The organism is Bordetella holmesii, assembly GCF_020735985.1.
In the GTDB taxonomy this organism is placed as follows: Bacteria; Pseudomonadota; Gammaproteobacteria; order Burkholderiales; family Burkholderiaceae_B; genus Bordetella; species Bordetella holmesii.
Map to the genome: position 1 here is coordinate 2,390,234 of NZ_CP085973.1, position 230,686 is coordinate 2,620,919.

The window sequence follows — 230,686 nt, forward strand, 5'->3', positions numbered from 1 at the left end:
GGAAAAATGCCGCTATCATGCAAAAGGATGGCGGCGATACGCCACCCATGGAAAGAACAAAAAACACATCGGAGATTGTCCATGCATAAGTCCTGGCTCGTGGCCGGCCTGGTTTCGGCCTGCGCCTTTGCCGTCACCCTGCCCGCCGCTGCGGAAAACACCCTGAAGATGGCCTACGCCCTGTCGACGAATTCGCACTACGGTGCAGGCGCCGACGCCATGGCAAAGTCTCTGGAGGGCTCCACGCAAGGCAAGTACAAGGTACAGCAATTCGCCAATAGCGCGCTGGGCGGCGAACGCGAAGTCATCGAGGGGTTGCAGATCGGCACCGTGGATCTGGCCATCGTCTCGACCGGCGCTACGTTGAACTTCGTCCCCGAGACTGGCGTATTCGACATCCCCTTCCTGCTGCGCGACCTGCCTCATGCCCGTGCCGTGCTCGACAGCAAGGTGGGCCAGGACATGCTGGCCAAGTTCCCCAATCGGGGCATCGTTGCACTGGCGTGGGGCGAACAGGGTTTTCGACACCTGACCAATAATATCCGCCCGGTGAAAACGCCGGCCGATGCCAAGGGTCTGAAGATCCGTACCACGGAAAACCCCATCCATATCACCGCCTTCCGCCAGATCGGCATTTTGCCCACGCCCATGGCCTGGCCCGAAGTGGCTACTGCCTTGCAGCAAGGCACCATCGACGGCCAGGAAAATCCCCTATCGGTGATTACCTCGGCCAAACTGTCGCAGACTCAGAAGTATTTATCCCTCACCGGCCACGTCTACGGCCCGGCGTTGATACTGATGTCGGCCAATGCTTATAACAGCCTGTCGCCAGAGGATAAGGCCAAGTTCGACGAAGCAGGCAAACAGGCCGGCCTGGCCATGCGCGCCTACGTGGACAACATCGAAAAAACCGGTGCCGAGCAGCTCAAGAAAGAGGGCATGCAGGTCAACGATGTCGACCGTGCTGCGTTTGCCGCAGCCGTCGAACCCGCCTACCCCGAGTACTACAAGAAGTTCGACAAGAAGCTGATCGAAGCGATCCGCGACACCAAGTAAGCCTGTCAGCCCGGCCGCCGCCCGCGGGGCGGACCGGGCAACTTTTGCCCGGACTTTCATCATGCATCTGCTCTGCACGGCCGAGCGCGGCCTGTTCAAGCTGGTCTCTACCATTGCCCAGCTCTTGCTGCTGGCCTCGGCTGCCTGCGCGTTCTATCAAGTCATTGCGCGCTTCGTGCTGCACTCCCCCTCCGACTGGAGTGAGGTTGCCACCCGCGCGTTGCTTATCTGGACGGTATTGCTGGGCGTGGCACTGGCCTTTCGCCACGGCGTGATGATCAGTGTCGAGTTGCTGCGAAACACGCTCAAGGGCCGCGCCCGCCGCATGTTGGAACACGCCATTGCTCTGATTTGCATGGCATTCATGATCGTGCTGGCCTGGGTAGGTGGTCAGATGACCTGGCGTGTGCGCTTTCAGACCGTGCCAAGCCTGGATATTTCCATCTCCTGGATCTATCTGGCCATCCCGGTCGGCGCCACGCTGGCGACCCTGGCCATCCTCGCGCGCTGGGCACGCAACGAGGAAGACGACGTGCCCGTGCGCAACGACGCACAAGGCTGATCGCGCCTCTCATTTCTTCGAATCGTTCAGGCAGAGCACCATGTCGCAGTTGATGATAGTTTCGATGCTGATTTTCTTCGGCCTGTCGATTCCGGTGGCGATCGCCATCGGCCTGGCCGCGTTGACGGGCATCTCCGTGGGCGGCCTGCCCTGGCTGGTTTTCGCGCAGCAGATATTTGCCGCGCTGGACAAATATCCTCTGGTCGCCATTCCGTTTTTCATCCTGGCCGGCAACCTGATGGAAACGGGCGGCATTTCCGAGAGGATGGTCGAGTTCGCCAAGAGTATCGTGGGCGGCGTGCAAGGCGGGTTGGCCTGCACCTGCGTGCTGACCTGCATGATCTTCGCGGCCGTCGCGGGTTCAAGCGTGGCCACCACCTTCGCCGTGGGCGCCATCCTGATTCCCGCCATGGTGCGCCACGGTTATCCCAAGCCGTTTGCCGCCTCGCTTCAGGCCAGCGCGGCCGAACTGGGGGTCATCATTCCCCCTTCCATCCCGATGATTCTGTTTGCCGTGGCGACCGATACGTCGACCGGAGAACTCTTCATCGCGGGTGTGATGCCCGGTGTGCTGATCGGCCTGGCCCTGATGTTTTACGTGTGGTTCTACGCCAAGCGCAACGGCCTGGGCAAGCGTGACGGCGAGGGCCGACTGCCGCTTTGGCCGGCTTTCAAGCGCGCCTGGCTGGCCCTGCTTATGCCCGTCATCATTCTGGGCGGCATCTACGGCGGCGTCTTTACTCCGACAGAAGCTTCGGTCGTCGCCGTGGTCTATGCCATCGTCGTGGGTAAATTCATCTACCGCCGCCTGACAGTCTCCGATATATCGGTCACGCTGCACAAATCCGTCGTCTCCACGGCGGTGATCATGTTCCTGATCGCCAACGCGGGCGTATTCAGCTTCCTGCTCAATCGCGCCGGCATCCCCGATATTCTCGGGGCCTGGCTGTCGCAGCTCTTTGACACGAAGTTCGGTTTCCTGATGGGCGTGAACGTCGCACTATTCATTATCGGCATGTTCGTGGAGACCTCGGCCTCCATCGTCGTGCTGGCCCCGTTGTTGCTGCCGGTGGCGGTAAAGTTCGGCGTGGAGCCCGTGCACTTCGGCGTCATCATGGTGGTCAACCTGGCGTTGGGCATGGTCACCCCGCCCTTTGGCGTGAACCTGTTTGCCGCCTGTGCGGTGGCCAAGCTGTCGGTCGAGCAGCTTATCAAGCCGCTGGTCCCCTTCGTGGTGGTGGTGCTGATCTGCCTGATGATCATCACCTATTGGCCGGGTCTGTCGCTGGGCCTGAGAGATCTGGTCTACGCAAAATGACGTTCATCGCGCGGCGCGAAGGCGCCGTGCTGGCTCAAGTCAGGGGATCGAGCAGCACCACGACGGTGTTGAGCACGTGCTGGCGCATGGCGGCCTCGCATTGCGTGGGGTCGCCCGTCTTGAGCGCATCGATTAACTCCTGGTGCGAAGCACGCGCACGCAACGCCCTGCCAGGCTGTGCCGACCACAAACGCATGTAGGGCTCGACCACGGAGTGCAGCTCCGCGATCTGGCTCAGCAAACGGGGTTGTTTACAGAAGCCGCACAGGTATTCGTGAAACTCGCGGTGCGTGGTGGTCCAGTCCAGGTAGCCCTGCTCCATCAGATCCAGCATGCCAGTCAAGCGCCGGATATGCTCTGGCGCCATATTGGACACTGCGTTGCGCATGGCCAGGCCTTCGAGAACCGAGCGCATTTCAAACACCTCCAGCATCTCCTGGCGGTTCAGTCCGCGCACCACCGCGCCACGGTTGGCTCGGATCTCTACCAACCCTTCGGAGGCCAGGCGGCGCAACGCACCGCGCACCGGCATGCGACTGGTGCCGATCTGGCCAGCGATGTTCTCCGGCACCAGGCGCGCCCCGGGAGCAAACTGCCCCAGGCGGATCTGCTGCTGGATAAATTGGTAGGCCTCTTCTTCGGCCGTCAGGGCGGTCTTGTGCAAGGCGTCGTGTCAATGAATGGAAAGGCGCAATGATATAGCGGCTGGCCCGGATGCACTCAAGCCAAAGACTAACATAAATTGGATCCAATGATCCATAGATACAATACCTAGTATCCCGCTCCCCCTGTGGCCGGTCTAATGCATCCCGGCCGCCATGCCGACGGCCCAACGCATCAATGCAGATGAATACCAAGGGGATCCCCATGAAACCGCATTTTCTACGCGCTCTGCTCGCCGCCTGCGCACTGGCCTTTTCGAGCCAGGCACCGGCTCAGGACAAGGACTGGCCACAGCATCCCGTCAAGATCGTCGTGCCATTCCAGGCAGGGTCGGCCACCGACCTCATTTCGCGCCAACTGGGCGCGGCGCTGTCCGCGGAGCTGGGCCAACCTTTCGTGATCGAAGCCCGCCCCGGCGCGGCCGCAGCCATTGGCAGCGCCGCCGTGGCCCGCTCCGAGCCCGACGGCTACACCCTGCTGATGGGCGGCCCCGCCGTTCTGGTGACCAACCGATTCCTGCAGAAACGCCTGGCCTACGATCCCGACAAGTTTGCCCTGGTGTCCATGGTGGCCGTCACGCCAAACATCCTGCTGACCAACCCCTCGCAACCGTTCAAGACCCTGCCCGAGATGGTTGCCTACGCCAAGGCGAATCCGGGCAAGCTGACGTACGCCTCATTCGGCACCGGCACGACCTCGCACATGGCCGGCGAAATGCTCAAGTCCGTGGCCGGCATCGATATCCTGCACATTCCGTACAAGGGCGCCGGCGAGGCGATTCCCGCCTTGCTAAGCGGTCAGGTCTCCATGTACTTCGACACCATCATGACCGGCCTGCCCCAGGCCAAAAGCGGCAATCTGATCGCGCTGGGCATGTCCAATGCGCGCCGTTCGGCCCTTGCCCCCCAGATTCCGACCATTGCCGAACAGGGCTTCGAGGGCTATGACATCGCCCTCTGGTATGGTCTGGCCGCACCGGAAGGCACTCCGCCGGCCGTGCTCGATACGCTTAATCGGGCCGTCAACAAAGTACTGGCCGACCCTGGCCTGCGCGACAAGCTGGCTGAAGCCGGTGCCGAACCTCAGGGCGGCTCGCGCGAATCCTTTGCCGCTTTTGTGAAGTCCGAGATTCCGCGCACGCAGAAGCTCATCGAACAAGCCGGCGTTACCGCTCAATAACTTTTCAGCCACGCATCATGTCTATGCCCTTTGATTGGACTTTCCCCTACGCCAGCCGAAAAATGCCGGTGCTCGCGGCCAATACGGTCGCGACCAGCCAACCGCTGGCCGCACAAGCGGGTCTGCGCATGATGCTGGCGGGCGGCAATGCCGTCGACAGCGCCATCGCCACGGCCATCGCGCTGACGGTCGTCGAACCGGTGATGAACGGTATCGGCGGCGATATGTTCACCCTGGTCTGGCATGAAGGCCGTCTGTATGGCTTGAACTCCAGCGGCCGTTCGCCGGCAGCCTGGACGCCGGAATACTTTGCCGGCCGCGACACCATGCCACCCTCCGGCTGGGGCACGGTGACCGTGCCCGGTCAGGTCGCCGGCTGGAAAGCCTTGCATGAGCGCTTTGGGAAACTGCCTTTCGCACAGTTGTTCGAACCGGCCATCGAGTATGCCGAGCGCGGCTTCGCTGTCTCGCCGACCATCGCTCGGCAATGGGCCACGCAGGCGCCCAAACTGGCCCATGAGCCCGGCTTCGCGCAGGCCTTTCTTCCCGAAGGCAAGACGCCGCAAGCCGGTCAATGGTGGCGCTTCCCCGAGCAGGGTAGAACGCTGCGCGACATCGCCGAGACCGGCGGCGAAAGCTTCTATCGTGGCGCGCTGGCCGCAAAAATCGCAGCCTTTGCCCGCGAAACGGGCGGCGCGCTGACTGCCGATGACCTGGCCGCGCATCAACCGCAATGGGTCGAACCCATCTCGCAAGGCTTTCGGGACTACCGTCTGCACGAGATCCCTCCCAATGGACAAGGAATCTCGGCGCTGATTGCGCTGGGCCTGCTTGAGCACTTCGACCTTGAAGGCATGGGCTGTGACAGCGCGGATTACTACCATGTCAGCATCGAAGCCATGAAGCTGGCCTTCGCCGACCTGCATCATCACGTGGCTGACCCGGAACACATGCGGATGGACGCCGCTGCCCTGCTGGATCCGGCCTACCTGTCCGAGCGCGCCCGACTCATCCGCATGGATAAGGCTGTCACGCCGCTGGCCGGGGCACCCAAGACCGGTGGCACCGTCTATCTCACCGCGGCGGATGCCCAGGGCACCATGGTGTCCTTCATCCAGTCCAACTATCACGGCTTCGGCTCGGGGGTGGTGTGCCGGGCACAGGCATCAGCCTGCATAACCGCGGCCTGAACTTTGTCCTGACGCCGGGCCATGCCAACCAGGTCGGCCCGCGCAAGCAGCCCATGCACACCATCATTCCGGCATTCGTCACCCGCGGGGGGCAACCGGTGATGTCCTTCGGCGTCATGGGAGGCTCCATGCAGGCCCAGGGGCACCTGCAGATGATGACCCGGCTGGCCGCATTCGGGCAAAATCCGCAGGCCATGAGCGATGCGCCACGCTTTCGGGTGGAAAACGGCCCGGTGGTCAACGTGGAAGCCCACCTGCCTGCCGATGTGGTGCAGACCCTGCGTGCGCGCGGCCATCACGTGCAGGTCGCGCCGGCCGACAGCCTGGAGTTCGGATCCGCGCAACTGATTCATTGTCTGCCAGGCGGCGGCTACGTGGCAGCGTCAGACTCGCGCCGTGATGGACAGGCCGTGGGCTTTTAGTTTTTCGCAACACGAGAACCTCGCCGGGTTCCCTGTGTAAACGCCGCGCAGATTCCTGCGCGGCGTTTTTGTTCTGGGGCGACGGACCACGCCTTCAGATGAAGGAATGCGAGAAAAGCCAGAACTGCGCCCTCTCGCCCACCGCGATGCGTGCCTTGCTTACCCGCGCGGCCGCTTGTCGATGACGCGCCGGGCCTTGCCCGTGAGCGTGCGTTCGACAAAACCTGCCTCGGCCACCTGAATACGGGCACTGACGCCAATATAGGATTTGACGGCATGCTGCAATTGCTTACCCACAGCAGCACGCTCGGCATCCGACAGTCCGCCAAACTCCGGACGCAGCTCGGTGAGAATTTCGAGCTCGTCCAGATTGCCACTGCGCGTGAGCACCAACTGATAATGCGGCGCCAGTTGCGTGATCTTTAGTACCAGCTCCTCGACCTGGGTGGGGAACAGGTTGACACCACGCACGATGAGCATATCGTCACTGCGGCCGGTGATCTTGCCGATGCGGCGCATGCTGCGCGAGGTCGGTGGCAGCAACCGGGTCAGGTCGCGTGTGCGATAGCGAATGATGGGCATGGCCTCCTTCGTCAGCGAGGTGAACACCAGCTCGCCAGACTCGCCATCCGCCACCGGTTCGCCCGTCTCGGGGTTGATGATTTCGGCGTAAAAGTGGTCTTCCCAGACGACCGGGCCGTCCTTGGTTTCCACGCACTCGCTTGCCACGCCTGGCCCCATGACTTCCGACAAACCGTAGATGTCCACGGCATCGATGCCCGCCTGGCCCTCGATATCCTGGCGCATTTGCCCGGTCCAGGGCTCGGCGCCGAAGATGCCGATGCGCAACGAGCTTTCGCGCGGATCCTGTCCTTAGCGACGCTGCTCTTCCAGAATATTGCAGAAGTAGGAGGGTGTGACCATGATGATGTCCGGACGGAAATCATTGATCAGCTGCACCTGTTTTTCAGTCTGCCCGCCCGACATCGGAATCACGGTGCAACCGAGGCGCTCGGCCCCGTAGTGCGCGCCCAACCCGCCGGTAAACAGGCCGTACCCATAGGCGACGTGAATGATATCGCCCGCCTTGCCACCTGCGGCCCGGATGGAGCGCGCAACCAGATTGGCCCAATTGTCCAGATCGCGAGCGGTATAACCCACTACGGTAGGCTTGCCCGTGGTGCCGCTGGAAGCATGCACCCGCGAAACACGCTCGCGCGGCACGGCAAACATCCCGAAGGGATAGTTGTCGCGCAGATCTTTCTTGGTGGTGAACGGAAACTTGGCGATATCGGAGAGCTGCTTGAGATCATCCGGATGCACGCCCGCGTCGTCGAACGCTTTTTTGTAATGCGCCACGTTCTGATAAGCGTGGTTGACGGTCCATTTCAGCCTCTCGAGCTGCAACGCCTGCAATTCATCGCGGCTGGCGTGTTCGATAGGATCCAGCCCCGGCTTGCTGAGGGTAGTGGGCATGGTGTCTCTCTCCTGAAAAATCTGTGCGGCACAAGGCCGCTTCGCAATAAGAAAGGTTCATCGCGGAATAGCGTGGAGCCGTGCTTGATTGCCATTACGCTTGATCCTTGATTTTTCAAGGATCAAGGCCGGGATCATGCTGGACCGCAAGACGATCGAGAGGTTGGGTGGGTGGGAAGGTTATCGGGTGGAGCGGGTCGTGTGGCCTGAAGGTGAGAGCCGGACGGTCACGATTTACCTGAAGCCTTCAGCGCGAACGATGCACTGCGAGCACTGCGGCAACCGATGTCGGCAGGTGCATGAGACGACCACGCGCCGGGTGCGGGATCTGCCGCTAATGGCGCTGCGAGTGACGCTGGTAGTGCCGCGTCGGCGGGTCTGGTGCGAGCAGTGCGGTGGACCGCATCTGGAGAGGCTGAGCTGGCTGGGCCGTTACCAGCGAGTGACCGACCGGCTGGCCGAGGCGGTCAGCCAGTTGCTTGAGTCCAGCAACATTCTGGCCGTGGCGCGCTTCTTCCAACTGGGTTGGCACACGGTCAAGGCGCTGGACAAGGCCCTGCTGCGACGGGCGATCCAAGAGCCGGACTGGAGTCAGATCCACTACCTAGCGATGGACGAGTTCGCTCTACACAAGGGCCATCGTTATGCCACGGTCGTTGTCGATCCGATCCGCCGTCAGGTGCTATGGATCGGTGATGGCCGCTCGCGCGAGACGGCCAGAGCCTTCTTCGAACAACTGCCAACTGGGGTTGCCCAGCAGATCCGGGCCGTAGCGATCGACATGACGACGGCCTATGAGCTGGAGATCCAGGCCAACTGCCCCAACGCCGAGATCGTCTACGACCTGTTCCACGTCGTGGCCAAGTACGGCCGTGAAGTGATAGACCGGGTGCGTGTAGACCAAGCGAACCAGTTGCGGCACGACAAGCCGGCCCGCCGGGTGATCAAGTCCAGTCGCTGGCTACTGCTGCGCAATCGCAAAAACCTCGATCCGTGCCAATCGGTAAAGTTGGACGAGTTGCTCCAGGCCAACCAGCCCTTGCTCACCGCTTATCTGATGCGCGATGAGCTCAAACAGCTGTGGTTCTACCAACACCCCGGCTACGCCCGCCAGGCATGGGATCACTGGCTGCAACAGGCTCAGGGCAGCGGCATCGCCGCCTTGGCTCACTTCGCGCTCAAGCTAAAAGCCTATCTGCACGGGATTCTGTCTCGCTGTCGCCACCGGCTCAACACCAGCATCGTCGAGGGCATCAACAACACCATCAAAGTCATCAAGCGCCGCGCCTACGGCTACCGCGATCAGGAGTACTTCTTCCTCAAGATCCGGTCTGCATTCCCCGGTATTCCTCGATGAACCATAAGAAAACCCCGGACTCAAGCCTCGGCTTCGCCGACGATCTGTCCTTTTATTCGATACGAACGGCCCCGAAAGACCGCCACATTGCGTCCGTCCTGGTTGCTCACCGTGATGTCGTAGACGCCGGTACGCCCGGCCAAGGAGCGCTCCTGCGCGACTGCCGTGAGCACATCGCCTTCATAGCCAGGCGCGAGATAATCAATCACACAGCCCGACGCCACGGTGCTGACATTGCGTGAGTTGCACGCAAAGGCGAAGCTGCTGTCGGCCAACGCGAAGATGAAGCCGCCATGGCAGGTCTTGTGGCCGTTGAGCATGTCGCCGCGTACCGTCATCGTCAGGCGGGCATACCCGGGGGCGATCTCCACCACTGTCATGCCCAAGGCCTGAGTCGCCGCATCGGCGGCGTACATGGTTTGTCCGACTGCCTCGGCCAACGCTTGCGGATCGGTGGGGACTGTCGTCTGTATTTGAGGAGCGTCCATTATTGCCCCTTGAAGTCGGGTTCGCGTTTGTCGAGAAACGCGGCGACCCCTTCGGCATAATCGGCGCTGCGGCCGAGTTCGCGCATCATGTCGCGCTCGAGGTCGAGCTGCGTGGCCAGGTCGTTGCCCAGGCTGGCCTGCAAGGCGCGCTTGCTGAACGCCAGGCCCTTGGTCGGAGCGCGGGCAAAATGACGGGCCATCTTCTCCAGGGTCTCTTCGAACGCCTCGTCGGCGACACACTGCCATATCAAGCCCAAGTCCTGGGCCTGGCGCGCCGCGATCTTGTCGCCCAACATGGCCAGACCGAACGCCCGCGCACGACCGACCAGACGCGGCAGCACGAACGTGCCGCCCGTGTCCGGAATCAGCCCCAGACGGCAGAAGGACTGAATGAAACTGGCCGACTCTTTGGCAATGACGATGTCACCGGCAAACGCCAGATTGGCGCCAGCGCCTGCTGCGACGCCATTGACGCCGACGACGACCGGCAGTGGCAACGCCGCCAAGCGGCGCACCAGCGGCGCGTAGAATTTCTCCACCGTCTCGCCCAGATCTGGAGGCGACCCATCGGCGGTGGGACGGCGCTCCGACAGATCCTGGCCGGCACAAAAACCACGGCCGGCACCGGTCAACACCACCACGCGCGCGCCCTGCGTTTCGACCTGCGTCAACGCATCGGCCACTTCACCGTGCATGCGTGCCGTGAAGCTGTTGAGTTTGTCGGGACGGTTCAAGGTCAGACGGGCAATGCCGTCGGCCAAGGAAAACTCGATATCCTGATAGCTCATGAGCGGCTCCTCAAACGTGCCGGCGGGTTTGCACGACGCGGAAGCGGTTTGCCACGAACGCGCTGTCCGACAACGCCGCGTTGGCCGCCGGGTTGGCGCCGGTGCCATGGAAATCGCTGAAGGCTGCCGTCTGGTTGACGAACACGGCACCGGTCAGATTCAGCGACAGGGCCACTCCGGCGACCTCGGCCGCTTCCTGGATGCGGTCGGCCACGCCGTCATCGGTCGTGTAGGCCGACAGGCTGAGCGCTCCGTGCTCTCGCACCGTATCGCGGGCCAGGGCAATGCTGTGATCGGTGGAGTCCGTCGCCACGAAAAAGGAAATCGGACCAAACCATTCCTGAAAGATCCGGCTGTCATCGGCTTCGGCGCTCAAGACCAGAGGCGTGCGAACACGCGCGTGCTCGAACTGCGGATGGGTCAGGCTGCGAGAGTCGGCCAGCACGGGCAGCCCCAAGGCTCGTGCGCGGTCAATGCGCTCGGCCGTGGCGTCGCTTTGAATGGCGCCGGTCAACTCGACGGCGCGCGCGGCATCACCCGATAGCTTTTCGACGGCCGAGGCAATGGCTGCGGCCACGTCGTCGAAGCTCAGATGGCCCTCGGCCGTCTCGATGCCATCACGAAGCACGTAAATGTTCTGCGGGGCGGTACACATCTGGCCCGAGTACAACGCCAGCGAAAAGGCCAGGTTGCGCGCCGCCCCCTTGATATCCTGGACAGAATCGATAATGACCTGATTGACCCCGGCCTTCTCGGTGTAGACCAGTGCCTGACGGGCGTTTTGCTCCAGCCAGTCACCATTGGCGGTGCTGCCAGTGAAATCAATGATCTTGACAGCCCCAGCCAAGGCCAGTTGCTGCGCGGTGTCGTCGCCTGCCGGGTGGGCGGCCAACTGCACCACATCAGGACTGAAACCCGCCTCAACCAGCACCTCGCGCGCGATCTGCACGGTCAGCGCCAGTGGCAGAATCGCCGCAGGATGCGGCTTGACGATGACAGTGTTGCCGGTTGCGAGGCTGGCAAACAGACCCGGATACCCGTTCCAGGTGGGGAAGGTGGAGCAGCCAATGACCAGAGCCACGCCGCGCGGCACCACGGTAAAGCGCTTCTCCATCTTGATGGGCTCATTCTTTCCCTGGGGTTTCTCCCACATCGCGACTTCGGGAATGCGCGACATTGCCTGCCAGGCATAGGTCACGGCTTCGAGACTTCGATCCTGCGCGTGCGGGCCGCCCGCCTGGAAGGCCATCATGAACCCCTGCCCCGTCGTGTGCTGCACGGCGTGCGCCATCTCGAAACTGCGGCGGTTAAGGCGTGCCAGAATCTCCAGCGATACTCCCACCCAGGCGCGAGGACCGGCGCGACGCCAGTCCTGGCCGGCCTGCTCGGCATTGGCCAGCAGACGCTCCGGCGAGACACGGGGATAGGTGATATTGAGCGCAAAGCCGAAGGGCGAGACTTCGCCGCCCACGGTGCCTTCGGCGCCTGAGACCGTTAGCGCAAACTCCTTGCCCAGCAACGCATCAAAAGCGGCCTGACCATCCTGAGCGGCCGTCTCGCCGTAATTGCGCGGGCTGGGCGATTCGGAGAACGGGCTCCAGTAACCGCGTTCACGGGCAGCCGCCAGGGCCTTTTCCAGCACGGGCTGATGACGTTCAAAGAAATCTTGGGACACTGCCTACTCTCCGATTATTTTTTGTGAATTCGCAATCAGGGCTGCTAAGCGCTCAGGTTTCCTGATCAAAGTCCAGAACCAGGCGGTCACTGACCGGATAGCTCTGGCAACTCAGGACAAAGCCACGCGCCACTTCGTAATCTTCCAGGGCGAAGTTGGCATCCATATCCACTTCGCCTTCGACAACCTTGCAACGGCAGGTCGAACAGACCCCACCCTTGCAGGAATAGGGCAACTCAACACCCTGGGCCAGGGCCGAGTCCAGTACGCTGTCCTGGTTCTTGGCAATGGAAAAACTGCGGCTGTGGCCATCCTGGATGACGGTCACCTCGCATTGGCCTTTTCCAGGCGCTACTGGCGCCTCGCTGCCAGTGCGCAGGCTGCGCGGGCCTTTGAGCGCGCCAAAGAGCTCGAACTTCACCCGCGACTTGTCCATGCCCCGGTCCGCCAGGCGCTGAACCACGCTTTCGATCATCGTCTGCGGGCCACACACAAAGGCGTAATCGACGTCGTCGCCCGCCATCCATGTGTTCATCAACTGCTCGACTTTGTCACCGTCCAGGCGGCCATTGAATAGCTCGATGTCCTGCGACTCGCGGCTCATGATGTAGACCAGCGAGAAGCGCTCCATATAGCGATTCTTGAGGTCTTCGATGTCTTCGCGAAACAGCACCGAGGAGGACGCTCGGTTGCCGAAAAACAGGGTGAACCGGCTTTTCGGCTCGGTCGACAACGCGATTTTCACGAGGGAGAACACCGGCGTGATGCCGCTACCGACCGCAAAAGCCACATAGTGGCGTTCCTGCTCGGGGGAAAACTCGACCGTGAAATTTCCGGCCAGCGCCATGACCTGCAGGTCCTGGCCAGGCTGCAGCTCATGGTTGGCCCAACTGGAGAAAACGCCCTCGTCGACGTGCTTGATCGCCACGCGCAGAATGCCATCTTCCGGCGCCGAGCAGATCGAGTACGAGCGGCGCACTTCCTCGCCGTTGAGTTCGGTGCGCAACGTGAGATATTGACCCGGCCGGAAGGCAAAGGCGTCGCGCAGGGGTTCAGGCAGATCGAAGGTGACGACCACGGCGTCGCGCGTGTTGCGTGCCACCGCGGCCACTTTGAGGGTATGGAATTGTGGCTGGCTCATGGTTAATCGCTCAATGCGTCTTGAAGTAATCAAAGGGCTCGCGGCAGTCCGCGCAACGATACAGGGCCTAGCATGAGGTCGAGCCGAAATTGCTGATCATGCGCGTATTGCTGGAACCACAGTGCGGACAGGGAATGGTCGGCATGGCCTGTCGACGGCTGATGCTGGAGATATCGACGGCGCGCTCAGCGGGTGCCGCAATGCCGTAGCCTTTGAGCGCGGCACGGCCGCGCTCGGTCATCCAGTCCGTGGTCCAGGCCGGCGCCAGCCGGGTGTCGACACCTACCTGATCCAGCCCATGAGTCGCGAGGACGCGAACGATGTCCTCCGTGATTTCGCGCATGGCCGGGCAGCCCGAATAGGTGGGCGTGATCGTGACCACACAGGTCTGCCCCTCCCAGTCCACCGCGCGCACGACCCCCAGGTCAACCACCGATAGCACCGGTATCTCCGGATCGGAGACCTCCCCGAGCCAGTCCATCACCTGTGCGCGGTCCACGCTGCTCACCAACGGGCTCCCGGGTAGGTGCGTTGCAGATGCTGCATCTCGGCCAATACATAACCCAGGGCCTCGGTATGACGGCCTTGCAGGCCTCCGCGACGCAGCAAGTGAAATGCCTCGCGTTCCTGAGGCACGGTAAGGCTGGCCTCCTCCAGCACCTCGCTGACATGCGCCAGCCAGGGTTGGAACAAGCTTGCCCGCTCTACCGCAATCCCCCGCGACACCAGATCTTGATCAACATCGTCGTCGGCAAAGAGTTCACCGGCAAACGTCCAGGCCGACTGGATCGCCTCCTGCATACGTCGATGACTCTCGTCGCTGCCATCGCCCAAGCGCACGACCAGATCAGAAGACCGGCGGACGTGATAGGTGACTTCCTTGATGGCCTTGGCGGCGATGCCGGCGATCCTTTCGTCTTTGGACTGCATCAGTCGCTGCAGCAGAAAGTAATGCCAGACGTCGAACAGAAACTGGCGCGCCATGGTATCGCCATAGTGGCCGTTGGGCTGCTCGACCAGAAGACAGTTGCGGAACTGGTGCGTATCGCGCAAATAGGCAAGCTGGTCCTCGTCACGCCCCTGGCCTTCGACCTCGCCAGCCAGCGTCAGCCACATCCGAGCCTGGCCCAGCAAATCGAGGGCGGTGTTGGTCAGCGCCAGGTCTTCCTCGAGCACAGGCCCGTGCCCACACCATTCGCTCAGGCGTTGTGACAGGATGAGCGAGGTATCACCGAGGCGAAGCAGATATTCAAACAGTTGCTTATCCATGCCGCCTCACATGTGCTTGATTTCTTCCGGCATCGGGAAGAAGGTCGGATGACGGTAGACCTTGCTGTTGGCCGGCTCGAACAGCGGTTCTTTGTCGCCAGGGCTGCTGGCGGCTATGTCACTGGCGCGCACTACCCAGATGCTCAGACCTTCATTGCGGCGAGTGTAGACATCACGCGCATTGTTGATGGCCATTTCAGCATCGGGCGCGTGCAGACTGCCCACGTGTTTATGGGCCAAACCGTGCTGGCTGCGGATAAAGACTTCCCATAGGGGCCATTGTTTGCTCATGGTGCGTATCCCCGGCGCGGCGCGCGCGCCTTGTTCGTGCAGAAGTGTGAAAAAGCCGTGCGGGCGCGATCAGGCGGCTTTGCGACGCGCCTGTTTCTCGGCGTAGGCGGCCAGGCCATCGCGGACCCAGGCGCCGTCCTCGTGAGCCTTGACCCGGGCGGCCAGGCGCTCGCGGTTGCAGGGGCCGTTGCCCTTGATGACGGCATAGAACTCGTCCCAGTCGATTTCGCCGAAATCATAGTGACCACGCTCGGCGTTCCACTTGAGGTCGGGATCGGGCACCGTCAGGCCCAGGTACTCGGCCTGTGGCACGGTCTGGTCGACCATCTTCTGGCGCAACTCATCGTTGGTGAAGAGCTTGATCTTCCATTGCATGGATTGCGCGCTATTGGGAGAGTCGGCGTCCGAAGGGCCGAACATCATCAGCGCGGGCCACCACCAACGGTTAAGGGAGTCCTGGCACATCGCTTTCTGCTCGGGCGTACCGTGCAGGCACATCTGGATGAGCAGGTCATAGCCCTGACGCTGATGGAAAGACTCTTCCTTACAGACCCGCACCATGGCACGGGCGTAAGGTCCGTACGAACATCGGCACAGCGGAATCTGGTTGATGATGGCGGAGCCGTCGACCAGCCAACCGATCATGCCGATGTCGGCCCAGCTCAATGTGGGGTAATTGAAGATGCTCGAATACTTGGCCTTGCCGGAATGCAAGTCGTCGATGAGCTCGTCGCGCGAAACGCCCAGGGTTTCGGCGGCGCTATACAGATAAAGGCCATGACCGGCCTCGTCCTGCACCTTGGCCAGCAAAATGGCCTTGCGCTTGAGCGACGGCGCACGGCTGATCCAGTTGCCCTCCGGCAGCATCCCCACGATCTCGGAATGCGCATGCTGGGAAATCTGCCGCACCAGCGTCTTGCGGTAGGCATCGGGTATCCAGTCCTTGGCCTCGATGCGCACGCCCTCGTCGACCCGGCGCTGAAAGTCGCGCTCCGGCCCCGACAACTCGTCGGTCCGGCGCAGTTGTTTGACACCCGTCTCAACCAGTTGCGCGTACATGCTTGTCTCCTTCGGTGAAGCAGGCTTGCGCCCTGCCCCAATCTGTTTCTTGATGATTGGATTATTTAATACAAAAATTCCATTGTCAAACTTATTTCTGTATCACGTCAACTTTATGTATCATGTCGGCAGACCGTCAACAGGAGGCCTCTTTTGGCCCGTCCCTAATTTATGGCAAGTTCTGCAATGCCACCGCTGGATCGCTTTCTGGCTCGTTTGCTGGAGCAGGATCCGCCACGCGCCAAATCCCTTTGCGTCAGTCTGCTCGGCGATGCCCTTGGGCCGCATGGCGGGGCCATCTGGCTCGGCGACTTGATCGAACTGCTCGCTCCGGTGGGTATCAACGAACGTTTGCTGCGCACCAGCGTCTTTCGTCTCGTCGCACAAGGATGGTTGCAATCCGAGCGCCATGGCCGCCGCAGTCTGTACCTGATGGCCGATACCGGACGCCGACTGACGGCGTTGGCCTCGCAACGAATTTATGAAGGTCCTCCGCACCAATGGCACGGGGAGTGGACGCTCGTTGCCCTGCCCCGCAACGGCAGCAATGGCCTGGCCGAACGTGCGGAACTGCGGCGTGCACTCGAATGGGAAGGTTTCGCCCTCGTGGCTCCAGGCGTGTTCGCTCACCCGGCCACCGAGGCCCGGGCAGCCCATGACATCCTCGAGCAACTGGGCATTCCGGACAAGGCATTGGTACTGGCCGCGCGCGATCTGGCCGGCGCCGGCGGCCTGCCCATTGCCAGCCTCGTGCCACAATGTTGGAATCTGGATGCAGTGGCTGAGCAATACCGCCTGTTTACGCGCAGTTTCTCACCGCTGGCGCCGCTCGTAGCAGACACGGCCCCCTCGCCGCCGCAGGCCTTTGCACTCCGCGTACTGCTGCTGCACCATTGGCGCCGCATCGTGCTGCATGACCCGCAACTGCCCATGCCTATGCTGCCTGCGGATTGGCCCGGTGGTCCGGCCCGGGCGCTCTGCGGCCAGTTGTACTGGCAACTGTTCGACGCCTCGGAACATCATCTGGACGCCGTCGCGGGTCGTGAAAACAACCGCTATCATCCTCTGGACGTGGATGTCAGCCACCGCTTCAGCGGCCGCCCTCAATCGGTCAGCAGCGCCGATAGCCATTGAGGCGGCAGGCCGAGGTCTTCCTCGTAGTGCTGGCCCATGGCCGCCGCGCCTTGTGCCAACGCGGAGGGTGTACCGATGAACGATAGCGTCCACCTCGCCTGAACCGGCCGGCCCAGCGCCTGGCCGGTTTGCGCCGACAAGCCACTGGGCACATCCAGCGCAAGAACAGGGATCCGCCAGCGATTCACCGCGTCCACCAGATCCTGCCAGGGCTGGCCCAGCCTGCGCGTCAGACCTATGCCAAACAGCCCGTCGATCGCCAAGGCCGGCGCCGCGCGAGGCAACGCCTGATCCTCCCGACCGCCTGCGGCACGCCAGGCGGCATGAGCGCGGGCGGCATCTCTAGGCAGACGGGCGGGATCGCCCGGCATGACCACCTGCACCGCGTACCCCGCGCCAAGCAGAGCCGTGGCGGCCACCAGGGCATCGCCACCGTTATTGCCCGGACCTACCACCGCAAGCACCGGTCCAGGCGCTGACAGACGCACGCGCACGAAATCCGCCGCGGCCCGTCCGGCGCGGCCCATCAGATCCATCCCCAGGTCCCGGGCCCCCGCCTCGATCCGACGCAACTGCTCCAGTGTGTAGACACGCATCGCCACGCCTCCGACAAGGGAAATCAGTAGGGCACGCTCGATCATGCGGGTGCCTGCCGGAAGAGCCGGCGCATGGCCTGACAAGCCGCGGCGGCCCACTCGCCTGGGAGCGCCTGTCGCCTGCCGGCGATCGACGGCCAAGGGATGAACGGGGTGGCGAAGCGACGAACGGCACTGCGCTTGGCGCAACGGTATCGAAAGTCTGGGCGCACCGGTTGTCAACGCCAACCCCAATTACCGTGACCTTCAATACGGCCTACGGCGCCGCGCGCGCAGGTCCTACCCGCCCCGCCTGAGCGCCCTCACACTTTCAGGAAGTGCTCACGATAGTATTTGAGCTCATCGATGGACTCGTAAATGTCGGCCAGCGCTTCGTGGCGGCTTTTCTTTTCGAAGCCCTTGTAGACCGCCGGAGCCCAGCGCCGCGCCAACTCCTTCAGCGTGCTGACATCCAGATTGCGATAGTGGAAGAAACGCTCCAGCGCTGGCATATAGGCGAACATGAACCGGCGGTCCTGGCTGATGGTGTTGCCGCACAGCGGCGACTTACCGGCCGGCACGTGCTGAGCCAGAAATTCGATCAGTTGCTGCTCGGCCTGGGCCTCGGTGAGCGTGGAGGCGCGCACCTTGTCGATCAGGCCGCTCTTGCCGTGGGTGGACTTGTTCCAATTGTCCATGGCATCGAGCACGCTGTCGTCCTGATGTACGACGAGTACCGGCCCCTCGGCCACGACCGTAAGATCCGGTTCGGTCACCACGACGGCGACTTCAATGATGCGTTCTTTCTCAGGATCAAGCCCGGTCATTTCCATGTCGAGCCAGACCAGGCGATTTTCGTTGGCAGCCATATAATTTGCCTTTAAAACACGCGATTTTCGCACACCCCTGCCCGAGGCGCCCACCAGCCTATGTTTACCCTGCTGTTCGTTGCTTTGCTGATTGCCGATACCGGCGTGCGCCTGTGGCTGGCCAGCCGCCAGATCCGACACGTCGCCCAACACCGCGACCAGGTGCCGGGTGAATTTTCCGCCCGCATTGGGCTGACCAGCCACCAGCGCGCCGCCGACTATACCGTCGCCCGCGTGCGCCTGGGTATGTTCGAACGAGTCTATGATGCGATGATCCTGGTGGCGCTGACGCTGTGCGGCGGACTTCAGTGGTTGGACTCCACACTGGGTCTGTTCATCCAGGCCGACTTCCTCAGGCAGATCATGCTGCTCGTCATGGTCGCAGCGCTGTTGGGGCTAGCGGGGCTGCCCTTTACGCTGTGGCGCCAGTTCCATCTGGAAAGCCGCTTCGGTTTCAACCGCATGACACCGGCTCTGTTTTTTTCCGACCTGCTCAAGGGGGTGACGCTGGCCTTGTGCCTGGGCCTGCCCCTGGCAGCAGCCATCCTCTGGCTCATGAGCAGCGCCGGGGCCTTGTGGTGGCTGTGGGCTTGGGTACTGTGGACGGCCTTCAACCTGCTGCTCATATTCATTGCGCCGACCTATATTGCCCCGCTTTTCAACACGTTCACCCCGTTGGACGACCCGGATCTCACGGCCCGCATTCGCGGCCTGGCGCAGCGTTGCGGCTCCACGCTCAATGGCCTGTTCGTGATGGATGGCTCCAAACGTTCGGCGCATGGCAATGCGTATTTCACCGGCTTTGGAAAAAGCCGGCGCATCGTGTTCTTCGACACCCTGCTGGCGCGCCTGAATGCCGACGAAATCGAGGCGGTCCTCGCTCACGAGCTGGGGCATTTCAAGCGCCACCACATTATCAAACGCATCGGGCTGAATCTGGCGATGGCGCTGGTGTTCTTCGCTGCCTTGGGGTGGTTGGCCCAACAGCCCTGGTTTTACGAGGGGTTGGGCGTGCTGCCGCAACTGGGCGGGCGAAACGACGCCATGGCGCTCATTCTCTTCTTTCTGGTCATTCCCGTTTTCACCTTTATGTTCACCCCGCTGGCCAGTTGGTACTCGCGCCGTGACGAGTTCGAGGCCGACCGCTACGCGGCCGCACAAAGCTCCTCGAGCAACCTCATCTGCGCGCTGGTCAAACTTTACGACGACAACGCCGCCACCTTGACCCCCGATCCCGTGCATTCCGCCTTTTACGACAGCCATCCACCCGCTGCCGTACGCATCCGTCATCTCCTGGCGGGTGTGACCGTATGAGCGCGCACACCGAAGGCCGCATCATTGCCGCCCACGGCCGGCATTACAGCGTGGAGCTTGCCGACGGCAGCCTGCGCAAGTGTTTTCCGCGTGGCAAGAAGACCGGACCGGCCGTAGGCGACTGGGTGCGCATCACGCCGCAAGGCGCTGACGAAGGTGCCATCGATGCGGTCTTGCCCCGACGCAATCTGTTGTTCCGCTCCGACGAGATGCGGTCCAAGCAGTTTGCCGCCAACGTCGATCAGTTGCTCATCGTGATCGCCGTCGAGCCGACCTTCTCGGAAGACCTGCTCGGCCGCGCATTGACCGGTGCCTGGAGCGCAGGCATCGAGCCGCTGATCATTCTCAACAAGATCGATATCACCGCCGGCCTGGATCATGCCCGCTTTCGTCTGGCGCCCATCCGCGCGCTGGGCGTACCGGTCATCGAACTAAGCGTCCAGGATGCGCAGACCGTGCATCGCGATCTCGCGCCGCGCCTGGTCGGTCGCGTCAATCTGCTGCTGGGTCAAAGCGGCATGGGCAAATCCACGCTGCTCAATACCTTGGTGCCTGATGCCCAGGCGGCCACACGCGAGCATTCCACCGCGTTGGATATGGGACGCCACACGACCACCAGCACCCGCCTCTACCACTTGCCGCCGCCTGGCGGCGACCTGATCGACTCTCCGGGATTCCAGGCCTTCGGCCTGCAGCATCTGAGCGGCGAAGACATTCTGCGCGGTTTTCCGGAATTCAAACGCTACATCGAAGATTGCCGGTTCTATAACTGCACCCATCGTCACGAGCCGGGCTGTGGCGTGGTCGGCGCGCTCAAGGACGGCCACATCGACCCGGGTCGCTACGCACTCTATGAGCGCATCCTGGCCGAGACCGAAGCCGCTCGCCGATACTGAAACCGGAAACATCCCGCTCGGTCTGGCCCGCAATGCCGCGCTGTCCACCGGCCCCCAGGCCTGGCGGTCCGTGACCGCACTCGCCCAGCTCGCCGCGCTTGCCCGCGGCGGCCTTTCTGGCCTGCATTACAGCCAGCCTCAGCCACGATACACTGCGGGTTTTCCTGGTCATGGGACGCAGACATGCCGCGTTTTGCCGCGAATCTTTCAACGCTCTATCAAGACATTGAAATGCTGGACCGCTGCAGTGCCGCCGCCCGAGATGGTTTTCGGGGGGTGGAAATGCAATCTCCCTACGGCTATCCGACCGCGCTATGGCGTGACCGGCTGCAAAGCCACGATCTCGAACTGATCCTCATCAACGCCCCGGCTGGCGACGCCGCCCGAGGCGAGCGCGGCCTGGCTTGCCTGCCCGGCCGCCAGGAAGACTTCCGCGCCGCGGTTGAACAAGCCCTTGAGTATGCGGTGTCGCTGATGTGCCCCCGGGTCCACGTCATGGCCGGCTGCCCGGCAACCGGCAGCGACCCCGCTGCGTTACGCGCGACGTATATCGATAACCTGGCCTATGCGGCCCGCCTGGCCGCTGCGGTCGATGTCGACATCCTGATAGAACCCATCAATCCGCGCGACATACCGGGCTACTACCTCAATCATCAGGCCGAAGCTCATGCCGTCGCCCTGGCCACCGGTGCCGCCAATGTGAAAGTCCAGATGGATCTCTATCACTGCCAGATCCTCGAAGGCGACGTCAGCATGCGTCTGCGCCACTACATCCCGCAGGGTCGCGTCGGACACGTTCAGATCGCCGGCGTGCCGTTGCGCCAGGAGCCCGATCAAGGCGAACTCAACTATCCCTATCTGTTCCAGCTGCTCGACGAGCTCGCCTATCCGGGCTGGGTGGGTTGCGAATACCGGCCCGCGGGTGACACTCGCGCCGGGCTCGGATGGCTGCACGCTGCGCGGCGCGCATCAACCCACTGACACGCTCGGGCGCGACGCCAGGCTGGTATAGAGATTGCGCAGCATGCCGGCCGTCGCGCCCCAGATAAAGCGCTCGCCCCACGGAATGGCGTAGTAACGCCGTACCCTGCCGTCTGGCAGCCGGGCCTCATAGAGGCGGTGGTTGGACGGATCCATTAAAAAATCCAGGGGCACTTCGAAAATATCTGCCACTTCAAACGCATCGGCGGCTGGCGCAAAATCCGGGCGCACGAGCGAAACGACAGGCGTAATGGAAAACCCAGTCGATGTCAGAAACTCCGGCATGCTGTTGAGCACCTCCACCCTGTCCTGAGGCAGCCCGGTCTCTTCGTGCGCCTCGCGCAAGGCCGTCGCCACTGGGGTGAGGTCGGCGAGCTCCACCCTGCCTCCCGGAAAACTGATCTGTCCGGCATGGTCGTGCAGATGCGCCGCGCGCTGGGTCAGCATCACGCTGACCCCCTGCGGTCGCATCACCATGGGTATCAGTACGGCGGCAAGCACGGGCGGGCCCTCTCGCCCGGGATAACGCTCTTTTTCCATACCCAACGGGTCCAGCGTCCATTGCCTGGCCGGTCGCAACGAACCACGCAGCGCGTCAGGCGTGAGCAACTCCGGGCTGACGCGCAGCAGCCCGCTGTTAGCGACCTGCCAGGGTTGCTCTTTTGGGTCGAAGTTGGGCCGCACGATAGGCCGGCGTACGCGTGGAAGCGATAAGTCAGTCATGAAGCAAAGGTTGCCACAAACAAAGACAAGGCTGGCGAGAAACACACCCGGCTGCACGACGGCGCACCTGCCACCGGCAGTGTGAGCCCGTCATACGCGGGCATTGCAAGGCGAAAAAAAAGGTTCATCGAGGAATACCGGGGAATGCAGACCGGATCTTGAGGAAGAAGTACTCCTGATCGCGGTAGCCGTAGGCGCGGCGCTTGATGACTTTGATGGTGTTGTTGATGCCCTCGACGATGCTGGTGTTGAGCCGGTGGCGACAGCGAGACAGAATCCCGTGCAGATAGGCTTTTAGCTTGAGCGCGAAGTGAGCCAAGGCGGCGATGCCGCTGCCCTGAGCCTGTTGCAGCCAGTGATCCCATGCCTGGCGGGCGTAGCCGGGGTGTTGGTAGAACCACAGCTGTTTGAGCTCATCGCGCATCAGATAAGCGGTGAGCAAGGGCTGGTTGGCCTGGAGCAACTCGTCCAACTTTACCGATTGGCACGGATCGAGGTTTTTGCGATTGCGCAGCAGTAGCCAGCGACTGGACTTGATCACCCGGCGGGCCGGCTTGTCGTGCCGCAACTGGTTCGCTTGGTCTACACGCACCCGGTCTATCACTTCACGGCCGTACTTGGCCACGACGTGGAACAGGTCGTAGACGATCTCGGCGTTGGGGCAGTTGGCCTGGATCTCCAGCTCATAGGCCGTCGTCATGTCGATCGCTACGGCCCGGATCTGCTGGGCAACCCCAGTTGGCAGTTGTTCGAAGAAGGCTCTGGCCGTCTCGCGCGAGCGGCCATCACCGATCCATAGCACCTGACGGCGGATCGGATCGACAACGACCGTGGCATAACGATGGCCCTTGTGTAGAGCGAACTCGTCCATCGCTAGGTAGTGGATCTGACTCCAGTCCGGCTCTTGGATCGCCCGTCGCAGCAGGGCCTTGTCCAGCGCCTTGACCGTGTGCCAACCCAGTTGGAAGAAGCGCGCCACGGCCAGAATGTTGCTGGACTCAAGCAACTGGCTGACCGCCTCGGCCAGCCGGTCGGTCACTCGCTGGTAACGGCCCAGCCAGCTCAGCCTCTCCAGATGCGGTCCACCGCACTGCTCGCACCAGACCCGCCGACGCGGCACTACCAGCGTCACTCGCAGCGCCATTAGCGGCAGATCCCGCACCCGGCGCGTGGTCGTCTCATGCACCTGCCGACATCGGTTGCCGCAGTGCTCGCAGTGCATCGTTCGCGCTGAAGGCTTCAGGTAAATCGTGACCGTCCGGCTCTCACCTTCAGGCCACACGACCCGCTCCACCCGATAACCTTCCCACCCACCCAACCTCTCGATCGTCTTGCGGTCCAGCATGATCCCGGCCTTGATCCTTGAAAATCAAGGATCAAGCGTAACGGCAATCAAGCACGGCTCCACGCTATTCCGCGATGAACCAAAAAAAGCACCTTTTCAGGTGCCTTTTCAGCTCGGAATACCGCCCGGCACGCACTGGCGCGAGGCCAATGCAGTGCTGAGCGGACACCGGGCAACTTGCAAGCCAGGAATTAACCTTGAGCGACTTGCTTGCTGACCAGCTTTTCCTTGATACGAGCCGACTTGCCCGAGCGATTGCGCAGGTAGTAGAGCTTGGCACGGCGCACGTCACCACGGCGCTTGACTTCAATGCCGGCGATTTGCGGCGAGTAGAGCTGGAACGTACGTTCCACGGCTTCACCCGACGAGATCTTGCGGACGATGAAGGAAGAATTCAGGCCACGGTTGCGCTTGGCAATGACCACGCCTTCAAAGGCCTGGACACGCTTACGGGTACCTTCGACCACGTTCACGCTCACGATCACGGTGTCGCCAGGGGCGAACTCGGTCACGGGCTTGTCGCCGGTCAGGCGCTTGATTTCTTCCTGCTCAAGGAGAGCGATAAGGTTCATGAGAACTCCGGATTCATCTTGTCATTGCAGCGTTTTTTGCCGGGAAAGGATATCGATGCAAAAAGCGTGAGCCTTTTTGGGCAAACACACCGCTTCTCAAAGAGGTGCCCCGCACCAAGGCCCAGGCATTGCGCATTTTTCGTATGCTGCAAGCAGAGGATGATTTGGCAAACCCAAGATTCTACCTTATTGCTCTTTTTTTGACCACCCCACCAACCGCAACCTGCCCCCGATTCGGGTACCCTTTTGCCTTTGCCGGCAACGGACCCTCCATGACTTATGCGTCCCTTGTTCTGGTTGTGCTGGCCGCCATGGCCCACGCGACCTGGAATCTGCTCGCCAAACGGGCAGCCATGGTCGGCCCGGTCTTTGTCTTTGCCTATGGCCTGGCCGCCAGCCTGCTCTACGCCCCCTGGGTTATCTGGGTGCTGGCACACGAAGGCATGCAATGGAGTTGGCCTGTTCTTGTCTGTATTCTGGCGTCGTCCCTGTTGCATCTGGGCTACAGCCTCTGTTTGCAGCGCGGCTATCAGGTGGCGGATCTGTCGGTGGTCTATCCCATAGCAAGGGGTACGGGGCCTCTGCTGTCGACCATCGGGGCTTTTACGCTTCTGGCAGAACCGGCCACCGCTACGGGGATTGCCGGGATGCTCTGCGTAGTAGGTGGGGTGCTGTTGATCGCCACACAAGGACGCCTGAGCATGTTTCATACGCCGCAGGCCTGGATCGGAGTGCGCTGGGGCGTATTGATTGGCCTGTTCATCGCAGCCTACACCGTGGTGGATGCCTACGGGGTCAAAAACCTGCTCATCATGCCTGTGCTGTTTGACTGGTTTACCTGCGTGACACGGACCGCGATGATGACACCGCATGTGTTCAAGCGGCGAACACAGTACTTTCCTGCCATGCGCGGCTATTGGCATCTGGCCTTGGCCGTAGGGCTGCTATCGCCGCTGGGCTACATCCTGGTGCTCTACGCCCTGAGAATGGGAGCCCCGTTGAGCCTGGTCGCACCTGCACGCGAAATGTCCATGATGCTGGGCACATTGGCCGGAATGTTTTTGCTGCGCGAAAAAGTCGGCCCGGGACGGCTGGCGGGATGCGGCGCCATTTTGCTCGGGGTCGTCCTGTTGGGGTCAAGCTGAGATCTGCACTACGGCCGGCGTGCGGTCGCCTGAGCGACGCTCAGAAACCGAACGCCGCACCCAGCCACATCAGCCCGGGAATCGCTGCCCCCCAGGACAACACCATGACCACATCCCAGGCCATACGGCGACGCAGCGCTTTGGTCTGAAGGTCGTGTTCGGCGTCGGCCTGGGACGCCACATCATCCGGTGCGGCAGCGGGCTGGGCCGGCGCCTGAAATGGCCATGCCGGAGCACGCGCCGGAGAGGTTCCGGAAACGGGTCGGGATAGGGGCCGTGGGCGAGGTGCTGCCGGGCGATGAGCAAGCAATGCATCTGCGGGAAGGGTAACCGTCGTCATGATGACTCTCCTAGTGCGCCTGCCAGGCCCTGCCCGGCGTGGGGTGTCCGACCATGGACATGTTTAAGAAACTGCCTTGGATCAATCTTCGAATAACGCCATCTGACCCGCCTCACGCGCGGCGTCGCTGGCGCTGCCCCGTCCACGACGCACTGTCGCAGCGATAACGGGTGGCACAAAGTGGTCGAGCGCCAGTTCGGGTCGCAGCCTGCCCAGACCCAGATTGCGCACCGCCAGCTCAAAGCGCTGCCGCAGCAAATCCGCCCAGATTCCCGTGCCGCGCATGCGCGTATCAAAACTGCTGTCATTGCGCTTGCCCTCTCGCATGTCTTCGATACGGTGCAAAACACGCTGAGCACGATCGGGAAAGTGCGTGTGCAGCCAGGTTTCGAAAACGTCCTTCACCTCCCAGGGCAGACGCACCACGGTATAGCTGGCCGAGCAGGCGCCGGCTGCCGATGCCGCCTCCAGAATCTGCTCCATGGACTCGTCATTGATGAAGGGAATCACCGGCGCAACCAGCACGCCCACCGGGATACCGGCCTCGGCCAGCTTGCGCACGGTCTCGATGCGGCGCCAGGGAGCAGACGCACGTGGTTCCAGGGTGCGGGCCATGTCGGCGTCCAACGTGGTGATGCTGATGAAAACCGTCACCAGTCGATCGCGCGCCAACGTGGTCAGCAGATCGAGGTCGCGTTCGACCAGAGAGTTTTTGGTGACCAGCGTCAGGGGGTGACGGGTCTCGACCATGAGTTCAAGCAGGCCACGGGTCAAGCGCCAGGTGCGTTCGATGGGTTGATAGACATCCGTTGCCGAGCCGATATTGATCGGCGACACCTTGTAACTGGGGCGCGCCAGCTCGGCACGCAATGCCTGGACGGCGTTGGCTTTGGCGACCAGCCGGGTTTCGAAGTCCAGGCCGGGCGAATAGCCCAGGTAGGCATGTGTAGGCCTGGCATAGCAGTAGACGCAGCCGTGCTCACAGCCGCGGTAAGGATTGACCGCCACATCAAACGGAATGTCCGGAGAATCGTTGCGTGACAGGAGCTTGCGCGCCTGCTCCGGCCGCACCGTGGTGCGCGGCACGGCCACTACCGGGATGAAATGTTGCGTCGCAGACTGCGGCAGGCCCACCGCTGCGGATGGCCTGCCCGGTTCCGGAGCCATCTCCGTGACACCGAGTGCCTCGGCCTCTGCGGGTTCGGAGCGGGGTGGGCGCTTGGGTTCATCCTGGATCTCGTCCAGGGACGCATCGAAGGCTGCGGGCGAATCATCGCCGCCAAACCAGCCGTCATCGAAGGCCTCGCGCTCGACCTGCTCGAAGCGGTGGCGAACATTAGTAACCGCACCCCGACCGCGCGAGGCGGCGGGGGCGGCAGCCGGGGACCCATAACCGGCGGAAAGCGAATGTTCGGTGCTCATCATGGATGTACTGTACAAAAACACAGTACTTTTGACAAGCCCTACGTCCTCGCAAGAACCACGAGACGACTGTACCCCAACTGCCGCCAGGCGTGCACGGAATTCATTTCACGTACTGGAAAACGCCTGGAAAGCCGCTGCAGGAAAGGGTTTGGACAAAAAACAACAGGCCGCCCGGGCGCTTCACCCGCGGCGCAGAATCATCCCGGCTGCAGCCGTCTGATGCGTGGCGGCGTCGATCAGGATGAAGGCCCCGGTACCCGGCACATCCCGGTAGTCATCGACGGCCAGCGACTCGCGCGTAACAAACGACACACGGCCGATATCGTTCATGTCCAGTTTGCCCTGTGCGTCATCGACCTCCTGCAGTTCATGGATATCGCGCCGCGTGAGCACGCCGCGTATCTTGGCCGACGTCAGGCGCGTGCCTTGCTTGAGCAGATACTTGCGCGCCGAATTCAAGGGATGGTTGTCGAGCCAGCAGACTTCGGCGTCGAACTCCCGCGTCACGCTCGCCGGTGCGGCAGCATGGGTGATGATGTCGCCGCGCGACACGTCCACATCCCGATCGAGTATGACGGTCACTGAGTCGCCGCTGACGGCTTCGGCCACGTTGCGGTCGAACACCCGCAACGCGGCCACGCGCGCCGCCACACCCGAAGGTTGCACCAGGATCTCATCGCCAACGGCCAGCGTGCCGCTGGCCACGCGGCCAGCATAGCCGCGAAAATCGTCGGCTCGATCGCCGTCATGCCGCATGACCCACTGCACCGGAAAGCGCAGCGGCAAGACCGAACCGTCGGCACCCTGCTCCAGGCTCTCCAGCAAGATCAACAGCGGCGGCCCTTCGTACCAGGGTGTGCGGCTCGACGGGTGCACCACGTTGTCGCCATTGAGCGCCGACAGCGGCAGGATATGAAAGTGCGGCAAATCCAGCTTGCCCGCCAACTCAGCGTAGGCCGCTGAGATGCGCTCGAACACAGCTGGATCCCAGTCCACGAGATCCATCTTATTGACAGCCACCACGATGTGGCGAATACCCAGCAGGCGTGCAATGGTGCTGCGCCGCTTGGTCTGAGGCAGCAGTTTGCCGTCGGCCGCGCGGGTGGCATCGATCAGAATGATGGCCGCGTCGGCGGTGGAGGCGCCCGTCACCATATTGCGCGTGTACTGCTCATGTCCGGGCGCATCGGCCACGATGAACTTCCGTGACGGCGTGGCGAAGTAGCGATAAGCCACGTCGATGGTGATGCCCTGCTCGCGCTCGGCCTCCAGGCCATCGGTCAGCAAGGACAGATCGATACCGTCGCCGGCCACGCGTTTATGCTTGGCACGCGAAATCGCGTCGATCTGGTCGGCGAACACACCCTTGCTGTCAAAAAGCAGGCGGCCGATCAGGGTGGATTTGCCGTCGTCCACCGATCCAGCAGTGATCAGGCGCAGCACGCCGCGATCGGCGCCCGACAGAAAAGAATCGTTGATTGCATTCATGATGTCTTCCGGTTCAGAAATAGCCTTCGCGCTTGCGTCGTTCCATCGACGCTTCGGAAGTCTGATCGTCCATGCGGGTTGCGCCGCGCTCTGTGATGTCGGTCACGGCCGTCTCGGCGATGATGGCCAGCGGATCTGCCGCCTCGGAAGCCACCGGGCAGGTGCAGGAAATGTCACCGACGGTGCGAAAGCGCACGTCCAGCGTTTCGATGCTTTCGCCTTCGGCCGGCTGCGTCAGCCGCGTGACCGGCACCAACAGTCCGCGGCGCCGCACCACCTCGCGTCGATGGCTGTAATAAATCGATGGCAATGCCAGGTTCTCGCGATGGATGTACTGCCAGACGTCGAGTTCGGTCCAGTTCGAGATGGGAAAGACCCGCATGTTCTCGCCCGGATGCACCCGCGTGTTGAAGAGGTTCCAGAGCTCGGGACGCTGGGCCTTGGGATCCCACTGACCGAACTCGTCCCTGAACGAGAAGATGCGCTCCTTGGCGCGCGCTTTCTCCTCATCACGCCGCGCCCCGCCGATGCAGGCATCAAACCCCAACTCCTCGATGGCCTCAAGCAGCGTGACGGCCTGAGCCGCATTGCGCGAGTCTGTTTCGCGGCGCAGCACCACACTGCCGCGCGCGATGGAGTCCTCGACACGACGCACGATCAACTGCTCGCCCAACTGCCCGGCGCGCTCATCGCGAAAGGCGATGACTTCCTCGAAATTGTGCCCGGTGTCGATATGCATCAGGGGAAACGGAAAGCGCCCCGGCCGGAAGGCTTTCTCCGCCAGGCGCAGCAGCACCACGGAGTCCTTGCCACCGGAAAACAGCAGTACGGGCTTGGCGCATTCGGCAGCCACTTCACGCAAAATAAAAATAGCCTCAGATTCCAGCCAATCGAGATGGCTGCGTTGGGCAACTAAAGACATGATGTTTCCTTTCTCAATTCACAGCTATCGGAATGTGGCGGCGGTTGCCCTCATGCAAACCGCACTCTTTGGAATCCGAACTCTCCCACCACCAGCGGCCGGCGCGCAGATCCTCTCCGGGGCGAATCGCACGCGTACAGGGATCGCAACCGATAGAGGGGTAGCCCTGGTCATGCAGCGGGTTGTAGGGGATATCCAGCGCGCGGATGACCGCCCAGACCTCGTCCTCGCTCCAGTCGGCCAGGGGGTTGAACTTATACAGTCCGAACACGGGATCCGGCTCCTCGGCGGGCAACTCCCCGCGCGTGATGGCCTGAGACCGGCGCTGTCCGGTGATCCAGGCGCTACGCCCGGCCAACGCCCGAGACAGTGGTTCCACCTTGCGGATCTGGCAACAGGCTTTACGCAACTCCACGCTTTCATAAAAGGCGAAGGCGCCATGCTCGGACACGTGTTCACTGACCGCTTGCTCCTGGGGATGCATGACGGTGATATCACGCCCATAGCGCTGGCGCACCGTCTCCAGCATGCCCAGCGTCTGCGGATGCAGCCGGCCGGTATCCAGCGTGAATATCTCCAGCGGCAGCAGGTTCTGCTCGATGGCATGGATCAAGATCATGTCCTCGGCGGCCAGCGAGCAAGCCAAGGCGGCGTCGGGATGCCGGCGCGCAATGTCGGCCAGCGTGGCCTTGAGAGTCTCCCAGCACGCTGCCGTCTCGGAGTTAAGAGCAGAATGGCTCATGGTTGTGTGGCAAATACCCTGGCGCGGCGTGGACGAGCCAGCAGGGCATCGCCCTCCTTCAAGTTGAGTTCGCGAAATACGTGTTCCGGCACTTCGGCTTCGATCGCGGTGGCGGCATCCTCGCGCGTCAGCTCCAGATAGGCACTGGGGCCAGCGAGATAGGCATGCGCCAAGCGCACAGGGATGCCCGGCGCCTGCGGCGCATAGCGCACCACGTCGATCTCGTGCGGCCGCACATAGGCCGTCGCTGCCAGCAAACCGGGCTGATCCAACCCGGGCGCCGGCAACGCCAGATCGGCATGACGCCAGATGCCCTCGCTGGCCTGGCCCGCCAGTTGGTTCACGTCGCCCAGAAAGCCATACACAAAAGGCGTGGCCGGCGCCTCCCAGACCTCGCGCGGGCTACCGATCTGTTCGATTCGACCGGCATTCATCAGCACCACACGATCAGAAACCTCCAGCGCCTCTTCCTGATCATGCGTGACAAAGACGCTGGCCACGTGCAGCTCATCGTGCAGGCGGCGCAACCATCGGCGCAACTCTTTGCGCACTTTGGCGTCCAGTGCTCCGAAGGGCTCATCGAGCAGCAGCACGCGTGGCTCGACGGCCAGCGCGCGAGCCAACGCGATACGCTGACGCTGGCCGCCGGACAACTGAGCGGGATAGCGGTCCGCCAGCCAATCCAGTTGCACCAGTTGCAACAGTTCACGGACCTTGACACGGATCTGCGCCTCGGAGGGGCGCTGCGAGCGATGCTTGACCCGCAGGCCAAAGGCAACGTTCTCAAAGACCGTCATATGCTTGAACAAGGCGTAATGCTGAAACACGAAACCTACTTGCCGCTGTCGAACATCGACCGCCGTGGCGTCCTCACCCGAGAACAGAACGCTGCCGCTGTCGGCGCTCTCCAATCCAGCGATGATGCGCAGCAACGTGGTCTTGCCGCAGCCCGAGGGCCCCAACAACGCAACCAGTTCTCCAGTCTCGATATGCAGTGACACGTTATCCAGCGCCCGAAAATCATTGAAGCGCTTGGACAAGTTCTTGACTTCGATACTCATGTTTTCCCCCGATCAGACGGCTTGCGGCTGCTGCACCGCCAGCGGCGAGGCTTCCAGCGGCTGCTCGCCTTGAGCCAACAGGCGTTGGTTTCGCCACTCGATGAAATTCTTGGCCACCAGCGTCACCAGGGCCAGCAATGCCAGCAACGAGGCCACCGCAAAGGCAGCCGAGAACTGGTACTCGTTGTAGAGGATCTCCACATGCAGAGTCATGGTGTTGGTCAGGCCCCGAACCTGTCCGGAGACGACCGACACCGCACCAAACTCACCCATGGCGCGCGCATTGGCCAGGATGGCCCCATACAGCAGGCCCCACTTGATGTTGGGCAGCGTGATGCGCCAGAAAATCTGCCACCCCGTCGCGCCCAGAGTCAGCGCCGCCTGCTCTTCTTCGCTGCCTTGCGCCTGCATCAGCGGAATCAGCTCACGCGCCACGAACGGAAAGGTGACGAACAACGTTGCCAGAATGACCCCCGGCACGGCGTAGACAATCTTCAGATCGTGGTCCTGCAACCACGGCCCGAACCAGCCCTGCGACCCGAACAGCAGAACAAAGATCAGCCCGGCCACCACGGGTGAAACCGAAAACGGAAGATCGATGAGCGTGATCAGGAACTGCTTGCCGCGGAACTGGAACTTCGTGATTGCCCACGCTGCCGCCACACCGAACACCAGGTTCAACGGCAGCGAAATCGCAGCCACCCACAATGTCAGACTGATGGCCGACAAGGCATCCGGCTCGGTGATGGCCGCCAGATACGTCTGCCAGCCCTTGCGGAAGGCCTCCGTGAACACGGCTGCCAGCGGCACGAACAGAAACAACGTCAGAAACGCCAAGCCGAGAAACAGCAAAATGCCTCGCACCCATCGCGGCTCGGTCAAGTGATCAGGTCTCATGCCAGCCTGCCTCCGCTGCGCGCCTGCCAGCCTTGCAGCAGGTTGATGATGAGCAAGAGCAAGAAGGACACCCCCAACAAGACGCTGGCGATGGCCGCTGCGCCCGCATAATCAAACTGCTCCAGCTTGACGATGATCAGCAAGGGCGTGATTTCCGACACCATGGGCATATTGCCTGCGATAAAAATCACCGAGCCGTACTCGCCGACGGCCCGCGCGAAGGCCAGCGCAAAACCGGTCAAAAGCGCAGGGGTCAACGCCGGCACCAGCACTCTCCGGATGGTCTGCCAGCGCCCGGCGCCAAGGCTGGCAGCGGCCTCCTCGATCTCGCGTTCGATATCTTCGAGGACAGGCTGCACGGTGCGCACCACGAACGGCACGCCGATGAAGATGAGCGCCACCACGATCCCCAAAGGCGTAAAGGCCACTTTCAAGCCCAACCAACGCTCCAGCGGCGCGCCCAGCCAACCGTTGGAGGAATAGATCACCGTCAGGGCGATGCCCGCGACCGCAGTCGGCAAGGCGAAAGGCAGATCCACCAGCGCATCGACGATGCGCTTGCCGGGAAAGCGATAACGCACCAGTATCCAGGCCACGATGGTGCCAAAAACCAGATTGACCAGCGCCGCGACGAAGGCCGCGCCAAAAGTCAGCCGGTATGAGGCCAGCACCCTAGGCGCGGTGACCGTATCCCAAAATCCCGCCCAACCCAGATGCGCACTCTTGATGGGCAAGGTAGCCAGCGGGATGAGCACCAGCACACTCAGGTAGAACACTGCATAACCCATGGAAATGCCAAAACCCGGCAGCACGCCGGGGCTTTTGCGGACAGGGCGGGCGCCCACGCCCGCCGCCGGATGAACAATGGCACTCATCGCGAACCCGTTTCCTTACTTGGGTTGATAAACCTGATCAAAGCTGCCGCCATCACTGAAGTGGTCTTTCTGCGCCTTGCGCCAGCCACCGAAGATGGGGTCATCTATCGTGACCAGGTTGAGTTTGGGAAAACGGTTTTCGTACTTGGCGGCCACCGTCTTGTCGATCGGCCGGTAATAGTTCTTGGCGATGATTTCCTGCGCCTGGGGCGTGTACAGGAATTCCAGGTAGGCCTGGGCTGCCTGACGAGTGCCCTTTTTGTCGACGACCTTATCCACGACGGCCACGGGCGGCTCGGCCAGGATGGACAACGAAGGCACGACGATGTCGAACTTGTCCGGACCCAATTCTTCCTGTGCCAGGAAGGCTTCGTTTTCCCAAGCCAGCAGCACATCGCCCACGCCGCGCTCGACGAAAGTCGTGGTGGCGCCACGAGCGCCCGTATCCAGCACCGGCACATGCTTGAGCAGGTCGCCCACGAACTGGCGCGCACTGGCTTCGCTGCCGCCGGGTTTCTTCAGGGCATAGGCCCAGGCAGCCAGGTAGTTCCAACGTGCGCCGCCGGAGGTCTTCGGATTGGGCGTGATCACCTGGACACCTGGTTTGAGCAGATCATCCCAGTCGGCGATCTGCTTAGGGTTGCCCTTGCGCACCAGGAAGACGATGGTCGAGGTATAGGGCGAGCTGTTTTGCGGCAGACGCTTCTGCCAGTCTTGCGGCAAGAGACCGCGATCGGCAACGGCGTCAATGTCATAGGCCAGGGCCAGGGTGACGACGTCGGCATCCAGTCCGTCGATCACCGAACGCGCCTGGCGCCCCGAACCACCATGCGACTGGCGAATGGTCAAATCCACGCCTGCTTTGGCCTTGTAATCCTTTATGAAGGCGTCATCGACGGCACGATACAGCTCGCGCGTCGGGTCATAGGAAACGTTGAGCAGCGTCTGCTTGCTCTGCGCCATGGCCTGAGGTAGGCCTAGCGTAAACGTGGCTGCCAACGTAATGGCGGCGGTCCAGAATCCTGCGGTACGGGAGGGCATGTTCGTTTCCTTTCTTGTTCGAGGGGCAATGCCTGCAGTGTGTAAGCCCAACCAACTGAAAGGAACGAATCATTTTTTGATTACTCATCGTTAGAAGCGATATAGCCCTATCGGGGCCTGATGCACGAGGCCGCACCAAGCAAACGGGCCGCCCGAAGGCGGCCCGCAGAGGTCACTGCAATGCTTTTACTTATTAGGCTGGGGGGTAATGCGCAGATAGGGACGCACGGCCTTATAGCCTTTGGGGAATTTTTCCTTGATGACGGCCTCGTCCTTCAGGGAAGGCACGATGATCACGTCGTCACCATCCTGCCAATTGACCGGTGTGGCCACGCTGTGGCTGTCAGTCAATTGCAGGGAATCGATCACGCGCAGGATTTCATTGAAATTGCGCCCCGTGCTGGCCGGATAGGTAATGATGAGGCGGATCTTCTTGGCCGGATCGATGATGAACACCGAGCGCACGGTCAGCGTGGCGTTGGCGTTCGGATGAATCATGTCGTAGAGCTCGGAGACCTTGCGATCCTCATCGGCCAGGATGGGGAAATTGACCCGGGTCGATTGCGTATCGTTGATGTCATCGATCCACTTGCTGTGGGACTCTTCACCATCGACGGACAGGGCCAGCACCTTCACGCCACGCTTGGCGAATTCATCAGCCAACTTGGCGGTGTAACCCAGTTCGGTGGTGCAAACCGGCGTGAAATCGGCGGGATGCGAAAACAACACGCCCCAATTGTCACCGAGGTAGTCATACAGGCGCAGTGTGCCTATGGACGATTTCTGTTCGAAGTCGGGCGCGGTATCGCCCAGACGAAGGTGTGCCATGGAAAATCTCCTGCTTGAGGTTGCCGGCAATATGATTTTGTCATCAAACCCACGGAGGGGGAAATAAGCAAACCATATAACCTTATGTTGTATTGCAACGGGAAGCGTCAGGCCACTGCGGCCCAATCAGCGGCCGTATCTGCCACCTGCCCGGCTCGCACCGCCGCCGACAATGAAAGCGCACGCGGCAGGATATGAGCCCCGTAAAACAGCGCTGAACCCAGTTTCTGCCGATAAAAGCCATCATCGCTGCCTTCGGCCAGCCGACGGTTGCACACCAGCGCCGCACGCGCCATCTGCCAGCCACCGTGGACCACACCTGCCAGCATCAAATACGGCACACTGCCCGAAAACACGGCACGCACATGGTCGACGGCGTGTAGCAGAACATACTCGACCGCCGCCTCATAAGCCTGGATGGCCTGATCAAAATGATCCCGCAACAGGCAAAGTCCTTCACGACTTTCGGCATCGGCACGGGTGGTTTCAGCCTGGAGCGCTTTGAGCGTATCTCGCATCGCAGCCATCGAGGCGTGGGCTGCCGCGCCGCCATCGCGTAGCGTCTTGCGTCCGACCAGATCATTGGCCTGGATCGCCGTGGTGCCCTCGTAAATAGGCAGAATTCGGGCATCGCGGTAATACTGGGCTGCACCCGTTTCCTCGATGAACCCCATACCGCCATGCACCTGGACACCCAGCGAAGCCACCTCGACCGCAGACTCGGTCGAGAAGCCTTTAACGATGGGCACCAGATATTCGTAGAACGCTCGGTTGCGCGCACGCACCTCCGCGTCCGGATGGTGGTTGGCCTTGTCATGAGCCGCTGCTGCCACGTAAGAAACGGCGCGGGCCGCCTCGGTCAGCGAGCGCATGGTCAACAACATGCGCTGGACATCCGGATGGTGGGAAATCGTCACTGGCCCGGCCGAACCCTCGATGGCCCGACCCTGCACGCGTTCGCGGGCGTACTCCTGAGCATGCTGATAGGCACGTTCAGCCAGGGCGATCCCCTGTTGCCCGACGGAATAGCGAGAGGCGTTCATCATGATGAACATATACTCCAGCCCGCGATTGGCTTCGCCCACCAGATAGCCGACCGCGCCCTCTCCGACCTCACCCTTGCCAGCCCCATAAAGCAACACCGCCGTCGGGCTGCCATGGATGCCCAACTTGTGCTCCAACGATGCGCACCAGACATCATTGCGCTTGCCCAACGAACCATCTTCGTTGACCAGGAACTTGGGGACGATGAATAGCGAAATGCCTTTGACGCCTGCCGGCGCGTCCGGCAGACGGGCCAGCACCAGATGGATGATGTTCTCGGCTAAGTCATGCTCGCCGAAGGTGATGAAAATCTTCTGGCCCGAGACACGGTAGCTGCCATCGTCCTGCGGTACCGCGCGTGTCGACACGAGAGCCAGGTCTGAACCGGCTTGCGGTTCGGTCAGGTTCATCGTGCCCGTCCAGCGACCGCCGATCAGGTTGGGAATATAGGCACGCCGCTGCTCTTCCGACCCCACGGTGAGCAAGGCCTCGATCACGCCGTCGGTCAGCATGGGACACAGGGCAAACGCCAAACTGGCTGCCTGGATGTTTTCGCCGGCAGGCGCGGCCACCAACTGCGGCAGACCCTGGCCGCCCCATTGCACCGGGTGCTGCAGGCCTTGCCACCCTCCGGTCGAATACTCGGCAAATGCCTTGGCAAACCCCGGCGTGGCGGTCACCGCACCGTCTTTCCAGACCGGCGGCTGACGGTCGCCAATGACATTCAAGGGCGCCACGACCTCCTGCACAAAGCGCGCATTCTCGTCGAGAATGGCATCGACCAGATCGGGCTCGGCCTCCTCGAAACCCGGCAATTTGAGAATCTCGTCAAGCCCCGCCAGCTCCTTCATGGCAAAGCGGATGTCGCGCAGTGGCGTGGTGTAGCTCATATTGTCTCCGTTCTATAAACAAGCGGGCGGCTCGCGCCGCCCGTCTTTCAGCCTGAGGCCGTCAACCCAGACGATAGGCCAGCGCCACGATGAGTGGCCCCAGCACGGGAAGCAGCACGTTGGCAATGGCATAGGTCACGGTGTAACCCAGAATGGGCACCGAGCTGCCCGCCTGGACCATCACGGCGCTCAGCGTGGGCGTACTGACGTGCTGACCAGCAATCGCCCCTAACAGAAGCGGCCCCTCGATTTTGAGGAATTTATGGCCGATCCACAGCGATGCGCAGGCCGGTCCGAGCGAGACGGCCAACCCGATCACGGGCAGAACCAGGCCATGCTGTTTCAAAAGGGTAATCGCCTCCGGCCCTGCCGACAAGCCAACGCAAGCAATAAAAATCCCCAGACCCAATTCCTTGAGCAGACTCAATGCGGCAGGCGGGATATGGCCCAACGCAGGCCGTTTGGCAGAAATCCAACCGCAGATCAGGCCGCTGACCAGCGCACCGCCCCCACTACCGAGCGACAGTGGCAGACCTGCCACGGTAACCATCAGACTGCCGATACCCAACCCGAGCAGAATCCCCCCGCACATGAAGACAATATCGGTTGTTCCATCACGCCGAAGCTCATTGCCCAGATGCTTGACGGCATCGCTAAGATTGGGATCGGTGCCCACCAGCCTGACCACGTCGCCATACATCACCACCGTCGACGGGGTCATCGGAATACTGTGGCCACTGCGTTCTATGCCTTGCAGAAACACCCCTCGCGCCGCGCGCGCCTTTGGCGTCTTGGCGAGATGAGAGAGCGTGCGGCCGTTGACATGCTTGCTGCTGATGACGACCTGGCGCTCCTGCAGATTGAGCGCATCGGCATGCGCGGCCGGCACCTGGATTTCGGGGCCGATCACGTCATCGCCGCGCAAGGCATAAAAGCGCAGCCCGACAATCACCACGATATCGCCGGCCTGCAAGACCTCTTCCGGAGTCGGCGTCAGCGATTCGCCGTCACGCAGCAGGCTGGTGACCACCGTACGGCCAGCCAAGGCCTGCTCTATCTCCAGCACGGTTTTCCCGGCGGCCTCGCGCACGATGTGCGCCCGGCCCACAAGGCGCGGCAAGGCCGGCATACTGCTGTCTTCTTCATCCGGCACACCGCCCAGCTTGGCTTCCAGATCCTTGCACGCCTGCCACAGATTGATGCGCAGCAACAGCGGAGCCACCTGACTGGTGAACAACACGATGCTGATCGTGCCTACCAGATAGGTCAGCGTGTAAGCCGTCGCGATGTTGGCTTCCTGAACCTGCACTTGCTCAGCCGTCAAGCCCAGATGACGCAGCGCTTCGGACGCGGTGCCCACAACGGCCGACTCGGTCGCCGAACCCGCGGCCAGACCCGCCGTGGTGCCCGCATCGAAACCGAAAAAGCTCGCTGCCAGCAGAGAAATCAACAGTACCAGCACCACCTCGATGAAAGGCAGCACCATGAAACGCAGGCTGGAGCGGTTGAGATTGGCGAAAAAGCCCGGGCCACCCGAATAGCCCATGGCAAAGATGAAGAGCACGAAGGCAATCTCACGCACGGGGCCTTCGACCTTGCAGCCTGTCTGGCCCAAGATCATCGCGACGATCAAGGTGCCGCATACGCCGCCCAGCGCGACCGGCCCTAGCCGGAGCTTGCCGATGAAATGACCCAGACCCACCGCAATGAAGATAATGGCGATGGGCACGGACTGGAAAAAGCCGACGGAGCATGTCATCTGCACGCCCCCGCTCGCTCATTTGCCCATTGACGTGCCAACTCACTTGCCGAGCTCGTACTTCCCATCACGAATCTCCATCGCGGTGTTTCCGACCTGCCGTGCGCCAAGGACATTATCAGAATTGACGCGAAAACCAAAGCGCCACTCTATGCGCCGGGCGCCGCGCAAAAAAAGTCGCGGCACATGGGCCGCGACTTTTTGACATGCCTGGAACGAGTATTACAGCGCGCCAGCCAGTTCCGGGACGATCTGGAACAGATCGCCGACCAGACCATAGTCGGCCACGCCGAAAATGGGAGCCTCAGGATCTTTGTTGATCGCTACGATGACCTTGGAGTCCTTCATGCCGGCCAGATGCTGAATAGCACCGGAAATACCCACCGCCACGTAAAGCTGCGGTGCCACGATCTTGCCAGTCTGACCGACCTGCCAATCGTTGGGGGCATACCCGGCATCGACCGCCGCACGCGATGCACCCAGGGCCGCGCCCAGCTTATCGGCCAGAGGGTCGAGAATCTTGAAATTCTCGGCGCTGCCCAGACCGCGGCCACCCGAGACCACCACGCGCGCACCGGCCAGTTCAGGCCGATCGCTCTTGGCGACTTCACGGCCGACAAAGCTCGACAGACCCGAATCGGCCACGGCAGCGGCGTCTTCGATAGCTGCCGAACCACCGCTGGCGGCTACGGCGTCAAAGCCCGTGGTACGCACGGTGATCACTTTGACGGCATCGCCGGACTGCACGGTAGCAATGGCGTTACCGGCGTAGATGGGGCGCTGGAAGGTATCGGCAGATTCGACACCGATGATGTCGGAGATCTGTGCCACGTCCAGCTTGGCAGCCACGCGAGGCGCGACGTTCTTGCCCGAGGCTGTCGCGGGGAACAGAATGTGGCTATAGGCGGACGCCACGGCCAGCACCTGAGCAACCAGGTTTTCGGCCAGGCCGTCGGCCAGTTGCGGCGCATCAGCCAGCAGCACTTTGCTCACGCCAGCGGCCGCAGCAGCCTGCTCGGCCACCGCGCGGGCGTTGCTGCCCGCCACCAGCACGTGCACATCACCACCCAGTTTGGCGGCTGCAGCGATCGTGTTCAACGTTGCGCCCTTGAGTTGGGCATTGTCGTGTTCGGCAATAACAAGCGTCGTCATTGTTAGATCACCTTCGCTTCATTCTTGAGTTTGTCCACCAGCGCGGCCACATCGGCCACCTTGATACCCGCCTTGCGGGCGGCCGGTTCGGTGACCTTCAGGGTCTTCAGACGCGGGGCCGGGTCCACGCCCAGATCCTGCGGCGTGACCGTATCCAGAGGCTTTTTCTTGGCCTTCATGATGTTTGGCAGGGTGACGTAGCGCGGCTCGTTCAAGCGCAGATCGGTCGTCACGATGGCCGGCAGCTTCAGCGTCAGCGTCTCCAACCCGCCGTCGACTTCACGCGTGACCGTGACCTTGCCCTCGCCCAGTTCCACCTTGCTGGCGAACGTGGCCTGGGGCCAATCCAGCAGTGCAGCCAGCATCTGGCCGGTCTGGTTGGCGTCATCGTCAATGGCCTGCTTGCCCAGGATCACCAGTTGCGGAGCTTCCTTGTCAACGAGGGCCTTGAGCATCTTGGCCACGGCCAACGGCTGGAGTTCGGCATCGGTCTGCACCAGCACGCCGCGATCCGCGCCAATGGCCATGGCGGTACGCAATGTTTCCTGGCACTGAGCCGCACCGCAAGACACGGCGATGACCTCAGCCACGCTGCCCTTCTCCTTAAGGCGCGTTGCTTCTTCGACGGCGATCTCGTCAAAGGGATTCATCGACATCTTCACGTTGGCGATGTCCACCCCGGTTTGATCGGACTTGACGCGTACTTTGACGTTGTAGTCAACGACGCGCTTGACGGGTACCAATACCTTCATCCAGCAGCCTCTAGACAATAATTACCCGGCGGATTGCCGGGGATTGCATTGCACAATTTTTTCTAGATTCTACAACTTCGACAGCGACCTGATGTGAGCAACCACACTGCGGCCCAAGGCGGACAGGTTGTAACCCCCCTCGAGCGTACTGACAATCCGCCCCTGAGCGTGCTGATCGGCCACTGCCACCAATTGGTCCGTAATCCAGGCGTAATCGGCCTCGACCAGACCCATCTGCGCCATATCGTCCTCCCGATGCGCATCGAATCCCGCCGAAATCAATAATAGTTGTGGTGCATGTGCCTGCAGGCGCGGCAACCACTGCTGGCGCACGATATCGCGCACAGCCATGCCGGTCGAATACGCCTGAACGGGGACATTCAACATATTGTCCGCAGGGTGGTCGAATCCTCTGTTGGGGAAAAAAGGATGCTGGAAAAAACTACACATCAACACCCGCTCGTCGCCGGCAAAGGCCTCCTCGGTGCCATTGCCATGGTGCACGTCGAAATCGACGATGGCGATGCGCGTCAGGCCATGCCGATGCATGGCATGTTGCGCCGCAATAGCCACATTGTTGAAAAAACAAAAACCGAGGGCGCGGCTGTGCTCGGCGTGATGCCCGGGAGGGCGCACCGCGCAGAAGGCCGTGGTGGCTTCTCCCGCCATCACGGCATCGACTGCCGCAATTCCTGCCCCGGCCGCGTGGTAGGCGGCTTCCAGGGTGTGGGGGTTCATCAGAGTGTCTGGGTCGATCTCCACATAGCCGTGCTCGGGCGACAAGCCGCGCAGACGGTCCAGGTGGTAGGCGCTATGCACGCGCAAGATGTCCTCGCGCGTGGCTGCAGGCGCCTGTTTTTCGCCCAGATACGGCATCAGGCCGCTGGCCAGCAGTTGATCGGATATGGCATCCAGCCTCTGCGGACTCTCGGGGTGCCAACTGCCCATTTCATGCAGCTTGCACGACGGGTGGGTAAGATACATGGTCTCCATAGGGAAGATTATGTTCATCACCCGGCGTTTCCTGCAAATCGGCTTTGCGGCTGTCCTGCTCGGAGGCTGTGCCTCCCCCTCCTCCCAACCCGGCGCATCCGCCCCTTCCTCGGCCGCAACCGAGGGTAAACCCCAGGCCATCCGTATCGGCGCGACTACGCCCGCGGCAGAGCCTTCCGCCACGCTCACCCCCGGCGGCAAAATGCGTCCAGAAGTGCGTCGCTTCGCCGAATCGCTCGCTGACGAACGATCGCTGCCGCTGGATTCGATCCTGGCCATGCTCGCCGATACTCGCTACAGCAGCACCGTCACGCGCCTGATCGCTCCTTCCGTGCCCGGCCGCAAAGTCTGGCGCAGCTGGAACACCTATCGCTCGCGCTTTGTCGAGCCCAAACGCATTGCCTGGGGTGTTGAATTCTGGAACGAGCATCGCGCCGTCATCGAACGCGCCGCTCAGCAGTACGGCGTACCGGCGTCGATCATTGTGTCCATCATCGGAGTCGAAACCCTGTACGGGCGCAACATGGGCAACTTCCGTGTCATCGACGCGCTGGCCACCCTGGCTTTCGACTATCCGGAGCCCGTCAAGCCCGAACGCGTAGAGATGTTCCGCAAGCAGTTGGCCGATTTCATCACCCTTACCCTGCAAGGCAAGCTCGCACCCGATACCCAGGGCTCATTCGCGGGCGCCATCGGCATGCCCCAGTTCATGCCCACCAGCATTGCCCATTATGCCGTCGACGGTGATGGCGACGGGCATATCGATCTGGCTAGCAGCGTGCCTGATGCGGTGATGTCGGTCGGCAGTTTTCTGCAACAACATGGCTGGCAACGCGGCCTGCCCGTCTTCGCGCCAGTGGTCCTGCCCGCCAACCCATCGTCCCTGGTCGACGGCGGGCTGACACCCAAGCTGGACTGGGCCGGTCTGCAACAGGCCGGCGCCAGGGTCGCACCGGGGGCGGCCGCCAGCAATTGGCAGTCCAGCCCGCTGGGTGTGGTGGATCTGGCCGAAGAGGCGCGCGGCACGGCGCAGTACCGTACCGCCACAGCCAATTTCTTTGTCATTACCCAATACAACCGCAGTTACTTCTATGCCACGGCGGTGGCCGACCTGGCCGCCGAGCTGCAGTTGCGCATGGGGCACCGCTAAACCCGAAAAAAACGGTGAACCTGAAGGGTTCACCGTTTTCGCTATCGCTGACGTTTAAGACGCGCTCAGTTGAATACGCCCGTGGACAAGTAACGATCCCCCCGGTCACAGACGATGAAGACGATGGTGGCGTTTTCGACCCGCGCTGCCACACGCAAGGCGGCGACCAGCGCTCCTGCTGACGAAATGCCTCCGAAGATGCCTTCCTCGGCAGCCAGGCGCCGCGCCATGGTTTCGGCCTCGGTCTGGCCGATCGACTCGTAAGCGTCGACCAGGGAACGATCGAAAATCTGTGGCAGATAGGCCTCAGGCCACTTGCGGATACCCGGGATCTGCGACCCCTCTGCCGGCTGCGCGCCCACCACTTGCACGGCCGGGTTGCGCGACTTCAGATAGGTGGACACCCCCATGATCGTGCCGGTGGTGCCCATGGCGCTGACGAAATGCGTCACCTGGCCCTGGGTCTGGGTCCAGATTTCCGGACCGGTCCCTTCGATATGAGCGCGCGGATTATCCGGATTGGCGAACTGGTCCAGCACCTTGCCTTTGCCTTCGGCCTGCATCGCGGTGGCCAGATCGCGGGCGTACTCCATACCGCCTTTGGCGGCGGGTGTCAGGATGAGTTCAGCGCCATAGGCCGTCATGGCCGCGCGGCGCTCCACCGACAGATTGTCCGGCATGATGAGAATCATGCGATAGCCGCGCATCGCAGCGGTCATGGCCAAGGCGATGCCGGTATTGCCGCTGGTGGCTTCGATCAGCGTGTCGCCGGGGGCAATCTCGCCCCGCTCTTCAGCGCGCAGAATCATCGACAAAGCGGGCCGGTCTTTCACCGAGCCGGCAGGATTATTGCCCTCTAGCTTGGCGAGAATGACGTTGCCGCGGGCCTGACCGAGCTCGGCAGGAATGCGTTGCAAGCGCACCAACGGCGTGTTGCCGACAGTTTGCTCGACGGTGGGGTAAGTGATGGCGTTCATGCGTCGATCATAACCGCCCGGCGAGCCGCTTGGCGGCCAAACCCGCGATCCTGGCAGGGAATCAGGGACGACGGGCTGGGGCTGGCGCTTTAGCGGACGTGGCGGGCTTGGCCCCCGCGGGTTGGCCCGCCGACGGTTTTCCCACCGTCAGGCCGGCCTCGGCCAGGCTGGCGGCTTTGCGCGCGCCGATACCGCGCACCCGGTCGCTTAAATCTTCGAGCGATCGGTACGGGCCTGCTCGGTCCCGCTCATGGACGATGAGTTCGGCACTGCGTGGCCCAAGGCCTTTGAGTTCACGCAGTTGCGCCGCCGTGGCGCTATTCAGATCCAGCGCCGAGGCAGGCGCCGCAGGACCCAGAAGCAACGCGGCGGCCACGAGTCGGCCCGGCAGGCAAAGGGAACGGAAACGCATGAAAGACTCCTGAAAAAAGACGGCCATCGCCGCCAGGGCTTCCAGAATGCGCTGACGGGCCCTCGCGCAGCCCGTCAGTTTGCCGTTTTTGGCCTAGCGTAGAACTCCGCGCGGCTTATTTGCGCGCACGCCAATAGCGCACGTACTCGCTCACGCCAGTCTGCACATCGCGCATGGGCGCCGTAAACCCAGCCGCACGCAGGTTATCCACGTTGGCCTGAGTGAAGCTCTGATAGCGTCCCTTAAGGTCATCCGGAAACGGGATATAGCGGATCAGTCCCTCGCTCACCAGCTCCTCCAGCGGCAGCGCCTGCTCGCCGTTCTCGGCACGCAGGCTGTTCACCACGGCGGCAGCCACGTCGTTAAAGGGCTGAGCGCGTCCAGTGCCGCAATTGAAAATGCCCGAAATCTGCGGATGCTCCAGAAAGTGCAGATTGACATCCACCACGTCCTGCACCGAGATGAAGTCGCGGCTCTGCCCGCCATCGGGATAGCCATTCCAGCCGGCGAACAGGCGCACATGCCCTTCGGAGAGGAACTGATTCATGTTGTGGAAAACCACCGAGGCCATACGGCCCTTGTGCTGTTCGTGCGGACCATAGACGTTGAAATAACGCAGACCAACGACCTGCGCCGTCAGTTTGTCCATCCGCGTGCGCAAGACCTGATCGAACAACAGCTTGGAGTAGCCGTAGACATTCAACGGCCCCTCGTTGGCCGGGTCTTCCACGTACACTGTCGAAGCGCCATACACGGCCGCCGATGAGGCATACAACAGGGGCACGCGCTGCGCCTGGCAGTACTCAAACCACTCCAGCGTGACGCGGTAATTGTTGTCCATCATGTAGCGGCCGTTGCGCTCGGTGGTATCCGAGCAAGCCCCCTGATGCAATACCGCGCGCAGACGCGGCAGCTTGCCGGCACGCAGCAGCTCGCGCACGTCCTCGTGATGCATATAGTCGGCAATCTTGCAGTCGACCAGATTGAGGAATTTATCGCCTTGCGTCAGATCATCGACGGCGATGATGTCCTGGATGCCGCGGCGGTTCAGACCCCGCACCAGGTTGCTGCCGATGAAACCGGCTGCGCCAGTGACAATGATCATATTGCTTCTCCTGCGAGTTCAGTGCCGGTCACGATCGATGTGCCCAGCTTGCCGACGACGATGCCGCCGGCGCGGTTGGCCCAGCGCATTGCATCCACCCACGACAGGCCTGCGGCGCGCATGACCGCCAGCGTCGCCAGCACGGTATCGCCGGCACCGGAGACATCGAATACTTCGTGCGCCTGAGCGTCGACGTGCTCGCGTCCGTTCTGGGTAAACAGCGTCATTCCCTGCTCCGAACGCGTCACCAGCAACGCTTCCAGATCCAGTTCCGTGCGCAACGCCTGCGCACGCTCGGTCAGTTGCGACTCGCTTGCCCAGCGACCCACGGCCTGCTGCATTTCGGAGCGATTCGGTGTGACCAGAGTGGCGCCACGATAAAGTGTGTAGTCATCCCCCTTGGGGTCGACCAGCACCGGAATGTTGCGGGCGCGTGCAGCCACGATCATGGCTTGCACCCGCGCCAGCGCGCCTTTGGCGTAATCCGACAGCACCAGGACATCGCACGCCGACAGCTCACGCGCCAGAGCCTGGTCTAGCCCGTCAAGCGTAGCCCCAACGGGTGACTCTTCGAAATCGACGCGCAGCAACTGTTGCTGGCGACCCAGCACGCGCATCTTGAGCGTAGTGTGCCCCTGCGGGTCAGCTATCAGATCGGTTCGCACGCCAGCCTCAGAGGCCAGCGCCGCGATGCGCCCGCCTGCCTCATCGGCCCCCACCACACCGATCAGCGTGGCATGCGCACCCAGCGCCGCGATATTGCGCGCCACGTTGGCCGCGCCGCCGAGCCGATCCTCGCGCCGCGCCACCCGCACCACAGGTACCGGAGCTTCGGGGGAAATGCGTTCGACCTCACCGAACCAATAACGGTCCAGCATGACATCGCCAACAACGAGCACGCGGGCTCGGGCAAGAGCCTGGGCGGGAAAAGACATCATTCAAGTTCTTCCAAACGACGCGGGGTGTAGGTTTCCCAGGCGTTACAACCCGGACACTGCCAGTAGAAGCGGCGCGCCTGAAATCCGCAATTGCGGCAGGCGTAGCGATCGAGGCGCTGCGTATGTTTGTGGATCAGGGTACGCAACAAGCTCAGGTCCGCACCGGGCACGGGGCTGCTTTGCGCTTCGCCGGCAGGCTGCGCACTCAGCTCGGCTTCCAGCAGGCGGTCCAGGCCCAACAGCGAAGGATGATGGCGCAACGCGGCGCGCGCAAAGGCCCAAGCCATATCACTGCCTTGCTGTGCCCGTAACTCGCGGAAGACCACGTTGAACAGATCCAGCGACGCGTGGCGCTCGTACTGCGCGCGCAAATGCTCCAAGCCCTGCACCGCCTCACCGGCCTGCCGGTAATTGGCCAGCAACTGCTCGGCCACAAGGCCGGCATACTCCGGCGCATCGGCGAGTATGCTTTCCAGATACAGGCGTTCACGCTTGCTGTCGTTTTCCAGCCCGGCCAGCCGCGCGCGCAACAAGGACGTGCGCACCTTGGAGCCGTGGCTCAGGCTCTCACCGCGACCCGCGACTTCGACGGCGTGATCGGCTGCGTCCAGAGCCGTCAGTGCAGCTTCGATGTCGGCGGGTTTGGCCGACAGCGCTCCCTGGGCCTGCTCGCAGTAGTAATGGACGAGTTGCGGCACGGGCTCGTCGACCAGGCCGTGCAAGGTTTTGACCGCCTCGATGGCTCGTGGCCAATCGTGTTCGGATTCATAGATGCGGATCAGCGAGCGCAAAGCCGGCAAGGCATAGCGCGTGTCAGTGGCCTTGAGCTGTTCAAAGGCGGCCTCGGCGCGATCCAGCATTCCCGCCTTGAGAAAATCCTGCGCCAGCTCGTGCTGCGCATGCTCACGCTCGGCCTGCGGCAGATCGGAGCGGCTCAACAGGCTCTGGTGTACCCGGATGGCCCGCTCCATCTCGCCACGCCGGCGAAACAGGCTCCCCAGGGCAAAATGCAGCTCCGTCGTCTCAGGGTCCAGCTTGGCGACCTCGACGAAGGCATCAATGGCTCGATCGGGTTGCTCGTTGAGCAAAAAATTCAGGCCGCGAAAATATGAATCCGGCAAGGTGCGCGTCTCGCGCAACATCTGCCTGAAATCAAAACGCGCTGCCAACCAGCCCAGTGCAAACAGCACGGGCACGAAAATCAGCCACCAGGGTTCAAAGTCCACGTTTCAGACTCTAGCAATGCAATCACAGCCGCATTAGAGCGGCGACATCGGCGCGACCGCTTCGGGCGCGACGGCAGGTTGCTGGCCAAGCGTGGCAGCCTGCAGGCGCTCGAGCTCACGGCGCAGGCGCTGCGCTTCGCGACGACGGCGCATCGATGCCGGCACCGTCAGCAACAGACCAAACACCGCGCCAAGCACGAACGTCACCAGCATCACCACGATCAGCGGGACATCCTGCACCACGTAATCCGCATAGAACTTGACGGCCACCGGATCGGTATTCTTCAGCGCGAACATCAAAACGGCGATGAACACGAGCAATCGCAGGGCCCAGACAAGGTAGCGCATGGCGCATGCTCCAGATATTTAAGACAATCAATTGTAAGCGCAAGCCAGACCGAATCAGTAGCCAACGGCAGGCTTTTGTCGGGATCACCCCATGGCAGGCAGCCAAAAACAAAGCCCCTTGAAATACATCAAGGGGCTTTGCGTCGCGACGACCGCGTAGTGACGTCAATGCATTGCATGCATATCCATCACGGACTGCAGAGGGTCGGACGATTCATGCGAGGAATCGCCACCCGGTTCGTTACCAGTCAGATCCACACGCTCTCGCAACTCCTTGCCGGCCTTGAAGTGAGGCACCTGTTTACCAGGCACCAGCACCTGCTCACCCGACTTGGGATTGCGCCCCACGCGCGGAGACCGCTGCGACAGCGAAAAACTGCCGAAACCGCGAATCTCGATGCGCTGCCCCGAGGCCAGGGCCTGGGTCATCGCATCAAGCACGGTCTTGACCGCGTAATCGGTGTCGCGGGCGGCCAGCTGGGGATAGCGGGCCGCCAGAGCGGCGATCAGCTCCGACTTGGTCACACGTCAACCGTCGTTGCGCTGTTGGTCCAGCTTGGCCTTGAGCAGCGCGCCCAGGTTGGTCGTACCCGAAGATGCGCTGGCGTCGGACATGCGCTGGATAGTTTCAGCGGTCTCTGCGCTATCGCGAGCCTTGACCGACAACTGGACCGAACGCGCCTTGCGATCGATGTTGATGATCATGGCTTCGATGTTGGCGCCGGCGGTCAGAACCGTCGTGGCATCTTCAACGCGGCCCGAGGAGATCTCGGAAGCACGCAGGTAGCCTTCGACGTCGACCGACAGGGTCACGACAGCACCCTTGGGCTCGACCGACTTGATCGTGCCGGGGACCACAGCACCCTTGTCGTACGTGGCAACGAAGTTGTTGAAAGGATCGCCTTCCAGCTGCTTGATGCCCAGCGAGATGCGTTCCTTCTCGGTGTCGATACCCAGAACCACGGCTTCGAGCTCGTCGCCCTTCTTGAAGTTGCGAACCGCTTCTTCACCGGTTTCCGTCCACGACAGGTCGGACAGGTGAACCAGGCCATCGATACCGCCAGGCAGACCCACGAACACGCCGAAGTCGGTGATCGACTTGATGGCGCCGCGAACCTTGTCGCCGCGCTTGAAGTTCGTGGCGAACTCTTCCCACGGGTTCTGACGGCACTGCTTCATGCCCAGCGAGATACGGCGACGGTCTTCGTCGATCTCCAGGACCATGACTTCGACTTCTTCGCCCAGGGTGACAACCTTGCGCGGATCGACGTTCTTGTTGGTCCAGTCCATTTCGGAGACGTGCACCAGACCTTCGATGCCGGCTTCGACTTCAACGAAGGCGCCGTAGTCGGTCAGGTTGGTCACCTTACCGAACAGACGGGTGCCTTGCGGGTAGCGGCGAGCCAGGCCCACCCACGGATCTTCGCCCAGTTGCTTGACGCCCAGCGACACGCGGCTCTTTTCCTGGTCGAACTTGAGGACCTTGGCTTCGACTTCCTGACCCACTTGCAGGACTTCGGAGGGGTGACGCACACGGCGCCATGCCATGTCGGTGATATGCAGCAGGCCGTCGATACCGCCCAGGTCCACGAACGCGCCGTAATCGGTGATGTTCTTAACCACGCCCTTGACCACGGCACCTTCGTGCAGCGTCTCGAGCAGCTTCTGGCGCTCTTCGCCCATGCTGGCTTCCAGCACCTGGCGGCGCGACAGCACAACGTTGTTGCGCTTGCGATCGAGCTTGATGACCTTGAACTCGAGGGTCTTGCCCTCGTAGGGGGTGGTGTCCTTGACCGGACGCAGATCAACCAGCGAACCCGGCAGGAAGGCGCGGATGCCGTTGGTCATGACGGTCAGGCCGCCCTTGACCTTGCCCGTGATGGTGCCGGTGACCAGCTCGCCATTTTCCAGGGCCTTTTCGAGTTGCAGCCAGGCCGACAGGCGCTTGGCGCGGTCACGCGACAGAATGGTGTCGCCGTAGCCGTTTTCCAGCGAATCGATCGCCACGGAGACGAAATCGCCGGGTTGTACTTCGAGCTCGCCCAGGTCGTTCAAGAACTCTTCCAGGGGGATCAGCGCCTCGGACTTCAGGCCGGCGTTCACGACCACGAAATTGTGATCGACGCGAACGACTTCAGCGCTGATGACCTCGCCGGACTTCATGTCCTGGCTCTTGAGGCTCTCGGCAAACAGGTCGGCAAAGCTTTCGCCGCCGAAGGCGGGAGTGGAAACGGAAGACATTAGGTTAATAGTCCATTAAGCCAAAATTGGCCGTTGATACACACCGCAACGGCTTGCCCGCCGCAGTGGAGTCAAAAGACCTGCCGGTTGCGCCGCTCTTGCGGGGTGCCCCGTGGGAACGTACACATGGCCGTCAGGGCCAAGAAGCGGCGTCCCGAAAAACGCCGCGTACTACAAAAACAAGCTCAAGGCCGCTACAACTAAGCCTGGCTGCCGCGCCAGTACTCAAGCACGGCCTGTACCGTCTGTTCGATGGTGAGCGCCGACGAATCCAACACCCGGGCATCGTCTGCCGGCGCCAATGGCGCTACAGTCCGTTGCGTATCGCGCAGATCCCGCTCGCGCATATCTCGCAGAAGGTCAACTAGATTAGCAGAAATTCCCTTATCGATCAACTGCTTATAGCGTCTCTGCGCCCGAGCCTCGACATCGGCGATCAGGAATATCTTGAGAGACGCATCAGGAAACACGATGGTGCCCATATCGCGACCATCGGCCACCAGCCCTGGCAGGCGGCGAAATGCTCGCTGCCGCTCGAGCAGCGCCTGGCGTACAGCCGGATAGGCCGCTACGCGCGAGGCGTAATTACCGACGGACTCCTGGCGGATTTCATGACCGACATCCGCGCCCTCAAGGCAGACATGGGGGCCGTCAAAACGCACGTCTAAGGCCTTGGCCACGTCCGCCACGGCCGATTCGTCCTGCGGCGCCACGTCGGCGCGCAGCGCCGCCAGAGCCGTCAGACGGTAGAGCGCCCCGCTGTCGAGCACGGCAAAACCGAGCGTCTTGGCAACCCGATGGGCAATAGTGCCCTTGCCCGATGCCGTCGGGCCGTCAATGGTGATAACCGGCACCCGGCCGGCAGAGTCGGAAAGCATGCGATGTCCCGTTGGCCTCAAGCGCTGATCAGGCTTGCATAAACGTCGAAATAATTGGGGAAGGTCTTGCTCACACAGCCCGGGTCCAGGATGCGCACGACCGCCGGCCCAAAGGCCGCCAGCGAGAAACACATGGCCATGCGGTGATCATCCCAGGTGCCGATCTGGGCGTCGCGCCACTGGCCATCGGCTGGCGGAGCAATCGTCAGCCAATCGGGGCCATATTCGACCGTCGCGCCCAGTTTGGCTAGCTCCGTCTGCATGGCGTGAATGCGGTCGGTTTCTTTGACTCTCCAGCTGCCGATGTTGCGCAGGCGGCAGGGGCCATCGGCAAACAGGGCCATGGCCGCAGCGGTCATAGCCGCATCGGGTATCAGGTTGAAATCGGCGTCAAAAGCCTTGATCCGCCCTCCGTCGGCCACCGCCCGGCCGCTGGCTTCGATCCAGTCCGCCCCCCAGGTGATGGTCCCACCCATGGCCGCCAACGTGTCGGCAAACGCCACGTCGCCCTGAATGCTGTTTTCACCGACGCCCGTCACGCGCACCGGCCCTCCCCCCAACACGCCCAGCGCCAAAAAGTACGAGGCGGTGGAGGCATCGCCCTCGACCGCGATGCGGCCCGGGCTGCGGTAACGCGCGCCGCCTTCGATCGTGAAGGCACGCCAGCCATCGCGCCGCACCGTCACGCCATAACGGGCCATGAGGTTGAGTGTGATCTCGATATAGGGCTTGGAGATCAGTTCTCCGATCACCTCGATGGTGATGGTGCGCCCGCTGGAGCCAGCCTCGATAGGCGCGGCCATCAACAACGCGGTCAGGAACTGGCTCGACACCGACCCCTGCACACGCACCGTATCGGCCTGCGCGTGGCCGCGGCCCAGGTGCAGCGGTGGATAGCCTTCCTGACCGAGATAATCAATGCGGGCACCCCAGCCGCGCAACGCGTCGACGAGGTCACCGATGGGCCGCTCATGCATGCGCGGCACGCCCGAGAGGCGGTAATCGCCCCCCATGAGGGCCAGTGCCGCGGTCAAAGGACGAAAGGCCGTTCCGGCATTGCCAAGAAAAATCTCGGCCTGCTCGACGGGAAACCGGCTGAGGCCTTCGACAGCCACGTGCCCCGGGCCAAGATCGACCACCGCCACACCCAGTTGCCGCAGAGCAGCCAGCATCACGCGGGTATCGTCGGAGTCCAGCAGGCCGGAAATCTCGGTGCGTCCTTCGGCCAAGGCGGCGATCAGCAGCACGCGGTTGGAAATACTTTTGGACCCTGGCAAGGCCACCACGCCCCGGGCGTGGCGCGCAGCAGGCAGATCCAGATAGGCCAGAGCACTCATTAGGCAGACTCCTTGCGCCAGGCGCGCCGGGCGGTGGCGGCGTCCTGCAGCCACTGCTGCAAGCTCGCACCATCGCCGGCCGCCAAGGCGGCTTCGGTTCGGTCCAGTACCGCGCGCAGCGCCCCGAGCTCCGTCAACATGGCTGAACGGTTGGACAGGAATATATCGCGCCACATTTCGGGCGAGCCAGCGGCGATGCGGGTGAAATCCCGAAATCCAGAACCGGCCAGATCCAGGCGTGTGGCAGCATCGCTTGCCTCACAGACCTGCGCCATATAGGCTGCGGCCAGAAAATGCGGCATGTGGCTGACCGAGGCCAGCACGCTATCGTGCTCGTGCGGCGTCATTTCCAACACATGCGCCCCGCAAGCCTGCCAGGCGGTGCGCACGCGGGCCACGGCAGCGGCCGCATTCTCGGCCAACGGCGTCAGGATGACGTTGCGTCCTTCGTACAAACGGGCATCGGCTGCCTCCGGACCGGTGCGCTCGGCGCCCGCAATGGGATGGCCTGGCACAAACGCCGAGATACGCTCGCCCAAGGCTGCTCGCGCAGCCGCGACGACTTCGACCTTGGTGCTGCCACCATCGGTAATCAGGCACTGCGGCCCGAGATGCTCGCGCATACGCGCCAGCATGGAACCCGCGCTGCCCACGGGTGTCGCCAGCAGAATGAGATCGGCCCGCGCGGCGGCCTCCTCGGGACTGACGGCTTCATCGATGAGTCCCAGCGCCAAGGCTTGCGCCAGCGACTCTGGATTGCGGCCCACGCCCAGGACGCGGCCAAGCTGGCCAGCCTGGCGCAACGCTGCGGCAAACGAGCCGCCGATCAAGCCCACACCCACCACGGCCAGCACCGCGATGGCGGGGCTCGCCTGCGGGGCTTGCTCTGCGCTCATACCGCCAGGATCTCGGTAAGCGCAGCGATAAAGCGTTCGTTCTCGGCAGGCAGGCCGATGGACACGCGCAACCACTCAGGCAGGCCATCGCCGCCGACCGGGCGCACGATAACCCCACGCTTGAGCAACTCGAGGTTGATGCGCGCAGCGTCGCCCACGTGGACCAGCACAAAGTTGCCATAGCTGGGTACATGCCGCAGCTTGAGGACGTCGAACGCCTTGACCAGCTGGGCCTTGCCCGCCCGGTTGGCTTCGTAGGCGCGCTCGAGGTAGGCCGTGTCGGCCAGCGCGGCCACCGCGGCAGCCTGCGCCAGCGTGTTGACATTAAACGGCTGGCGCACGCGATTGAGCAGATCTGTCAGCGCAGGCTGCGCCACGGCAAAACCCACGCGCAACCCCGCCAGTCCATAGGCCTTGGAGAATGTCCGCGAGACAACGAGATTGGGGAAGCGGCGCACCAGGGCAACGCTATCGAAGCGGTGCTCGGGATCTAGATACTCGTTGTAGGCCTCGTCGAGCACCACCGTCACACGCTCGCCGTGAGCCTGAGCCACCTGCCCCAGAAAACGCTCGATGGCCGCCCCCGGAGCAAACGTGCCGGTTGGATTGTTGGGGTTGGCAATGAAAACCACACGCGTATCGCCATCGATCGCCGCGAACATGGCATCCAGGTCATGACCGTAATCCTTGGCCGGCACCACGAGGTGACGCGCGCCGCGGGCCTGCGTGGCCAGGCGATAGACCGCAAACGAATGCTGGGCATAGACAGCCGACACGCCGGGTTCGAGCAAGGCCAGCGCGACGATCTCCAGGATGTCGTTGGAGCCATTGCCCAGCGTGATCCAGTTGGCCGGCACGCCATACCGCGCCGCCAGAGCGGCCTTCAGATCGAAACCATTGGGATCTGGATAGCGGGCCAGCGCGGTGGCCGCAGCGAGCATGGCCTGACGAGCCGACTCCGGCATGCCCAGCGGATTCTCATTGGAGGCCAGTTTGACGATGCCTGCCGGATCCAGGCCGAACTCGCGGGCGAGTTCTTCGATGGGCTTGCCAGCCTGATACGGCGCGATGGCGCCCACGTGAGCGGGGGCGAGAAGCGTTCTATTGACAGAAGTCATGATGACAGCGGGACCGGTTTTTACTGCGCCGGATAGGAGCCAAGAATTTTGAAAAACGCAGCCTGCTGCGCCAGTGCGGCGAAAGCCTGGACCACATTGGTGTCTTTTTGATGGCCGAGGCAATCGAGATAGAAGTAGTACTCCCACTGCCCCGTACGGGCCGGCCGCGACTCAAAGCGCGTCATCGACACACCATTGACAGCCAAGGGGGCCAGCATGTCGTAGACAGCGCCGGCGCGATTGGGCACGGCAAGAATGAGGCTGGTCTTATCTCGCCCGCTAGGCAATGGTTCGATGCGGCCAATGGCAACGAAGCGCGTGCGATTCTGCGCGTCGTCCTGAATGCCCGCGGCCACGACGGCAAGGTTCCAGGCTGGAGCGGCGACTTCACCGGCGATGGCGGCAACCGTCGGGTCGGTCGCGGCCACGCGCGCGGCTTCCGAGTTGCTGGCCGCGGCGACGCGCTTGAGATCCGGATAATGCCGGTTGAGCCAGCCCTGGCATTGGGCCAGGGCCTGAGGATGCGCGGAAATCGTGGTCACGCCATCCATGGCGCCCGATTGCGTCATCAAGCAATGGCGGATGAGCAGCGAGCGCTCGCCCATGATTTTCAGGGGCGTGTGCAACAGCAGGTCGAGATTGCGGTTGACGGCACCCTCTGTCGAGTTCTCGACCGGCACGATCCCCACGTCCGCCTCTGCAGACTCGACGGCACGAAAAACTTCGTCAAAGGACGCACAAGGCATCTGGGTCACGGAGTGCCCAAACTGCTCGAGCGCGGCCTGCTCCGAAAACGACCCCTGCGGCCCGAGATAGGCGACCGTCATGCCGCGCTCGAGACCGCGACAGGCGGACATGATCTCCGTCCACACAGAGGCCACTGCAGCGCTCGGAAAGGGGCCGGCATTGCGCTGTTGCAAGCCTCGAATGACTTCAGCCTCACGCTCAGGACGCAGGACGGGGCCATCGGCATGGGCCGCATGCTTGACCTCGCCCACTTCCTGGGCCGTACGGGCACGCTGGCACAACAGGTCGAGAATCTGGCTGTCGATGGCGTCGATGCGATCGCGCAGCGGCCGCAACTTGGCCTGCAATGCGTCATCCATAGCGGCGCTCGAATTCCGTCAGGTAGTCGACCAAGGCCTGCACACCCGACAGCGGCATGGCGTTGTAGATGGAGGCACGCATGCCGCCAACGCTCTTGTGTCCCTTGAGCGCAAGCAGGCCGGCGGCCTCGGCACCTTGCAAGAAAGCGTCGTTGAGCGAGTCGTCACGCAGCACGAAAGGCACATTCATGCGCGAACGCACCGAGGGTTCGACAGGGTTGTGATAGAAATCACTAGCGTCCAGATAGCCGTAGAGCAAGTCAGCCTTGGCTTTGTTGGCCGTCTCCAGGCCCTCGACGCCGCCTTGCGCTTTCACCCACTTGTACACCAGCCCCGCGACGTAGATCGCGAAGGTGGGCGGTGTGTTGTAGCGCGAATGCTCGGCCGCCACGTTGGCATAGTCAAAGGCCGACGGGCAGATAGGCAGTGCCTTGCCCAACAGATCGCGGCGGGCAATGACCACGGTCACACCGGCCGGGCCGGCATTTTTCTGGGCGCCGGCGAACATCAGGCCGGTACGCGTGACGTCAAGCGGACGCGACAAAAAATGCGAGGAAGCATCGACCACCAGCGGCACGTCCGGCGCGCCGAGTTCGGCCAGATCCGGCCAATCGATGAATTCGACCCCGCCAATGGTTTCGTTGCTGCACAGATGCAGATAGGCGGCCTCGGGACGAACCTGCCAGTTCTGAACCGGAGGCACCCAGGTGAACGGGCGCTGCGCGCGGCCATCGATGTCGGCAGCTTGCGCACTACTGGCGGCGATACGGGCATCGCCGTAGCGGCCGGCTTCCTTGTGGGAGCGCGTGGACCAATGGCCCGTCACCACGAAGTCGGCTGCCGGCACGCCGCGCCGGCCGATGAGGTTCATGGGAACGATGGCGTTTTCGCCCAACCCGCCACCCTGCATGAACATGACCGCATAGTCAGCCGGCAGATTCATGAGTTCGCGCAGATCGGTTTCGGCCTCGTCGCAGATCTGCACGAACTGGCGGCCGCGGTGACTCATCTCCATCACCGACATGCCGCTGCCATGCCAATCCAGCATTTCGGCTGCAGCCTGCTGCAACACGACCTCGGGCAGGACCGACGGTCCGGCCGAGAAATTCCAGGGGCGCGCCATCTCTTGCTTACTCCGTAGGTTCTTCAGTCGAATCGATCTGGCCTTCGCCGTCGTCCTCTGCGGACTCGTCATCGTCGGCATCGCTTTCCACCACGCGACGCACGCCCGACAGCGAGCTGCCGTCATCGACGCTGATCAGCGTCACGCCCTGCGTGGCTCGGCCCATTTCACGGATTTCGCTCACGCGGGTGCGCACCAGCACACCGCCCGTGGTGATCAGCATGATTTCGTCGCTCGGATTGACCAGCACGGCGCCAACGACCTTGCCATTGCGCGAACTGGTCTGGATGGCGATCATGCCCTTGGTGCCGCGCCCATGCCGGGTGTACTCGGCGATCGACGTACGCTTGCCATAGCCGTTTTCCGTGGCGGTCAGCACGCTCTGGCTTTCGTCGCCGGCCACCAGCAACGCAATCACGGTCTGGCTGTCTTCGAGCATCATGCCGCGCACGCCACGCGCGGCGCGACCCATGGGCCGGACATCGTTTTCATCGAAGCGCACGGCCTTGCCGGCATCCGAGAACAGCATGACATCATGCTTGCCATCGGTCACGTCTGCACCGATCAGGTAGTCGCCGTCATCCAGATCAACGGCAATGATGCCGGCCTTGCGCGGATTGGAGAAATCCGACAATGCCGTCTTCTTGACCGTGCCACGAGAGGTCGCCATGAAGACATAGTGATCTTCGCTGAATTCCTTGACCGGCAGCACCACGGTGATCTTCTCGCCGTCGGCCAGCGGGAACATATTGACGATGGGTTTGCCGCGCGAATTGCGCGTGCCTTGCGGCACTTCCCAGACCTTGAGCCAATACACGCGGCCACGGTTAGAGAAGCACAGCAGATAGTCGTGCGTGTTGGCGATGAAGAGCTGATCGACCCAGTCGTTTTCCTTCATCTGCGTTGCCTGCTTGCCTCGGCCGCCGCGTTTTTGCGACCGGTACTCAGACAGCGGCTGGCTCTTGATATAGCCACCGTGCGACATGGTCACCACCATGTCCATCGGGGTGATCAGGTCTTCAGTATCCAGCTCGGTGGCGTTGAACTCGATCTCGGAGCGGCGGCTGTCCTTCGCCGCCGTGGAGAACTCCGCCTTGATCGCCTGCAACTCGTCGCCGATGATGGTGGTGATACGTTCGGGACGGGCCAGGATGTCGAGCAGATCGGCGATGGTGTCCATCACCTCTTTGTACTCGCCGATGATCTTGTCCTGCTCAAGCCCGGTCAGGCGCTGCAGACGCATGTTCAGGATTTCCTGCGCTTGCGTCTCCGACAGGCGATATTGCCCATCACCCTGCAGGCCGAAGCCCTCGGGCAGATCGTCCGGGCGGAAGGCATGCCGTCCGCCGGCAACCTCGCCGCCGTCGGCTCGGGCGAGCATTTCGCGCACCAGCGAAGAATCCCAGGCCCGCGCCATCAGTTCCTGGCGCGCCACCGGCGGGGTGGGCGCGGCCTTGATGATGGCAATGAAGTCATCGATATTGGCCAGCGCCACCGCCAGGCCTTCCAGTACGTGCCCGCGCTCGCGGGCCTTGCGCAACTGGAACACCGTACGACGCGTGACGACTTCACGGCGGTGCTGCAGGAAGTAGTCGATCAGCTGCTTGAGATTGAGCAGGCGCGGCTGGCCATCGACCAGCGCCACCAGGTTCATCCCGAAGGTATCCTGCAGCTGCGTGTTCTTGTACAGATTATTGAGCACAACCTCGGGCACTTCACCGCGCTTGAGCTCGATGACCAAACGCATGCCATCTTTGTCCGACTCGTCGCGGATATCCGAGATACCCTCGATTTTTTTGTCGTTGACCAGCTCGGCAATGCGCTCTTGCAGCGTCTTCTTGTTGACCTGGTAGGGAATCGCGTCGACCACGATGGCCTGACGGTTGCCCTTTTCCATGTCCTCGAAGTGCGTCTTGGCACGCATGATGACGCGGCCGCGGCCGGTGCGATAGCCTTCGCGCACACCAGACATCCCGTAGATGATGCCGCCCGTGGGGAAATCCGGAGCCGGGATGATCTCGAGCAACTCGTCGATGGTGCACTCGGGGTTGCGCAGGCAGTACAGGCAGCCCTCGACCACTTCGCCCAGATTATGCGGCGGGATGTTGGTTGCCATGCCCACGGCAATGCCGGAGCTGCCATTGACCAGCAGATTGGGCAGGCGCGACGGCAACAGCAAGGGTTCCTGCTCGCTGCCGTCATAGTTGGGCCCGAAATCGACGGTTTCCTGGTCGATATCGGCAAGCAGCTCGTGCGCGATCTTGGCCAGGCGGATTTCGGTATAGCGCATCGCCGCGGCGTTATCGCCGTCGATCGAGCCGAAGTTGCCCTGCCCGTCGACCAGCATATAGCGCATGGAAAAATCCTGCGCCATGCGAACGATGGTGTCGTAGACGGACTGATCGCCGTGGGGGTGATACTTACCGATGACATCGCCCACGATACGGGCGGACTTCTTGTAGGCGCGATTCCAGTCGTTGTTCAACTCGTGCATCGCGTACAGCACGCGCCGGTGCACGGGCTTCAAGCCGTCTCGCACATCCGGAAGCGCCCGCCCGACGATTACGCTCATCGCGTAATCGAGGTAACTGCGGCGCATCTCTTCTTCCAGCGATACCGGAAGCGTCTCCTTGGCAAAGGAATCCATATATATAGCGACAGAATCGTGTGTAAGGAGGAACCCGGGCCGGGTAAACGAGGAACCCGGGCCGGGTAAACAGAAAATTCTATCATTCGATTGCAACTGACCCGCGCTTGGACAGGCCAAGCGCGCCTGCCGACCAGTTTGCCCGCGGCACACGTCCGGACCCAGATCCTGTTGTCAAAAACCAACACGAATTCTGCATCGGGTGCCCAAATGCTCCTATCCAGAGCCTGTGGGTCGGCTTAAAGGGAGCCAAAGGCCCCCAAATGCCTTAAGATTGTTTCCAGCACGCAGGAGACCCAGTGGTGGCCCTTTGAACCTGTTCGGAGCGTTGCTATACTGGCCCCGTTTTCCTGATATGCGGCGGGGGTTCGCTGCGAGTCACTTATCCAGCTTCAAGCTCAACGAGGAGAAACATGAACAAACCCTCCAAATTCGCTCTGGCGCTTGCCTTCGCCGCTGTCACGGCCTCTGGTGTAGCCTCGGCTCAGACGGTTGACAACTGGCGCAATCCGTTCGGCAACGTTTGGAAAAACGGCACGAACGAACTGTGCTGGCGCGATGCGTTCTGGACCCCGGCTACCGGCATCCCCGGTTGCGACGGTGTCCCGGTCGCTCAGAAGGAAAAGCCCGCCCCGATGGCCGCTAAGGTCGTGTTCAATGCTGACACGTTCTTCGACTTCGACAAGTCCGTGCTCAAGCCGGAAGGCCGCCAACTGTTGGACCAAGTCGCCCAGCAAGCCAAGGCGATCGACCTGGAAACCATCATCGCCGTCGGCCACACCGACTCGATCGGTACCGAAGCCTACAACCTGAAGCTCTCCGACCGCCGCGCTGCTTCGGTCAAGGCTTACCTGGTCAGCAAGGGCATCGATCCGAACCGTATCTACACGGAAGGCAAGGGCGAAGCTCAGCCCATCGCGACCAACAAGACCGCCGAAGGCCGCGCTCGCAATCGCCGCGTGGAAATCGAGATCGTCGGCAGCCGTCGCAAGTAATCATTGCAGCGCTAGCCGCTACAATGAGGGCCTCGCATTGCGAGGCCCTTTTTTTCGCCCCTTATCCGCGCCCATGACCACAGCTGCCCACTCTTCCCGACCCAACATCAACGTCGACCAGGCTGAACTGGACAAATTCAGTGCCCTGGCCGCCCGCTGGTGGGATCCGGAAAGCGAGTTCAAGCCACTGCACGCCATCAACCCGCTGCGGCTGGAGTGGATACAGGCTACGGCCGGCAGCCTGAGCGGCCGCCGGGTGCTGGATGTCGGCTGCGGCGGCGGCATCCTCTCCGAAGCCATGGCTCAGGCTGGGGCCGACGTCACCGGCATCGATCTGGCGGAAAAATCCCTCAAGATCGCACGCCTGCATGGACTCGAGTCGGGTGTAAAGGTGCAATACCGCGCGGTGCCTGTCGAAGAGCTCGCCACCGAGCAGCCCGCCCAGTACGACGTGGTCACCTGCATGGAAATGCTCGAGCACGTGCCCGATCCCGCCTCGGTCGTGCGCGCCTGCGCGGCGCTGGTCAAACCCGGCGGCTGGGTGTTTTTCTCCACACTCAATCGCAATCCCAAATCCTTTTTGTTTGCCATCGTCGGCGCCGAGTACCTGCTACGGCTGTTGCCACGTGGCACCCACAGCTACGAGCACTTCATCAAGCCCAGCGAGTTGGCTACCTCCGCGCGCCAAGCGGGCCTGACCCCTTCGGGCATGCGCGGCATGGAATACAACCCAATCACCCAGATCTACTCCCTGTCGGCCGACACGTCGGTCAACTATCTGATGGCAACCCGCAAATGAGCGCGCTGATACTGTTTGATTTCGATGGCACCCTGGCTGACACCGCCCCGGATCTTGCTGCTGCGGCCAACCGTCAGCGCACCCGCCGCGGCCTGCAGCCCCTGCCCTACGACGTACTGCGGCCCGTCGCCTCGCAAGGCGCACGCGGTCTGCTGCGTGTAGCGCTCGACCTCAAGCCCGGCGACGATGACTATGAAGCCACGCGCCTGCAATTCATCGCTGACTACACCGAAGGGTCCACTGAGCAGAGCCGCCTCTTTCCGGGTATTGCCGATCTGTTGGGCCACATCCGGGCACAGGGACTGGCCTGGGGCATCGTCACCAACAAGGTCACCCACCTCACCTTGCCCATCGTCGAGCATCTGGGCTTGATGCGTGACAGCGCAGTGCTGGTCTGCGGCGATACCACCGCCCACGCCAAACCTCATCCGCTGCCCCTGCTGCATGCCGCCGAGCAGGCGGGCTTCCCCACCCATCGCTGCGTTTACGTTGGCGACGACCTGCGTGATATCCAGTCGGCTCACGCGGCCGGCATGCCCGCTATCGCCGCTGCCTATGGCTACGTCGATGCGGCCGAAGACATCGCCCTGTGGCAGGCTGAGGCACGCGTGGACTCGCCGTTTGCCCTCTGGGATGCCATACGTCCGCTGCTGCCGCGTGACCCGGCCTGACCTCCATTCAGCGAATCTGTGCCTGAGGCGCAGACCCGCCAACGCATAACCGCCTGCTCGCGCGCGGCGATTGTTCGGGCTGGCCAATCAGTCCTGGCGGCGCAACCCTCTTTATCGCGTTGAAGCGGCGTCGGACAATGGCTGTCCTCCGCGGCCCCCTTGGGCCCGCGGGCGGGTTGACCCACCCGATCTGTTCACATGGCCTCGCGCAGCTCTGACCGCGCGGCGGCCCGCCACGAGACCCCCATGCTTTTACCCATCGTGCTGCTGTCTGCGGCAGGATTCACCATCCTGACCACGGAATTTCTTATTATTGGCCTGTTGCCGCCCATGGCGCGAGAATTGCAGGTCACCGTCTCGCAGGCCGGCCTGCTGGTCTCGCTTTTTGCGTTTACAGTGGCGAGCACGGGCCCCTTGCTCACGGCGCTCGCCGCGCGCCTGGAGCGCAAGCGCCTGTTCATCGGGATACTGGTGTTGTTCGGCCTGTCCAATGTACTGGCCGCCTATGCGCCCAATATCTGGATCATGGCAGTAGCGCGCTTCGTCCCGGCATTGGCGCTACCCGTCTTTTGGTCACTGGCCAGCGCCACGGCCGTTGAAGTGGTCGGCCCCGCCCATGCGGGGCGGGCGATCTCCATGGTGGCATTCGGCATCGTGGCGGCCACCGTCTTCGGCATTCCCCTGGGCGTGCTGATCTCGGATGCCTTGGGCTGGCGCGCCGCCTTCGGCCTGTTGGCCGCGCTGTCATTCGCCAAGGCGCTATTGCTGGCCTGGCGCTTTCCCCGCCTGCGCAGCCCACGCGACGGCCTGCGGCTGGCTGCCCAGTTGCGTATCGCGCGCGACCCCATCGTGCTTGCTCATGTGGTGCTGTCGCTGCTGGTCTTCACCGGGATGTTCACGGCATACACCTATCTGGCCGATATGCTGGAACGTCTGGCCGGCTTGGACGCACGCCTGGTCGGCTGGAGCATGATGGGGTTCGGCGCAATTGGTATTCTGGGCAACACACTGGGTGGACGGCTGGTGGACAAAACCCCGCTGGGTGCCACCGCGCTCTTTACCGCGCTGACGGCCATCAGTCTGGCGATTCTCTCTCTGACGATGCGCGCACCGCTGCCGCTGGCGCTGACCCTGGGTGCCTGGGGTATCGCACAGGCCGCACTCTTTATCGTGTGTCACGTCAGAGTGATGAAATCCGCCCCGCAGGCACCCGCCTTTGCCGCGTCGCTGAATATCTCCGGAGCCAACATCGGTATCGGCCTGGGCGCTGCCGTGGGCGGCAACGTCATCGACCAATGGGGATTGCACGCGCTGGGTTGGTTTTCGTCGCTCATCTTGTTGGCTGCCCTGACGCTCGCCATCGCGCTCATGGCATGCACGAGACGCCGGCAGACTACCACCGCATCGTGTGACGCGGCGGTCAGTCAGGCCTGATAACTCAGCAACGTAAAGGCCTGGTGCACACAGTCTCTCAGTTTGAGCGCCAGGCCGTTGACCGGAAATTGCTCCGACGTCACGGCGAAACTATGGAAAGCCACCTCTTCGGAGAACGGCAGTTCACGCAAGTCCGCGATGCGCATGGCGCGCGAAACCACGGGATTGACGATGGACACCCCCAGCCCCCGGCTCACCATGCTGCAGATGGTGGTGGCATACGGCGTCTCGATGGACAGCAAGCGTGCGTCATCCGGAAAGTGCCTGTCGATGGCCGCGCGGTTATAGCTGCCTGCAGGCAGTGAGATGAAATCTTCGTTGGCGAAATCGGCCGGCACCAGGCGCCGCTTGCGTGCCAGCCGATGCGAGCGTGCGACGATGCCCACCCCATACGCGGTATTGATACGCTCGAAACGCAGCGTCGGGATGTCGGTCAGGAAAGAACAAAAACCGATATCGCAGAACCCCGTTGCCATCCATTTGGCAACCACATCCGAGCCGCCGGTACTCATGACCACCGGGATGTCCGATACCGTTTGCCGAAACAACCGCAGCGCATCGGGCAGCACACATTGGGTGATGGAGCCGACGGCCCCCACCCGTAGCAGCCCTGTGCCTCGGCGGCGTATCGAGCTGGCGCTTTCATTGAGCGACTCCAGACCAATGAAGGCGCGCTCGACTTCACCATAAAACGCCTCGGCTTCAGGCGTGGGAATCAGCCGTGTCCCCACCCGTTGAAACAGGCCAAAGCCCAGCGCCTGTTCAAGCAACGCAATCCAGCGGCTGACGTTGGGCTGCGAGGTATGCAACAGCCCTGCGGCGGCCGTCATCGAGCGCGTCATCATCACCGCGCGAAACGCCTCGACTTGCTTGAAATTCATGCCTGCCTCCCGTGCCTGTGCACACGGGCCAAAGCATATCAAATATGTATTGATAGCTGTAAATATCTGATTTAACGCATGAATCACTCAAAACGGAGACTAGGGTTTTGCTTCTGAAGACAGAGAAATGGAATCCAAAGTCAGCAGCCGCCTCAAGCAAGCCCTTGCTCCAGAGGTCATTCAATACGTGTTCCTGCCGCGTCTGACGCGGGAGTTTCATGCCAATTTCGAGCTTCTGAACCAGATCAACCAGGCCCACCTGCTGATGCTGCATGCGCAAGGCATCCTCGAGCCCGGCAAAGCCCAACCTCTGGCGCGCGCCTTGCTGCAGATGCAAGCGCAGGGCCCGGATGTCATCGAACTGGACGCTGCTCGCGAGGAGGCCTATTTCAACTACGAAGCTCACCTGATCAAGCTGGTCGGCCCCGACTTGGGAGGCCGGCTTCATACGGCGCGCAGCCGCAACGACATGGGTGCGACGATCGATCGCATCAAAGCCCGCGACTACATCCTGCACCTGGGCCAGGCGCTGTCCAAACTGATCGCCGCAGCCCTGGCTCAGGCAACGGCGCACACTGGCAGCGTCATGCCGGGCTACACGCATATGCAGGCCGCCCAACCCATCACCTTCGGCTATTACCTATCGGCGCTCGCCGACGCCTGGATGCGGGATCTCGACCGTCTGCTGCATGCGATGGACAGCGCTGATGGCTCCCCTTTAGGCAGTTGCGCCCTGGCAGGCACCTCTTTTGCCATCGACCGTAGCCAAACCAGCGCGTGGCTGGGCTTCAGCCAACCGCTGGCCAATGCGCTCGACGGCGTGGCTTCGCGCGACTTTGCGCTTGAACTGAGCGCCGCGCTATCCATCATGATGGTGACCTGCAGCCGACTGGTTCAGGACTTCTACATCTGGTCCACGCCGGAGTTCGGCCTGCTCACCTTCCCCGACCGGGTCGCCAGTACATCGAGCATCATGCCGCAGAAGAAAAACCCGGCCGTACTCGAGTATCTGCGGGGTAAAACCGGTCACCTCATCGGCCTGACCGGCGCGGCGCTGTCCACGGTCAAGTCCACGCACTTCACGCACTCCGGCGATAGCAGCCGGGAGAGCACGCGGACCTGCTGGGAAGCCTGCGAAGAAGCCTTACGCTGCCTCGCGCTGATGGAGCTGGTCGTGCGCGAAGCGCAGCCCAAGACCGCACACATGGCCGCGCATGCCGCCGAAGACTTCTCTACCGTCACCGATCTGGCCGACCTGCTGGTGCGAGACGCCGATATCTCTTTCCGGGACGCCCATCACATCATCGGCGCCGTCGTGCGCCAGGCCCTGGAACAGGGCCTGGCCGCCCATCAGATCAGTTCCGCCATGATCCATGACGCCGCCCTTGAGCAACTGGGCCGCTCCATCATGCTGCCCGAAGCACAACTGCGCGGCTGCCTGGACCCGGTGCGCAACGTCAACGCGCGGCGCTCCGGCGGTGGCCCGGCTTCCGAACTCGTTGCGGCCAGACTCGCAGAACAAGATCAGGCCCTGCAGACGCGGCGCCTGAGCCTGGAGCACACCGTGCAACGCGTCGCCCGCGCACAGAAGCAACTGCGCCAAGGCATGGACGAACTACTCGCCCAGACGCACTGATCCTCCCATACCATTCATACACAAGGGGAAAACCATGTTCAAAATCGCCACGGCAGCCTGCATTGCTCTTGGCCTCGGCTTCGGGCCAGCCCCCCAGGCACGCGCCCAGTCTTATCCCAATAAGCCCATCACCCTGGTCGTGCCTTTTGCGCCAGGCGGAACCGTCAACCTCATGGGCCGGCTGCTCGCCACCCGGATGAGCGAAGTCCTGGGGCAGACCGTCATCGTCGAGAACAAGCCTGGTGGTGGCGGCAGCATCGGGGCGGGCTTTGTCGCCAAATCGCCGGCAGATGGCTACACCCTGCTACTGGCCACGATGGGCCAGCAGTCCATCCAGCCACTGCTGGCCCGGGAGCTGCACTACGACGCTCAAAACGATTTTTCTCCCATCGCCTTATTTGCCACTGTACCCAACGTACTGGCGGTCTCCGCCGATACGCCGGCCAAAAGCGTGGCAGAGCTTCTCCAATACGCGCGCGCCAACCCCGGAAAGCTCAACATGGCCTCCGCTGGCATCGGATCCGTCAACCACATGACCGGTGAACTCTTCATGGCGCGTACCGGCACCCAGTTCGCCCACGTTCCCTATCGTGGCGCCGGCCCCGCCACCGCGGACCTGCTTTCCGGCCAAGTGCAGATCCTGTTTGCCAACCTGCCCAACGTCCTGGCCTATATCAAACCAGGCAAAATTCGTGTTCTCGCAGTGGCCAGTGCGCAACGCAGCTCCACCATCCCGGATGTACCTACCCTGACCGAAAGCGGCGTGGCCGACGCCGTCGTAGAGTCCTGGTATGGCGTCATGGCCCCGGCCGGCACCAGCGCGCCGATCATCCAGAAACTTCAGGAAACCATCCTCGCCATCGCCCGCGAGCCGGCCACCGTCTCCCTTCTTGCCGATCAAGGCGCCTTGCCCTATCCCGGTACCGCCGACGATCTGGCCAAGCTCTCGGCAGGTGAAACCCGGCGCTGGACCCAAATCATTGACAGCGCCCATATCCAGACCAACTGAACGTGCGCTTGCCATCCAGCGCCCGACACCCATTTAACGTACAATAGGAAGTTCCCTAGGGGCCGATCCGGATTCGACGTGGGTCATGAAGCAGCTCAGGGCATGCCGAGCACCAGTAAGCTCGTAAATCCACTGGAAACAAAACAAACGCCAACGACGAGCGTTTCGCTCTCGCCGCTTAAGCGGTGAGCCGTTGCACTGATCTGTCCTTGGGTCAGGTGGAGGAAGGCAACTTCCTAGGGGGGCAACCCTCGAACCACAGCAACGTTATTCACAAGGAATCGGTCTGCGCTGGGGTCACACGGCTCAGATTTAAATTACGTGAATCGCCTCGGTCCGGCCCGTTGATCGGCTAAGTCCGGGGTTAAATCCAAATAGATCGACTAAGCATGTAGAACTGACTGTGGAGGGCTTGCGGACGGGGGTTCAATTCCCCCCGGCTCCACCAAATTCAGAAATCCCAACCTTTGCCGGTTGGGATTTTTTTGGTTCATCGCGGAATAGCGTGGAGCCGTGCTTGATTGCCGTTACGCTTGATCCTTGATTTTCAAGGATCAAGGCCGGGATCATGCTGGACCGCAAGACGATCGAGAGGTTGGGTGGGTGGGAAGGTTATCGGGTGGAGCGGGTCGTGTGGCCTGAAGGTGAGAGCCGGACGGTCACGATTTACCTGAAGCCTTCAGCGCGAACGATGCACTGCGAGCACTGCGGCAACCGATGTCGGCAGGTGCATGAGACGACCACGCGCCGGGTGCGGGATCTGCCGCTAATGGCGCTGCGAGTGACGCTGGTAGTGCCGCGTCGGCGGGTCTGGTGCGAGCAGTGCGGTGGACCGCATCTGGAGAGGCTGAGCTGGCTGGGCCGTTACCAGCGAGTGACCGACCGGCTGGCCGAGGCGGTCAGCCAGTTGCTTGAGTCCAGCAACATTCTGGCCGTGGCGCGCTTCTTCCAACTGGGTTGGCACACGGTCAAGGCGCTGGACAAGGCCCTGCTGCGACGGGCGATCCAAGAGCCGGACTGGAGCCAGATCCACTACCTAGCGATGGACGAGTTCGCTCTACACAAGGGCCATCGTTATGCCACGGTCGTTGTCGATCCGATCCGCCGTCAGGTGCTATGGATCGGTGATGGCCGCTCGCGCGAGACGGCCAGAGCCTTCTTCGAACAACTGCCAACTGGGGTTGCCCAGCAGATCCGGGCCGTAGCGATCGACATGACGACGGCCTATGAGCTGGAGATCCAGGCCAACTGCCCCAACGCCGAGATCGTCTACGACCTGTTCCACGTCGTGGCCAAGTACGGCCGTGAAGTGATAGACCGGGTGCGTGTAGACCAAGCGAACCAGTTGCGGCACGACAAGCCGGCCCGCCGGGTGATCAAGTCCAGTCGCTGGCTACTGCTGCGCAATCGCAAAAACCTCGATCCGTGCCAATCGGTAAAGTTGGACGAGTTGCTCCAGGCCAACCAGCCCTTGCTCACCGCTTATCTGATGCGCGATGAGCTCAAACAGCTGTGGTTCTACCAACACCCCGGCTACGCCCGCCAGGCATGGGATCACTGGCTGCAACAGGCTCAGGGCAGCGGCATCGCCGCCTTGGCTCACTTCGCGCTCAAGCTAAAAGCCTATCTGCACGGGATTCTGTCTCGCTGTCGCCACCGGCTCAACACCAGCATCGTCGAGGGCATCAACAACACCATCAAAGTCATCAAGCGCCGCGCCTACGGCTACCGCGATCAGGAGTACTTCTTCCTCAAGATCCGGTCTGCATTCCCCGGTATTCCTCGATGAACCATTTTTTTTGCCTGCAGTCTGCTGTCAGATCGGGGCCGTGAATGCATTGGGACTGACCTGCCCCCAGATTTAGTACGGCACCGACATAGAGCCCAGGGGTAAAAGACCTTCTTTCTGATGAGCCTGCACGAATTGCGCCGGCGTTAAATATCCGAGCGCGCTGTGAGGCCGATCGGTGTTGTACTCGACTCGCCAGTTTTCGATCAAGCTTTTAGCCTGTCGCAGGGACAAGAACCAGTGCTCGTTAAGGCATTCGTCGCGGAACTTGCCGTTGAAACTTTCGATATAAGCGTTCTCCACCGGCTTACCCGGCCGAATAAACGACAGCTTTACGCCTGCTTGGTAGGCCCAGGCGTCCAAGGCTCTTCCGGCGAACTCTGGCCCGTTGTCCACGGTAATAGATCGCGGCAGGCCACGCATCTCCGCCAGCCGTTGCAGCACCATGGCAACACGCAGTCCCGGCAACGACGTATCGACCTCGATGGCCAGGCATTCGTGAGTGTAGTCATCGACGATAGTCAAACAGCGGAATCGGCGGCCATAGGCTAGGCCGTCGGCCACAAAGTCCATTGACCAACTCTGATTCGGCGCGATTGCCGCTGGGCGAACCACGCGCTCGGTCGCCGCGATTCGCTTACGCTTTCGTTTTCGCACGCTTAACCCTGCCAGACTGTACAGCCGCCAGATTCGCTTGTGATTTGCTTGCCAGCCTTCGCGACGTAAGAGCACATGGATCCTCCGATAGCCGTAGCGTCGTTTCGCCACTGCCATCTCTTTCATGCGCTCGGTCAGCGCAGCATCGCCTGAGCGTGTGCTCTCGTAGGCAAACAGCGACCGCGAAATTCCTACCAGCCCACAGGCCCGGGTAACACCCATGCTGCGCTCGGTCATTAATGTCCTGACCGCCTCGCGTTTGGCCTGCGGGCTGACTACTTTCGGCTTAGCAGATCCTGAAGCGCCGCCTTGTCCAGCATCGACTCGGCCAACAGCTTCTTGAGCTTGTTGTTCTCCTGCTCCAGCTCCTTGAGCCTCTGAGCGTCCGACACCGTCATGCCACCGAACTTCGCCTTCCAGTTGTAGTACGTTGCCTCGGAGATTCCGTGCTTGCGGCACAACTCTGCGGGCTTGGCACCTGCATCGGCTTCCTTGAGCACGCCGATGATTTGCTCTTCCGTAAATCGTTTCTTCATTGCCATTCCTTTGGGAACGGACTCTACATCGATTTCGTACTAATCACGGGGAGCAGGTCACTGAGCTGGCTGGGCCGTTACCAGCGAGTGACCGACCGGCTGGCCGAGGCGGTCAGCCAGTTGCTTGAGTCCAGCAACATTCTGGCCGTGGCGCGCTTCTTCCAACTGGGTTGGCACACGGTCAAGGCGCTGGACAAGGCCCTGCTGCGACGGGCGATCCAAGAGCCGGACTGGAGCCAGATCCACTACCTAGCGATGGACGAGTTCGCTCTACACAAGGGCCATCGTTATGCCACGGTCGTTGTCGATCCGATCCGCCGTCAGGTGCTATGGATCGGTGATGGCCGCTCGCGCGAGACGGCCAGAGCCTTCTTCGAACAACTGCCAACTGGAGTTGCCCAGCAGATCCGGGCCGTAGCGATCGACATGACGACGGCCTATGAGCTGGAGATCCAGGCCAACTGCCCCAACGCCGAGATCGTCTACGACCTGTTCCACGTCGTGGCCAAGTACGGCCGTGAAGTGATAGACCGGGTGCGTGTAGACCAAGCGAACCAGTTGCGGCACGACAAGCCGGCCCGCCGGGTGATCAAGTCCAGTCGCTGGCTACTGCTGCGCAATCGCAAAAACCTCGATCCGTGCCAATCGGTAAAGTTGGACGAGTTGCTCCAGGCCAACCAGCCCTTGCTCACCGCTTATCTGATGCGCGATGAGCTCAAACAGCTGTGGTTCTACCAACACCCCGGCTACGCCCGCCAGGCATGGGATCACTGGCTGCAACAGGCTCAGGGCAGCGGCATCGCCGCCTTGGCTCACTTCGCGCTCAAGCTAAAAGCCTATCTGCACGGGATTCTGTCTCGCTGTCGCCACCGGCTCAACACCAGCATCGTCGAGGGCATCAACAACACCATCAAAGTCATCAAGCGCCGCGCCTACGGCTACCGCGATCAGGAGTACTTCTTCCTCAAGATCCGGTCTGCATTCCCCGGTATTCCTCGATGAACTTTTTTTTGCCCGGTCCCCCAGTGTTGACGCGGTTCCCGGTTGCAGCGGCTCAACCCCGTAAACGGGGGATGTTCATTGTCGAGGCGCCAGCGCCGCAGGGTATTCATGCCGACCTTCTATCGGGTGACAACCTGCCTATCGGTCATCACGGGATAGTGCATCTTCTGCGCCACGACAGATAACCCCATGACAACGCTGCTCGCCGAAGACGCCAAGCCTTATGACGTGACTCCAGCGGCGAACTGCTGCAAGCGCTGCGCCTCGGCCCGGGCCTCGGTCAGCAACTGGTTCCAGTCGTCCGAAGGACGGCCGCTTTCCAGCATCTTGCGGAACACCCGGTAGGCATCGTCGCTGCTCTCGTAAGCGCGCTTGGTGCCCTCGTCGTTGACCCACGCGAACACGATCACCATGCTGGGCGCGTGATAGCGAAAGAACAGCCGGTACTGCTGGAAGAACTTCGCGCGGAACCAGTGCTTGTGATCATGGCCAAGGGTGCCGCCTTGGCGATACTCCGGTCGGGCCGGATCTTGCGGGACGACATCGAAGGCCAACTTCGTGATGGCCGCCAATCGCTTGCTGGCGTTCTTTTTCACGTACCCGACCGGATCCTGTTGCTTCAAGGCCTCGACCAGCTGTGCCAGCGCTTCAATCTGTGCAAGGAACAGCGAGTGGGCGAAGACCGTCCAGCCATGAATGACCAAGGGTTCGGGCTTGCCCGTGCTCATTCATCGCCAGCCGACAGGACGGCATCGAGATCGACTTCGACGCCGCCGACCAGGGACTGCAGACGCTGGACGAGGGCGGCATCCACAGACTGCAGGCGCTCAGGATGGCTAGCAATGTCCCGGGCCAGGAAGCTCAGGAACTGTCCGAGCACCGGGTCGTCGCCCTCGGACATCTCGGCGCGCGTCAGCACCACCTCGCCGCTGGGGCGGATGGAGTAGTGGATCTTGTCGCGCTTGCCCAGCCGAAGGGCGCGACGCACGGTTTCCGGCACCGTGGTCTGGTAGCGGTCGGTCAACGTGGATTGGGCTTCGAGGGTGGCGGACATGGCGCTATCCGGTCAAAGACGTGAATGCCTCACATGGTAATGCATTAGCCTTGCCAAATCAATGCAAATGCATTGTTCGCCGAGTGCCGCAAGCCATGCCGCCACCCCCGGTCCGGCCAATGTCCGCGAAAACAGCCAAATGACTCAAAGTGGGGATTGCGGTTTTGCGGACGGACTTTTATTCAGAAATCGAACGCGGGTTCGGTTCCGTGTTGCGCCACCACACTCAGAAACCCCAACTTTGCCGGTTGTTCTTTGTCATGACCCAGCAGAAGCTGGCTCAGGTTAAGCGGCTATGCACATGCGTTGACCGGGGGTTTCATGCCGAGCGCCTGATGCGGGCGGCGGCGGTGGTGGTAAAAGCGTATCCCGCCCCCGATAACACGGCTGGCATGCTGGATGGTCTCGAAGCGATGCCGATGTGCGCGTTGTTCCTTCAACGTGCGGATCACACGTTCGACCATTCCGTTTTGCGGCGGGCAGTGCGGCGTGATGAATTCCTGGCGCAGCCCGTAGCCTCGCACCAAGGCGGCGTAGCTACGAGACGTGAAGAGTCGGGCCGGCTTGTGCTGACACTGGCTCTGACCAAGGCTTTCTGCGATCCGGCAGGAGAGAACTGGCGGCGCGTCTGGCCTTGAGCCGTTATCATTGGCCAGGTAACGTCCAGGAACTGCAGCACGTTGCGCGCTGACGCTATGCGAGGAACAGCAGATCGCCTTGCATTGCCTGCCAGGCCCTTTGAGCTCGCTGGCCCAGGAGGCGATGCCTGCGCACGGCGATGCTGCTGACGCACACGCCATTTTTGACGCGCTTGCATGCCGCAACCTGCACCTCAACGCCACGGCGCTGGCGTTGTGCATTTCGCGTTCGACCTTGCACTGAAGGATGCGCACCTGGAAAATAGCCCGACCGGCATGATGTGCGCCTGCGGCCGCCATCGTCCTAATCCCCAACCACGGAATACTCATGAGCGACTACCCAGATACTTTGCTACTGATCGACAACGAATGGCGTCAGGCCCAGGGCGGCGCATTCATCGATGTCGTCAATCCGGCCAACGGTCAGAAGATCGGCCGGGTCGCCAGCGCCAGCCGGCAGGATCTGGATCTCGCCCTGGCTGCCGCGCAGCGCGGCTTCGAAACCTGGCGTGACATGTCCGCCCATGAGCGCTGCGGCATCATGCGTAAGGCGGCAGCGCTGCTGCGTGAGCGCGCCGACGCCGTCGCCCGCCTGCTGACGCGCGAACAAGGCAAACCGCTGGTCGAAGCGCGCGGCGAAGTCCTGGCCGCCGCAGACATCATCGATTGGTTCGGCAATGAGGCGCTGCGTGTGTATGGCCGTATCGTGCCCTCGCGCAATGTAGCGGCACAACAACTGGTCATCAAAGAGCCCGTCGGCCCCGTCGCGGCCTTTACGCCCTGGAATTTCCCGGTCAACCAGGTGGTGCGCAAGCTCGGCGCCGCTCTGGCCTCGGGATGCTCTTTCCTGGTCAAGGCGCCCGAAGAAACCCCGGCCTCGCCAGCCGCGTTGTTGAACTGTTTTGTTGATGCGGGTATCCCCAAAGGTGTCCTGGGCCTGGTATTTGGTTCGCCGGCGGAGATCTCCAGCTACCTCATCCCCCACCCCGTGATCCGCAAAGTGACGTTCACCGGCTCGACACCGGTGGGCAAGGAATTCGCTGCGCTGGCCGGCCGCCACATGAAACGCGTGACCATGGAACTCGGCGGCCACGCTCCGGTGATCGTGGCAGAAGACGCCGATGTCGAACTCGCCGTCAAGGCCTCCGGCGGGGCCAAGTTCCGCAATGCGGGCCAGGTCTGCATCTCGCCTACGCGCTTTCTGGTGCACAAGAGCATCAAGGCGGAGTTTGAACGCGCCTTTGTCGCTCACGCCGAAAAGCTCAAGCTCGGCGATGGTCTGGCCGAAGGCACCACGCTGGGCCCGCTGGCCAATGACCGGCGCCTGGCCGCCATGGACAAAATCGTCAAGAACGCTAACGAAAAAGGCGCCCGCGTGGCGACCGGCGGCGCGCGCGTGGGCGGCGCAGGCAACTTCTTTGCACCGACCATTCTGACGGACGTGCCGCTGGATGCAGACATTTTCAATGAAGAGCCGTTCGGCCCGATCGCCGCGATCCGCAGCTTCGATACGCTGGATGAAGCCATCGCCGAGGCCAACCGTCTGCCTTTCGGGCTGGCGGCGTATGGATTCACGCGTTCGATCAAGACCGTGCATGAACTCTCGCGCCGTCTCGAAGTGGGTATGCTCTGGGTCAATCAGCCAGCGACGCCGTCGGCCGAGCTGCCATTTGGCGGGGTCAAGGACTCTGGCTATGGATCCGAAGGCGGCCCCGAGGCGTTGGAAGCCTACTTGGTGACCAAGGCCGTATCGGTCGTTGGGGTCTGAAGCTTCATTTAAAGCGCCGGGCTGCGGCAATAGCGGCCTGGCGCCCGGCCGCTATTGCAGCCAACTGCTGCCCAACCAGCCCGGCAACAGCAGCGCGGCCGCCCATAGGGGTGCAGAAACCCAATTGGCCGCCTGAAACCAGGCCGCCCGCATGCCGAACACGCCAGCGGCCATGGGAACAGTGGCACGCAGCGGGCCAAAAAATCGGCACAGCAAGATACTGAGCACTCCCCAGCGCTGCACGAACGCTGCCGCGCGCAACACAAGCTGCGGGCGACGCTTGACCCAGCGCCAATGCGTCACGCGCGGGCCCGCCCAGCCGCCCACGGCGAAAGACACCCAGTCCCCCAACGCCGCTCCCAACGAGATAGCCAGCCAGACCTCAACAAAGCCCGCTTCGCTCAAACGTATCGCCGCGCCGATAGACAGCAAAAGCGCCGTGCCTGGAATAAAAAGCGCGACCAGCGGCAGCGATTTGACGAAAGCGAGCGCGCAGGCCAGTGGCCCCTGCCATGGCCCTAACGCCGGTAATTTTGCCGCCAGAGAGGAGTAAAGCGCGTGCAGCGAGTCAAACATGATGATAAACGCGTCTCCGTAGACCAGAAGAAAGCCTCACGGTAACGCCTGACCCGGATCAGGCCAGGCCGCCATTGGCCCGCAATACCTGACCATGCACCCAGCGGCCATCGGGACCGGCCAGGAAAGCCACCACGTTGGCGATGTCAGCGGGCTCGCCCAGACGTTCGAGCGGCGCGGTCTTCGCGAAACCTGCAATCTGTTCCGCGGACTTGCCGGACAGGAAAAGCTCGGTCGCCACGGGGCCCGGTGCCACGGCATTGACGGTGATATCACGCCCGCGCAACTCCTTGGCCAGCACCCGCGTGAAACCTTCGACGGCCGCCTTGCTAGCGACATATACGCCGTAGCCAGGCAGGTTGGTCGCCACCAGTGTGCTCGAAACGTTGACGATGGCACCTCCGGCGCGCACCCGCTGCGCGGCAAGCCTGAGCATGTTGAATACCCCGCGCACATTGATGTTCATCATGTGATCGAACGCGGCATCGCTTGTCTCCGCTAGCGGCACGGTCTGCAGCACTCCGGCATTGTTCACGAGTACATCCAGGCCACCCCATTCCGCCTGGACACGGTCAAAGAGCGCCGCCGCGCTGGCCGCATCGGCGACATCGCCCTGTAGCGCCAGCACCCGTGCGCCGTTGGCATGCAATCGGCCAGCCAAAGCCTCGGCATCATCACCGCGCGACGCGTAATTAATGGCAACGGCATAATTGTCCTGTGCCAGCCGGCTGGCGATAGCCTCGCCGATGCCTCGCGACGAACCCGTAATCAATGCGGTACGAAAAGTCATAATATCTACCTCGTGATGGTGCGCAGTCACGCACCGCCGGAATCCCTCCGCCGGGGCCGGCTTGTGCATTGACCGCAGACGAACCGTTCCTGGCCATCTTGGCTACACTGAACCGCTCAAGGAGTACAGCAACGTATGAACTGGCATGTATATCGAATCCCCCCGCTCGACGGTGGTTGGGACTTCCTGCTGACCGTGGCCGAAGCTCTGGCCCTGTCCGAGGATAGCCTGGATGAGGGGCTGTCGCGCGACGATTGGCGCGCGGCGTTCAACGAGGCCCAAAGTGCGGCCGAAGGCGCAGGCTGGGAAGGCGACTTCCGCGGCGAACCGCATGTGCTGATGCTGCCCATGGCTGGCCGCCTGGCCCCGGGGTTTGTCTGGAAGCAAGACAATGCCGGCTTGTGCTTCGTGGTAAGCCCCTGCCCCCTGCCCTGGCTGCACGCCGATCAGCCCTGAACCTGCAAACATCGGCACGCAGCGCGCACGGCGCCATTACATACTGGCCGCATCGCACACCCTGTTGCGGCCGCCACGTTTGGCCTCGTACAGAGCGTCGTCGGCGCGCGCGAGCACCTCGGTCAGGGAGGCGCCTTCGTGCGGGTAGACCGCCACCCCGACCGAGACCGTGCACGCGCCACCCGGCACGGCCTGGAACGTCTCGACAGCGGCACGAATGCGCTCGGCGGCCTGAAGCGCCTGTGGCCGGTCAGTATTCGGCAGAATCACCACGAACTCTTCTCCCCCCAAGCGCCCCAGCATGTCACTGGCACGAGCACGGCTGCGTAGCAACGCCGCAATACCACGGATGACTGCATCGCCGGCCGCATGGCCCAGCCCATCGTTGATGGATTTGAAATGGTCGATGTCCACCGCGAGCACGGCCATCGCTCTGCCATAGCGCGGCTCGCTTTGCAGGATTTCATCCAGACCCCGCCGGTTGAGCAGTCCAGTCAAGGCATCCGTCAGGCTATCCTGGCGCAACTGATTGAATTTCGTGCCGATCTTGCGGCTGACTGCGCCCAGCGCCGTCTTCAACTGCTCGGCTTCCCGATACCAGGCGCCCACCCCCGCGAGCCTGTCGGCCACGCGGGGCTTGTCCAGATCGGCGGCGGCCCCCGCCAATTGCGCCAGCGGACGCGCAATCCGATTGGCCAGCCACCATACGCACAACAACGACAGGCACAGCCAGGGCAGTGACGTCTGGATGGTACGCAACAGCAAAACCTGGGTGCGCGAGAGCACGCCGTCGGTGGGGCGTTGCGCGACCACGCCCCAGCCGGTTTCCCGCAACAGGGCATAACCGCTCAGCATATCCACGCCCTCGGTATTCACGATCCGCTGGGCACCCTCCTGGCCGAGCATCAATTCGTGTACGGCGGCGTTCTGGTCAACGATCTGCCCCACGCTGCGCAAATTGGGATGAAACAGCAAGATACCGCGCTGATCCACGACATACTGATACGCCCCGTTGCGGTGCGTCTGCTCGCCCAGTATTTCTCCCAAGGCATTGCGCTCATGCAGGTACAACAATCCCATGATGAAGCCGCCGAAACGGCCATCGGGCAGGAACACCGGCTGGGATATGGCGACGATCCAACGCCCCCCAGGAGACAGAAAGGGTTCGCTGATGCGCGGCAAGCGGCTGGCCAGCGCCTGCTCCATGGCGTTGGTACTCACCTGCCTGCCGGCGACGCCGGGCTCGGCCGGTGTGATGCCGGCAATGACCCCATCGGCGTTGACGAATGCCGTGGCATTGAAATTGCCACTCTGATTTTTCAGGCGTTCGACCTCGCGCTGCACGCTTTGCTCCGTGCCACCTTCCCTGCCTATCAGCCGGGCGGAGTAAGCCAGTTCGGTCAGGCTTTCGCGTAAAAAGATATCGGCGCTGCGCGCCAGTTTCTGCGCAAAGGCGCGGTTATCCTCCAGCGAACTTCCCACGAGGATTTCCCGCTGAACCACACTGCTCGCATATAGGGCGCCGGCCATGGCCAGCAGCAAGGACAGAATGCTCAGCCCCAGAATCAGACGGCGTAAATCGAGTCGGCGCATCAGAACAGTGATCGAAGACGCAAGTCCGCAAGGCTTAGGATCATAGCCTCCCGGATAGCGCGCACGGCAAATTCTCCGCCCGCCATCGGCGCCGCAGAGTCGCTGCAGGATGCCATCAATTGAATATTTCTGATTATGTCCACGAACAGGCTAAATGGTCTCCGCCACGCTACCGGCAGCAGTGTCGTCGAATCCCTGCTGCCCGGCTATTGGCCGCAAGTACCGGTCAGCAGCGAGAATTGGTGCCCCGCGCCGCACTACGCCACAGGGACACGCGATCGCCAAAGTCAGGCATGGGCACCTTGCCTGACGCGCAGCGGCGGCCCGGTGTGCTAACCCGCCTGGCCGCGGCCGCCCAACAGGCTGGCCAACGAACCAAGAAGCTCGCTGGCATCCAGCCCCTGCTGGCCCTGCGCAACGGCGCCGTCAGGCGAGGCTTGATCGACCAGTTTGGGAAGAACGAAACTCAAGCCTTCCAGCACGGCATGGTGGTCCTGCTCAGTGCGCTCGGCCAGGTCGCTGACGATGCCGGGATCCAGCGCCGCACCCAACTCTTGCGGCGAAACCGGCTCATTGGGGCCTGAACTCAGCCATGAGGCCACCACGGGACCCAGACCCCCCATTTGCAGTTGATTCAGCAAGCTACTCAGGCCGCCGGGATATTTACCCACCAGTTCTATCAATGCCGGCACGAGCGACGCCGCGGACCCGCGATTGCTGTCTCCGCCGGCCATCGAAGACAAAGTATCCAGAAGACTCATCACGCACTCCTTCAGACTGTCGGGGAAGGCCAGTATAGACTCGGGCGGCATCGACGGCCCGGCCGTTATGCAAGCAAATGCTCAGCGCTGCGCGCGCAAGGCTTTGAGGGTTTTCTGGCCGGCGCGCCCATCATCGGGCAAGCCCAGCTCGCGCTGCACCGTCTGCAGCGCTTGCCGGGTCCGCGTGCCGATCACGCCATCGGGGGTGCCGATGTCATAGCCGCGAGCGACGAGCAACTCCTGGATTTCCTTGCGCTCGGCGCGCGACAGCCCCGGATCATCGGTCGGCCAGGCGTGCGCAAACGGCAGTCCACCGCGCAAGCGGTCCGACAAGTGCGCAATCGCCAGCGCGTAGCTTTCGGCAGCGTTATACGAATAGAGCGCATCGAAGTTGCGCGCCACGAGAAAAGCAGGGCCTTCAGGTCCGGCGGGCAACAGCAGGCCGACGGGCGTATCCCCGCTCGGCAGCGGCTTGCCATCGGCGCGCTTGATACCGCGTGCGCCCCAGGCCGACATGGGCTGCTTGTTGCGCCGCCCAGCGGCCGACGTATCCAGCCCTTCGGGCAGAGTGACCTCGAATCCCCAGGGCAAGGCGCTGTTCCAGCCGGCGCGTTTGAGGAAATTGGCGGTCGATCCAAGCGCGTCGGGCACGCTGTCGATCAAGTCCCGGCGGCCGTCACCGTCGAAATCCACGGCCAGGCGCAGATAGATCGACGGCATGAACTGTGTCTGCCCAAAGGCCCCGGCCCAGGAGCCCTTCAAGCGATCCAGGTTGACGTGCTCGTCCTGCACGATGCGCAGTGTGGCCAGGAACTCGCCGCGGAAATAACTTTGCCGCCGCCCAAAGCAGCTCAAGGTGGACAACGATGTCAGCAGAGGACGTCCGCCCAGATTCTTGCCGAAATTGCTTTCCACCCCCCAAACCGCCACGACCGTGGCGGGATCGACACCGAATTCGTTCTGCGCACGCGACAGCACCTGTCTCCATTGCTCCAGACCCTGGCGCCCGTCCTCGACGCGCTGTGCATCGACCAGGCCCGCCATATAGTCCCAGATGGGCGTTTTGAATTCAGGCTGAGCGTCAAGCAGGCCGATGACATCCATATCGGGCGTCAAGTCCTTGGTGTAGCGATCATAGGTCGCGGCACTGACTCCGGCTTGCGGCGCCTTGGCGCGCAATTCGGTCAGGCACTGGCGGTATGCGGCCAGATCCTCGGCAGAGGTCTCGGCATGGGAAGGGCCGGCAGCCATCATCGTGGCCGCGGCAAGCAGGATCGGAAAGGTCTTCATGCGGGCATTCTAAACGTGGCCGGTACCGTCCGGCTACGCCTGTGCCTGGCGCTCGAGCGCTTCGATCTCTGCATCAACGAAGCCGGCAGCGCGGCGTGCGGGCACATTGAAGGGGCCGCGCAGCCTGGGCGCGCCGTACTGCGCGCTCAGCTCGGCATACGTGGTGAGCGGGTCACGGCCCTGCAGCACACAACAATGTCGATACCAGAAGTTGCCAATCGCCACATGCCCGATCTCATCGCGCAGAATGATCTCCAGAATGGCAGCTCCCCGCATATCACCGGCCTGCGCGAGTTTGTCGCGAATAAGGGGGGAAGCGTCCAAGCCGCGCGCCTCCAGCGTACGCGGCACCAACGCCAGCCTGGCCAGGAGATCACCGCGGGTCTTCTCGGCCATTTCCCAGAGGCCGCCATGTGCAGGCAAATCACCGTAGTCATATCCATGACTGGTGAGATGGACTCGCAACATGTCAAAGTGATACGCCTCTTCGCGCGCCACCTGGAGCCAATCCTGGTAAAACTGGTCCGGCAACCCCGGAAAACGCCAGATCACGTCCAGGGCCAGATTGATGGCATTGAATTCGATGTGCGCCAGGGCGTGCAAGAGCGCGGCCCGGCCCTGTTCGTTGCGCACCGAGCGCTGTTTGACCTGTGCAGGCGGAACAAGCTCGGGCCGGTCTGGGCGGCCGGGCAACCCAGGCGGCGGCGTCAACGCGCCATCGGCGCCAATGCCCTGCCCGTCGTCCAGTGCCGCCACCGCGGCCAGCTTGTCTTGCCAGGATCGAGCGGCCAATGCCGCCATCGCCTGCGCCCTGAGGCTATCGCCCTGTTGCTGCATGATGTTCCCGTTATCGGTGTGCGCACCCCCGGCGGGACTTTATCATTGCGGTATGGATGACGCTTATCGCCTGCAAGTCGACACGCCCCTGGAAAGCCTGGATCCCGAGCAATGGGATGAACTGGTCGGCGCGCACCCCACACTGTCGCATGCATATTTCTCGGCTCTGCACGACACCGGCTGCGCCGGCCCGCGCACAGGCTGGACGCCTTTTTTTCTGACGCTGCAACACGCCGGCAAGCTGGCAGGCGCCGTGCCCCTCTATCTCAAGACGCACTCGCGCGGCGAGTATGTCTTTGACCATGCCTGGGCAGACGCCTACGAGCGACATGGCATGCGCTATTACCCCAAACTGCTCGCGGCGGTGCCCTTTACGCCCGTGCCCGGACCGCGGCTGCTTGCCACGGACGACACGGCGCGGGCCATGCTCGCACGTGGCTTGGTCGAGCTGGCCTCAGGTTTGAAGCTATCGTCGTTGCATGTCCTGTTCGCCCCTGAGAAAGACATAGCGGCGCTGCGCCAGGCTGGATGTCTGGTCCGCGAAGGCGTGCAGTTTCATTGGCGCAACGCAGGCTACGCCGACTTCGAGTCATTTCTGGCCGGGTTCAATCACGACAAACGCAAGAAACTTCGTCAGGACAGAAAAAAAGCCCAGGCCCATGGCGTGCATTTCCAGCATATTCGCGGCCGTGACATTGGCGCGGCCGAACTGGATTTTTTCTATGCCTGCTATGAGCGCACCTACTTCGAGCATGGAAACTCCCCCTATCTGACGCGGGGGTTTTTTGAGCGGCTGCATGCCCGGCACGCCGACAGCCTGGTCCTCGTGCTGGCGCTCTGCCAGGAACAACCCCTGGCCTGCGCCCTGAATCTGTGCGGTGCCGATGCTCTGTACGGGCGCTATTGGGGCACGATGCAGTTTATGCCGGGCTTGCATTTCGAGACCTGCTATATGCAAGCCATCGAATACTGCATCGCCGAGGGTCTGGACCGCTTCGAAGGCGGCGCGCAAGGTGAACACAAAATGGCGCGGGGCCTGCTGCCCACCCCAACGCAATCGGCTCACTGGATCGCCGACCCGCGCTTTGCCGCAGCCATCGACGACTTCCTCGGACGCGAAACCGAGGCCGTGAACGAGTACCGCGACACGTTGGCTCGCCACACTCCCCTGCGGCGGGACGACTAGAGAAAGCGATCCAGGATTTTGCGGCTGTGCCGATCCAGCCCCAGGGCGTCGCGGATCAAATAATGAATGCCGTGGCTGTCCGAGATCAACAAGGTCTGCCCCGCCAGACGCCGGATATCCTCCTCGCCGCGCAAAACGAACTGCGTGTCGCCGCGGTCGGTCTCGACCTGCCAGGTCGACGGCGTGGCGTAGGTGGACACCGAGACAATGCGCCGGATCTCGGGCATGAATTCGCGTCCTGCCAGATCTTCTTCGATCAAGGCGCGCGCGCCAACCGGCGCGCAGTCGATGCTGTCGAGCCACAATACCTCGCGCCCGTCAGGGGTGACCAGCGACAAACCACCGGCCGGTGCACTGATGGGAAAAGCCCGAACGGGCATCACACCGTCATGAGTCTGCCCATTGAACGTGAGGACAAGCCGGCCCATCTCATTGCGCTTCAATTGGAAATCCATGCCCAAGGCGCGCCCCGTCATGCGACCTCGGCGATGTCACCATCGCCGCCCTCGTTCTCGTTGTTACACGCCTGCGCCTGATAGAGCTTGTAATACGCACCTTCGGCAGCCATCAGAACCTCGTGCGTGCCCTCTTCGACAATGCGCCCGCGATCCAGCACCACCAGGCGGTTGGCGCGCCGCAGCGTACTGAGCCTGTGAGCGATCGCCAGCGTCGTTCGACCTCGTACGAGGTTGTCCAACGCCTTCTGGATTTCTTTCTCGGTGGTGGTATCCACCGACGAGGTCGCTTCATCGAGAATGAGGATGCGCGGATCGATCAGCAAGGCGCGGGCGATGGAGATACGTTGACGCTCCCCGCCAGACAGCGCCTGCCCTCGCTCGCCCACCAGCGAATCGTAACCATGCGGAAGTCGCAGAATGAACTCATGCGCGTGCGCGGCACGTGCCGCCGCGATGATCTCTTCGCGGGTGGCATCGGGCTTGCCGTAAGCAATGTTCTCGGCAATCGTGCCGAAGAACAGAAAGGGCTCTTGCAACACCAGACCAATGTTTCCCCGGTAGTCGGCCACCCGCAGCGAGCGGATATCCAGGCCGTCAACCAGGATTGCTCCCTCGGAAACATCGTAAAACCGGCAGATCAGGTTGATCAGCGTGCTCTTGCCCGAGCCGCTATGCCCGACCAGACCGATCATTTCGCCCGGTGCGATGGCCAGGTTCATGCCGCGAATGACAGAACGGTTGCCATAGCGAAAACCCACGTCGCGCAGCTCGATGCGCCCTTGCACTTGCGGCAGGGTGACCGGTCTCTGCGGCTCCGGAACGCTCGATACGTGATCCAGGATGTCAAAAATACGCTTGGCACCGGCTGCTGCCTTTTGCGTTACCGAAACGATACGGCTCATGGAGTCCAGTCGGGTATAAAAACGCCCGATATACGCCAGAAAAGCCGCCAGCACACCGACCGTGATCTGTTTCTGCGATACCTGCCAGATCCCGAAAATCCATACGATCAGCAAGCCGATCTCGGTCAGCAGCGTGACCGTGGGCGAGAACAGCGACCACACCGTGTTGACGCGGTCGTTGACCTCGAGATTGCGATTATTCGCCTCACGAAAGCGCTCGACCTCCCGCTTTTCCTGCGCGAAGGCCTTGACCACCCGGATACCGGGAATGGTGTCGGCCAACACGTTGGTGATTTCTCCCCAGATGCGGTCGACCTTTTCGAACCCATGGCGCAACCGGTCGCGCACCACGTGGATCATCCACATGATGAAGGGCAAAGGCAGCAGGGTCACCAGCGCCAGCCAGGGATTGATCGAGAACAGGATCACCGCCGTCATGGCGATCATCAGTACATCGGTGGCGAAGTCCAGCAGGTGCAGCGACATGAATACGCATATGCGATCGCTTTCACTGCCGATACGCGCCATCAAGTCCCCGGTACGCTTGCCGCCAAAGTACTCCAACGACAGCGTCTGAAGATGCGCATATGTCGAGGTGCGCAGGTCGGCCCCGATGCGTTCGCTCACCCAGGCCAATATATAGGTGCGCGCCCAGCCCAGTGCCCAAGCGACCAGCGCCGAAGCAAGCAGCCCGCCCAGATAGAACCGCACCTTGTTGTAATCGATGACTTCGCCATTCTGGAAAGGGATCAACACCTCGTCCATCAACGGCATGGTGAGATACGGCGGCACGAGGGTGGCGGCCGTGGCCAGCAGCGTCAGGATGAAGCCGGAGATCAGCGGCAGGCGATAGGGATGGGCAAACCGCCACAGGCGCAGCAACGCCCACGTCGACGACGGTTGCACCTCCTCATCGCAAGTCGGACAGTCGTCCTGGCCTTGCGGAATGGGATTCTGGCAGGTCGGGCAAATGGCCTCCTGTTGGGCCGGCGCCACAATCTGCGACAGTCGCAGGGCCTGCTGGCCCTCGAAAGCCGTCAGCAGCTTCAAGGCCGCCGGGTTATGGCCCAGTGTGAACCGCCACTGCGCCAGCCGCTCGTGGTTGTTGGCCAACTCCAGGCAAACGGCCCCTGCGTGATCCTGCAGGCTCAGTTGTTGCCCGGGCGCGAACGGATACGAACGCCACTGGTTGTCCTCAGGCGTTCGGGCCAGCAGACGGCTGTCTGTAACCAGCACCAAGCCTGGACGAAAGCACAGACGTGCGTCAAGATCAGTCTCAAGCCAGCCCAGCAGCGTCTCGCCAGCGTTCAACTCGGCGTTGACGTCGGCATGCCACTTCGTAGGTAACTCGCGCCCCAGAGCGCCGGAATTAGGATCGTGTTTTTTCATCAGAACGCGTTTCGAGCAAAGCTTCGACCCGCCTTGGCGGCATCCTGCCCCACCAAGGGCGGAAAACCTGTCCGTTCCTTACAACAGCCCGAGTTTATATGGCCGAAAAGGCGGCGTATAGTAGCAGCCGGTTTTCATATTTTCCACCGTAGGAAATATCCCCGCACAATCCCGCTTGGCACTTCATTTTCTCCGTGCGCCCCCCGGACCTACTCGCGACCCGGATTCCCTGCGCGAGCCAAGCGCCATAACCAAAGAACGAATCATGAAAAAGAAGGACATTGAATTTCTCGATGTCGTGGCTTTGCGCGGCCCGAACATTTGGACCTATCGTCCGGTGCTAGAGGCGTGGGTTGACATCGGTGCGCTGGAAGAGTGCCCCTCCAATGTCATCCCGGGCTTTTATGAACGTCTGACCGCCTGGTTACCCTCGCTGATCGAACACCGCTGCAGCCCGGGCGTGCGCGGAGGCTTTCTCCAACGTTTGCGCGAAGGTACCTGGCCGGCCTGCCAGGCGGGTTTGGCAAAGCGCGCGAGACATCCACGGTGGGCGTGTACAAAGTCGTGGTCCGTGCCTGGCATGAGGAAGTGACCCGGGCGGCCTTGCACACGGCGCGCGACCTGGTCATGGCTGCCATCGAGGACCGTCCCTTTGACGTCGAGCAGGCCGTCTCGGATCTGCGCCGCCTGGTGGACCGCCATTGCCTGGGTCCCAGCACGGCCTGCATCGTGGATGCTGCCGACGATCGCGACATCGCCTACACCCGCTTGTTCGAAGGCAATCTGGTGCAGTTCGGCTACGGGGCGCGCCAGCGCCGCATCTGGACAGCCGAGACCGATCGCACCAGCGCCATCGCCGAGGGGATTTCCCGCGACAAAGATTTGACCAAGAGCATTCTGCAGACTTGCGGCGTGCCCGTGCCCGAAGGCCAGTTGGTCGATAGCATCGAACAGGCCTGGGAGGCCGCCGAAAGCATCGGCCTGCCGGTGGTCGTCAAACCCTATGACGGCAATCATGGCCGGGGCGTGTTCACCAACCTATCGAGCCGCGAGGAGGTCGAATCGGCCTATGCCGTCGCGGTCGACGAAGGCAGTGGCGTGATCGTCGAGCGCTTCGTGCCCGGCAATGAACACCGTTTGCTGGTGGTTGGCGACCGCCTGGTCGCCGCGGCGGCCGGCGAACCGGCCTGGATCACCGGGGACGGCACCTCCACTGTCCAGGACCTCATCGATAGCCAGATCAACACCGACCCGCGTCGCGGCCGCACCGAAGACCACCCGCTGAATCCCGTACGACTGGACTCCGCCGCGCGGCTGGAGATCGCCCGTCAGGGTCTGACCGCCGACGGCGTGCCGGCCGCCGGGCGCCGGGTGCTTATCCAACGCAGCGGCAACGTGGCTTTCGATGTCACCGATCGCGTGCACCCGGATACCGCCGAACTCGTGGCTCTGGCCGCCCGCGCAGTGGGCCTGGACGTCGCCGGCGTCGACCTGGTGGCCGAAGACATTTCGCGCCCGCTTGAAGAACAGCGCGGCGCCATCGTCGAGGTCAATGCCGGCCCTGGCCTGCTGATGCACCTGAAACCCGCTGACGGCAAGCCGCGTCCGGTCGGACGTGCCATCGTGGACCATCTCTTTCCCGAAGGAGAGGATGGCCGCATTCCCATCGTCGGCGTAACCGGCACCAACGGCAAAACCGTGGTCGCGCGTCTCATCAGCCGGCTGCTGCACCTGTCCGGCAAGCAGACCGGGCTGGCTTGCAGTGAAGGCCTGTACTTGAACAAACGGCTGGTGCAAAAAGGGGATTGCGCCAACTGGGCGGCCGGCCGCCGCGTGCTGATGAACCGCAACGTCGAGGCTGCGGTCATCGAGAACGATAGTGCCGTCATCCTCGGCCAGGGCCTGGCCTATGACCGCTGCCAGGTCGGCGTGGTAACCAACATCGACGACGGCGACCACCTGGGCGACTTCGACATCAATGAAACCGAGCGCCTGTTCACGGTGTTTCGCACCCAGGTCGACGTCGTCCTGCCTTCCGGCGCGGCCGTACTCAACGCGCGCGACCCGCGTGTGGTCGAAATGGCCGAACTCTGCGACGGCGAAGTACTGTTCTTTGGCATTGACCCTGAATTGCCCGCTCTGGTGCAGCAGCGCGCACAAGGCAGACGCGCCGTATACGTCCGCGACGGCCAGATCGTGCTGGCTCGTGGCGAGCACGAGGAAACGCTGGCCGCGATTGCTGCCGTGCCGTTGACCCATGGCGCGCGCGTCGACTTTCAGACCGAGAACGTCCTGGCGGCCGTGGCCGCGGCCTGGGCGCTGGACATCTCGATCGAGCTCATCCGCGCCGGCATTGAAACCTTCGATATCGATCAGGCCGACGCACCGTGGCAATTCACGGTGTTCGAACGCGATTCCGTCACCGTCGTTGTCGACGATGTGCACAATGCCTCCGGGCTGCGCGCGCTGACCACGGCGGTGCGCCGCTTTCCAGCCAAGCGCCGTGTGGCCGTCTACTCGGGTGGCGCCGACCGCCGTGATGCCGACCTGATCGAACAGGGCCGCCTGCTGGGGCAACTGTTCGACCTGGTGGTGCTGTATGACGACACCACCGTCAAAAGCCGCCGTCCGGCCGGCCAGGCGCGAGCGTTACTGCGCCAGGGCCTGCAAGACAGCGGTCGCACCGTGCAGATCGTGGACGAGCCCGATCATGCGCGCGCCATCGGGCATGTGCTCGATGGCCGGGCCAGCGAAGACTTCATCCTGCTGCAATCGGATGAAGCGTTCTCCGGACCGACCATCGATCTGGTGCGCCGCTGGATTCAACAATAACAACGACCGACAAACACTCTACAGGCGCTGCCTACCGGCAGCGCGCTTCGACGACAGGAAAGCCTGCCATGGAAGTCTCCCGAATCCGCGTTTTGCGAGGCCCCAACCTCTGGAGCCGTAATACCGCCATAGAAGCCATTGCGGCCTGCGCCGACAATGAATGCTCTATCGACAACATGCCTGACTTCGAGGCGAGGTTGCGCGCGCGTTTTCCCCAGATCGGCCTGCTTTTGCCCGAAGGGCACAGCGGGTCCGTTTCATTGGCCCATGTGCTGCAAGCCTGCGCCCTGGCCCTGCAAGCCCATGCCGGCTGCCCTGTAACGTTTGGCCGCACCTCGACGACCATCGAACCGGGTGTGTTTCAGGTCGTCGTCGAATACAGCGAAGAAGAGGTTGGCCGCCTGGCCATGGAGCTGGCTCAGGCACTGCTTGAGTCCGCCCGACTGGACCTGCCTTTTGATCTGCCCCAGGCCCTGGCCCGCTTACGCGAACTCGACGAAGATGTGCGCCTGGGCCCGTCGACCGGTTCCATCGTCACGGCGGCGACCTCGCGCGGCATTCCGTTTCACCGGCTGACTCAGGGCAGCATGGTGCAATTCGGCTAGGGCAGCCGGCAGCGCCGTATCCAGGCCGCCGAAACCGACCGCACCAGCGCCATCGCCGAATCCATCGCGCAGGACAAAGACCTCACCAAGATGCTACTGGATGCGGCCGGGGTACCGGTGCCGCTTGGCCGCTCCGTGGAGGATGCCGAAGCCGCCTGGGAGGCGGCCCAGGATCTTAACGGACCGGTCGTGGTCAAGCCGCGCGATGGCAGCCAGGGGCGCGGCGTTGCGGTCAACATCGAGACGCGTGAACGTGTGCTGGCCGCCTTTGAAGCCGCCTCACAGATCAGCTCCGAAGTCATTGTCGAGCGCTACATCCCTGGTCACGACTTCCGCCTGTTGGTGGTGGGCAACTCACTGGTGGCAGCCTCGCGCCGCGACCCGCCCCAAGTCACCGGCGACGGCGTGCACACCATTCGCGAACTGGTCGCGCAGGTCAACACCGACCCCCTGCGCGGCGACGGGCATGCCACGGCTCTGACCAAGATCCGTCTGGATGACATCGCTCAGGGCGTGCTGAACAAGCAGGGCTATACGCCCGAGTCCACGCCGCCGGCCGGCGCCCTGGTGGTGTTACGCAACAATGCCAACCTGAGCACCGGAGGCTCGGCGACCGACGTCACCGACGAGGTCCACCCCGAATTGGCCGCACGTGCCGTCACGGCCGCCCGCATGATCGGCCTGGATATCTGCGGTGTTGATGTCGTGGCCGAGACCGTCCATCTGCCCTTGGAAGAACAACACGGCGGCGTGGTCGAGGTCAATGCAGCACCGGGCCTGCGCATGCACCTGAACCCGTCTTTCGGCAAGGGGCGCGCAGTAGGCGAGGCCATCATCGGTCAGATGTTCGACGAGGGCGACGATGCCCGCATCCCGGTTATCGCCGTGGCTGGCACCAACGGAAAAACCACTACCGTGCGTCTGTCGGCGCATATCCTGACCTGCGCCGGCAACCGCGTGGGCATGACCAATTCCGATGGGGTTTATGTGGGCAAGCGCCGCATCGACACCGGTGACTGCAGTGGTCCGCGCAGCGCCCGGCGCATTCTGCTGCATCCCGATGTGGACGCAGCCGTATTCGAAACCGCACGCGGAGGCATCTTGCGCGAAGGGCTGGCGTTTGACCGGTGCGACGTGGCCATCGTCACCAATATCGGCATGGGCGACCACCTGGGTCTGGGCTATATCAGCACCGTCGAAGACCTGGCCGTGGTCAAACGGGTCATCGTGCAGTACGTGCGCAGCAAAGGGATGGCCGTGCTCAACGCCGCCGACGCGCACGTCGCCGAGATGGCCAGCGCCTGCCCCGGCGACGTCACCTATTTTGCCCAAGACCGCAATCACTCCCTCATGAGCACCCATCGCGCCCAGGGCAAACGCGTGGTGTATCGCGAGGGCGACAGCATCGTCGCCGCCGAGGGCAGCCACGAAGTCCTCATCCCTCTGGCCGATATCCCCCTTACGCGCAACGGCACCATCACCTTCCAGGTGGAAAATGCCATGGCTTGCGTCGGTGCCGCCTGGGCGCTGGGGCTGGACTGGGGCACGATCCGGCAGGCGCTGGCAACATTCGTCAATGACGCGCAAACCGCCCCGGGGCGCTTCAACGTGTTCGACTACGGCGGTGCCACGCTGATCGCCGACTATGGCCATAACCCGGACGCGATCCAGGCTCTGGTCACCGCAGTCGACGCCATGCCGGCCAAGCGCCGCAGTGTCGTCATCAGTGGCGCAGGTGACCGCCGCGACGAGGATCTGCGCCAGCAGACCGAAATCCTGGGCGAGCATTTCGACGACGTGCTGCTCTACGAAGACCAGTGCCAACGTGGGCGCGAAGATGGCGAAGTGATCGCTTTGCTGCGGCAGGGACTGACCCAGGCCAGCCGCGCGTCTCACATCGAGGAAATCCGCGGCGAATTCGTTGCCATCGACCGCGCACTGCAACGTCTGGCGCCAGGCGATCTGTGTCTGATCCTGGTCGATCAGGTCGAAGAAGCGCTGGCTCACATTGCTCAGCGCGTTGCCGAAAAAGGCTGAGCGCGGCAGGCGAAGGCAGGCGCCTTCGCCCGCAGCCCCGGCAGACGGCAATTCTGCGCGAAAAAACCGAACAATTGGCTCAAGATCAAGCCAATAGACAGCTAACTTCCCCTACGATATGCGCTCCTTCAGCCCGGAGCCATAGCCGATGTCCGAGTCAACCGTCGCCCCACCACGCTACACACGGGGCGCCGTCGTCCTGCACTGGATGACTGCCCTGCTGGTCGCTCTGGCCTACCTCGCCATCGAGATCCGCGGCCCCAAGGGCGACCCCTCCAGACCTTTCTGGACCGGCATGCACGAGTGGGCCGGCTGCCTCGTGCTGGTCGCCGCGATGATACGTATCGGATGGCGCGCCCGCCACGAGCCTCCGGTCGACCTCAATGAGTCCCTGTTGCTGTCCATTCTGGCTCGGCTGGCCCATCTGGCCTTGTATATCTTCTTGCTGGCACAACCCCTGCTGGGCATGCTTACGCTGAACCTGGCCGACCGGCCCGTGACCCTCATCGGCCTGGACTGGAGCTTTCGCATTGCCGCGCCCAATCCCGAATGGCGCCCACTGGTCAAAGAATCGCATGAGCTCATGGGCAACCTGTTCTACTTCGTGATCGGGCTGCACGCCCTGGCGGCACTGTGGCATCACTACATCAAGCGCGACGACACGTTGCGGCGCATGCTTTGATGAATAATTAAGTTACATAACCGCATCAGTTTAGGACAAAATCTGTCCGCAACGTAACAGCGAAATAAATTTTGCCCTGGGAAAAAAGCCTGCCAACTCAGGCTATTTCCACGGCATTTTCCCTCTGAAACTCCCCCCGGGCCCCGCTTACCCATTGCGCAGGCCGCCTCCGTTACATTCTTCCACAGCCAAGTTTGACAGCCTGATGCCTCGGCTTTTAGGGTAGACCCATGCCGATCGGTAACCCACGGAAGCGTCGCCCGGCCAGGCGAACTCCCCAACAGAAGCAACGCAAGGAGGCGAGATGAACAACGACATCATTGCTGGCAAGTGGAAGCAACTGACCGGAAAGACCAAGGCGGCCTGGGGTGAACTCACCGATGACGAGCTCACCCGCACCGAAGGCAATGCAGAGCGCCTCGCGGGCCTGATTCAAGAGCGTTACGGCAAGACCAAGCAGGAAGCCCAAAAAGAAGTCTCGGACTTCTTCGATAAGAATCGCTGACCTGCCCCGCGCTGACCGCCCTGCGCGGTTGGCGCCAACCTCACGAGGAGAATCGTCATGCTGTACTACGCGGTTGTTTTCTTCGTCATTGCAATCATCGCTGCCGTGCTCGGCTTTGGCGGCATTGCCGCCGGCGCTGCCGGTATCGCCAAGATTCTATTCTTTGTTTTCCTGGTGCTCGCGCTGCTGTCCATCCTCAGCGGCACACTTAGAAAGAAATAGCACCCGGATATGCGGCCACCCGCCGCGGCGCTAAAAATTGGTTCATCGCGGAATAGCGTGGAGCCGTGCTTGATTGCCGTTACGCTTGATCCTTGATTTTTCAAGGATCAAGGCCGGGATCATGCTGGACCGCAAGACGATCGAGAGGTTGGGTGGGTGGGAAGGTTATCGGGTGGAGCGGGTCGTGTGGCCTGAAGGTGAGAGCCGGACGGTCACGATTTACCTGAAGCCTTCAGCGCGAACGATGCACTGCGAGCACTGCGGCAACCGATGTCGGCAGGTGCATGAGACGACCACGCGCCGGGTGCGGGATCTGCCGCTAATGGCGCTGCGAGTGACGCTGGTAGTGCCGCGTCGGCGGGTCTGGTGCGAGCAGTGCGGTGGACCGCATCTGGAGAGGCTGAGCTGGCTGGGCCGTTACCAGCGAGTGACCGACCGGCTGGCCGAGGCGGTCAGCCAGTTGCTTGAGTCCAGCAACATTCTGGCCGTGGCGCGCTTCTTCCAACTGGGTTGGCACACGGTCAAGGCGCTGGACAAGGCCCTGCTGCGACGGGCGATCCAAGAGCCGGACTGGAGCCAGATCCACTACCTAGCGATGGACGAGTTCGCTCTACACAAGGGCCATCGTTATGCCACGGTCGTTGTCGATCCGATCCGCCGTCAGGTGCTATGGATCGGTGATGGCCGCTCGCGCGAGACGGCCAGAGCCTTCTTCGAACAACTGCCAACTGGGGTTGCCCAGCAGATCCGGGCCGTAGCGATCGACATGACGACGGCCTATGAGCTGGAGATCCAGGCCAACTGCCCCAACGCCGAGATCGTCTACGACCTGTTCCACGTCGTGGCCAAGTACGGCCGTGAAGTGATAGACCGGGTGCGTGTAGACCAAGCGAACCAGTTGCGGCACGACAAGCCGGCCCGCCGGGTGATCAAGTCCAGTCGCTGGCTACTGCTGCGCAATCGCAAAAACCTCGATCCGTGCCAATCGGTAAAGTTGGACGAGTTGCTCCAGGCCAACCAGCCCTTGCTCACCGCTTATCTGATGCGCGATGAGCTCAAACAGCTGTGGTTCTACCAACACCCCGGCTACGCCCGCCAGGCATGGGATCACTGGCTGCAACAGGCTCAGGGCAGCGGCATCGCCGCCTTGGCTCACTTCGCGCTCAAGCTAAAAGCCTATCTGCACGGGATTCTGTCTCGCTGTCGCCACCGGCTCAACACCAGCATCGTCGAGGGCATCAACAACACCATCAAAGTCATCAAGCGCCGCGCCTACGGCTACCGCGATCAGGAGTACTTCTTCCTCAAGATCCGGTCTGCATTCCCCGGTATTCCTCGATGAACCTAAAAATTGAGCGTCCCCAAGCACCATAACTAGTGGGAGATCGACTATGAAAACTCAACAACTGTTTGCAGCTATCGCCCTTGGCACTACTGCGGCCTTCGCCACCGTGGCTCACGCCGCCGACGATCACAAGCCCAAGCAATCGGTGGGCGAGTACGCCAGCGACACCGCTATCACCGGCAAGGTGAAGGCGGCATTGGTAGGCGACAAGGATCTGAGCGCGCTGGATGTCGCCGTTGAAACCAATAGCGGGGTAGTCACCCTGAGCGGCACCGTGGGCACGGCAGCCCAGGCGGACAAAGCTGCCGTCGTGACCCGAGGGGTCGAAGACGTCAAGCAAGTCCAAAACAACGTGAAGGTTGATCCCGCCAAGGCCAAGTAAGCGCCGCGCATCAGTCGCACGATTGATCGCCGGATTTTCCGGGCTCTGTCAGAGCCCGGTTTTTTTTGCTCACGACGTCAGTCCCGGCGCAAGCGTTCCGCAAAAGGCCCCCCGTGCAGGCCGCCCGCTGAGCGGGGCCGTTGCCTCTGGCGTCAGCACGCCGCGTTCAGGGCAGATGAATGGTGCCGCCGCCTAACGTGCGGACCTGCCCACCCACGCGAATCTGCCCGCCCTGGGGATCAACATCCAGAAACAGCCGGCAGGGGCGTCGCACGAGGTCGCCCTGCTCGACTAGCACCCCGCCCGCCACCTCACGGCCCTGGCTCTGCAACCACCCGCCTAGATTGGCGCAAGCCGAGCCGGTGCCCGGATCTTCTACCACCCCGGCTCCACGAGCGCTGAAATAGCGCGCGCAAACGACCTCACGACCCGCGCGCTGCTGGCCGGCAAATGCAAAGGCATAGAGAACCCGTCGCCCATCACGGCTGTCCTCCCACTGCAGGCAGTCGCGCGGCGCAGCCCGTTTGACGGCTTCCGGCGACACCAAGGGCACAACGCATTGCTCAATGCCCGTGTCCACCCAAACCGGGTCGCCGGCAAGGTCCTCGACGGACAAACCCAGAAAAGCGGCAACGTCGGCGCGGCTGACGCCTGCTCGCCGCAAGCCAGGCGCACCGGTCGATGGCGCAACCAGCGTCCATACATCCCCCTGAGCCACGACGGGCACTTTACCCGCCGGCAGGGACAACACCACCGTATCGTCGCTCGCCTGGCCCAGTTCACGTAAAACGTGCGCCGTGCCCAGCGAGGGATGGCCGGCAAAAGCCATCTCGTGGGTCGGCGTCATGATGCAGACTTCAGCCACGCCCGGCTGCGTCCGATCCAGGACAAAGGTGGTCTCGGAAAGGTTGAACTGCAGCGCAAGGTCACGCATGACCTCCCGCGACATGCCGCGGGCATCCTCAAAGACGCAAAGCGGGTTGCCGCCGAACACCGAATCGGCGAACACATTGACAAGGCGATATCGATAATCAGGCATGATGGCGGCGCGGCCGAAGGCTGGGGAGAGGACCCACAATATAGCCCTGCACCTGCAAAGCGCGACAGGTACAGACGCGCGTGTTTTTTACCAGGCCACGAAGAACAGCCACCAGGCCAAGCAAAAGGGTACCAGGCCGGCTCCCACCAGTAACCAGGACAGGACATGGCGCAGGGCACCGCCGGGGCGCTGCCCCAAGACCCTGGCGGCCAGGCGCAAAGACCAGAGTACCGCCAGCGTCAGCAAGGTAAACCGCAACGGCGCCACCCAACCCGTTCGCACGCCCTCATGCTGCAACAGGGTCACCGTGGTGGCTGACAGCCCCAGAAACACGCCGATGCCCGCAGAAGGAATCAGGGACTGCGCCAGCTTATGCACGCCTGCGAGCCCTGGGCCACGCGGCGCCAGCGGGCTGATACGATCAGCCAGCCACAGGCCCAGAAATGCCGCTCCGCCCACACACAGCACCGCTGCGCCCACAAACACCAGAATACCCAGCCCGTCGAGCCAGGAAAAGCTGTCATTGACCTCAGGGTAATGCGTCAGAATGAACCAGGGCGCATTGTCGACCAACGGCCAAGTGATGTCATGCTCGACCAGCAAGGTCGCCGCCCATTGCTTGAACGTCACGAACCAGGGGCTGGCGCTCCAGAGGAAGGCGCCAATGGCTACACCCATCAGGCCAAAACAGATCAGAATGGTCTGCCAGCCATCGCCATGAGCCACATCGACGATTTCTTCCTCGGGCGAGCGCGGGGTCAGCGCGATCGCGCCGCGGTAATCGCTACATCGGCCGCACATATGGCAATCACCGGCGCCTTTCATGTGCCGCAGGGGCACGAGCGGGGCACAGTTGATCGGCTCGATGCGAATAACCGGGTGGCGCCATGCCTCTTCGCTGACCTTGTAGTGCCAGGGTGCCAACTTGGCCAGCAAGTTGAATACCCCGTTGACCGGACAGAGATACTTGCACCAGACCCGTTTGCTATGCCCGTAGCGGTAGCCGACGATCATGGCCGCCACCGTCGAACCGCCCAGAACCGCCAGCACGGCCAGTGGGTACTGATAGACGCTGACCAATTGGCCATAGACCGTGGTCAGCGCAAAGGCCACGAAAGGCCAGCCGCCCCAGCGCATCCACTTGGGGATGGCATGCCCCTGGCCACGCTCGCTGGCCCATTCGGTGAGCATGCCCTCGGGGCAAAACCAGCCACACCAGGCGCGTCCCAGCAATGGCATGGACACCAGCACGAACGGCCACCAGATGCCCCAGAAAGCGAACTGCGCCAGCACCGTGAGGTTATTGAAGACCGATGCCGTGTTGTCCGGCAAAGGCAAAAACACCGGGACGATCAAAAGAAAGGCATATATCGCGACAATGCCCCACTGCAGCTTGCGTAGCAGCGGGGCATGATCGCGAAGAAAACCAGTAAAGCGGGCGGTGCTCCGCCCGAGTGCAGAAGCCATTACTAAACCTCGTCGGCCACCTTATGAGCGAGCCGTCACTTGTGCTGCTTGAGCCTGACCGTCGGCACGGCGCAAAAATAGCCAAACCACCAACCAATAAGCCAACCACAGCAGCACTGAAATCAAAGCCGGGAAGGCGCGATACCCTGCAAAGTCGGCCAGAATCTTGCCCACACCGCTGCTGTCATCGAGCAGCCATGAGCTGTCCCACACCGGATCGACGATAGTGGGCAGCACATCCAACGAAATCAAATGATCCAGGCCACCGACCAAGAGCGAACCGGCCAACAACAGCAGCAATACTTCCGTAATGCGGAAAAACCGCCGCCAGGTAATCAGCTTGCCACCCAATTGCAAAAGCCAGAACGTCAGCAACGCGACAAGAAAGCCACCCACTCCGGCCAAGGCCAGCATGAACGGGCTGCCCCCATCCTGAGCGGCCGACACGGTGCCATATAGGAACACCACGGTCTCGCTGCCTTCGCGAGCCACCGCAATCATAACCAGTATGAGCAAGCCCCACCAATTGTCATTGGCGACGGACTGTCTGGCACCGCCCTCGAGCTCGCGCTTGAGGGTGCGCCCGTGGCGCTTCATCCAGATGACCATCTGCACGACCAGTACGCAGGCCACCAGCGACATACCTGCCTGGAACCACTCTTGCCCGCTATCGGTCAGCCATTCGGATACGCCCAGCAGAACCAGCGCCAGCAACAGGGCCAGCCCTAAGCCGGCTGCCACACCGCCCCACAGATAAGGCATGCCACGGCGCCCCTCCGGGGTCGCGCGCAACCACGAATAAAGAATGCCCACGACAAGCAGGGCTTCGACGCTCTCGCGCCAGACAATAAATGCAACCTGTTCCATAAGGGCCCGGTTACTCCTTGGGCTTGACCACCAGCGTGCCTTTCACGTTCTGGTGGAAATCATCGAAAAAGGGATACTCGCCAGGGCGTGAAATGGTAATGACCACGAAGGACTTCACCCCAGGGCCCAGCACCTTTTCCTTGCGCAGCGGGATGGACTCGAACTCCACCGGCTCATTGCTTTCATTGATCAGTTCGATCTTGAAGCGACCGGCCGGCACTTCAAGCCTGGCCGGCTCGAACGTGCCGTCGGGCTTGAAGGTGAGCGTAAAAGTCGGCAACTCGTCCGCATGCGCGGGCATCCAGAGCATCAACGCCAGCAGTAACGCCCACAACGCTCGCACGATTAGTACCCGCCCTTCTTACCGGTGCCGGCATAGACGAACTCATATTCGAGCTCGAACGGCTCAAACCACGGACCCACGCCGGTTTCCTTGTCGACGTGGCGACCGAAATGCGACATTTTGTCGGCCGTCGGCGGCTGAATGGTGTACTTGAGCTTGTACTTGCCCGGACCTTCGAGTTTGACGTTGTCGCCATAATGAGGGCCATCGTTGGCGACCATCGGCATCAGGTGCCCTTTTTGGACATTCTGGCTGCCGACTTTCTGAATCTCGAAATTAACCACCAGGTAAGGCATCCACTCGCCTTCGGGGAAACCGGTGGCATTGTTGGCCAGCGCATGGATGTCGGCTTCGAGGTGAATGTCGGAATCCTTGGCCGCGCGCATCACACCCGGAGGATCCATTTCGACCGGCTGCAGATAAACTGCGCCAATTTCCATCCCGCCCTTCTCGACCGGCTTGCCAATCGGATACTCGGCGGCTGTCGCAGCCCCGGAGACAGTCATCGCGGCCGCAGCGAGCCAGAACGCTTTTTTCAACATTGAGCTTATCCTCGGGTAAGTATCAACTTGCAAAAACACAAACAAGAACCGTTTTCATTAATGTAGCGGCAGAGAGCTGACACAAACCTTAAAGCACCCCCCCCCCATCGGGCCGCTCGAAAGCAAGAAAGCGCCATAAAGGCGCTTTCTTACAAAAAAACTATCAACCCAATCTATTTACGTCCGGGGCCCTGCCCCGGTTGAAAAGGAAAATTCGCGAACATGGCCCGCGTTTGATCCTGCATCTGATCCTGCATTTGCACGAACAGATTTTTGCTTTGGTCAATATAGTTATTCATCATCTTCTGCAGCATGGGCGTCTGCACGTTCATGAACTGTGTCCAGGCTTCCGGACCAAACTGGCTGCCATACAACCCCTTGGACTGCTCGGCCATGCGCTGCTGGATTTCCATGAAGGCCTGGATGTTCTTCTCCAGATAGTTGCCCATGATGCCCTGCATGGCATGCCCGTAGAAGCGGATGATTTGCGACAGCATGGTCGACGAAAACATCGGCATCCCGCCACTTTCTTCTTCGAGAATGATCTGCAGCAGGATGCTGCGCGTGAGTTCCTCGCCACTTTTTGCGTCGACCACCTGGAAGGCTTCATCGGCAAGCACCAGTTGCTTGACATCGGCAAGCGTGATGTAGCTGCTGGTCTGCGTGTCGTACAAGCGGCGATTGGGATATTTTTTGATCAGACGTTGCGGCGCGTCGGATTGAGCTTGCGTCATGGCTGTCCCCGAGATCGGGAGATCTCTTTAATTCTTGACGATTTTACGTGCTTTGCCAGGCAGGCAGGGCCTGCCTGGCGCCTGGGGGATATCACCCCATATGCAAACCACCGTTGAGCGAGAAATCCGCGCCCGTGGCAAAACCTGATTCATCCGAAGCCAGCCAGGAGCACATCGAGGCGATTTCTTCTGGAGTACCCAGCCGGCGCACTGGAATCGTGGCCACGATTTTCTCCAGCATATCTGGCCGGATCGCGCGCACCATGTCGGTTCCGATATAGCCCGGCGAGATCGTGTTGACGGTGATCCCCTTGCTGGCGACTTCCTGCGCCAGGGCCATGGTGAAACCATGGATACCCGCCTTGGCCGTGGAGTAATTGGTCTGACCGAATTGGCCCTTCTGCCCGTTGACAGAGCTGATGTTGATGATGCGCCCCCACTGCCGGTCCACCATGGCGTCCATCACCTGCTTGGTGACGTTGAAGAGGCTATTCAGATTGGTGTCGATCACCGCGCGCCAGTCGTCGACAGTCATTTTGCGGAAAAGACCGTCGCGAGTGATACCCGCGTTGTTGACCAGGATGTCTACCTCGCCGAGCTCCGATTTGATCCGGTTGAATGCCTCGACCGTGGAGTCCCAATCCGAAACATTGCCCACCGATGCATAAAACGTGAAACCCTGGGCGGCCTGCTCATCCAGCCACTGCTGGTAGTTGCGGCTGGGCCCGCAGCCGGCCACCACACGGAAGCCATCCTTGGCCAGGCGCTGGCAAATGGCGGTTCCAATGCCGCCCATCCCACCGGTCACGTATGCCAGTTTTCCGCTCATATTGACTTCCTCCTGTATCGACGCAAGCTTAGAATGAAATAGGCTGTTTTCAGACAGCCCTGACTTTGACGTATCTGCCAGGCGCCGGCTCTATGGGTGCGTATTTTTTACTCCCCAGGGTGCGCGGTGCAGCAATCGGCTTGCCTGCGTGTTCGGCCAGCCATTGCGTCCAATCGGGCCACCAGCTGCCAGGCTGCTCGCTCGCATCGGCCAGCCAAGCGTTGGGATCGCCCGGCAAGGCAGCGTCGGATTCGCCCGCCCAAAAGCTGCGGCGTTTCTTGGCCGGCGGGTTGATGACTCCGGCAATATGCCCCGAGGCGCCCAGCACAAACCGCATGGGGCCGCGCAGCAACTGAGTGGTGGCGTAGGCGGACTGCCAGGGCACGATGTGATCCTCGCGCGACCCGTACACATACGCCGGCATGGCCAGCCGCGTCAGATCAAGCGGCGTGTCGGCAGCCTGCGCCAGGCCAGGCACCTTCAGATTGTTCTCGAGATAGGTATTGCGGAAATACCAAGAGAAAAAAGGGCCGGGCAGATTGGTGCTATCCGCATTCCAGAACAGCAGATCGAAGGCCGGTGGCGCCTGACCCTTGAGGTAGTTTCCCACCACGTAATTCCAGACCAGCTCATTGGGCCGCAGAAAGGAAAACGTAGTGGCCAGATCACGTGCCGGCATGAGACCGCCCTGCCCTAATTGCTGATCGCGCAGCAACGCATGCCCTTCGTCGACGAAAACCTTCAGCACTCCCGTGTCATGAAAATCGAGCAGGGAGGTCAGCAAGGTCAACGAGGCGACGGGTTGCTGACCGCGCGCATCCGCCAACGCCAAGGCCGCGGCCAGCATCGTGCCGCCGACGCAAAAACCCAAGGCGTTGACCTGTTTCTGGCCCGTGATCTCGCCGGCCACCGACAAGGCTTTGAGAACCGCCTCGTCAAGATAGTCACTCCAGGTGGCGGTATCCACGCCGTCGCTGTCGGAGGCCAGAGGGTTGCGCCATGACACGATGAATACCGTATGGCCGGCCTCGACAGCATGGCGCACGAACGAGTTCTCGGGCTGCAGGTCCAGGATGTAAAACTTGTTGATATTGGGCGGCACCACTACCAGCGGGCGCGCGAATACCTTGGCGGTTTGCGGCGAGTACTGGATCAATTGCATCAGGCGGTTCTCGTACACCACCACCCCGGGAGTGACGGCCACATTGCGGCCGATTTCAAACTGGCTCTCGTCGGTCTGGGTGATGCGGCCTTTCTTGAGATCCGCCAGCAAATTGGCCAGCCCGGCGTTCAAAGTGCGGCCCGCGGACTCGACCATGCATTGCTGCGCGTCTGGATTGAAGGCCAGGAAATTGGCCGGCGATAGGGCGTCGACCCACTGCATGATGGAAAACCGCAGGCGCGTGCGCAACTGCTCGCTGACTTGGGCCGATTCGACCATGCGGTGCAATACGCGCGAAGACAGCAGATAGGCGTGGGCCATCAGCAGGTGGCGTTTATCGGCCTGCCATGCGGGGCTGGAAAAGCGTCTGTCGGCCGGCACGGGCAATACGCCGCGCTGGGCCTCATCGCAGATGCGCAGCCATTCTCGGGAAAATTCGGCCTGTATGTCTGCCAGAGTATCCGGCGCCACGCTCACCGGAACAGGCCATGCGGCGGAAAGATGGGCGGTCACTTCGACACCTTGTTATCGGAACTGCGCAAATTGATGGTGCATGCCGGCAAAATGCCTGTCAATGCGGGTAATCCAATGTTAAACCCACGCCGAGCAACCCGGCACTGCAACGCGGCTTGGCCTCCTTAATTTGCCGGGGCAAGCCAGGCCAGCAACGCCATGCGGCCGGTTTCCTGATCCCGGCGATAGGAAAAAAACCGCGCGTCATCCTCATATGTGCACAACCCGCTCAATTCAACCTGCGCCACGCCGGCGCGCAGCAGACGCAATCGCGCCAGAGCCGGCAGATCGGCCAGCCATTTACCCGGCGCATGCGGCCTGAAACAGTGGCCAGCCTCCGCATCGCCCGGCACCCCGAAGGCCTGCAGGACATCGGGCCCAACTTCGAAGAACTGCGGACCAATGCCTGGTCCGACCCAAGCGCGCCAGTTTCTGGCTTCGGTTTTTTTGCCACGCATCATCTCCAGGGTGTTTTCCAACACGCCACTCGACAACCCCCTCCAGCCGGCATGTGCCGCACCCAGGACCTGCCCCTCGTCGTCGGCCAGCAACACCGGCAGGCAGTCGGCCACCATCACGGCAAGCACTTGTCCGGCACGCGTGGTGACACTGGCATCGGCGGCAATTTCACCATCAGGCCTGGGCTGGTCGGCATCATGCACAGCGTTGGCATGAACTTGTCTCAGCCAGCGCGGCTCTGCGGGCAGCGCCACTGCCAGCCGCCGACGGTTTTCAGCCACGACATCGGGGTCGTCGCCTGCGCGGATGCCCAGATTGAGGGTGTCATGCGGCGCTTTGCCGACCCCGCCCTGACGGGTGGTGCAGAAATAGGTCACGCCCGGCCACGTCTGGCCACTCACCACGGGCAAACCGGCGATCACGTGTCCCATTCGAGGGCTCCCTGTACGTCTTGCATGTCAGGCGGCACATCGGCCTCGAAGGCCATCTCGCCGCGCCCGGCCGGATCATCGAAGTGCAGCGCGCGCGCGTGCAGCATCTGGCGCGCCGCTCCCGCCAGGGGCCGGCCACCGTACAGGGTGTCGGCCAGCAAGGGATGGCCAAGACTCGCCAGATGCACTCGGATCTGGTGCGTCCGTCCGGTTTCAAGGCGGCAGACGATCTGCGTTACACGCTCCTGGCCGGATGTCCCCTGGCGCAGCGGCCTGAAGTGCGTAACGGCGGGCTTGGGAGCAATGGGGCGCTCGACGCTCATGCGCACGGGAATCCGCGCGTCACGGCCGATGGGCCGATCGACGGTTCCGCCGGCGCGCAGCCATCCGTGCGCCAGGCAGATATACTCGCGTCCCATGGTACGTGCCTGCAATTGACGCACGAGATGGGTTTGCGCCAGTTCGGTGCGAGCCACGACCATGAGGCCGGATGTATCCTTGTCCAAGCGGTGCACAATACCAGCGCGCGCCACCCGGGACAGCTCCGGGTAGCGATAGAGCAAGCCATTGAGCAACGTGCCGTTCCAGTTGTCCGCGCCCGGGTGGGTCACCAACCCGGCCGGCTTATTGACCACGATCCACTCGGGACTGACATCCACCACCTCGAAATCCACCGGTTCGGGCGAAAATGCCAGACTTTCAGGAGCGGGCTGCTCCCAGACGGTAAGCTGATCTCCCGGCCCCACAGGCTGACGCACTTTGGCCACCGTGCCATTCACCAGGACATGGCCGGCTTCGATCCAGCCCTGCAAACGGCTGCGGGAATGGCCGGGCATCAGACCTGCCAGCACCTTGTCCAGGCGGTCAGCGGGCGTGTCCGGAGGGATGAAAATCGCCAAAGGCTCATCGTCGGAGAGCGGATCGGCACTGGCGGCTGTATCGGACATGGCACAAATCATATAATCAGCCCAGCATGCTAACACCAAGGAAACGACTCTCGTGATTCTCCGCAACGCTGCTCCCATGAAACCCGCCTCCCGCCGCGGGAAGGCCCTGAGCGCTGCTATGGCGCTCGCCGCTGTGCTGCTGGTCTCCGGTTGCGGCTCCTCTGACAGCAAGTACGACAAGACCGCTGGCTGGAGCGCCGAGCAGCTCTATGCCGACGCCAAGCAGGAAGTCGCTGCCGGCAACTGGAAAGAAGCCCGCGACCGCCTGACCGCCATCGAGAGCCGCTATCCTTTCGGCACTTATGCGCAGCAAGCCCTCATCGAACTGGCCTACGTCAACTGGAAAGATGGCGAGAATGAGCAGGCGCTGGCGGCCATCGACCGCTTCCAGCAGCTCTATCCCAATCATCCGGGCAGCGATTACGTGCTGTATCTGAAGGGCTTGATCAACTTCACGCCGGCCAGCGCCTTCATGACCAACCTCACGGGTCAGGATCCGGCCGAGCGCGACCCCAAAGGGCTGCGCGCCTCTTATGACGCGTTCAATGAGCTGATCAAGCGCTACCCGGACAGCAAATACACCCCTGACGCCGAAAAGCGCATGACCTGGCTGGTCAACGCCATCGCCATGAACGAAGTGCACGTGGCGCGCTACTACTACACGCGCGGCGCTTATGTGGCAGCCATCAATCGCGCCCAGACCGTGATCACCGACTTCGAAGGCGCACCCGCCACCGAAGAGGCGCTCTACATCATGATGCTCTCTTACGACAAGCTGGAGATGAAGCAACTCAAGGAAGACACCGAGCGCGTGCTCGACAAGAACTTCCCCAACAGTCACTACAAGACCGAGGGCTTCAAGGACGACAAGAGCTGGTGGAACCCCTTCCAATTCCGTTGATCCGCAGCGCCTGAGCAAATAGGCTTGCCCATGGGCAAGCCTATTTTTTTCCGCCATTGCCTGGCTTAGTCCTCACCCACATGGCGGCCATAGAAGGCCAGCGCCTCACCGATTTCCCGCGTGCGGGCAAACGGCGGCAAACCCCGCCACAGACGCTTGCCATAGGGCTTTTCCACTAACCGCGGGTCGCCCACCATGAGCGCGCCCCAGTCGGTCTCGGTGCGAATCAACCGGCCGGCGCCCTGCTTCAGGGATATCGCGGCCTCCGGCAACTGATATTCGGCAAACGGGTTTCCGCCTTGCGCTCGACAGGCGCGCAAACGCGCCTCGATGACAGGATCATCGGGTGGCGCGAACGGCAGCTTGTCGATGGCAACGAGCGTGAGCATATCCCCGGGCAGATCGATTCCTTCCCAGAAACTGGCGCTGCCCACCAGCACCGGGTGCTTCAGCCGAGCGAACTTTTCCAGCAAATCGCGCCGCGTGGACTGCCCCTGTTTGAGCAAGGGCCAGTCGTGGCCGGCATCCTCGAACGCCTCCGCCAGCAACTCCGCCATACGATCCACCGCCCTGAGCGTCGTGCACAGGATCAACGCGCCGCCAGGGTTGACTTCCAGCAGGGGCAGCAGGCTGTCGACAAACCGTTGCGCGAACTGTGGCGCCTGCGGCTCGGGCATATCACGTGGCACGAACAACAGACCCTGGGACGGATAGTCGAACGGCGAATCCCAACGGCCAGTGCGCGCATCGGACAAGCCAAGCTGGCGGGTAAAGTGACCAAAATCCCCCTGCACTGACAAGGTGGCCGACGTCAGCACCCAGGCCTGATTGCTTTTGCGATAACGTGAAAACGCCTGCGCCACCGACAATGGCGCGGCGTGCAACCGTACATGATGCTGACCCTGCTCGACCCAGCGCACGGCCGGCCCGCTCCAGGACGGTGCATTCTGGGCCAACTGAGCCATGTCATCGGACACCGGGGCACTGGCGTCCTCGCCCCAGCCGGCCTCGTCGCCGCCTGAGCGCGGCGGTGTCGCCCAGCGTGTCAGCTTGACGCAAAGATCGGCGCCCTGCCTCGCGGCAGACGCCAAATCGGGATGTTTCTCAGAAACCTGTACCAAGGCGCGCGTGGCAGCATCCAGCACGCCACGCAATTGCGCCAGCGCCGCGTCGAAGACCTCGGGCTCGGGCATCGCGTCGAATGTCGCCTTGCGACCAGGCATGCGCTCCAGGCCCGCGCAAACCAGACGCAACTCACGCGCGGCGGTCTCCACCAGCCGACTGACGTCGCTCCATTTGGCGGCTTCTCGTGCATAGGCCAGACCAGCCGCTTCAAGCGCACGAGAGAAATCCAACAATTGGTGCGTCGATACACTGCTGCCCAGGAAACGCGTTGCCGTGTCGGGCAATTGGTGGGCCTCGTCGAAAATGACGGTATCGACCTCCGGCAGCAAATCGGTCACCCCCTCTTCGCGCAGCACCAGATCGGCCATGAACAGCGCGTGGTTGACGACCACGATATCGGCCTCCTGCGCCTGGCGCCGGGCCTTGACCACGAAGCAGTCGCGAATCCGCGGGCAATCCTGGCCCAGGCAGTTTTCGCGGGTGGACGTCACGCGCTGCCAGATATCGGCGTCTTCGGGAATCTGCGCGAGATCGGCCCGGTCGCCTGTCTTGGTAATGCCGGAAAACACCTGGATCTGACGCAACTGTGCGATCTCAGTGCGCGACTTCAGCGCCCGCTCATCGCCTTGCAGACGATCCAGATGGTAGTGGCACAAATAATTGCCACGCCCCTTGAGCAAGGCCACGGTCACCGGCGCGGCCAAGGCCGCACGCACTTTGGGCAGATCGCGCGCAAAAAGCTGATCCTGCAAGGTGCGAGTGCCCGTAGACACCAACACCTTGCCGCCTTGTACGATGGCCGGTACGAGATAAGCCCAAGTCTTGCCCGTTCCGGTCCCGGCCTCGGCCACCAGCGTGGCGCGATCGACCATCGCGCTTTCGATGGCCTGAGCCAACTCGACCTGCGCGTGACGGGGCCGATAGCCGGGCATGGCTTTGGCCAGCGGGCCATCGGCCGCGAAAAATTCTGAAATATCCAGGTCCAGCATCGGGAATGACATGCGCTAAATTGAATGCCATATTAACGCGGCGGATGCCCTGAGTCCCCGGCCGGGCCCGGATCGCATTGCGTCTGTCGTCCTGCGTACCTCAGATAGCTTGTGGCACAATCCGGCCCTTGCTTCCCCCTCTTTTCCCCTTGTCGACGTATCGAGATGTCTGAAACTTCCGCCCTCACGAACGCCGCGCCGGGCGTCGATCACGCCCGCATCATCGAGCAAATCGCCACCGAGCTGTCGGTGCGTGCAAGCCAGGTGGCCGCGGCCGTCGATCTGCTGGACGATGGCGCCACCGTGCCCTTCATCGCACGCTATCGCAAGGAGGCCACTGGTGGCCTGGATGATGGCGCGCTGCGTACGCTTGAAGTCCGCCTGTCCTATCTGCGCGAGCTCGAAGAACGCCGCCTCGCCATCCTGGACTCCATCCAGCAACAGGGCAAGCTGACCCCGGAATTGCAACAGGAAATCGCCACCGCTGACACCAAGCAGCGACTGGAGGACCTGTATGCGCCCTACAAGCCCAAACGCCGCACGCGCGCCCAGATCGCTCGCGAAGCGGGCCTGGAGCCGCTGGCCGACGCCATTCTGGCGGAGGTGGGCTGCGATCCGGCCGCTCTAGCCGCGCAGTACCTCAATCCAGAGGCGAACATCAACGACGCCAAGGCAGCGCTCGACGGGGCGCGCGACATTCTCGCCGAGCGCTTTGCCGAAAATGCCGACCTGCTGGCCACTATGCGCGATCACATCTGGAGCACCGGCTTGCTCTACTCAAAGATGGTCGAAGGCAAGGAAGCCGAAGGCGCCAATTTCCGCGACTGGTTCGATTTCAACGAAGCCCTGCGCACCCTGCCCTCGCATCGCGTGCTGGCGCTCATGCGTGGGCGCCAGCAAGGCGTGCTCGAACTGCGCGTGGGCCTTCAGCAAGACCTCGAGGCCCAGGCCCCTCATCCCTGCGTGGCACGCATTGCGGGCTTCTTGAAATTAGGCAGCGATCTGTTTGCGCTTGACGCCCGGCCGCGCGAACGCTGGCTCGGCGAGGTCTGCCGCTGGACCTGGCGCGTAAAACTGCTCACGGCTTTCGAGACCGAATTCTTCGGCCGCCTGCGCGAGCAAGCCGAAGCCGAAGCCATCCGGGTCTTTGCCGCCAACCTGAAGGATCTGCTGCTGGCCGCGCCGGCCGGGCCCAAGACGGTGCTGGGTCTGGATCCGGGAATCCGCACAGGCTGCAAGATTGCGGTCATCGATCGCACCGGTAAGGTCGTCGATACCTCCACGGTCTATCCCTTCGAGCCTCGCATGGATCGCAAGGGCACCATCCATACGCTGGCCGCGCTGTGCGCCAAGCACAAGGTCGAACTGATCGCCATCGGCAACGGCACGGCCTCGCGCGAGAGCGAAAAGCTCGTTGCCGACATGATGGATCAGTTCTCCGAACTGTCGCTCACCCGCGTCGTCGTATCCGAGGCAGGCGCCTCGGTGTACTCGGCCTCAGAAGTGGCCGCGCTCGAATTTCCCGATCTGGACGTCACGCTGCGCGGCGCCGTGTCCATTGCCCGCCGCCTGCAGGACCCTCTGGCAGAACTGGTCAAGATCGACCCCAAAGCCATCGGCGTGGGGCAGTACCAGCATGATGTCAACCAGCGCGAGCTGGCTCGCTCGCTCGATGCCGTGGTCGAAGACTGCGTCAACGCCGTGGGCGTGGACGTCAACACCGCCTCGGCCGCCCTGCTGGCGCGCGTCTCGGGCCTGAACAATTCGCTGGCCAAGAACATCGTGAGCTGGCGTGACGAGAACGGCGCTTTCCCCACCCGGGATATGCTGCGCAAGGTTCCGCGCTTTGGCGACAAGGCATTTGAACAGGCCGCCGGTTTTCTGCGCATCCAGGACGGCGAGAACCCGCTGGATGCATCGGCGGTCCACCCCGAGGCCTACCCCGTGGTCGAGCGCATCGTCGCCCGTATCAAGGCAGATGTGCGCCAGATCATCGGCCAGCGCGAGGCACTCAAAGGCGTATCGCCCACCGACTTCACCGACGAGCGCTTCGGCCTGCCCACGGTACGCGATATCTTCTCCGAACTGGAAAAGCCCGGCCGCGATCCGCGTCCGGAATTCAAGACGGCCCAGTTCAAGGAAGGTGTCGAAACCCTCAACGACCTGCATCCGGGCATGACGCTCGAAGGCGTAGTCACCAACGTGGCCAATTTCGGTGCCTTCGTCGACATCGGCGTGCACCAGGACGGGCTGGTTCACATCTCCGCGCTGGCTGAGAAGTTCGTCAAAGATCCGCGCGATGTCGTGCGCGTCGGCCAGACGGTGACCGTCAAGGTCCTGGAGGTCGACGTACCGCGCAAACGTGTGGCACTGACCATGCGACTCAATGACCCCGCAGAACCGCGCCGCGCTGCAGCGCCTCGTACGGATCGCCAGCCGACGGCCAACCCGGGGCAGCGAGGCGTGCCTCGCCGCAACGACGGTGGCGGCCCACGCAGCTCGTCGCTGGCCAACAGCGCCATGGCAGATGCCTTCGCCAAGCTGAAGCGTTAAACCCATGAGAAGACCGCCACTCGGGCGGTCTTCTCATGCCGTCAACACACGGTTTACTCTTGCCGCAGGCTATCGAGCGCTTGCCGGATTGTGTCGGCCCCGGCCTGGCCCCGCGCCACCACAGCGCCCTGCAGCATGACACCGACACTGCCATCATGCTCGGTCAACTCGACATCCTCGTCCTGCAACCGGCGCATCAGCACACCGGCGTCCTTGGGGTTGGCATGGCCTTCGGACAGCAGCAGTTCCTGGCCATCGGTGCCCAACAGACGAAAACGGAAAGTACCGTCGTCGTCGCGAAAGCTGACAAAGCGGGCGCCCTTGGCCACCGCCTTCTTGGCTGCGCCCTTGCCAGCCGTTGGTGCGGCGACCAGCGTGCGCAGGCCGACGGCGTCACGCAGACGCTCCATCAGCGGGCTGGCAAGCTTGCGCGCCTTGCTCGCGCCTGCCTGCAGTATCTCTTCGATGCGGCCAGGGTTGGCCATCAGTGCGTTGTACTTCTCGCGCATCGGGGCGATATCGAGCTCGAGCCGCTCGCCCAACATCTGCTTGGCGTCGCCCCAACCCATGCCGGTTTCGAGCTCGCGCCGGAATGCCGCCACCTCATCGGGCCGCGCGAAGGCGCGGTACAGCGTAAACAGATGCGACGCGTCGGCGTCCTTGGGCTGTCCAGGTTGCAACGAGTCGGTCACGATGCGTGAAATGGCGCCGCGCAGGGCCTTGGAGCCGCCCTCGAACAGGGGAATGGTGTTGTTGTAGCTCTTGGACATCTTGCGGCCGTCCAGACCAGGCAAGGTCGCAACATCCTCTTCGACCTGGACTTCGGGCAGCACGAAGAAATCGCCCTTGTACAGATGATTGAAGCGCTGGGCGATGTCACGGGCCATCTCCAGATGCTGCACCTGGTCGCGTCCCACCGGCACTTTGTGCGCATTGAACAACAGGATATCGGCGGCCATGAGCACCGGGTAAGAAAACAGGCCCATGGTCACGCCATCGTCTGGCTCCACGCCTTTGGCCTCGTTCTGATCCACGGAAGCCTTGTAGGCATGCGCGCGGTTCATCAGGCCCTTGGCCGTCACGCAGGTCAGAAACCAACACAACTCGGTGGTCTCCGGGATGTCGGATTGACGGTAGAACGTAACGCGCTCAGGGTCCAGTCCGGCAGCCAGCCAGGTTGCTGCGATCTCCAGGCGAGACCGCGCCACTCGCGCAGGATCATCGCACTTGATCAGAGCGTGGTAGTCAGCCAGAAAGAAAAAAGCGTCCACGCCAGGCTGTTCGCTGGCACGCACCGCAGGACGGATGGCGCCAGCATAATTGCCCAGGTGAGGAGTGCCGGTGGTGGTAATACCCGTAAGAACGCGAATGGTCATGACACGAGGCTGTGAGCAGCCGGAGACGGAACAAGCGACCAGTTTACCGTGCCAGCCCTGCCAGCGCGGCAAACAGCGGCGCAATCGCCAGGCATGCTATACCCGCTGTCCAGGCCGCGCGCGGGCGATAGGTCATGACCCAGATCAGCAGCAGGCCCGAAATCGACAGCATGCCGATCCAGAGCACACTGCCGTACGACCAGCCGTGCAAGCGCGCGCACAACCACAGCGACAAGGCCAGTGCCAACGACCCGCCTGCCCGCAGGGCACGGCGTAAACCGGCGGGCAGCGTGCGGTCGAACGCATCTTCGAAATGCCGGTCCATGGCCATGGAAAGCGCGGTAAATCTGGCATAGGCCAGACAAAAAGCGGCGGCATTCATCACCGACCCTCCAAGGCACGTTCTTCGACAGCGACGCGCTGCTTACGCGGCGCCACTGCTTTCCTGCGCGCGCACCGGCGCGCGATCCAGGCCAGCAAACATGCGGTGGCCAGGCAGGTGAGGTCGAAACCCGCCATAACCCAGTCGGCATCGGGCAGCGAGACACCAAGATGGCGTGAGGTGGTCAATGCATTGACCACCGGCACCAGCAGAAAGGCCAATGCAGCCAGCGCCAAGAGATCACGCCATTTGCTGCGATACCGCAGGAACGCGTAGATCAGACTGGCTGCCCAGGCGATGAAAAACGCGCGGCTCTCCCAAAGCTCGTGCTTCGGTAGGTCCGTCGGCAGCAGGCGATTGGCCAGAAAGAAAGCCGCCACGCCGATGAAAACGCCAGCCACGGTACCGGCGTTGAGGGCATCGACGAGGCGCAGCGACAGCGTGTCAGCCTTGCCTGCCGGCAGCTTTTGACGGCGTTTGGCGACCCACACACAGCACCAGGCTGGTACCGACCATGGCCGTACCGGCCAAACTCACCAAGAAATAGAACCAGCGCAGTAACGGTTGAGCGAACAATCCAAGGTGCAGCCCCACGATCGTGCCTGCGGTGGTCGCCACAGCCCCTTCTGCGTCACGGTTGTTCAGCACCTGGCCGGTAACCGCGTCAAATGTCACAGAAGGCGCGAGGCGGCCATAAGAGACACGGTCGGCCGTCGAACGCGTCACCGTTACGGTGGCTCCAGCATCGCCCGGATGATTGACGACCACCCTGCCGGCACGCCCGCCCTCCCACAGGCTTTCGGCCTGCTGCACCAGGGGCGCCAGCGGCGTGAGCGGGGCTGCAACGTTTTTGGCTGGAGTCTGTGCGAAAGCCGGGAACAGCTCGTTGAAGTAGTCCCGCTCATTGTCGTAGGCCGCGACAATACCCGCGGGCATGAGCATGGCCATGAACAACACCAGGCCGCTGAAGGTGATCATCAGGTGAAACGGCAATCCCAGGACCGACAATGCGTTATGCCCATCCATCCACGCACGCTGTCCGCCTTTGCGCGGCCGGAAAGTGAAGAAATCCGCAAATATTTTCTTGTGGGTGATGACGCCACTGATAATGGCCACCAGCATGAACATACCCGCGATGCTCGCCAGCCAGCGCCCCCACGGGAATCCCATTTCGAGTTCAAAATGGAAACGGTAGAAGAAATCGCCGCCGCGCGTCGCGCGCACGCTGATTTCCTGGCCTGTCGCGGGGTCGATCTGCACGCGTTTGAAGTTGCGTTCACCGGGGGCCGGCCTCGGTATCAGATACGTCGCTGTAATATAGGGCTCGCGCTCGCTCGGTATGCTGAAGAACCAACGCGTCGCTTTGGCGGCATGCTCGTCCAGATAGCGTTGGGCGGTCTCGACGGACTGCAACGGCGGCGCCGTCCTCGAGGTGATCTCCGGCTGCATCCACTGGGTAATCTCTGGCCGGAAGAAGGCCAGCGTGCCCGTCAGGAACATGGCAAACAGGGCCCAGCCAAAAATCAAGCCGGACCAGGTGTGCAACCAGGACATGGCCTGGCGTAGGCCCTCGGCCTGCGGATGCCGCTTTGCGGCAGGCTTGGCAGCACTCATCGCGCCCCCACCCAGTACAGCCCGGCCAGCACGAGCGCCGGAATAAGTACGCCGCCCCAGGCGCGCCAGGCGCTATAGGTGGCGAAGACCCAGATGACCGCGCAGGCATAGACCACGAACGACAGCATCTGCGCCGTTACCACGGCATCGACGCGCGACATAGGCAGCCAGACAGGCGGCTGCGGCCGAAGCCAGCAGATAGCCGCCACCGATCGCCGCCACGGCACGCGAGGCAACAGCAAAACGATAGCGCAGCAGGGCCGCGCCGAAATTGGGAGCTTTCACTTTGATGCCAAAGAAAAGTGCCGCGAGGAAATCACGGCAAGCAAGATCCGCAAATTATAATCATTCTTATTCGATGCATGCGGGGCGGGCACTCCGCCCCGCATGTCTTTACCAGCGGTAGCGCAGGCTGGCCTTGATCGAGCGCTGATAACCAAACCAGCACCATGCATCCCCACTACACGTGGCGATGTATTCTTTATTGAACAGGTTGCTGACATTCAATGCCACCTGCATGCCCTTGAGCGAAGCGGTCATGCGGCCCAGATCGTAGTCCAGCATCAAATCAACCAACGTGGTCGAAGGCACTTTGTAGGTATTGTTGTCGTTGCCCCACGAGCTGCCCAGATAGCGCACGCCAGCTCCCAGGCCAAGGCCGGCCAGCGGGCCGTCCTGCAACTGGTAACGCGTCCACACCGAAGCCTGATGCGCGGGCACGCCGGCCGGCCGGTGACCCTTGAGGTTCAGGCCCGCCGTATCCGCATTGGCTTTCTCGTATTTGTTGTCCAGATAGGTATAGGCCGCCGTCACGGACAAGCCGCGCAACACTTCCGCCTTGGCTTCGAGCTCAAAACCCTTGGTTCGCACCTGCCCCGCCTGGATCTGGCAGCGGCCGCTACCGCACATGTGAGCGGGATCCGGGTCGGTGGTCAACATGTTGTCGCGCCGGATATCAAACGCCGCCACCGTGACCAGCGCGTTGCTGCCAACCGGCTGATACTTCAGGCCAACTTCATACTGTTTGCCCTCGATGGGCTTGAAGGCCTGATTGTTCCAGCCCGTGCCCGATTGCGGTTCGAAGGACTCGCTATAGCTGGCATAAGGCGCCAAACCATTGTCAAAGTTGTAAATCAGACCTGCGCGACCCGTGAATGCCTCGGCTGCCAGCGAGGAGCTGGAGTGGCGGCTTGTGGCGAGGTTGTCGGTGCCGGTGTGCGTACGCGCCCAATCGTAGCGGCCGCCCAACAGCAGAGACAACCGGTCCCACTTGATCTGGTCCTGCGCATAAAGGCCGGTCTGCAACTGCCGCTGGGTCTGATCCGAAGAAAACGCCGGCACGGCGATGTTCATGTGATAGTTCGGATTGAACACGTTCTGCGGCGGAGCAGACCCGTAGCCTGCCAGCGTGTCGGTATGGATATGCTGATAGTCGAAGCCCAGCAAAATGGTATGGCTAAGCGGGCCCGTATGCAGGTTTGCCTGAAGATTGTTGTCTATCGTGAATGCATCGACATCGACATCGGTCGCGATAGAGGCGCGCTGCTGATAGAGATAATCGGGGCCGGTGTAGCCGAAGTAGCGTGAGCTCGCTCCATACACGCTGCGGTAGACGCCTTCCGAATGCTGGAATCGCAGGCTCTGACTGGCCTTGAAGGTGTCGTTGAACCGATGCTCGAAGATATAGCCCAGCGAATAGCTCTTGCGATCACTCTTTTCGAAGTCGGCGTCACCGTCGTAGTACCGTGCGGACAGCTTGCGCCCATCGGGTGCCGACATGACGGTACGCATGGGCGGCGCTGCCCCATAGGAACCCATATCCGGATCATGCTGAAAGTGCGTCAGGACAGTCAGGCTCGTGTCTGCGTTGGGTCGCCAGGTAAACGCCGGAGCAATGAAGTAGCGCTGTTCTTTGGTATGTGAAATCTGTCCGTTCGTATCATAAGCCGAGCCGTTCAACCGATACAGCAATGTGGCGTCATCATCGATCGGACCGCTGAAATCCATGTTCAGGCGGCGCAGATGATAGTTGCCGGCCTGCACCTCCACCTCGTTGTAGCGCTCGTCCATCGGCCGCTTGCTGACCTGGTTGACCACGCCACCAGGGCCGCCCTGACCGTACATGACGGAAGACGGGCCTTTGAGCACGTCAACCCGCTCCAGGCGATACGCATCGACCTGCGGCAAGGCGTCGCGCCCGCCGAAGACGCGCATTCCGTCCAGATAGGTCGAGGCCGAGAAACCCCGCACGGTGAATTGATCCAGACGCGTGGCGGTGGCACCGCGGGTCTCTGTCGCCACACCCGCCGTATAACGGAGCACCTGATTGAGGGACTGTGCACCTTGCTCGGTCATCTGATCGCGTGTGATGACCGAGATCGATTGCGGTGTCTCGATCAGCGGCGTGTCGGTCTTGGTCGCGCTCTGGCTTGCCTTGGCAACATAGCCGAAGGTCTGGGTCGTCGAACCACCGAGCCCCGTCACCGCAATGGGAGCGAGCGTCTGCGCACCGGCTGCAGGTTGAATGCTCCAGACGCCATCGCTGCCCTGCCGAGCCTGCAACCCGCTACCGGCCAGCAAACGAGCAAACCCTTCGGCCACCCCATACTCCCCCTTCAATCCGGCGGTCGACAGCCCACGCAGATGCGCCGGATCAAACGACAGCACGGCTGCGGCAGCACGAGCGTAACGGGTCAGCGCTTCGGCCAAGGGGCCAGCCGGCACATCATAGTGGGCGGCAGCAGCCTGCCCCCAGGCGGCGTGAACGCTCAGGCCAGAGGCAAGCGCCAGACTGACCGCCAACACATGACGCGCCAAACGCTGGCGGCGGGAAGAGGAAGAAAGGGAAGACAAGGAACACTCCTGTAGCAAAATCGATCTGTCACAGGGCATTCCGTACCAGGCGGCCAAACCTGCAGCCGCAGAGCATAAAAAATTGTAACTTTGTCAGGCTTGGCCGACGCTCAGCCAAAACGGGCCACGCCGCTGCACCGCGATAGGCACACTGTGTGCGACGGCCTTCAGGGCCCGCTCGGCGTCAAAAAGCGGAAACACGCCCGACACTCGCGTATCGGCAAGCTCGGGGTCCAGATGAATCACGCCCCTGCGGTGATCTGCCAGGCGCGCCACCAGCATGCGCAAGGGCCAGTCGTGCGCGACGATCAGCCCGTCAACCCAAGCCCCGGCGTCCGGATTGGGCGGGCGCTGGTGCCAGACACCCGAGTCGGGCAGCCACATCCCCTGCGGAGCACTGAGCCGTGTACGATTCATCTCCCGCTCAAGAACCAAGCCTCCATCGAGCAACTGCAGCTCGCAGCCGTGCGCGCCCCGCCGCACACAAAAACGCGCGCGATCGGTGCGCGCCAGGCCAACACCGGTATCGAGTTGCACGGCCGCCGCACTCGCCTGCACCTGTACCTGGCCGCGCAACAAGCGCAGCAGATGCCGGTCAGCGTTACGGGAGATCTGGATGGCGGTATCGCTGGAGAGCGTGACATACAGGCCTGGGGCGATCGCTATCTTGCGCACTTCGCCCAGACCCGTACTCCGATCGGCGATGAGGCGCTGCCAGGGCGTGTGATGATAGACGCCCCACCCCGTCGCGCCGGCCACCGCAGCGGCGACGACGCCGCGCAACATCGTGCGCCGGCCCGACGATTGCGGTTTGAACGCGGCGTGGGCCAGTGGCGCCGGAACCTGCCTGACACCCTGCTGCACATCACAGACTCGCGCCCAGGCCTTGCGATGCCGCTCATCGGCGTGCAACCAGGCTTGCAAGCCGGCGTGGTCATGCGCGCTGGCCGTACCCCGATTGCAGCAGTACCCACCACGTGATGGCCTGACGCGCCGCCCCTTCAAGCATGAAATACATCAAAGCACGCGCTCATGGCTTTGACCATATACTGCTGCACTGAACTGACGGACACGCCCAGACGCACTGCAATCTCCGGATAGCTCAACCCATCCAGTTGTGACAGCAGAAAAGCCTGTCGCGCTCGCTCAGGCAGGCCGTCCATCATGCGATCCAACGTGCCAAGCGCCTGCATGATTTCCAGACGTTGCTCAGCGCTGGGCGCATGAGCCTCAGGCAGCCCGGCCAGATACTCCGCATATGCGCTCTCCAGCGCACGGTGGCGCCAGTGGTCGATCACCAGTCCCCTGGCGACCGTAACCAGAAACGCCCTCGCCTGGCCGGCATGAACCTGCTTTCGGCCTTGAAGAATGCGCGTAAAAACATCCTGGGTCATGTCCTCCGCATGATGCGCGCACCCGAGCTTGCGCCGAAACCACCCCATCAGCCAGGGACGATGTTCTCGGTACAGGCATTCGACGGTCACCCCGCCCAGCGGATTGGCATCACTCGAGGTAAAGGACACGATGCTTAAGAATGAAACGCAAACCCAGCATGGTATTGATAATAACTTTCATTATCAACTTTTCCAGAGCGCCAGGACGCCATCTCAAGCCAAAAAACAACACCCCGCTCAAAGGCGGGGTGTCAGATGCAACATCGACTACAGCGTACCTATCTGCCGCCGCTCCGACTCGATGTATTCACGCGATTGCATCTCCAGAATGCGCGAGACCGTGCGGTGAAACTCATTGGACAGGGCCCCTTCGGTGTACAGCTCTTCGGGTGGGCATTCAGCCGACATGATGAGCTTGACCTTGTGGTCATAGAACACGTCGATTAACCACGTAAAGCGCCTGGCCTCGGATGCCTGACGCGGCCCCATGCGCGGGACCTCCGAGAGAATGACTGCATGAAAGCGATTCGCCAGCTCCAGATAATCATTCTGGGAGCGCGGGCCACCACAAAGCGTGGCGAAATCGAACCACACCACCGAACCGGCCAGCGCCTGGGCACGGATTTCGCGATGCTCGATACGTAACACCGGATCCTGCGCTGCCGTATCGGCCAGCTTGGAAAACGCCTCCTCCAGCGCCTGACGCGCCGCCGAGTCCAGTGGATGGTGATACAACTGCACCTGTTCGAGCGACCGGCGGCGGTAATCGATTCCCGAATCGACGTTCAGGATATCCATGCGACTCTGTATCAGCTCGATGGCCGGCAAGATGCGATCGCGATGCAAACCGTCCGGGTAGAGCGTCGATGGCTCGTAATTCGACGTCATCACGAACGACGTACCGTACTCAAACAACTTCAGGAGCAGGCGATAAAGAATCATCGCGTCCGCAACGTCGGATACGTGAAACTCGTCAAAACAGATCAGCCGGTAGCGCTTGGCCACCCGCCGGGCGACCTCGTCAAGCGGATCCTGCATGCCCTTGACGTTCTCGAGCTCACGATGCACCCCCCGCATGAACTCATGGAAATGCAGCCGCGTCTTGCGCACGACTGGCACGGTGGCATAGAAAGCGTCCATCAGGAAACTCTTGCCTCGCCCTACCCCGCCCCACAGATATACGCCGCGCGGGACGTCCGGGCGGCTCAGGAGCCTCTTCAGGGCGTTGGAGCGCATCGCCTTGAAGCGCACCCAATCGTCGTAGTACTTCTGCAAGCGGTCGACAGCGCGCAACTGCGCCTCATCCGGCTTATAACCCCGTTCAGCCAGGGCATTTTCGTAGTATTCGCGAGCGTTCATGGCGGAAATCTAAGAGCGCAAACGCCGCCAATCCTTACGGATTGACGGCGTCGCGAAGGATCAGGACGCGAACGGGATCAGAAGTTCAGCGTGCGCTTGTCCACCGCCAGAGCGGCTTCCTTGACAGCTTCAGACAGGGTCGGATGCGCATGGCAGATGCGCGCGATGTCTTCGGCTGCGCCGCGGAACTCCATGATGGTCACGGCTTCGGCGATCAACTCGGAGGCCATGGGGCCGATGATGTGTACGCCCAGGACCTCATCGGTCTTGGCATCGGCGATAACCTTGGCAAACCCGGTGGTGTCGCCCATCGCCCGTGCACGGCCATTGGCCATGAAGGGGAAAGACCCAGCCTTGTACTCGCGGCCTTCGGCCTTGAGCTGCTGCTCGGTCTGGCCCACCCAGGCAATCTCCGGCGAGGTGTAAATGACCCACGGCACGGTAGCGAAATTGACGTGCCCATGCTGGCCAGCGATACGCTCGGCCACGGCAACGCCCTCTTCTTCGGCCTTGTGGGCAAGCATCGGCCCGCGCACGACGTCACCCACAGCCCACACGTTGGGCAGGTTGGTCTTGCAATCGCCGTCGACGGCGATGAAACCGCGCTCGTCCAACTTCAGACCCACCGTCTCGGCATTCAACCCGCCGGTATAGGGCACGCGGCCAATCGAAACGATGAGCTTGTCGACCACCAGCTTCTGCTCGCCGCCTTTGGCGTCGACGTAAGGAATCGTGATGGACTTGGCCGTCGCTTTGATTTCGCCGATCTTCACGCCCGTCTGGATGTCCAGACCTTGCTTGGAGAAGGCCTTGAGGGCTTCCTTGGCGACCTGCTGGTCGGCAGCCGCCAGAAACTCCGGCATGGCTTCCAGAACAGTGACTTCGGCACCCAGGCGGCGCCAGACGCTGCCCATTTCCAGACCGATGACGCCTGCGCCGATCACGCCCAGTTTCTTGGGTACGGCCGACAGGTTGAGCGCGCCATCATTCGACAGCACGTTCTTTTCGTCAAAGGGCAGGCCCGGCAGTTCACGGGCCGACGACCCGGTGGCCACGACAACGTGCTTGGCGACCAGATCTTCTTCCGACGTACCGCTGACCTTGATGGCCCAACCGCCTTCGACCTGACCGGCAAAGGCGCCCTTGCCGTGGAAGAAGGTGACCTTGTTCTTTTTGAAGAGGAACAAGATACCGTCGTTGTTCTGCTTGACGACCTTATTCTTGCGGCCGATCAGCGTATCCAGGTTGAGCTTGACATCCTTGACCTCGATGCCGTGCTCGGCGAAGTGGTGATTGACCTCTTCGTAGTTTTCCGAGGACTGCAGCAGCGCCTTGGACGGGATGCAGCCCACGTTGGTGCACGTACCGCCGGGAGCGGCACCGCCGTCGCCGTTTTGCCAGGCATCGATGCAGGCGACCGACATGCCGAGTTGAGCGGCGCGGATGGCGGCGATGTAGCCGCCGGGGCCGGCACCGATGACGACGACGTCGAATTGTTTGGACATAGTGTTCTCGCGATGAAAAAAGGAAGAAAGACGAGCCGGGCGCACGCGCCCGGCTTCGCCCCGATCTGGATTACAGGTCCAGCAACAGACGTTGCGGATCGTCCAGCGCTTCCTTCATGGCGACCAGGCCCAGGACAGCTTCGCGGCCGTCGATGATGCGGTGGTCGTAGGACATGGCAAGGTAGTTCATCGGGCGGATGACGATCTGACCATTTTCGACAACCGCGCGCTCCTTGGTGGCGTGCACGCCCAGGATGGCCGATTGCGGCGGGTTGATGATCGGCGTCGAGAGCATCGAGCCGAACACGCCTCCGTTGGAGATGGAGAACGTACCACCGGTCATTTCTTCGATACCCAGCTTGCCGTCAGCGGCGCGCTTGCCGAAGTCGGCAATGGTTTTCTCGATTTCAGCGATAGTCAGCTGATCGGCATTGCGCAAGATGGGAACCACCAAGCCACGCGGGCTGCCGACCGCGATGCCGATGTCGAAATAGCCGTGATAGATGATGTCCTTGCCGTCGACCGAGGCGTTGATCACCGGGTACTTCTTCAGGGCAGCGACGGCGGCCTTGACGAAGAAGGGCATGAAACCGAGCTTGACGCCGTGCTCCTTCTCGAACTTGTCCTTGTACTTGTTGCGCAGGTCGATGACGGCCTGCATGTTGACCTCGTTGAAGGTCGTCAAAATGGCGTTTTCCTGTTGCGACTGCAGCAGGCGCTCGGCCACGCGGGCGCGCAGACGGCTCATGGGAACGCGTTGCTCAGGACGGCCATCGAGCGACAACGTGGGCGGCGCCACAGGAGCGGCCGCCTTCTTGGCAGGGGCGGCGCTGGCGGTCAGGGCATCGCCCTTGGTCACACGGCCATCGCGACCGCTGCCGGACACGTTGGCGGCATCCACGCCCTTTTCGGCGAGGATCTTGGCGGCGGCCGGCGAAGCCACGCCTGCAGCCGAGGTGCTGGCTGCCGGCGCCGGGGCCGGGGCCGCCGCAGCGGCTGCCGGTGCGGCGGCGGCCTTGGCGGCCGTATCGATGCGGGCAATCAGTTCGCCCGAGGTCACGGTGCTGCCGTCGCCCTTGACGATCTCGGCCAACACACCCGACGACGGGGCGGGCACTTCCAGCACGACCTTGTCGGTCTCGATTTCGATGAGAATCTCGTCAGCTTCGACCGCAGCGCCGGGCTGTTTTTTCCAGGTCAACAGGGTAGCTTCCGACACCGATTCGGACAACTGGGGAACAACAACGTCAGTAATAGCCATGGTGATGAATTCCGTTAGATGAGTGTTCTGTGATCCGCGACCGTGCTTACTTGGTCAGCATGAAGCCCTTGAACTTGGGCGCGAAGGCCTGTTCGATCAGCGCCTTCTGCTGCTCCTGGTGCTTGGCCAGATACCCCACAGCAGGCGAGGCGGAGGCGGCGCGGCCGGCATAACCCAGCTTCTGACCTTCGGTCATGTTCTCGTACAGATGATGTTGGACATAGAACCACGAACCTTGGTTCTGCGGCTCGTCCTGCACCCAGACCACTTCCGTCGCCTTCGGATACTTGCGCAGTTCAGTTTCGAACGCCTTGTGTGCGAAGGGATAGAGCTGCTCGACGCGCACGATGGCGACATTGTCGGCCTCGCGCTCGCGGCGGGCGTTGACCAGGTCGTAGTAGACCTTGCCCGAGCAAGCCAGCACGCGCTTGACCGAATTGGCCTTGATGCTGTCGTCAATCTCGCCGATGACAGGGCGGAAGCTGCCGCCAGCCAATTCGGTCAGCGGCGAACCCGCATCCTTGTTGCGCAGCAGCGACTTGGGCGTGAAGATCACCAACGGCTTGCGGAACGGACGGATCATCTGGCGGCGCAGCAGATGGAAGATCTGCGAAGCCGTGGTCGGCTGAACGACCTGGATGTTGTTGTCCGCGCACAGCTGCAGGAAACGCTCGATGCGGCCCGACGAGTGTTCCGGGCCCTGGCCTTCGTAGCCGTGCGGCAGCATCATGGTCAGGCCGGATTGGCGGCCCCACTTGGCTTCGCCGGCGGTAATGAACTGGTCGATCACGACCTGAGCACCGTTGACGAAGTCACCAAACTGAGCTTCCCAGATGGTCAGCGTGTTCGGTTCGGCCGACGAGTAACCGTATTCGAAGGCCAGCACGGCCTCTTCGGACAGCACGGAGTCGATCACGACGAACGGAGCCTGACCTTCCGAGACGTTCTGCAGCGGAATGTAGGTGCCGTCATTCCAGCGCTCACGGTTCTGATCGTGCAGCACGGCGTGGCGGTGCGTGAACGTGCCGCGGCCCGAGTCCTGACCGGTGATGCGCACGGCATAACCCGAGGCGACCAGCGTGGCGAAGGCCAGATGCTCGCCCATGCCCCAGTCGAGGTTCTGCTCGCCCTTGGCCATGTTGCGGCGATCGTTCAACAGCTTGGCCACCAGCGGATGCACGGTGAAACCTTCCGGCACGGTGGTGATGCGCTCGCCGATGCGCTTGAGCTCGGCCAGCGGCACGGCGGTGTCGGCCTGGTCGGTCCATTTGGCGCTCAGGAACGGCGACCAGTCGATGGCGTACGTGCTCTTGTAATCGGTCAGCACCGGTTCGATGGTGCGTTGGCCGTCTTCCATGAGTTGGCGATAGTCCTTGACCATCTGATCGGCATCGCCCTCGGCCAGCACGCCCTGCGTGGTCAGCTTCTCGGCATACAGCTTGCGGGTGCCCGGGTGATGGCCAATGCGCTTGTACATCAGCGGCTGTGTCAGCGACGGGGTGTCCTGTTCGTTGTGACCCAGTTTGCGGAAACACACGATATCCAGCACGACGTCGTGACGGAACTGCATGCGGTAGTCCAGCGCCAGGCGGGTCGCGAACACCACGGCCTCGGGATCATCTCCGTTGACGTGAAAAACCGGCGCCTCAATCATCTTGACCACGTCGGTGCAATACAGCGTCGAACGCGAGTCGCGCGGATCCGACGTGGTAAAGCCGATCTGGTTGTTGATGACGATGTGCAGCGTGCCGCCCGTACCGTAGCCGCGCGTCTGGGCCAGGTTGAGGGTTTCCATCACGACGCCCTGGCCAGCAAAGGCCGCGTCACCGTGCACCAGCACCGGCAGAACCTGCTTGCCTTCGTGGTCGGCGCGGCGCTCCTGGCGGGCGCGGACGCTGCCTTCGACCACGGGATTGACGATTTCCAGGTGCGAGGGGTTGAAGGCCAGCGACAGATGGACCGGACCGCCACGGGTGGAGACATCGCTCGAGAAACCGTTGTGGTACTTCACGTCACCGTCGGTCAGGCCTTCGGCATGCTTGCCCTCGAATTCGGCAAACAGATCACCCGGCATCTTGCCCATGGTGTTGACCAGCAGGTTCAGGCGGCCGCGGTGGGCCATGCCGACCACGATTTCCTGCACGCCCGACTCACCTGCGTGGTTGACCACTTCGTCCATCGAGGCGATGAAGCTTTCGCCGCCTTCGAGCGAGAAGCGCTTCTGGCCGACATACTTGGTATGCAGGAAGCGTTCCAGGCCTTCGGATTCGGTCAGCTGCTGAAGAATGTGGCGCTTTTCTTCAGTCGAGAAAGACGGCGCGGCCAGCGTCGACTCCAGACGCTGCTGAATCCAGCGTTTGGCGGCGGGATCGGAAACATACATGAACTCCGCGCCGATCGAGCGGCAATACGTGTCGCGCAATGCCTTCAGGATGTCGCGCAGCGTCATGGTGCTGGCGGTCGTGAAGTAAGTATTGGTCGCGGAGTAGGTTTGATCCAGATCGGCTTCGGTCAGGCCATAGAAAGCCGGATCGAGCTCGGGGATCGGGGGACGTTCCTGGCGCTTGAGCGGGTCCAGATCGGCCCAACGTGAGCCCAGCGAACGATAGGCAGCGATCAGCGACTGCACCGACACCTGCTTCGACGCTACCGACAGGTCGGGCTCGGTGCTGCGCTGCACGAACGCATTGGCGCGTGCACGTTGAGCAAAGGACTCGACGATGGGAGCGTGCGCCTGATCGCGCGTGGTTTCTTGCCCGTCGGTGGCCGGCGTATGTTGCAGCTGGTCGAAATACTCGCGCCACTCGTCGGGCACCGAGCCGGGATTGTCGAGATAAGCTTCGTAAAGCTCCTCGACGTATGGGGCATTACCCCCAAAAAGATAGGAGGTAGAGAGGGATTCTGATTCCGTAGACATAATGTCGCTTCACCTTGACGAGTGCTTCACTCGCATACGATGCAGGAAAACCTTCCGCGACACGGGCTTCCCGGTTGGCGGATAGCAGGGGCAGAAGGCACGTACAAGCCTCGAAAGCCGTGTGGTCAGTATACTCCTTCGAGTTTGCCCTCGTCTTGCTGCATTCGCATGACAAGGCAGGAAAGTCGAGCATGCCGACATTCCCGAACAGAATGGCTGCGCCAAGGCGCAGGTTATGACCCTCTATTGGTGTTTACGCACCGCTTCATGACGGCATCTTGCGGCGCAGATTTCTGCGCCCTTGCACGATCGAAGTGACCAGAATACGACGGCTGCTTCAACTCGCCAAGTCCCCGCGCCCCACTACCCGGCGGCCAAAGCCGATTACCACCAGTATAAAGACGACCAAACCCAGCCATTCCGCGGTTTCCGAAAAGCCGGGCCCGACCAATGCCAGTGGCGCATCTTTCTGAGTGGCACCGATCACGGCGGCCATAAAAACCCCGATCAGGCTTTCGCCCACGATGAGCCCGGAGGCCAGCAAGACACCGCGCCGCCTGGCCGCCGCGGCATCTTCCGCCAGCTGTACACCCCGCGCCTGCGCCCGCCGGCGCAATATCTTCTCCAGCCACCAGGCCAGTATGGCGCCGACCACGATGGGAGCACTGACGGTTGGCGGCAGATAAATGCCAATGCCCACGGCCAGCACCGGCATGCGGGCGACCTCGCAACACCGCTTCAACAGTTCGTCGACAACGATGAGCGTCACCCCTATTCCCATCCCGATGACGATCATGAGCCAGTTCAGATCGCGCAGGAAAATCCCGCGGGCAATGGCCAGCATGAGTGAGGCCTGCGGCGCCGAAAGCGCCCGGTCAGGGTCCATATCAGGACGGGGCATGGCGCCGGCGAACCCATAGGCGTTATAGAGCAGGTCCAGTACCGGCGAGATGACTGCGGCCCCGACCAGGCAACCTATCAGCAGGGCGACTTGCTGACGCCAGGGGGTGGCTCCGACCAGCCAACCGGTCTTGAGATCCTGCAGATTGTCATTCGCGATGGATGCCACGGCGATGACCGCGGCCGTCGTGAAGATCGCCAACGCCGTGGCCAGGCGCAGGCCCTCCGCAGACGCCAGCAGACCGTCCTCCTTGTGCAGCGCAACCATGAGCAACGACACCAGCACGATGGCCACGATACCTACACCCGAGATAGGGCTGGTCGAAGACCCGACCAAGCCCGCCATATAGCCGCAGGCCGCCGCCACCAGAAAACCAAACACGAATGCAAACAGCACGGCATACGTCACCAATGACCAAACCCGCCCCTGGGCCACCGGCGTTGCAGCTATAAAGTAGGCGAACACCACGACCAGCACCGCCACCAGCACCAGCGTCAGCAGTGCAATCCAGCCACCCGGAAGGTCGCGTTCGGTGCGAGGCACCTCGCCTCGCGGCCGCCCACCCGCGGACATCGAGCCGAACAGGGTTGCCATGCCACGCATCATCGGCAAAAACAGCAGCGCCAGCGTCCAGACGGCCCCGACGCCTATGACGCCAGCCCCGATAAAACGCACCTGCGAACTCCAGATCTGCGTACCGAAGTCGGCCAGACTCTGACCGGCCGCCGGCAGCGAATGCCAGGTCAGCACGGGCACCGCCACCCCCCAGGCGATGACCAGGCCCGTCAACATGGCCAGACCTGCCACAATGCCGATCAGGTAACCCGCCCCTAGCAAGGCCAGGGAGAATCCCATGGGCAGCCGCAGCACCGCGCCGCCCAGTGACCACCAGCCGTTGACCGCATCGCCCAGCAGCCGCAGGCCGCTGGCGGCAAAGCTGGCCACGGCGGCCACACCGCCGCCCAAGAGGATATCGCCCATCCCCGTCGGCGCCGTCCGCCCGGAGGCCTCCTGCGAACGGGCGCTGCTGCCTACGCGCAGGATCTCCGCCGCAGCCACTCCCTCCGGATAGGGCAAGGAACTCTTGACCACCATGAGGTGACGCAGCGGAATCGAGAACATCACGCCCAGCATGCCTCCGGCCGCGCAAATGGCCAGCGTCTGCCAGAAAGGGAAATGCTGCCAATGGCCCAGCATCACCAGGGAGGGCAGGATGAAAATGATGGACGACAATGTTCCAGCCGCCGAAGCCTGGGTCTGCACCATATTGTTTTCGAGGATATTCGCCCCGGAAAACATTCGCAGCACCGACATCGAAATCACGGCGGCCGGGATGGCCGACGAAAAGGTCAATCCGACCTTCAGACCCAGAAAGACATTGGACGCGGTGAAGATCACCGTAATGACCATGCCCAGCAACACCCCGCGCACGGTCAGTTCCGGCAGCGACATCGAATCCGGAACCCGCAAACCTTCGGCCATCGAATCTCTCCCTGTCCATCCGGCAAGACGACGCCGGTCGCACGTCATGGTAGCGCGCCCGCAGCCAACTGCGGCTTCCAGAGGCCACGAAAACCCTTATATCAGCATATTCAACTGCCGAATCTGCACCCAGCGGCAGTCCATGCCAGCCAACCCTGATACCGCACACCGAATTCGGTCACCCATGCTTGCCACTGCGCCATAGGATTACAAAAAAACCCCACCGGAGACAACCATGTCCGCACGCCCCGCCGCCGTCGACAGTGATGCGGCCGAAACCGCCGAATGGCGCGACGCTCTCAGCTCCTTGTTCGAGGCCGAAGGAGGCGAACGGGCCTCCTATGTGCTCGACTGTCTGCTGGAGCATGCCGGCAAGCTGGGGGTGAAGCTGCCGCGCAATGCCAGCACGCCGTACCTGAACACCATCGGGCGCGCCGAGGAGCCCGCATTCCCGGGAGACCTGGATCTGGAGGCACGCCTGGCCGGCATCAACCGCTGGAATGCGCTGGCCATGGTGGTGCGCGCCAATCAGGCTCATGGTGAGCTGGGCGGACACATCGCCAGCTATGCCTCGGAGGCAGACCTGTTCGAAGTGGGTTTTAACCATTTCTTCCGCGCCGGATTGGCAGGACGGGGGAGTGATCTGGTCTACATGCAGCCGCACTCGGCGCCCGGCATCTACGCGCGCGCCTTCCTTGAGGGATTTTTGGAGGAAGAGGACCTGGCGCTGTTTCGCCAGGAAATCGCCGCGCGCGCACAAGGCCGGCGGGGCCTGTCTTCCTATCCGCATCCCTGGCTGATGCCGGATTTCTGGCAGTTCCCGACAGGATCCATGGGGATCGGTCCCATCAACGCCATCTATCAGGCGCGCTATATGCGTTACCTGGAGCATCGCGGGCTTGCCACGGAGTCCGATCGACGGGTGTGGGGAATTTTCGGCGATGGAGAGATGGACGAGCCCGAATCGATTGCCGCGCTCACCCTGGCCGCGCGCGAGAAGCTCGACAACCTCGTGTTTGTCATCAACTGCAATCTGCAACGCCTCGACGGGCCGGTGCGCGGCAACGGACGCATCATCGACGAGCTGGAAACACTCTACGCCGGGGCGGAATGGAATGTCATCAAGCTGCTGTGGGGCGGAGACTGGGATGCCCTGTTTGCTGCCGATGACCAGGAGGCGCTGGCTCGCGCGTTCTCGCACACGGTGGACGGCCAATTCCAGACCTTTGCCGCCAAGGATGGCGCCTACAACCGGGAGCACTTCTTCGGCCAGAATCCCGCGCTGGCCGCCCTGGTTGCCGACCTGGACGACGGTGCGATCGACCGGCTGCGCCGTGGCGGCCATGACATGGTGAAAATCCACGCCGCCTATCACAGGGCGGTCCGCCATCGCGGCCAGCCCACCGTCATCCTGGCGCAGACAAAAAAGGGATTTGGCATGGGTGCGGCCGGACAGGGCCGCATGACGACCCATCAACAGAAAAAACTCGACGATCAAGCCCTGCTGGCCTTCCGGGACCGCTTCGCCCTGCCCCTGTCCGATGATGACTGCCTGAATCTGCGCTTTTACCGCCCGGCTGCCGACAGCAGGGAACTACGCCATCTGCATGCGCGCCGCCGCGCCCTGGGCGGCTACATCCCCCGCCGCTCGCGCGGCGACCGATCCCTGGCGACACCACCGGCCACGGAGTTCGCCCCTTTTGCCCTGCACGCCCAGGGCAAAGAGATGTCATCCACCATGGCGGTGGTGCGCATGTTGACCCAACTTCTCAAACACCCCGAACTAGGGCCGCGCATGGTGCCCATCGTGGCCGACGAGGCACGTACTTTCGGCATGGCCAATCTTTTTCGCCAGATCGGAATTTACTCGGCCCAAGGGCAACTCTATGAACCCGAAGACATCGGCTCGGTGCTTTCGTACCGCGAGGCGCGCGATGGCCAGATCCTCGAAGAGGGGATCACGGAAGCCGGAGCGATCTCTTCCTGGACGGCAGCGGCAAGCAGCTACTCCACCCACGACCTGCCCACCCTGCCCTTCTACATTTATTACTCGATGTTCGGTTTTCAGCGTATCGGCGACCTGATCTGGGCGGCGGCCGACCAGCGCTGCCGGGGATTTCTCATCGGCGCGACCTCCGGCCGCAGCACGTTGGGCGGGGAAGGTCTGCAACATCAGGACGGGGCGAGCCATCTGATCGCTTCGACGGTGCCTAACTGTCGGGCCTATGACCCCGCGTATGCCTACGAGGTGGCGGTCATCGTCGAGGCAGGCATGCGCCGCATGCTCGGCGAGCAGCACGACGAGTTCTATTATTTGACAGTGACCAACGAAAACCTGCCCCAGCCCGATATGCCTGCGCACGCAGCCCAGGGCATTCTGCGCGGCATGTACTGCGTGCACCGGCCGCAGAAAGCCCTGCTGCGGCTCTTGGGAGCAGGCCCCATGCTGCCTGAGGCCGAGGCCGCGGCCGAACTGCTGCGGCAACGCTACGACGTGCAGGCCGAGGTCTGGAGCGTAACCAGCTTCAGTGAACTGGCCCGAGACGGCAGGCGCGCCGAACGCAAGGCCGCGCTGGGTCTGGAAGGCGAACCGGCCTGGCTGCATCAGTGTCTGAACACCGACCTGCCCACCGTAGCGGTGTCGGATTATGTGCGGGCGGTTCCCGATCAAATCCGCGCCTGGGTTCCGGGACACTATCGAACTCTGGGCACCGACGGTTTCGGGCGCAGCGACACGCGAGCGCGCCTGCGCGATTTCTTCGAAATCGGCGCCGAATGGATCGTGTTGCATGCGTTGGACTTGCTCTGCAACCAGGACAGCACCTGGCAGGCCGCCCGCGACGATCAACGAAGCCGCTTGACCATCCGCCAGACCGCTGCCTGGCTCAACTAAGGCCAGGCGTGCCGCGGACTGGCGCTGCACGCTGCAATGCAGCAATAACGGCCCAAGCACGAACGCGCGCTTTCTGTTGAAATACGTGGTTATCCCGAATACTCGGGACGGGTTCTTGCGCCCGTTCAACGGTTTTTCATAGTTAGCGCACGCATAAAGGCAGCACCTCACTCATGGACGAAACCTTCACCAAGTTGGCCCTGGATTACCACGCCTATCCCACCCCGGGCAAAATCTCCGTCACGCCAACCAAGACGCTGGCCAATCAGGATGACCTGTCGCTGGCCTATTCGCCTGGCGTGGCAGCCGCCTGCATGGCCATCTACGATCAGAGCAACGACGCCGCGTCGCTGTACACCTCACGCGCCAACCTGGTCGGCGTGATCACCAATGGCACGGCGGTGCTGGGCCTGGGCAATATCGGCCCACTGGCTGCCAAGCCTGTGATGGAAGGCAAGGGCTGCCTGTTCAAGAAGTTTGCCGGCATCGATGTGTTTGACATCGAACTGGCCGAAAACGACCCTGACAAACTGGTCGACATCATCGCGGCGCTCGAGCCGACCCTGGGCGGCGTCAACCTAGAGGACATCAAAGCGCCCGAATGCTTCTACATCGAGAAGAAGCTGCGGGAACGCATGAAGATTCCCGTCTTCCACGACGACCAGCACGGCACCGCCATCATCTCCTCGGCCGCTATCCTCAATGGTTTGAAAGTGGTCAGCAAGGACATGGACAAGGTCAAACTTGCCTGCTCTGGCGCCGGAGCGGCGGCCATCGCCTGCCTGGACCTTCTGGTGCATCTGGGAATCAAACGCGAGAACATTTACGTCGTGGATTCGCGCGGAGTGATCTGGGAGGGCCGCGACGAAAACATGGAAGCCAACAAGCGTCGCTACGCCCAGAAAACCGATGCGCGCACACTGGCCGACGTGGTCAAGGACGCCGACGTCTTCCTGGGTTGCTCGACGGCTGGCGTGTTGACGGGCGACATGGTCAAGACCATGGCCAGCAAACCCTTGATTCTTGCTCTGGCCAATCCCGAACCAGAAATCCGCCCCGAGATCGCTCGCGCGGCGCGTCCGGACTGCATCGTCGCCACCGGCCGTTCGGACTACCCCAACCAGGTCAACAACGTCCTGTGCTTTCCCTTCATCTTCCGCGGCGCGCTCGATGCCGGCGCCACGCGCATCACCGAAGAAATGAAGCTGGCCTGCGTGAAGGCGATTGCAGAACTGGCCCAGGCCGAGCAAAACGATGAGGTGGCCCGCGCCTATGCCGGCCAGGAGCTGTCCTTCGGCCCCGAATACATCATCCCGAAGCCATTCGATCCGCGCCTGATCGTGCAGATCGCTCCGGCCGTAGCCCAGGCGGCGGCCGACTCCGGCGTGGCCAGCCGCCCGATCGAAGACATCGAAGCCTACCGCCAAAAGCTCATGGGCTTTGTCTACCATTCGGGTCAGCTGATGCGCCCGCTGTTCAAGCAAGCCAAGACCGCACCCAAGCGTGTGGTCTACGCCGATGGCGAAGACGAGCGCGTCCTGCGCGCCGTACAGGTGGTGGTTGACGAAAAACTTGCCCACCCCATCCTGATCGGTCGCCCCGCGGTTATCGAGATGCGCATCCAGAAGTCCGGGCTGCGTCTGATCGCCGGCCAGAACATCGAGATCGTCGATCCTGAAGACGATAGCCGCTTCAATGACACCTGGCAGGCCTACTATGAATTGCAGGGCCGCAATGGCGTCACGCCGACCGTAGCCAAGGCCATGATCCGCAAGCACAACACGCTGATTGCGGCGATGTTGCTACGCCGCGGCGATGCCGACGCCTTGTTGTGCGGCGTGGCCAGCAAGTACGACAATCAGCTCAAGTACATCGACGAAGTCATCGGCACCAAGCCCGGCCAGACTTTCGCCGCGCTCAACGTCCTCATGCTGCCTGACCAGACCCTGTTCGTGGCCGACACGCATGTCAACGAAAACCCGTCGGCCGAAGAAATCGCCAATATCACCATCCAGGCTGGTGAAGAGATGATGCGCTTTGGCGTCATGCCGAAGATCGCGCTGCTGTCGCACTCGAATTTCGGTAGCCGCCCGACGGAGTCTTCACGCAAGATGGCTCATGCCCGCCGGCTGGTTGCCGAACGCGCCCCGCACCTGGAAGTCGATGGCGAGATGCATGCCGATGCTGCGCTGTCGGAGAAAATCCGTCTGCAGGCCTATCCCGACAGCTCGCTCAAGGGTCCGGCCAATCTGTTGGTAATGCCCAATCTCGATACCGGCAACATCACCTACAACATGCTCAAGATGACGGGCAGCAACGGTGTGGCCATGGGCCCCATCCTGCTGGGCGCGGCCCGTCCCGTGCATATCCTGACTACCAGCGCTACCGTGCGCCGCATCGTCAACATGACGGCGCTGGCGGTGGTCGACGCGCAGCAGGAAGCAGAGGCCCGCTGATACGGCGCATTACTGCAAACCGGGGCTTACTTGCCCCGGTTTTTTTTTGGTTCATCGCGGAATAGCGTGGAGCCGTGCTTGATTGCCGTTACGCTTGATCCTTGATTTTTCAAGGATCAAGGCCGGGATCATGCTGGACCGCAAGACGATCGAGAGGTTGGGTGGGTGGGAAGGTTATCGGGTGGAGCGGGTCGTGTGGCCTGAAGGTGAGAGCCGGACGGTCACGATTTACCTGAAGCCTTCAGCGCGAACGATGCACTGCGAGCACTGCGGCAACCGATGTCGGCAGGTGCATGAGACGACCACGCGCCGGGTGCGGGATCTGCCGCTAATGGCGCTGCGAGTGACGCTGGTAGTGCCGCGTCGGCGGGTCTGGTGCGAGCAGTGCGGTGGACCGCATCTGGAGAGGCTGAGCTGGCTGGGCCGTTACCAGCGAGTGACCGACCGGCTGGCCGAGGCGGTCAGCCAGTTGCTTGAGTCCAGCAACATTCTGGCCGTGGCGCGCTTCTTCCAACTGGGTTGGCACACGGTCAAGGCGCTGGACAAGGCCCTGCTGCGACGGGCGATCCAAGAGCCGGACTGGAGCCAGATCCACTACCTAGCGATGGACGAGTTCGCTCTACACAAGGGCCATCGTTATGCCACGGTCGTTGTCGATCCGATCCGCCGTCAGGTGCTATGGATCGGTGATGGCCGCTCGCGCGAGACGGCCAGAGCCTTCTTCGAACAACTGCCAACTGGGGTTGCCCAGCAGATCCGGGCCGTAGCGATCGACATGACGACGGCCTATGAGCTGGAGATCCAGGCCAACTGCCCCAACGCCGAGATCGTCTACGACCTGTTCCACGTCGTGGCCAAGTACGGCCGTGAAGTGATAGACCGGGTGCGTGTAGACCAAGCGAACCAGTTGCGGCACGACAAGCCGGCCCGCCGGGTGATCAAGTCCAGTCGCTGGCTACTGCTGCGCAATCGCAAAAACCTCGATCCGTGCCAATCGGTAAAGTTGGACGAGTTGCTCCAGGCCAACCAGCCCTTGCTCACCGCTTATCTGATGCGCGATGAGCTCAAACAGCTGTGGTTCTACCAACACCCCGGCTACGCCCGCCAGGCATGGGATCACTGGCTGCAACAGGCTCGGGGCAGCGGCATCGCCGCCTTGGCTCACTTCGCGCTCAAGCTAAAAGCCTATCTGCACGGGATTCTGTCTCGCTGTCGCCACCGGCTCAACACCAGCATCGTCGAGGGCATCAACAACACCATCAAAGTCATCAAGCGCCGCTCCTACGGCTACCGCGATCAGGAGTACTTCTTCCTCAAGATCCGGTCTGCATTCCCCGGTATTCCTCGATGAACCTTTTTTTGTTCTGCACGGCTCGCCCACCTCAAAGAAATATCGCGCAGAAAAAAACGATTCGACTGATACACCCGCGATCCAGCCCGAACCATCATCGCGGCTCCGATCACTAAATGCAAATCAGTATCAGTCGCACATGTCTATTCCTGCTATCCGTGCCCGTGCACTGCCTCCATCGTCGCGCCTGGGCAGCGCCTTCATTGCAATCGGCCTGTCAGCTGCCACGACGCATGCAGCCGCCATGCCTGCTGACCCCGTGCAACTCGCGCCGGTGGAAGTCACCGCTTCTCCAGGGCCCAAAGTGGACAACTCGGCTTCGCCCAAGTACACCCAGCCCGTGCTCGACATCCCTCAAACGATAAACATCATCCCGGACAGCGTCCGCGAGGAGCAGAACGCCCACGGTCTGCGGCAGGTCCTCAACAACGTCAGCGGCGTGACCTTCAACGCGGGCGAAGGCGGCGGCGGTCTGGGAGACAACGTCAACGTGCGCGGGTTCAACGCCAGCACCAACTTTCAGATCGACGGCCTGCGCGACAGCGGCCAGTCCAACCGCAGCGATCTTTTCAATTACGAGTCCGTTGAAGTCATCAAAGGGCCTAACTCCGTCTTCGGTGGTGCCGGCACCACCGGCGGCAGTATCAATCTGATCACCAAACGCCCCCGCCAGGAAAACTTCGTGCATGCCGAGACGGGCCTGGGCACCGACCGCTACCGGCGCGTGGCGCTTGACGCCAATCGGACCCTGCCCGAGGCCGCTGCCGCGTGGCGCCTGAATCTCATGGCGCACGGCAACGATGTGCCTGGACGCGATCCGGTTGATCGCAAGCGCTGGGGCATCGCGCCGTCGCTCAAACTCGGTGTGGGGGGCCCCACGCAGTGGACGCTGAGCTATTTCTACCAGACAGACCGCAACCTGCCCGATTACGGCCTGCCCGCGCGCAATGGGCGGCCGCTGGTGGGCCGCCATGCCTATTTTGGCTGGCGCAACCTGGATCACGAACATGCGCATTCGCATATCGCCACCTCCGAAGTCATCCACCGCTTCGGCTCGGGCGCCACGTTGCAAAATCTCACGCGCTACTCCCAACTGGACCGCGACACGGTGATCTCCGCTTCGCAGATCAGCCTAATGGGATTGCAGCCGGGCTACTACAAGCCGGCCGGCCCCCAGGGCTACGGCCGGAACATGAGCACCAAACTGCTGGCCAACCAGACCCACCTCAATGTCGACAGCGAGCTCCTGGGGCTCAAGCACAAGATAGGCGCTGGGGTGGAGCTATCGGAAGAAACCTTCCGCCTGCAGACCTCCAGCTACAACCTGAACAAGCACTATCCGGCTTCCGGGTATCCGATCGCCAACCCGCCTGGCTACTGGAGTGGCCCGCGCGTGCGCAGCAACACCAATCTTCTGCGCAACAGCCTGGTAACACGCGCGCTCTACCTCACCGACAGCGTGGCACTGTCACCAGACTGGGATCTCGGTCTGGGCCTGCGGCATGACTGGATCGACGTGCGGGGCCGCAGCCAGCCCGAAGGCGGCTCAGCCACGCGCAACCTCTCCAAGACCCGTGCATTCAGTGGCCGGGCTGCCGTGACGTACAAGCCTGCCGACAATGGCCGGATCTACCTGTCATACGGCAGCTCGTTCAACCCCTCGTCCGAACCCGCGGTCACCACCGGCCGAGGTTTGGCTGCGGCCACCAATGATCTCGCACCCGAGCGCAACAACAGCCTGGAACTGGGTACGAAATGGGACGTGCTGGATCGCCAGCTCGCTCTGACCGCAGCGCTGTTTCAGACCACCAAACAGAATGCGCGCGAGCGCCAGTCCGATGGCAGCAACACACTCACCGGCAAACAGCAGGTCCGCGGCCTGGAGTTGGGCGCCACCGGTAGGCTCACGCCCCAATGGGATATCTACGCCGGCTACACCTACCTGCACAGCCGTACGCTCAAATCTGCGGTCAAACCCGAACAGGAGGGCTTGCCTCTGGGCAATACGCCCAATCACAGCCTGAGCGTATGGACGACCTATTCTTGGCCGTCCGGGTGGAAAGCCGGCTATGGCATCCGCACGATCGGCAAGCGTCCCGTCAGCTCTGCCGGCGGGGGCGATATCCCGGGGTATGCGGTGCACAGTCTCATGGTGGCCTATACCGTCAACGCCAACCTCAGCCTGCAACTGAACGTCGACAATCTCACCAATAAAGCCTATATCGAAAAGGTTCGCCAGAACCCGGGGGCGCAGGCCCGCTCCTCGCAGGTGGAGCTTGGCGACGGCCGCTCGGCCATATTGACAGCGCTTTGGCGTTACTGAGACCGTCCAATGCTATTGCACATCCCTGGCGTGCTGGAGCCGGCCGTGGCGCACCAATATCTGCTCGATCTGTTGGCCACAGAGTGGGAAGACGGTGCGCGCACGGCCGGTTTTCAATCGACGTTGGTCAAACACAACCGTCAGCTGCCACCCGGCAACACGGTCGGCCAGCGCATCGCCACCCATATCGAGCAACAGTTGCTGCGCCACCCGCTGTTCATCTCAGCCGCCCTGCCCACGCGTATTTTTCCGATGCTGTTCAATCGCTATGGCGTCGGCGAAGCCTTTGGCATGCACGTCGACAACGCCATTCGCTACCCCGCCGGAGAAACGCGCGGGCTGCGCACCGATCTGTCTGCCACGTTATTCCTGCGGCCGCCCGAGGACTACGAAGGCGGCGAACTCGTCATCCAGGACACCTATGGCGAACACCGCGTCAAACTTCCTGCAGGTGACATGGTGCTCTATCCCTCCACCAGCCTGCATCGCGTGACGCCAGTCACGCAGGGCGAACGGATCGCCGCCTTTTTCTGGATACAGAGCCTGATACGCGACGATGGCCAACGCACCTTGCTGTACGAACTCGACGGAGCCATTCAGGACACCGCGAATGCGCTGGGCACGGGCAGCCCGCAAGCCGTAGCGCTTACGGGCGTCTACCATAACCTTCTACGCCGCTGGGCAGAGCCCTGACTACTGGGAGGCCACGTCCGCCGGTTTTGAGGGAAAATCTGCGCATGGCCGGCGCCCGCCGGCACCTCGAGGACAAGGACGCTCCCATGTTGCAAGACGCTCTGCTGGCCTGGCTCCACTATCTGGCCATCTTTCTCGTCGTCGTACTGATCACCGCCGAATCCGTGCTCCTTCGCCCCAGCCTGACACGGGAGGCGCTCGGCCGCCTGCTCACGTACGACCGCTTTTATTTGCTGGCGGCCCTGTTGGCCCTGATCACCGGCGTGCTGCGCTTCGCCTTTGGCGCCAAGGGCGGCCTGTTCTACATGATCAACCCCTGGTTTCATGCCAAGCTGACCGTATTCATCATTATCGGGCTCTGTTCGCTCAAGCCGACGCTGACCTATCTGCGTTGGCGCAATTCGGCTGCCAAGGATGCCGATTTTCTGCCCGACGCCCAAGCCATAGGTACGACCCGGCGCTGGGTGATGATCGAAGCGCACCTGCTCATCCTGATGGCGCTGTTTGCCACATTAATGGCACGCGGCATCGGTATTTGATGTAGAAGACAGGCCATGATTCTGGCGCGCCCCGGCCCTGCTCACCCCAGAGCAGCCGCCACGGCCCGCTCGCCTATGGCCAGGCCCACCGTCATGCCCACACCCGAATGCATGACGGACACCGTGGTCTGGGTATCGGCCTGCAAGACCGAATACGGTGCGGGGCCATGAGCGCCATAGACACCTTGCCAGCGCTCCAGCACCAGCAGGCGCGCACCAAGCGCCTGTTGCGCCAGGCTCAGGAGCGTCTCATCGACGGCCTCATCGTTGAACGGCAACGCATCGACGCCATAACGATGCGAATCGCCCACGATCAACTCCCCATACGGCGTTGGGCTGATCAACAAATGTATACCTTCGCGCATCAGGAACGGGCTGTGCTGCTCGAAGGTCTGCCGCAGACGTTGCGCGCTGGGCAGGTCCGAGAACGCACCGTAATGCACGCAGGACAGCCCCGTGAGCAGCGGCATATCAACCTCGAACGCCTGTTCGACAAATGCCACCCGCAGCATTTGCAGGCGAGAGAGTTCCAGGTTCAGCGGCGCGAAAATTTCCGGCCACAGCATCAGATAGTCATGTCCCGGACAGGCGAATACATGGCCTGCCTTGAACCGGCCCGCCGTGGTGTCGACTTCGCCCCCTTCGACTTTGCGCGCCAGCGTGCCGTGAATCATCGCCACGCCGAGGTCGTCGCCCAGATGACGGGTAATGGCAGGCAGCGCTTCGCGTGAGTAAATCTGCAGGTCGTCCTCTCCGCGCAAGGCCGCGCAATGGTGCTCCAGACGCCCCCCATAGAAGGCGGCGAGCTCGCGATTGCTGAGCAGTCGCGCGGCGTAACCCTCGGCCGCCAGGCGATGGCTGGCGAACTCTTCCAGCACATCGCTTTCCTGAGCCGTACGCGCCAGCACCAACGAGCCGTTCGCCCTGACATGAAAACCGGCCTGGCCGGCCAGTTGCAGCCACAAGGCACGCGTCTGCCTGGCGAGATTGGCCATGTCGCCAGGAGCCTGCCCCGTCACCAGTACCTGGCCAAAATTCCGGATGGTGGCACCATGCGCCTGACGGGCGCGCTCGACCACCGCAACGGAAAGCCCGCGGCGGGCGCTGGCCCACGCATGCGCCATCCCGAGGATGCCGCCACCGATGACCACCACATCAAATGATTTCATTGCACTATCTCTCAAGGCAGCAGACGGGCGCGCACCCTGCGCGCCCCTGACGTTTTACTTCTTCTTCGGTTCGGACTTGCTGTCGTAGCGCTTGGTCCATTCAGCCAAGATGGGTTCGCGTTGCGTGGCCGCCCACACGAAATCGTTCTTGATCATGCGCGAGGCCAGATCGGCAGGCAGATTGGGATTGGATGTCGCCACCGCGGGGATGGCCAGGACCGCAAAATTGGTCTTGTAAAGCTCATTGGCCGCGCGACTGGCGGAGAAGTCAGCCACTTTGCGCGGCCTCCATGTTCTTGGTGCCGCGCACGATAGCGGTCGCCTCGACTTCCCAGCCCAGCCCTTCGCTTGGGAAAACCGGCTGTATCGGAGCGCCCTCGGCCTTGAGCTTGGCCGCACGATAGTCGAAGGACACTCCGATCGGAAACTCACCCGAGGCGGCAAGGTTGCACGGTTTGGAGCCGGAATCCGTATAGCTGCCGATATTCTTGTGCAAGGCGTCCATGAAGGCCCAACCCTTTTCTTCTCCAAACATTTGCAGCCAAGCGCTGACGTCCAGAAAACCCGTGCCGGAAGAAGCCGGATTGGGCATGACGATCTTGCCCGCATACTCGGGGCGCGTGAGGTCCTGCCACGACTTTGGCTCGGGCAGATTCTGCTTCTTGGCTTCGATGGTGTTGAAGCAGATAGCTGCTGCAAAGGCATCCATGCCAACCCAGGCTGGCACCTCCTTGGCGTCGCGCATGGTGGGGGAAATCTGGTCCAGGCCTTTGGGGGCGTAGGGTTGCAGCATTCCTTCCTTGTCCATCAGACCCAGCGAGGTTCCGGCCAGCCCCCAGATCACATCCGCCTTGGGATTGTTCTTTTCGGCCAGCAACTTGGCGGTGATGATGCCGGTGGAGTCGCGTACCCATTGGATCTTGATATCAGGATACTCGCGCTCGAAGGCAGCCTGATAAGCCTTGATCTGGTCGGCTTCAAGAGCGGTGTAAACCGTCAACGTGGTCTGTTTCGCCATCGCGGGCGCCGCGCAGCCAGGGCCAGCAGACTCAAAGCGCGGCGAGCAAACAGGTGGAACTCAGGCATGAATAAACTCCGTAAGGGGGCAGGGGGTGACTCAGGGCCGTTCGCCGCGCGCCAGACGTGCCGCGATAGCGCTGAGCACGCCGGGCAGCTCGGCCACGGTATCGATGAAATAGTGAGGTTGGGCTGGGGCAAACACCTGACGGGCGCGCTCACGCGCCTGGTTTCTTGCGTCGTCTTGCAGCGCCTGCCACTCCGACAGACTCAGCCCTGCAGCATTGCCGGATAGCAGCACACCCACCGACCACATGCCTGCCCGCCGGCCTTCCTCCACGCCGACGCTGGTGTCATCGACTTTGACGCAACCGGCTACGTCATCAATGCCCAGGGCAATGGCATTTTTCAGCGCCATGGCGGGCGCGGCCGAGCACGCGCTGCATGACGGCTGCGGGATACCCCGAGCACGAACCGACCTTCAAGCCGCGTTCGGCGAGATCCGCCAGCACCTCAACCGCGCCGGGAATCACGTCCGAGTACTCGGCGACCTTCTCCAGTTGCATGGGCAGAAAACGCTCGTAGATGGACGTAACCGCCGCGTCATCCGGCAACACGCCAAAACGCTCCTGATACTGTCGCGCGATATCTGGCTCATTGCACAACGTGCGGATGTGGTCCCATTTGCCCATACCCATCGGGCCGCGCGCCTGCGGCAAGGACAGCGTCACGCCAAACTGCGCAAACGCGTCGACGAAAACCCGGGTCGGCGCAAACGATCCGAAGTCGACCAAGGTACCGGCCCAGTCGAATATCACGGCCTCAAGCCGGGTGGGAAGAACATTCATCGCATTTCCAGTAAACAAAGAGATACGGCCATCAATCGCGCGGCACGCCGCGCCAGTTCTGCGTATGGCTCAATAACGCACGGCCCAGGCCGTGCAATAGCAACGACACCGCGGCGGAACTGGCCATGATGACGGTGCACATGGCCGCCGCGGGTCCGATAAAACCGGCATCATCCATATTGAGCACGGCGACCGCGGCCAGTACGGTCGAAGGGCTGTAGAGAAACACCACCGCCGAAACCGTCGTCATCGCGGATACGAAGAGATACCGCGCCGTAGCCAGTACGGCGGGCAGGCACATGGGTAGCGTCACGCGCCAGAAGGTAAGCACGGCGGGTACCTTCAACGCCGCCGAAGCCGCCTCGAATTCCGGGTCTAACGCGCTCAGTGCCGTAACAGCAGTCAGATGTGCGCTGGTGTAGAAATGCACGACCGTGCATATCACCAACAGGGCCATGGTGCCGTACAGACCATTGAGAGGATTGGATGGGCTATTGAAAAAGAAGATGTAACCCAGGCCGAGAACCAGGCCCGGTACAGCCATGGGCACGAGCGCCAACAGATTGACCAGACTGCGCAACGGCCGGGTCGCCGCGCGAGCTGGCAACTTCTCTATCATCCAGGCCCCGCCGAATACCAAAGCCGTCCCGATCAGGGCCGTCAACGCAGCAAGCGTCAAACTATTGCGCCAGGCCAGCCATCCGCCTCCGTCCATGTTGTCGAAATCATAGGAACGCAGCGATACCGACAGGTTGTAGGGCCACATTTTGATGAATGAGGCCCACACGGCCACGCCCACCAGGGTCGTCAGCGCCAACGCCACCAGGATACTGACGAGCAGGAAACCGCTGTCACGCAGCGCATGCGGACGTGGCTCGTAACGTTGCGACCGACCGCTCAACGCCGCGCCCTTGCGCGTGCGCATGCGACGATCCAGCGCGAATGTCAGCACAGCGGGGATCAATAACATCAGCGCGATGGCCGCGCCCTTGGAGAAGTTCTGCTGCCCCACCACCGCCTTGTAGGCCTGTACCGCCAGCACGTTGTAGTCGCCTCCGATCACCTTGGGGACGCCGAAGTCCGTGACGGCAAGGGTGAATACCAGGCAGCAGGCCGAAAACACCGCGTAGCGCGTGCCAGGCAGGGTGACGGTCAAGAAGGTACGCAACGATCCGGCTCCCATGGCACGGGCAGCATCGTAAAGGCGGCCATCCGCCAACGTCAGTCCGGTGACGAGAATCATCAAGGCATGCGGAAAGGTATAGAACACCTCTCCGGCCACGATCCCCCAGAAGCCATAGATGGTCGCTCCACCAGTCCAGGCCTTGATCAAGCCCTGATTGCCCAGCAAGTAAATCAGTGCGATGCCAGGCAGCAGCGACGGCGCCAGAAGCGGCAACAACGCCAGCATCCGCAGCAGACTCTTGCCTGGCATCAACGTGCGCGTCAGTCCATAGGCATAGCAGTACGCGAAGGGCACCACAATCGTGGCGGTCGTCAGGCCCACCAACAGGCTGCGCCCGATCATGGCCATGAAATCGGCTTGCAGCACGATGTCACGCAACAAGCTCATGCCGCCCTGCTCTCCGGAGAGAGCGCGCGCAAGTATGGCCGCCAGCGGCAAGGCCAGACAGATCACCAATGCCAACGCATAGCCGCTCTGCCCTGCTATGCAGGTCCAGCGCCCGGCCCAACCCGGCAGACGGCGGCGCAAGGGTATGTCATGGCACACCCCCTCCAGGCGGCTGGGCGGCGGCACAGCCATGGACTCAAGCGTAGGCACGTAACGCATCACGCGGCAGCTCCACCCAGCACCGGCCCGCGGCGTGTTGATCCAACAAGGCATCGCCGGCTTCGGTGGACACCACGGTCTGCAGCGACAGGCCGGGCATGCCGTCCAGACGCAGCGTCAAGCGATAACTACTGCCCAAAAACACACCATCCTCGACTTCCGCCAGAAAGGCGTTGCCCATAGGCAGCCCTTGCGGCTCGGCCAACCGGACAGCTTCCGGGCGCAAGAACAAGCGGCCGCGCTCTTGCGCCGGCACGCCGCTGACTTCGATTAGCTGACGTCCGACACGCACGTGGCTAGCGTCGACACGCTCATAACCCAACCAATTGGCCTTGCCAACAAAGTCGGCGATGAAGGCCGTCGCGGGCTGACGGTAAAGGTCGCGCGCCGTGCCGAACTGTTCGATACGTCCGCCGTTCATGACGGCGATACGATCGGCCATTTCCATGGCTTCTTCCTGGTCATGGGTCACCATCAGCGTGGTGATCGCCAGCCGGCGTTGCAAGGCACGCAGTTCAGCGCGCAGGTGCGTGCGAACACGCGCATCCAGTGCCGACATGGGTTCATCGAGCAGCAACAAAGACGGCGCAGGCGCCAACGCCCGCGTCAGAGCAACGCGCTGCTGCTGCCCTCCGGAAAGCTGCCCGGGATACTTGCGTGCTGCCGCGCCCAGACCCACCAGATCCAGCATTTCGACTACACGGGCGGCCACGCGCTGACGATGGGCACGCCGCCCGCTCAGGCCATACGCGACGTTCTGCTCGACGGTCATATTCGGAAAGAGCGCGTACGACTGAAACAGAATTCCATAATCCCGCTCGGCCGGGGTAGCCTGGGAGATATCGCGGCCACAAAGCACGATAGAGCCGCTATCCTGCATGTCCAGGCCTGCTATGGCGCGCAACAACGTCGTCTTGCCGCAGCCCGATGGGCCTAGCAAGCAGACGAACTCTCCAGCGCGAATATCCAGTGACACATCCGCCAGCGCGGCATGTTCGCCATAACGCTTACCCAGATTGCGCACCGACAGAAATGTGTTGTCGGCCAGGCTCATCGCCCCTCCCTGCTGATACGGTTTCTTGCCTGACCGCTAGTATCGGGAGCTTGCATGGACTGTCTATGACAGTTCTCGCAAATGCCGTAATGAAATCATCAAAATATTTTGGTTTACTGACGGTCTTGCCGCTTTCAACGGACACGCCGCTGGCGTGCCACTCCCATTGCTCGTCGCCGAACTCAAATCTTTCTATGCCGTCGCCCGTTGCGGATCCGTCACCAAAGCCGCACTGCAACTGGGCGTCAGCCAACCCACGGTGACAGGCCAGTTAAGGCAGCTTGAATCACGTTACGCCATTGAGTTGTTCTACCGCCAGGGCCGCTCGCTGCGCCTGTCGGACGCTGGCCACCGGCTCATGCCGCTGGTCGAGCAACTCATGCTGCAGGAAAACGAGATCGAATTTCGCCTGCGTGATGCGTGCGAATTGCGCGAGGGCAATCTGCGCATTGGCGCAACCGGTCCTTTCTACATCATGGATACCGTCAGGCGCTACAACGAACGCTATCCAGGCATCGACCTGCACCTGAGCATCGGCAATTCGCAGAGCATGCTGCAGGCGCTGCGCGAATATCGCATCGAGATCGCAACCTCCTCGTATGCGATGGAAGACAGGCAGTTGTATCGGCGCATGATCGCTGCCGATCCTCTGCATGTGGTCGTGCATCGTGAGCATCCTCTGGCTCGCCACAAAGCCATCGGCCTGAGCGACCTGCAACCTCACACCCTGCTTTTGCGCGAGCCTGGATCCATGACGCGCCAACTAAGCGAGCAGGCATTGGCTAGCGCAGGCGTCACTCCAGCCAGGATACTGGAGATTGGCAGCCGCGAATCCATACGCCAGGCCGTTCTGTGCAATCTAGGAATCAGCCTGATTCCAGCCCGCGAAGCGCCTGCGCATCCCGAACTTGCCGCCCTGCCCATCACGGGCAATCCGATCATGATGCATGAATACCTTTACTGCCTGCGCGAGCGTCAGCCGGTCCAGTTGATTGCCCGGTTTCTCGAGCTCGCACCCCAGGCCTCGACTCACTGACGTGGACTCTCCTGGATAAAAAAAGGTTCATCGAGGAATACCGGGGAATGCAGACCGGATCTTGAGGAAGAAGTACTCCTGATCGCGGTAGCCGTAGGCGCGGCGCTTGATGACTTTGATGGTGTTGTTGATGCCCTCGACGATGCTGGTGTTGAGCCGGTGGCGACAGCGAGACAGAATCCCGTGCAGATAGGCTTTTAGCTTGAGCGCGAAGTGAGCCAAGGCGGCGATGCCGCTGCCCTGAGCCTGTTGCAGCCAGTGATCCCATGCCTGGCGGGCGTAGCCGGGGTGTTGGTAGAACCACAGCTGTTTGAGCTCATCGCGCATCAGATAAGCGGTGAGCAAGGGCTGGTTGGCCTGGATCTCCAGCTCATAGGCCGTCGTCATGTCGATCGCTACGGCCCGGATCTGCTGGGCAACCCCAGTTGGCAGTTGTTCGAAGAAGGCTCTGGCCGTCTCGCGCGAGCGGCCATCACCGATCCATAGCACCTGACGGCGGATCGGATCGACAACGACCGTGGCATAACGATGGCCCTTGTGTAGAGCGAACTCGTCCATCGCTAGGTAGTGGATCTGGCTCCAGTCCGGCTCTTGGATCGCCCGTCGCAGCAGGGCCTTGTCCAGCGCCTTGACCGTGTGCCAACCCAGTTGGAAGAAGCGCGCCACGGCCAGAATGTTGCTGGACTCAAGCAACTGGCTGACCGCCTCGGCCAGCCGGTCGGTCACTCGCTGGTAACGGCCCAGCCAGCTCAGCCTCTCCAGATGCGGTCCACCGCACTGCTCGCACCAGACCCGCCGACGCGGCACTACCAGCGTCACTCGCAGCGCCATTAGCGGCAGATCCCGCACCCGGCGCGTGGTCGTCTCATGCACCTGCCGACATCGGTTGCCGCAGTGCTCGCAGTGCATCGTTCGCGCTGAAGGCTTCAGGTAAATCGTGACCGTCCGGCTCTCACCTTCAGGCCACACGACTCGCTCCACCCGATAACCTTCCCACCCACCCAACCTCTCGATCGTCTTGCGGTCCAGCATGATCCCGGCCTTGATCCTTGAAAAATCAAGGATCAAGCGTAACGGCAATCAAGCACGGCTCCACGCTATTCCGCGATGAACCTAAAAAAAACCCGGCCAAGAGGCCGGGTTCGGTTGGCCGCTCGGGGTGAGCGGCCGCGCATGGCAATCAGCGCTTGGGGACGTCGCGTACGACCGAACCGGTGTACAGCTGGCGCGGACGGCCAATCTTGTAGTCGGGATCGGACAGCATTTCGTTCCACTGCGCAATCCAGCCTACGGTGCGCGCCAACGCAAAGATGGCCGTGAACAGCGAGGTGGGGATGCCGATGGCGCGCTGCACGATACCCGAGTAGAAGTCCACATTCGGGTACAGCTTGCGCTGCACGAAGTAGTCGTCCTCGAGGGCAATGCGCTCCAGCTCCATGGCCAGCTTGAACAGCGGGTCGTTTTCCAGGCCCAGAGCACCCAGCACTTCCTTGCAGGTTTCCTGCATCAGCTTGGCGCGCGGGTCGTAGTTCTTGTAGACGCGGTGACCAAAGCCCATCAGGCGCACGCCCGAGTTCTTGTCCTTGACCTTCTCCATGAACTCGCCGACCTTGGCCACGCCGCCGTTGGCTTGCAGGTCCTCAAGCATCTGCAGGCAAGCTTCGTTGGCGCCACCGTGAGCCGGCCCCCACAGGCAAGCCACGCCGGCGGCAATGGCAGCAAAGGGATTGGTGCCCGACGAACCGCACAGACGCACCGTCGAGGTCGACGCGTTCTGCTCGTGATCGGCGTGCAGGATGAAGATGCGGTCCAGTGCGCGCTCGACCACGTCGTTGACCTTGTACTCTTCGCAAGGCGTGGCGAACATCATGCGCAGGAAGTTGCCGGTGTACGACAGGTCATTCTGCGGATAGATGAGGGGCTGGCCCTGCGAATACTTGTACGCCATGGCGACCAGCGTCGGCATCTTGGCGATCAAGCGGATGGCCGAGACGTGACGATGCTGGGCGTTGGTGATGTCGGTCGAGTCATGATAGAAAGCCGACAGCGCTCCCACCAGCCCCGTCAGCACGGCCATCGGGTGAGCATCGCGGCGGAAGCCGCGCAGGAAGAAATGCAGCTGTTCGTTGACCAACGTGTGATGCGTGACCTGCGAATCGAAGTCGGTCTTCTGAGCGCCGTCGGGCAGTTCGCCATTCAGGATCAGATAGCAGATATCGAGGAAGTCGCAGTTGACCGCCAATTGCTCGATCGGGTAGCCGCGATACAGCAGCTCGCCTTTGTCGCCGTCGATATAGGTGATGCCCGAGGAAGTCGCAGCGGTCGACATGAAACCGGGGTCATAGGTGAACATGCCGGTCTGGCCATACAGCTTGCGGATGTCGATGACATCCGGGCCGAGGGTGCCCTTGTACACCGGGAGTTCGATAGGTGCGCTGCCATCCGATAGGGATAGAGTGGCTTTTTTGTCAGACAAGTTCATCGCTGTTTCCTCGTAATGAATCAGAGCTCTTGCATCTGCGCAATGATGGCGCGCAGCCTCGGGGTGTTCAATTCACCCTCCAGCTCCTTGCGGGCCAGCAGCAGATCGAGCAGATCGTTGTCTCCAAGCTCGAAGAGCTGCGTTAGCGCCGATACATCTTCGTCGGTAAGCTGGAGTTCGTAGGCATCCAGATACCGGGTGATGATGAGGTCGTTCTCGAGCAAACCACGGCGCGCGCGCCAGCGTAGCCGAGCCCTTTGCAATTCCGTGAGCTTGCTCATTGAAGGCCTTTGATACTAATAAGCACTAGACCGTCCGCCGGACCATCAGTTCTTTGATCTTGCCAATCGCCTTGGTCGGGTTCAGACCCTTGGGACAGACGTCAACACAGTTCATGATGGTGTGGCAGCGGAACAGACGATACGGGTCTTCCAGGTTATCCAGACGGCTACCGGTGGCTTCGTCGCGGCTGTCGGCAATGAAGCGATAGGCTTGCAGCAGGCCGGCAGGGCCGACGAACTTGTCCGGATTCCACCAGAACGACGGGCAGGAGGTCAAGCAGCACGCGCAAAGAATGCATTCGTACAGGCCGTCGAGCTCTTCGCGCGCTTCCGGTGATTGCAGACGCTCGCGCTCGGGCGGCGGCGTGTCATTGATCAGGAAGGGACTGACCGAGTGGTACTGGTTGAAGAAGTGCGTCATGTCCACGATCAGGTCGCGGATCACAGGCAAACCAGGCAGCGGCTTCAGAACGATGGGTTCCTTGAGCTCGCGCAGGTTCGTCGTGCAGGCCAGGCCGTTTTTGCCATTGATGTTCATGGCATCAGAGCCGCAGACGCCTTCGCGGCAGGACCGGCGCAAGGCCAGGCTGTCGTCGACGTCATTCTTGATGCGAACCAGCGCATCGAGCAGCATCTTGTCGGTCGGCTGAAGCTCGACTTCCAGCTTCTGCATGTAGGGGCGCTCGTCCTTGTCCGGATCGTAGCGGTAGATTTCGAATTTAACGATTCGTTTGGTGCTCATACCGGCATCCTGCTTAGAAAGTACGGGCCTTGGGCGGGAAGGAGTCGACCGTCAGAGGCTTCATCTGAACCGGCTTGTAATCCAGGCGGCTGCCTTCGGAATACCAAAGCGTATGCTTGAGCCAGTTTTCGTCGTCGCGGGTCGGGTGGTCATCCAGGGCGTGCGCACCGCGGCTTTCGGTGCGATTGGCGGCCGACTTGATGGTGGCGCGAGCCACTTCGGTCATATTGGCCAGTTCCAGCGCTTCAACCCGCGCCGTGTTGAACACCTTGGACTTGTCCTTGAAGTAGATGCTGCCGGCCACCTTGGCCAGGTCTTCGATCTGCTCGACGCCTTCGTTGAGCAAGTCCAGCGTCCGGAACACGCCGCAATGGCGCTGCATCGACATACGGATGGCGTTGGCCACATCCTGGGTTTTCTCGCCCGATGTGCGCGCTTCCAGCGTGTTGACGCGGTTGAGCGAGAAGTCAACGGCTTCCTGGGGCACGGGCTTGTGTGCGTGCTGGCGCTCGGGATGCGAATTGACGATGTGATTGCCCGTGGCGCGTCCGAAGACGATCAGATCCAGCAGCGAGTTCGTGCCCAGACGATTGGCGCCGTGCACCGACACCGCAGCGCATTCGCCGATGGCATACAAACCGTTGACGATCTTGTTCTCGCCGTTGACGCGCTCGAGTACCTGACCATGATAGTTGGCCGGAATACCGCCCATCTGATAGTGAATGGTCGGCACAACCGGGATAGGTTCCTTGATCGGGTCGACGTTGCCGAACTTGATGGCGATCTCGCGGATCGAGGGCAGACGCTTGTTGATCACGTCGGCGCCCAGGTGGTCCAACTTGAGCACCACGTAGCTGCCGTCCGGACCGTAGCCGCGGCCTTCCTTGATTTCCTGGTCCATCGAACGCGACACGAAGTCACGCGGCGCCAAGTCCTTGAGCGTGGGCGCATAGCGCTCCATGAAACGCTCGCCGTCCTTGTTCAACAAGATGCCGCCTTCACCACGCACGCCTTCGGTAATCAGCACGCCCGCGCCGGCCACGCCGGTCGGGTGGAACTGCCAAAACTCCATGTCCTGCAGCGGGATGCCAGCGCGCGCGGCCATACCCAGGCCGTCACCCGTATTGATGAACGCATTGGTCGAAGCTGCCCAGATCCGGCCCGCGCCGCCGGTGGCCAGCACCGTCGTCTTGGCTTCCAGAATGTAGATGTCGCCGGTTTCCATTTCCAGGGCGGTCACGCCCACGACATCACCCTCTTCGTTGCGCAACAGATCCAGCGCCATCCATTCGACGAAGAACTTCGTGCGAGCGGCGACGTTGCGCTGATAGAGCGTATGCAGCAGCGCATGGCCCGTACGGTCGGCGACAGCACAGGCACGCTGCACGGGCTTTTCGCCGAAGTTGGCCGTATGGCCACCAAAGGGGCGCTGATAGATCGTGCCGTCCGGGTTACGGTCAAACGGCATCCCGAAGTGCTCGAGCTCGTACACCGCGTTGGGTGCTTCACGGCACATGAACTCGATGGCGTCCTGATCGCCCAGCCAATCCGACCCCTTGACGGTGTCGTACATGTGCCAGTACCAGTTGTCTTCGCTCATGTTGCCCAGCGAGGCGCTCACACCACCTTGCGCGGCAACGGTGTGCGAACGCGTGGGGAAAACCTTGGACAGGACCGCAACCGACAGCCCGGCTTGGGACAGTTGCAACGAACAGCGCATACCGGCTCCGCCGGCGCCCACGACCACCACGTCAAACTGGCGGCGCGGCAATGAATTCTTGACAGCGACCACGGCTTAGATTCTCCAGATAATTTGCGCGAAGTACACGACCGTACCAACCAGCCAGAGGATGGTCAGCACTTGCAGCAGCAGGCGCACGCCCACCGGCCGTACATAGTCCATCCAGATGTCGCGCACGCCGATCCAGGCATGCCAGGCCAGCGCAAAGAAAGCCAGTGAGGCCAGGATCTGGCCCACGGGAAGAGCGAACACATGAAAGGTGAACAGCGCCTTCCAGTTTTCATAGTTGTAGGCCGGCATGACCAGCAGGCCGATGATCAGCACCAGGGTATAGATGGCCATGATGACGGCCGTCAGACGCTGGGCGATGAAATCCATGGTGCCGTAATGCGCACCGACGACAAGGCGCTTGGGGCCGTAGTTCTTGGTGTCTTGCATCACAGGACTCCGAACAATTTGAGAGCAAACACCAGGGTCAGAACCAGGCTGACCGCGAACACGATGGCAGCGCTCTTGCGGCCCGATTCCTTGTCGATGCCGATATGCAGATCGAGGATCAGGTAGCGGATGCCGGCACAGAAATGGTGCAGATAGCCCCAGATCAGTACGAGCAGTACAAGCTTGACGAGGGGGTTGCCCGCGTACTGGGCAACCTGCGCAAAGCTTTCGGCCGAGGTCACGCTAGCCGCAAAGAGCGGCACGATGACCAAGGGCAGACAGAGAAAGAGCAGTGCGCCGCTGACGCGGTGCAGGATGGACAGTTTGCCGGCCAGAGGCAAGCGATAACTGAGAATTTGCGGAATGCTGATATTGCGAAACTGCGGACGCGGCTTGGCAGCTGAGTCGGACATGACGGCCTCGGTGTTTCGGAACTAGGGGATCGTGACGGCTAAAACGCCGTTACCCAAATGGGCAAACAAGCTATTTTCGCTCAGAGAACGGGTTCGTATCAAATCGTAGGGAAAAAGTTCATCAATTCAAACTATTGCGGTAGTGGTAGTGGTCGGTCAGGTACAGCCCGCGGCGCACTTCCATAGGCCTGTCGCCATACGTGTAGGAAATGCGGTCCACCTGCAAAAGAGGAGTACCCGGTGTGACGTGCAGCAACGTGGCAACCTCTTCGGATGCCGCCACGGCGCGGATTTTTTCGTCGGCGCGGACCATGCTTACGCCGAACTCGGACTCATACAAGCCGTAGAGCGGTACGCGCTTGGCCTTGAGCAGCTCCAGGGTCAAGCCACGAAAAGACGCCCCCGGCACCCAGATGTCATCAATGATGACCGGCGCATGGTTCATGGCCAGTTGTCGCCGGATGGACACCACGGTTTCGCCGGCGCGCAGCTCCAGCGCTCGGGCGATTTCGGCCGGTGCCCTCAAGCGGCGGCAATCGAGAATGTGATTTTCGGCCCGGCCTGCCTCGTTGACCTCGTCAGGGGCAAGACGCAGGAAACGATAACGCACCCGGGGTTCGTGGTGCGTGGCCACGAAGGTGCCCTTGCCCTGGCGGCGCAACAGCATATGTTCTGCGGCCAGTTCATCCACGGCCTTGCGTACCGTGCCCTGGCTGACCTGAAAACGCGCAGCCAGATCGATTTCGGAAGGGATGAGCTCGCCGGGCATCCACTCGCCCCGCTCCAGGCTCTGAACCAGCAAATCCTTGATCTGCCGGTACAAGGGACTAAAAGCGGCACCCTCGCCCGCCTGTCGGGCGGTGCGGGTACGTAGCGAAAAGTCGGGCCTGGGATCTGCCATGGAATGTCTTGAAATCTTCACATTTGCTCGGTGTGCCGGGGACGGACCCGAAGCGTTACGCTATCACCTGCCTGATTGGAGGCCGTAGCGCAAAAAGCGGGCTGGTCCGGTGGCGAGCAAACGCCCTATTGTGGCACAAGCGGGCCCGACATGTCCAACGTCTTATGTCTTATGTCTTATGTCTTATATAAGATATAAGAGAAATTGACGGACGCGTAAATTCGATCTAGGATTTCGCGCTATCGGATCGCCGCAGTCGCCCTCTGAGCGAACGGCCCCAAGGATTACACTGTTTGGCGCGTTTCATCTCGCCAGTCCATATGGAGAACACTCATGTCTAAGCCCGCCATGCGAGTCGCCGTCACCGGCGCCGCCGGCCAAATCGGTTACGCCCTGCTGTTCCGCATCGCCTCCGGCGAAATGCTCGGCAAGGATCAGCCGGTCATTCTGCAATTGCTCGAAATCCCCGACGAGAAGGCCCAGAAAGCCCTCAAGGGTGTGATCATGGAGCTGGAAGACTGCGCCTTCCCGCTGCTGCAGGAAGTCACCGCTCACAGCGACCCCAAGACCGCCTTCAAGGATGCCGACGTGGCCCTGCTGGTCGGCGCCCGCCCCCGCGGCCCCGGCATGGAGCGCAAGGACCTGCTGACGGTCAATGCCCAGATCTTCACCGCTCAGGGCCGCGCCCTGAACGAAGTCGCCAGCCGCAATGTCAAGGTGCTCGTGGTCGGCAACCCTGCCAACACCAACGCCTACATTGCCATGAAGTTGGCGCCGGATCTGCCGGCCAAGAACTTCACCGCCATGCTGCGCCTGGACCACAATCGTGCTCTGTCGCAACTGGCCACCAAGTCGGGCAAGGCCGTCGCCGGCATTGAAAAGCTGGTCGTGTGGGGTAACCACTCGCCGACGATGTACCCTGACTACCGCTTCGCCACCGTCGATGGCCAGCCGCTGGCCAAGGTCATCAATGACGACGCCTGGAACCGCGACACCTTCATCCCGACCGTGGGCAAGCGCGGCGCGGCCATCATCGAAGCCCGCGGCCTTTCCTCGGCCGCTTCGGCTGCCAACGCCGCCATCGACCACGTGCGCGACTGGGTCCTGGGCAGCAACGGCAAGTGGGTGACGATGGGCATTCCGTCGGATGGCTCCTATGGCATCCCCGAAGGCATCATCTACGGCTTCCCGGTCACCACGGTCAATGGCGAATACACCATGATCAAGGACCTGGAAATCGACGCATTCTCCCGCGAGCGTATGGACTTCACGCTCAAGGAACTGCTCGAAGAGCGTGACGGCATCAAAGACCTGCTGAAGTAATTCAGTCAGCTCCCGTTGGGCCCGCTTCGGCGGGCCCAATTTCCAGGAGCTCATGCCGGACCATGCGTGTGCCTCTTGTCACCGAGGGGGCAGACTCATATTTCGGTTGCAGCCAGACAGCGGGCCGCGCACCGCTCAAACACGGTTGGCCGCGTCAGACAAACCAACAAAACCCTCGGAGACCCCACCCATGTCCAGACCTGCATCGCCCGGCGCCCTCTTTCGCCGCGCCTTGACCGAAGAACAACCGCTGCAGATCATCGGCGCCATCAACGCCAACCACGCTCTGCTGGCCAAGCGGGCGGGCTACCGCGCCATCTATCTCTCAGGCGGTGGTGTAGCGGCGGGTTCGCTCGGGCTGCCCGATCTGGGCATCAATACCCTCGATGACGTGCTCACCGACGTGCGACGCATTACGGATGTCTGTGATCTCCCCCTGCTGGTCGACATCGATACCGGCTTTGGCCCCTCTGCCTTCAATATCGGGCGCACCGTCAAAAGCCTGATCAAATTTGGCGCGGCTGCCTGCCACATCGAAGACCAGGTCGGAGCCAAGCGTTGCGGCCATCGGCCCTGCAAAGAAATCGTCAGCACGGCAGAAATGGCCGATCGTGTCAAAGCCGCAGCTGATGCCCGCACCGACGATGATTTCTTCCTGATCGCCCGCACCGACGCGATCGCCTCCCATGGCGTGGATGCAGCCATCGAACGCGCGCTGGCTTGCGTCGAAGCTGGCGCCGACGGCATTTTTGCCGAAGCGGCATATGACCTGGCCACCTATCGCCGCTTCGTCGATGCGGTAAAAGTGCCGGTGCTCGCCAACATTACCGAATTCGGCAAGACGCCGCTGTTCACTGTCGACGAGCTCAAGAGCGCCGACGTAGGCATGGTTCTCTACCCCTTGTCTGCCTTCCGCGCCATGAACAAAGCGGCCGAATCCGTCTACGAGGCCATTCGCCGAGACGGACACCAGAAGAACGTGCTGGACTTGATGCAGACCCGCGACGAGCTCTACGACCGTATCGGCTACCACGCCTACGAGTCGCAGTTGGACTCGCTGTTTGCCAAGGACAAAACGAAGTAAAGCGTACCGGTCCGGCCAATCGGACCGGATCGGTTTCGTCTATGTCTGTTCCATCGAAAGGAGAACGAGAGACATGAGCACCTCGCAGAAAAAGGCAGCGCCCGCGGCGGCGCAAACCGAAGAGAAAGCTGGCTTCAAACCCAAGAAATCCGTGGCCCTTTCAGGGGTCGTCGCGGGCAACACGGCGCTGTGCACGGTCGGCCGCACCGGCAATGATCTGCACTATCGTGGCTACGACATTCTCGATTTCGCCGATACGGCTGAATTCGAAGAAATCGCCCACCTGTTGGTGCACGGCAAACTGCCCACCAAGGCCGAGTTGAAGGCCTATAAGGAAAAGCTGCGTTCGTTGCGCGGCCTGCCCGCCCACCTGCAGACTGCCCTGGAGTCACTGCCCGCCGCCAGCCACCCCATGGACGTGATGCGCACGGCCGTGTCCGTGCTGGGTTGTGTACTGCCCGAAAAAGACGATCACAACACCCCGGGGGCCCGCGATATCGCCGACCGCCTGATGGCCAATCTCGGTTCTGCCCTGCTGTACTGGTACCACTACAGCCACAATGGCCGCATCATCGACGTCCAAACCGATGACGACAGCATTGGCGGCCACTTCCTGCACCTGCTTCACGGCCAGAAACCCAGCGACGAATGGGTCCGCGCCATGCACACCTCGCTCATCCTTTACGCAGAGCATGAATTCAATGCGTCGACCTTCACCAGCCGCGTGATTGCTGGCACGGGATCCGACATGTATTCGGCCATCACCGGTGCCATCGGTGCTCTGCGCGGCCCTAAGCATGGCGGCGCCAACGAAGTCGCGTTCGACGTCCAGAAGCGCTATGACTCGCCCGAGGAGGCAGAGGCCGATATCCGCAAGCGGGTCGACAACAAGGAAGTCATCATCGGCTTCGGCCATCCGGTCTACACCATTTCCGATCCGCGCAACAAGGTCATCAAGGAAGTCGCCCGCAAGCTTTCCAAAAAAGCGGGCAGCACCAAGATGTTCGACATTGCCGAGCGCCTGGAGACGGTCATGTGGGACATCAAAAAAATGTTCCCCAACCTGGACTGGTTCTCGGCGGTCAGCTATCACATGATGGGTGTGCCCACCGCCATGTTCACGCCGCTGTTCGTCATCGCGCGCACGGCCGGCTGGTCGGCTCATATCATCGAGCAGCGCATCGACAACAAGATCATCCGGCCCACTGCCAATTACACCGGACCGGAAAATCTGAAGTTCGTGCAGATCGAAAAACGCAAGTAACTCTCTGACCCGGCGGGGCCGACCGGCCCCGCCCACACATAGGGGTTTTGCTTCTATGTCTGCCACGTCACCTCAACCGCCTGCGAGCGGAATCCAGACAGACCAGGTTCTGACGGAGATCGCCGATTATGTGATCGGCTACGACATCCAGAGTCCTCTGGCCTTGGACACGGCACGCAACTGCCTGATCGATACCCTGGGCTGCGGCCTGGAGGCACTGGAATACCCGGCGTGCAAGAAGCTGCTCGGGCCCATCGTGCCTGGCACCCTTGTTCCCCATGGCGCCAGAGTGCCAGGCACTTCCCTGCAACTGGACCCTGTGCAAGCCGCCTTCAGTATCGGTGCCATGATCCGCTGGCTGGATTTCAACGACACCTGGCTGGCAGCCGAGTGGGGGCACCCCTCGGACAACCTGGGCGCAATACTGGCCACGGCCGACTGGCTCTCGCGCACTGGCGTCGCGGCAGGAAAGCCTGCCCTGGTGATGCGCGACGTCCTCCTCGCCATGATCAAGGCACACGAGATCCAAGGTTGCCTGGCGCTGGAAAATGCCTTCAACAAGGTCGGATTGGACCATGTCGTTCTCGTCAAGGTAGCCTCCACCGCCGTGGTCTCCCGGATGCTGGGCCTGTCGCGCGACGAAATCATCAATGCGATCTCCCTGGCCTGGGTGGACGGTCAAAGCCTGCGTACCTACCGCCACGCCCCCAACACCGGCAGCCGCAAAAGTTGGGCAGCAGGCGATGCCACCAGCCGCGCCGTCCGCCTGGCCCTGATCGCCAGAACGGGGGAAATGGGATATTCCACCGTCCTGACGGCCAAGATCTGGGGATTCTATGACGTGCTACTCAAGGGGCAGCCCCTGCGCCTTCAGCGGCCTTACGGCAGCTATGTCATGGAAAACATCCTGTTCAAAATCTCTTACCCGGCCGAGTTTCACGCGCAGACTGCCGTCGAATACGCCATGCAGATACACCGGCAGCTTGAATCCATGGGGCGCTCGGCCCAGGATATCAAACAGATCACCATCCGCACCCATGAGGCCTGCCTGCGCATCATTGACAAGACCGGGCCCCTGCATAATCCCGCCGACCGCGACCACTGTATCCAGTACATGGTGGCCGTGCCGCTTTTGTTCGGACGCCTGACGGCGGCCGACTACGAGGACTCGGCCGCTGCAGACCCGCGCATCGACGCGCTGCGCGCACGCATTACCTGCGTTGAAGACGCCACCTTCACACGCGATTATCACGATCCGGACAAGCGCTCCATCGCCAATGCCTTGAGCGTGGAGCTCGATGACGGCAGCAAACTGCCCGAAGTCATCTGCGAATACCCGCTGGGCCACCGCCGCCGCCGGGCCGAAGGCATCCCATTGCTGGAGGAGAAGTTCCGCCGCAACCTGGCCCGAATGCTGCCGGCCCGCCAGCAACAGCGCATCCTGGAGGTGTCGCTTGATGCACAGCAACTGCACCCCATGCCGGTACACGAGTATGTCGACCTCTACGTGATCTGAGCGGGGCCACTGTCGCCTACAATGGCGTGTTTTCGAATTAGGATGCGCGCACCATGGACATGCTCTGGGTCAAGACTTTCCACATTGTGTTTGTGGTTTCCTGGTTTGCGGGGCTGTTCTATCTGCCGCGCATCTTCGTCAACCTCGCGCAGCATTCAGATCCGGCAACGCAGAGCTGTTTGCTCGGTATGGCCCGGCGTCTGTACCGCTTCATGACGATAATCGCCGTGCCGGCGATCCTGCTGGGTTTGTGGCTGTACGTTGGCTACCGTATTGGCGTGGGGCCGGGCAACGGCTGGATGCACGCGAAGCTGTTTCTGGTGCTGCTGCTCATCGGCTACCATCACGCCTGCGGAGTGATGCTGCGCAAATTCGAACAGGGGCGCAACAAGCGCTCGCACAAGTTTTATCGCTGGTTCAACGAGGTTCCCGTCTTGCTGCTCGTGGCGGTGGTGGCGCTCGTCGTCCTCAAACCATTTTGATAGCCTAGCCCAAGGCCTGCCCGTATGTCCCAAGATGAAAATGACCGTCCGCGCAAGACGCTGACGATCAAAGCCAAACCCGCCGCCCCTGAAAGCGAGTCCAGTGAACCCAACAGGCGCAAGCGTAGCGGTGCGCGGGCCCGGCAGGCCGCCCAGATCGAACGGGCATCGCATGTGCAATCGCGCGGCAACGAACAGCCCGTGCAACGGCCCGACGCCGATGCAGGCTATGCCGAGCGCCCGCTCCAGCGCCGCCGGTCCCAGGGCTATGCCTCGGCTGAGCGCGGCACGCATTCGCGTGGCGATGACACCGCCGGCGAAAACCGCCGCCGCAGCGGCATGGGAGTGGTGCGCGACGAGACACCGCGCCAGGGCGCACCGGCCCCCGACTGGGACGATGTATTTGCGGGCCAGCAAGACGAGCCGGAACACGACGGGCAGGACGGGCACGCCATCGATACGCCCCAGGCGTACCGCCAGCGTCGTCACCAGGGCCGTCAGGCAGAAACGTTCCGTTGTTATGCGCCCTGCCCTCAAGGCCTGGAAGACGCATTGACCGCGGAAATGCAGGCCCTGGGCTTTGATGATGCCCACGCCGGCCGTGCCGGCTGTGCCTTTACCAGCGACTGGTCAGGGGTGCAGCGGGCGAATCTCTATTCGCGCCTGGCCACCCGCATTCTGGTGCAGGTCGGTCAGGGCGACCTCAATCATGAGGACGAACTTCTCGACCTTGCCTACAGCGTTCCTTGGGAGCGATGGTTTGGCCCCGAAGACACCCTGCGCGTGGACACCTCCGCCATCAAAAGCCCTGTCCACAGCCTGCAGTACTGCAACCTGCGCGTAAAGGACGGCATTTGCGACCGCCTGCGTGACCGCGAAGGTGCACGGCCAAGCATCGATACCGTGCGTCCCGACGCCCGCGTGCAGCTTTTCATGGAAGGCACTCACGCCACGCTCTATCTGGACACCTCCGGCGAATCATTGTTCAAGCGCGGCTGGCGTCTGGACAAGGGCGAAGCGCCTCTGCGGGAAAATCTGGCCGCAGGGATGCTGGCTCTGGCCGGATGGGATCCGGCCGCTGCGCTGGTAGACCCGTTCTGCGGCAGCGGCACGATTCTGATCGAGGCGGCCTGGATAGCCTTGGGAGTGCCTCCTGGCATTTCCCGCCCCTTCGGTTTTGAGCGCATGCGTCAGCATGACGCGCGCCGCTGGCGTGACCTCAAGGACGATGCCCGCTCCCGCATCCGCACCCAGCTCGAAACGCCCATCATCGGCTACGACATCGATGAACGCGCTATCGAATTCGCTCGTGCCAACGCCGAGCGCGCCTGGCTTACTGACGAAACCATCCGCTTCGAAGTCGCCGACGCGCGACATGTCCAGGCGCCTGTCGAGCAGGGTTGGATCGTCACCAACCCGCCCTATGGCGAGCGCATGGAAATCGCCGACGAATTCTGGCGCGAATGGTCCGCCTGCCTCAAACACCAGTTTGCAGGCTGGCAGGCCCACGTCATCTCCAGCGACATGAAGCTGCCTCAGCGCATGCGCCTCAAGCCGGTGCGTCGCATCCCGCTGCACAACGGCTCGCTGGACTGCCGGTTGTTCGCCTTCGAGTTGGTGCACGCCAGCTATCGCGACGGCGCAAATCCGCCGCTTTAGACGTGAACGCGTGGCAAACCGGAGCGGGATAGCCGCGCAAGTTGTAAAACTGCTGTAACGACACAACAATAATGTGCCCAGGCGGGCACAGCGGCGTCGAAATGGGGCATCATCAGCACCAGCAAGGCGCATGTTGCACAGAATCACGGCAAGGCTTGCATTAGCCTAGGGTTAACCCTATAATTCGGGTTAACCCTAGACAGAAGCATAAGTCAGCCTAACGGAGGCTACCGTGATCAACCTGAACAACACCTATCGCCTGACCGACGAACTGGAACGCCAACTGATGCTGCAGGCGATGGAAGAGCAATTCCGTCCGCACCCCCTGCGTGCTCTGGCTCACGGGCTGCGCAAACTGGGTCACGGCATCAAGGCAATGTTTGGCAAGACCGACTCGGCCGCGCACACCGCAGCCTAAGCATCAAGCCCGCCGTCGTTGTCGAGCAGTAACGAATTCGCAATTGTTATCCGTTTTCCCCTTGGGGGCTGCAAAGCCCCTTTTAAGACCCGCCCTAACCGGCGGGTTTTTTTTGGTTCATCGCGGAATAGCGTGGAGCCGTGCTTGATTGCCGTTACGCTTGATCCTTGATTTTTCAAGGATCAAGGCCGGGATCATGCTGGACCGCAAGACGATCGAGAGGTTGGGTGGGTGGGAAGGTTATCGGGTGGAGCGGGTCGTGTGGCCTGAAGGTGAGAGCCGGACGGTCACGATTTACCTGAAGCCTTCAGCGCGAACGATGCACTGCGAGCACTGCGGCAACCGATGTCGGCAGGTGCATGAGACGACCACGCGCCGGGTGCGGGATCTGCCGCTAATGGCGCTGCGAGTGACGCTGGTAGTGCCGCGTCGGCGGGTCTGGTGCGAGCAGTGCGGTGGACCGCATCTGGAGAGGCTGAGCTGGCTGGGCCGTTACCAGCGAGTGACCGACCGGCTGGCCGAGGCGGTCAGCCAGTTGCTTGAGTCCAGCAACATTCTGGCCGTGGCGCGCTTCTTCCAACTGGGTTGGCACACGGTCAAGGCGCTGGACAAGGCCCTGCTGCGACGGGCGATCCAAGAGCCGGACTGGAGCCAGATCCACTACCTAGCGATGGACGAGTTCGCTCTACACAAGGGCCATCGTTATGCCACGGTCGTTGTCGATCCGATCCGCCGTCAGGTGCTATGGATCGGTGATGGCCGCTCGCGCGAGACGGCCAGAGCCTTCTTCGAACAACTGCCAACTGGGGTTGCCCAGCAGATCCGGGCCGTAGCGATCGACATGACGACGGCCTATGAGCTGGAGATCCAGGCCAACTGCCCCAACGCCGAGATCGTCTACGACCTGTTCCACGTCGTGGCCAAGTACGGCCGTGAAGTGATAGACCGGGTGCGTGTAGACCAAGCGAACCAGTTGCGGCACGACAAGCCGGCCCGCCGAGTGCTCAAGTCCAGTCGCTGGCTACTGCTGCGCAATCGCAAAAACCTCGATCCGTGCCAATCGGTAAAGTTGGACGAGTTGCTCCAGGCCAACCAGCCTTTGCTCACCGCTTATCTGATGCGCGATGAGCTCAAACAGCTGTGGTTCTACCAACACCCCGGCTACGCCCGCCAGGCATGGGATCACTTGACCTGCTCCCCGTGATTAGTACGAAATCGATGTAGAGTCCGTTCCCAAAGGAATGGCAATGAAGAAACGATTTACGGAAGAGCAAATCATCGGCGTGCTCAAGGAAGCCGATGCAGGTGCCAAGCCCGCAGAGTTGTGCCGCAAGCACGGAATCTCCGAGGCAACGTACTACAACTGGAAGGCGAAGTTCGGTGGCATGACGGTGTCGGACGCTCAGAGGCTCAAGGAGCTGGAGCAGGAGAACAACAAGCTCAAGAAGCTGTTGGCCGAGTCGATGCTGGACAAGGCGGCGCTTCAGGATCTGCTAAGCCGAAAGTAGTCAGCCCGCAGGCCAAACGCGAGGCGGTCAGGACATTAATGACCGAGCGCGTGGTTCGCCCAGCGGCAATCGCGCCGAATCAGAGTTGGTCAATGGACTTTGTGGCCGACGGCCTAGCCTATGGCCGCCGATTCCGCTGTTTGACTATCGTCGATGACTACACTCGCGAATGCCTGGCCATCGAGGTCGATACGTCGTTGCCGGGACTGCGTGTTGCCATGGTGCTGCAACGGCTGGCGGAGATGCGTGGCCTGCCGCGATCTATTACCGTGGACAACGGGCCAGAGTTCGCCGGAAGAGCCTTGGACGCCTGGGCCTACCAAGCAGGCGTAAAGCTGTCGTTTATTCGGCCGGGTAAGCCGGTGGAGAACGCTTATATCGAAAGTTTCAACGGCAAGTTCCGCGACGAATGCCTTAACGAGCACTGGTTCTTGTCCCTGCGACAGGCTAAAAGCTTGATCGAAAACTGGCGAGTCGAGTACAACACCGATCGGCCTCACAGCGCGCTCGGATATTTAACGCCGGCGCAATTCGTGCAGGCTCATCAGAAAGAAGGTCTTTTACCCCTGGGCTCTATGTCGGTGCCGTACTAAATCTGGGGGCAGGTCACACTGGCTGCAACAGGCTCAGGGCAGCGGCATCGCCGCCTTGGCTCACTTCGCGCTCAAGCTAAAAGCCTATCTGCACGGGATTCTGTCTCGCTGTCGCCACCGGCTCAACACCAGCATCGTCGAGGGCATCAACAACACCATCAAAGTCATCAAGCGCCGCGCCTACGGCTACCGCGATCAGGAGTACTTCTTCCTCAAGATCCGGTCTGCATTCCCCGGTATTCCTCGATGAACCTTTTTTTATCCGGCGGCGGCGCTGCAAAAAAACCATTGAGGCCGCGCAAGGCTTGCATAATAGACAGCCATGAACGCTATCACCGCCGCCCCGGCAACCCTGCCGAGTACGCCCAGCCGCCTGCGCCGCTTCGCCTGCATGATGTATGAAGGCGTTCTTCTGTTCGGTGTCGTGTTTCTGGCCGGTTATCTTTTCGATACGCTCACGCAGAGCCGCCATGCACTGGCCTTGCGGCATACACGTCAGGCCTGGCTTTTCCTGGTCATGGGCCTGTATTTCGTTCTGTGCTGGCGCCACAACGGGCAAACCCTGCCCATGAAAACCTGGCATATCCGATTGGTCGACCGCCATGGCCGCGTTCCCGGCCTGCCGACCCTGATCTGGCGGTATCTGCTGCTATGGCCGTTGCCGTTGGTTGCCGCCGGCCTGGTCGCCCTGGCCTCGAGCATGAGCCGCTGGCCGTCGATGGATCTGTTTATCGTAGTCGCGCCGTTTGCCATTTTTGTCCCCAGTTGGCTGGATCCTGACGGTCAGTTCCTGCATGACCGATTGCTGGGAACGCGCTTGGAGAGTGCCGCGCAGGCCAAGGCGTAACCACCTCGTCACTGTTTTTTCATCCAGGCGTCATCTGAGGCTGTTTTCATAGCCTGGCCGTCAGGTCAGGAGGAAAATGCCGTGAACGAAATCCGCCCTACGCATTGGCGCACTTTGTGGATATCCGACGTCCACCTTGGCAGCGCAGGTTGTAAAGCCGACTTCCTGCTCGATTTTCTTGAGCATAACGATTGCGACACGCTTTACCTGGTCGGCGACATCGTCGACGGCTGGCAGTTGCGCAAGCATTGGCATTGGCCACGTGCCCATAACGACGTCGTGCAGCGCATCCTGCGCAAGGCGCGCAACGGCACCCGCGTCATCTTCGTGCCCGGCAATCATGATGAATTCGCCCGCGAATTCGTCGGCTTTGCCTTCGGCGACATCGAAATCCTGGACGAAGACGTTCACACCACGGCCAATGGCCGCCGCCTGCTGGTACTCCATGGAGACCAGTTCTACGGCGTGATCCAGCACAGCAAGTGGCTGGCTCACCTGGGCGACAACCTTTACCAAACGGCGCTCTGGCTCAATAGTCACTTCAATCGCCTGCGGCACCGCATGGGCCTGCACTATTGGTCGCTATCGCAGTATCTCAAGCACAAAGTCAAGAACGCCGTGGCCTTCATCGATGATTTCGAGCAGACGCTGGCGTCAGAGGCCAGACGACGAGGCCTGGATGGCGTAATTTGCGGACATATCCATAAGCCCGCCATGCGAGACGTCGACGGGATACTCTATTGCAACGATGGAGACTGGGTGGAGAGCCTGTCGGCGCTGGCCGAGGACCACGACGGCGAACTGCGCCTGTTGGACTGGGCCAGCCAATTGGCCGAACGTCCTGCAGCCGCAGCGCCCCGGCGATCGCTGTCTCTGCCTGCCCTGCCCTCGACCCTTCGCCGGCAAGGTCCGCCCCCGTAAATACCCTTATACGTCCCCCTTACAGATACGGGAATGTTGCAGTTCCCGTCCCTCTCGTTCATGCTTGCAGTTGAAGAAATCGGTCACAGGGATACCGCTTTCCCCCAGCCAAGCCGGCCCGAGGCAAAATTGCCAGCGCTGCGGCTCAGGGAGCATTCCTGCCACTCGTTGCCACCGAGCTCACAACAAAGGGCCATGAACGACCAATATCAGGCGCTCTACCAATCTTTCCGCTGGCTGGTTCCCACTCAGTTCAACATCGCGGAAGTGTGCTGCCATCGCTGGGCGTCCAGCAGTGCGGACGCACGCCGTATCGCCATCTTCTACGAAGACGAAGCCGGCAACCGCGAAGTCTGGACCTATGCCAGGCTCGCCGAGGCGGCCAATCAGCTTGCACAGGGCCTCACGAAGATGGGCGTCGAACGCGGCGATCGCATCGGTGTGGTTTTAGGGCAACGCCCCGAAACCGTCGTGGCCCATATGGCGATCTACAGCGTGGGCGCCGTCGTGTTGCCGCTGTCCTCGCTCTTCGGCCCGGAGGCCTTGGGAGCTCGGCTGCGCGACTCCGAAACGCGGGTCGCCATCGTGGATGCTGCCTCCAGCGCCAATCTCATGGCCGTCAGCGACCACTGCCCTGACCTGCAACAAATCATCGGCATCGACTTTGCCGACGAACGCGTGTTGCCGTGGCGTACCCTGCTGGCCCGCCAGCCGGGCGAATTCAAGCCCGTACCCACCCGAGCCAGTGATCCCGCCATTTTGCTCTACACATCGGGCACCACCGGTGCCCCGAAGGGAGCACTGCTGCCGCACAGTGTGCTGATCGGCAACCTGCCGGGATTTGTCGCGTCTCAGGACTGGTTCCCACGGCCCGCCGATGTGTTCTGGTCGCCAGCCGATTGGGCCTGGACGGGCGGCATGATGGACGCCTTACTGCCCACGCTGTATTTTGGCCATCCCATCGTGGGCACGCGCGGGCGTTTCTCGCCAGAGCGCGCCTTCGAACTGATGGAGCGCTATCAGATCACCAATACCTTCCTCTTTCCGACCGCACTGAAGATGATGATGAAGTCGGTGCCGGACCCCCGTAGCCGTTACCGCTTGGCCTTACGGGCCATCATGAGCGCGGGCGAGAGTGTGGGTGAGACCGTATTTTCCTGGTGCGAGAACGCCTTGGGCATCAAGCCCAATGAAATGTTCAGCCAGACCGAAATGAATTACATCGTGGGCAACAGCCACAAACGCTGGCCGGCTCGCCCGGGCAGCATGGGCAAGCCCTATCCCGGGCACAATGTCGCCGTGATTGACGATGCGGGCCAACCCGTCGCACCAGGCGAAGTCGGTGAGGTGGCGCTCAATCGCCTGGATATCCACGGCTACCCGGATCCGGTGATGTTCATCGGGTATTGGCGCAACGACGCTGCCACCGCCGCTAAATACACCGGCGACTGGTGCCGTACCGGTGATCTGGCGTCCATCGACGCGGACGGCTACCTATGGTATGCGGGCCGTGCCGACGATGTCTTCAAATCGGCCGGCTACCGCATCGGGCCGGGCGAAATCGAAAACTGCCTGCTGTCCCATGCGGCCGTGGCCAACGCGGCCGTAGTACCCAAGCCCGACCCGGAACGGGGCGCGCTGGTCAAAGCCTACGTCGTGCTCACGGACGACTACCTGGGCCGCGACACCGAGGCCATTACCCAGGCGCTGCAGGAACACGTGCGTGCCCGCCTGGCCCCCTACGAGTATCCCAAAGAAATCGAATACGTCACGCACCTTCCCATGACCACCACGGGCAAGATTCAGCGTGTCGTTCTCCGACGCCTCGAGCAGGAGCGCGCCGCTAACCGCAGCGACGCCTGACACCGCCCGCCCCGACCCTCTCATGCCCATTTATCAACTCGACGACTACCGACCCCAAATCGATCCCAGTGCCTATGTGGCCGACAGCGCCGACCTGATCGGGCAGGTCGTGCTCCACGCTGGGGTCAGTATCTGGTCGCATGTAGCCATTCGCGCCGACAACGAACCCATCGTCATTGGCGAGGGCAGCAACGTCCAGGAAGGCAGCGTACTGCACGTCGACCGCGGCAGTCCGATGCTCATCGGGCCTGGCGTTACGATCGGCCACCAGGCCATGCTGCACGGATGCACCATCGAAACCGGCTCGCTGATCGGAATGCAGGCCATCGTGCTCAACAACGCCGTGGTGGGCAAAAACTGTCTGATTGGGGCGGGAGCCATCGTGCCCGAAGGGCGCCGCATCCCCGACAACTCGCTGGTGATCGGCGTGGGCAAGATTGTGCGCGAGCTGTCCCCCGAAGAAATTGCCGGCATGCATGCGGGCACGCAACACTATGTCGAGCGCGGCCAGCATTACAAGACGGCCTTGAAACGAATAGGGTGAAACTGCCGGCGCGGCCGCCGATCAGCTAACATTCCTGCATGACCGATTTACTCAAGAAATACCTCTTCGAGGCGCGCACCGTGCGCGTGCAATCCGTGCGCCTGCAAGATACCTGGAAACAGGCGCAATCCCATCAGCAGTATCCAGAGGCCATCACCCGCTTGCTGGGTGAGATGGTGGCGGCCTCCGCCCTGCTTGCCGCCAATATCAAATTCGAAGGTTCCCTCGTCCTGCAGATCCAGGGCGATGGTCCTATTGCCCTGCTGGTGGTCGAGTGCCGCTCGGATCTGAGCCTGCGTGCCACCGTCAAAGTGCGGGAGGGCCACGACGTCCCGGCCGATGGAACCCTGCAATCTTTACTCAATGCCGAAGGAGGCGGACGCTTCATCGTGGTGCTTGACCCCGAACGCAAAGTCCCCGGTCAGCAACCCTATCAGGGCATCGTTCCGTTAGAAGGTGAAACGGTTGCCGAGGCGCTGGAACACTACATGAAGGCATCCGAACAGTTGGACACCCGGTTGTGGCTGGCTGCCAACGGCGAGGTCGCCGCCGGAATACTGATCCAACGCCTCCCCGACCAAGGTGGCAATGAGGTCGAGCAGCAAGCGCCGGGCGAAACCTGGAATCGCGCGCTGCATCTCGCAGGCACACTAACGGCACAAGAGCTTCTGGCGACGGACATGGATACCCTTATCCATCGCCTGTTCTGGGAAGAAACCCTGATTGCCTTCGAGCCCGCCACCGTGCGCTGGTTCTGTCCTTGCACTCGCGAGCGCGTGGCAGGCATGTTGCGCACCCTGGGTCAGGCCGAGGTCGAGGATATCCTGGCCGAACAGGGCAAGGTCGAGGTGCACTGCGATTTTTGCGGCAAACCCTATCGGTTTGATCCCGTCGATTGCGCAGGCCTGTTTGCTGCGGCATCGCCTCACCCCGAGCAGGACCCGCCGACCGTTCACTGAACCGTAGCATCCACAATCGACGGCCTGGCTAGGGGTGCCGCATACTGCGGCCATGTCACCAGGCCGTTTTTCTTGCTGCATGCGCTGGGGTGGCCAGGCCGCAGTCGAGTTCACCGTTGCGCTCCTGGCATTGCTGCTGGCAGCCTGCGCACTCTACGAAACCATGCAATGGCAACGCCAGAGACAATTGCTCCATTTGGCTCTTATCGAAGCGGCGCGCGCTGGCAGCGTGTCGCACGTGCATCCCCAACACATGCGCGCCGCATTTGAGGCCGCACTCGCACCGCTGCAGCATCAGTCCCGACATGCCGCGGCACGCGCCGAGGGTCTCATACCCTGGCGGCTGGAAGTTCTGCAACCCAGCGAAGCACACTATCGGCGTCACGGGCAGCATCTGCCTGGTTTGCCAGAGCTGGCCATTAACAACGACTATCAAGCCGAGCAGGATGCATTGCGGCCGGGCCTGCCATCTATCCAGCAAACCAACACCTTACGCCTGCGGCTGACCTACGCCAGCGCGCCGGCCACTACCCTACTGGCTGCGCTGCTGCCGTATCTTGCGCCGCTGGCGGGCGACGCCTGCCGCCGTGCGATCTTGGCTGCGGGCTGGTTGGCCATCAGGCTGGAACTCGCGATGGAAATGCACAGCCATCCGACGCGCTGGCCGGAGCTTGCGCAGGTGCACACGCGGAGCCGACCTTGCGGCTAACGCTGGCAATCGGCCAGATCAGCGCCGTTGCTGGGTGCTACTGGCACCCGCCGCAGGCCTGGCCGGTGGCTTGGGGGCCGTTGCCTGAGGCACCGAATTCGCCGACGGCAGTGGCGAGCCTGGCGGCAGCACGTGCACAAAGACTTCGCCTTCGCGCATCATTCCCAGATCGCCACGGGCGCGCTCTTCAAGCGCACCCGTGCCACTATCCAGATCCCGCACTTCAGCCTCGAGCGCCGCATTACGCGCGCTCAGGCCTTCGTTGACCTCGCGCTGGGCGGTCACATCACGTTGGTAGTCCCAAACCTTGAACCACCCGCCTTTGCCTAGCCAAAGCGGATACTGGATCAAACCAACCAGCACGAGAAGCACCAGGAACAACAGGCGCATAAAGCGGGCACCCAGGTTTAGAGTAGACAGATCCTAGATAACAGAGGCCGGGGCATCACACCCCGGCCCGACATCAACGAAGGTTGTAGAACGCTTCGATGCCAGGGTAAGAGGCGACTTCGGCCAGCTCTTCCTCGATCCGCAACAACTGGTTGTACTTGGCCATGCGGTCCGAGCGCGACAGCGAGCCCGTCTTGATTTGCATGGCGTTAGTCGCCACGGCGATGTCGGCGATGGTCGAGTCTTCGGTTTCGCCCGAACGATGCGATACGACGGCGGTATAACCGGCGCGCTTGGCCATCTCGATGGCGGCGAAGGTCTCGGTCAGGGTACCGATCTGGTTGATCTTGATGAGGATGGAGTTGGCCACCCCCTTCTGGATGCCTTCACGCAGGATGCGCGTGTTGGTAACGAACAGATCGTCGCCCACCAGCTGGACCTTCTTGCCCAGTTGGTCGGTCAGCAGCTTCCAGCCGTCCCAATCGTTCTCGGCCATGCCGTCTTCGATCGAAATGATGGGGTACTTATCGCACCAGGTGGCCAACAGATTGGCGAACTCCTGCGAAGACAGCGACACACCGCCCTCACCGGCCAGGGTGTACTTGCCGTCGCGGAAGAATTCCGAGCTGGCGCAATCCAGGCCCAGGGCGATTTGCGTGCCCGGCTCGTAACCCGCTTCGGTGATGGCTTTCAGAATCAGCTGAATGGCCGCCTCGTGATTGGCGACGTTGGGGGCAAAACCGCCCTCGTCACCCACGGCGGTGGACATGCCCTGGCCGTGGATCAGCTTCTTGAGCATGTGGAAGACTTCGGCCCCCCAGCGCATGGCTTCACGGAAGCTGGCCGCGCCCACCGGCAGAATCATGAATTCCTGCAGGTCGAGGGTGTTGTTGGCATGCGCTCCGCCGTTGATGACGTTCATCATGGGCACGGGCATGCTCATGGGGCCGCTGCCCCCGAAATAGCGATACAGCGACAGGCCGGACTCATCCGCTGCGGCGCGTGCCACGGCCATACTGGCGGCCAAGATGGCATTGGCGCCCAGGCGCTCTTTGCTATCGGTGCCGTCCAGTTCGATCAGCGTGCGATCCACGAACGTCTGTTCCTGGGCATCCAGGCCCATCAACGCTTCGGAGATTTCGGTATTCAGATTCTCGACGGCGCGCAGCACGCCTTTGCCGAGATAACGGCTCTTGTCGCCGTCGCGCAGCTCAATGGCTTCGCGCGCGCCGGTCGATGCGCCCGAAGGAACCGCCGCGCGGCCCATGACGCCGGATTCCAGCAGCACGTCACACTCGACAGTGGGATTGCCGCGCGAATCCAGAATTTCGCGGCCGATGATATCGACGATTGCACTCATTATTTACATTCCCTGAACGATGAACATATTCATGACGGCCGCGCCTTCGCGAGCGTTGCGAGCGCGGCGGTACTGCCAGGAGTCATAGAAGGCTTGCGCGGCAGCCATGGTCGGAAACTCCAGCACCACAGTACGGCCAGGCTCGCCCCTCAAGGTGCTTAGCTTCGCCGCCCCGCACGAGCACTTTGGCGTCGTACGCGCGCATCGCGAGCGTGGACAGACGTTTGTAGTCTTCATACTGCGCAGGCTTGGTGACCGTAACCTCGGCGATCAGATAAGCACTCATGCACTTCCTTTAAAACAAATTTGGAACAAAGCGGACGCAACGCAAGCGGACCACTTCGCATGATAGCCAGGGAAAGCACAACGGGGCGGACCTGCTTGTATCCGAAAATGCTTCCCTGGTGTCAAACGCTTGCGGCGTCAAGGGCCAAGGGAGTCCGCAGGCTCCCTTGTATTACGCCTTTTCGCCTCGGCGAGTCTTGCCATCGAGCGCGGCACGGATATAGCTCGAAAAGAGCGGATGGCCGTCGCGCGGGGTGGAAGTGAACTCGGGATGGAACTGCACGCCGACAAACCACGGATGGTTAGGCAACTCCATCATTTCAGGCAGGTTTTCTGTCGGCGTGCGGGCACTGATGACCATGCCCGCCTCTTCGAGGCGAGGCACGTAGACATTGTTGACCTCGTAACGATGGCGGTGCCGTTCATTGACCTCATCGCCATAAATGGCCTGAGCCAGCGTGCCAGCCTTGATGGGGCAGCGCTGCGCGCCCTTGCGCATGGTGCCGCCCAGGTCGGAGGCGTTGTCACGCTTCTCGACCTTGCCTTCGCGATTCATCCACTCCGTGATCAGGGCCACTACCGGGTGCGGTGCCGACGGATCGAACTCGGTGCTGTTGGCACCGCCGAGACCGGCGACATGACGGGCGAATTCGATGACGGCCAGTTGCATACCGAGACAGATTCCCAGATAGGGAACACCGTTTTCGCGCGCATAGCGGATGGCGGCGATCTTGCCCTCGGTACCACGCTTGCCGAAGCCTCCTGGCACCAGGATGGCGTCCAGGTGCTGCAACTGCTCAGTACCACGGGTTTCGATGTCTTCGGAGTCGATGTATTCGATCTTGACCTTGGAGCGCGTATGAATGCCGGCGTGGACCAGCGCTTCGCTCAAGGATTTATACGATTCGGTCAGGTCGACATATTTGCCGACCATGCCAATGGTGACTTCGTGCTGAGGGTGCTCCAGCGCATCGACCAGGTTGTCCCACATGGACAGATCGGCCGGCGGCGGCGTCAGGCCGAGCGCCTCGCAGACGATGTTGTCCACGCCTTGCTGATGCAGCATGGCCGGGATCTTGTAGATCGAGTCCACATCCCAGACCGAAATGACCGCATCCAACGGCACGTTGGAGAACATCGAAATCTTGGCGCGCTCGTCGTCGGGGATGCGGCGGTCGGCACGGCACAGCAGTGCGTTCGGGTAGATGCCGATTTCGCGCAGCTTCTGCACCGAATGCTGGGTGGGCTTGGTCTTGAGCTCACCCGCTGAGGCGATGTAGGGCACCAGCGTCAGGTGCACGAAGGCGGCGTTGTTGCGGCCCAGGCGCAGACTCATCTGGCGAGCGGCCTCAAGGAAGGGCAGCGACTCAATGTCGCCGACCGTGCCGCCGATCTCGACGATCGCGACATCGGTGTGACCCTGCCAGGCAGAATCCGCGCCGCGCGCCACGAAATCCTGGATTTCGTTGGTGATGTGCGGAATCACCTGAACGGTTTTTCCCAGGTAATCACCACGCCGCTCCTTGCGCAGCACCGATTCATAGATTTGGCCGGTGGTGAAATTGTTCACCTTGCGCATCTTCGTGGAGATGAAGCGCTCGTAGTGGCCCAGGTCCAGGTCGGTCTCGGCGCCATCTTCGGTCACGAACACCTCTCCGTGCTGGAAAGGGCTCATGGTGCCGGGATCGACGTTGATGTAAGGGTCGAGCTTTAGCAGGGTGACTTGCAGACCGCGCGATTCGAGGATCGCGGCGAGAGACGCGGCGGCGATACCCTTGCCCAGGGATGACACCACACCGCCGGTGACAAATACGTATTTGGTCATCGTGAGAGACGCCCGGGATAAGCGGGCGCTAGCGGGAAATTTGGATTATACCTGTGTGGCGCAAGATACTTGGGTTTTCCCTTACACCCCCCAGGCGGCAGAGTCCGGCCCGGACGGCTAAAGCGGCCTGCGGCTTAGCCCGACTTTACCGCGTAACGCCGGACGTTTGCGCTGGAGCTTGCTCGCTCGGCCCACCCGCCGGACCTGGCCGGGTGTGGCTTGCGGCCAACACCCTGGTGCGGCTCAGGCGACCAGGGGTTCGGTGCGCGTCAGCAGCCAATCCAGGGCGGCCCCCTGCACCAATGGCGCCAGACGCTCGCGCACCTGGCGGTGGTAGTCATTGAGCCAGGCGATTTCGTCGGGGCGCATCAGTGCCGCGTCGATGCAACGTGTGTCGATCGGGCATAGCGTCAGCGTCTCGAAGCACAGGAACTCGCCCAGTTCGCCCTCGAACCAGCTACGGTTGGCGACCAGGTTCTCGATACGCACCCCCCAGCGCCCCGGGCGGTAGATCCCTGGCTCGTTGGAGGTGATCATGCCCGGCTCCATTGCGGTATGCGCGCCCGGCGCGGCGCGATACGAAATGACCTGCGGCCCTTCGTGCACATTGAGGAAATACCCCACGCCGTGACCCGTGCCATGCCCGTACTCGGCCGCGCCGGCCCAAATGGGAGCGCGTGCCAAGGCATCGAGCATGGGCGATGCGATGCCGCGCGGAAAGCAGGCGCGCGACAAGGCAATCATGCCCTTGAGCACCAGAGTAAAGTCCACCTTCTGGTCGGCGGTGGGCGTTCCTACGGCGACAACGCGGGTGATATCCGTCGTGCCGTTCAGGTATTGACCACCCGAGTCAATGAGCAGCAGCCCATTGCCCTCGATAACGGCATGGCTATCTTCGGTCGCGCGGTAATGCGGCATGGCGCCGTTGGCGTTATAGCCTGCAATCGTGGCAAAGCTGGGGCATACGTAGCCCGGCCGACGTGCGCGCGCCAGGGTAATCTGTTCATCAATGGTCAGTTCGGTGACCGTTTCACGCCCTTGCGCTGCCTCGAACCAGGCAAAAAACTCGCACAGCGCTGCGCCATCCTGAGCCATGGCTTCACGCACATTGGCCAGCTCGGCCTCGCTTTTGCGCGACTTCATCAGCGTGGAGGGATTGATATCTTCGACGCGCGCGATCTGCGGGTCCATTGCGTGGAACACGCCACACGTGACGCGGGCAGGATCGATGAGCAGGGTCTGGTCGTGCTCGAGCGTGCCCAAGGCTTCGGCCACGAGGGCGTAAGGCGCCACGTCGACGCCATCGGCAGCCAACGCTGCGGCCAGCGCGTCATCGATCTTGCCCTCGGCCACGAACAAGGTCGCGTAATCACTGCCAATCAGTGCATGCGCCAGGAAAACCGGGTTATAGCTGACGTCCGCACCGCGCAGATTGAAAATCCAGGCGATGTCGTCGAGCGTGCTGACAAGATGCGTGTCCGCCCCTTTGGCGGCCATGGCCTGGCGCACCCGGCCCAGGCGTTCGGCGCGCGGCTGGCAGGCATGAGGCGCCAGATGCTCATAAACCGGCGCATCGGGCAGGCCCGGCCTGTCGACCCAGATCTCATCGATCAGGTCTTCGCTGATGGACAACTCGACCTGCGCCGGCGCCAGCGCGCGCGACAAGGCCCGAAACGCGGCCAGCCCCAGCACGTTGCCATCCACCCCTACCCGCCCACCCGACGGCACGTGAGCGGCCAGCCAATCCACATGCCCAGGCGTGCTCGCCAAGGCGATCTTCATGAGCGTGATGCCCGTACCAGCCAACTGAGCCTCGGCCTGCACCCAATAGCGGCTATCGACCCAAAGACCCGCAAAATCTGCGGTAACGACCAGCGTACCCACCGAGCCGGTAAAGCCGCTAAGCCAGCGCCGCGCCTGCCAACGCTTGGGAAGATATTCCGACAAATGCGGATCGGCAGATGGCACGACATAGGCATCCAGCTTGTTGCGGCGCATGGCCTGGCGCAAGGCGGCAATGCGTTGATCGGTGCTTGACATGGTTTCCTCGGGACTTAGCGCAGCATGAATGACATCGCAGCCAGGCTGTTGAGCGTACGGATGGCGGCCTGCATGGTGGGAACGGTGAAGCTCAGGGTGACGCCGTCGACGCGCTCGAGCGTCGGCCACATGCAGAACAGGTCCGCCAGCGCTGAGGACTGTGTCTGCAGACGGCATTCTATCGGGCCAGCGATGTGAAAAGGAACCGCCCGAGCCAGATTACGCGTGGCCGCCTCGGCGCCCGTGGAGATCGCCCTGCGCGCGGCAGCGGGCGTCAGCGTCACGCCGCTGCCCTGCCCATGTGCGACCTTGGTCTGAACCCACTGTGCACCAGGGAACAGGGGGCGGGTTTCCTCGATGAAAGCATCGTCGCCGCAGCCAAGGATCACCGGCACTCCCAACTCCCCGGCCAATGCTCCATACAGACCCGCCTCGCCCAGTTCCATGCCATTGATGCTCACGCGGGCGAAGGCAGCGCTATTGATGGTGTGGGCCAGCACGCCGCGACCTTGCGAACGCGTGTGATAACCGACCATCATGACCGCGTCACACCCCTCTTCCAACCCGCCCATCATGCCCAGATAGCGCGGCTTTCCCAGCACCAAGCGAGCCCGCTCGTCGATCTGATCCGGCAGCAGATTGCGAAATCCGCCATGGGAATCATTGACCAGCACTTCGGTGGCCCCGCCGGCGAAGGCACCGGCCACCGCGGCATTGGCCTCGCCTGTCATCCAGGCACGCGCGCGCTCGTACTCGCCGTTGCCGGGGCGAACCTGTTCGGCGTGAAATACGCCGGCCACGCCCTCGATATCGGTTGAAATCAGGATCTTCATGGTGTGTTCCTCAGAAATCGCGATCGGCCAGCCACTGCCGCCAATCCGGAATGACTTCAGGCAATGCGCGGCGGAAATGGCCATCGCGGCCATGCACGGTTTGCGCGCGCCACAGCGCACTGACAATGGCCTGCTCGCAGGCTTCGGCAGCCGCCTCGAAAAGAGGATCCAGGTACGCTTCGTGCAGCATGGCCTGCGTCGGCATCGCCCGCTCGGCCTCATGGGGCACGGTATAGGCTGTCGAAAACGCCAGCGCGATATCGCCGCTGCCGTGGCCAAAGACCGAGCCGGTGCGAGCCAGTCCAGCGCCTGCGCGCAACGACAACCGCCCCAATTGACGCGAGTCCAGAGCAGCGTCTGTAGCCAGAATGAGGATAATGGAACCCTTTTCCGGGCCATGGTCATCACGCCGTGCCAGACGTTGGCCGAAAGGCCGCCCGGCAATCGTCATCAGCGGCAACCGGCCAAAGTTCGACAGCACCAGCGCCCCGACCATGTGGCTGGCACCCGACTTAAGCCGGGCTAAGCGCGAGGCCGATCCAATGCCGCCCTTGAACGAAAAACTGGACATGCCGCGGCCTGCGCCGACCGATCCCTGCGCAAAATCGGCAGCGGCGGCGGCATAAGCCTGGTGATAGTCGTCCTCGGTAATCGCCAAGGTCTGGATATTGTTCAGATAACCATCGTTGCACTCGAACACCAGCGGATTGACGGTGGCCCACTCGCGTCCGATGGACGGATTGGCCGCAATCGCCTGCCGGATCTGGGCATTGGCTACGGTCCCCACACCGAAGGTATTGGTCAGCGCGATGGGTGTCTCCAGCACGCCCAGCTCCTGTACCTGGACCAGTCCAACACTTTTGCCGAAGCCGTTGATGATGCTGGCTGCCGCCGGCACCTTGTCCCGGTAGGGGTCGCCGCCGTGAGGCCACAGCACGGTCACGCCGGTCTGGCAGTCGCCATCGGCCCGGGTGGCATGTCCCACGCGGATCCCGGCCACATCGGTGATGGCGTCGCGCGCGCCGGCTTGCAGAGTGCCGATGCGCGGCAGTTCGGGCAGCTTATCGCTCGTTGTCATGATGTTGCCGCCAGTGCGGTCTCCCTCGGAATCTCAGGAAAAAAGGGCACGGCTTGCGCCGCGCCCTTGCCGTTTTTCTCGCGGCGCGCTCAGCGCCGGTCGATCTTGGGATAGAGGGCGTCGCGCAGGCCATCGCCCAACAGGTTGAACGCCAACACGGTCAGAAAAATCGCCAGCGCCGGAAAAATAGCCACATGCGGGGCCAGCACCATATCGGCGCGGGCTTCGTTGAGCATGGCGCCCCACTCCGGCGTCGGCGGCTGCGCGCCCATGCCCAGAAAGGACAGGCTGGCTGCAGTGATGATGGAGGTTCCCACACGCATGGTGCCGTAGACCACGATGAGAGAAATCGTGCCGGGCAGAATGTGCCGCATGATGATGGTCCAGTCCGAAGCACCCACACTGCGCACGGCCTCGACATAGGTCATCTGCTTGATGGCCAGCGTGTTGCCACGCACCAATCGTGCAAATGCCGGAACGCTGAACACCGCCACGGCCACGATGACATTGATCATGTTGGAGCCCAGAATGGCGACCACGCCGATGGCCAGAAGCATGCCCGGAAACGCCAGCAGCACATCGGAGATGCGCATGGTGATGCGCTCCCACCAGCCTTCGTAGTAGCCCGCCATCAGGCCCATGAACGTACCCACGATGGCGCCCATGGCTACCGACAGAAAGCCAGCAGCCAGAGAAATGCGCGCACCCATGAGGATGCGACTGAAGATGTCGCGCCCCAGCGAATCCACACCCAGCCAGTGCTGCCAGGACGGCCCGGCATTCAACGCGTCATAGTCGAAAAAATTCTCCGGATCGTACGGCACGATCCAGGGGGCGAAAATTGCCACGGCAATCAGAATCAGCACGAAGATGCCCGCACCAACGGCCAGCCTCTGCTTCTTGAACTTGCGCCAGAACTCGGTGAGCGGCGTGCGCACGTCATTCTGCTTGGGGGTAACAGCGGCAGTAGTCGTATTGCTCATGGCCGCCTCACTTATAACGGATACTGGGATTGATGACGCCGTAGAGCACGTCGACAATCAGGTTGATCAGAATGAATTCCAGCGAGAACAGCAGCACCAGACCTTGGATGACCGGGTAATCGCGCTGAGTCACGGCGTCGACCAGCAGGCGACCAAGCCCGGGCCAGTTGAACACCGTCTCGACCACAATGGAGCCGCCCAGCAGAAAGCCAAACTGCAACCCCATCATGGTGACCACCGGAATCAAGGCATTGCGCAGAGCATGCTTGATCACCACGCGACGCTCGGTCAGGCCTTTGGCGCGCGCCGTGCGTACAAAGTCCTCCTGGATGACTTCTACGAAGGAGGCGCGCGTGAAACGGGCCATCACTGCCGCCACTGCGGCACCCAAGGTGATCGACGGCAGGATGTAGTGCTTCCAACTCGATGCGCCTACGGCGGGCAACCATCCGAGATTGACCGAGAACACCTGCATCAGCATCATCCCCAGCGCGAAAGCCGGAAACGAGATTCCCGATACCGCCAATGTCATGAACAAGCGATCCGGCCATCGATTGCGCCAGACGGCCGACACGATGCCAAAAATCATCCCGAAGGTGACCGACCAGATCATGCTGGTGATCGTCAACCAGAGCGTGGGCATGAAGCGCTCGGCGATTTCTGTGGCCACCGGCCGTTTGGTACGCAAGGAAACGCCGAGGTCTCCATGGAGCATATGGCTGAAGTAGCGCACGAACTGCTGCGGCAAAGGCAGATCCAGCCCGAGCTCTTTGCGCACCAGCTCCACGGTGGCCTGGTCCGCCTCCTGGCCCGCGGCCAGACGCGCCGGGTCACCGGGCAGCATGTGCACAAAGAGGAACACGACCACCGCGACGAGCAATAGCGTCGGGATCATGCCCAAGAGTCGTTTGACGATATAGGTCAGCATTGAAATTCCTGAGACGCCGGCGGGCGCACCATGCCCCGCCGGGCCACGTTTACTGCTTGGTTTACTGCTTGGCTTACTGCTTCAGGTCGATGTCGCCAAACCAGAACGAGGTGTCGGGTTCGACATACACGCCGGAGAGGTTCTTGGACTTGACGTACACATTGTTCTGCGTGACCAGGAATGCCCAGGGCGCGTCGTTCCAGATGGTGTCCTGAACCTTGCTGTAGATCTCGGTCTTCTTGGCGCGGTCCGTCGTGGCCAGCGCTTCCTGCACGCCGTCATCCACCGACTTGTTCGAGTAATAAGACACGTTGTTGAGCACCGGCGGGAATGCCCCCGTCGTCAGCAGTGGACGCAGACCCCAATCCGCCTCACCCGTGGAGGACGACCAGCCGGCGTAGTAGAGGCGGACCTTGGCGTCTTCGGGTTTTTGCACCTGCTGCACGCGCTGCACGCGTTGTCCCGACTCCAGAACCTCGACCGAAGTCTTGATGCCGACCTGGGCCAACTGTTGTTGCAGGAACTGCACCACCTTGACCGACGTGCCGTCGTTGTAGGCCGACCAAAGCGTCGTCTCGAAACCGTTCTCGTAGCCGGCTTCCTTGAGCAACTGACGGGCCTTGGCGGGATCGTAAGGCCAGGCACCATTTTTATGTGCGTAGTCCACGCCCGCGGGCACGACGCCATCGACCTTGGTGGCGTAGCCATTGAAGGCGACCTTGGCCAACGCATCCTTGTTGATGGCGTAGTTGATGGCCTGGCGCACGCGTACGTCGTTAAACGGCTTGACCTGGGTGTTCATGGACATATAGCGCGCCATGATCGAGTTCTTGTGATCGACCACGTCCAGCTTGTCGTTCTTGGCCAGAATCGCGGCCTGCTCAAACGGCACGGGGAAGGCGAACTGCGCTTCACCGGTCTGCACGACGGCGGCGCGCGTGTTGTTGTCGGTCACCGTACGGAAAGTGATGCTGTCGACCTTGGGCTTGCCCTTGTTCCAATAGCCATCAAATTTCTTGACCTTCAGGTACTCGGCGGGCTTCCACTCCACAAACTCGAAGGAACCGGTGCCCACGGGATGGAAACCGATTTCCTTGCCGTACTTGGCCAGCGCGGCCGGCGAGATCATCATCGCGGCCGGATGGGCCAGCGCATTGGGGAAGGCCGAGAAAGGCTTCTTCAGGGTGATCTTGACGGTCAACGGATCGACCGCCTCGACCTTGTCGACCACGCTGAACTGGATGTAGCGCGACAGACGATTATCCGGGTTGGCGGGACGTTCGAAATTGATCTTGACGGCTTCGGCGTTGAAATCGGTGCCATCATGGAATTTCACGCCAGGGCGCAGCTTGAACGTGTAGACCAGGCCGTCATCGCTGACGCTGTAGTCGGTGGCGAGTACTTTCTGGATCTTCAGATCCTTGTCGAACTCGAGCAGGCCTTCGTAATACGCCTTGCCCACAGCCTGGTTCAACGTGCTGTTGGTGTTGTAGGGGTCCAGCGTCTCGAGCGCAATCGAAACGGCAAAGGTCACGTCCTTGCTGGCGTGCGCAAGCGGCGAGGCGAGCACACCGAAAGCCAGCGCGGCGGCGGCCATGAGTTTGGTGGGGTGCAGTACTTTGTTCATTGCAACTCCTGGATCAGAAAGGAGAGACGGCTTGTTGGACAAAACAGGACGGCGACCAAGCGCCGACCACAACATCAATACGCGCCACCTACCGCATGGCGCGCGACGAAATGCCCCGGGGAGACTTGCACCAGGGGTTGAATGACGGGCTCATCGCCCACCTTGCGGATCGGGCTGGGGATGTCTTCAGACAGCAAGGCGCGTTCGATATGGCGACGCGCCGGATCGGCGATAGGAACCGCCGACATGAGTTTCTTGGTGTACGGATGCTGGGGATTCTCGAAGATCTCGCGTCGCGGCCCGATCTCTACGATCTGCCCCAGATACATCACGGCGACACGGTGGCTGATGCGCTCGACCACGGCCATATCGTGCGAAATGAACAGGAAAGATACGCCGAGATCACGCTGCAGATCGATGAGCAGGTTGACGATCTGCGCCTGAATGGAAACATCCAGCGCGGACACCGACTCATCGGCGACGACGACCTTGGGATTGAGCGCCAGTGCACGCGCGATGCAGATCCGTTGCCGCTGCCCGCCGGAGAACTCGTGCGGATAGCGCTGCGCCATCTCGGCAGGCAGCCCCACGCGCTCGAGCAGTTCGGCCACCCGATCTTCGGCGGCACGCCCCGACGCTACGCCATGCACCAGCAGAGGCTCCATGATGGAGAACCCCACGGTCACGCGTGGATCCAGCGACGCAAACGGGTCCTGGAACACAAACTGGATGTCACGCCGCAGCGACTGCAGCTCGGCGTTCTTGATCTTGACGATGTCGCGCCCGCCAAAGAGGATTTCGCCACTATGGCTGTCGACCAAGCGCAACAGAGAGCGCCCGGTCGTCGACTTTCCGCAACCCGATTCTCCGACCAGTGACAAGGTCTCGCCGGGATACAGGTCGAAGCTGATCTTCTCGACGGCGTGAACCCGCCGCTGGACCCGGCTGAAGATACCGCCGCGCAGATCGAAGCGCGTCACCAGATTGCGCACGCTGAGCACGGGCCCCTGATCGAGGCGCGGAGCCCGCCCGGCGCTGCCTTCTTCAGCCTCGGGCTGCTCGCGGCCATTGAGCTGCAACAGTGGGAAGCGGGCCGGGAGGTCGGTGCCCTGCATGGATCCCAGACGCGGCACGGCAGACAACAATGCCTGGGTGTAATGATGACGCGGAGCCGCGAAAATCTGCTCGGACGGGCCCTGCTCGACGCTGTCGCCGCGGTACATCACCAGCACGCGATCGGCGACCTCGGCCACCACTCCCATATCGTGCGTGATGAATACCACCCCCATATGCATTTCATCCTGCAACTGACGAATCAGTTGCAGAATCTGCGCCTGGATGGTGACGTCTAGTGCCGTGGTGGGCTCATCGGCGATCAACAGGGCCGGCTTGCAGGCCAGCGCCATGGCGATCATCACCCGCTGCCGCATGCCGCCTGACAACTGGTGAGGATAACGGTCGAGCACCGACTTCGCTTCCGGAATACGGACCTGCTCGAGCATGCGCAAGGCTTCGGCGCGTGCGGCAGCCGCATCCTTGCCCTGATGCAAACGTATGGTCTCGGCGATCTGATCGCCCGCCGTGAACACCGGGTTCAACGACGTCATGGGCTCCTGAAAGATCATTGCCATATCGGCGCCACGGACACTGCGCATGGTGCGCGACGATGCGCGCGTCAGATCGACGATGGAACCATTACGCCGCCGCAGCGCCATGCTGCCCTGGGCGATCCGGCCGCCACCATGCTCGATCAGGCGCATCAGCGACAGCGACGTCACGGATTTTCCAGACCCGGACTCTCCGACGATAGCCAGGGTCTCCCCACGATCGACATGGAAAGACAGATTGCGTACCGCTTCGACCGTCCTTTCGGATGTCACGAAACGCACGGTCAGGTCTTCGACCTGAACCACGCGATTTTCCGGCAGCGCCAGCGTCTGAGCGCGATCAACCATATTGAATTCCGTTCCTAAATGCTCGATGACGCAGGCATCATCGGTAAATGGCGACGACAGCGTCCTCGCCCACCCGGCCGTAGCCGCGATACATGCCTTCGGTATTGAAGGGCAGCGCAACATTGCCCTGCCCGTCCACGGCGATCAATCCGCCCTTGCCCCCGATGGTGGGCAGCTTTTCCTGCACGACACGGTTGGCAGCATCCTGCAGCGTGGCACCGAGATACTCCATCTGGGCCGACACGTCATAGGCAGCAACCATGCGGATGAACATTTCGCCGGTGCCCGTGGTGGAGACGGCGCAACTGCGATTGTTGGCGTAGCACCCTGCCCCGATCAGCGCAGCGTCGCCCACGCGGCCCACCTGTTTATTGGTGATCCCGCCGGTAGAGGTCGCCGCAGCCAGATTCCCCTGGGCATCCACGGCTACCGCGCCCACAGTCCCGAACTTGCGATCCGAATCCAGCGGATCGGCGGGTGCAGGCTGGCCCCGTGCCACCATGGCCTGGCCGTCATGGTCCAGAACCGCGGCCTCGGGCGTTTCGCGCTGAACGCGCTGCAGTTGCTCGCGGCGTGCTTCCGTCGAGAAATACGAGGGGTCGACCAGTTCCAGGCCTTCAGCACCCGCAAAATCGGCTGCGCCCTGCCCCACAAAGAAAACATGCTTGCTGTTTTCCATGACGCGGCGGGCAGCCAGCACGGGGTTGCGCACGCAATCGACATTGGCAATGGCGCCCGAGCGCAGTGTGGCGCCGTCCATGATGGACGCGTCCAGTTCGTGCGTGCCGGCGCTGGTGAACACCGCACCGTGGCCGGCATTGAACAAGGGGCAATCTTCGAGCAGGCGAACGGCTTCGGTCACGGCATCCAGAGCACAACCACCCTTGGCCAGCACGGCCTGGCCGGCCTGCACGATGGCGCGCAGCGCCTGCAGATATTCCTGCTCTTTCTCAGGCGACATGGCCGCGCGCGACATCGCGCCGGCCCCGCCATGTATTGCGATAACGGGGGTAATCATCGTTTTCCAGTTCCAGCTACACCATGGATCAGCCAGGGCATGACGGACTGCGTCACACCCACGGCCGCTTCTATCGAATCTTTGGCACGATGCGCCACGGCGGCCGACAGGGCTTCGATCAAGCCCAGCGCCGCGGTTTCCGCATTGGAAGAGAATTGCCGCGCACTGGGCGCGTAAAGGGCCACCGTGGCACAGGGCGCCAGCGGCGAGGTCGGGCGATCCGTCAGCACCAGTACCGGAACCCCGGCCTGCTGTGCCGCGCGCGCCAGTGTGACGGTGTCGGCCAGATAGCGCGGGTACGCAATGGCAATGACCAGATCGCGCTCGGTCATGCGGGACATCTGGCGCGCCGCGTGCGACACCCCACCCGGGCCGGCCAGCGATTCCACCGAGTGCACATGCATGCACAGGCCACGTTGCAGCAGACCAGCCAAGTAACCACTGGCGCCAAAGCCGATGATAAATACTCGCTCGGCCTGGAGAATGGAGATCACCGCGCGTTCACAGGCGCTCTCGTCCAGACTTTGCAGCGTACGCTGAGCGTTCTGGATATCTTCCTGGAGAGTGGCCGCAAAAATCTGCACCGCGCTGGCCGAATGAGCCAGTTCCAGCCGCAATTTTTCGACCGGCTCCAGCGCGGCCTCAAAGCCCCGCGCCAACTCGGCGCGGAACTGCGGATAACCCGGCAGGTCGAGCGCCCGCGCAAACCGGTTGGCGGTGGCCACCGATACGCCCGCGGCCGCGGCGAACTCGTCGATGGTCATGGTGGCGACCCGGAACGGATGCGCCAGCACGTAATCGGCCATGCGGTGCTGTGTGCGGCTGAAACTGGGCTGAGCCCGCGCGATGCGGTCAGCGATGGAAGCGGCGGCCTTGGACATCGAAGGAATTCTTACAGGAATGGGCTTGCCGCGCGGCGGAAAATGTAAATTTGTTTACCTGAGCATTTTAGAAAAGAAAATAAATTTTCATATTTAGGGATTACCCTCGCCTCAAACAAATAACCATTAGATCGCAAAGGTTATTGATCCAAAGAAAAACCCTGCCCGCGTCAACGGACAGGGTTCGGCACCGGCGACACTCAGCGAATGGCGGAGACGTCCAGCTTGGCCTGCGTCTTGGCTTGCACCTCGGCGACCGTCACGCCCGGCGCCACTTCGAGCAGTTTCAGGCCTGCCGGAGTGACTTCCATCACGCCCAGGTCGGTGATGATGAGATTGACCACACCCACACCGGTCAGCGGCAGCGTGCACTCGGGCAGCAGCTTGATGTCCTCGCTGCCGTCCTTTTTCTTGGCCACGTGTTCCATCAGAACCACCACGCGGCCCACCCCAGCCACCAGATCCATGGCGCCGCCCATGCCCTTGACCATCTTGCCGGGAATCATCCAATTAGCCAGATCGCCCTTCTCGGAGACCTGCATCGCCCCCAGGATGGCCAGATTGATCTTGCCGCCACGGATCATGGCGAACGAATCCGCCGACGAGAAGATGGACGAGCCAGGCAGCGTCGTCACGGTCTGTTTACCAGCATTGATCAGATCGGGATCGACCTCATCGTCGGTCGGAAAGGGGCCAATGCCCAGCAGGCCGTTTTCAGATTGCAGCCAGACCTCCACCCCCTTGGGCACATGATTGGCAACCAGGGTCGGCAAGCCGATACCCAAATTTACGTAAAAACCGTCTTGCAGCTCGCGCGCGGCGCGAGCGGCCATTTCATCGCGGGACCATGCCATGTCGTCGTCTCCTTAGGCCGGGCGGGTGGTGCGTTGTTCGATGCGTTTTTCCGGAGTGGCGTTGAGCACGATCCGATGCACGTAGATGCCAGGCAGATGAATCTGGTCGGGATCCAGGCTGCCGGTATCGACGATCTGTTCGACTTCGACCACCGTGATCTTGCCGGCCATGGCGACATTGGGATTGAAGTTGCGCGCCGTCTTGCGGAACACCAGATTGCCGCTACGGTCGGCGATATGAGCCTTGACCAAGGACACGTCGGGTGCCAGGGAGCGCTCCATCACGTACTGCTGACCATCGAACTCGCGCAATTCCTTGCCGTCGGCAACGATGGTGCCCACGCCGGTACGCGTGAAAAACGCGGGGATGCCCGCTCCACCGGCACGCAGCTTCTCGGCCAACGTGCCCTGGGGGGTGAATTCAAGCTCCAGCTCGCCGGACAGGTATTGGCGCTCGAACTCCTTGTTCTCGCCGACGTAAGAGGCGATCATCTTGCGCACCTGACGCGTATTGAGTAACTGGCCCAGGCCGAACCCATCGACGCCCGCGTTATTGCTCACGCAGGTCAGATCCTTGACGCCTGAGTCACGCAGCGCCGCAATCAATGCCTCGGGGATGCCGCAAAGGCCAAAGCCCCCCACCGCTATCATCTGCCCGTCTTTGACGATGCCTGCCAGCGCCTCGGTGGCGCTTGCATAAACCTTGTCCATTGCTCCAGCTCCTTGTTGAGATCCTCAGATCGGCTATCGGGCCACGAGGACAGCCCCCGGCCATCATTCTTTTGTGCTTTGCCGCAGATTTTAGCGGCACAGGCCGCTCTGTAGTCAGGCCGCGGTGAACTGCGCCCCCAGCCGCGCCAGCACATCCGCCGGCCAGGCCTTGGAGCAATTGGCCACGTAATCCATCCATACCAGCACGTTTCGCCCGCGCGCGTAGGGCCCACTGCTATCGCCGACCTTCTCCAGCGTAAGGTCAAGCTCCATGCTCGAGCGGCCCAGGCGCACCAGGCGATGCGTCACCCGCACGGTGGCCGGGTAGCCAAAGGGCTTGATGAAATCACACGAGGCGTGGGCCAGAATGGGGCCTTCGCTATCGGGCAGTTTCAGGCCTGCCTGCAGCAAAATGGAGATTCGCGCCTCCTCCATCACCCGGAAGTAAATCGTATTGTTCAAATGGTTCAGGGCATCCATGTCGCCCCAGCGCAGGGGCAAATCGATCTGATGCCAGGCACCTTCTGCAATCAGCGTGCCTTCGGTTGTCTCGCGATTCAAAACTCACTCCTGAGATGCATTTCCCGTCCCGATCCGTGCACTGCGGCGGCTCGACGCTAGCTGCAATACAATCGACGGATCAATGATGATACTTCCTGCGACAGTGGGACTGGAATAAGGGGAGCTTTACAAATGTCCGAACGCGAGTCGATGGAATATGACGTGGTTGTGGTGGGCGGTGGCCCCGCCGGCCTCGCCAGCGCCATCCGCCTGAAACAACTGGCAGCCGAGAAGAACCACGAGATCAGTGTTTGTGTGCTGGAAAAGGGCTCCGAAATCGGTGCCCATATCCTGTCCGGTGCGGTCATGGACCCGATCGCCCTGAATGAGCTGATCCCCGACTGGAAAGAAAAAGGCGCTCCGCTGAATGTGCCGGTCACGCAGGACAAGTTTCTATTCTTGTCTGACAAAGGGGCGCGCAGTACGCCGGAATGGCTGCTGCCAGCCTGTTTTCACAACAAGGGCAATTACATCGTCCGTCTGGGCGAAGTGACCAAATGGCTGGGCGAACAGGCCGAAGCCCTGGGCGTGGACATTTTCCCCGGTTTTGCCGCGGTCGAGGTGCTTTACGACGACAATGGCGCCGTGCGTGGCGTAGCCACCGGTGACATGGGCGTGGCCCGCGACGGCTCGCACACCGACCACTACCAGCCCGGTATGGAATTGCTGGCGCGCTACACGCTGTTTGCCGAAGGCGCGCGGGGGCAACTTGGCCGCCAACTGACCGAACGCTTCAAGCTGGCCGAAGGCCGTAACGCACAGGCCTACGGCATCGGCGTCAAAGAAATGTGGGAAGTCGATCCGGCCCAGTCCCGCCCCGGCTTGGTGGTGCACACCGCCGGCTGGCCGCTGGACTCCGACACGTATGGCGGCTCTTTCCTTTACCACCTGGACAACAACATCGTCGTGGTGGGCCTGATCGTAGGCCTGGACTACGCCAATCCCTGGCTGTCTCCCTTCGAAGAATTCCAACGTTACAAAACCCACCCGGCCATCCGTGGCACGTTCGAAGGCGGCAAGCGCATCGCCTATGGGGCGCGGGCCATCACGGCCGGCGGCCTCATGTCGCTGCCGAAACTGGTGTTCCCTGGTGGCGCGCTCATCGGCTGTGATGCCGGGTTCCTGAATGCGTCGCGCATCAAGGGCAGCCACGCGGCCATCAAATCCGGCAAACTGGCCGCCGAAGCGGCATTCGACGCCATCGTGGCCGATCGCCGTGGCGACGAGCTCTCCGCCTATCCGGAGGCATTCGAATCGTCCTGGCTGCACACAGAGCTCAACAAAGCACGCAATTTCAAACAGTGGTTCAAGAAGGGACGCAGCGTCGGCACCTTCATGACGGGTATCGAGCAGTGGCTGCTCAAGGGCAAGATGCCCTGGAGCCTGCGCAACGACAAGCCGGATCACCAGGCGTTGCAGCCGGCCTCGCAATGCGCGCGCATCGACTATCCAAAGCCGGATGGCAAGCTGACATTCGATCGTCTCAGCTCGGTGTTCATTTCCAACACCAATCATGAAGAAAACCAGCCCATCCATCTGACGCTAAAGAACCCGGACATCCCGGTGGAGGTCAACCTGGCCACCTACGGCGGTCCGGAGGCGCGTTACTGTCCGGCGGGGGTGTACGAGTTCATCAAGGATGATCACGGCGCCGATCGCTTGCAGATCAACGCGCAGAACTGCGTGCACTGCAAGACCTGCGACATCAAGGATCCCAAACAGAATATCGTCTGGGTTGCACCGCAGGGCGGTGAAGGGCCGGTCTACAACGGCATGTAACGCCGCTCCTGAGGCGCTTCGTACCGAGGCGCTTTTTTTTCGAGAAGACATGACGCACGCCGTATTGCTGGCCGGATGTGGGGACCTGGGGCTGCGTGTAGCGGACCGCTTGCTCGCACGCGGCATCGAAGTGTGGGCGCTACGCCGCCAGCCGCCCGCCACCTCGCCTGCGGGTATCCGCTGGATCCGTGCCGACCTGACCGACCCGGCCTCTCTGGCCGGACTGCCCACACATATCGACCGTCTCGCCTACCTGCCCGCGCCGGGCTCGCGCGATCCCGCCCGCTACCGCGGGCTGTTCCTCGACGGTCAGCGTCATCTGCTGGCGGCCTTGAACTGCCCTCCGGCGCGCTGGGTTTTTGTGTCCTCTTCAGCCGTTTACGGTGAACACCACGGACAATGGATTGACGAGTCCACCCCAACCCACCCCCTGGGCTTCAATGGCCGCATTCTGCTAGAAGCCGAGCAGTCGCTCAGCGGCGCCACACACGCAGCGGTGATCCTGCGGCTGGCCGGTCTCTACGGGCCGGGACGCACGCAATTGCTAGAGCGTCTGCGTGCAGGCCAGGCACACGTAGCAAGCGGGCACTGGGCCAACCGTATCCATATCGATGACGCGGCCGCGGCTGTCGATCATCTGCTGCATTTGCCTCAGCCTCAATCCTGCTATCTCGGCGCGGATGACACCCCGATGCTGCTGGACGAGCTGTATGGCGGACTCGCGCGCCTCTTGCAGGCCCCGGCGCCACTGCCGGGACCTGCCCCGGCCAATGTAGGCAGCAAACGCATCCGCAACCAACGGCTAAAGGCCAGCGGCTGGACCCCCCGCTGGCCTGACGCTCTGGATGGCTACAGGAACCTGATCGCGTTCGCAGGGGTTTGAGTCACCCGCGCGCGTCAGCCCTCATGCGCTCAACAAGCGGGCAAACACCTGCAGTGCGCGCTCGATGTCCTGGCGGGAAATATCGAGATGGGTCACCAGACGTACCGGCCCGTCATAGACCGCGCTCATCAGAATGCCCGCTTCCTTCAGGCCTTGGTTGAGCCTGCTGCGGTGTTCGGGAGCAACACTCACGAACACCATATTGGTGCTCTGCGACAGCACCTGCACGCCAGGCAATTGCGCCAGCCCCTGGCCCAACAGGCTCGCGTGCTCGTGGTCTTGGGCCAGACGCGCCACATTGTGTTCAAGTGCGTACTGCGCCGCTGCGGCCAAGACCCCTGACTGGCGCATACCACCGCCGAGCACCTTGCGCCAACGCCTGGCCTGCTCGATCAGCGCCTGGCTGCCCACCAGCACCGATCCTACCGGTGCACCCAGCCCCTTGGAAAAACAGATAGAGACCGTATCGAAAGGCTGACAGAGCTCGCTAAGCGCCAATCCGCTGGCGACGCTGGCGTTGAATACCCGTGCCCCATCCAGATGGGTGCCCAGCCCCCGGCTGCGCGCAAAGGCAGTCGCCTCCAGAATATAGGGCTGCCGGATGACTTTGCCGTGGAAGGTATTTTCAAGCGCCAACAAGCGCGTACGCGCATAGTGCGCATCGCCCACCGGCTTGACCGCGGCTTCCAGCTTGGCGATGGGCAGCGAGCCGTCGCCGTCGTGCTCGATGGGCTGGGGCTGAATACTGCCCAGCACGGCGGCGCCCCCGCCTTCGTATTTGTAGGTGTGCGCCAATTGCCCGACCAGGTACTCATCGCCGCGTCCGCAATGCGCCATGATGCCGGCCAGATTGCTTTGCGTGCCGGTCGGAAAGAACAGCCCTGCTTCCTTGTCCGCGCGCTCGGCGACGGCCTGCTGCAACGCCACGACAGTGGGGTCATCACCCATGACGTCATCGCCCACAGGCGCACACGTCATGGCTTGCAACATGGCTGCCGAAGGGCGGGTCACGGTATCGCTGCGAAAATCTATCATCTCGGGTTCCAGTTTTGTATCAGGCTTTACGCGGCCGCGCTCGGCTGACTACGCCGATGCCAACCATAATGAACAACATGCCCGCCAGATCGTTTAAGGTCGGGCGTTCGTGCAAAATCCACCAGGCCAGCAGTACAGCGACCACGGGCACCCCCAGGGCGGACAGACCGGCGATCGACGCTGGCACGCGCCGGACTACCAACAGCCACATTACCCAGGCCAACGCGGTGGCCACCAGAATGATATAGGCCATCCCGGCAATCAGTTCCCAGCCCCAGACCGCATCGATCTGCGGGACCAGCAACGCGACCGGCGCCATGGCCAGCGCGCCGATGAGCATTTGCCATGCCGTGAACGTCACGACATCCGGCGCATGGTTGTCGAACATTCGCTAGGACAACACCGTACCCATGCCCCAGCAAAAGCCGCTGCCCACGCCCAGGGCCATGGGCAGAAAATCGCTGCCCATACCATTCCACGGCTGAGCGAAGCACACCAGCCCACAGGCGGCCAAGGCAATACCCGCCCAATGCAACCGGCTGGGCCGCTCCTTGAGAATCAGCCAAGCCAGCAGAATCACCCAGAAAGGCATGGTGTAAGCCATGAGCGCGACCTTGCCCACTCCCCCTGTGACCAGGGCTGTCTGTACACAACCCTGAAAGCCCGCCGTCTGCAACAGGCCCACCATCACCGTCAGGCGCCAGGCAGGCATGGCCAGGGGCCGCGCGGTCAGAATGGCGCCGACAAACAGCACCAGTGCACCGCTCAGATAGCGGACCACCACGAAATTATAGGGACCGATATAGGGCACAACGAGCTTCATCGCAATCCAGCTTCCTGCCCACACAAAAACTGTGGCCAACATCAGGCTCAGGCCTGCGCGATCGAAACTGCTGCGACTCACTACGAACTCCCTTGGACACATGAAACGATTGGGCAAAAAAAGGTTCATCGCGGAATAGCGTGGAGCCGTGCTTGATTGCCGTTACGCTTGATCCTTGATTTTTCAAGGATCAAGGCCGGGATCATGCTGGACCGCAAGACGATCGAGAGGTTGGGTGGGTGGGAAGGTTATCGGGTGGAGCGGGTCGTGTGGCCTGAAGGTGAGAGCCGGACGGTCACGATTTACCTGAAGCCTTCAGCGCGAACGATGCACTGCGAGCACTGCGGCAACCGATGTCGGCAGGTGCATGAGACGACCACGCGCCGGGTGCGGGATCTGCCGCTAATGGCGCTGCGAGTGACGCTGGTAGTGCCGCGTCGGCGGGTCTGGTGCGAGCAGTGCGGTGGACCGCATCTGGAGAGGCTGAGCTGGCTGGGCCGTTACCAGCGAGTGACCGACCGGCTGGCCGAGGCGGTCAGCCAGTTGCTTGAGTCCAGCAACATTCTGGCCGTGGCGCGCTTCTTCCAACTGGGTTGGCACACGGTCAAGGCGCTGGACAAGGCCCTGCTGCGACGGGCGATCCAAGAGCCGGACTGGAGCCAGATCCACTACCTAGCGATGGACGAGTTCGCTCTACACAAGGGCCATCGTTATGCCACGGTCGTTGTCGATCCGATCCGCCGTCAGGTGCTATGGATCGGTGATGGCCGCTCGCGCGAGACGGCCAGAGCCTTCTTCGAACAACTGCCAACAGGAGTTGCCCAGCAGATCCGGGCCGTAGCGATCGACATGACGACGGCCTATGAGCTGGAGATCCAGGCCAACTGCCCCAACGCCGAGATCGTCTACGACCTGTTCCACGTCGTGGCCAAGTACGGCCGTGAAGTGATAGACCGGGTGCGTGTAGACCAAGCGAACCAGTTGCGGCACGACAAGCCGGCCCGCCGGGTGATCAAGTCCAGTCGCTGGCTACTGCTGCGCAATCGCAAAAACCTCGATCCGTGCCAATCGGTAAAGTTGGACGAGTTGCTCCAGGCCAACCAGCCCTTGCTCACCGCTTATCTGATGCGCGATGAGCTCAAACAGCTGTGGTTCTACCAACACCCCGGCTACGCCCGCCAGGCATGGGATCACTGGCTGCAACAGGCTCAGGGCAGCGGCATCGCCGCCTTGGCTCACTTCGCGCTCAAGCTAAAAGCCTATCTGCACGGGATTCTGTCTCGCTGTCGCCACCGGCTCAACACCAGCATCGTCGAGGGCATCAACAACACCATCAAAGTCATCAAGCGCCGCGCCTACGGCTACCGCGATCAGGAGTACTTCTTCCTCAAGATCCGGTCTGCATTCCCCGGTATTCCTCGATGAACCAAAAAAAAGCCTGCGCATTGCGCGCAGGCTTTCATTATGCTCTGGTGAGCTTGTCCGCCAGCTTACAGGGGCTTGGACAGTTGCTCCAGGATGGCGGGGTTCTCCAGCGTGGAGACATCTTGCGTCACCTCCTCACCCTTGGCCACGACACGCAACAAGCGTCGCATGATCTTGCCCGACCGTGTTTTCGGAAGATTGTCCCCGAAACGGATGTCCTTGGGCTTGGCGATGGGGCCGATCTCCCGCGCAACCCAGTCACGCAGTTGCTTGGCAATGGCCTGGGCCTCTTCGCCTTCCGGACGAGCACTCTTGAGTACGACAAAGGCCACCACGGCTTCGCCTGTCGTATCGTCCGGACGGCCCACCACAGCCGCCTCGGCGACCAGCTCATGGGCGACCAGCGCGGACTCCACTTCCATGGTGCCCAGGCGATGGCCCGACACATTGAGCACATCGTCAATACGGCCCATGATCCAGAAGTAGCCATCGGCGTCTCGCTGAGCGCCATCGCCTGCCAGATAGTAGCCGCGCAACTCGGCGGGGAAATAGCTCTTTTTGAAGCGCTCCGGGTCTCCCCAGATCGTGCGTATCATCGCCGGCCAGGGCCGTTTGATGACCAGAAAGCCGCCATTGCCTGGTTCGACGTCGCCACCCGTTTCGTCGACGATGGCCGCGGCGATCCCCGGCAAAGGCAACGTGCATGAGCCCGGTTTGAGTGGCGTGGCACCAGGCAGGGGGGTGATCATATGGCCGCCGGTCTCGGTCTGCCACCACGTGTCCACGATGGGACAACGTTCGCGGCCCACGTTCTTGTGGTACCAGATCCAGGCCTCCGGATTGATGGGTTCGCCCACGGTACCAATGATGCGCAAGCTGTCGAGATCGAAGTTGCGCGGATGCGTCTGCGGTGTGGCCTCGGCGGCTTTGATAAGCGAACGGATGGCTGTCGGCGCGGTATAAAACACGCTCACTTTGTGACGCTGGACCATTTCCCAGAAGCGCCCGGCGTTGGGAAAGGTCGGCACGCCCTCAAAAACCACCTGGGTCAGGCCGGCGGCCAGCGGGCCATAACTGATATAGGTGTGGCCGGTGATCCAGCCCACATCGGCAGTGCACCAGTACACGTCATCGGCGCGCGCGTCGAACGTCCACTTGACCGTCAGCAACGCCCACAAGAGATAGCCTGCCGAAGCATGTTGCACGCCCTTGGGTTTACCGGTCGAGCCCGAGGTGTACAGGATGAACAGAGGATGTTCGGCATTGACCGGCACCGGCTCGCACATGTCAGACTGGCCGGCCTGGACGTCGTGCATCCACAGATCGCGCCCCTCTGTCCAGGCTACCTCGCCACCCGTGCGGCGATAGACGATGACCTTGGTGACGGCCTCGCAACCTCCCATGGCGATGGCCTCCTCTACGGCGGGCTTGAGCGGGATGACCTTGCCGCCCCGCACCTGCTCGTCAGCAGTGATGACCAGCGATGCACCCACATCGACGATGCGTTCCTGCAGGCTCTTGGCGGAAAATCCACCAAACACCACCGAATGCGTCACACCCAAGCGCGCGCAGGCCTGCATCGCCACCACCGCTTCGACCGACATGGGCATATAGATGATGGCCCGGTCGCCCTTCTTGTAGCCCAACGACGTCAAGCCATTGGCGAATCGGCACACCCGACCCAGCAGCTCTCGATAGCTGACCTTCTCGACCTTGCCGTCGTCGGACTCAAAAATGATGGCTGTCTTGTCGGCATTGCCGTTAGTCAGGTGAACGTCGAGGCAGTTGGCCGAAACATTGAGTTCACCGTCGCCGAACCAGCGATAGAACGGCGCATCGCTTTCATCGAGCACCTCGGTAAAGGGTTTGGTCCATTGAAGATTTTCGCGGGCATGGCGCCCCCAGAAACCATCGGGGTCGCGCTCGGCCTCCTCGGCCAAGGCGCGGTAGGCGTCCATGCCCGAAATCGTCGCGCCCTTGACGGCGCGTTCGGGAGGAGGAAACACACGGGTTTCCACCAGGACGGATTGGATGGCGTTCGACATGGTTTAGTCTCCGATTCGTGATTTTGGTGCTGCCGTTTTGCCGACTCGCAACCGTATCGCCATGCTCTTACGAGCACCTTACGCAGCGCGGTTCTAGCGGTTGCGTGGTGCTTTGCATGGTGGCCAGAACATAAGAATAGCAGCCCGCTTCAGACCTGCTGACTGCGCGCGATCCCTCGCACCAGATCAACCCGGGCCAACAACAGCAGGCCTGCGACAAAGAACAATCCGGTCACCAGAATCGCCAACCGGTGATTGCCCGCCGTCAGCCAAGTGACCAGCCCATACGTCAGCGGCCCCACGACCGCAGCCAACTGCACCGCGAACGTCCAGAGGGCAAAAAACTCCGCCAGGCGGCCTGCCGGCGCCATCGCCCCGGTCATCGCACGTCCCGCACTCTGGCTGGTACCCATGCACAGGCCGGCCAACGTGGCGGCAACCCAGAATACAGGCACGGTCGTAGCCGCATAAGCGACCAACACCATGATGATCCAACCCACCAGCGTCAGGGCCAGGGCCCGTTTGTGGCCGATACGGTCCTGTACATACCCAAAACTGAAAGCACCAATGGCCGCGGCAATATTGACAGTAAAAACCAGCAGCATGATCTGCGGCATACTGAAGCCCATCACTTGCTCGGCATAGATGGCGGCCAGCGTGATGACCACGGCAATGCCGGCCTGATAGCAGGCGCCGCACATCAGTAGGCGCCGAAATTCCGGGAAATGCTCGCCTGTTTCGTGCCAGGCGCGTGCCAGCCGCCGCAGCATATCCGGTGCCGCCAGCGTCACGGCATGCGGCCGCGCCCGCTCGCGCAGCAGAAAAAACGACGGTAAAGCCGCCAACGCAAACACCAGGCAGGTCACGGCGATGACCCAGGGCACATAGTTTTCTGCACTCTGCCCGATAGCTTCGCCGCGCGTCACGACGGCCAAGCAAAGCCCAAGCGTCAGCATGCCGCCGCAATAACCAAAGCTCCAGCCCCAACCGGACACCCGCCCCAGCGCCGCAGGCCGCGCCAGCTCGGGCAGAAACGCCGCGACGACCGACTCGCCGATACAATAGCAATAGTTGGAGATCGCCACGGCCACCAATGCCAGCCAGACATCGCCCGGCCCTACGCGGGTCAGCAGGAGTGTGGCCAAGACGCAGCCAATCGTACTGGTGTAGAGCAGCCAGCGCTTGCCGGCATGCGCATCGGCACGCGCGCCTAGCGTGGGCATGGTCAGCATGATGGCCAGATAGGACAGCGACAGAGCGGCCGTCCAGGCCAGGGTGGCCCAGTGCGCCCGCTGACCGACCACCGCAACGAAGTACGTACTGAAAACCGTGGTCAGTATGACCGTGGTGTAGCCGGAATTCGCGAAGTCATACATGGCCCAGGCCCAGACTTCACGTCGACGTACGCCTGGATTGAGCAAACGCCGCTGTCGAGCGGCGTCATCCGGTACGGACAGACTCACAGCCCCAGCGCGGCAATGCCCGCGCGGGCAATATCGGCGTCTTCGCTGGACTTCACTCCCGAGACTCCCACCGCGCCGACCACCTGGCCATCGGCCACCACGGGTACACCGCCTTCGAGCATGCCTTCGATTTCCGGCGCGGACAGGAAGGAATAACGGCCGTTGTTGATGATCTCTTCATAGACACGCGATTCGCGGCGCCCCAGCGCTGCCGTCCGGGCCTTGGCCGGTGCGATATGCGCTGATATGGGAGCGGCCCCGTCTCCTCGCAGCATGCCCAGCAGATGCCCTCCGTCGTCGACAACGGCAATCGATACGGCCCATTGATGAGCCAGCGCATGTGCCTCGGCGGCAGCGAGGATCTTCTTGACGTCTTCCGCAGCCAGCACTGGTTTGGATTTCATTGCAGCGATTCCTTGATCTGTTCGAGTGATGAGGGGTCTTCTATCGTGGTGAGATCACCGGGGTCACGGCCTTCGCAGATTGCCACGATGGCCCGCCGCAGCACTTTGCCGGAGCGCGTCTTTGGCAAGGCTCCGACAAAGCGAATGCGCGCCGGCCGCGCAACTCCGCCCAACTGATTCTCCACCACGCGCATGATATCCGCTTCCAGCGATCGCGCCGCGTCATCGGCCTGCGCGTCATCGGGCCGCTTGAGCACGACGAAAGCCAGGGCCACCTGACCTTTGAGGGAATCGGCCACACCGACCACGGCGCATTCGGCCACGCCGGCATGACTGTTGACCGACTCTTCGATCTCGCGTGTACCCAGACGATGGCCCGCCACATTGATGACGTCGTCGGTGCGGCCGAGGATGAACCAATATCCGTCTTCATCCCGAAGCCCCCAATCGAACGTTGAATACAACTGGCGCGCCGGGATGGAGGAAAAATAGGTTTGCACAAAACGCTCATCATCGCCCCACACCGTCGACAGCGCCCCTGGCGGCAACGGAGGCACAATGGCAACCACCCCCTTCTCGTTGGGTCCGAGATCTTCCCCAGTCGACTCACTCACCACACGCACGTCAAACCCATATACCGGAAATGACGGGCTGCCAAAGCGCGTGGGCACGCGTTCCACGCCGGGTTGAGCGGACAAAATTGGCCAACCGGACTCGGTTTGCCAATAGTTGTCGATGATAGGCTTGCCCAGCCCGTCGGAGATCCATTGCGCCGTCGGTTCATCCAGCGGCTCGCCGGCCAGATACAGCGCACGCAACGAAGACAGGTCGTGGCGCTTGAGCAGAGCAGGATCCTGCCGCTTGAATACGCGGACCGCAGTGGGTGCCGAAAACAGCGTATTGACACGAAACCGCTCGACCAGACTCCAGAGGATGGCGCCATCAGGACGCACCGGCGTGCCCTCATAGAGAATCGTGGCCTGCCCGCCGATCAAAGGGCCATAGACGATATACGAGTGGTCGACCACCCACCCGATATCACTGGTGCAGAAGAATGTGTCGCCTGGCTTGCCGTCAAACAGATACTCCATCGAGGAGGCCAGCGCCACCGCATAGCCACCGGTATCGCGCTGCACACCCTTGGGGCGGCCGGTCGTGCCCGACGTGTAAAGAATGTAGCTAGGCTCGGAGGATTCGAGCCAGGTGACCGGCACCTGGGCACCGGCATGGCGCGCGCGCAACTCGGCATAATCCAGGTCACGGCCCGGCTCGCGCTCACATGCGGCCAGGCCACGATCGAGCACGATCACCGCCGCAGGCGGATGCCGGGCCAGAGACAACGCCTTGTCGAGCAATGGTTTATAAGCCACCACCTTGCCCGCACGCGATCCGCCGTCTGTGCAGACCACCACCTTGGGCTGAGCGTCATCGATACGCTGCGCGAGATTCACCGAGGCGAAACCCCCGAACACTACCGAATGGATGGCTCCCAGGCGGGCACAGGCCAGCATGGTGAAAACGGCTTCGGGGACCATGGGCATATAAAGCAGCACGCGATCGCCGCGCCCGACGCCCTGTTCACGCAGCATCGCGGCCACGGCGTTGACCTCTTCGTACAACTCCCTTCGACTATAGGTCCGTTCCTGATCCACCTCGGTGGACACCCAGATCAGGGCCGACGCGTCGGCTTGCTGGGGCAACCAGCGGTCTACGGCGTTGTAGCAAAGATTGCTGTGGCCACCCACAAACCATCTGGAAAAAGGAGGCCGGGTGAAGTCGAGCACCTGCTCAAATGGTGTCTCCCAGTGGATTCGCTGAGCCTGTTCACGCCAGAAGGCGTCCCTTTCGTGCAAGGACCGATAGTGGAAATCCCGGGTTCTGTCCATGCCTGTCTCCTGTTATGGTTCGATTGCTCTTTGGTAACTTGCCTTACCTTATTCTGGTTGGTCAACCTTGCACCAGGCTTGCCACCTGTCCTGGGGATTCCCCCAAGAGCTTCCGGGTAGAAAAATCGTGTTTCCGCTTGTGCTTACACCCGGATGTAATAATAGGTTTGGTAGAATCTACCGATAAATTTTTTCTAATTCTGTTCCGCCCCCACGTGATGGGAGCCGGATCGGTCTCGGCGAGCATGCATCGACACTCCTTCCTCGCGCTACCTGACTCCTCCTTCCGCCTCATTCGCCGGGGCCTGCGCTTGTTTGCGCCGGCCATCTGCGTAGCGGTGATGGCCGGCTGCGCGACCAAGGGGACGCAAACCTCTGCCTACGATTCCGAAATCGATCCTTACGAAACGGAATGGGTCGCCACCTCGGATGACCCGATCGGCCTGCTGGTCACCCATAAAATCAAACGCGAACGGCAACGCCAGGCGCAAGCCCCTTTTGCCAGCGACAGCGCCCTGGTGGCCGAAGCCCTCAATCAATTGGGTGTGCGCTATCGTTTCGGCGGCAGCTCCCCGGCTACCGGTTTTGATTGCAGCGGCTTGGTCGCCTATTCCGTTGAGCGCTCGCTCGGCCTGAAAGTTCCGCGCAACGCGGCGGATATCGCCCGGCAGGCCACGGTCATCGATCGCAAGGAACTGCGCCCCGGCGATCTGGTGTTCTTCAATACCTTGGGCCGCCGCTATTCGCACGTGGGCATTTACATGGGCGAGAATCGTTTCGTCCATTCGCCCAGCGCCGGCGGAGTCGTCCGTGTCGAGAACATGACCTTGGCTTACTGGTCCAAGCGTTTCAATGGTGCCCGCCGTCTCGATGGCAGCCTGTTGGCATCTGCACGCGCCTCCAACGACTGAACCTCCAGCGTCCCCGATACCCGACGCCGGCCTTGCCGGCGTTTTTATTTGGCACACCGGCAGTAAAAAAAACGCCCCAAAAAGGGGCGCCTAAACCGGGCGGCAAAGCCGCCACTTCAGCTCAAGACTGTCGGCGCATCTCGTAGATGCTGCCGGCCGCAGGCCGCGGTGAGAAAAGATGGGGCATGGCTGAACTCAGTGTCGGGTCATTTTCTTTTCGCAGCCTTGGTTGCAGAGGCCGCATTGCTGCAAGGCCTGCTGCATGCTGCACACCGAGCGCCGACAAGCGACGACTTTGATGCCCCCACGCTGGGCGGCATTGCGGAAGGTCTTCATGACGTTATGGCCCAGAAAATCGGTCAGCAAAATGACCAACTGCGTACCCGAAGGCAATTGCAGCGTCTTTTTCTGATGCGAAGGATCACGCCCACTGATGTGATGCGTAATCGAAATATTGTGCCCCTTCAGAAGATCCGGGATATTGCCCAGTCGGTCAGCACCGACCACCACCGCGCTCAAGCCTGCCACCATGATTCACCTCATCGGTTGTTGCGTCTTTGGTAATGATAATGATTCCTATTGTTTAGTCAAATCAAATGAGAGTCATTCTTATTTAATTATTTTTATCGGCTCGCCTCCATACATAGCTTTCTTGAGCACGCGCGATCCCTTTGCCGCAAAAAGGCAAAAAAAAAGGTTCATCGAGGAATACCGGGGAATGCAGACCGTATCTTGAGGAAGAAGTACTCCTGATCGCGGTAGCCGTAGGCGCGGCGCTTGATGACTTTGATGGTGTTGTTGATGCCCTCGACGATGCTGGTGTTGAGCCGGTGGCGACAGCGAGACAGAATCCCGTGCAGATAGGCTTTTAGCTTGAGCGCGAAGTGAGCCAAGGCGGCGATGCCGCTGCCCTGAGCCTGTTGCAGCCAGTGATCCCATGCCTGGCGGGCGTAGCCGGGGTGTTGGTAGAACCACAGCTGTTTGAGCTCATCGCGCATCAGATAAGCGGTGAGCAAGGGCTGGTTGGCCTGGAGCAACTCGTCCAACTTTACCGATTGGCACGGATCGAGGTTTTTGCGATTGCGCAGCAGTAGCCAGCGACTGGACTTGATCACCCGGCGGGCCGGCTTGTCGTGCCGCAACTGGTTCGCTTGGTCTACACGCACCCGGTCTATCACTTCACGGCCGTACTTGGCCACGACGTGGAACAGGTCGTAGACGATCTCGGCGTTGGGGCAGTTGGCCTGGATCTCCAGCTCATAGGCCGTCGTCATGTCGATCGCTACGGCCCGGATCTGCTGGGCAACCCCAGTTGGCAGTTGTTCGAAGAAGGCTCTGGCCGTCTCGCGCGAGCGGCCATCACCGATCCATAGCACCTGACGGCGGATCGGATCGACAACGACCGTGGCATAACGATGGCCCTTGTGTAGAGCGAACTCGTCCATCGCTAGGTAGTGGATCTGGCTCCAGTCCGGCTCTTGGATCGCCCGTCGCAGCAGGGCCTTGTCCAGCGCCTTGACCGTGTGCCAACCCAGTTGGAAGAAGCGCGCCACGGCCAGAATGTTGCTGGACTCAAGCAACTGGCTGACCGCCTCGGCCAGCCGGTCGGTCACTCGCTGGTAACGGCCCAGCCAGCTCAGCCTCTCCAGATGCGGTCCACCGCACTGCTCGCACCAGACCCGCCGACGCGGCACTACCAGCGTCACTCGCAGCGCCATTAGCGGCAGATCCCGCACCCGGCGCGTGGTCGTCTCATGCACCTGCCGACATCGGTTGCCGCAGTGCTCGCAGTGCATCGTTCGCGCTGAAGGCTTCAGGTAAATCGTGACCGTCCGGCTCTCACCTTCAGGCCACACGACCCGCTCCACCCGATAACCTTCCCACCCACCCAACCTCTCGATCGTCTTGCGGTCCAGCATGATCCCGGCCTTGATCCTTGAAAAATCAAGGATCAAGCGTAACGGCAATCAAGCACGGCTCCACGCTATTCCGCGATGAACCAAAAAAAACCGCCCGGCAGGGGCGGCTTGCGGCGGCACGAAGACTTAACGGGGCAGACCCTGAACAGCCTCGGTCACGACTTGGCGCGTAAGCGAGGGCGCCAACATCTCCAGGAAGGTGTAGACATAGTCGCGCAGGAATACGCCCGACTTCACACCCACGCGCGTGGTATGCGTGCCGAACAGATGCCCCACCGGCAGTCCGACCAAATTGCTATCGCGCCGTGGGTCATAGGCGACCCCGGCGATGATGCCTATCCCCAGGCCAACATCCACATACGTCTTGATGACGTCGGCATCGATGGCCTCCAGCACGATGTCAGGGTGAATCGCCTGATTGGCAAAAACCTCATCTATGGTGCTGCGGCCCGTAAATGCCCGGTCGTAGGTCACGATGGGGTACTCCGCCAGTTGGGCCAGGCTCAGCCGTTTGGCTTCGGACGACTTCAAGTCGGCCAAGGGGTGGTCGGGCCGGACCACAACGGTATGTTCCCAAGCGTAGACCGGCAGCGTCGCCAGGCCAGGAGTCAGCGCCAGCGACTCGGTTGCCAGAGCCAGATCGGCTTGCTCGTGCAGCACCATCTCGGCCAACTGCGCCGGACTGCCTTCGGCCAACGAAAGGTGAACCTTGGGAAACTGTTTACGGAAGGCAGGAATGACGCGCGGCAAGAGATAGCGCGCCTGCGTGTGCGTACAAGCGATCACCAACCCGCCCTCGTCGCGCCGGGCAAACTCATCACTGACTTTCTTCAAATTATCGACCTCACGCATGATGCGGTCGATGACCTGCGAGACGGCAAGACCTGGTTTGGTCAAACATTTGATGCGTTTGCCGTGGCGCTCGAAAATTTTTATGCCCAGTTCATCCTCGAACTCGATGATGGCCTTGGAGACGCCAGGCTGGGAGGTGTAGAGCATGCGCGCGGCTTCAGTGAGGTTGAAGTCACGGCGGATGGTTTCGCGCACAAAACGGAATTGCTGGAGGTTCATGGTGGCCCCTATTCGTGCAGCTTATTATAAGTAATATAAGAACCATCCCATATTACTTATACGAATAAGCTTGTGCACTGGCACGCAGGGCTGTCGGCGCGACACCCCCTCCCGAATCCGTAGACTCGATTCGGGAGAGGTAACGCCACCAGAGGATCAACGCATCGTGATGGTCGTATTGACAGAACGCCCGTGCGCCGACCAGCGCGCGGTAATCGTCTTGGTCTGCGTCCAGAACTGCACGGCCTGCTTGCCGTTGGGACCGAGATCGCCCAGCTTGGAACCACGCGAACCGGTAAAACTGAACCAGGCCACGGGCACCGGGATGGGAATATTGATGCCTACCTGACCGACATCGATATTATTCTGGAAATAGCGCGCCGCGCCGCCGTCCTGAGTGAACAAGGCCACGCCGTTGCCGTTGGGGTTCCGGTTGACGAAAGCTACGGCCTCTTCCAGCGTCTCCACACCGACCACGCACAGTACCGGGCCGAAGACCTCCTCCCGATAGATCGTCATCGCCTCAGTCACGCCGTCGAAAATGGTCGGCCCCACGAAGTTGCCCTGGCCATACCCTTGCACCTCGACTCCGCGCCCGTCGAGCAACAGCTTGGCGCCCTCCTCGACGCCTTTCTGAATCAGGCTTTCGACGCGTTGGCGAGCATTGACCGACACCAGCGGCCCGAGATCGGCCTGCCGGTCAGTGCCCACATTGACCTTGAGCTTCTTGGAGCGCTCCACGAAATCAGGCAACCAATTCCGCGCCTCGCCGACCAGCACGGCAACAGAGGTGGCCATGCAACGCTGTCCGGCCGCGCCAAACGCCGCTCCTATCAGTTGATTGAGCGCCACTTCGGGATCGGCGTCGGGCAGCACGACGCAATGATTCTTGGCGCCCATCATGGACTGGCAACGCTTGCCGGCCTTGGAGGCGCGGTCATAGATCTCAGAGCCCACTCGCGTCGAACCAATGAAGGACACCGCTTTGATATCGGGGTGCTCGCACAGGCCATTGGCGATATCGGGGCCGCCGTGCACCACGTTGAGCACGCCTGGCGGCAGCCCCGCCTCCAGTGCCAGATAAAGCGATGTGGTGGGATCCTGCTCGGAGGGTTTGAGCACAAAGGTATTACCGCAAGACACGGCGATGGGAAACATGAAGCAAGGCAGCATCACCGGAAAATTGAAGGCCGTGATACCAGCACAAACGCCCAGCGGCTGAATCAGAGTGTAGACATCGATGCCAGAGGCAGCGTTCTCGGCGTATTCGCCCAGTTGCAGGCTGGCAATCGAGCACGCGTGCTCGACGACCTCCAACCCGCGCCCGACCTCGCCCTCGGCGTCAGGCAGCGTCTTACCGTGCTCGCGCGTGATCATCTCGGCAAGCTTGGAAGTGTTGTCACGCAGCAATTGCTGAAACTTCAGCATGATGCGCATGCGCTGACCCTGTCCCGCGTTGCGCCAGGTCTGGAAGGCCTCCTTGGCATTGGCCACGGCTTGGTCCAGTTCCTCGCGCGTGGCAAAAGGCACCTGGGCCACGACTTGCTGCGTGGCCGGATTGATGACATCACGCCACTGCGTGCTCTTGGACTGCACCAATTTGCCGCCGATCAGTAACGGCACGCGGGGGACTTCGCTCATTGCTTGCTCCTCAGACTGCTTAGATAGGCGGCCCGCAGGCCGCGCCTGTTGACGGATTTGCGATCAGTGCTTGACCAATGGGCAGCTCGAATCGGCCAGTGGCTGAAAGGCTTCGGCGGCGGGAATCGTCGCCACCAGTTTGGAATAATCCCAGCCGCCCTTGGAGTCGGCCGGCTTCTTGACCTCATAGAGGTACATGTCGTGAATCACACGTCCATCGGGGCGGATGGACGCGTTGCGCATAATGGGGTCCTTGATCGGCAATTCACGCATCTTGGCGGCCACCACCTTGCCATCCGTGCTGCCAGCAGCGGCCACGGCACGCAGGTAATGCAATACGCTTGAATAGACTCCGGCCTGCGTCATGGTGGGCTTCAGACCACGGAAGGCTTTCTCGAAACGCGCGGACCACTGCCGGGAGGCATCGTCGTAATCCCAGTAGAACCCGTCGACGTAGGCAAGCCCCTGGGCATTCTCCAGCCCCAGCGCTCGCAGATCCGACAGGAAAATCAGCAACGAAACCAGCCGCTGCCCGCCGTCGACGATGCCGAACTCGCGTGCCTGCTTGACGGCGTTGACCGTATCCTGGCCGCCATTGGCCAGAGCCACCACCTGGGCCTTGGAGCTTTGTGCCTGCAACAGATACGAGGCGAAATCCGGCGCATTGAGCGGATGGCGAACGCTGCCAGCTACGGTGCCGCCAAGCGACTTCACGGCTTTGGCAGTATCGGCCTCCAATGAGTGCCCGAAGGCATAATCCACCGTCACGAAATACCAGGACTTCCCACCGGCCTTGACCGTGGCCTTGGCACCGCCGGCAGACTGCGAGTACGTGTCGAACATCCAATGAAAGCCGACCGGCGAGCATTCTTTGTTCGTCAGCGCGGTTGTGGCCGGACCGGAAAACATCACCACCTTGTTCTTTTCCCGCGCGATACCCTGCACGGCCAACGCAACGGCTGAATTGGTCAGGTCGGCAATGGCAGTCACACCGTCCCGGTCAAACCACTCACGGGCCCGCGCCGCGCCCACATCCGCCTTGTTCTGGTTGTCAGCGGAGACCAGCTCAATCTTCATGCCCTTGCATTCGGCGGCCAAGCAATCGTCGATGGCCAATTGCGCCGCTGCGACCGACCCGGCCCCACCCATGGCCGCGTAGGTCCCCGACATATCTGTCAATACACCGATTTTGACCGGCGGCTTATCCGCCGCCATGGCTTGCCCTACCAGCAAAGCACCCAGGCACAGGCCAGCGGCCTTTGCGCACGCATGCATCGTCATGAACTTGTCTCCTGTGTTTTTTTTGGCCAACCGTCCTCGAAGGCGGTAGCTCAGGCTAGTGTAGATGTGTGAAAATCCACAAGCAACACCACAAAATGCACATGTCTTGTGCATAAATACACAACAAAACAGCCTCGCCACGGGAAGCCATTTCGCCATGCTCGACTGGGACAGTCTGCGTTACTTTCTTGAGGTGGCACGCAGCCAGCGGGTCAGTGCCGCGGCCCGCACCTTGGGGGTCGAACACACCACCGTGGCGCGCCGCATCCGCGCTCTGGAAGCCGAACTGGGCAGTTTGCTGTTTGAGAAGTCGCGCAGTGCCGGCTTTGTATTGACCGACGACGGGCACCGGCTCTTTGTCCATGCCGAACAACTGGAAAGCACCATGCACAGCGCGCGCGAGAGTCTTTCGGGCATCGGGCAGGCACTATCGGGCCATATCCGCATCGGTGCGACCGAAGGTTTCGGCAGCTACGTCGTCACCCCCCTGGCCGCGGACTTCCAGCGCCGATATCCCCATATCACGCTGGATATTCTGCCCGTGCCGCGCTTTGTCAGCCTATCCAAGCGCGAAGCGGATCTGGCCATTACCATCGAGCGGCCACAACGTGGTCCCTATATATGCAGCCGCCTATGCGATTACACGCTGATGCTCTACGGTACGCCGCAATACCTCGCGCGCCATCCGCATATCGGTTCGCGCACGGACCTCGCCGGCCACAGCTTTATCGGCTACGTAGACGAACTGCTTTTTAGCGAACGATTGTGATACCTGGAAGACTTACTGCCCAATAGCCGGGTCGTGCTGCGCAGCACCAGTGTAGTAGCGCAATACCACGCCGCCCTGCAAGGCCAGTCGTTGGCGATTCTGCCGTGCTTCATTGCCGCGCAAGATCCCAGGCTTACTCCTGTATTGAGCGCAGAGGTGGCCATCACGCGCAGCTTCTGGATGTATTGCCACGAAGATCTCTACCGCCTCAAGCGGGTCAGTCTGCTGTGGGACTTCATGCGCGAAGCCGCCGAGCGCAACCAGGCGCTGTTTGCCGGCAGGGCCGGCGAACTGATCACCGACGGAGTGTGATCTGCGGCCTACGCGGCTTTCGCAGGCTTGGGCGCTTTCACGCGCAGCCGCCTGTAGAGCAAGAAAATCGTCAGGGCCAGCACGATGGCGTGGATCACCCAGACCCCAATGCCAAAGGGCAGTTTTCCGCTACTGATCCAGGCGCGCGACAAGTTGATGAGGTTCATGTAGAACAGGCCCACTAGCCCGGCGATCAGAAAATCCCCCGAGCGGCCCAGGCGGGGATTGACCGCGCCTAGCGGAATGGCCAGCAATGCCAGATTCAGGGCCGCCAGCGGCATGGAAACCCGCCACATGATCTGTGACCATGAACTATTCGTGTTGTCTTGCATCAATTGCGTCGTGGAACGCGCCTTGCTCGAGCGTTCGGCCGCCGCTCGCGCCTCGGCGATGGGATCATCGCCCGCCTTGCTTTCAAGGCGGATGCCGTACTCTTCAAAATTTGTCAGGCGGACCTCGGGCGTGCCGGGTTTGAGGTCGTACCGATGGCCACCCGACAGCACCAGGAACCGATCGCCATTGTCCAGCGTTTCGCCACAGGCGCTCTTGGCCGTCAGCACACTGAACCACTCGGGATCGATCGCCCGAGCAAATACCGCTCCCAATTCGTCGCGCGGATTGACGGGGTCCTCAGTGAAGAAAACCCTATCTCCGCGCCCCGACTCGGCAAACTGACCCGCCGCCACCTTGGACAGATCAGAGCGCTGCTCGAAGCGTTCGCGATACTCGCCAATCTGGCGATAGGCCCATGGCGAGGCCACCAGCGTCAAACCAGCCACCACGGCCGCGATCGGCACGGCCACGCGCAGCACGGGCCGTAGCCAGTCAGCCAGCGACAGGCCGCTGGCGAACCAGACCACCATTTCGGATTCGCGATAGTTGCGGGTGACGGTAGTCAGCACCGCAATGAACAAGGACACCGCCAGAATGGTCGGCAACGCCGTAATAGTGGAAAACGCCGCCAGGCCGAGCACCACGTCGGCACCGATGGACCCGCCCGCGGCCTCGCCCAGCAAGCGCACCAGCAGAACGCTCAGCCACACTACTACTAGAGTGGAAAACACCACGCCGGCGTGACTTGTAATCTCGCTGACGACAGACCGTTTGAATAGAGACATGTGAGAATATGCGGGATAATCGTCCGCAACGTGCGACGCACTCGGGAAATCTTCATGGAATTTAGCACACAGACCACTGCTTCCCTGCACCAGATCAAGACTGCGGCATTGGCCGTGGGCGTCTACGCCGATGGCGTACTCAGCCCCGCCGCCGAACTGATCGACCGGGCGAGCAATGGCGCTATCCGCGCCGTCACCAAAACCGAGTTCCGCGGCCGTGCTGGCAGCGTCCTGGTGCTACGCAACCTGACTGCCGTGGCAGCGCAGCGCGTCATCCTCGTCGGTCTTGGCAAACAGGAAGAATACAACGCCCGCGCCCACAGCGGCGCCGAACAGGCTTTTGCCGCCTATTGCGTAAACGCCCAACTGGCCGAAGGGGTGTCGACGCTCGTTGCGCTGCCGATCGACACCCTCGGTCTGCGCGATCGTGCCCGGGCCGCGGCGATTGCCGCTGGCCAGGCCACCTACCACTACGACGCCACGTTCGGCAAAGCCGATCGCGACGCCCGCCCCAAACTCAAGAAGATCACGCAGATCGTCGAGCGCGCCGACACGGCACAGACTCAACTGGGTCTGCGCGAAGGTCAGGCCATCGCCAATGGCATGGAGCTGGCGCGTACGCTGGGGAACCTGCCCGGCAATATCTGCACCCCCACCTACCTGGGCGAGACTGCTCGCAAGCTGGCCCGCGACTTCAAAACCCTTATCAAGGTCGACGTCCTGGATCGCAAGCAGATCGAGGCGCTGGGCATGGGTTCGTTCCTGTCGGTGGCACGCGGCTCCGAAGAACCGCTGCGCTTTATCGTGCTGCGGTACAACGGCAAGCCGGTTGCCGCCAAGAAGGCCAAAGCCGCTGCGGGTCCCGTGGTTCTCGTGGGCAAGGGCATCACCTTCGATGCCGGCGGCATATCGCTCAAGCCTGCCGCCACCATGGACGAGATGAAATACGACATGTGCGGCGGAGCCAGCGTGCTGGGCACCTTCCGCGCCCTGGGCGAATTGGCCCCGGCCATGGAGGTCGTCGGTCTGGTCGCCGCCTGCGAAAATCTCCCCAGCGGCAAGGCCAACAAGCCTGGCGATGTGGTAACCAGCATGTCGGGCCAGACGATCGAGATCCTCAATACCGACGCCGAAGGCCGCCTGGTGCTGTGCGACGCGCTGACTTACGCCGAACGCTTCAAGCCGTCCGCGGTGATCGACATCGCCACCCTGACCGGCGCCTGCGTCGTTGCGTTGGGTAGCGTAAACAGCGGCCTGTTCTCCAAGAATGACGCACTGGCCGATGCTCTGCTGGCGGCCGGCCGCCAGGCACAAGACCCTGTCTGGCGCATGCCGCTGGACGACGCCTACCAGGAGCAGCTCAAGTCCAACTTTGCCGACATCGCCAATATCGGCGGGCCCCAGGCTGGCGCGGTTACTGCCGCCTGCTTTCTGTCCCGATTCACCAAAGCCTATCCCTGGGCCCATCTGGACATCGCTGGCACGGCCTGGCGAGGCGGCAAGGACAAAGGCGCAACGGGTCGCCCTGTACCTCTGTTGATGCAGTACCTGCTCAACACCAACGACTGACGGACCACCCTGCCCGCATGACCCGGATCGATTTCGCTTTTGGTGCCCCGGACCGTTTGCGGGCAGCGTGCCAGACAGCGCGCAAGCGCTTTCTGGCTGGCCAGCGGCTCGTCGTCTATTGCGCTGACGCGAACCGCCTGACGGCTTTCGATCGGATGCTCTGGGCGTTCGACGACACCGCTTTCGTGCCGCACGTGTTGGCCCAGGATGCACTGGCGGCCGACACGCCCGTGGTGCTCACCGCCGCCGACCCCACCCAAGCCCTGACGCTCGCGCCCCAAGCCTGGCTGCTCAACCTGGACGATGCCTGCCCGCCGAATTACGCAGGGTTCGCGCGCGTGCTCGAGATCGTCTCGGCCAGTCCTGAAGACAAGGCCGCAGCGCGCGCACGCTGGCGCGACTATGTGTCTGCCGGACATCAACCACAAAGCCACGACCTGAGCCGTGGTGCTTAAGCGGCACACCGTCCTGCCATGCCTGCTCCTTACACTGATCCCGGTATCCCGACCCTGACCGAGCGGCTCGACGAGCCCCATCCGGCCTCGCAAGATGAGCCGCCCGACCCGGCGTCAGATCCGGTACTACGGGCTTTGCTGCAGGCCGAGCTTGAACAGGCTATCGATCAGGCAGCCAATCAAGCCGCGGCCGACATGCGCGCCCGCCTGGAGGCCGAATTACCCGGTATTGTCGAGCGCGCCATGCAGCGCCTTCGGCCGGGCTGACCCTGATTTCCCCGACTGGATTTTTCAGGAAACCGTCAGGTATGCTGTCATTCTAAGTACTATCAGGCGAACCTCGCCAAACAGGAGTCCACATGAGCGAATACCGTCCGTCCCCCTTTAATCGTTCCGGCCCCATTGCCGGCGCGCCGGGCGAAGTCGTCCGCAAACAGGTATTGCGTAATACCTACTGGCTGCTCGCCCTGTCCCTGATCCCCACCGTGCTGGGCGCGGCGGTCGGCCTGTACACCGGCATCAACCGAGTCATGGGCGCCAGCCCCGGGATGTCGGCCATTATTTTCCTGGTCGGTGCCTTCGGCCTGATGTTCGCGATCGAGAAAAACAAAAACAGTTCGCTGGGCGTGGTGTTGTTGCTTGCTTTCACCTTCTTCATGGGCGTCATGCTCTCGAGGCTGCTGGGCTTCGTACTCGGTCTTGGCAATGGTTCGCAGCTCGTCATGATGGCGTTTGGCGGTACCGCCGTCGTCTTCGGCACCATGGCGACACTGGCCACCACCATCAAACGCGATCTCTCGAGCATGCAGAAGTGGTTGTTCACGGGCGCTGTGGTCATCATCCTAGCCGCCCTGGCCAATATCTTTCTGCAACTGCCTGCGCTGATGTTGACCATCTCCGTTCTGGCCATTGTCATCTTCTCGGCCTTCATGCTGGTGGACTTGCAGCGTGTGGTCAACGGCGGTGAAACCAATTACGTGACAGCTACGCTGGCCATCTACCTGGATGTGTACAACGTGTTCTCCAATCTGCTGATGCTGCTGGGTATCTTCGGCGGCAACCGCGATTGATCGGGGTGCATGTTCCCCGGGCCTGAAAACCGGCCCAAACCCGCCTACGCAGGCGGTTTTTTTTCTGCCCGCGTCGAGCCCGTCAGAGATGGGGCTGAATCTCATCACAAGAAGGCTAAAATGGCGCGCGTGGCCTCACAGACCCCTATTGGATATTGGGCCCGCCTCTGTGCTTGAAGATGCGGATCCGACGCACGGCACGGGTCGTTTATCCATGTGAGTCCACGTTTGGTTTCCTCCGTCATCCTGGGCATGCTTTGCCTGCATCTGTTCTGTTTCTGCCTCATGTTCAGGCTGATCAGCGCCCGATTGCATTGCAAAAAAAAGGTTCATCGCGGAATAGCGTGGAGCCGTGCTTGATTGCCGTTACGCTTGATCCTTGATTTTTCAAGGATCAAGGCCGGGATCATGCTGGACCGCAAGACGATCGAGAGGTTGGGTGGGTGGGAAGGTTATCGGGTGGAGCGGGTCGTGTGGCCTGAAGGTGAGAGCCGGACGGTCACGATTTACCTGAAGCCTTCAGCGCGAACGATGCACTGCGAGCACTGCGGCAACCGATGTCGGCAGGTGCATGAGACGACCACGCGCCGGGTGCGGGATCTGCCGCTAATGGCGCTGCGAGTGACGCTGGTAGTGCCGCGTCGGCGGGTCTGGTGCGAGCAGTGCGGTGGACCGCATCTGGAGAGGCTGAGCTGGCTGGGCCGTTACCAGCGAGTGACCGACCGGCTGGCCGAGGCGGTCAGCCAGTTGCTTGAGTCCAGCAACATTCTGGCCGTGGCGCGCTTCTTCCAACTGGGTTGGCACACGGTCAAGGCGCTGGACAAGGCCCTGCTGCGACGGGCGATCCAAGAGCCGGACTGGAGCCAGATCCACTACCTAGCGATGGACGAGTTCGCTCTACACAAGGGCCATCGTTATGCCACGGTCGTTGTCGATCCGATCCGCCGTCAGGTGCTATGGATCGGTGATGGCCGCTCGCGCGAGACGGCCAGAGCCTTCTTCGAACAACTGCCAACTGGGGTTGCCCAGCAGATCCGGGCCGTAGCGATCGACATGACGACGGCCTATGAGCTGGAGATCCAGGCCAACTGCCCCAACGCCGAGATCGTCTACGACCTGTTCCACGTCGTGGCCAAGTACGGCCGTGAAGTGATAGACCGGGTGCGTGTAGACCAAGCGAACCAGTTGCGGCACGACAAGCCGGCCCGCCGGGTGATCAAGTCCAGTCGCTGGCTACTGCTGCGCAATCGCAAAAACCTCGATCCGTGCCAATCGGTAAAGTTGGACGAGTTGCTCCAGGCCAACCAGCCCTTGCTCACCGCTTATCTGATGCGCGATGAGCTCAAACAGCTGTGGTTCTACCAACACCCCGGCTACGCCCGCCAGGCATGGGATCACTGGCTGCAACAGGCTCAGGGCAGCGGCATCGCCGCCTTGGCTCACTTCGCGCTCAAGCTAAAAGCCTATCTGCACGGGATTCTGTCTCGCTGTCGCCACCGGCTCAACACCAGCATCGTCGAGGGCATCAACAACACCATCAAAGTCATCAAACGCCGCGCCTACGGCTACCGCGATCAGGAGTACTTCTTCCTCAAGATCCGGTCTGCATTCCCCGGTATTCCTCGATGAACCAAAAAAATGGGGCTGGAGGTATTCGCGTTTGGCAACCTCATGCTTGGCTGTGCCTATGTGCTGCAGTTGCTCGGCCACTCGTCAGACGGGTTGGTTCTCAGCCTGGTCAACCATACACTGACGCTTTGCGCTCCTGTGGCCTATTTGCTGGGCGCCATGCGGTTCTTCAATCGCCCGACCGCCGTCCGCAAACCGTTGCTGATCCTGGCATTGCTGTACACGGCAGCTCAGTTGGCGGTTCAGACAGCATGGGGGACAGAAGCGCGCCACGCTCTGTTGGCAGGATCCTGTGCCCTGCTCTTTCTGGGAATGTCCCTCGCGGCCCTGCGCGGCATGAGAACCTACGCCCGGGACATGCCTGTAGAAATGGCTATCTTCGCGGCCCTGATCGCTGGTATCTGCGTACTCAATGCCGCCAAGCTGGTCATGATCCTCAGCGCAGGGTTGCTCGATATGGGCAGCCGCTTCCAGATGGTGTTCTATCTGTATATGTCGTTTCTCGGCACCGTACTGCCGCCGGCCACGGTCTGGCTGGTACTGCGACGCCTGACCGACGAACTGCAAACACTGGCCACCCGCGACCCGCTGACCGGGCTTCTGAATCGCCGCGGACTGACGGATTCACTGGCCGCCCACTTCCGTTCGCGCCACGCCGCGCCCGTGCAGCTGCTGATGATGGATATCGATCACTTCAAGCAGATCAATGACACCTACGGCCATCTGGTCGGCGACAGTGTGCTGAGCCATATCGGCGAGGTGCTAACCGCGACGGCTCCGAAAACGAATCTGATATGTCGGATGGGTGGGGAGGAGTTCATCATTATCTGCATGCAGCCGGAGCAGTCCGCCATGCGCCTGGCCGAGGATATCCGTCTGGCCATCGCCCGCCTTGCCATACGGACCAGCAACCCCCAGGAGTACATCCGCTGTACGGCGACCATCGCCGTTTCCAGACCGTTTCATGAGGCGCTTGCATTGGATCATGCCTTGCAGGATGCTGACCTCGCGCTTTATCGCGGCAAGACATCTGGACGCAATCGTGTCGAAACTGTGCGGCCTGACGCTGCTACCCCGGCAGACACGATACAGACGGCCTGAGTCGGGCCGTCCAAGCCAGGCATCAAAGCCGCTGCAACTCCATCAGCACACGCCGGGTCGCAAGCGGACGGCCAACCAGGTGAGTCTCCAGACGCTCGCGCAGATCGCGCCGCAGATCCGGCTCGATGCTCAGGTCATTGAAATCCGGCTCCTGATCGTCGATCCCGTATCCGGTTTCACGCAGCAAAATCCATTCGAAACGGCGCAATGCCCCAGCGGCTCTCGAACCCCCGGCTAATTGCTGCAAGGCCGTTTCGTAAGCATCGAACAAAAGGGGATGTGCGTCTTCGCGCGGCAATAGCCGCAGCAGCAGCTCATTCAGATACCAGGCGGACATCAGTGATGCGCCGCCCAGCGGGTGCATCCCGGCGACCTCGGCGCGCATCAATGTTTTGACCTCGCCCGCGCCAGTCCAGGACATCAACAGCGGCTGAAAGGCCGACAGTACAGGCCGCAATACGGAATAAGGCCTCTTGGCGCCCTTGGCGACGAGAGCCACGCAGCCGTGATCGCGAGAAAAAGCCTGGACGATGAGCGAAGTTTCGCGCCACGCCGTGGCGTGGAGCATATAGGCACGATTATCGTGAACGCGCTGAGCGCGCTTACTCATAACCCAGATCGCGCAACGCACCCTCGCGATCCGACCAGCCTTTGCGCACCTTGATATACACCTCCAGATGCACTGGCTTGTCCAGTAGCTTGGCGATATCCTGGCGCGCTTCAGTGGCGATGCGCTTCATGTGCTGGCCGCCCGAGCCCAACAGAATGGGACGATGGCTGTCGCGTTCGACCACGACGCAGGCCGCGATGCGTGCATGCGCGTCGCTCTCTTCCCATTGCTCGATGACGACCGTACAGCCGTAAGGCAGTTCGTCGCCGACCAGACGGAAAATCTTTTCGCGCACGAGCTCAGCGGCGATGAAACGCATAGAGCGGTCCGTCAGCGTGTCCTCTTCGAACATGGCCTCGCCTTCCGGCAGGCGCTGGGCAATTTCTGCCAGTAACTGATCGAGCTGCTGATTCTTGGTGGCGCTTACCGGCACCACCGCGCCGTAGGGATGCTGCGCCATGATTTTGGCCACGAAGGGGAAGAGATCGTCACGATTTTTCAGCGCATCGATCTTGCTGATGGCCAGTATCGTGCGCTCGGCCTTGGGCAGCAAGGGCAAAAGCTTGGCGTCCCCCTCAGACCACTTTCCGGCTTCCACCACGTGCACGACCACATCGACATCGGCCAGGGCCTGCGTCACGACGCGATTCATCATGCGGTTCATAGCGCCGCCGTGACGGGTCTGAAATCCCGGCGTGTCGACGAAGACAAACTGTTCATGCTCGCGCGTGAGCACACCATGAATGCGGTGCCGGGTGGTCTGCGCCTTGCGCGAGACGATAGAAATCTTGGAACCGATCAGGGCGTTGGTCAGGGTGGACTTGCCCACATTGGGGCGGCCCACGATAGCGACGAAGCCGGTACGAAAAGCTTGGGAACTCATTTAACCTCTTGAGCCACTGCCACCGGCAGCGACAGTTGTGCCGTCTTGCGCGCGCGGCCGCCTTTGCGCGCGACTCGCGGACTGACCGCCTGGGCGGCCTCCAGGGCCAGCTTGGCGGCGGATTGTTCGGCGGCACGGCGGCTTGCGCCACCGGCCGTCACCTTGATTTCGAGAGCTGGAATAGCGCACTCCACCTCGAACTGCTGACTGTGCGCGGCCCCGTGCGTAGCGACCACGGTGTAAATGGGCAAGGCCATCTTACGGCCCTGCAAGAACTCCTGCAGCAGCGTCTTGGCGTCCTTGCCAAGGGTCTGCGGATCGACGCTGGCGAGCACCGGGTCGTACTGGCGCTCGATCACCGTACGCGCTGCGGCGAACCCGGCGTCGAGAAACACGGCGCCAAACAATGCCTCGACCGTGTCGGCAAGGATGGACGGGCGTCGAAATCCTCCGCTCTTCAACTCGCCTTCTCCGAGACGCAGATAAAGCGACAAATCGAGGCGCTGCGCGATATCGGCCAGCGACGCCTGCTTGACGAGGTTGGCGCGCACGCGCGACAAATCGCCTTCGTCCAGCTTGGCATAACGCTCGAACAGCATGGCGGCGACGACGAAGTTCAGTACGGAGTCGCCGAGAAACTCCAGGCGCTCGTTGTGGCGCGCACCGTGGCTACGGTGCGTGAGCGCCTGCTCAAGCAATGCCTGATCGCCAAAATGATGACCGAGGCGGGTTTCCAGCGTGGCTAAGGACATGACTATCAGTGAAAACGGCCTATACGGCTCAAGTCGCCAAAATTCATCCAGACAAAGAATGCCTTGCCAACGATATTACTGTCAGGAACAAAACCCCAGTAACGGCTATCGGCACTATTGTCACGGTTATCACCCATGGCGAAGTACTGGCCTTCGGGTACCTTGCAGCGTACTCCATTGCGCAAGTACTGGCAGTTCTCCATGTTGGGAAATTTCCAGATTGGCCCAAAATCCTGGAATTTGTTTTCATCCAGCAGTATTTTGTGCTCAACGCCTCCTAATTTCTCTTTATATTGAGCCACATAGGACACGCGATCCGGCTCAAAATAATCGCCATCACGCACGTGAGGGACCAGTTCGCCGTTGATGTATAGCTTTTTGTCCAGGTAGGCAACCTCATCGCCAGGCAGCCCGACGATGCGCTTGATGTAATCCACATCAGGATCTACCGGATAACGGAACACCACCACATCGCCACGTTGCGGCGAACCCAGATCAATCACCTTCTTGTCGATGACCGGCAAGCGTATGCCGTAGCCGAATTTGTTCACCAGGATGAGATCGCCCGATTGCAAGGTGGGCAACATTGAACCCGAAGGGATGCGGAAGGGTTCGACCACAAAGGAGCGCAATACGAACACGAAGAGAATGACCGGAAAAAAACTTACGGCGTACTCGATCCACCAGGGCATCTTGTTGGCCTGATCGACGGCATCCTGGCGCAAACGCTCGGCCTCTGCCGGGTCGCTGATACCGGCGGCCTGCACCTGCTCGGCCGCGGCCTGGGCGCGACGCCTGCGCGCCTTGCGCCAGATCAGCAGATCCAGCGCCCAGATCACGCCGGTCACGACCAACAGCACAAAAAGGATGAGGGCAAAATTCCAGCTCATTGTCTCTACCGCCTATACGGTTGCTACTTGTCTTCGACTTGCAGAATGGCCAGAAAGGCCTCTTGCGGGATCTCGACCGTGCCGACCTGCTTCATGCGTTTCTTGCCGGCCTTCTGCTTTTCCAGCAGTTTTTTCTTGCGGCTGATATCGCCGCCATAGCACTTGGCCAGCACGTTCTTGCGCAATGCCTTGACGTTCTCGCGAGCGATCACTTCCGCACCGATAGCGGCTTGAATGGCCACGTCATACATTTGACGGGGGATGAGCTCACGCATGCGCGAGACAACCTCGCGCGCACGATAGCGCGCATTGGAGCGGTGAACGATCATCGCCAGGGCGTCGACCCGGTCGCTGTTGATCAGCAAGTCCACTTTGACCACGTCCGCGGATCGGTACTCCAGGAATTCATAGTCCATGGAGGCATAGCCGCGCGAGACCGACTTCAAGCGGTCGAAGAAGTCCAACACGATCTCGGCCAGCGGAATCTCATAGGTCAAATGCACCTGGCGTCCGTGGTAGGTCATGTTGATCTGCGTGCCGCGCTTGTTGTTGCACAGCGTCATGACCGGCCCCACATACTCCTGGGGCATGAACAAGGTGACCTTGACGATGGGTTCTCGAATATCGGCAATCTTGCCCACGTCAGGCATGCGCGACGGGCTTTCGATGGTCAGCACCGTGCCATCGCGCTCCTGAACCTCATAGACCACCGACGGCGCGGTGGTGATGATGTCCATGTCAAACTCGCGCTCGAGCCGCTCCTGCACGATTTCCATGTGCAGCAGGCCCAGAAAGCCGCAGCGAAAGCCAAACCCCAAGGCTTGCAAGACTTCCGGCTCGAACATCAGCGCCGCGTCGTTGAGCTTGAGTTTCTCCAGCGAATCACGCAACTGATCGTATTCGGAGCTCTCGACCGGATACAGACCGGCGAACACCTGCGGCTGGACCTCTTTGAAGCCAGGCAACGGTTCGGTTGCCGGCTTGCCGGCCAGGGTAATCGTATCGCCCACCTTGGCATTGGCCAGCTCTTTGATGCCCGCGATGACAAAACCCACTTCGCCCGCGGACAGATGGGGGCGTTGCTGCGATTTGGGCGTAAACACCCCTGTCTGCTCGCACAGATGCGTCGCGCCCGAAGCCATCAGCAGAATCTTGTCCTTGGGCCGCAGCACGCCGTTGACGATACGCACCAACATCACCACGCCGACGTAGTTGTCGAACCATGAGTCAATGATGAGGGCCTGCAATGGCGCCGCTGGGTCGCCCTTGGGCGGCGGCACACGCGCGACGACCATTTCCAGGATCTCGTCGATCCCCATCCCTGTCTTGGCACTGGCCAGCACGGCATCCGTGGCATCGATGCCAATCACATCCTCGACTTCCTGGCGCGCACCATCTGGATCGGCCTGGGGCAGGTCCATCTTGTTCAGGACCGCCAGCACCTCAACGCCAAGATCGATGGCGGTATAACAGTTGGCCACGGTCTGCGCCTCTACGCCCTGCGAGGCATCGACCACCAGCAGCGCCCCCTCACATGCTGACAGCGAGCGGCTGACCTCGTAGGAGAAGTCCACATGCCCCGGTGTGTCGATCAGGTTGAGGTTGTAGATCTTGCCGTCCTGAGCCTTGTACTGCAGCGCCGCAGTCTGCGCCTTGATCGTTATGCCGCGCTCGCGCTCGATATCCATCGAGTCCAACACCTGAGCTGACATTTCGCGATCCGCCAGGCCGCCACAACGGTGAATGAGGCGGTCGGCCAATGTCGATTTGCCATGGTCGATGTGGGCAATGATGGAAAAGTTACGGATATGCTGCATAGATGAAATTATAAAATAGGGACGTAGCACAGACCGAGGGCCGCGACAGGCGGCAGCGCGGGCACGCCTAGCTGTGAACTGTCAATAGGTTGTATTCGTCCAGGTTGAGTCTGGAGATGGGTACAGCGCGCCCGATGCCTTGGTGGGGTCGATGCCAGTTGTAGTGGTGTAGCCAGGATTTCATGGCATCGGCTCGGTGTTGGGAGTTCTGGTAGGTGTGAGCGTAAGCCCACTCACGCAAGGCCGACTGGATGAAGCGTTCGGCCTTGCCATTGGTCTGTGGGCGGTAAGGTCGGGTAAAGCGGTGCTTGATGCCCAGCTCATGGCACAGCGCGGCGAAGGCGCGGCTGCGAAAGGCCGAGCCATTGTCGGTGAGCAAGCGCTGGATGGTCACGCCCAGGCGCTGGTAGTAGGCCACTGCGTCCTTGAGGAACTGGACGGCGCTGGGGAAGCGCTCGTCGGGGTGGATGTCGGTGAAGGCCACGCGGGCGTGGTCATCGATGGCCACGAAGACGAAGTCCCAGCCGGCCCCCTCAACGGTATCGCGTCGGTTGCCCGTGACCCGGTGGCCAGGGCGCTGGATACGTCCCAGCTTCTTGATGTCGATGTGCAGCAGATCGCCGGGGGCCTGATGCTCGTAGCGCACCACCGGCTCGGCCGGCTCCAGGTCGGCCAGGTGCGACAGACCGGCGCGGGCCAGGACGCGGCTGACGGTGCTGGCTGACACGCCCAGCGCCTGGGCGATGCGCGCTTGGGTCAGCCGCTTGCGGCGCAGCTCCACGATAGCCAGCGCCTTGGCCGGCGCAATCGCTCGGGGCGAGACCGTCGGGCGCGAGGACGCATCGGCCAAGCCCGCCTGGCCCTGAGCCAGGAAGCGGCCCAGCCATTTGCGCACAGTCGGCGCGGTGACCCCATAGGCGCGGGCCGCTTCAGGCACACAAACTTGATGGGCGATCAATTGCTGGACCATTTCGAGTCGACGTAGGAAGGTCAATCGGGCATGCTTATGGGTGTTCATCCGGCCGGGCTCCTTGAGTGAACTGGGGGGTTGGCGATTTCCAGTTTCTCAAATCCGGTTCGGATGAACCATGCATACAACCTATTGAATCTTCACACCTAGCGGCAGCGCCAAAATAAGAGGGGGCGCCATGCGCCCCCTCTTGCGGCAACCAGCCATTTTAGCCGGTCTTGGCTTTTATTTGGTTCATCGAGGAATACCGGGGAATGCAGACCGGATCTTGAGGAAGAAGTACTTCTGATCGCGGTAGCCGTAGGCGCGGCGCTTGATGACTTTGATGGTGTTGTTGATGCCCTCGACGATGCTGGTGTTGAGCCGGTGGCGACAGCAAGACAGAATCCCGTGCAGATAGGCTTTTAGCTTGAGCGCGAAGTGAGCCAAGGCGGCGATGCCGCTGCCCTGAGCCTGTTGCAGCCAGTGATCCCATGCCTGGCGGGCGTAGCCGGGGTGTTGGTAGAACCACAGCTGTTTGAGCTCATCGCGCATCAGATAAGCGGTGAGCAAGGGCTGGTTGGCCTGGAGCAACTCGTCCAACTTTACCGATTGGCACGGATCGAGGTTTTTGCGATTGCGCAGCAGTAGCCAGCGACTGGACTTGATCACCCGGCGGGCCGGCTTGTCGTGCCGCAACTGGTTCGCTTGGTCTACACGCACCCGGTCTATCACTTCACGGCCGTACTTGGCCACGACGTGGAACAGGTCGTAGACGATCTCGGCGTTGGGGCAGTTGGCCTGGATCTCCAGCTCATAGGCCGTCGTCATGTCGATCGCTACGGCCCGGATCTGCTGGGCAACCCCAGTTGGCAGTTGTTCGAAGAAGGCTCTGGCCGTCTCGCGCGAGCGGCCATCACCGATCCATAGCACCTGACGGCGGATCGGATCGACAACGACCGTGGCATAACGATGGCCCTTGTGTAGAGCGAACTCGTCCATCGCTAGGTAGTGGATCTGGCTCCAGTCCGGCTCTTGGATCGCCCGTCGCAGCAGGGCCTTGTCCAGCGCCTTGACCGTGTGCCAACCCAGTTGGAAGAAGCGCGCCACGGCCAGAATGTTGCTGGACTCAAGCAACTGGCTGACCGCCTCGGCCAGCCGGTCGGTCACTCGCTGGTAACGGCCCAGCCAGCTCAGCCTCTCCAGATGCGGTCCACCGCACTGCTCGCACCAGACCCGCCGACGCGGCACTACCAGCGTCACTCGCAGCGCCATTAGCGGCAGATCCCGCACCCGGCGCGTGGTCGTCTCATGCACCTGCCGACATCGGTTGCCGCAGTGCTCGCAGTGCATCGTTCGCGCTGAAGGCTTCAGGTAAATCGTGACCGTCCGGCTCTCACCTTCAGGCCACACGACCCGCTCCACCCGATAACCTTCCCACCCACCCAACCTCTCGATCGTCTTGCGGTCCAGCATGATCCCGGCCTTGATCCTTGAAAAATCAAGGATCAAGCGTAACGGCAATCAAGCACGGCTCCACGCTATTCCGCGATGAACCTTTTATTTGCTGGAAGGCTGCACCGCTACCCATTGGCTTTGATCGCCGCGGCGAACCAGCAGACCCACGGTCTTGCCCTTGTCGAGCTTGCCTACCGCCTTGGCGAACTGAGCAGCATTGACCACATCGACATCATTGATGGCCAACACGATGTCGCCTTCTTGCAGGCCCGCCGAAGCCGCGGCGCCTTCGGCGGCACGCACCAGCACACCGCCCTTGATGCGCAGCTTCTTCTGCGTATCAGCGGGCACGTCCGTCACGCTCAGGCCGAGATGATTGTCAACCGCAGGAGCGGCATCCTTGCCGCCCTTGCCTGCCGCAGCGGTCTGCTCAACCTTGAGCTCGGCAACCTTGACATCCAGGGTCACCGTCTTACCCTTGCGCCAGACTTTCAGCTTGCCCGTAGCGTCCGGCTTGGTATCGCCCACCACACGCGGCAGATCCGACCAACGCTTGATGGCCTGATCATTGAACTTCAGGATGACGTCGCCAGGTTGGACGCCGGCCTTGTCGGCAGGACCATCAGGCTCGACGCTGCTGACCAAGGCGCCTTCGGCGCGCGGCAGACCGATAGCCTCGGCCACGTCCTTACCCACCTCACCGATCTGCACACCGATGCGGCCGCGCGTGACCTTACCGGTCGTGCGCAGTTGATCCACCACACGCATTGCTTCATCGATGGGAATGGCCAGGGAAATACCCATGAAGCCACCGCTACGCGAAATAATCTGCGAATTGATGCCGACCACATCGCCTTGCATGTTCAACAACGGACCACCCGAGTTACCCGGATTCACGGCCACGTCCGTCTGAATGAAAGGCAGATACTCGCCGGTGTCGCGGCCGATGGCGCTGACGATACCGGAAGTCACCGTGGAGTCCAGACCGAACGGCGAACCGATGGCCAGTACCCACTGCCCCTTCTTGAGCTTCTTCGTGTCACCGACCGGCAACGCCGTCATGCCCTTGGCGTCGATCTTGATGAGGGCCACGTCGGTGCGCTCATCCGAACCGATGACCTTGGCCTTGAACTCACGGCCGTCGGTCAGCGTAACGATAATGTCGGCCGCATCGCTGATGACGTGATTGTTCGTCATGATGTAGCCGTCATCGGAGATGAAGAAGCCCGACCCCACGCCACGCGGCACGGTACGCTCCTCTCCCTGAGGCTGCGGCTGTTGCCGGCGCTGTCCAGGGGCCGCGCCAGGCGGCTGGAAATCCGGCCCAAAGAACCAGCGAAACAGTTCGTAGGGGTCGCCGCCACCGCCTGCGCCACCAGGGCCGCCAGGGCCACCGCGTGCGGGAACGGTTGCTGTGGTGCGAATGTTGACGACGGCCGGCTCGGCTTTTTCAACGATGGAGGTGAAATCTGGCAACACTCCACCGGCAACCGGGGTTTGCGCGTGAGCAACCAGCGGGGCCTGCGCCAGCGTCAACGCCGCCCCCATCATCAGGGCAGCAAAGAGGCGGCGAACATACAGGGTGGACGAATCGTTTTTTTTCATGTGAGAGCTCCGGAAAGACTCCTGACCTTTATCAGGTTTCTTATTTAGACGACGATACGGGCACGTATTCCGTAGCTTGAGCCAAACTCTCCAACGTTGCCGCGGGGACTTCGCCCAACACCGTCATCCAATAGTCCGCAATGCGGGTTCCATAGATGTTGATGGCGCCATGCTGGACAAGCCCAGCAGGTGTATGTTGGTGGCGAGATCCGTCATAAGGTTCAATAAAAACAGAAATTGCCGCCAAACCATCTGACAACACAACCTGGCTAACCGTTCCCTTGCCGATCTGTCTTGCAACCTGCATGACCACAACAAAACCTTCCGGCGCAGGGATACGCCACCCCTGAGCGGCCAGGTCGACCGGCTTCATATCGGCTTCCATCACTCGCCAATCGCGGGTGTCCCAGCGCGAATTGAGCAATCCGGCGTCAACGTCGCCCCCGACACGCAAGGACGAGAACGACACCTGCTCCACCACGCCACGTTTGCCGTCTATGGTTTGCGCCTTGAGCAACAGATTGGTGTCGACATCGGCGCACAGTTGATAGCCATAACGCATGGTGTCGCGCGGCTCTATCGTGATCAGACGACACTGACGATCTGCGACCCGATGCAACTTGGACTCGGCACGTACGACGTAGTGATCGGCAAGGTCTTTGGGATCACCCAGCAACAAACCCGGAAAACGATCGCCGCGACGGCGCTCCAGCAATACGGTTTTGTGCTCGGGAATCAGGCACTGCACATCTTCGTTGTGCCGCAGATATTCTCGCGGCTGGCCATCAAGGATCTCCAGACGCTCGCGTTCGCCGGTCCCGTCGATGAGGTGCACCAGGCGCGACGACTGCATGGTATCGCCCTGCTGATACATGAACACGCCCGCATAATCCTGCGAACGTGCGGCCTGCTGGATATTGGCCAGCAACTTGACCGGATCGTCGGCGGCCGTCTCCGCCCGGGCAGCAGCCGACCACGCCAGCACACCGCAAAACACCACGGCTGCCATACTTGCCCATTGCCGCTGGGGACGCGTCATGCGCCCGTCAGAGCACATGTCCTGCCGCCGTGCCATCAGCGTGCTCCGGTCTCGAACGAGACCTGCCGCACGGCGCTGGGGCCAGCCATCTGGCGGTGAGCCTCGAGGTAGTCGCGCAGGCCGGGATCATCGCGGCTGGCATCCGCCAACACGGGAGTCGACAGACTGGGGCCCGACGACACCAAGGGTTGCGCCACCCAGATCACCGTCGCCACGGCGGCAGCCACCGCCAGACCGGACAACCCAAATCGCAAAGGCGAACGGCGCCGTGGCGCGGCCACTATGGGCAACTCCGCATCCAGGGCGCGCGCCAATCGGGACTGGAAGTCCTTGCTCGGATTGATCACCAGATCGGAGCTGCGCAAGGCATCCCCGATCACATGGTAGCTGTCCCAGGTCTTACGACCCTGAGGGGACATCAGTTGATTCAAAAAGTCCTCTGATCCTTCTCCGTCCATCCAGGCGGAAACCGATTCCTCGAATGAGGCTTCGGCGATCACGGACTTGGCTGCTGTTTGCATGACTGCCACTCCTTACCAGCGACGCTCGGCATCGGTGTCAAGCAGGGGGCGCAACCGGTTGGCGATCGCTTCCCGCGCACGAAATATGCGAGAGCGAACCGTACCGATGGGGCAGTCCATGCTTTGGGCGATGTCTTCGTAACTCATACCTTCGATTTCACGCAGGACGATAGCCGTGCGCAGCTCTTCGGGCAATTCCTCGATGGCGGCGTTGACTGTCTCGGCAATTTCGCGGCTGGCGAACATTGCTTCCGGCGTGCTTATATCGGTTAGGTTGTCGGTTTCGTTAAAAGTTTCACCATCTTCGGTCTCAATTGCGTTGGGCGCGCTAGGGCGACGCCCCGACGAGGCCAGCCAATTGCGGGCGGTGTTGATGGCGATACGATAGAGCCAGGTGTAGAAGGCGCTTTCGCCGCGAAACTGCGGCAGCGCCCGATACGCCTTGATAAATGCCTCTTGCGCCACGTCCTCTATCTCGGCCGGGTCGCGGATCATTCGCGCCAGCAGGCGCAGGATCTTGCGCTGGTACTTCAGCACCAGCAGGTCGAATGCTTTCTTGTCGCCGCGTTGCACACGCGCAACAAGCTCGGCGTCGACGTCGCGTTCGCTCATGACACCCCTTTTCGATATGCCACTTTGCAACCTCCGACCCCGGTAACTATGTTCAGCCGGCGCCAATGATGCGGTGCCATGGTGTCAGGCCAGACGGAGCAGTTGATCTTGCTGTTTGTAACACACTCGTCACCATGCAACTCGAGCGTCAGGGCCAGATGGCTCTGATGGCGCACGGCGTCGCGCAAATGAACGGGTCGCCAGACATTGCCGGCACAACGCGCCTGCCAGAATTGAGGGTCGGGGTGCACGCGCAGCGCCTGCACCGCCTGGGCCGGCCGGCGTAACACCAACGGCAAAGCCGCCAGCAGCCATGGTTGGGCAGCCCCAGCCATCGCCATCAGCAACACAGGCCCGGCAACGGGCCAACGGGTGCCTGCCGGCAAGCCGGCAGGCACCTCGAATTGCCACACTTGGCCCAGATCCAACGTCAAATCCGGCGAATAGCCATCGAGCCGTTGGTGCCGCCGAATCCAAAGGAATTGGATAACGCGACATTGATCTTCATCGGACGAGCTTCATTGGCGCAATAGTCCAGATCGCACTCAGGATCCTGATTGAAGATATTGATGGTGGGAGGCGAGACCTGGTTGTAGAGAGCCAGGGTCGTGAAAACCGCCTCGATGCCGCCGGCCGCACCGAGTAGGTGCCCCGTCATGGACTTGGTCGAGTTGACAACCAGCTTGCGCGCATGATCGCCAAAAGCCAGCTTCAGTGCGTCGGTTTCGTTCTTATCGCCCAGCGGCGTCGAGGTGCCGTGGGCGTTGACGTAATCGACGTCTGCGGCATTGATGGCCCCGTTGCGCAAGGCATTGACGATGCCGCGGCGCGGACCGTCCTTGTCAGGCGCGGTGATGTGATGCGCATCCGAACTCATGCCGTAGCCCACGAACTCACCATAAATACGCGCACCGCGCTTCTTGGCGTGTTCATACTCTTCGAGCACGAGCACACCAGCACCCTCACCGAGCACGAAACCGTCCCGGTCACGATCCCAGGGACGCGAGGCCGTGGTCGGATCGTCATTGCGCGTGGACAGCGCGCGCATGGCGGCAAAGCCACCGATGCCCAGGGGAGAAACGGTCGATTCGGCACCGCCCGCAATCATCACGTCAGCATCGCCATACTCAATCAGACGGGCCGCATCACCGATGCTGTGCAGCCCGGTTGTGCAGGCGGAGACTACGGCGTAGCTCGGCCCCTTGAGACCAAACATGATCGACAGATGGCCGGAAATCAGATTGATCAACGAACCCGGCACGAAGAACGGCGAAATCCGGCGCGGGCCCTTGGCCAGCAGATCCGTCTGCGTTTCTTCGATACGCGGCAGGCCGCCTATGCCCGAACCCACAATCACGCCGATGCGATCGGCATTTTCTTCGGTGGCCTCTAGACCCGAATCGCGCCACGCCTGCACGCCGGCGGCCACACCATAATGGATAAAGGTATCCATTTGGCGCGCCTCTTTGGGCTGGACGTATTGCGTGACGTCAAAGCCTTTGACCTCGCCCGCGATATGGGTGGTCAGGGCCGACGGATCGAATCGCGAGATACGGCCAATGCCAGAACGTCCGTTGACGATATTGTCCCAAGCGGTGGCCAGATCGTTGCCCACGGGGGAAACGATGCCCAAGCCGGTGATGACGACACGTCGCTTCACGGATGACTCCTCAAACAGACAAAATAAAGGCGGTTTTTGGTTGACCTGACAAACCACGCGGAATCACCGGGCCTGCCCGGCCGGATGCGTCCCCGCGCGGGTCGCATGGCTATACCTAAAACCGCCCTGACTCCTGCGTCCGAAAACGCCGGATAGATAGGCTTGTGCTGATTACTGCTTACCGTTCGAATTGATGTAATCAATCGCTTGTTGAACGGTCGTGATCTTTTCAGCCTCTTCGTCGGGGATCTCGGTCTCGAACTCGTCTTCGAGGGCCATGACCAACTCGACCATGTCGAGCGAATCGGCACCGAGGTCGTCAAGGAAGGAGGACTCGTTCTTGATCTCGGCTTCGTTCACGCCAAGTTGTTCAGCGACGATCTTCTTGACGCGCTGTTCGATGCTTTCCATGCAGATCTCCAATTGGGAAAAATCCCGCGAATTATAGCCAAGCGTTGAGGAATGCAAACGCCGGGCCGTGAGAAAAAAACACCGCGTTTTTTCGACCTCACCCAGCCTGTCGGCAAGGGGGGCCGGACCGCATGCTACGGAAGGTCCGATACATGGGTCACGGGTGTCGCCGCGGCAGGCTGGCCGGCTGTTGCGCCACGCCAGCATGCCGCATTTATTACATATACATCCCGCCGTTGACGTGCAGGGTGGTACCCGTAATGTAACCCGCCGAAGGACTGGCCAGGAAGCCGACCGCATTGGCGATATCGGCCGGGGCACCCAAGCGCCCCAGCGGAATTTGTTGCAAAAGGGCTGCGGTCTGCTCTTCGCCCAGGACACGTGTCATGTCGGTATCAATGAAACCGGGAGCCACGCAGTTTACCGTGACATTGCGACTGCCCAGTTCGCGCGCCAGGGCGCGCGTCATGCCAGCCACACCAGCCTTGGCGGCCGCGTAGTTGGCCTGGCCGGGATTGCCGGCCGAACCCACCACGGAAGTGATGTTGATGATCCTACCCCAGCGTGCCTTCATCATGTTGCGCAGTACGGCGCGCGACAGACGAAAGACCGAGCTCAGATTGGTGTCGATCACCGAGCCCCAATCGTCGTCCTTCATGCGCATGGCCAGCGTGTCGCGGGTAATACCGGCGTTGTTGACCAGGATGTGCGGACCACCGCCCTCTTTGCCCAACTCGTCGATGAGCGCATCGACGGCTGCAGCGTCCGTGACGTTCAGTACGACGCCACGGCCGCCGCTGGCAGCCAGCGCTTCGCTAATGGTCGTGGCACCGGCCTGCGACGTGGCCGTGCCGACAACCTTGGCACCGCGAGCCGCCAGCTCCTGAGCAATGGCGCGACCGATGCCACGCGTGGCGCCAGTCACCAGCGCAATCTTGCCTTCCAGATCCTTGATGGTGTGTTCCATACTCAATTTCCCTTGACGAGCGCCAGCGCGGCATCCAACGAAGCAGGATCCGTCACGGCCAGACCGGTCAGATCGCCATCGATACGCTTGGTCAGGCCGGTCAGGACCTTGCCCGGACCAAATTCGATGACGTGCGTGACGCCTTGCGCCTTCATGGCTTGCACGGTTTCAACCCAGCGCACCGCGTGCCAGGCCTGGCGGACCAAGGCATTCCGGATGGCGGCAGGATCGGAGGGCAGCGCGACATCCACGTTATTGATGACGGGAACCGCGGGTGAATGCACGGCGGCATCGGCCAGCGCCTTCGCCAGCACCTCTGCTGCCGGCTTGAGCAAACTGGAGTGAAATGGCGCCGAAACCGGCAACAGCAAGGCGCGCTTGGCACCCGCGGCCTTGGCGGCTTCGCAGGCGCGTTCAACGGCAGCCTTGTGCCCGGCAATCACGACCTGCGCCGGCGCATTGAAGTTGACGGCCTCGACAGCCTCGCCCTGAGCGCCCTGCGCACAAGCTGCTCGGACGGCATCGTCATCCAGGCCCAGAATCGCAGCCATCGCTCCAGTGCCCACGGGCACCGCAGCCTGCATGGCATCCGCACGAATCCGCACCAGGCGTACGGCGTCTTCCAGCGCCAGGGACTGCGCAGCAGTCAGAGCCGCGTACTCGCCCAGGCTGTGCCCGGCCATCACGGCAGGCAATGGGCCGCCGGCATCACGCCAGGCAGCAAAACAGGCAACACCTGCCGCCAGCATGGCGGGCTGGGTATTCGTGGTGAGGTTGAGTTGATCGGCCGGACCCTGGGCAATCAGGGCGGCCAGATCCTGGCCCAGCGCCTGGCTGGCGCGCGCGAGCACATCAGCCACGGCGGCATTGCCGGCCCATGCATCCATCATGCCGACGGATTGGGATCCTTGGCCAGGGAACACAAATGCGAGTTTCATGGTGGTCCGTGATCTCTTTACGTTAGCGAACCGCGCGGCGGGCGTCATGCCCGGCCGCACTACATGCGGGCCAGTACCGAGCCCCAGGTGAATCCGCCACCCACGCCCTGCATCAGCACATGCTGACCGGCTTTGATGCGGCCATCACGGCGTGCCACATCCAGGGCAAGCGGCACACTGGCCGCCGAGGTGTTGGCATGCTGGTCAACGGTAACGACGACATGGTCAGCCGATACGTTGAGCTTACGTGCAAGAAAATTCAGAATGCGGACGTTGGCCTGGTGCGGCACCAGCCAATCGACCTGATCGATGGTCATGCCGACCTCGGCGCAGACTTCGCGCGCCGACCGGTCCAGAACCGTCACAGCCTGCTTGAACACTGCCTGCCCATCCATACGCAGGAAAGGATCGCCAGTGACGGCGCCGTAGGCCACGTTGCCTGCTGCGCACAGAATCTTGGTCTGACTGCCATCGGCATGCAAATGCGCAGCAAGGACACCGGGCTCATCGGAAGCCTTGAGCACGACGGCGCCCGCGCCATCGCCAAACAACACGCAGGTGCTCCGGTCGTTCCAGTCCAGAATGCGGGAGAAGACTTCTGCACCGATCACCAGGGCACAGCGGGCACGGCCAGCGCGCACGAAGCTGTCGGCCGTTGTCAGCGCATACACAAAGCCGCTGCACACGGCCTGCACATCGAACGCCGCACGGCCCTTGGCGCCGAGGTTGGCCTGCACCAGGCAAGCTGTGCTCGGAAATACGAAATCCGGGGTGGACGTCGCCACAATGATCAAATCGAGGTCATCGGGGCCCACGCCGGCGTCCGCCATCGCACGCCGGGCAGCCTCAGTCGCCAACACGCTGGTAGTCACGCCACGATCGGCCAGATGCCGCTGCCTGATACCCGTCCGCTCGACGATCCATTCATCGGAGGTCTGAATATCGCGCTTGGCCAGTTCAGCGGCCAGATCATCGTTGGACACCACACGCTCGGGCAGGTATCCACCCGAACCCGCAATCACCGAATATTTCATTGCCTTGCTCATCAAACGGTGTCCCCCGCAGCCGCGGCATTATTCGCGGCAGCCTCGTTCAGTTGGACGCGCTCATTGATCTCGGCCACCGTCTGGGCCGTGCGTTCCAGCAATCGGCTGGCAACCGCCTCGCGCGCGCGCTGCAGCGCAAAGCCGTAGGCATAGGCATCAGCCGAACCATGGCTTTTGATCACGACACCACGCAGCCCAAGCAGGGCAGCACCGTTATAACGGCGATTGTCGACGCGGCGGCGCAGCCGGTTAAGCACCGGTGTGGCAACCGCGCCGGCCAGCAGCGTGATGAAGTTGCGCTTGAATTCTTCGCGAATGACGCTGGAGAGCATCTTCGCCAACCCTTCGACGGATTTGAGTACGACGTTACCGACAAAGCCGTCGCATACGACGACGTCGACCGTGCCTTTGAAAATATCGTCGCCTTCCACGTTGCCACGGAAATTCAGCGGACTGGCTCGCAGCAACTCGGCGGCTTCCTTGACCACTTCATTGCCCTTGATGACCTCTTCGCCGATATTCAACAACCCTACGGTAGGCCGGTCGAGATGATCGATGGCTTGCGCCAGCGCAGCGCCCATGATGGCGAACTGCAGCAGATGCTCGGCCGTACAATCGACGTTGGCCCCGAGATCGAGCACCGTCGTGGCGCCCCCCGTCTGATTCGGGATGGACGTCGCGATCGCCGGCCGGTCTATGCCATCCAGCGTCTTGAGCACATATCGGGAAATTGCCATCCACGCGCCGGTATTGCCGGCTGACACGCAGGCGTCGGCCCGACCGTCCTTGACGGCCTGAGCAGCCAGTCGCATGGACGAGTCTTTTTTGCGGCGCAGAGCCACCTCCACCGGGTCGTCCATGGTGACGACCTCGGAGGCAGCCACGACGTCAAGACGATCGCGCGGAACCGAACGATGTTCGGCCAGCGCGGCTTCAATGGCGTCGGGGAGCCCGACCAGCAACAGCCGGGTATCCGGATATTGCCGGGCGAACTCGAGCGCGGCCGGTATGGTGACGGGCAGACCGTGGTCCCCGCCCATGCAGTCTATAGCGATGCGTATCACGGGTGCCAGGTCTGCAATCAGCCGAAGCGGTCCGGGTTACGAGTTCGGCCGACAGGCCTTATTCGTCAGCCTTGGTCTTCAGGACCTTACGACCACGGTAGAAACCGTTGGGGCTGATGTGGTGACGCAGGTGCGATTCGCCCGTGTTGGGCTCGATGGCCGTCGGCGGGTTCACCAGAAAATCGTGCGAGCGGTGCATGCCGCGCTTGGACGGGGACTTCTTGTTTTGTTGAACAGCCATGATGACTCCTAGAAACGGGCCGCATTGTACGCGAATGCCGCCCGAGTTGATTTCAATTCTTACGCTTCAGTTGTTCCAACACCGCAAACGGTGAGGGACGCTTGACTTCGGACGCCTGCGATGCATCGCCCGAAGCGGCCTTTTTCCCCACCGCCTGACCAGACGCATCCGGGCAGATATCATGGCGGGGCACATACGGAATGCTCAATATGAGCTCATCCTCGATCTGGGCCAACAGATCGAAACGATGCGAGCCCACGACCTTTTCAGGTACGTCAGCCGCAAAATCCAAACCTTCTTCCTGGGCATCCTGCAGATCCGCCAGCTCGTCGTCGAGATCATCCTCCGACTCAACCAGCTGCAGCACCACCTCGGAATCCACCGGGTGGACAAAGGGTGCGTTGCAACGCTGGCAGATCAGGACCGGATTGGCCTCGATATGCAAGCGCAGCAAAGGCTGGCCGGAAATGACGCCACCCGACTTGCCCGTACCTTTACCCACTTCGCCGACTACCGACCAGCGAGCGATGCCCGCGTCTCCGGCAGCCTGCTCGGGCAGCCCTTCCATGAAGCGCGACAGCCTCGCAAGCGCTATCTCGCCGGATGCCTGCTGACCCTGACGCGCCATAGCATATGCATCCACGACTACGGCATTGCCGCCAGACGCCTTAACCACTGCTTTTTCTACAGGATCAACCATTGTTTTTAGCCATTACGCTACGGTGACGCCTTGCCAAAAGACTGCAAACCCACGCAGAAAGCACCTATTGCATTGCAGCGCATGGCAATAGCCACGCATATGCCACCAAAGGCGACTCCGACAAGAAAATCCAGCCAAGCAAAGTAATCAATACGCAGCAAAATCGCCGCAAAACTTTAGATAATACCGTGACTTACAGATCACCGTCAAATATCGCATGACTACGCCTTCTCGCCTCATCCTTGCCTCCAGCTCCCGCTACCGGCGCGCCATGCTTGAGCGCCTACGCCTGCCGTTCGAGAGTATTTCGCCGGATGTGGACGAAACACCACAACCGGGAGAGACACCTGCGGCGATCGCACTGCGTCTATCCGTGGCAAAAGCCATGGCCGTAGCCCGCCAACACCCCGGCAGCGTGGTGATCGGCTCGGATCAGGTCGCGACGATAGACGGCCAACCGATTGGCAAGCCCGGCGACTTCGCGCGCGCACAAGCTCAGTTGCGGCGACTGTCCGGGCAAATGGTTGAGTTTCATAGCGCGCTGGCCGTCACGGACGGGCAACGAACCGAACAGACCGACGTCATCACTTATTGCAAATTTCGCCCACTGAGCGACGCCGACATCGACACCTATCTGCACGCCGAGCACCCCTACGATACTGCAGGCAGCGCCAAGGCAGAAAGCCTGGGGATCGTGCTGATGGAAAGCATGCGCAGCGACGATCCCACCGCCATTATCGGCCTGCCACTGATCGCCCTGACCGGAATGCTGACGCGATTTGGCCTGCCTCCGCTGGGGTGCGGCGCATGAGCGGCGCGCTGCACCTAATCCCCGTTGGCCTGGGCGAGGCTCCAGTCGAGCGCTGGCTGCCCAGCGACGTCCGCGCCCTCGCCGGCAGGCTGGACTGCTATATCGCCGAAAATGCCAAGACGGCACGCGCCTTTCTCAAACTGATAGGCACCGAACATCCGCTCCAGGAAATAACCATCCATACGCTCAACGATCAGGCCGATGCGCGCCAGATCGAAGCCTGGCTGGCTCCCATTAAAGCAGGCAAGGAGATCGGCCTGGTGTCCGAAGCCGGCTGCCCTGCCGTGGCAGATCCTGGCGCCAAAGTGGCCGCAGTCGCCCATCGCCTGGGCTATACGGTCAAACCGTGGGTAGGCCCCTCCTCCATCCTGCTTGGCCTTATGGCCAGCGGCCTGGATGGACAGCGATTTGCCTTCCATGGCTATGCTCCGGTTGACGCGACCGAGCGCGCCAAGCAGTTGCGCGCCTGGGAGCAGCATTCCGCCCGGCATGACCAGACGCAGATGCTCATTGAAACACCCTACCGCAATATGGCGATGTTTGGCACACTGCTGGCTGCCCTGCGCGGCGACACTCGCCTGTGCGTGGCCAGATCATTATCGACCGAGCGCGAGTGGGTGCGCACCCGTACGGTGGCGCAGTGGCAGCAGGATGCCCCCCCCGACCTGGACAAACAGCCCACTCTCTTCCTCTTTCTGGCCCGCTAAATCATGCCGCGCCTGGCCGCAGCCCTCGTTACCTGCCTGATGCTGGCGGCTTGCGCCAGCACCGTGGACCGCTCCGTCACGGCCACGGGCCAGAGCAGCCGGGTGCGTTACATCGTGCTGCACTACACTACGGCCGACGACGCCGAGTCGCTGCGGCTGCTCTCGCAGACGCAGGTCAGCGCGCATTATCTGGTGAGTGCCCGCCCGGATGCCCGCGTGTATCAACTGGTAGATGAAAACCGTAGCGCCTGGCACGCCGGCGCCAGCCGCTGGTTTGAACAAAACTCACTGAATTTCACGTCGATCGGCATCGAGATCGTCAATGCAGGCTGGCAAAAACAGGCTGACGGCACGCTGCTTTATGCACCCTACCTGCCTGCGCAGATCACCGCGCTGTCGCATCTGCTGCGGGAGATCGCCGGCCGCCATGGCATCCGCCCCGAAAACATCGTCGGCCACAGCGACATTGCACCGCAACGCAAACTCGACCCTGGACCGGCCTTCCCGTGGAGGGCGCTGGCCCAGGAAGGCATAGGCCGTTGGTACAACGAAGACGAGGCTGCAACTCAATTGTTGCGACTCCAGTCAGCAAGCCTTCCGGACGTCGCGTGGTTTCAGACCGAACTCGCCCGCCTCGGCTATGACACTCCGCGCCATGGCAAGCTCGATCGGGCCACCCGAAATGTGCTGACGGCATTTCAAATGCATTATCGACCGACCCATTACGATGGCCAGCCGGATGCTGAAACGGCCGCCATCATGAAGGCTATGAAGGCCCAGCCCTGATCTCGCGGCGCCGGGTCACCCAGGCCGCTACCCGCCACCCCAGCAGCACGAAGAGCACCGCCCCGTAGATCAACGGTTCGCGAAAATCGTTCTTGCCAGCCTTGTGCCACCAATAATGCAGTACGGCCAACAGGCCAATGAGATAGACGGCTCGATGCAGTTGCTGCCAATGGCGCCCCAGGCGACGCATGGCTGCCTGGGTGGATGTCAGCGCCAGCGCAGTCATGAGCACAAAAGCCATGAAGCCCACGAGAATGAATGGCCGCTCAGCAAGATCATGGAGCATGGATGCCAGCTCCAGCCCCCTGTCCCACCACACCCAAGCGGTGAAGTGCAAGGCCGCATAGAAAAACGCAAACAAGCCACACATGCGACGCAAGCGCACAAGCGCCGGCAGATGCACCAGGCGACGCACCGGCGTGATGGCCAGCGTCACCAACAGACAGACGAGTGCCCAGGTTCCAGAGGAACGGGTCAGGAATTCTATGGGGTTGGCACTTAAACCATCATGCAGCCCAAGCCAGACCCAGCGCAAGGCTGGGACCAGGCCCAGAAGAAATACCAGGGGCTTTACCTGCCCGACGATACGCACCGACCGTTGGCCCATGCCGCGCCGGACTCAGTAGTTAGCCTTCAGGTCCAGGCCCTGATAGAGCCCGGCCACCTGATCGGCATAGCCGTTGAACATCAACGTCGGGCGTTTGGGCGTGAAGATCCCCCCTTCGCCGATGCGTCGCTCGGTTGCCTGACTCCAACGCGGATGCGGAACCTGCGGATTGACGTTGGCATAAAAGCCGTACTCTTGCGGCGCGGCCTTCATCCAGCTACTGCGCGGAGCTTGCTCGAGCAACCGGATACGCACCAGGGATTTGGCAGATTTAAACCCATATTTCCAGGGAACGGCCAGGCGCAGGGGAGCACCATTCTGGTTGGGCAAAACTTTACCGTACAGACCAAACACCAGCATGGTCAAAGGATGCATGGCCTCGTCCATGCGCAGGACCTCCGTGTAGGGCCAATCGAGTACCGGATACCGCAGCCCTGGCATGGTCTCACGCTGGGCTGCCGTTACGAACTCGACATATTTGGCATTACCCGTGGGATCCACCTGCTTGAGCAACGTGGACAGGGAGTACCCAACCCAGGGAATCACCATGGACCAACCTTCGACGCAGCGCAGACGGTAGATCCGCTCTTCCATGGGAGCAAGCTTGAGCAGCTCGTCGATATCGAAAACCCGCGGCTTGCCGGCCGCACCCTCGACGCTGACCGTCCAGGGGCGGGTCTTGAGCGCGCCCGCCGCCCGGGCAGGATCCCCCTTATCCAGACCAAACTCGTAGTAATTGTTGTACGAGGTGATGTCCTTGAAGGATGTCTGCTGATCAGGAACCGCAAATTGCGGCATGGACTTACCCGGCAACGCCCCCTCATCGGCCCAGGCTCGGCGCCCCGCCCAGCCCGACAGCCCGAGAGCAGCCGCAACGGTTGCGCTGCGCATCATCCACTCGCGGCGGGAACGCCAGACTTCCTCAGGAGTGATTTCCGAGGAGGAAATTGGGGACGGCTTTCGAATCAGCATGG

199 protein-coding genes, 1 other RNA gene and 15 pseudogenes are annotated in these 230,686 nt (G+C 61.9%); 71 read left to right on the forward strand and 144 right to left on the reverse strand.

All coding sequences use genetic code 11. From position 1 onward, the window contains the following. Positions 1-81 precede the first annotated feature (81 nt). The 3 genes from LK440_RS11465 (at position 82) to LK440_RS11475 (ending at position 2,936) form a co-directional block, all read left to right on the forward strand. Positions 82-1,056, forward strand: a complete 975-nt coding sequence (locus LK440_RS11465; protein ID WP_005012529.1) for a TRAP transporter substrate-binding protein — start codon at positions 82-84, stop codon at positions 1,054-1,056. 61 nt (positions 1,057-1,117) lie between these two features. Continuing rightward, positions 1,118-1,618 (forward strand): TRAP transporter small permease, encoded by a 501-nt coding sequence (locus LK440_RS11470; protein WP_005012527.1) that lies wholly within the window; start codon positions 1,118-1,120, stop codon positions 1,616-1,618. Positions 1,619-1,658: 40 nt separating this feature from the next. Then, positions 1,659-2,936, forward strand: a complete 1,278-nt coding sequence (locus LK440_RS11475; RefSeq protein WP_005012526.1) for a TRAP transporter large permease — start codon at positions 1,659-1,661, stop codon at positions 2,934-2,936. Between the two features lie 34 nt (positions 2,937-2,970). Here LK440_RS11475 and LK440_RS11480 read toward each other — a convergent pair whose 3' ends face one another. Next, a complete protein-coding gene (locus LK440_RS11480) occupies positions 2,971-3,600 on the reverse strand; it encodes a GntR family transcriptional regulator (protein ID WP_005012524.1) in 630 nt (209 codons plus the stop codon). Between the two features lie 203 nt (positions 3,601-3,803). Here LK440_RS11480 and LK440_RS11485 point away from each other — a divergent pair, with 203 nt between their 5' ends. Beyond that, entirely contained in the window at positions 3,804-4,778 is a 975-nt protein-coding gene (locus tag LK440_RS11485; RefSeq protein ID WP_005012523.1) for a Bug family tripartite tricarboxylate transporter substrate binding protein, read from the forward strand. 17 nt (positions 4,779-4,795) lie between these two features. Further along, positions 4,796-6,390, forward strand: a pseudogene (gene ggt, locus LK440_RS11490) (gamma-glutamyltransferase). A gap of 159 nt (positions 6,391-6,549) precedes the next feature. Here the strand turns inward: ggt and paaK are convergent. Next, positions 6,550-7,866: pseudogene (gene paaK / locus LK440_RS11495) on the reverse strand (phenylacetate--CoA ligase PaaK). A 136-nt stretch (positions 7,867-8,002) separates the two neighbouring features. Here paaK and LK440_RS11500 point away from each other — a divergent pair. Then, the gene (locus tag LK440_RS11500) at positions 8,003-9,223 is read left to right on the forward strand and encodes an ISL3 family transposase (protein WP_005011985.1); all 1,221 of its coding nucleotides are present in this window, start codon (positions 8,003-8,005) and stop codon (positions 9,221-9,223) included. 20 nt (positions 9,224-9,243) lie between these two features. On the opposite strand, the gene paaI is transcribed toward LK440_RS11500, so the two are convergent. From paaI to paaA, 8 genes are all read right to left on the reverse strand, one after another. After that, entirely contained in the window at positions 9,244-9,711 is a 468-nt protein-coding gene (gene paaI / locus LK440_RS11505; protein WP_005012520.1) for a hydroxyphenylacetyl-CoA thioesterase PaaI, read from the reverse strand. Next, the gene (paaG, locus tag LK440_RS11510) at positions 9,711-10,499 is read right to left on the reverse strand and encodes a 2-(1,2-epoxy-1,2-dihydrophenyl)acetyl-CoA isomerase PaaG (RefSeq protein WP_005012517.1); all 789 of its coding nucleotides are present in this window, start codon (positions 10,497-10,499) and stop codon (positions 9,711-9,713) included. Before paaG ends, paaI begins: the two co-directional genes overlap by 1 nt. 10 nt (positions 10,500-10,509) lie before the next feature. Continuing rightward, positions 10,510-12,174, reverse strand: coding sequence for a phenylacetic acid degradation protein PaaN (paaN, locus tag LK440_RS11515; RefSeq protein ID WP_005012515.1), 1,665 nt, complete (start codon positions 12,172-12,174; stop codon positions 10,510-10,512). Positions 12,175-12,226: 52 nt separating this feature from the next. Beyond that, entirely contained in the window at positions 12,227-13,315 is a 1,089-nt protein-coding gene (gene paaE, locus LK440_RS11520) for a 1,2-phenylacetyl-CoA epoxidase subunit PaaE (RefSeq protein ID WP_005012512.1), read from the reverse strand. A 67-nt stretch (positions 13,316-13,382) separates the two neighbouring features. Continuing rightward, a complete protein-coding gene (gene paaD, locus LK440_RS11525; RefSeq protein ID WP_076879519.1) occupies positions 13,383-13,796 on the reverse strand; it encodes a 1,2-phenylacetyl-CoA epoxidase subunit PaaD in 414 nt (137 codons plus the stop codon). 23 nt (positions 13,797-13,819) lie between these two features. Continuing rightward, positions 13,820-14,584 carry a 1,2-phenylacetyl-CoA epoxidase subunit PaaC gene (gene paaC / locus LK440_RS11530; RefSeq protein WP_005012509.1) on the reverse strand — a complete coding sequence of 255 codons (765 nt, stop codon included), beginning with the start codon at positions 14,582-14,584 and terminating at the stop codon, positions 13,820-13,822. Between the two features lie 6 nt (positions 14,585-14,590). Next, entirely contained in the window at positions 14,591-14,875 is a 285-nt protein-coding gene (gene paaB / locus LK440_RS11535; RefSeq protein WP_005012503.1) for a 1,2-phenylacetyl-CoA epoxidase subunit PaaB, read from the reverse strand. A gap of 69 nt (positions 14,876-14,944) precedes the next feature. Beyond that, positions 14,945-15,934 carry a 1,2-phenylacetyl-CoA epoxidase subunit PaaA gene (gene paaA, locus LK440_RS11540; protein WP_005012502.1) on the reverse strand — a complete coding sequence of 330 codons (990 nt, stop codon included), beginning with the start codon at positions 15,932-15,934 and terminating at the stop codon, positions 14,945-14,947. Between the two features lie 186 nt (positions 15,935-16,120). Between paaA and paaX the strand changes: the two genes are divergently transcribed. Beyond that, complete coding sequence (gene paaX, locus LK440_RS11545; protein WP_005012501.1) at positions 16,121-17,068, forward strand: phenylacetic acid degradation operon negative regulatory protein PaaX; 948 nt, start codon at positions 16,121-16,123, stop codon at positions 17,066-17,068. Here paaX and LK440_RS11550 read toward each other — a convergent pair. Further along, a complete protein-coding gene (locus LK440_RS11550) occupies positions 17,038-17,664 on the reverse strand; it encodes an NAD(P)H-hydrate epimerase (RefSeq protein ID WP_025341362.1) in 627 nt (208 codons plus the stop codon). The genes paaX and LK440_RS11550 overlap by 31 nt on opposite strands. A 302-nt stretch (positions 17,665-17,966) precedes the next feature. After that, positions 17,967-18,512 (reverse strand): oligoribonuclease, encoded by a 546-nt coding sequence (orn, locus tag LK440_RS11555; protein WP_005012499.1) that lies wholly within the window; start codon positions 18,510-18,512, stop codon positions 17,967-17,969. Between the two features lie 60 nt (positions 18,513-18,572). On the opposite strand from orn, the gene LK440_RS11560 reads away from it, so the two are divergent. From LK440_RS11560 to otnI, 3 genes are all read left to right on the forward strand, one after another. After that, positions 18,573-19,826 carry a M48 family metallopeptidase gene (locus LK440_RS11560; RefSeq protein ID WP_005012498.1) on the forward strand — a complete coding sequence of 418 codons (1,254 nt, stop codon included), beginning with the start codon at positions 18,573-18,575 and terminating at the stop codon, positions 19,824-19,826. Next, on the forward strand, positions 19,823-20,722 hold the full coding sequence (gene rsgA / locus LK440_RS11565; protein ID WP_005012496.1) for a ribosome small subunit-dependent GTPase A: 900 nt from the start codon (positions 19,823-19,825) through the stop codon (positions 20,720-20,722). The genes LK440_RS11560 and rsgA overlap by 4 nt, the downstream gene beginning before the upstream one ends. A 183-nt stretch (positions 20,723-20,905) precedes the next feature. Further along, positions 20,906-21,703, forward strand: coding sequence for a 2-oxo-tetronate isomerase (otnI, locus tag LK440_RS11570; RefSeq protein WP_005012495.1), 798 nt, complete (start codon positions 20,906-20,908; stop codon positions 21,701-21,703). Here the strand turns inward: otnI and LK440_RS11575 are convergent. From LK440_RS11575 to rplS, 3 genes are all read right to left on the reverse strand, one after another. Next, complete coding sequence (locus tag LK440_RS11575) at positions 21,692-22,426, reverse strand: CoA pyrophosphatase (protein ID WP_025341361.1); 735 nt, start codon at positions 22,424-22,426, stop codon at positions 21,692-21,694. The genes otnI and LK440_RS11575 overlap by 12 nt on opposite strands. 124 nt (positions 22,427-22,550) lie before the next feature. Continuing rightward, the gene (locus LK440_RS11580) at positions 22,551-23,771 is read right to left on the reverse strand and encodes an ISL3 family transposase (protein ID WP_005011985.1); all 1,221 of its coding nucleotides are present in this window, start codon (positions 23,769-23,771) and stop codon (positions 22,551-22,553) included. A gap of 191 nt (positions 23,772-23,962) precedes the next feature. Then, positions 23,963-24,343 (reverse strand): 50S ribosomal protein L19, encoded by a 381-nt coding sequence (gene rplS / locus LK440_RS11585; protein WP_005012493.1) that lies wholly within the window; start codon positions 24,341-24,343, stop codon positions 23,963-23,965. A 272-nt stretch (positions 24,344-24,615) separates the two neighbouring features. Here rplS and LK440_RS11590 point away from each other — a divergent pair, with 272 nt between their 5' ends. Beyond that, complete coding sequence (locus LK440_RS11590) at positions 24,616-25,488, forward strand: DMT family transporter (RefSeq protein ID WP_005012491.1); 873 nt, start codon at positions 24,616-24,618, stop codon at positions 25,486-25,488. Between the two features lie 40 nt (positions 25,489-25,528). On the opposite strand, the gene LK440_RS11595 is transcribed toward LK440_RS11590, so the two are convergent. The 15 genes from LK440_RS11595 to LK440_RS11665 form a co-directional block, all read right to left on the reverse strand. Further along, positions 25,529-25,828 (reverse strand): hypothetical protein, encoded by a 300-nt coding sequence (locus tag LK440_RS11595; RefSeq protein WP_131285626.1) that lies wholly within the window; start codon positions 25,826-25,828, stop codon positions 25,529-25,531. Positions 25,829-25,909: 81 nt separating this feature from the next. After that, positions 25,910-27,253, reverse strand: a complete 1,344-nt coding sequence (locus tag LK440_RS11600; protein WP_025341360.1) for a PA0069 family radical SAM protein — start codon at positions 27,251-27,253, stop codon at positions 25,910-25,912. Positions 27,254-27,433: 180 nt separating this feature from the next. After that, on the reverse strand, positions 27,434-28,741 hold the full coding sequence (locus LK440_RS11605; RefSeq protein ID WP_005012484.1) for a sulfate adenylyltransferase subunit 1: 1,308 nt from the start codon (positions 28,739-28,741) through the stop codon (positions 27,434-27,436). A 13-nt stretch (positions 28,742-28,754) separates the two neighbouring features. After that, positions 28,755-29,663, reverse strand: a complete 909-nt coding sequence (gene cysD, locus LK440_RS11610; RefSeq protein WP_005012483.1) for a sulfate adenylyltransferase subunit CysD — start codon at positions 29,661-29,663, stop codon at positions 28,755-28,757. A gap of 13 nt (positions 29,664-29,676) precedes the next feature. After that, a complete protein-coding gene (locus LK440_RS11615) occupies positions 29,677-30,405 on the reverse strand; it encodes a phosphoadenylyl-sulfate reductase (RefSeq protein WP_005012482.1) in 729 nt (242 codons plus the stop codon). After that, a complete protein-coding gene (locus LK440_RS11620) occupies positions 30,402-31,466 on the reverse strand; it encodes a sulfate/molybdate ABC transporter ATP-binding protein (protein WP_005012478.1) in 1,065 nt (354 codons plus the stop codon). Before LK440_RS11620 ends, LK440_RS11615 begins: the two co-directional genes overlap by 4 nt. Before the next feature lie 12 nt (positions 31,467-31,478). Then, the gene (gene cysW / locus LK440_RS11625) at positions 31,479-32,363 is read right to left on the reverse strand and encodes a sulfate ABC transporter permease subunit CysW (protein ID WP_005012475.1); all 885 of its coding nucleotides are present in this window, start codon (positions 32,361-32,363) and stop codon (positions 31,479-31,481) included. Further along, complete coding sequence (gene cysT, locus LK440_RS11630; protein WP_005012473.1) at positions 32,360-33,238, reverse strand: sulfate ABC transporter permease subunit CysT; 879 nt, start codon at positions 33,236-33,238, stop codon at positions 32,360-32,362. Before cysT ends, cysW begins: the two co-directional genes overlap by 4 nt. A 15-nt stretch (positions 33,239-33,253) precedes the next feature. Continuing rightward, positions 33,254-34,279: a sulfate ABC transporter substrate-binding protein gene (locus LK440_RS11635; protein ID WP_005012468.1), complete on the reverse strand. Its 1,026-nt coding sequence runs from the start codon at positions 34,277-34,279 to the stop codon at positions 33,254-33,256. A gap of 186 nt (positions 34,280-34,465) precedes the next feature. Then, the gene (locus LK440_RS11640; RefSeq protein ID WP_005012465.1) at positions 34,466-35,107 is read right to left on the reverse strand and encodes a peroxiredoxin; all 642 of its coding nucleotides are present in this window, start codon (positions 35,105-35,107) and stop codon (positions 34,466-34,468) included. Between the two features lie 107 nt (positions 35,108-35,214). After that, positions 35,215-37,041 carry an acyl-CoA dehydrogenase gene (locus LK440_RS11645; protein WP_005012463.1) on the reverse strand — a complete coding sequence of 609 codons (1,827 nt, stop codon included), beginning with the start codon at positions 37,039-37,041 and terminating at the stop codon, positions 35,215-35,217. Positions 37,042-37,102: 61 nt separating this feature from the next. Further along, complete coding sequence (gene aspT, locus LK440_RS11650) at positions 37,103-38,800, reverse strand: aspartate-alanine antiporter (protein ID WP_005012461.1); 1,698 nt, start codon at positions 38,798-38,800, stop codon at positions 37,103-37,105. 222 nt (positions 38,801-39,022) lie between these two features. Continuing rightward, positions 39,023-39,952 carry an electron transfer flavoprotein subunit alpha/FixB family protein gene (locus LK440_RS11655; protein ID WP_005012460.1) on the reverse strand — a complete coding sequence of 310 codons (930 nt, stop codon included), beginning with the start codon at positions 39,950-39,952 and terminating at the stop codon, positions 39,023-39,025. 2 nt (positions 39,953-39,954) lie between these two features. Further along, complete coding sequence (locus LK440_RS11660) at positions 39,955-40,704, reverse strand: electron transfer flavoprotein subunit beta/FixA family protein (RefSeq protein WP_005012458.1); 750 nt, start codon at positions 40,702-40,704, stop codon at positions 39,955-39,957. Between the two features lie 69 nt (positions 40,705-40,773). Then, positions 40,774-41,697 carry a histone deacetylase family protein gene (locus tag LK440_RS11665; protein ID WP_005018987.1) on the reverse strand — a complete coding sequence of 308 codons (924 nt, stop codon included), beginning with the start codon at positions 41,695-41,697 and terminating at the stop codon, positions 40,774-40,776. Positions 41,698-41,707: 10 nt separating this feature from the next. Between LK440_RS11665 and mltB the strand changes: the two genes are divergently transcribed. Next, entirely contained in the window at positions 41,708-42,847 is a 1,140-nt protein-coding gene (mltB, locus tag LK440_RS11670) for a lytic murein transglycosylase B (RefSeq protein ID WP_005012455.1), read from the forward strand. Between the two features lie 65 nt (positions 42,848-42,912). Here mltB and cysM read toward each other — a convergent pair whose 3' ends face one another. From cysM to gyrA, 15 genes are all read right to left on the reverse strand, one after another. After that, on the reverse strand, positions 42,913-43,824 hold the full coding sequence (gene cysM, locus LK440_RS11675; protein ID WP_005012450.1) for a cysteine synthase CysM: 912 nt from the start codon (positions 43,822-43,824) through the stop codon (positions 42,913-42,915). Positions 43,825-43,885: 61 nt separating this feature from the next. Next, the gene (locus tag LK440_RS11680) at positions 43,886-44,236 is read right to left on the reverse strand and encodes a ComEA family DNA-binding protein (RefSeq protein WP_227944730.1); all 351 of its coding nucleotides are present in this window, start codon (positions 44,234-44,236) and stop codon (positions 43,886-43,888) included. Positions 44,237-44,351: 115 nt separating this feature from the next. Further along, positions 44,352-45,341: an ADP-glyceromanno-heptose 6-epimerase gene (gene rfaD, locus LK440_RS11685; protein WP_005012448.1), complete on the reverse strand. Its 990-nt coding sequence runs from the start codon at positions 45,339-45,341 to the stop codon at positions 44,352-44,354. Continuing rightward, the gene (gene rfaE1 / locus LK440_RS11690; RefSeq protein ID WP_005012447.1) at positions 45,338-46,279 is read right to left on the reverse strand and encodes a D-glycero-beta-D-manno-heptose-7-phosphate kinase; all 942 of its coding nucleotides are present in this window, start codon (positions 46,277-46,279) and stop codon (positions 45,338-45,340) included. Before rfaE1 ends, rfaD begins: the two co-directional genes overlap by 4 nt. After that, a complete protein-coding gene (gene lapB / locus LK440_RS11695) occupies positions 46,276-47,505 on the reverse strand; it encodes a lipopolysaccharide assembly protein LapB (RefSeq protein WP_005012446.1) in 1,230 nt (409 codons plus the stop codon). The genes rfaE1 and lapB overlap by 4 nt, the downstream gene beginning before the upstream one ends. 33 nt (positions 47,506-47,538) lie before the next feature. Further along, a complete protein-coding gene (locus LK440_RS11700; protein WP_005012440.1) occupies positions 47,539-47,853 on the reverse strand; it encodes a LapA family protein in 315 nt (104 codons plus the stop codon). A gap of 165 nt (positions 47,854-48,018) precedes the next feature. Next, positions 48,019-48,378 (reverse strand): integration host factor subunit beta, encoded by a 360-nt coding sequence (locus LK440_RS11705; RefSeq protein WP_005012438.1) that lies wholly within the window; start codon positions 48,376-48,378, stop codon positions 48,019-48,021. A 3-nt stretch (positions 48,379-48,381) separates the two neighbouring features. Then, positions 48,382-50,094, reverse strand: a complete 1,713-nt coding sequence (rpsA, locus tag LK440_RS11710) for a 30S ribosomal protein S1 (protein ID WP_005012437.1) — start codon at positions 50,092-50,094, stop codon at positions 48,382-48,384. Positions 50,095-50,294: 200 nt separating this feature from the next. Continuing rightward, positions 50,295-50,972, reverse strand: coding sequence for a (d)CMP kinase (gene cmk, locus LK440_RS11715; RefSeq protein WP_005012435.1), 678 nt, complete (start codon positions 50,970-50,972; stop codon positions 50,295-50,297). A 17-nt stretch (positions 50,973-50,989) separates the two neighbouring features. Continuing rightward, positions 50,990-52,309, reverse strand: a complete 1,320-nt coding sequence (aroA, locus tag LK440_RS11720) for a 3-phosphoshikimate 1-carboxyvinyltransferase (RefSeq protein WP_005012431.1) — start codon at positions 52,307-52,309, stop codon at positions 50,990-50,992. Beyond that, complete coding sequence (locus LK440_RS11725) at positions 52,309-53,205, reverse strand: prephenate dehydrogenase (RefSeq protein WP_005012430.1); 897 nt, start codon at positions 53,203-53,205, stop codon at positions 52,309-52,311. Before LK440_RS11725 ends, aroA begins: the two co-directional genes overlap by 1 nt. Next, positions 53,202-54,323 carry a histidinol-phosphate transaminase gene (hisC, locus tag LK440_RS11730; RefSeq protein WP_025341355.1) on the reverse strand — a complete coding sequence of 374 codons (1,122 nt, stop codon included), beginning with the start codon at positions 54,321-54,323 and terminating at the stop codon, positions 53,202-53,204. The genes LK440_RS11725 and hisC overlap by 4 nt, the downstream gene beginning before the upstream one ends. A gap of 20 nt (positions 54,324-54,343) precedes the next feature. Continuing rightward, positions 54,344-55,429, reverse strand: coding sequence for a prephenate dehydratase (gene pheA / locus LK440_RS11735; RefSeq protein WP_005012428.1), 1,086 nt, complete (start codon positions 55,427-55,429; stop codon positions 54,344-54,346). Further along, positions 55,422-56,552: a 3-phosphoserine/phosphohydroxythreonine transaminase gene (gene serC, locus LK440_RS11740; protein WP_005012427.1), complete on the reverse strand. Its 1,131-nt coding sequence runs from the start codon at positions 56,550-56,552 to the stop codon at positions 55,422-55,424. Before serC ends, pheA begins: the two co-directional genes overlap by 8 nt. A 7-nt stretch (positions 56,553-56,559) precedes the next feature. Continuing rightward, complete coding sequence (gene gyrA / locus LK440_RS11745) at positions 56,560-59,199, reverse strand: DNA gyrase subunit A (RefSeq protein WP_005012426.1); 2,640 nt, start codon at positions 59,197-59,199, stop codon at positions 56,560-56,562. A 413-nt stretch (positions 59,200-59,612) separates the two neighbouring features. On the opposite strand from gyrA, the gene ompA reads away from it, so the two are divergent. The 4 genes from ompA to LK440_RS11765 all read left to right on the forward strand — a co-directional run bounded on the left by ompA (position 59,613) and on the right by LK440_RS11765 (position 63,098). Continuing rightward, positions 59,613-60,194 (forward strand): outer membrane protein OmpA, encoded by a 582-nt coding sequence (gene ompA, locus LK440_RS11750; RefSeq protein WP_005012425.1) that lies wholly within the window; start codon positions 59,613-59,615, stop codon positions 60,192-60,194. Positions 60,195-60,267: 73 nt separating this feature from the next. After that, the gene (gene ubiG, locus LK440_RS11755; protein WP_005018981.1) at positions 60,268-60,993 is read left to right on the forward strand and encodes a bifunctional 2-polyprenyl-6-hydroxyphenol methylase/3-demethylubiquinol 3-O-methyltransferase UbiG; all 726 of its coding nucleotides are present in this window, start codon (positions 60,268-60,270) and stop codon (positions 60,991-60,993) included. Further along, complete coding sequence (locus tag LK440_RS11760) at positions 60,990-61,664, forward strand: HAD-IA family hydrolase (protein ID WP_005012423.1); 675 nt, start codon at positions 60,990-60,992, stop codon at positions 61,662-61,664. The genes ubiG and LK440_RS11760 overlap by 4 nt, the downstream gene beginning before the upstream one ends. 246 nt (positions 61,665-61,910) lie before the next feature. Beyond that, the gene (locus LK440_RS11765; RefSeq protein ID WP_025341354.1) at positions 61,911-63,098 is read left to right on the forward strand and encodes an MFS transporter; all 1,188 of its coding nucleotides are present in this window, start codon (positions 61,911-61,913) and stop codon (positions 63,096-63,098) included. Here the strand turns inward: LK440_RS11765 and LK440_RS11770 are convergent. Beyond that, a complete protein-coding gene (locus LK440_RS11770; protein WP_005012421.1) occupies positions 63,089-63,979 on the reverse strand; it encodes a LysR substrate-binding domain-containing protein in 891 nt (296 codons plus the stop codon). The two genes, LK440_RS11765 and LK440_RS11770, sit on opposite strands and share 10 nt — an antisense overlap. Positions 63,980-64,106: 127 nt before the next feature. Here LK440_RS11770 and argH point away from each other — a divergent pair, with 127 nt between their 5' ends. The 4 genes from argH (at position 64,107) to LK440_RS11790 (ending at position 68,413) form a co-directional block, all read left to right on the forward strand. Beyond that, entirely contained in the window at positions 64,107-65,615 is a 1,509-nt protein-coding gene (gene argH, locus LK440_RS11775; protein ID WP_005012420.1) for an argininosuccinate lyase, read from the forward strand. Positions 65,616-65,649: 34 nt separating this feature from the next. Beyond that, on the forward strand, positions 65,650-66,624 hold the full coding sequence (locus tag LK440_RS11780; protein ID WP_005012418.1) for a Bug family tripartite tricarboxylate transporter substrate binding protein: 975 nt from the start codon (positions 65,650-65,652) through the stop codon (positions 66,622-66,624). A 58-nt stretch (positions 66,625-66,682) separates the two neighbouring features. Continuing rightward, positions 66,683-67,072: a transfer-messenger RNA gene (gene ssrA / locus LK440_RS11785) on the forward strand. A 120-nt stretch (positions 67,073-67,192) separates the two neighbouring features. Next, positions 67,193-68,413 (forward strand): ISL3 family transposase, encoded by a 1,221-nt coding sequence (locus LK440_RS11790; RefSeq protein ID WP_005011985.1) that lies wholly within the window; start codon positions 67,193-67,195, stop codon positions 68,411-68,413. A 72-nt stretch (positions 68,414-68,485) separates the two neighbouring features. Here the strand turns inward: LK440_RS11790 and LK440_RS11795 are convergent. Beyond that, a protein-coding gene (locus LK440_RS11795) for an IS3 family transposase (RefSeq protein WP_370510777.1) occupies positions 68,486-69,606 on the reverse strand; the annotation gives its coding sequence in 2 pieces (ribosomal slippage) (positions 68,486-69,366 and positions 69,366-69,606; 1,122 coding nt in all). Positions 69,607-69,666: 60 nt separating this feature from the next. Here LK440_RS11795 and LK440_RS11800 point away from each other — a divergent pair. Beyond that, a pseudogene (locus tag LK440_RS11800) lies at positions 69,667-70,608 on the forward strand (ISL3 family transposase); the annotation flags it as partial. Between the two features lie 221 nt (positions 70,609-70,829). Here the strand turns inward: LK440_RS11800 and LK440_RS11805 are convergent. The 3 genes from LK440_RS11805 to LK440_RS18105 all read right to left on the reverse strand — a co-directional run bounded on the left by LK440_RS11805 (position 70,830) and on the right by LK440_RS18105 (position 72,462). Continuing rightward, positions 70,830-71,336, reverse strand: a complete 507-nt coding sequence (locus tag LK440_RS11805; RefSeq protein WP_005012414.1) for a type II toxin-antitoxin system YhaV family toxin — start codon at positions 71,334-71,336, stop codon at positions 70,830-70,832. Next, complete coding sequence (locus LK440_RS11810; RefSeq protein ID WP_005012413.1) at positions 71,333-71,662, reverse strand: type II toxin-antitoxin system PrlF family antitoxin; 330 nt, start codon at positions 71,660-71,662, stop codon at positions 71,333-71,335. The genes LK440_RS11805 and LK440_RS11810 overlap by 4 nt, the downstream gene beginning before the upstream one ends. A gap of 293 nt (positions 71,663-71,955) precedes the next feature. Beyond that, positions 71,956-72,462: an integrase core domain-containing protein gene (locus LK440_RS18105; protein WP_406564554.1), complete on the reverse strand. Its 507-nt coding sequence runs from the start codon at positions 72,460-72,462 to the stop codon at positions 71,956-71,958. On the opposite strand from LK440_RS18105, the gene LK440_RS11820 reads away from it, so the two are divergent. Then, entirely contained in the window at positions 72,401-72,544 is a 144-nt protein-coding gene (locus LK440_RS11820) for a hypothetical protein (RefSeq protein WP_017685898.1), read from the forward strand. The genes LK440_RS18105 and LK440_RS11820 overlap by 62 nt on opposite strands. An 84-nt stretch (positions 72,545-72,628) precedes the next feature. Further along, positions 72,629-74,068 carry an NAD-dependent succinate-semialdehyde dehydrogenase gene (locus tag LK440_RS11825; protein WP_005012410.1) on the forward strand — a complete coding sequence of 480 codons (1,440 nt, stop codon included), beginning with the start codon at positions 72,629-72,631 and terminating at the stop codon, positions 74,066-74,068. A 51-nt stretch (positions 74,069-74,119) separates the two neighbouring features. Here the strand turns inward: LK440_RS11825 and LK440_RS11830 are convergent, their stop codons facing one another. Both LK440_RS11830 and LK440_RS11835 read right to left on the reverse strand, forming a co-directional pair. After that, on the reverse strand, positions 74,120-74,644 hold the full coding sequence (locus LK440_RS11830) for a DedA family protein (protein WP_005012409.1): 525 nt from the start codon (positions 74,642-74,644) through the stop codon (positions 74,120-74,122). Positions 74,645-74,702: 58 nt separating this feature from the next. Continuing rightward, positions 74,703-75,434 carry an SDR family oxidoreductase gene (locus LK440_RS11835; protein ID WP_005018961.1) on the reverse strand — a complete coding sequence of 244 codons (732 nt, stop codon included), beginning with the start codon at positions 75,432-75,434 and terminating at the stop codon, positions 74,703-74,705. Between the two features lie 135 nt (positions 75,435-75,569). On the opposite strand from LK440_RS11835, the gene LK440_RS11840 reads away from it, so the two are divergent. After that, positions 75,570-75,890, forward strand: coding sequence for a hypothetical protein (locus LK440_RS11840; protein WP_032966220.1), 321 nt, complete (start codon positions 75,570-75,572; stop codon positions 75,888-75,890). Positions 75,891-75,926: 36 nt separating this feature from the next. On the opposite strand, the gene LK440_RS11845 is transcribed toward LK440_RS11840, so the two are convergent. From LK440_RS11845 to LK440_RS11860, 4 genes are all read right to left on the reverse strand, one after another. Further along, the gene (locus LK440_RS11845; protein WP_005012406.1) at positions 75,927-77,483 is read right to left on the reverse strand and encodes a sensor domain-containing diguanylate cyclase; all 1,557 of its coding nucleotides are present in this window, start codon (positions 77,481-77,483) and stop codon (positions 75,927-75,929) included. A gap of 332 nt (positions 77,484-77,815) precedes the next feature. Beyond that, positions 77,816-78,244, reverse strand: a complete 429-nt coding sequence (locus LK440_RS11850) for a YidB family protein (protein WP_005012405.1) — start codon at positions 78,242-78,244, stop codon at positions 77,816-77,818. An 81-nt stretch (positions 78,245-78,325) separates the two neighbouring features. Then, the gene (locus LK440_RS11855) at positions 78,326-79,534 is read right to left on the reverse strand and encodes a lytic murein transglycosylase (protein ID WP_005012403.1); all 1,209 of its coding nucleotides are present in this window, start codon (positions 79,532-79,534) and stop codon (positions 78,326-78,328) included. Positions 79,535-79,567: 33 nt separating this feature from the next. Further along, a complete protein-coding gene (locus tag LK440_RS11860) occupies positions 79,568-80,371 on the reverse strand; it encodes a ferritin-like domain-containing protein (protein WP_005012402.1) in 804 nt (267 codons plus the stop codon). A gap of 52 nt (positions 80,372-80,423) precedes the next feature. Between LK440_RS11860 and LK440_RS11865 the strand changes: the two genes are divergently transcribed. Then, a complete protein-coding gene (locus tag LK440_RS11865) occupies positions 80,424-81,557 on the forward strand; it encodes a GNAT family N-acetyltransferase (protein WP_005012401.1) in 1,134 nt (377 codons plus the stop codon). Here the strand turns inward: LK440_RS11865 and LK440_RS11870 are convergent. Beyond that, positions 81,554-82,033: a cyanophycin metabolism-associated DUF1854 family protein gene (locus LK440_RS11870; protein WP_005012400.1), complete on the reverse strand. Its 480-nt coding sequence runs from the start codon at positions 82,031-82,033 to the stop codon at positions 81,554-81,556. The genes LK440_RS11865 and LK440_RS11870 overlap by 4 nt on opposite strands. Beyond that, entirely contained in the window at positions 82,030-84,306 is a 2,277-nt protein-coding gene (locus LK440_RS11875) for a cyanophycin metabolism-associated ABC transporter (protein ID WP_005012399.1), read from the reverse strand. The genes LK440_RS11870 and LK440_RS11875 overlap by 4 nt, the downstream gene beginning before the upstream one ends. A gap of 265 nt (positions 84,307-84,571) precedes the next feature. Between LK440_RS11875 and LK440_RS11880 the strand changes: the two are divergent. From LK440_RS11880 to LK440_RS11910, 7 genes and pseudogenes are all read left to right on the forward strand, one after another. Next, positions 84,572-87,138, forward strand: a pseudogene (locus tag LK440_RS11880) (cyanophycin synthetase). Between the two features lie 68 nt (positions 87,139-87,206). After that, positions 87,207-89,780 (forward strand): annotated as a pseudogene (cphA, locus tag LK440_RS11885) (cyanophycin synthetase). A gap of 148 nt (positions 89,781-89,928) precedes the next feature. Next, positions 89,929-90,462 carry a cytochrome b gene (locus tag LK440_RS11890; protein ID WP_005012398.1) on the forward strand — a complete coding sequence of 178 codons (534 nt, stop codon included), beginning with the start codon at positions 89,929-89,931 and terminating at the stop codon, positions 90,460-90,462. A 304-nt stretch (positions 90,463-90,766) separates the two neighbouring features. Next, positions 90,767-90,967, forward strand: a complete 201-nt coding sequence (locus tag LK440_RS11895; RefSeq protein ID WP_005012397.1) for a CsbD family protein — start codon at positions 90,767-90,769, stop codon at positions 90,965-90,967. Between the two features lie 57 nt (positions 90,968-91,024). Beyond that, entirely contained in the window at positions 91,025-91,189 is a 165-nt protein-coding gene (locus tag LK440_RS11900; RefSeq protein ID WP_005012396.1) for a DUF1328 domain-containing protein, read from the forward strand. 121 nt (positions 91,190-91,310) lie between these two features. Next, positions 91,311-92,531 carry an ISL3 family transposase gene (locus LK440_RS11905; protein ID WP_005011985.1) on the forward strand — a complete coding sequence of 407 codons (1,221 nt, stop codon included), beginning with the start codon at positions 91,311-91,313 and terminating at the stop codon, positions 92,529-92,531. A 49-nt stretch (positions 92,532-92,580) separates the two neighbouring features. After that, a complete protein-coding gene (locus tag LK440_RS11910; protein WP_005012394.1) occupies positions 92,581-92,916 on the forward strand; it encodes a BON domain-containing protein in 336 nt (111 codons plus the stop codon). 166 nt (positions 92,917-93,082) lie between these two features. Here the strand turns inward: LK440_RS11910 and LK440_RS11915 are convergent, their stop codons facing one another. From LK440_RS11915 to LK440_RS11960, 10 genes are all read right to left on the reverse strand, one after another. Next, positions 93,083-93,955 (reverse strand): PhzF family phenazine biosynthesis protein, encoded by an 873-nt coding sequence (locus LK440_RS11915; protein WP_025341351.1) that lies wholly within the window; start codon positions 93,953-93,955, stop codon positions 93,083-93,085. Between the two features lie 87 nt (positions 93,956-94,042). Then, complete coding sequence (locus tag LK440_RS11920; protein WP_005012392.1) at positions 94,043-95,422, reverse strand: 4Fe-4S binding protein; 1,380 nt, start codon at positions 95,420-95,422, stop codon at positions 94,043-94,045. 21 nt (positions 95,423-95,443) lie between these two features. Next, positions 95,444-96,289: an FTR1 family iron permease gene (locus tag LK440_RS11925; RefSeq protein WP_005012391.1), complete on the reverse strand. Its 846-nt coding sequence runs from the start codon at positions 96,287-96,289 to the stop codon at positions 95,444-95,446. Between the two features lie 10 nt (positions 96,290-96,299). Continuing rightward, positions 96,300-96,599: a cupredoxin domain-containing protein gene (locus LK440_RS11930; RefSeq protein ID WP_242697772.1), complete on the reverse strand. Its 300-nt coding sequence runs from the start codon at positions 96,597-96,599 to the stop codon at positions 96,300-96,302. A 35-nt stretch (positions 96,600-96,634) separates the two neighbouring features. Beyond that, positions 96,635-97,174 (reverse strand): iron transporter, encoded by a 540-nt coding sequence (locus LK440_RS11935; protein ID WP_005012388.1) that lies wholly within the window; start codon positions 97,172-97,174, stop codon positions 96,635-96,637. 173 nt (positions 97,175-97,347) lie between these two features. Then, a complete protein-coding gene (gene phaR, locus LK440_RS11940; protein ID WP_005012387.1) occupies positions 97,348-97,908 on the reverse strand; it encodes a polyhydroxyalkanoate synthesis repressor PhaR in 561 nt (186 codons plus the stop codon). A 91-nt stretch (positions 97,909-97,999) separates the two neighbouring features. Then, the gene (phbB, locus tag LK440_RS11945; protein ID WP_005012386.1) at positions 98,000-98,737 is read right to left on the reverse strand and encodes an acetoacetyl-CoA reductase; all 738 of its coding nucleotides are present in this window, start codon (positions 98,735-98,737) and stop codon (positions 98,000-98,002) included. 49 nt (positions 98,738-98,786) lie between these two features. Beyond that, complete coding sequence (locus LK440_RS11950; RefSeq protein WP_005012385.1) at positions 98,787-100,412, reverse strand: PHA/PHB synthase family protein; 1,626 nt, start codon at positions 100,410-100,412, stop codon at positions 98,787-98,789. Positions 100,413-100,537: 125 nt separating this feature from the next. Continuing rightward, positions 100,538-101,302, reverse strand: a complete 765-nt coding sequence (gene pgeF / locus LK440_RS11955; RefSeq protein ID WP_005018950.1) for a peptidoglycan editing factor PgeF — start codon at positions 101,300-101,302, stop codon at positions 100,538-100,540. Beyond that, positions 101,290-102,249, reverse strand: coding sequence for an RluA family pseudouridine synthase (locus tag LK440_RS11960; protein WP_005018948.1), 960 nt, complete (start codon positions 102,247-102,249; stop codon positions 101,290-101,292). The genes pgeF and LK440_RS11960 overlap by 13 nt, the downstream gene beginning before the upstream one ends. 76 nt (positions 102,250-102,325) lie before the next feature. On the opposite strand from LK440_RS11960, the gene LK440_RS11965 reads away from it, so the two are divergent. Continuing rightward, on the forward strand, positions 102,326-103,150 hold the full coding sequence (locus LK440_RS11965) for an outer membrane protein assembly factor BamD (protein WP_017685971.1): 825 nt from the start codon (positions 102,326-102,328) through the stop codon (positions 103,148-103,150). 65 nt (positions 103,151-103,215) lie between these two features. On the opposite strand, the gene LK440_RS11970 is transcribed toward LK440_RS11965, so the two are convergent. Further along, positions 103,216-105,264 carry an ATP-dependent DNA helicase gene (locus LK440_RS11970; RefSeq protein WP_005012382.1) on the reverse strand — a complete coding sequence of 683 codons (2,049 nt, stop codon included), beginning with the start codon at positions 105,262-105,264 and terminating at the stop codon, positions 103,216-103,218. Between the two features lie 165 nt (positions 105,265-105,429). On the opposite strand from LK440_RS11970, the gene tex reads away from it, so the two are divergent. After that, on the forward strand, positions 105,430-107,817 hold the full coding sequence (gene tex, locus LK440_RS11975; RefSeq protein ID WP_005012381.1) for an RNA-binding transcriptional accessory protein Tex: 2,388 nt from the start codon (positions 105,430-105,432) through the stop codon (positions 107,815-107,817). A gap of 53 nt (positions 107,818-107,870) precedes the next feature. Here the strand turns inward: tex and LK440_RS11980 are convergent, their stop codons facing one another. The 12 genes and pseudogenes from LK440_RS11980 to LK440_RS12035 form a co-directional block, all read right to left on the reverse strand. Further along, positions 107,871-109,193 carry a tryptophan--tRNA ligase gene (locus LK440_RS11980; RefSeq protein ID WP_005012380.1) on the reverse strand — a complete coding sequence of 441 codons (1,323 nt, stop codon included), beginning with the start codon at positions 109,191-109,193 and terminating at the stop codon, positions 107,871-107,873. A 43-nt stretch (positions 109,194-109,236) separates the two neighbouring features. After that, complete coding sequence (locus tag LK440_RS11985) at positions 109,237-109,575, reverse strand: DUF3325 domain-containing protein (protein ID WP_005012379.1); 339 nt, start codon at positions 109,573-109,575, stop codon at positions 109,237-109,239. Then, positions 109,575-111,189: pseudogene (locus tag LK440_RS11990) on the reverse strand (PepSY-associated TM helix domain-containing protein). Before LK440_RS11990 ends, LK440_RS11985 begins: the two are co-directional and overlap by 1 nt. After that, a pseudogene (locus tag LK440_RS11995) lies at positions 111,186-111,474 on the reverse strand (DUF3649 domain-containing protein). The pseudogenes LK440_RS11990 and LK440_RS11995 overlap by 4 nt, the downstream one beginning before the upstream one ends. A 108-nt stretch (positions 111,475-111,582) precedes the next feature. Then, entirely contained in the window at positions 111,583-114,042 is a 2,460-nt protein-coding gene (locus LK440_RS12000; protein ID WP_005012375.1) for a TonB-dependent siderophore receptor, read from the reverse strand. 93 nt (positions 114,043-114,135) lie between these two features. Beyond that, positions 114,136-114,966 carry a FecR domain-containing protein gene (locus LK440_RS12005; protein ID WP_005012374.1) on the reverse strand — a complete coding sequence of 277 codons (831 nt, stop codon included), beginning with the start codon at positions 114,964-114,966 and terminating at the stop codon, positions 114,136-114,138. Positions 114,967-115,043: 77 nt separating this feature from the next. Beyond that, positions 115,044-115,565: a sigma-70 family RNA polymerase sigma factor gene (locus LK440_RS12010; RefSeq protein WP_005012373.1), complete on the reverse strand. Its 522-nt coding sequence runs from the start codon at positions 115,563-115,565 to the stop codon at positions 115,044-115,046. Between the two features lie 138 nt (positions 115,566-115,703). After that, positions 115,704-116,795 (reverse strand): cell division protein ZapE, encoded by a 1,092-nt coding sequence (gene zapE, locus LK440_RS12015; protein WP_005012372.1) that lies wholly within the window; start codon positions 116,793-116,795, stop codon positions 115,704-115,706. Between the two features lie 77 nt (positions 116,796-116,872). Further along, positions 116,873-118,300: a dihydrolipoyl dehydrogenase gene (lpdA, locus tag LK440_RS12020; RefSeq protein WP_005012371.1), complete on the reverse strand. Its 1,428-nt coding sequence runs from the start codon at positions 118,298-118,300 to the stop codon at positions 116,873-116,875. Between the two features lie 70 nt (positions 118,301-118,370). Continuing rightward, positions 118,371-119,561: a 2-oxoglutarate dehydrogenase complex dihydrolipoyllysine-residue succinyltransferase gene (odhB, locus tag LK440_RS12025; protein ID WP_025341350.1), complete on the reverse strand. Its 1,191-nt coding sequence runs from the start codon at positions 119,559-119,561 to the stop codon at positions 118,371-118,373. Between the two features lie 46 nt (positions 119,562-119,607). Beyond that, the gene (locus LK440_RS12030; RefSeq protein WP_005012370.1) at positions 119,608-122,478 is read right to left on the reverse strand and encodes a 2-oxoglutarate dehydrogenase E1 component; all 2,871 of its coding nucleotides are present in this window, start codon (positions 122,476-122,478) and stop codon (positions 119,608-119,610) included. Between the two features lie 337 nt (positions 122,479-122,815). After that, positions 122,816-124,861, reverse strand: coding sequence for an OPT family oligopeptide transporter (locus tag LK440_RS12035; protein WP_005012368.1), 2,046 nt, complete (start codon positions 124,859-124,861; stop codon positions 122,816-122,818). Between the two features lie 235 nt (positions 124,862-125,096). Here LK440_RS12035 and mdeB point away from each other — a divergent pair, with 235 nt between their 5' ends. The 6 genes from mdeB (at position 125,097) to LK440_RS12065 (ending at position 135,116) form a co-directional block, all read left to right on the forward strand. Next, entirely contained in the window at positions 125,097-127,754 is a 2,658-nt protein-coding gene (gene mdeB, locus LK440_RS12040; protein WP_005012367.1) for an alpha-ketoglutarate dehydrogenase, read from the forward strand. Positions 127,755-127,927: 173 nt separating this feature from the next. Beyond that, entirely contained in the window at positions 127,928-130,210 is a 2,283-nt protein-coding gene (locus LK440_RS12045) for an NADP-dependent malic enzyme (RefSeq protein WP_005012366.1), read from the forward strand. A gap of 130 nt (positions 130,211-130,340) precedes the next feature. Continuing rightward, the gene (locus tag LK440_RS12050; protein WP_005012365.1) at positions 130,341-131,561 is read left to right on the forward strand and encodes an ISL3 family transposase; all 1,221 of its coding nucleotides are present in this window, start codon (positions 130,341-130,343) and stop codon (positions 131,559-131,561) included. A 139-nt stretch (positions 131,562-131,700) separates the two neighbouring features. Continuing rightward, the gene (locus LK440_RS12055) at positions 131,701-133,884 is read left to right on the forward strand and encodes a TonB-dependent receptor (protein ID WP_005018941.1); all 2,184 of its coding nucleotides are present in this window, start codon (positions 131,701-131,703) and stop codon (positions 133,882-133,884) included. Positions 133,885-133,893: 9 nt separating this feature from the next. Continuing rightward, positions 133,894-134,577: a Fe2+-dependent dioxygenase gene (locus LK440_RS12060; protein WP_005012364.1), complete on the forward strand. Its 684-nt coding sequence runs from the start codon at positions 133,894-133,896 to the stop codon at positions 134,575-134,577. 86 nt (positions 134,578-134,663) lie between these two features. Next, on the forward strand, positions 134,664-135,116 hold the full coding sequence (locus LK440_RS12065; RefSeq protein WP_025341349.1) for a DUF2214 family protein: 453 nt from the start codon (positions 134,664-134,666) through the stop codon (positions 135,114-135,116). Between the two features lie 41 nt (positions 135,117-135,157). Here LK440_RS12065 and LK440_RS12070 read toward each other — a convergent pair whose 3' ends face one another. The 5 genes and pseudogenes from LK440_RS12070 to LK440_RS12090 all read right to left on the reverse strand — a co-directional run bounded on the left by LK440_RS12070 (position 135,158) and on the right by LK440_RS12090 (position 140,996). Beyond that, positions 135,158-136,285 (reverse strand): TIGR03364 family FAD-dependent oxidoreductase, encoded by a 1,128-nt coding sequence (locus LK440_RS12070; protein ID WP_005012362.1) that lies wholly within the window; start codon positions 136,283-136,285, stop codon positions 135,158-135,160. Positions 136,286-136,339: 54 nt separating this feature from the next. Further along, positions 136,340-137,303: pseudogene (locus tag LK440_RS12075) on the reverse strand (putative 2-aminoethylphosphonate ABC transporter substrate-binding protein). 99 nt (positions 137,304-137,402) lie between these two features. Then, a pseudogene (locus tag LK440_RS12080) lies at positions 137,403-138,150 on the reverse strand (phosphonoacetaldehyde hydrolase). Positions 138,151-138,181: 31 nt separating this feature from the next. Further along, positions 138,182-139,915: a putative 2-aminoethylphosphonate ABC transporter permease subunit gene (locus tag LK440_RS12085; protein WP_370510759.1), complete on the reverse strand. Its 1,734-nt coding sequence runs from the start codon at positions 139,913-139,915 to the stop codon at positions 138,182-138,184. A 4-nt stretch (positions 139,916-139,919) separates the two neighbouring features. Next, a complete protein-coding gene (locus LK440_RS12090; protein ID WP_005012356.1) occupies positions 139,920-140,996 on the reverse strand; it encodes a putative 2-aminoethylphosphonate ABC transporter ATP-binding protein in 1,077 nt (358 codons plus the stop codon). A gap of 166 nt (positions 140,997-141,162) precedes the next feature. On the opposite strand from LK440_RS12090, the gene LK440_RS12095 reads away from it, so the two are divergent. Then, positions 141,163-142,032, forward strand: coding sequence for a LysR family transcriptional regulator (locus LK440_RS12095; protein ID WP_005012355.1), 870 nt, complete (start codon positions 141,163-141,165; stop codon positions 142,030-142,032). Positions 142,033-142,059: 27 nt separating this feature from the next. Here LK440_RS12095 and LK440_RS12100 read toward each other — a convergent pair whose 3' ends face one another. The 8 genes from LK440_RS12100 to LK440_RS12135 all read right to left on the reverse strand — a co-directional run bounded on the left by LK440_RS12100 (position 142,060) and on the right by LK440_RS12135 (position 149,030). Then, positions 142,060-143,064 carry an ISL3 family transposase gene (locus LK440_RS12100; protein WP_005012353.1) on the reverse strand — a complete coding sequence of 335 codons (1,005 nt, stop codon included), beginning with the start codon at positions 143,062-143,064 and terminating at the stop codon, positions 142,060-142,062. 148 nt (positions 143,065-143,212) lie between these two features. After that, complete coding sequence (locus LK440_RS12105; protein WP_017685560.1) at positions 143,213-144,514, reverse strand: citrate synthase; 1,302 nt, start codon at positions 144,512-144,514, stop codon at positions 143,213-143,215. A gap of 20 nt (positions 144,515-144,534) precedes the next feature. Next, on the reverse strand, positions 144,535-144,795 hold the full coding sequence (locus LK440_RS12110) for a succinate dehydrogenase assembly factor 2 (RefSeq protein WP_005012348.1): 261 nt from the start codon (positions 144,793-144,795) through the stop codon (positions 144,535-144,537). A 25-nt stretch (positions 144,796-144,820) separates the two neighbouring features. Continuing rightward, positions 144,821-145,537, reverse strand: coding sequence for a succinate dehydrogenase iron-sulfur subunit (locus LK440_RS12115; RefSeq protein ID WP_005012346.1), 717 nt, complete (start codon positions 145,535-145,537; stop codon positions 144,821-144,823). 13 nt (positions 145,538-145,550) lie between these two features. Beyond that, the gene (gene sdhA, locus LK440_RS12120; protein ID WP_005012341.1) at positions 145,551-147,329 is read right to left on the reverse strand and encodes a succinate dehydrogenase flavoprotein subunit; all 1,779 of its coding nucleotides are present in this window, start codon (positions 147,327-147,329) and stop codon (positions 145,551-145,553) included. Positions 147,330-147,332: 3 nt separating this feature from the next. After that, positions 147,333-147,716, reverse strand: a complete 384-nt coding sequence (gene sdhD / locus LK440_RS12125; protein WP_005012340.1) for a succinate dehydrogenase, hydrophobic membrane anchor protein — start codon at positions 147,714-147,716, stop codon at positions 147,333-147,335. Continuing rightward, positions 147,716-148,129, reverse strand: a complete 414-nt coding sequence (gene sdhC, locus LK440_RS12130; protein ID WP_005012339.1) for a succinate dehydrogenase, cytochrome b556 subunit — start codon at positions 148,127-148,129, stop codon at positions 147,716-147,718. The genes sdhD and sdhC overlap by 1 nt, the downstream gene beginning before the upstream one ends. A gap of 121 nt (positions 148,130-148,250) precedes the next feature. Next, positions 148,251-149,030 carry a GntR family transcriptional regulator gene (locus LK440_RS12135; protein WP_005012337.1) on the reverse strand — a complete coding sequence of 260 codons (780 nt, stop codon included), beginning with the start codon at positions 149,028-149,030 and terminating at the stop codon, positions 148,251-148,253. Positions 149,031-149,363: 333 nt separating this feature from the next. On the opposite strand from LK440_RS12135, the gene LK440_RS12140 reads away from it, so the two are divergent. The 16 genes and pseudogenes from LK440_RS12140 to LK440_RS12215 all read left to right on the forward strand — a co-directional run bounded on the left by LK440_RS12140 (position 149,364) and on the right by LK440_RS12215 (position 164,720). After that, positions 149,364-150,353, forward strand: coding sequence for a malate dehydrogenase (locus tag LK440_RS12140; protein ID WP_005012335.1), 990 nt, complete (start codon positions 149,364-149,366; stop codon positions 150,351-150,353). 190 nt (positions 150,354-150,543) lie between these two features. Beyond that, on the forward strand, positions 150,544-151,437 hold the full coding sequence (gene prpB, locus LK440_RS12145) for a methylisocitrate lyase (RefSeq protein WP_005012332.1): 894 nt from the start codon (positions 150,544-150,546) through the stop codon (positions 151,435-151,437). Between the two features lie 73 nt (positions 151,438-151,510). Then, positions 151,511-152,701, forward strand: a complete 1,191-nt coding sequence (gene prpC, locus LK440_RS12150; RefSeq protein ID WP_005012331.1) for a bifunctional 2-methylcitrate synthase/citrate synthase — start codon at positions 151,511-151,513, stop codon at positions 152,699-152,701. Positions 152,702-152,756: 55 nt separating this feature from the next. Beyond that, entirely contained in the window at positions 152,757-154,217 is a 1,461-nt protein-coding gene (locus LK440_RS12155) for a bifunctional 2-methylcitrate dehydratase/aconitate hydratase (protein ID WP_005012329.1), read from the forward strand. Positions 154,218-154,276: 59 nt separating this feature from the next. Continuing rightward, entirely contained in the window at positions 154,277-154,699 is a 423-nt protein-coding gene (locus LK440_RS12160; RefSeq protein ID WP_005012327.1) for a CopD family protein, read from the forward strand. A gap of 24 nt (positions 154,700-154,723) precedes the next feature. After that, a complete protein-coding gene (locus LK440_RS12165) occupies positions 154,724-156,358 on the forward strand; it encodes a THUMP domain-containing class I SAM-dependent RNA methyltransferase (protein ID WP_005012323.1) in 1,635 nt (544 codons plus the stop codon). 232 nt (positions 156,359-156,590) lie between these two features. Continuing rightward, complete coding sequence (locus tag LK440_RS12170) at positions 156,591-156,776, forward strand: hypothetical protein (RefSeq protein WP_005012321.1); 186 nt, start codon at positions 156,591-156,593, stop codon at positions 156,774-156,776. Positions 156,777-156,972: 196 nt separating this feature from the next. Then, positions 156,973-157,959: pseudogene (locus LK440_RS12175) on the forward strand (ISL3 family transposase); the annotation flags it as partial. Positions 157,960-158,023: 64 nt separating this feature from the next. Further along, positions 158,024-158,877, forward strand: a pseudogene (locus LK440_RS12180) (IS3 family transposase). 19 nt (positions 158,878-158,896) lie between these two features. Continuing rightward, positions 158,897-159,127, forward strand: a pseudogene (locus tag LK440_RS12185) (ISL3 family transposase); the annotation flags it as partial. 72 nt (positions 159,128-159,199) lie between these two features. Then, positions 159,200-159,724 (forward strand): RDD family protein, encoded by a 525-nt coding sequence (locus LK440_RS12190; protein WP_005012303.1) that lies wholly within the window; start codon positions 159,200-159,202, stop codon positions 159,722-159,724. An 81-nt stretch (positions 159,725-159,805) separates the two neighbouring features. Next, entirely contained in the window at positions 159,806-160,645 is an 840-nt protein-coding gene (locus tag LK440_RS12195; protein WP_005012301.1) for a UDP-2,3-diacylglucosamine diphosphatase, read from the forward strand. 195 nt (positions 160,646-160,840) lie between these two features. Continuing rightward, positions 160,841-162,508 (forward strand): acyl-CoA synthetase, encoded by a 1,668-nt coding sequence (locus LK440_RS12200; RefSeq protein ID WP_005012299.1) that lies wholly within the window; start codon positions 160,841-160,843, stop codon positions 162,506-162,508. Positions 162,509-162,530: 22 nt separating this feature from the next. Further along, the gene (locus LK440_RS12205; protein ID WP_005012294.1) at positions 162,531-163,052 is read left to right on the forward strand and encodes a gamma carbonic anhydrase family protein; all 522 of its coding nucleotides are present in this window, start codon (positions 162,531-162,533) and stop codon (positions 163,050-163,052) included. A gap of 38 nt (positions 163,053-163,090) precedes the next feature. Beyond that, positions 163,091-164,011 (forward strand): Hsp33 family molecular chaperone HslO, encoded by a 921-nt coding sequence (hslO, locus tag LK440_RS12210; protein WP_005012293.1) that lies wholly within the window; start codon positions 163,091-163,093, stop codon positions 164,009-164,011. A 52-nt stretch (positions 164,012-164,063) separates the two neighbouring features. Further along, the gene (locus LK440_RS12215; protein ID WP_025341347.1) at positions 164,064-164,720 is read left to right on the forward strand and encodes a hypothetical protein; all 657 of its coding nucleotides are present in this window, start codon (positions 164,064-164,066) and stop codon (positions 164,718-164,720) included. An 18-nt stretch (positions 164,721-164,738) separates the two neighbouring features. On the opposite strand, the gene ftsB is transcribed toward LK440_RS12215, so the two are convergent. The 16 genes and pseudogenes from ftsB to LK440_RS12295 form a co-directional block, all read right to left on the reverse strand. Next, on the reverse strand, positions 164,739-165,110 hold the full coding sequence (gene ftsB, locus LK440_RS12220) for a cell division protein FtsB (protein ID WP_005012291.1): 372 nt from the start codon (positions 165,108-165,110) through the stop codon (positions 164,739-164,741). Between the two features lie 73 nt (positions 165,111-165,183). Continuing rightward, positions 165,184-166,470: a phosphopyruvate hydratase gene (gene eno, locus LK440_RS12225; protein WP_005018901.1), complete on the reverse strand. Its 1,287-nt coding sequence runs from the start codon at positions 166,468-166,470 to the stop codon at positions 165,184-165,186. A 3-nt stretch (positions 166,471-166,473) separates the two neighbouring features. Continuing rightward, positions 166,474-166,756: pseudogene (locus tag LK440_RS12230) on the reverse strand (DUF1330 domain-containing protein). Between the two features lie 171 nt (positions 166,757-166,927). After that, on the reverse strand, positions 166,928-168,580 hold the full coding sequence (locus LK440_RS12235; RefSeq protein ID WP_005012289.1) for a CTP synthase: 1,653 nt from the start codon (positions 168,578-168,580) through the stop codon (positions 166,928-166,930). A gap of 243 nt (positions 168,581-168,823) precedes the next feature. Continuing rightward, positions 168,824-170,620: an aminopeptidase P family protein gene (locus tag LK440_RS12240; protein ID WP_005012286.1), complete on the reverse strand. Its 1,797-nt coding sequence runs from the start codon at positions 170,618-170,620 to the stop codon at positions 168,824-168,826. 14 nt (positions 170,621-170,634) lie between these two features. After that, positions 170,635-171,453 carry a M55 family metallopeptidase gene (locus tag LK440_RS12245; protein ID WP_005012285.1) on the reverse strand — a complete coding sequence of 273 codons (819 nt, stop codon included), beginning with the start codon at positions 171,451-171,453 and terminating at the stop codon, positions 170,635-170,637. Between the two features lie 10 nt (positions 171,454-171,463). Continuing rightward, positions 171,464-172,531, reverse strand: a complete 1,068-nt coding sequence (locus tag LK440_RS12250) for a DmpA family aminopeptidase (protein ID WP_005012284.1) — start codon at positions 172,529-172,531, stop codon at positions 171,464-171,466. A gap of 89 nt (positions 172,532-172,620) precedes the next feature. Beyond that, the gene (gene gsiD / locus LK440_RS12255) at positions 172,621-173,514 is read right to left on the reverse strand and encodes a glutathione ABC transporter permease GsiD (RefSeq protein WP_005012282.1); all 894 of its coding nucleotides are present in this window, start codon (positions 173,512-173,514) and stop codon (positions 172,621-172,623) included. 7 nt (positions 173,515-173,521) lie between these two features. Then, the gene (gene gsiC / locus LK440_RS12260) at positions 173,522-174,442 is read right to left on the reverse strand and encodes a glutathione ABC transporter permease GsiC (protein ID WP_005012280.1); all 921 of its coding nucleotides are present in this window, start codon (positions 174,440-174,442) and stop codon (positions 173,522-173,524) included. Between the two features lie 73 nt (positions 174,443-174,515). After that, complete coding sequence (gene gsiB, locus LK440_RS12265) at positions 174,516-176,069, reverse strand: glutathione ABC transporter substrate-binding protein GsiB (RefSeq protein WP_005012278.1); 1,554 nt, start codon at positions 176,067-176,069, stop codon at positions 174,516-174,518. A gap of 74 nt (positions 176,070-176,143) precedes the next feature. Then, entirely contained in the window at positions 176,144-178,024 is a 1,881-nt protein-coding gene (locus tag LK440_RS12270; protein WP_005012277.1) for a dipeptide ABC transporter ATP-binding protein, read from the reverse strand. 37 nt (positions 178,025-178,061) lie between these two features. After that, the gene (locus LK440_RS12275) at positions 178,062-179,042 is read right to left on the reverse strand and encodes an isoaspartyl peptidase/L-asparaginase family protein (protein ID WP_005012276.1); all 981 of its coding nucleotides are present in this window, start codon (positions 179,040-179,042) and stop codon (positions 178,062-178,064) included. Beyond that, positions 179,039-179,923 (reverse strand): MurR/RpiR family transcriptional regulator, encoded by an 885-nt coding sequence (locus LK440_RS12280; protein ID WP_005012275.1) that lies wholly within the window; start codon positions 179,921-179,923, stop codon positions 179,039-179,041. Before LK440_RS12280 ends, LK440_RS12275 begins: the two co-directional genes overlap by 4 nt. A 200-nt stretch (positions 179,924-180,123) precedes the next feature. Further along, positions 180,124-180,777, reverse strand: a complete 654-nt coding sequence (locus LK440_RS12285) for a CoA transferase subunit B (RefSeq protein ID WP_005018897.1) — start codon at positions 180,775-180,777, stop codon at positions 180,124-180,126. 12 nt (positions 180,778-180,789) lie between these two features. Further along, positions 180,790-181,488 carry a CoA transferase subunit A gene (locus tag LK440_RS12290; RefSeq protein WP_005012271.1) on the reverse strand — a complete coding sequence of 233 codons (699 nt, stop codon included), beginning with the start codon at positions 181,486-181,488 and terminating at the stop codon, positions 180,790-180,792. Between the two features lie 114 nt (positions 181,489-181,602). Continuing rightward, complete coding sequence (locus LK440_RS12295; RefSeq protein ID WP_005012270.1) at positions 181,603-182,049, reverse strand: acyl-CoA thioesterase; 447 nt, start codon at positions 182,047-182,049, stop codon at positions 181,603-181,605. A 132-nt stretch (positions 182,050-182,181) separates the two neighbouring features. Between LK440_RS12295 and LK440_RS12300 the strand changes: the two genes are divergently transcribed. Further along, positions 182,182-183,828 (forward strand): electron transfer flavoprotein-ubiquinone oxidoreductase, encoded by a 1,647-nt coding sequence (locus LK440_RS12300; protein ID WP_005012268.1) that lies wholly within the window; start codon positions 182,182-182,184, stop codon positions 183,826-183,828. 49 nt (positions 183,829-183,877) lie between these two features. Continuing rightward, complete coding sequence (locus LK440_RS12305) at positions 183,878-184,711, forward strand: NAD-dependent epimerase/dehydratase family protein (RefSeq protein WP_005012257.1); 834 nt, start codon at positions 183,878-183,880, stop codon at positions 184,709-184,711. A 21-nt stretch (positions 184,712-184,732) separates the two neighbouring features. On the opposite strand, the gene ltaE is transcribed toward LK440_RS12305, so the two are convergent. Together ltaE and LK440_RS12315 are read right to left on the reverse strand one after the other, a co-directional pair. After that, on the reverse strand, positions 184,733-185,746 hold the full coding sequence (gene ltaE / locus LK440_RS12310; protein ID WP_005012256.1) for a low-specificity L-threonine aldolase: 1,014 nt from the start codon (positions 185,744-185,746) through the stop codon (positions 184,733-184,735). A 19-nt stretch (positions 185,747-185,765) separates the two neighbouring features. After that, positions 185,766-186,650 (reverse strand): annotated as a pseudogene (locus LK440_RS12315) (DMT family transporter). Positions 186,651-186,773: 123 nt separating this feature from the next. Between LK440_RS12315 and LK440_RS12320 the strand changes: the two are divergent. After that, entirely contained in the window at positions 186,774-187,994 is a 1,221-nt protein-coding gene (locus LK440_RS12320; RefSeq protein WP_005011985.1) for an ISL3 family transposase, read from the forward strand. Between the two features lie 65 nt (positions 187,995-188,059). Here LK440_RS12320 and acs read toward each other — a convergent pair whose 3' ends face one another. The 4 genes from acs to LK440_RS12340 all read right to left on the reverse strand — a co-directional run bounded on the left by acs (position 188,060) and on the right by LK440_RS12340 (position 193,792). Continuing rightward, positions 188,060-190,039, reverse strand: coding sequence for an acetate--CoA ligase (acs, locus tag LK440_RS12325; protein ID WP_005012252.1), 1,980 nt, complete (start codon positions 190,037-190,039; stop codon positions 188,060-188,062). A gap of 149 nt (positions 190,040-190,188) precedes the next feature. Continuing rightward, positions 190,189-191,415 carry an MFS transporter gene (locus LK440_RS12330; protein ID WP_005012250.1) on the reverse strand — a complete coding sequence of 409 codons (1,227 nt, stop codon included), beginning with the start codon at positions 191,413-191,415 and terminating at the stop codon, positions 190,189-190,191. A gap of 83 nt (positions 191,416-191,498) precedes the next feature. Further along, positions 191,499-191,906: a heme-binding protein gene (locus tag LK440_RS12335; protein ID WP_005012249.1), complete on the reverse strand. Its 408-nt coding sequence runs from the start codon at positions 191,904-191,906 to the stop codon at positions 191,499-191,501. Beyond that, positions 191,903-193,792 (reverse strand): propionate--CoA ligase, encoded by a 1,890-nt coding sequence (locus LK440_RS12340; RefSeq protein ID WP_005012248.1) that lies wholly within the window; start codon positions 193,790-193,792, stop codon positions 191,903-191,905. Before LK440_RS12340 ends, LK440_RS12335 begins: the two co-directional genes overlap by 4 nt. A gap of 245 nt (positions 193,793-194,037) precedes the next feature. On the opposite strand from LK440_RS12340, the gene LK440_RS12345 reads away from it, so the two are divergent. Continuing rightward, positions 194,038-194,703 (forward strand): C40 family peptidase, encoded by a 666-nt coding sequence (locus LK440_RS12345; protein WP_005012247.1) that lies wholly within the window; start codon positions 194,038-194,040, stop codon positions 194,701-194,703. Positions 194,704-194,898: 195 nt separating this feature from the next. Here the strand turns inward: LK440_RS12345 and LK440_RS12350 are convergent, their stop codons facing one another. From LK440_RS12350 to LK440_RS12370, 5 genes are all read right to left on the reverse strand, one after another. After that, positions 194,899-195,234, reverse strand: a complete 336-nt coding sequence (locus LK440_RS12350) for a DUF2325 domain-containing protein (protein WP_005012244.1) — start codon at positions 195,232-195,234, stop codon at positions 194,899-194,901. Between the two features lie 167 nt (positions 195,235-195,401). Next, positions 195,402-196,622, reverse strand: coding sequence for an ISL3 family transposase (locus LK440_RS12355; RefSeq protein ID WP_005011985.1), 1,221 nt, complete (start codon positions 196,620-196,622; stop codon positions 195,402-195,404). Positions 196,623-196,748: 126 nt separating this feature from the next. After that, positions 196,749-197,693: a CysB family HTH-type transcriptional regulator gene (locus LK440_RS12360; RefSeq protein WP_005012240.1), complete on the reverse strand. Its 945-nt coding sequence runs from the start codon at positions 197,691-197,693 to the stop codon at positions 196,749-196,751. A 156-nt stretch (positions 197,694-197,849) separates the two neighbouring features. Beyond that, positions 197,850-199,334 carry a CoA-acylating methylmalonate-semialdehyde dehydrogenase gene (locus LK440_RS12365; RefSeq protein WP_005012238.1) on the reverse strand — a complete coding sequence of 495 codons (1,485 nt, stop codon included), beginning with the start codon at positions 199,332-199,334 and terminating at the stop codon, positions 197,850-197,852. Between the two features lie 63 nt (positions 199,335-199,397). Beyond that, positions 199,398-200,615 carry an ABC transporter substrate-binding protein gene (locus LK440_RS12370; protein WP_005012237.1) on the reverse strand — a complete coding sequence of 406 codons (1,218 nt, stop codon included), beginning with the start codon at positions 200,613-200,615 and terminating at the stop codon, positions 199,398-199,400. 157 nt (positions 200,616-200,772) lie between these two features. Between LK440_RS12370 and LK440_RS12375 the strand changes: the two are divergent. Beyond that, positions 200,773-201,696: pseudogene (locus LK440_RS12375) on the forward strand (LysR family transcriptional regulator). Between the two features lie 8 nt (positions 201,697-201,704). Here the strand turns inward: LK440_RS12375 and lptF are convergent. After that, positions 201,705-202,814: an LPS export ABC transporter permease LptF gene (gene lptF, locus LK440_RS12380; RefSeq protein ID WP_025341346.1), complete on the reverse strand. Its 1,110-nt coding sequence runs from the start codon at positions 202,812-202,814 to the stop codon at positions 201,705-201,707. A gap of 54 nt (positions 202,815-202,868) precedes the next feature. Between lptF and LK440_RS12385 the strand changes: the two genes are divergently transcribed. From LK440_RS12385 to LK440_RS12410, 6 genes are all read left to right on the forward strand, one after another. Then, a complete protein-coding gene (locus LK440_RS12385; protein ID WP_005012229.1) occupies positions 202,869-204,383 on the forward strand; it encodes a leucyl aminopeptidase in 1,515 nt (504 codons plus the stop codon). 17 nt (positions 204,384-204,400) lie between these two features. Next, positions 204,401-204,838, forward strand: coding sequence for a DNA polymerase III subunit chi (locus tag LK440_RS12390; protein ID WP_005012228.1), 438 nt, complete (start codon positions 204,401-204,403; stop codon positions 204,836-204,838). A gap of 18 nt (positions 204,839-204,856) precedes the next feature. Then, positions 204,857-205,105: a hypothetical protein gene (locus LK440_RS12395; protein WP_005012227.1), complete on the forward strand. Its 249-nt coding sequence runs from the start codon at positions 204,857-204,859 to the stop codon at positions 205,103-205,105. A gap of 92 nt (positions 205,106-205,197) precedes the next feature. Beyond that, the gene (locus LK440_RS12400) at positions 205,198-205,908 is read left to right on the forward strand and encodes a Bax inhibitor-1/YccA family protein (protein WP_005012225.1); all 711 of its coding nucleotides are present in this window, start codon (positions 205,198-205,200) and stop codon (positions 205,906-205,908) included. Between the two features lie 408 nt (positions 205,909-206,316). Then, complete coding sequence (locus LK440_RS12405) at positions 206,317-207,537, forward strand: ISL3 family transposase (RefSeq protein ID WP_005011985.1); 1,221 nt, start codon at positions 206,317-206,319, stop codon at positions 207,535-207,537. 9 nt (positions 207,538-207,546) lie between these two features. Continuing rightward, on the forward strand, positions 207,547-208,638 hold the full coding sequence (locus LK440_RS12410) for a GGDEF domain-containing protein (RefSeq protein ID WP_005012223.1): 1,092 nt from the start codon (positions 207,547-207,549) through the stop codon (positions 208,636-208,638). A gap of 22 nt (positions 208,639-208,660) precedes the next feature. On the opposite strand, the gene recO is transcribed toward LK440_RS12410, so the two are convergent. From recO to LK440_RS12510, 20 genes are all read right to left on the reverse strand, one after another. Next, positions 208,661-209,248, reverse strand: a complete 588-nt coding sequence (gene recO, locus LK440_RS12415; protein WP_005012220.1) for a DNA repair protein RecO — start codon at positions 209,246-209,248, stop codon at positions 208,661-208,663. After that, the gene (gene era, locus LK440_RS12420; protein ID WP_005012216.1) at positions 209,241-210,131 is read right to left on the reverse strand and encodes a GTPase Era; all 891 of its coding nucleotides are present in this window, start codon (positions 210,129-210,131) and stop codon (positions 209,241-209,243) included. Before era ends, recO begins: the two co-directional genes overlap by 8 nt. Further along, complete coding sequence (gene rnc / locus LK440_RS12425) at positions 210,128-210,883, reverse strand: ribonuclease III (protein WP_005012212.1); 756 nt, start codon at positions 210,881-210,883, stop codon at positions 210,128-210,130. The genes era and rnc overlap by 4 nt, the downstream gene beginning before the upstream one ends. A 5-nt stretch (positions 210,884-210,888) precedes the next feature. Next, positions 210,889-211,773: a signal peptidase I gene (gene lepB, locus LK440_RS12430; RefSeq protein WP_005012210.1), complete on the reverse strand. Its 885-nt coding sequence runs from the start codon at positions 211,771-211,773 to the stop codon at positions 210,889-210,891. A 23-nt stretch (positions 211,774-211,796) separates the two neighbouring features. Next, a complete protein-coding gene (gene lepA / locus LK440_RS12435) occupies positions 211,797-213,590 on the reverse strand; it encodes a translation elongation factor 4 (protein ID WP_005012208.1) in 1,794 nt (597 codons plus the stop codon). Positions 213,591-213,657: 67 nt separating this feature from the next. Continuing rightward, entirely contained in the window at positions 213,658-214,608 is a 951-nt protein-coding gene (locus LK440_RS12440; RefSeq protein ID WP_005012067.1) for an IS481-like element IS481 family transposase, read from the reverse strand. A 186-nt stretch (positions 214,609-214,794) separates the two neighbouring features. Then, complete coding sequence (locus LK440_RS12445) at positions 214,795-216,015, reverse strand: ISL3 family transposase (RefSeq protein ID WP_005012205.1); 1,221 nt, start codon at positions 216,013-216,015, stop codon at positions 214,795-214,797. A gap of 84 nt (positions 216,016-216,099) precedes the next feature. After that, positions 216,100-217,602: a Do family serine endopeptidase gene (locus LK440_RS12450; RefSeq protein ID WP_005012204.1), complete on the reverse strand. Its 1,503-nt coding sequence runs from the start codon at positions 217,600-217,602 to the stop codon at positions 216,100-216,102. 40 nt (positions 217,603-217,642) lie between these two features. Beyond that, positions 217,643-218,677 carry a MucB/RseB C-terminal domain-containing protein gene (locus LK440_RS12455; protein WP_005012197.1) on the reverse strand — a complete coding sequence of 345 codons (1,035 nt, stop codon included), beginning with the start codon at positions 218,675-218,677 and terminating at the stop codon, positions 217,643-217,645. Then, positions 218,677-219,162: a sigma-E factor negative regulatory protein gene (locus tag LK440_RS12460; RefSeq protein ID WP_005012195.1), complete on the reverse strand. Its 486-nt coding sequence runs from the start codon at positions 219,160-219,162 to the stop codon at positions 218,677-218,679. The genes LK440_RS12455 and LK440_RS12460 overlap by 1 nt, the downstream gene beginning before the upstream one ends. Positions 219,163-219,174: 12 nt before the next feature. Then, positions 219,175-219,774, reverse strand: coding sequence for an RNA polymerase sigma factor RpoE (rpoE, locus tag LK440_RS12465; RefSeq protein ID WP_005012194.1), 600 nt, complete (start codon positions 219,772-219,774; stop codon positions 219,175-219,177). Further along, positions 219,771-220,208 carry a hypothetical protein gene (locus LK440_RS12470; RefSeq protein WP_017685322.1) on the reverse strand — a complete coding sequence of 146 codons (438 nt, stop codon included), beginning with the start codon at positions 220,206-220,208 and terminating at the stop codon, positions 219,771-219,773. Before LK440_RS12470 ends, rpoE begins: the two co-directional genes overlap by 4 nt. Further along, positions 220,205-221,434, reverse strand: a complete 1,230-nt coding sequence (gene fabF / locus LK440_RS12475; protein WP_005012192.1) for a beta-ketoacyl-ACP synthase II — start codon at positions 221,432-221,434, stop codon at positions 220,205-220,207. Before fabF ends, LK440_RS12470 begins: the two co-directional genes overlap by 4 nt. 171 nt (positions 221,435-221,605) lie before the next feature. Further along, complete coding sequence (acpP, locus tag LK440_RS12480) at positions 221,606-221,845, reverse strand: acyl carrier protein (protein ID WP_005012191.1); 240 nt, start codon at positions 221,843-221,845, stop codon at positions 221,606-221,608. Positions 221,846-222,062: 217 nt separating this feature from the next. Continuing rightward, positions 222,063-222,812: a 3-oxoacyl-ACP reductase FabG gene (gene fabG, locus LK440_RS12485; RefSeq protein ID WP_005012188.1), complete on the reverse strand. Its 750-nt coding sequence runs from the start codon at positions 222,810-222,812 to the stop codon at positions 222,063-222,065. A 2-nt stretch (positions 222,813-222,814) separates the two neighbouring features. Further along, a complete protein-coding gene (gene fabD / locus LK440_RS12490; RefSeq protein ID WP_005012186.1) occupies positions 222,815-223,750 on the reverse strand; it encodes an ACP S-malonyltransferase in 936 nt (311 codons plus the stop codon). 59 nt (positions 223,751-223,809) lie between these two features. Beyond that, on the reverse strand, positions 223,810-224,796 hold the full coding sequence (locus LK440_RS12495) for a beta-ketoacyl-ACP synthase III (RefSeq protein WP_005012185.1): 987 nt from the start codon (positions 224,794-224,796) through the stop codon (positions 223,810-223,812). Beyond that, positions 224,796-225,860: a phosphate acyltransferase PlsX gene (gene plsX, locus LK440_RS12500; RefSeq protein WP_005012183.1), complete on the reverse strand. Its 1,065-nt coding sequence runs from the start codon at positions 225,858-225,860 to the stop codon at positions 224,796-224,798. Before plsX ends, LK440_RS12495 begins: the two co-directional genes overlap by 1 nt. A 58-nt stretch (positions 225,861-225,918) precedes the next feature. After that, positions 225,919-226,101, reverse strand: a complete 183-nt coding sequence (gene rpmF / locus LK440_RS12505) for a 50S ribosomal protein L32 (protein ID WP_005012179.1) — start codon at positions 226,099-226,101, stop codon at positions 225,919-225,921. A gap of 52 nt (positions 226,102-226,153) precedes the next feature. Further along, the gene (locus LK440_RS12510) at positions 226,154-226,801 is read right to left on the reverse strand and encodes a YceD family protein (RefSeq protein ID WP_005012167.1); all 648 of its coding nucleotides are present in this window, start codon (positions 226,799-226,801) and stop codon (positions 226,154-226,156) included. Between the two features lie 217 nt (positions 226,802-227,018). On the opposite strand from LK440_RS12510, the gene LK440_RS12515 reads away from it, so the two are divergent. The 3 genes from LK440_RS12515 to LK440_RS12525 are packed head-to-tail and all read left to right on the forward strand — an operon-like array spanning position 227,019 to position 229,105. Continuing rightward, positions 227,019-227,612 carry a Maf-like protein gene (locus tag LK440_RS12515; RefSeq protein ID WP_005012166.1) on the forward strand — a complete coding sequence of 198 codons (594 nt, stop codon included), beginning with the start codon at positions 227,019-227,021 and terminating at the stop codon, positions 227,610-227,612. Next, entirely contained in the window at positions 227,609-228,319 is a 711-nt protein-coding gene (locus tag LK440_RS12520) for an SAM-dependent methyltransferase (protein WP_005018877.1), read from the forward strand. Before LK440_RS12515 ends, LK440_RS12520 begins: the two co-directional genes overlap by 4 nt. Positions 228,320-228,322: 3 nt before the next feature. Next, entirely contained in the window at positions 228,323-229,105 is a 783-nt protein-coding gene (locus LK440_RS12525) for an N-acetylmuramoyl-L-alanine amidase (RefSeq protein WP_005012163.1), read from the forward strand. Here the strand turns inward: LK440_RS12525 and msrQ are convergent. Both msrQ and msrP read right to left on the reverse strand, forming a co-directional pair. After that, positions 229,086-229,712, reverse strand: coding sequence for a protein-methionine-sulfoxide reductase heme-binding subunit MsrQ (gene msrQ / locus LK440_RS12530; protein ID WP_005012162.1), 627 nt, complete (start codon positions 229,710-229,712; stop codon positions 229,086-229,088). The two genes, LK440_RS12525 and msrQ, sit on opposite strands and share 20 nt — an antisense overlap. Before the next feature lie 12 nt (positions 229,713-229,724). After that, a complete protein-coding gene (gene msrP / locus LK440_RS12535) occupies positions 229,725-230,684 on the reverse strand; it encodes a protein-methionine-sulfoxide reductase catalytic subunit MsrP (protein WP_005012160.1) in 960 nt (319 codons plus the stop codon). Between the last annotated feature and the right edge of the window lie 2 nt (positions 230,685-230,686).

Coding starts and splice junctions, on each gene's coding strand:
- LK440_RS11465 (WP_005012529.1), top strand. CDS start 82: ATGCATAAGTCCTGGCTCGTGGCCGGCCTGGTTTCGGCCTGCGCCTTT.
- LK440_RS11470 (WP_005012527.1), top strand. CDS start 1,118: ATGCATCTGCTCTGCACGGCCGAGCGCGGCCTGTTCAAGCTGGTCTCT.
- LK440_RS11475 (WP_005012526.1), top strand. CDS start 1,659: ATGTCGCAGTTGATGATAGTTTCGATGCTGATTTTCTTCGGCCTGTCG.
- LK440_RS11485 (WP_005012523.1), top strand. CDS start 3,804: ATGAAACCGCATTTTCTACGCGCTCTGCTCGCCGCCTGCGCACTGGCC.
- LK440_RS11500 (WP_005011985.1), top strand. CDS start 8,003: ATGCTGGACCGCAAGACGATCGAGAGGTTGGGTGGGTGGGAAGGTTAT.
- paaI (WP_005012520.1), bottom strand. CDS start 9,711: ATGGACGCTCCTCAAATACAGACGACAGTCCCCACCGATCCGCAAGCG.
- paaG (WP_005012517.1), bottom strand. CDS start 10,499: ATGAGCTATCAGGATATCGAGTTTTCCTTGGCCGACGGCATTGCCCGT.
- paaE (WP_005012512.1), bottom strand. CDS start 13,315: ATGAGCCAGCCACAATTCCATACCCTCAAAGTGGCCGCGGTGGCACGC.
- paaD (WP_076879519.1), bottom strand. CDS start 13,796: ATGGACTGGCTCGGGGAGGTCTCCGATCCGGAGATACCGGTGCTATCG.
- paaC (WP_005012509.1), bottom strand. CDS start 14,584: ATGGATAAGCAACTGTTTGAATATCTGCTTCGCCTCGGTGATACCTCG.
- paaB (WP_005012503.1), bottom strand. CDS start 14,875: ATGAGCAAACAATGGCCCCTATGGGAAGTCTTTATCCGCAGCCAGCAC.
- paaA (WP_005012502.1), bottom strand. CDS start 15,934: ATGTACGCGCAACTGGTTGAGACGGGTGTCAAACAACTGCGCCGGACC.
- paaX (WP_005012501.1), top strand. CDS start 16,121: ATGCCACCGCTGGATCGCTTTCTGGCTCGTTTGCTGGAGCAGGATCCG.
- LK440_RS11550 (WP_025341362.1), bottom strand. CDS start 17,664: ATGCGTGTCTACACACTGGAGCAGTTGCGTCGGATCGAGGCGGGGGCC.
- orn (WP_005012499.1), bottom strand. CDS start 18,512: ATGGCTGCCAACGAAAATCGCCTGGTCTGGCTCGACATGGAAATGACC.
- LK440_RS11560 (WP_005012498.1), top strand. CDS start 18,573: ATGTTTACCCTGCTGTTCGTTGCTTTGCTGATTGCCGATACCGGCGTG.
- rsgA (WP_005012496.1), top strand. CDS start 19,823: ATGAGCGCGCACACCGAAGGCCGCATCATTGCCGCCCACGGCCGGCAT.
- otnI (WP_005012495.1), top strand. CDS start 20,906: ATGCCGCGTTTTGCCGCGAATCTTTCAACGCTCTATCAAGACATTGAA.
- LK440_RS11575 (WP_025341361.1), bottom strand. CDS start 22,426: ATGACTGACTTATCGCTTCCACGCGTACGCCGGCCTATCGTGCGGCCC.
- LK440_RS11580 (WP_005011985.1), bottom strand. CDS start 23,771: ATGCTGGACCGCAAGACGATCGAGAGGTTGGGTGGGTGGGAAGGTTAT.
- rplS (WP_005012493.1), bottom strand. CDS start 24,343: ATGAACCTTATCGCTCTCCTTGAGCAGGAAGAAATCAAGCGCCTGACC.
- LK440_RS11590 (WP_005012491.1), top strand. CDS start 24,616: ATGACTTATGCGTCCCTTGTTCTGGTTGTGCTGGCCGCCATGGCCCAC.
- LK440_RS11595 (WP_131285626.1), bottom strand. CDS start 25,828: ATGACGACGGTTACCCTTCCCGCAGATGCATTGCTTGCTCATCGCCCG.
- LK440_RS11600 (WP_025341360.1), bottom strand. CDS start 27,253: ATGATGAGCACCGAACATTCGCTTTCCGCCGGTTATGGGTCCCCGGCT.
- LK440_RS11605 (WP_005012484.1), bottom strand. CDS start 28,741: ATGAATGCAATCAACGATTCTTTTCTGTCGGGCGCCGATCGCGGCGTG.
- cysD (WP_005012483.1), bottom strand. CDS start 29,663: ATGTCTTTAGTTGCCCAACGCAGCCATCTCGATTGGCTGGAATCTGAG.
- LK440_RS11615 (WP_005012482.1), bottom strand. CDS start 30,405: ATGAGCCATTCTGCTCTTAACTCCGAGACGGCAGCGTGCTGGGAGACT.
- LK440_RS11620 (WP_005012478.1), bottom strand. CDS start 31,466: ATGAGTATCGAAGTCAAGAACTTGTCCAAGCGCTTCAATGATTTTCGG.
- cysW (WP_005012475.1), bottom strand. CDS start 32,363: ATGAGACCTGATCACTTGACCGAGCCGCGATGGGTGCGAGGCATTTTG.
- cysT (WP_005012473.1), bottom strand. CDS start 33,238: ATGAGTGCCATTGTTCATCCGGCGGCGGGCGTGGGCGCCCGCCCTGTC.
- LK440_RS11635 (WP_005012468.1), bottom strand. CDS start 34,279: ATGCCCTCCCGTACCGCAGGATTCTGGACCGCCGCCATTACGTTGGCA.
- LK440_RS11640 (WP_005012465.1), bottom strand. CDS start 35,107: ATGGCACACCTTCGTCTGGGCGATACCGCGCCCGACTTCGAACAGAAA.
- LK440_RS11645 (WP_005012463.1), bottom strand. CDS start 37,041: ATGAGCTACACCACGCCACTGCGCGACATCCGCTTTGCCATGAAGGAG.
- aspT (WP_005012461.1), bottom strand. CDS start 38,800: ATGACATGCTCCGTCGGCTTTTTCCAGTCCGTGCCCATCGCCATTATC.
- LK440_RS11655 (WP_005012460.1), bottom strand. CDS start 39,952: ATGACGACGCTTGTTATTGCCGAACACGACAATGCCCAACTCAAGGGC.
- LK440_RS11660 (WP_005012458.1), bottom strand. CDS start 40,704: ATGAAGGTATTGGTACCCGTCAAGCGCGTCGTTGACTACAACGTCAAA.
- LK440_RS11665 (WP_005018987.1), bottom strand. CDS start 41,697: ATGGAGACCATGTATCTTACCCACCCGTCGTGCAAGCTGCATGAAATG.
- mltB (WP_005012455.1), top strand. CDS start 41,708: ATGTTCATCACCCGGCGTTTCCTGCAAATCGGCTTTGCGGCTGTCCTG.
- cysM (WP_005012450.1), bottom strand. CDS start 43,824: ATGAACGCCATCACTTACCCCACCGTCGAGCAAACTGTCGGCAACACG.
- LK440_RS11680 (WP_227944730.1), bottom strand. CDS start 44,236: ATGCGTTTCCGTTCCCTTTGCCTGCCGGGCCGACTCGTGGCCGCCGCG.
- rfaD (WP_005012448.1), bottom strand. CDS start 45,341: ATGATCATTGTCACTGGCGCAGCCGGTTTCATCGGCAGCAACCTGGTG.
- rfaE1 (WP_005012447.1), bottom strand. CDS start 46,279: ATGATGTCTTTTCCCGCCCAGGCTCTTGCCCGAGCCCGCGTGCTCGTT.
- LK440_RS11700 (WP_005012440.1), bottom strand. CDS start 47,853: ATGCGCTACCTTGTCTGGGCCCTGCGATTGCTCGTGTTCATCGCCGTT.
- rpsA (WP_005012437.1), bottom strand. CDS start 50,094: ATGTCTTCCGTTTCCACTCCCGCCTTCGGCGGCGAAAGCTTTGCCGAC.
- cmk (WP_005012435.1), bottom strand. CDS start 50,972: ATGCTTTCCGACTCTGCCGGCCGGGTGCCGGTTATCACCATTGACGGC.
- aroA (WP_005012431.1), bottom strand. CDS start 52,309: ATGAGTGCTCTGGCCTATCTGGATCTGCCTGCTGCGCGCCACGCCCGG.
- LK440_RS11725 (WP_005012430.1), bottom strand. CDS start 53,205: ATGAGCGCAGAGCAAGCCCCGCAGGCGAGCCCCGCCATCGCGGTGCTG.
- hisC (WP_025341355.1), bottom strand. CDS start 54,323: ATGACTTCTGTCAATAGAACGCTTCTCGCCCCCGCTCACGTGGGCGCC.
- pheA (WP_005012428.1), bottom strand. CDS start 55,429: ATGGATGACGCATTGCAGGCCAAGTTGCGGCCGCTGCGCGATCGCATC.
- serC (WP_005012427.1), bottom strand. CDS start 56,552: ATGGCGCGCCCCTGGAATTTCTCGGCCGGACCGTCGGTCCTGCCCGAG.
- gyrA (WP_005012426.1), bottom strand. CDS start 59,199: ATGGATTCCTTTGCCAAGGAGACGCTTCCGGTATCGCTGGAAGAAGAG.
- ompA (WP_005012425.1), top strand. CDS start 59,613: ATGAACAAACCCTCCAAATTCGCTCTGGCGCTTGCCTTCGCCGCTGTC.
- ubiG (WP_005018981.1), top strand. CDS start 60,268: ATGACCACAGCTGCCCACTCTTCCCGACCCAACATCAACGTCGACCAG.
- LK440_RS11760 (WP_005012423.1), top strand. CDS start 60,990: ATGAGCGCGCTGATACTGTTTGATTTCGATGGCACCCTGGCTGACACC.
- LK440_RS11765 (WP_025341354.1), top strand. CDS start 61,911: ATGCTTTTACCCATCGTGCTGCTGTCTGCGGCAGGATTCACCATCCTG.
- LK440_RS11770 (WP_005012421.1), bottom strand. CDS start 63,979: ATGAATTTCAAGCAAGTCGAGGCGTTTCGCGCGGTGATGATGACGCGC.
- argH (WP_005012420.1), top strand. CDS start 64,107: ATGGAATCCAAAGTCAGCAGCCGCCTCAAGCAAGCCCTTGCTCCAGAG.
- LK440_RS11780 (WP_005012418.1), top strand. CDS start 65,650: ATGTTCAAAATCGCCACGGCAGCCTGCATTGCTCTTGGCCTCGGCTTC.
- LK440_RS11790 (WP_005011985.1), top strand. CDS start 67,193: ATGCTGGACCGCAAGACGATCGAGAGGTTGGGTGGGTGGGAAGGTTAT.
- LK440_RS11805 (WP_005012414.1), bottom strand. CDS start 71,336: ATGAGCACGGGCAAGCCCGAACCCTTGGTCATTCATGGCTGGACGGTC.
- LK440_RS11810 (WP_005012413.1), bottom strand. CDS start 71,662: ATGTCCGCCACCCTCGAAGCCCAATCCACGTTGACCGACCGCTACCAG.
- LK440_RS18105 (WP_406564554.1), bottom strand. CDS start 72,462: ATGGCGTGTGCGTCAGCAGCATCGCCGTGCGCAGGCATCGCCTCCTGG.
- LK440_RS11825 (WP_005012410.1), top strand. CDS start 72,629: ATGAGCGACTACCCAGATACTTTGCTACTGATCGACAACGAATGGCGT.
- LK440_RS11830 (WP_005012409.1), bottom strand. CDS start 74,644: ATGTTTGACTCGCTGCACGCGCTTTACTCCTCTCTGGCGGCAAAATTA.
- LK440_RS11835 (WP_005018961.1), bottom strand. CDS start 75,434: ATGACTTTTCGTACCGCATTGATTACGGGTTCGTCGCGAGGCATCGGC.
- LK440_RS11840 (WP_032966220.1), top strand. CDS start 75,570: ATGAACTGGCATGTATATCGAATCCCCCCGCTCGACGGTGGTTGGGAC.
- LK440_RS11845 (WP_005012406.1), bottom strand. CDS start 77,483: ATGCGCCGACTCGATTTACGCCGTCTGATTCTGGGGCTGAGCATTCTG.
- LK440_RS11850 (WP_005012405.1), bottom strand. CDS start 78,244: ATGAGTCTTCTGGATACTTTGTCTTCGATGGCCGGCGGAGACAGCAAT.
- LK440_RS11855 (WP_005012403.1), bottom strand. CDS start 79,534: ATGAAGACCTTTCCGATCCTGCTTGCCGCGGCCACGATGATGGCTGCC.
- LK440_RS11860 (WP_005012402.1), bottom strand. CDS start 80,371: ATGCAGCAACAGGGCGATAGCCTCAGGGCGCAGGCGATGGCGGCATTG.
- LK440_RS11865 (WP_005012401.1), top strand. CDS start 80,424: ATGGATGACGCTTATCGCCTGCAAGTCGACACGCCCCTGGAAAGCCTG.
- LK440_RS11870 (WP_005012400.1), bottom strand. CDS start 82,033: ATGACGGGGCGCGCCTTGGGCATGGATTTCCAATTGAAGCGCAATGAG.
- LK440_RS11875 (WP_005012399.1), bottom strand. CDS start 84,306: ATGAAAAAACACGATCCTAATTCCGGCGCTCTGGGGCGCGAGTTACCT.
- LK440_RS11890 (WP_005012398.1), top strand. CDS start 89,929: ATGTCCGAGTCAACCGTCGCCCCACCACGCTACACACGGGGCGCCGTC.
- LK440_RS11895 (WP_005012397.1), top strand. CDS start 90,767: ATGAACAACGACATCATTGCTGGCAAGTGGAAGCAACTGACCGGAAAG.
- LK440_RS11900 (WP_005012396.1), top strand. CDS start 91,025: ATGCTGTACTACGCGGTTGTTTTCTTCGTCATTGCAATCATCGCTGCC.
- LK440_RS11905 (WP_005011985.1), top strand. CDS start 91,311: ATGCTGGACCGCAAGACGATCGAGAGGTTGGGTGGGTGGGAAGGTTAT.
- LK440_RS11910 (WP_005012394.1), top strand. CDS start 92,581: ATGAAAACTCAACAACTGTTTGCAGCTATCGCCCTTGGCACTACTGCG.
- LK440_RS11915 (WP_025341351.1), bottom strand. CDS start 93,955: ATGCCTGATTATCGATATCGCCTTGTCAATGTGTTCGCCGATTCGGTG.
- LK440_RS11920 (WP_005012392.1), bottom strand. CDS start 95,422: ATGGCTTCTGCACTCGGGCGGAGCACCGCCCGCTTTACTGGTTTTCTT.
- LK440_RS11925 (WP_005012391.1), bottom strand. CDS start 96,289: ATGGAACAGGTTGCATTTATTGTCTGGCGCGAGAGCGTCGAAGCCCTG.
- LK440_RS11930 (WP_242697772.1), bottom strand. CDS start 96,599: ATGCTCTGGATGCCCGCGCATGCGGACGAGTTGCCGACTTTTACGCTC.
- LK440_RS11935 (WP_005012388.1), bottom strand. CDS start 97,174: ATGTTGAAAAAAGCGTTCTGGCTCGCTGCGGCCGCGATGACTGTCTCC.
- phaR (WP_005012387.1), bottom strand. CDS start 97,908: ATGACGCAAGCTCAATCCGACGCGCCGCAACGTCTGATCAAAAAATAT.
- phbB (WP_005012386.1), bottom strand. CDS start 98,737: ATGAGCGGAAAACTGGCATACGTGACCGGTGGGATGGGCGGCATTGGA.
- pgeF (WP_005018950.1), bottom strand. CDS start 101,302: ATGGGACACGTGATCGCCGGTTTGCCCGTGGTGAGTGGCCAGACGTGG.
- LK440_RS11960 (WP_005018948.1), bottom strand. CDS start 102,249: ATGTCCGATACAGCCGCCAGTGCCGATCCGCTCTCCGACGATGAGCCT.
- LK440_RS11965 (WP_017685971.1), top strand. CDS start 102,326: ATGAAACCCGCCTCCCGCCGCGGGAAGGCCCTGAGCGCTGCTATGGCG.
- LK440_RS11970 (WP_005012382.1), bottom strand. CDS start 105,264: ATGCTGGACCTGGATATTTCAGAATTTTTCGCGGCCGATGGCCCGCTG.
- tex (WP_005012381.1), top strand. CDS start 105,430: ATGTCTGAAACTTCCGCCCTCACGAACGCCGCGCCGGGCGTCGATCAC.
- LK440_RS11980 (WP_005012380.1), bottom strand. CDS start 109,193: ATGACCATTCGCGTTCTTACGGGTATTACCACCACCGGCACTCCTCAC.
- LK440_RS11985 (WP_005012379.1), bottom strand. CDS start 109,575: ATGAATGCCGCCGCTTTTTGTCTGGCCTATGCCAGATTTACCGCGCTT.
- zapE (WP_005012372.1), bottom strand. CDS start 116,795: ATGAACGCTCGCGAATACTACGAAAATGCCCTGGCTGAACGGGGTTAT.
- lpdA (WP_005012371.1), bottom strand. CDS start 118,300: ATGTCCAAACAATTCGACGTCGTCGTCATCGGTGCCGGCCCCGGCGGC.
- odhB (WP_025341350.1), bottom strand. CDS start 119,561: ATGGCTATTACTGACGTTGTTGTTCCCCAGTTGTCCGAATCGGTGTCG.
- LK440_RS12030 (WP_005012370.1), bottom strand. CDS start 122,478: ATGTCTACGGAATCAGAATCCCTCTCTACCTCCTATCTTTTTGGGGGT.
- LK440_RS12035 (WP_005012368.1), bottom strand. CDS start 124,861: ATGGCCGAAGGTTTGCGGGTTCCGGATTCGATGTCGCTGCCGGAACTG.
- mdeB (WP_005012367.1), top strand. CDS start 125,097: ATGTCCGCACGCCCCGCCGCCGTCGACAGTGATGCGGCCGAAACCGCC.
- LK440_RS12045 (WP_005012366.1), top strand. CDS start 127,928: ATGGACGAAACCTTCACCAAGTTGGCCCTGGATTACCACGCCTATCCC.
- LK440_RS12050 (WP_005012365.1), top strand. CDS start 130,341: ATGCTGGACCGCAAGACGATCGAGAGGTTGGGTGGGTGGGAAGGTTAT.
- LK440_RS12055 (WP_005018941.1), top strand. CDS start 131,701: ATGTCTATTCCTGCTATCCGTGCCCGTGCACTGCCTCCATCGTCGCGC.
- LK440_RS12060 (WP_005012364.1), top strand. CDS start 133,894: ATGCTATTGCACATCCCTGGCGTGCTGGAGCCGGCCGTGGCGCACCAA.
- LK440_RS12065 (WP_025341349.1), top strand. CDS start 134,664: ATGTTGCAAGACGCTCTGCTGGCCTGGCTCCACTATCTGGCCATCTTT.
- LK440_RS12070 (WP_005012362.1), bottom strand. CDS start 136,285: ATGAAATCATTTGATGTGGTGGTCATCGGTGGCGGCATCCTCGGGATG.
- LK440_RS12085 (WP_370510759.1), bottom strand. CDS start 139,915: ATGGCTGTGCCGCCGCCCAGCCGCCTGGAGGGGGTGTGCCATGACATA.
- LK440_RS12090 (WP_005012356.1), bottom strand. CDS start 140,996: ATGAGCCTGGCCGACAACACATTTCTGTCGGTGCGCAATCTGGGTAAG.
- LK440_RS12100 (WP_005012353.1), bottom strand. CDS start 143,064: ATGCTGGACCGCAAGACGATCGAGAGGTTGGGTGGGTGGGAAGGTTAT.
- LK440_RS12105 (WP_017685560.1), bottom strand. CDS start 144,514: ATGAACTTGTCTGACAAAAAAGCCACTCTATCCCTATCGGATGGCAGC.
- LK440_RS12110 (WP_005012348.1), bottom strand. CDS start 144,795: ATGAGCAAGCTCACGGAATTGCAAAGGGCTCGGCTACGCTGGCGCGCG.
- LK440_RS12115 (WP_005012346.1), bottom strand. CDS start 145,537: ATGAGCACCAAACGAATCGTTAAATTCGAAATCTACCGCTACGATCCG.
- sdhD (WP_005012340.1), bottom strand. CDS start 147,716: ATGCAAGACACCAAGAACTACGGCCCCAAGCGCCTTGTCGTCGGTGCG.
- sdhC (WP_005012339.1), bottom strand. CDS start 148,129: ATGTCCGACTCAGCTGCCAAGCCGCGTCCGCAGTTTCGCAATATCAGC.
- LK440_RS12135 (WP_005012337.1), bottom strand. CDS start 149,030: ATGGCAGATCCCAGGCCCGACTTTTCGCTACGTACCCGCACCGCCCGA.
- LK440_RS12140 (WP_005012335.1), top strand. CDS start 149,364: ATGTCTAAGCCCGCCATGCGAGTCGCCGTCACCGGCGCCGCCGGCCAA.
- prpB (WP_005012332.1), top strand. CDS start 150,544: ATGTCCAGACCTGCATCGCCCGGCGCCCTCTTTCGCCGCGCCTTGACC.
- prpC (WP_005012331.1), top strand. CDS start 151,511: ATGAGCACCTCGCAGAAAAAGGCAGCGCCCGCGGCGGCGCAAACCGAA.
- LK440_RS12155 (WP_005012329.1), top strand. CDS start 152,757: ATGTCTGCCACGTCACCTCAACCGCCTGCGAGCGGAATCCAGACAGAC.
- LK440_RS12160 (WP_005012327.1), top strand. CDS start 154,277: ATGCTCTGGGTCAAGACTTTCCACATTGTGTTTGTGGTTTCCTGGTTT.
- LK440_RS12165 (WP_005012323.1), top strand. CDS start 154,724: ATGTCCCAAGATGAAAATGACCGTCCGCGCAAGACGCTGACGATCAAA.
- LK440_RS12190 (WP_005012303.1), top strand. CDS start 159,200: ATGAACGCTATCACCGCCGCCCCGGCAACCCTGCCGAGTACGCCCAGC.
- LK440_RS12200 (WP_005012299.1), top strand. CDS start 160,841: ATGAACGACCAATATCAGGCGCTCTACCAATCTTTCCGCTGGCTGGTT.
- LK440_RS12205 (WP_005012294.1), top strand. CDS start 162,531: ATGCCCATTTATCAACTCGACGACTACCGACCCCAAATCGATCCCAGT.
- hslO (WP_005012293.1), top strand. CDS start 163,091: ATGACCGATTTACTCAAGAAATACCTCTTCGAGGCGCGCACCGTGCGC.
- LK440_RS12215 (WP_025341347.1), top strand. CDS start 164,064: ATGTCACCAGGCCGTTTTTCTTGCTGCATGCGCTGGGGTGGCCAGGCC.
- ftsB (WP_005012291.1), bottom strand. CDS start 165,110: ATGCGCCTGTTGTTCCTGGTGCTTCTCGTGCTGGTTGGTTTGATCCAG.
- eno (WP_005018901.1), bottom strand. CDS start 166,470: ATGAGTGCAATCGTCGATATCATCGGCCGCGAAATTCTGGATTCGCGC.
- LK440_RS12235 (WP_005012289.1), bottom strand. CDS start 168,580: ATGACCAAATACGTATTTGTCACCGGCGGTGTGGTGTCATCCCTGGGC.
- LK440_RS12240 (WP_005012286.1), bottom strand. CDS start 170,620: ATGTCAAGCACCGATCAACGCATTGCCGCCTTGCGCCAGGCCATGCGC.
- LK440_RS12245 (WP_005012285.1), bottom strand. CDS start 171,453: ATGAAGATCCTGATTTCAACCGATATCGAGGGCGTGGCCGGCGTATTT.
- LK440_RS12250 (WP_005012284.1), bottom strand. CDS start 172,531: ATGACAACGAGCGATAAGCTGCCCGAACTGCCGCGCATCGGCACTCTG.
- gsiD (WP_005012282.1), bottom strand. CDS start 173,514: ATGAGCAATACGACTACTGCCGCTGTTACCCCCAAGCAGAATGACGTG.
- gsiC (WP_005012280.1), bottom strand. CDS start 174,442: ATGCTGACCTATATCGTCAAACGACTCTTGGGCATGATCCCGACGCTA.
- gsiB (WP_005012278.1), bottom strand. CDS start 176,069: ATGAACAAAGTACTGCACCCCACCAAACTCATGGCCGCCGCCGCGCTG.
- LK440_RS12270 (WP_005012277.1), bottom strand. CDS start 178,024: ATGGTTGATCGCGCTCAGACGCTGGCGCTGCCGGAAAATCGCGTGGTT.
- LK440_RS12275 (WP_005012276.1), bottom strand. CDS start 179,042: ATGATTACCCCCGTTATCGCAATACATGGCGGGGCCGGCGCGATGTCG.
- LK440_RS12280 (WP_005012275.1), bottom strand. CDS start 179,923: ATGTCCAAGGCCGCCGCTTCCATCGCTGACCGCATCGCGCGGGCTCAG.
- LK440_RS12285 (WP_005018897.1), bottom strand. CDS start 180,777: ATGGCATGGTCCCGCGATGAAATGGCCGCTCGCGCCGCGCGCGAGCTG.
- LK440_RS12290 (WP_005012271.1), bottom strand. CDS start 181,488: ATGGACAAGGTTTATGCAAGCGCCACCGAGGCGCTGGCAGGCATCGTC.
- LK440_RS12300 (WP_005012268.1), top strand. CDS start 182,182: ATGTCCGAACGCGAGTCGATGGAATATGACGTGGTTGTGGTGGGCGGT.
- LK440_RS12305 (WP_005012257.1), top strand. CDS start 183,878: ATGACGCACGCCGTATTGCTGGCCGGATGTGGGGACCTGGGGCTGCGT.
- ltaE (WP_005012256.1), bottom strand. CDS start 185,746: ATGATAGATTTTCGCAGCGATACCGTGACCCGCCCTTCGGCAGCCATG.
- LK440_RS12320 (WP_005011985.1), top strand. CDS start 186,774: ATGCTGGACCGCAAGACGATCGAGAGGTTGGGTGGGTGGGAAGGTTAT.
- acs (WP_005012252.1), bottom strand. CDS start 190,039: ATGTCGAACGCCATCCAATCCGTCCTGGTGGAAACCCGTGTGTTTCCT.
- LK440_RS12330 (WP_005012250.1), bottom strand. CDS start 191,415: ATGTATGACTTCGCGAATTCCGGCTACACCACGGTCATACTGACCACG.
- LK440_RS12335 (WP_005012249.1), bottom strand. CDS start 191,906: ATGAAATCCAAACCAGTGCTGGCTGCGGAAGACGTCAAGAAGATCCTC.
- LK440_RS12340 (WP_005012248.1), bottom strand. CDS start 193,792: ATGGACAGAACCCGGGATTTCCACTATCGGTCCTTGCACGAAAGGGAC.
- LK440_RS12345 (WP_005012247.1), top strand. CDS start 194,038: ATGCATCGACACTCCTTCCTCGCGCTACCTGACTCCTCCTTCCGCCTC.
- LK440_RS12350 (WP_005012244.1), bottom strand. CDS start 195,234: ATGGTGGCAGGCTTGAGCGCGGTGGTGGTCGGTGCTGACCGACTGGGC.
- LK440_RS12355 (WP_005011985.1), bottom strand. CDS start 196,622: ATGCTGGACCGCAAGACGATCGAGAGGTTGGGTGGGTGGGAAGGTTAT.
- LK440_RS12360 (WP_005012240.1), bottom strand. CDS start 197,693: ATGAACCTCCAGCAATTCCGTTTTGTGCGCGAAACCATCCGCCGTGAC.
- LK440_RS12365 (WP_005012238.1), bottom strand. CDS start 199,334: ATGAGCGAAGTCCCCCGCGTGCCGTTACTGATCGGCGGCAAATTGGTG.
- LK440_RS12370 (WP_005012237.1), bottom strand. CDS start 200,615: ATGACGATGCATGCGTGCGCAAAGGCCGCTGGCCTGTGCCTGGGTGCT.
- lptF (WP_025341346.1), bottom strand. CDS start 202,814: ATGTCTCTATTCAAACGGTCTGTCGTCAGCGAGATTACAAGTCACGCC.
- LK440_RS12385 (WP_005012229.1), top strand. CDS start 202,869: ATGGAATTTAGCACACAGACCACTGCTTCCCTGCACCAGATCAAGACT.
- LK440_RS12390 (WP_005012228.1), top strand. CDS start 204,401: ATGACCCGGATCGATTTCGCTTTTGGTGCCCCGGACCGTTTGCGGGCA.
- LK440_RS12395 (WP_005012227.1), top strand. CDS start 204,857: ATGCCTGCTCCTTACACTGATCCCGGTATCCCGACCCTGACCGAGCGG.
- LK440_RS12400 (WP_005012225.1), top strand. CDS start 205,198: ATGAGCGAATACCGTCCGTCCCCCTTTAATCGTTCCGGCCCCATTGCC.
- LK440_RS12405 (WP_005011985.1), top strand. CDS start 206,317: ATGCTGGACCGCAAGACGATCGAGAGGTTGGGTGGGTGGGAAGGTTAT.
- LK440_RS12410 (WP_005012223.1), top strand. CDS start 207,547: ATGGGGCTGGAGGTATTCGCGTTTGGCAACCTCATGCTTGGCTGTGCC.
- recO (WP_005012220.1), bottom strand. CDS start 209,248: ATGAGTAAGCGCGCTCAGCGCGTTCACGATAATCGTGCCTATATGCTC.
- era (WP_005012216.1), bottom strand. CDS start 210,131: ATGAGTTCCCAAGCTTTTCGTACCGGCTTCGTCGCTATCGTGGGCCGC.
- rnc (WP_005012212.1), bottom strand. CDS start 210,883: ATGTCCTTAGCCACGCTGGAAACCCGCCTCGGTCATCATTTTGGCGAT.
- lepB (WP_005012210.1), bottom strand. CDS start 211,773: ATGAGCTGGAATTTTGCCCTCATCCTTTTTGTGCTGTTGGTCGTGACC.
- lepA (WP_005012208.1), bottom strand. CDS start 213,590: ATGCAGCATATCCGTAACTTTTCCATCATTGCCCACATCGACCATGGC.
- LK440_RS12440 (WP_005012067.1), bottom strand. CDS start 214,608: ATGAACACCCATAAGCATGCCCGATTGACCTTCCTACGTCGACTCGAA.
- LK440_RS12445 (WP_005012205.1), bottom strand. CDS start 216,015: ATGCTGGACCGCAAGACGATCGAGAGGTTGGGTGGGTGGGAAGGTTAT.
- LK440_RS12450 (WP_005012204.1), bottom strand. CDS start 217,602: ATGAAAAAAAACGATTCGTCCACCCTGTATGTTCGCCGCCTCTTTGCT.
- LK440_RS12455 (WP_005012197.1), bottom strand. CDS start 218,677: ATGGCACGGCGGCAGGACATGTGCTCTGACGGGCGCATGACGCGTCCC.
- LK440_RS12460 (WP_005012195.1), bottom strand. CDS start 219,162: ATGCAAACAGCAGCCAAGTCCGTGATCGCCGAAGCCTCATTCGAGGAA.
- rpoE (WP_005012194.1), bottom strand. CDS start 219,774: ATGAGCGAACGCGACGTCGACGCCGAGCTTGTTGCGCGTGTGCAACGC.
- acpP (WP_005012191.1), bottom strand. CDS start 221,845: ATGGAAAGCATCGAACAGCGCGTCAAGAAGATCGTCGCTGAACAACTT.
- fabG (WP_005012188.1), bottom strand. CDS start 222,812: ATGGAACACACCATCAAGGATCTGGAAGGCAAGATTGCGCTGGTGACT.
- fabD (WP_005012186.1), bottom strand. CDS start 223,750: ATGAAACTCGCATTTGTGTTCCCTGGCCAAGGATCCCAATCCGTCGGC.
- LK440_RS12495 (WP_005012185.1), bottom strand. CDS start 224,796: ATGAGCAAGGCAATGAAATATTCGGTGATTGCGGGTTCGGGTGGATAC.
- rpmF (WP_005012179.1), bottom strand. CDS start 226,101: ATGGCTGTTCAACAAAACAAGAAGTCCCCGTCCAAGCGCGGCATGCAC.
- LK440_RS12510 (WP_005012167.1), bottom strand. CDS start 226,801: ATGGTTGATCCTGTAGAAAAAGCAGTGGTTAAGGCGTCTGGCGGCAAT.
- LK440_RS12515 (WP_005012166.1), top strand. CDS start 227,019: ATGACTACGCCTTCTCGCCTCATCCTTGCCTCCAGCTCCCGCTACCGG.
- LK440_RS12520 (WP_005018877.1), top strand. CDS start 227,609: ATGAGCGGCGCGCTGCACCTAATCCCCGTTGGCCTGGGCGAGGCTCCA.
- LK440_RS12525 (WP_005012163.1), top strand. CDS start 228,323: ATGCCGCGCCTGGCCGCAGCCCTCGTTACCTGCCTGATGCTGGCGGCT.
- msrQ (WP_005012162.1), bottom strand. CDS start 229,712: ATGGGCCAACGGTCGGTGCGTATCGTCGGGCAGGTAAAGCCCCTGGTA.
- msrP (WP_005012160.1), bottom strand. CDS start 230,684: ATGCTGATTCGAAAGCCGTCCCCAATTTCCTCCTCGGAAATCACTCCT.